This is a genomic window from Natrinema saccharevitans, assembly GCF_001953745.1.
Taxonomy (GTDB): domain Archaea; phylum Halobacteriota; class Halobacteria; order Halobacteriales; family Natrialbaceae; genus Natrinema; species Natrinema saccharevitans.
In genome coordinates this window covers 3,001,806-3,221,376 of record NZ_LWLN01000001.1, presented here as the reverse complement: position 1 = coordinate 3,221,376, position 219,571 = coordinate 3,001,806, and the positions used below count along the sequence as shown (strand labels likewise).

Below are 219,571 nucleotides of genomic sequence, written 5' to 3'. Positions count from 1 at the left end.
GGAGTTCGTCGACCGAAATCTCGCCGACGTTGCGAGCCCCCTCGACGACGCGGGGATCCCCGGTCATGACGCCCTCGACGTCGGTCACGATGACGACCTCGTCGGCGTCCATGTACTTGCCCATCATCACGGCAGTGGTGTCGCTGCCGCCGCGGCCGAGCGTCGTGATCGAGCCGTCCGGCCCCTCCGCGAGGAAGCCGGTGATAACCGGGACCGTGCCGTCGAGGTCGGCGGCTACCTCCTGGGCGCGTTTCTGGGTCTCCTCGACGTTGACCTCGCCGTACTCGTCGGTGACGACGGGCCAACGGTCGCTGCCGGGCTCCAGGAAGACGGCGTCGATGCCCCGGGCGGTGAGTGCGGCCTTGAGCATCCGAACCGACGTGCGCTCACCCATGCTGACGATCTGGGCGCGGTCTTGCTCGTCGGTCTCGAAGGTGATCTCCTCGAGCAGTTCGTCGGTGGTCGATCCCATCGCGCTGGCGACGACGGCGATCTCGTGGCCGTCCTCGACGGCGGCGGCGATCGAGTCCGCGGCGCGGTTGATCCGGTCGCCGCTGCCGAGGCTCGTGCCGCCGAACTTGGCTACGACGCGCATACTGACACCTCGCTGACGGTGTGCGTGACGGTGGTGTGACTCATACTCGGTCCGTTACCAAGGCGTGCAGATAACTGTGTCCCATCGACCGCGTTTTTGCCCCGTCGTTCGGCCCGTGACGGCCCGAAACTGACAGTGGAGATACCAGTCTGGGAAGACACTCGCGACCGGGATTTATTGTCGTGCGTAGCATTACCACATGCCGATGAACGTACGGGATGCCCTCGAGGCCGACGCCGACGCGCTCGCGTCGATCGCCGACTCTCCGACGGACGTGATGCGAAATCTCGTCCACGACCGGACGGTGCGCGTCGCGGAAGACGGGAGTCACGATCCCAACGCCGACGTCTCGGGATCGCAATACGACGGCTCCGATCCGGAGGACCTGCTCGGATTCATTAGCTTCGACGCGCGCGAGGACACCGTCCACGTCACCCAGCTCGACGGGACGGACGAGGCCTGCAAACGGCTGCTGGCCGAGCCGGTCCGGTTCGCCGAACACGAGTCGATGGCCGTCGAAGTGCTGGCCGCCCGCGACGCCGACCCGATCGAGACCGCCGCCGAGGACCTCGGCTTCGAGCGACGGGGCCGCGGCCCGCGGTTCGACGGCTCCCCGACGGTCCGGTTTCGACTCGAACCCTAGGTTCGAACCGGCTGGTAGCGACCGCGATCACCTCGACTGTCGTTCGACGCGAGTACGGCGGCGGGAGCGTTCTCGCCCGGATTCGACTTTTTTCTCCTCCTCCATATTGCCAAAGGGATCGTAGAAGTGATTGCAGATGTCTCTAACGTATGAATTCGGACGCCGTTTCGACTGACAAGCATCTAACTAAACTTCTGGACAGTTACGTCGAGCGTGTCTAGATCGACGATCGGCGCGAAGCCGGCATCGGGATCGATGTTGACGCTCTTCTGGAAGTCCGTCTGGGCCTGCCAGCAGCCGGAGTTGATCGCCAGCACGTCGTGGTACTTGCCGAAGCCGAGCTTGTGGACGTGGCCGGTGTGGAAGATGTCGGGCACCTCCTCGATGACGAGGTAGTCCTCCTCCTCGGGCGCGAGCCGCGTGTGACCCCCGAACTGCGGCGCGACGTGGCGCTTCTTGAGGAGGTGGTACATCGCCTTGTGAGGGTCGTCGTAACTGGCCTTTTCCTCCGGGAGTTCCGCGATGACCTCGTCCAAGCTGACGCCGTGGTACATCAGGACTGAGACGCCCTCGAGGGTCACCGTCGAGGGGTTGCTCACGATCCGGGGATCGTGGGCGGACATGATCTCGCGCAGTTCCTCGTCGAAGCCGGGCTGTGGCTCCGCGAGCCGAACCGCGTCGTGGTTGCCCGGGATCATGACGATCTCGATGTCCCCGGGGATCTTCTTTAAGTACTCGCTGAAGGCCTCGTACTGCTCGTAGATGTCGACGATGTCGAGTTCCTCGTCCTGGTCGGGGTAGACGCCGACGCCCTCGACCATGTCACCGGCCAGCAGCAGGTACTCGACGCGTTCCGCCTCCGCGGTGTGGAGCCAGTCCGCGAAGGCGTTCCAGGCGTCGGCCATGAACTCCTGACTACCGACGTGGACGTCGCTGATCAGCGCCGCCTGCACGTGGCGATCCGCCGTCGACGGCTCGTGGGTCCGGGGGATGTCGGGGAAGTGCAGCGAGTCGACGAAGGCGATCCCCGAGTCGTCCGCCAGGGACCCCTCCATCGCCAGCACCTCGTCACAGAGCAGTTCGTCGACCAGGTCGACGTACTCCCGGTCTTTCATCACCAGCCACGGGAAAGTTCCGGTCGCGTCCTCGAGTTCGATCAACCAGTGGCCGCTGGCGGTCGATCGGATGTCGTTGACCAGTCCGACCATCGCGACCTCGCTGCCGCCGGGCATGTCCTGAATGGCGGTCGCCGGCCGGTGGTTGACCCGTCCCTTGAGTTTACCGCCCAGCCGGTCGAGTCGATCGCGAAAGACCGAGACGAAGTCCTCGTACTCGCCGGTCCCGGTACTCTGGCCGGTCATGTCACCGACGATCTCGAGGGAGCGGCTCGCGGGATCGACGGAGCGATCGGCGGGCGACGACCCCCCCATTTCAACTGGAGCGGCCCCGGAGGTATCATCGCCCGGGGTCGGGTCAGTTCCAGTCGAAACGGAGGGGGTCGGTTCGCCGTCGAGAACGGCGGCCGGCTCGGCGCGAGCGGCATCGGCGGCGTCCGCCGAGAGCGCCGTCTCGACGTGTTCGGTCCGGACGACTAAGGCGTCCTCGGGGACCGCCTCGAGGACGCGCTCGAGGGCCGCACCGGGATCAGAGGCCCCGGCGAGCCGCGTCACGGCCTCGCGTTCGGCGTTGTAGCCGCGGCTCGTGAGTTCGCCGACGATCCGCGCGGGGGCCTCGAGTGGCACAGCCGTCACATTCGCGAGCGGAACAAAAAGGATAGCGAATCCGGGGTCCGCCGGCACCCGGCTTCGGACGAAGGGTCGACCGACCGGCCGCCGCCGGAAGGTTCATGCGCGGCTCGACGCAACTGCTCGTCAATGGACGGGCCCGACGCCGGCGAGAGCGACCGCGACCGAGCGGGGCCACCCGACGATCCGCCGACCGCCGACGGACCCGATTCCGCGGCCGACCGGGACGGGACCGACGACCGGCTCGCGTCTCGACCCCGACCGGGCGAAGGAGTCACGATCGACGACGGGATCGTCCGCTGGTTCCTCGAGGCCGACGACCGAGCGGCGGCCGTGGGCCGGGACGTCGCGACGAGCCTCGCGATCGTCGCCGTCGTCGGCCTCCTGTTGTTCGCCGTCGCCGGCACCTGGCCGCCGCTGGTCGCCGTCGAGAGCGGCAGCATGGAGCCCCACCTCGAACGGGGAGATCTCGTGATCGTCGTCGACGAGGGGAGATTCGCCGGCGACGGTGCCGTCGGCGGAACCGGTATCGTCACGCGCGAGCGCGGACTGGAGACTGGCCACGAGACGCTCGGCGACGCGGGCGACGTCGTCGTTTTCAGACCGAACGGCGACCCGCGCCAGACACCGACGATCCACCGGGTCGCGTTTCGGGTCGAGAAGGGCGAACGCTGGGTCGAGACGAAGGCCGACCCGGCGTTCGTCAACGGCGCGACCTGCACCGAGATTCCGTCGTGTCCGGCCCCCCACGACGGGTTCGTCACGAAAGGCGACGCCAACCCCGCGTACGACCAGCTACCGCGGTCGGGCGCCGACACGACCGTCGTCAAACCCGAGTGGGTCCGGAGCAAAGCGATCGTTCGGCTCCCGTGGCTCGGCGAGATCAGGCTGGCGGTCGATTCGGTCCGCTCGCTGCTGGGCGTTGGCCCGGCTGCGGTCGCGGTCGCCGCGGGACTGGTCGCGCTCGCGCTGTTCGTCACGGCCGCCGCCGGCCGCGATCCATAGGACCACGCGGGCGACCGCGATCCGTCGCGGCCCGTGGCGGTCGGGACGAACAGAAAGTTGATTGGCGGTCCCGGCAAAACGGGGCACGATGAGCGGTTCTGATTCCGGGGATCACCCCGGCGATTCCGGCGACGGCGATCGCGAGCGGTTGGCGACAAACCACGACCGTGACCCGCCGGACGGCGACGCCGCTGGCCCGCAGCGGCGGGGCGACCGCGGACGTGCCGATACCGACGACGGCGCCAGTATCGAGGACGACGGCGTCGTCCGCTGGTTCCTCGAGACCGACGACGAGAACGTCGTGTTGGTTCGGGACGTCGCGAGCAGCGTCGCGCTCGTCGCCGTCGTCGGCCTCCTGCTGTTCGCGGTCAGCGGACTCTGGCCGCCGCTGGTCGCCGTCGAGAGCCCGAGCATGGAGCCGAACATGCACAGGGGCGACCTGATCTTCATCGTCGATGACGGACGGTTCACCGGTGACGGGGCCGTCGGCGACACCGGCATCGTCACGATGCAACGCGGTGAGGAGAGCGGCTACTCGGAGTTCGGGAACCCCGGCGACGTGATCGTCTTCCGACCGAACGGCGAGACGAGAGCGACGCCGATAATCCATCGCGCCCACTTCTGGGTCGAGAAGGACGAGCGATGGGTCGAAACCCAGGCCAGCGAGGAGTTCGTCGGCGACGCGAGCTGTGAGGAAGTCGTTACCTGTCCCGCCCCCCACGCCGGATTCATTACGAAAGGCGACAACAACCCAAGCTACGATCAATTGCCGGGATCGGGCGCCAGAACGACCGTCGTCAAACCCGAGTGGGTGACCGGCAAGGCCATGTACCGGATCCCGTGGCTCGGCCACGTTCGACTGACCGTCGACAGCCTCCTGGGTGGGATGATCGCTCCCGCCTCGCCCGCGGGCGCGCCGCTACAGGGCCCAGCCGCTCCCGTGACGACCGCGTCGGCTGCCGGTCCCGGCGCGCCGGGGCCAGGTGTCGGTGGGGGCCTCGCCGGCACAGCCGGTATCGTCGGGCTCGCCGCCGGCGGTGCGGTTCTCGCCGCCGGCCGCTACCGGTCCTGACTCATCGTCGCTCGGGTTCTCGTCGCGTCGTCACACCCGCATCTCGTCGCGTCGAATTCCCGTCGGAGAGGCTCAGCGGCGAAACGAATCGACGATAACAAAGGATCGAAACTGCGAAGCTCAGTTCTCGAACCGGGCCTGTACGAACGGCTGAACGTCGTCGATATCGGAAAGCCGCGAATCGGAGAGGAGGACGGCCTCCGTCTCCTCGAGCGGGACCGAGAGGCTGATCTCTTTGGTCCGGCCGTACCGGCCCTTGGAGACGACGACGGCGTTGACGATTCCGAGCATGTCGAGTTCGCTGATGAGGTCGGTCACCCGACGCTGGGTCAGCACGTCGGCGTCGATCTCCTCGCAGAGGCGCTTGTAGATGTTGAACACCTCGCCCGTGTTGATGCTGTGGACGCCGTTTTTCTCGAGCAGGATGATCGCGAAGAGGACGAGTTTCGACTGCGTCGGCAGAGTGCGGACGACCTCGACCACGCGATCGAGTTCGATCTTGTCCTGGGCCTGTCGGACGTGTTCCTCGACGATCGTCTCCGACTGGGAACGCTCGGCGAGTTCGCCGGCGGTCCGCAGCAGATCCAGCGCGCGCCGTGCGTCCCCGTGTTCCTGCGCGGCGAAGGCCGCACACAGCGGGATCACGTCACCCGAGAGCGCGCCCCCCTTGAACGCGACCTCGGAGCGATGTTCGAGAATGTCTCGAAGCTGGTTGGCGTCGTAGGGCGGGAAGACGATCTCCTCTTCCCCCAACGAGGACTTCACGCGGGGATCGAGGAAGTCGGTGAACTTCAGGTCGTTCGAGATACCGATGATCGAAACACGGGAGTTCTCGAGTTCGGAGTTCATCCGCGAGAGATTGTAGAGCGTGTCGTCGCCGCTTTTCTCGACGAGTTTGTCGATCTCGTCCAACATGATGACGACGACCCGCTCGTCGTAGTCGACGGCGTCGAAAAAGACGCTGTAGACCCGGTCGGTCGGCCAGCCGGTCATCGGCACCTCCTCGAAGGAGTCCTTGTCGTCTCGTAGCTCCGCGATCCGGTCTTCGATCTCGTCTCGCCCGCCGAACGGCGTCGATGCGAGCGGGTGATCGGGTGTCGGATCAGCGGCACCGTCCCCGGACGCCTCGGACCCGTCGGCAGCGTTCTCGAGGGCCGCGGGTTCGGTTTCGGACGGCGAATCGCTCCGGTCGGCTGACCCCCCTGTTTCGAGTGGAGAACCGCCGGACTGCGGTCCGATATCAGTTCCAGTCGAAGTTTCGGTGTCGCCGTCGATCTCGTCCTCGGAGACGAAATCGAACGGGTCCGACGCCGTCTCATCTGCCGGCTCGTCGCTCGAGCCGTCGGCGGCGCGGTCGTACGCCTCGAGATCGTCCAGCAGGGATCGGAGGTCGTCGATTCGCTCGTCGATCCGGGTCTCGTTCTTCTCGATAAACTTGTTCGCGAGCTGTGCGAGGACCCGATACTGGGTATCGGTAACCTCGCAGTTGATGTACTCGACGTCACAGGGGACCGAATATTTCTGGGACGTACTCTCGAGTTCCTTGCTGACGAACTTCGCGCTCGCGGTTTTGCCGGTCCCGGTCTTCCCGTAGATGAGGATGTTCGAGGGGGTCTCCCCGCGGAGCGCGGCGACCAGAATCGTCGCCATCTTGTTGATCTGATCGCTCCGGTGGGGGAGTTCGTGTGGGGTATAGGACGGTCGCAGGACCTCCTTGTTCTCGAAGATCGGTTCGCCGCTCAACAGGTCGTCGAATAGGCCCTGATTCGACTCCTCGTCGCCGAGATCCGCGTTCTCGAAATCCCTCGAGAACCCGTTCGCTCCGTCGACCTCGACCTCGTCCGAACCCGCGATCTCTGAGTCGTCGTCTGACATCGGTCGTACACGAACCCCCTTATTTCGGGTGGAGTACCGAGTCTGTAACCGGGAATAGCCTCGTACGATGGCTTCCTTCAATGGATTCGCGAACCCAGTTACACGATTCGGGTCCAGTTGATGCAAACGAAACAGAGGAAAACCACGCTAATAAATGTGTCCCTTCCCCGTCCGGACCGAGAAACAGTCGCCGATCGGCGGCCGTGACTCGGTCGTACAACGACATCGCGTTCGCCGCTCGTCGGCCGAACGGGACCGAGCAGCAGCGACTCGCGCACGGGGAATCACATTATTATTACCGTTCGAAAGGGAAGTTCGAACGCGGTATAGGGCGTCGGTGGGAAGCGTCGAGAACGGGATTCCGAGTCGATCGGCAGGGGGCTGGCTTCAACTGGAAGCCGATCGAGTAAGTAGAGGAAAACGGGCGGACACACTGGACGTCGACATCGGGACGATCGAGACAATGTCGAGATAGCGACCAGAGGCTGTTGTGACCAGAGACTGCAACCGAGTCGGGAGTGGAACGAAAGTAGGATGTGGTGGGGTGGGGTGGGGTGGGGTGAGGTGGGGTGGGGTGGGAAGAGAGGGGCGAGGCGGGGAGAGGTAGAGTCGAAACGGATGGGAAAGTGGAACAGGAATCAAGTGAGTCACGGGAACATCAGACGTGCCGGACTCCCCCCCCCACCCCTTCGTTTCGGGTGGAACGGAGCGAAGAGGGGGTGGGGGGGGGGAGGGGTCATTTTAAGAGGGAAGTTTTATTTATACAGATCAGAAACAGTATCCGCAGAACTAGCAGACGACAATACTTTACTAGGGAGTTATTTAGTATTGCTAGTACCTGCTAGATTAGTAGCTTGTCCGTCCTCTAATTACTAGATCTCTATTCGAGTTACTAGAACCGGTCTCTTTGCCGAGTTCGCCCTTGAGACCCCTCCGAACGGCGACTCGAGTGGAAATCAGGGGTGAATCGCTCCGGATCACCGTCTCGATGCGCTCCCCCGTTCGTCCATCTCCACTCGAAACGAAGGGGTGGGGGGCTCCGATCGAGGCTTTCGTCTACTACTGGCATACGTATGTCACGTAATCTCACTCAATCTACGACCATGGTTATCACGCTCAATCAAGATCATGACCTAATATAACAAGGTCGCCCCCTCATTTTAGACGACGACAGCACTTCGACGCTCGTCTCTATCAGGAAAACGATGGGCGTAAGAGAACGCGCTCTCGACCCCCTACCGTCGCGTCCGTTCGGCCATCGATCGCTTCCTCTCGCTTCTACTCTAATTACTGTCAGTCAGAATGACAATTCATCTCTGTCGAATTGTCTATATGTCTGACGTAGGCTTAAGTGAGTTCAGTTTGTAGTACGCGCAACTGCACCCCGCGGTGCTGGAGGCCCCACAGATGGGACTGTTCACAGAACTCAAAGATAGTATCTCTCGGGCAACGGATCGCCTGTTTTCGGAACAGGAGCCCAAACGAATCGGTATCTACGGTCCGCCAAACGCTGGAAAGACGACGCTTGCGAACCGCATCGCGCGTGACTGGACCGGTGACGCGGTCGGCGCGGAGAGCCACGTCCCCCACGAGACACGGCGCGCACGCCGGAAAGAAAACGTCGAAATCGAACGCGACGGCAAGACGGTGACGATCGATATCGTCGACACGCCCGGCGTGACGACGAAGGTCGACTACGAGGAGTTCACCGACGAGATGGGCGAGGAAGACGCCATCCGCCGCTCCCGGGAAGCGACCGAAGGCGTCGCCGAGGCGATGCACTGGCTCCGCGAGGACGTCGACGGCGTCATCTACGTCTTAGACAGCGCCGAAGACCCGATCACGCAGGTCAACACGATGCTGATCGGCATCATCGAATCGCGGGATCTCCCCGTTCTCATCTTCGCGAACAAGATCGATCTCGACGACTCGAGCGTCAAGCGGATCGAAGACGCGTTCCCCCAACACAAGACCGTCCCCCTGTCGGCCAAAGAGGGGGACAATATGGACGAAGTCTACGACAACATCGCGGAGTACTTCGGGTGATAACCGATGCCAAAAGCAACTAACGCGGACGACTCCGACGCTCCCGACGGCGTCCAGATCGACCTGATCAGCGGCGAACGCATGGCCGGCATGGCGACGATGGAGAAAATCAGGATGATCTTGGACGGCGTCCACGACGGCAACATCGTCATCCTCGAGGAGGGACTGACGCCCGACGAGGAGAGCCGGCTCATCGAGGTGACGATGGCCGAGATCAGCCCCGACGAGTTCAACGGGATCGAGATCGAGACTTATCCCAAGTCCGATACCCGCGACTCGTCGCTGCTCGGTCGGATCATGGGTGGCGATCAGGCGGAAGCGAAACTGACGGTGATCGGCCCGGCCAACCAGATCGAGACGCTCCACAAGGACGAAACGCTCATCAGCGCGCTCGTGTCCCGCAACTAATGCCCCATCAGTGTACGAACTGCGGCCGGCAATTTGCCGACGGCTCCAAGGAGATGCTGTCGGGCTGTCCCGACTGTGGCGGGAACAAGTTCCAGTTCGCGCCGACCGCGACGGCCGCGACCGACTCGTCGGCCTCGACGGAGACCGAAACCGACGGCTCGGGCGCAGTCGATGCCGGTTCGACGCCGAACTCGAGCGCAACCGAGCCCCCGGACGGCGTCGCGACTCGAGCCGCCGAAACCGTCCGAAACCTGATGTCTTCCGATTCGGCCGACGACGCCGAATCGGACGGTACCGATCACCGCCAACCGACGGACGCGGGACCGACCGCGGATGCCGATTCGACTGCGGACGCCGGCTCCTGGCCCTCGAGCGGGACCGCCGGGACGGACGACTCGGAGCCGGCAACCGGCACCGATACTGGGCCTGAGGGGGAGTTCGACGAGTGGCCGGAGACGGCACGTCGGCCCGCGGACCGCTCCGACCCGCCGGCCGATCGGGCGGTCGACGACACCGAGCGGTCCGATCGGTCGGCAAACGGCTCGAATCGGCCGACCGAGGGCCCGACGACGACGTATGCAGACGACGAGAACACGGCGCAGGCCGACGCTCGAAGCGAGGTCGTTCCCCCGGACGAACTGCCAGCACACGAGGGTGACGAACCCCGACTCGAGGCCGAGGGCGGCGACAAGCTCCACCCCGGTACCGACTCCACGGATGAATCCCTCTCCGCAACCGACTCCACGGATGAATCCCTCTCCGCAACCGACTCCACGGGCGGGACCCAACCCGTGACTGACACCATCGACGAACCGCCGGAACACGGACGGGTCGTTCAGGAACCGAGCGGCCAGCGCCCGTCGATCGAGGAACTCCGGGCGGAACTCAACGAACAGTTCGAGAGCATCAAGATCGTCCGTCCGGGTCAGTACGAACTCAACCTGATGGAACTGTACAACCGCGAGGAGTACATCATCTCGCTTCAGGAGGACGGCCGGTACGTGATCGACGTCCCGGACTCGTGGCGCGACGCCGACGACGAGTGACGCAGGTCTCCGGCACACCCCTCCGTTTCGATTGCAATTCTCCCGCAGCCACCTTCGATTCACGTTCACACAGTCATTCCCTCTCCATTGGAAACGATGGTCACGATCCGGCTCTCCAACAGGTTGTACTGCCGGCGACTCGAAGACCGAGCGCCGAACTGCCTTCACACGACCGTCGAGTCCACTGTGGCCACTCGAGGGATGCTCCGGACGGAGAAAGATGGATTTAAACGACGCGGCTACGACCCCTCGAACATGAGTACCGCAACCAAGGTCGTTCTCGCGACGGTCGGAGTATCGGCGCTGCTGTCGATCCTGCTCGTCTTCCAGACCGCACTCGCCTGATGTTCGAGGCCCGTGCGCTCTCGGCGGCGGTCGACGCCGTCCGCGAGAGCCACGCACCCGACGTCCGGGTCCACGACTGCGAACGCGACTTCGAGACGCTGGACCCGGCACTCGCGGAGGACCTCGGGCTGCTCGTCGACTCGCTCGAGCCCGCGAGCTACCCGGCGGCGTGGCTGCCCGAGGACGCGCCGACGCTGCTCGCTCGCTACGCGAGTTCGGAGTTGACGATCGGGATGCCAGGAGACGGTAGCGTCGCCTGGACCCGCCAGACCGAGCCGCCGCTCGTGCTGGTCAAACCGCGCGTCGAGGGCTCGCCCGACGCTTTCCTCGATTTCCTGGTCGCCGAGGCACTGGTCCAACTCGATCTCGGCGTTCCGGAACACTTCCTCGACTTCTTCCAGGACTCCTATCCCGACCTCGATCGGGCGGTCGAACTGGATCCGAACGGTACCTATCAGGTCGCCGCGGCGCTGTACGACGGTTGGGTCGGACTCCAGACGCGCGAGGTGTTCGCCGAGTGGCACGACACCGATCCCGACCTCGCCGACGCCTGGCAGGACGCGGGGAGGCGCCTCGAGGACCGCGTTTCGGACCTGCCGCGGGCGGTCGCACGCGGTGACACCGACTTCGCCGACGCGACGGAACTGGCGTGTGCAGCGATCAAGCACGCGATCGAGCTGCCGGCCCCCTTCGCCGCGCTCGACACCCAGGCCTACCTCGACTACGGCCCCGAGTACGCTATCCAGTGGGCCGAGAAAACGTTCGCGTCGCTCGAGGAGTAGCCCGTCCGGCCTCGATGATCGATCGTCGCCTACCGGGTCGCCGTCAGTCGCCGCTCAGAACTCGGCCTCGATGCTGCCGTCCTCGTCGAGGTCGATCACGCCGTCGAATCGGTTCCGGAATCGTTCGACCAACTCCTCGTCGTGGGGGTCCTTGGCGAGGTGGAACAGTCCGACCGCGTCGTACTCGGCGAGTAACTCGAGGACTCGATCGACGGCCTCGAGGGCCCGTTCGTCGCCGGCGTAGTAAGCGAGTTCGGTGACGGAGTCGATACTGATGCGTCGTTTGCCGTCGTGTTCGTCGAGGAAGCCGTCGATGTGATCGACGATGCCGTCGACGTCGTCGGGGGCGGCGACGTAGTGGACGGTATCGGATGAGCGCCGGGAGTAGCCACGTTCGATGCTCAGCGTATCCAAAATCTCGGCTCGTTCCTCGTCGACGTCGTAGTACTCGAGTTTCTGTCTAACTTCGCGGGCGGTGGTTCGGGTGGAGACGACGAGGAAGTTGTCGGTATCGGTCTTGAAGAAATCCGTGTCGATACGGTCGGTCTCACCGGTACTCGGATGCAACAGGAGTACCCCGGTGCCGCCCGGTATCGTCGCCGGCGTCCCGTCTATCTCGAGCGTATACTCCATACTGGCCGCAACAACTCCGGGGACTCCCTTAAGCGTGCGGATGTCTCTCCCGTCGGAGAGCCGAAAGCGGTGGAAGGGTCTGAAAAACTGGCGAGGGGTGGGACAGTGCGACTCACCGAACGTCGAAGCGAAATCCGGATGCCCACGGATTTCGAACCGACGACCCTTCACCCGCTACTTTTTAGGCTAACCTAAAGAATCTGTCGGTGGTTCTCGGAATCGCGAGATAGATCGGTGACGCCGGTGATCGGCATCGTTCGGTACCGTCTGGGGGTTCCGTCCCGATGCGAACGCGTTTAGTCCCGCGGCGCCACGCTGTGGACATGAGCGTTCGCGAGGAGTTCGACGACTGGGCAGCCAGCGGACGGGACAGAGGCATGGAGGAGCGACACTGGCACACCGCGAAACACGCGCTCGCACGGATGCCGATCGAGCCCGGCGACACCGTCCTCGACCTCGGTTGCGGGAGCGGCTACGCCGGCCGCGCCTTACGGGATACGAAGGACGCGGGACGGGTCTACGGCCTCGACGGTTCCCCCGAGATGGCACGCAACGCCGCGGGGTACACGGACGATCCGGCCGTCGGCTACCTCGTCGGGGACTTCGACGAACTGCCGTTTGCCGACGATTCGATCGACCACGTCTGGAGCATGGAGGCGTTCTATTACGCCGCCGACCCCCACCACACCCTCGAGGAAATCGCCCGCATCCTCCGGCCCGGTGGTACCTTCTACTGTGCGGTCAACTACTACGAGGAGAACGTCCACTCCCGCGAGTGGCAGGAGTCCATCGCCATCGAGATGACCCGCTGGGACCGCGACCAGTACCGCGAGGCCTTCCGGGAGGCGGGCTTGCACGTCGTCGAACAGGACAACATCCCCGACCGGCAGATCGAGATTCCGGCCGCGGCCGAGTTCCCGACCGAGGACTGGGACACCCGCGAGGCGATGGCCGAACGCTACCGCGAGTTCGGTACTCTCCTGACCGTCGGCGTTGCACCCTGACTCCTCGAGTGCGGCCGAACGTGCCACGAAACCCTCGTGGCCGCCAGCGATCGATCCGGATTCGCGGGCCGAAACCCCCCGGTTTCCACTCGAGATCCGCACCCACCTTCGAGAGACCGTCACACGGCCGCTGACTCGAGTCGAAACGCTCCCGTCCGATCGGTGACAGTCCCGGATCGTGACGTGACGACCGCCCCGCGCCGGCGGCCGTCGTCGATCGAATCGACCCGTCGACCGCCGACCCACCGTCGGCGTCGGTCGCGAGCGGCGACTCCACCGCCGCTACTCGTGGCGTTCGCCGGCCGGGATCGCGACCTCGAGCCAGTTCTCCTCGGGCGGGAGCGGACAGTCGAAGGTGTCGCTGTAGGCACAGAACGGCGAGTACGCGAGGTTGAAGTCGACGACGATCTCGTCGCCGTCCGCGAGGTCCCGGTCGGGCTCGAGTTCCATGTAGCGGCCGCCGTCGTAGCTCTGCTGGCCCGTCGTCTTGTCCCGGAACGGGACGAACAGCGGCTGTGCGTCGGGGCTCTCTTGCTGGTAGGCCGCGAGTTCGAACGTCCCGTCCTCCAGGTCCTCGTCCTCGCGATCCAGTTCGAACTCGAGGGTCGCGACCCGCAGGTAGCGCATCTCCCGGCCCGCCGTGGTGTCCATCAGCACGACCTCGGGGTCGTCGTGGACCGTCGCGGTCGCGGTCACGCGGTAGTCCGGATCCGGCTCGAAGTAGTCCAGTCCCGCGAAATCATCGCGCTCTTCGGGCGGGATCGGCGACTGCGGATGGTCGGCGAAAAAGTCGTCTTTCTCGGCGCGTTTGGACTCGAGTTCCGTGCGCCAGCGGTCGACGTCGATGGAATCGCTCATAGCCGACGTAGTCGACCGAGCGGGGAAGGCGTTGTGCTTTGACTCGGTCTCGGTCGCTGCGGGTCACGTTCTACCGGCACTTCGAAAACAGCGTGAATCGGGTCCTCACTGCGGCCGTTTGCCGGTCCGACTCGTTACTCTTCGATCGTGAGTACCCCGTTCCGGGCCGAGACGTCGGTCGCTTCCGGCGGGAGTTCGAACTCGAACTGCTCGTCGCCCGCGACGATGATCGCGGTCGACCCGACGACGTCGACCGAGATATCCGCGGCCGACGTGCCGAAATCGACCGCGATGGCGCTACCGTCATCGTATTCGAACGTCCGAACGACGGCGTCTCGGTCGACGTTCTCGAGGGAGTGGGGAACCTTCACACGATTTCTAGGAGCCGAGCCAAGTAAAGGCTCACGCTGGCAGCAATCGGGCGGGCCGACCGTGGATCCGGGCCGAACGCGGATCGATCGTCCGCTCGGTCCCGCTCGACTCGGCGTCGCCCCGAACGACCCGACGTTTATTACTGGTCGGGCGGCCACTCCAGTCCGTCAACGCTATGGACGACCGACTATGAGTACTGGCAGAATGACCGACTGGCGGACGGTGTTCGGCCACGACGAGCCCTACGAGCCGCAGGTCGACGGTATCGAGACCGCCATCGACACCGGCCGGCAGGGCGGCTACACCGTCGTCGAAGGGGCCTGTGGGACCGGGAAGACGATGATCGCGCTCACTGCCGGGATCGATCTGGTTCGCGATCCCGACACCGACTACGAGCGCGTGTTCGTCCTCACGAGCGTCAAACAGCAACTGCGCCAGTTCGAAGCGGACCTCGAGACGATCAACGAGAACCTGCCGGCCGACTGGAACCCCGTCTCGGGACTGACCCTCGTCGGGAAGGCCGACGTCTGCCCGTACAACCGCGAGAAGACGGCGGGGTTCGACGACGGAAACGTCTACGACCGCTGTGAGACCCTGCGCGATCGCACCCGCGATCTCACCGGCGAGGGCGGCGACACGACCGCGGGGAACCTGGCGACCCGCGCCCGCAGCCAGCAGATCGGGTTGGCCGACAGCGGGAGTCGGTCGAAGAACACCTTCCTCGAGACCGCCGGTGAGCCGACGCCGTACCCGCCCGACCTGCCGGAGTACGGTGAGGGTGGCCCGGTCGGCGCCGAGACGGAGTATTGCCCGTTCTACGCGCAGTATCTGGAGGATCTACCCGACGACGAGGACGGCTCGCCCGCCGAAGCGGTTCCCTACGACTTCACCGACGCCGGGATGGTCACGCCCGGGGACCTCGTGGCCCGCTCGGTGACACACGGCACCTGCCCCCACTCCGTGATGGGGGCCGCCCTCGGCGAGGCCGAGGTCGTCGTCGGCAACTACTACCACGCCTTCGATCCCCGTACCGTCGGCTCCTTTACCGGCGCCCTGCTCGACGACTCGACGTTCGTCGTCTGCGACGAGGCCCACATGTTAGAGCCCCGGGTCCGCGACCTGGTCAGCGAGGGCGTCGCCGACCGCACGCTTCGAGACGCCGAGACCGAACTCTCGCGGGTCATCCAGCCGATCACGTTCGAACGCGAGGGCCGGCAGGCAGAGGGCGGCTCCAAGACCGCCGACGCCGACCTCGTCCGAGGGGAACTCGAGGACAGCGACGTCTCGTTCGAGGAACTCAACCGCACCCTCGAGTTCGTGCAGGACCTCCGGGCCGAACTCGATCGCCGGGTGACTGCGTATCTCGACCGCAACTGTCGGGGCTGGCAGTCGAACCTGAACGACCTCGAGGACGCGGAACTCCCCCTCCGGGACCCCGCAGCGCCCGCCGAGGACGAACTGACCGAGTGGGCCCGCGAGGCGGGCTACGGCGATGCCGACTGGGTCCGCGCCGAGGCCGTCGGTGCGGTCGTCCAGCGGGTCTTGAACGAGGCCGAAGACGAGGACCGGACCCGCGCTGCGCCCGCCGTCGGCCGGGTCCTCGGCGAGTGGTACCGCCGGGGCCACACCGATTACTTCCGGGAGATCGAACTCGAGCGCACCTGGGACGACACCGAGCCGCCCGACTCGTGGCGGCGGGCCTACAACGCCCGGCTCTCCTTGCACAACTGCGTGCCCAGCGACGCCATCGGGGACCGACTCGGGACCTTCGGCGGCGGCGTCCTGATGAGCGCGACCCTCGAGCCGATCGAGGCCTTCACCGAGGTCACGGGGCTGCAGTACCTCGCCCGCGAGGAGGACCGCCCGGTCGTCGAACGGCGGTACGGCCTGCACTTCCCCGCCGAGAACCGCGAGAGCTTCGCGGTCGCCGCGCCGAAGTACACCTACGATAACCGCGGCCGGCCGGGCGAGGAGAACCCGACTCGCCGATCCTACGCGAACGCCGTCGCGACGGTCGCTCGACTCCCCGGCAACGTCCTCGTCGGCATGCCCAGTTACGCCGAGGCCGAGTGGATCGCCGGCCGGCTCGAGGATCGGATCGACAAGCCGGTCCTGCTCGACGTCGCCAGCGACGACGAGACCACCGAGTCGCTCAAAGACGAGTTTTTCGCGGGCGAGGGGAAGGTACTGGTCACGAGCCTGCGGGGCACGCTGACGGAGGGCGTCGACTACAGCGGCGACCGACTCGCCGCCGCGGTCGTCTGTGGCGTCCCGATCGTCAACACCTCGAGCCCCCGAACGAAGGCGGTCCGACGCGCTTACGACGACGAGTTCGGCGACGGTTTTACTTACGCGCTCACGATCCCCGCGGTCCGGAAGGCTCGACAGGCCATCGGACGGGTCATCCGCAGCCCCGAAGACGTCGGCGTTCGCGTTCTGCTCGACGAACGGTACGCTCGGGACAGCTGGGACTCGGTCCGCCCGTATCTCCCCGACGACAACGAGTTCCAGCCCGTCAGTCCCGACATGCTCGACGTGGGACTCGATCGGTTCCAGTCGCGGCTCTCCTCGCAGTAACCTCCGGCGGTGACCGTCGCCGTTTCGGGGTCGCGCTCAGTCGTCCGATTCGGCCTCGAGCGACGGCAGCTGCTCGTCCCGTCCCTGCCACCACTCGAGAACTCGGTCGACGATGTCGCTGCTCGAGTGCAGGCGCTTCCCCGTCGGCTCGAGGGCGCCGGCCCGCTCGACCCGACAGTCGATTCCCCACGCCGCGAGCAGCCCGTCGATCTCGTCGGAGTCGTGGTGCTGGTCGTGGCCCAGCACGACGATGTCGGGGTCGATCTCGCGGATCGGCACCGAGAAATCCTCGGGATGACCCAGTCGGGCGTGATCGACCGCCTCGAGCGCGGCGACGGCGTCGCGACGCTGCTCGCCCGACAGCACGGGGTCGGGTTTGTGTGCGACACTCTCCGCGCGGGCGACGATGACGTGGAGTTCGTCGCCCGCGTCCGCGGCCGCCTCCAGATAGTGAACGTGGCCGGGATGCAGGAGATCGAACGTGCCCTGAGCGACGACTCGCGTCGGTCGGCCGGACGGTCCGTCGCTCATGTCGATAGCTCCGTGGTTACGGTAATGCCGCCCGTTTCGGCGTACAGCGAGTAGAGCAAGATCGCGAACCCGAGCGCCGTCGCCGAACTCTGCAGGGCGATGCCCAGCCCCATCGTGTCGCCGAGGAGGTGGACGCCGCCGCCGAGGATCGAGCCGACGACGATGACGCCGAAGCCGCCGGCGACGGCACGCAGCGCCGCCGACCCGGTCCGGCGGAAGGCCCGATAGGCGAGCGACGCGATTGCGCCGCCGGTCAGTACCGTCGCCGTGTTCGCGATCGCGATGGGGAGCGTGTACTCGTTCATGACTCGGTGGGTCCGGCGCGGGAGTCGATCGGGAGCCGCGGCAACGCGAGGGGGTCGACCGTCGGCCGTCTCCGTACCCGGCCGTCCGCGAGCCAGTCACTTGAGTACGGCTACCGTTCCCGCGAGAAAAGAACGCTTCCGATGATGTTCGTCCCGTATTCACTCGAGACGACTCGTCGCGAGTCGCCAGTGCGGCGTCGCGGACCCCGACGGCGTCGGCAAACCGGGGGCTTCAAGCCGCACCGTCAGGGAATCCGTACTATCAACCGTGACCGGAGGTCTCTTCTTCGAGGGCGGGGTCGTACCGCTGGCCGCCGAGTCCGGCGGGCTCGCGGTGACGCCCCAGATGCTCGTGGTGTTCGCGATCATCCTCCTCGCGCTGGTGCTTTTCGTGACGGAGTGGCTGCCGATCGACGTGACCGCCATCCTCGTGATGGTCCTGTTGATGGTACTCGGCACGGACGGGGTCGCGAACTTTACCGAAATCTCGACGGCGGAAGGGACCTCCGGGTTCTCGAACTCGGCGACGATCACCGTGCTGGCGATGCTCATTTTGAGTTCCGGAATTAGCCAGACCGGAGTCGTCCAGATCGTCGGCCGGAAGATGTCCGCGTTCGCCGGCGAGGACCTCGACAAACAGTTGCTCGCGACGATCGGCGTCAGCGGCCCCATCTCCGGCTTTATCAACAACACGCCGGTCGTCGCCATCCTCGTGCCCGTCGTCTCCGACATCGCGCACAAGGGCAAGACCTCGCCGTCGAAGCTGCTGATTCCGCTCTCGTACGCTTCGATGTTCGGCGGGATGCTCACGCTGATCGGTACCTCGACGAACATCCTCGCGAGCGACGTCTCCGCGCGCCTGCTCGATCACCCCTTCTCGATGTTCGAGTTCACCCAACTGGGGATCGTCGTCCTCCTCGTCGGCAGCCTCTATCTCATGACCGTCGGCCACCGGCTGCTCCCCGAGCGGGTCCCCGTCGACGAGGACTACGTCACGGAGTACGACATCGAGGAGTACCTGACCGAGGTGATCGTCGACGAGGGCTCGCCGATCGTCGGCTCGACCGTCGCCGACGCCATCGACCGCGTCGCGTTCGACGCCGACATCCTGCAGGTCGTCCGCGACGACGAAGAGTTCATCGAACCCATCGGCCAGAAGACGATCCGGGCCGGCGACACGCTCCGGCTCCGGGCCGACCGGCCGACCGTCCAGCAACTCGTCGAACGCGAGACGCTCACGATCGACGGCGGTCCGGAGACCGACGCCGAACTCGAGCCCGAGGAGATCCCCGACCGCACGCTGGTCGAGGTCGTCGTCCCCCGGGGCTCGTTCCTCGTGGGCGAGTCGCTCGAGACGTCGACGTTCCGCCAGCGCTACGACGCGACCGTGCTGGCCTTCCGCAGTCGCGGGGAGACGGTCCGCAGCGACATGGACGAACGCCGCATTCGGGTCGGCGACACGCTGTTGGTCCAGGCGGCACCCGACAGCATCGACCGGCTCTCGCAAAACGACGACTTCATCGTCGCCCACGAGCCGGACGAGCCCGATTACCGAACGGAGAAGATTCCCCACGCGACGGCGATCATGGCCGGCGTCGTCGGCTTCGTCGCCGTCCCGTGGGGGGCCGTCGGGACCGCGCTGGCCGGCGTGACCGGCGTCGCCGCCCTCGAGTCCATGTCGGCGCTCTCCTTGCCGATCATGGTCACAGCACTGGCCGGCGTCGTCGCGATGGTCGCATCGGGCGTCCTCAAGCCGACCGAGATCTACGACGCCGTCGAGTGGGACGTGATCTTCCTGCTTGCGGGCATCATCCCGCTGGGGATCGCCTTAGAGCAGACCGGCGGGGCCGACCTCTTGGGGTCGCTCGTCGCGTCGACCGGGGCCTACCTCCCTGCGCTCGGCGTCCTCTGGGTGTTCTACCTCGCGACGGGGCTCATCACGGGCGTGATCTCGAACAACGCCAGCGTCGTGTTGATGCTCCCGGTGGCCGTCGAGACCGCCTCTCAGATCGGCGCGAACCCCTTTGCTTTCGTCCTCGCAGTCACGTTCGCCGCCTCGACGGCGTTTCTCACGCCCGTCGGCTACCAGACGAACCTGTTCGTCTACGGCCCCGGCGGCTACAAGTTCGTGGACTTCGTCCGGGTCGGCGCGCCGCTGCAGTTCCTGCTCTCGATCGTCACCGTCCTCGGGATCAACTTCTTCTGGGGGCTGTAGCCCTCGAGTATCGCGCCGACCCTACTCGTCGCTCGAGGCCGATTCCTCATCGTCGCCCGCGGCCGACTCGTCCTCGTCGTCGGCCTCGTCGGCCGGCGGCTCGTCCTCGTCGTCGCGCTCGAGGGCCTCCTCGAGTTCCCGCTCGCGCTGGCGCTCCTCGGCGTCGTCGGCTTGGCTCTCGCGACTGTCCTTGGTGTCTGCCATGATCTCACACACAGCACCGACGGGGATAACGCTGTGCCATGGCGCTTCAACGCCGTCCGCTCGCCGAGCGCTCGTCACCGGGACCCGACGAGACGACGCGGGCCGACTTCCGTCCTGCCTCGACGACCGCTCCCTCGACCGGCCGTCGCCGGTCGTCGCGGACGCGAACGGTGAACTCGGTCCCGACGGCCACCTCGTGGCGCTCGAGTTCGACCCGGAGTCGACGAGTGAATTGCATGTGGGACAATAGCACGAACCGATCGAAAAGCGACCGCCCTGTGCATTCCGGTCCCGGAGACGGGGACGCCGCGTCGCACCCAGCCGGCTCAGTCGGCCGCGACGACGTGAGCGTCCGCGGGGTCGAAGCCGACGGTCAGTTCGTCATCGTCGGGGATCTCGGGTAGCTGGAGGACCATCTCGGTCCCGTTCCAGCGGCCGTGAACCCGGACCGTCTCGCCGAGAAACTCGCTGGTCTCGACGGCCACCGGCAGCCGGTTGGTCCCGGCGCTTCTGGAGAGCGCGCCCGGTCGCACGCAGACGGTGACTCGGTTCGCTTCCGGCGGGACCGGCTCCGACGACACCGCGAGGGTCTCGCCGCCGACGTCGATCCGCGTTCGCTCGCCCTCTCGAGCCCGCACCGCGCCCTCGAAGACGTTGTTGTCGCCGACGAACTCGGCGACGAACCGCGTCGCGGGCTCGCGGTAGATCGCCTGCGGCCGGCCGACCTGCTCGACCCGGCCGCCGTTTATCACCGCCACTCGATCGGAGATCGCAAGCGCCTCGGCCTGATCGTGGGTGACGTAGACGGTCGTGATCTCGAGTTCCGACTGGATCCGTTTGACCTGCCTGCGCAGCGACTCTCGAAGCCGTGCGTCCAGCGCGCTCATCGGCTCGTCGAGCAAGAGCAGGTCGGGAGCCGGCGCGAGCGCCCGCGCCAGCGCCACCCGCTGGCGCTGCCCGCCCGACAGCCCCTCGGGATCGCGCTCGCCCATCCCCTCGAGGTCGACCAGCGCGAGCAGTTCCCGGACGCGTTCGTCGACGGTCTCCCCGTCCGGCGGCTCCCGGAACCGAAGCCCGTAGCCGACGTTCTCGGCGACGCTCATGTGCGGAAAGAGGGCGTAGCTCTGGAAGACGACGCCGACGTCTCGCGCCTCCGGCGGGACGCCGTCCATCGCCCGCCCGTCGAAGCGGACGGTCCCCGCCGTCGGCGACTCGAAACCGGCGATCGTCCGCAGCGTCGTCGTCTTCCCGCAGCCCGAGGGGCCGACGAGGGTGAAAAACTCCCCGTCCCGGACCGTCAGGTCGATCCCCTCGAGCGCCGCGGTCCCGTCGTAGCGTTTGGCGACGCCGGCCAGCGTGAGTTCGGTCATCGCTCGAACCTCCCGCCGACGCGGTCGACGACGACGAAGCTGGCGGCCGTGACGAACAGCAGGACAGTCCCCATGGCGATCGCGGGGCCGGGCCGGCGACCCAGATAGCGCTCGACGGCGACCGGCATCGTGTAGGTGTCGCGGCTGCCCGCCAAAATCACCGTCGAAGAGAACTCCCCGATCGAGATGGCGAAGGCGAAGGCCGCGCCGGCGACGATCCCGCTGGCTACCAGCGGCAGTTCCACGTCCCGGAGCGCGCGGTAGCGGGAGGCGCCCAGCGCGCGGGCGGACTCGACCATCGCCGGATCGAGGTTCGCAAGCAGCGGCGAGACGTTGCGCGTGACGAAGGGGTAGGCCGCGACCGCGTGGGCGGCGACGATCGCGACCGCGCCGGTCACCTGAAACCGCCAGCTGCCGGGCAGCGGAACGCCGAAGACCAGTCCCCGCAGCAGGCCGATCCCGAAGACGACGCCGCTGACCGCCAGCGGCAACATCGCCAGCGCGTCGACGACGGCTCCCGCGCGGCCCGCCCGCGCGGTCACGACCGAGATCACGACGCCCATCGGTACGGCGACGGCGAGCGTCGCGACCCCGAACAGCAGCGAGTTTCTGATCGCGACCCACGGCAGCGTCTGGTAGCTGGCCCCCTCGAGCTGGCGCTCGAGCAGGAACGCGTAATGGCGACCCGTGAGCCCGCTCCCGTCGGTGACGCTGCCGACGATCAGGCTCGCCATCGGTCCGACGAAGACCACCAGCACGACGAGTCCGTAGCCGACGATCGCCAGTCGGCGCGGCGACAGCGCCGTCCGCAGGTCGGGAAAGAGCGGCCGCCGCGCGGTCGAACCGGCCGACCGTGCCAGCCCCGACTGGGCCGACTCGTATCGGAGATAGGCGTACGTGAGCCCGAGCGAGAGCAGCGTCTCGAGGACGGCGAGCGTCGCGGCCTCGCCGTAGGCCAGCTGGCGCACCCGGTCGTAGATCCAGACCTCGACGGTCGCCAACTGGAGCCCGCCCAGCGCGAGGACGATGGGGAAGGTCATGAACGTGAAGATGAACGTCAGCAACGCGCCGGTCAGGACCGCCGGCAGCAGCTGCGGGACGACCACGTCGCGGAACGCCCGCCGCGGGCCCGCGCCGAGGCTGCGAGCGGTCTCGACGGCCCGGCGGTCGACGGACTCCCAGGCGGCGACGGTCACGCGGGCCACCAGCGGCGCGTTGTAGAACGCGTGGGCGACGATCACGATCGCCAACGGGTTCCACTCGATGAACGGGTACGGCCCGAGCCCGATCAGTCCGAGCAGGCCGTTGAGCGTCCCGCCCCGGCCGAACATCGCGTAGAAGCCGACCGCGACCATGATCCCGGGCAGGACGAAGGGCAGGATCGTCAGCGAGCGCAGCGTCCGCCGGCCCCGGAACTCGTAGGTCGCCAGGACGTAGGCCGCGGGCAGCCCGAGCGCGACGCTTGCCACCGTCGACAGCGCCGCCTGATAGGCGGTAAAGCCGAACAGTCCCAACCGGACCCCCGGCGTCTCGAGGGCGAGCCACGGCACCGGTAGCTCGAGGCCGGGAATCGGCCGGACGAGCGTGAGAGACACCGAGACGGCCCCGAGCCAGCCGGCGACGCCCTCGAGGTGCGTCCGGACGGCGAGCGGCTCCGCGAGGACGTTCGCGAGCGCCCCGAAATAGAACGGGTCGGTCAGGACCGCGCGGAAGTAAGCGAGCGTCGGCCGTCCGGCCTCGAGAACGGCCTCGAGGAAGACGACCCCGACCGGCAGGTAGAGCATGATCGCAAGCACCGCGGCCGTCGCGAGCGCCGCCAGCGAGAGGGCGCGGCGCTCGAGCCGGGTCCGGAGGGCGTCCCGGAGCCGGCGGCGATCCGAATCGGACACGGGCCTACTGACCGACGATCTCCTTCGCCCAGTCGTCGACCCAGCCGCCGAGACTGCCCCGGAGCGCCTCGTAGCCGAACGAGACCGGCTCCGGCGGTTCGTGGGCGTACTCGTCGAACTCCGCGTCGAGGTCGACGTGGTCGTCGCCGACGGCCGGGAACTGGACGTTGCGCTGGGCGATCTCGGCCTGGGGCTCGCTCGAGAGGACGAAGTCGAAGAAGTCGTAAGCGACGTCGACGTCGGTCGCTCCCTCGAGGATCCCCATTCCCTCGGGGTTGGCGTAGCCCTGTCCGTTCGGGAACGCGACCTGATGGCGGCTCATCTCGTAATCGTACTCGTTCGCGTACACCTGATCGGTCGAGTAGGAGACGACCATCGCCCGCTCGCCCTCCATGTACGCGCCGCTGTAGGACTCCGTCCAGCCGTCGAGGACGCGAACGCCGTTGTCCTCGAGGTCGCCCCAGTAGTCGAGGTAGCCACCCCCGCCGTAGGCGTCGATCGTCCACAGCAGGAACGCCCGTCCCGGATCCGAGTTCTGGGCGTTCTGAGCCAGCAACGCGTCCTCGTAGGCCGGCTCGGTCAGGTCCGCGAGCGTCTCGGGTTCGTCGACGAGCGTCTCGTCGTAGACGAGACAGATGTAGCCCGTGTCGTAGGGCAGCACGCGACCGTGGGGGTCGCCCATCTCGAGTTCGTCGCGGATCCGATCGGCGTTGTCGAGCCGATCGACCTCGAGCTCTCGCAGGAGCCCGCCGTCGCCGAGTTCGTCGTCGATTCGAACGAGGTCGTCAACGTTGACCCCGACGTAGGCGTCGGCGTCGATCTCCGCGTTCTCCCGCGCGCTCCGCACGTACTGTGTGAGCCCCTGGTCGGGAACCTTCCACTCGATTTCGGCGTCGTGCTCCGCCTCGAAGGCCTCCTTGAGCCACGGACCGGCCGGGCTCTCGCCGTTGACCATCGAATCGTACGTCGCGATCCGTAGGGTCCCGTCGTCACCGCTCCCGCCGTTGCCGTTCCCGCCGTCGCGAGTCAGACAGCCGGCGACGCCGGCGACCGTCCCCGCACCGACCGTTCCGATGAACGTCCGTCGATCCATTACTGGGTGGTTACACTCGGTGGTCTTAAACGGCGTGATCGGCCGATCGGTCCCGTCAGTCGGACAAAGACTTTACCGCTCCGCTGCGAGTCTCGGCTGTGACGGAGACCGCCACCGGCGGAGATCGCTCGACCCGAACGCGCCGCTACGTCCTCGCGGGGGTCGTCGTCGCGCTCGGGGTCGTGACCGGCGGGATCCTGCTCGAGGTGCTGGGAACGATCCTCTTCGCGCTGACGGTCGCCTACGTCCTCATGCCGGTCCAGGGCTGGCTCGTCAGGCGCGGGTTCTCGGAGTGGACGGCCGCGCTCGCGGCGACCGTGATCGGCTTCGTGAGTGCGACCGCCGTCTTCGCGCCGATCGTCGCGACGCTGTACTTTCGCATCGAGGGCGTCCTCGAGGCGGTCGAAGCCCTGCCGCGGGAGCTGTCGATCACGGCCTTCGGGGCGACCCAGACCTTCAAGGCCGGCGAGGTCCAATCGATGGCGGTCGACTCCCTGAGCGGCGTCGCGACCACCTTCGCGCTTTCCCTCCCGGTCCTCGCGATCAAGTTCGCGCTGTTTCTCGTCCTCATCTTCGGGATCCTGCTCAAAGGCGACGAGGCGGGCCGGGCCGCCGTCGCGCCGATCCCCCACGACTACCGCGACGTCGTCTACGCGCTCGCCACTCGGGCTCGAGAGACGCTGTACGCGATCTACGTCCTGCAGGTGGCGACCTCGCTCGCGACGTTCGCCGTCGCCTACCCGCTGTTCTGGGCGCTGGGGTACGAGGGCGCGCTGACGCTCGCGATCGTCGCCGCCGTGTTGCAGTTCGTCCCGATCATCGGCCCGAGCATGCTGATCGCGCCGATCGCGATCTACCAGGCCGTCGCCGGCGACCTCGTCGCGGCGGCCCTGATCGGCGTCCTCGGTCTCGTCCTCGTCGGCTGGCTCCCCGACGTCGCCGTCCGGCCGCGGCTGGCGCGTCGCTCCGCCGGCCTCCCCGGTAGCCTCTACTTCGTCGGCTTCACCGGCGGGCTCTTTACCCTCGGCCCGATCGGCGTCGTCGTCGGCCCGCTGCTGGTCGCCGTCTTCGTCGAGGCCGTCGACCTGCTGGCCGACGAGGTCAACACCGACGCCACGTTCAGCGAGATCATCGAAGCCGACCTCGAGTCCGATTCCGAGGACACCGAGACGACCTTCGAGGAGTCGAATCCGCGGACGGTCGACGATTGAGGACGGCTCGTCGCTGTCGCTGCTGGTCGCGGTCGGCCCGGAGCGAACGACACGTCGGCCGCGTTGGAAAACAAACACGTCCGCATGAACCGTCAGCCCTCGCTTCCCGTCGCCCTCCTGATCGCGGGGATCGCGAGCGCCTGTGCGCTCGTCATCGCGTCCGGCTTCCTCGATCCCGAGTGGGCGCTCGAGACGCTCGGGCTCGAGCTGTATCTCGGTTCGATCGTCGGGATGCTGGGCTGTGGCGTCCTCTCGTTCTGGTTCGATCTCGCCGGACCCATTCGCCGAGCGCTGTAACGCTGCCTTCGGTTCCCCGCTAATCGATATCGTCACCGTGCCGATCGTCGTCTTTCTCCCCACAATTTTTAGGCTCCCCGTCATCCGTTCGGTATGGTCACCACTCGGACGCTTCTCAACGCCGTCATCGGTGCCGTCGTCGGTGTCGTCCTCTCGTTCATCCCGTTCTCGACCGTCCTCGGCGGCCTCGTCGCCGGCTTCCTCGAGGGGCCGGACGGCCGCGAGGGCGCGATCGTCGGTGCGTTGGCCGGCGCGATCGCGTTCCTGCCGATCGCGGGGCTGGGACTGCTCCTGTTCGGGCTCCTCGGAATCGGCCTCGCCGGCGGGGTTCCGGTCGAGGGGTTTGCGGTGGTCTCGGTCGTGATCGTCGTCGCCGGGTTCTTCGCGCTCGCCTACACGGTCGGGCCGTCCCTGCTCGGCGGCTACCTGGGGGCGTACCTCGCCCGCGAGTACCCCGACCAACACCACCGGACGCGGGCCACCATCGGCTACGAAACGGAGTCGGGTGGGGCTCCCCCCACCGAGGGCGCGCCGACGCGGGACCGCGAGTACGACCCCGACTCGAGGGAGTTCGACGCCGATCGCACCGCGGACGAACGCGACGCCGACCGCGAACGGGACCGCGACCGGTTCTGATCACTCGTAACGTAGCGCGTCGATCGGGTCCGTCCGCGCGGCCCGCCACGCGGGGTACAGCCCGGCGAGGACCCCGACGAGTATCCCCACGACGACCGCGAGCGCGACGTACTCGAGGGGATAGACCAGCGGCAGATCGACGTATTCGGCTCCGACGTAGCCCCCGACCAGCCCGAGCGCGGTCCCCAGGATCGCGCCGATCACCCCGAGGATCACCGCCTCGGTCAGGAACAGCCCGAGGACGTCGCGGTTCTGTGCGCCGACGGCTTTCATGATGCCGATCTCGCGGGTCCGTTCGGTGACGCTGACCAGCATGATGTTGGCGATGCCGATCGAGCCGACCAGCAGGGAGATAGCCGCGATGCCGACGATGAAGTTCCGCAGCAGGTCGAGTACGTCCTGAAGCTGCTGGAGCAGTTCCGTACTCGTCTGGAACCTGACCGCGAGGTCGTCGCCGAGGAACTCGCTGGCGTCGGACCGGTCGCTCTCGAGGTAGTCGGTCGCGCTCTCGCGGGCGGCGTCGATGTCGGCCTCGTCGTCGGAGGGGGCTTCGACGATGATCGCGAGGAAGCGGGCCTCGCCGCTCTCGCCGGCGCTTTCGTTGTCGCCGCCGCCGTCACCGCCGCCGGCTCCCAGCCCCGAGGCCTGCTCCGTGTAGTAGGGGTCGGTCGGGACGTACACCCGCGGCGAGGACTCGAAGCCCTCGAAGGGGCTCTGGCCCTCGCTGGTGTCGGTGATCCCGACGACCTCGACGGTCCGTCGCTCGCCGCCGAGGATCGTCACGGTCAGTTCGTCGCCGACGGTGACGTTCTCCTCGAACTGGTTGGCCGCCGCCGGATTGAGGACCGCCTCGGGTTCGCCCTGCCGGAACTGTCTGCCCTCGGCCAACCGCTCCTCGCGGATGTACGACGGTCCCGAGGCGATCAGTCCGTTCCCCTGCGCGACCGTCTCCTCGCCGTTCGAGATCGCTTGCGTCTGGATCGTCGCGTAGCCGTAGGCCGCCTCGACCGCCTCTAGGTCCTCGACCGCCTCGAGGTCGTCGCCCGTAAACACCGGCTGGGCACCCGCGAGCGGCCCGCCCTCGGTGTCGGGCTCGGCCGCCCAGCCGTAGACGTTGCGCTGATCGTCGGGACTGATGTCGCCGATGATGCCGGCCTGGAGGCTCGCACCCAGCGTGACGAAGGCGATCACCGCCGCGATCCCGATCACGATCCCCAGCGTCGTCAGCGCCGACCGGAGCTTGTGGCCCCGGATCGAGCGCCACGCCAGCCGCAGGCTCTCGAGCGGGTTCACTCGGAATCGGCCTCCGTCGGCCCCGACGACTCCGTTCGCGAGGTCGAGTCCGCCGCGCCGTCGCCCTCGAGGTCCTCGATCCGCTCGATCCGCCCGTCGAGCAGGTGGACGATCCGGTCGGCCCGCTCGGCGACGTGGCGCTCGTGGGTGACGACGATCATCGTCGTCCCGGCGTCGTGGAACTCGTCGAAGAGGTCCAGGATCTCGGCCTCGGTGTCGGTATCGAGGTTGCCGGAGGGCTCGTCGGCCAGCACGATCGCGGGGTCGTTGACCAGCGCCCGGGCCAGCGCGACCCGCTGGCGCTGCCCGCCCGAGAGCTCGTTTGGCAGGTGATCCCCGCGGTCGCCGAGCCCGACCCGCTCGAGCAGGTCACGCGCTCGCTCGCGCCGTTCCGTCCGGCCGATTCCCTGAAACAGCTGCGGGAGGGCGACGTTCTCGACGGCGTTGAGTCTGGGCATGAGGTTGAACGTCTGGAAGACGAACCCGACTTCGGTGCCCCGGAGGCGAGTCCGCTCGCGGTCGTCGAGCGCGTCGACTGCCCGACCGCCGACGACGACCTCACCCTCGGTCGGGGTATCCAGACAGCCAACGAGGTTCATCAGCGTCGACTTGCCCGAGCCGCTGGGTCCCATGATCGCCGTATACGATCCCTGCGGTATCTCGAGCGAGACGCCGTCTAGTGCGTGGACGGGCTCGCCGATCCGATAGGTCTTGCGGACGTCCGAGAGGGAGACGGCCGTCTCCGCCGTTGCCATGGGTATTGATCCACGGAGGGTTCAAAAAAAGTTCGGCGTAACGATGTGCCCGCGACGACGGCCGACCGCGCGGATGTCGGGTCTCGGAGTCGGCGACGATCCGGGCGCGCTACCACTCGCCGCCCGTCGGGTCGCCGCCCGTCGGGTCGCCGCCCGTCGGCTCCGCCTCCGTCTCGTCGCCCCGGAGGAGGACGTACGCGACCAGGGCGATGACGCCGAGCGGGAGGAACAGAAACAGCAGCGCTCCGACGCCGACGGCCCACGCGAGTTCGTTGCTCTCGCGTTTCGCGGCGTCTTTGTACACCCAGTAGGCGACGCCGACCGTGATCGCGACGGCGACGATGAGGCCGACCACCATCGCGGCGAGCATCGTCGTCGAGTCGACGGGGAGATCTTCACCGCCGGACTGGAGCGGGAGGAGGACGAGTTGCAACATTATACCACCCGGCTCGAGCGGCCGTTCGATCGTCTGGCGGGACCACGTCGCCGATCGGAACCGGAGTGACCGGCGGGGTGCAGAGCGGGTTCTCGCATACAAGTGATTCTTCACCAACAGATTATATATGCCTTCCGCTCTAGTTCTACTATTGATAATTCGACCCTCCCGACACGACGGGCTGGTTCGGACGTGAGGAAAGTTATTTGTCGTCCGAAAAAGTAGCAACATTGAACAGTGGCCTCTATCGATATATCCGGCGTCACGAAACGGTACGGTACCGAGACGGCACTCGACGGTCTCTCGCTGTCCGTCGAGCGCGGCGAGATTTACGGCTTTCTCGGCCCCAACGGGGCGGGCAAGTCGACAACGATCAATCTCCTGTTGGATTTCATTCGGCCGACCGCCGGCGAGGTTCGGGTGTTCGATCTCGACGCGCAGGCCAACGCCCTCGAGATCCGCCAACGGACCGGCATCCTCCCCGAGGGTGCCGAACTCTACGAGCGCCTGACCGGCCGCCAGCACGTCGAGTTCGCAATCGAGTCGAAGGGGGCCGACGACGACCCTGACGAACTCATCGAGCGGGTCGGCCTCTCGCCCGACGCGGCCGCGAAGAAGGCCGGCGGCTACTCGAAGGGGATGGCCCAGCGGCTCACCTTCGCGACGGCACTGGTCGGCGAGCCCGACCTCCTGATCCTCGACGAGCCCTCCACCGGCCTCGACCCCAACGGCGCCCGCCGGATGCGCGAGATCATCCGTGAGGAGAACGACCGCGGCGCGACCGTCTTCTTCTCGAGTCACGTCCTCGGACAGGTCGAGGCGGTCTGTGACCGCGTCGGCATCCTCCGAGACGGCCACCTGATCGCCGAGGATACCGTCGAGGGACTGCGCGACTCGATGCCCGACCAGACCCGGCTCCGCGTCACTCTCGATCGGATCCCCGACGACTCGGACGCCGCCCTCGCGGCGGTCGAGGCCATCGACGGCGTCTCCTCGGTGACCCCGGAGGGACGGACGCTCGTCGTCGCCTGCGAGGACCGCGCCAAGACCGAGGTCCTCCACGCGATCGAGGAGTACGGCGTCACCGTCGAGGACTTCGCGACCGACGAGTCCTCGCTCGAGGACCTGTTCGTCGCCTACACCGCGGGCGCCGACGGCGGACGGGAGGTGGTTCGATGAGTACGATCACCGTCGCGAAGAAGGATTTCCGGGACGCGGTCCGGTCGCGGCTGCTGATCGGCCTGACCGTCCTCTTTGCCCTCTTTACCGTCGGCGGAGCCGCCTTGGCCTCGTGGGCCTCCGGACTGTTTTCCGAGGGTGGCGGGGACTCGACGGTCGGACTGATCCTCGCGTTGCAGACGCCCGCCGGCTTTCTGGTCCCCGTGATCGCGTTGATCGTCGGTTACGGCGCGATCGCGGGCGAACGCGAGAGCGGGAGCCTGAAGTTCCTGCTCGGACTGCCCCACCGCCGTCGGGATGTCGTCCTCGGGAAGGTACTGGGTCGGACGGGCGTCGTCGCGGTATCGATCCTGATCGGGTTCGCCGTCGGTCTGGTCGGGCTCGTCGCCTTCGTCGGCGAAGTCTCGCCCGTCGACTACCTCGCCTTTACGCTGGTGACGGTCGGCTTCGGGTTCGTCTACGTCTGTCTCGGCGTCGGCATCTCCGCGATGACCCGGTCGACGACCAAGGCGGCCGTCGGCGCGATCGGGCTGGTCGTCCTGTTCTGGTTCCTCTGGGGAACGATCACACAGGGCCTGTTATACGCCCTCGAGGGCGAGTTCCTCCCCGAGACGTTCCCCGGCTGGTACCTCGCGCTCAACGCCATCCCCCCGGACGCCGCCTACGGCTCCGCGATCGGTGCCGTTCTCGGCGAGTCCGGGTTCACCACGTCCGGCTCCCTCGAGTCACAGGGACTGGTCGAGAGCGTGCCGCTGGTGGCCGAACCGTGGTTCGGCTTCGTCATCCTCGCCGTCTGGGCGCTCTTGCCGCTGGCGTTTGGTCTCTGGCGGTTCGAACGGGCGGATCTCTGAGCGGCCGACCGCGAATTACAACGTTTTTCTCCTCGCCGCTCGCGTGAGGTGGTATGAAGACGGAGGGTGGCTCCGACGCGGCGAAACGACGGGCCGGCGAACGCGCGGCCGAGGAAGTCGCAGACGGGTTCGTCGTCGGCCTCGGTACCGGTTCGACGACCGCCCACGCGATCCGCGCGCTCGGCCGGGCCGTCGACGACGGCCTCGAGATCCGGGGGGTCCCGACCTCCTTCCAGTCCCGCCAGTTGGCCCTCGAGGTCGGCATCGAACTCACGGATCTCGACGCGGTCGACGGCCTCGACCTGGCGATCGACGGGGCGGATCAGGTCGTCGACGATCCGGACGCGGCCGCCCACGGCGCGTTGATCAAGGGCGGCGGCGCGGCACACGCGCGCGAAAAATTCGTGGACGCGGCGGCCGACCGGTTCGTCGTCGTCGTCGACCCCTCGAAGCTGACCGACCGCCTCGAGCGTTCGGTCCCGGTCGCGGTGTTGCCCGACGCCCACACCGTCGTCGCGGATCGGATCCGGGACCTCGACGGGGAGCCGACGCTGCGAGACGCCGGCGAGAAGGACGGTCCGGTCGTGACCGACAGCGGCAATCTGATCCTCGACTGTGCGTTCGGGTCGATCGACGATCCCGACGAACTGGCGACGCGACTCTCGAGGATCCCGGGCGTCGTCGAACACGGACTGTTCGTCGACATGGCCGACGCGACCTACGTCGGCACCGACGACGGCGTCGCGGTTCGCCGGTACTGAGTGTGGTTTCGGGCCGGAGCCCGACCCGATCGGTCGCGTCCTTACCGCGCCGGGAGCGGTAGCCGACCCGACGACTCCGTGTCCCCGGATTCCCGTTCCTCGGCCGCCGACTCCTCGTTCCCACTCCGCGGGAGCAGCGTCACGGTCAGATAGAGGACGCCAAGCAGCCGCGCCGCGGGCTCGACCCACGGCTGCAACTCGAGGTCGTCGGTGTTGACGTAGACCAGATGTTGACTGAGGTCGATGATCGGTCGCGGGACGAGGACGAGCGTCAGTCCGGCGAGCCCGAACAGTCCGGACAGCAGCGTCGACCCCTGCCGGCCGCGGACGAGCAGCCAGACGAAAGCCAGCCCCTCGAGCCGAGCGCCGACGAGCGCGAGCGGCCGCGGTCGGGGCTCGTCGGGGTTTCGGAGGCCGACCCGTTCGCAGGCGGCGATCACCGGTTCCGGTTTCACGATCACGAGGAAACCGAAGCCGAGCAGCAGTCTGCGCAACATATCCGTCCGTATCACGGCATCGGGCAAAAAACTCGAGTCGGCGACAGCCGTCGCTATCGACCGTAGCGTCCGAAAAAATTTGGGTGGCGTCCCTTACAGGTCGCGGGGCTGGACCGTCTTCCGGTCGTTGGCTTCCGCGCGTCGGGCGGCGTCCTCGAGGAGTTCGTCGACTTCCTCGTCGAGTGCGTCGTAGAAGTCGGAGGCAACGTTTTTGTCATCGAGCGCTTCCTTCACGGCGGCTTTGACGATAAGGTCTGCCATACGGTGTATCGGTTTCGCACAACCACATATAAAAGTTTTGGTTAGCAGCGGAAATACGGGGGTTGCAGCGGTTGATTCGCCCGTTTCGACCACCGATACCACCGGAAAGTATATGGCATATGAGTGACCGGGCCGTCTCGCGGGGGTCGCGAAACGGCTGATTCGGCTCGCGCGCGGTCCTCCGGCGCTCGCACGTACGTTAAGCGATCCCACGATCGCCGGGCGGAGCCGCGCCGTCGACGAGTCCGGATCGACCGCGGGCCGACGCATTCGAGTACGTCGACCCCGGAACTGCGGTACGCGCGAACGCTTCGAGGCCGTGGCCGACGGCGATCTGTCACCGGCCGAGGCCGAAACCGAACTCGGGGGGTACGTGGTCGGCGAGGCGGGTCGGTTCGACACAGTCAGTCGACGGCGCTGCGGGATCTCCCGAAGCGATCTTCGCGGCGGGGAACTCGGCCGGACTGGTCGTCGCGCCCGGGGACCATTTCGCGGCGGCCGCCACCGACGCGGCGATCGAGCGCCGGAGTACGATGGGACGAGCGCTGGTATCCGACTATAGTAGCCACTGAAACGATTTACACACTGATCGCAACGCTGTCGTGCGATCAGGTGTGCAATGACTTTCAGTAGCTACTATAGAGCCGCCGTCGCTCGACGCGACGGTGGGGATCGCCACGGGCGGGACGGTCGACGAAGCGATCGCCACCGGCCGCGACTGAGTCCCTCTCCGTTCGGCAAAAATACTTTCTACAACCCAAAAGCCAAACAGTGTTTGGAGAAGGCTATTTAACCGTACACCCAGTACATACGGGTACCGGCTTCGGCCGGTGTGACCAATGCCCAAGTGTGACCACTGCGGCGCGCACGTCTCCGAACGGTTTGCACGCGTCTTCGCCGACGAACGTGGCGAGATCCACGCGTGTGTCAGTTGTTCGGCCAACGCCGGCATCGCTGAAGCCGCGAAAGAGCGCGCTCGCGGGACCTGACTACCGCGATCGACGTCACGACTACCACGCGCCCCCACCGGACGAGACGCTTTTTAGCCCTCTCGCCCTTCCCACGAGCGATGGCCGACCACGTCGTCTACGTCCTCGAGTGTGCCGACGGCTCCCTCTATACCGGCTATACGACCGACCTCGAGCGACGCGTCGCCGAACACGACGCGGGCGAGGGCGCGAAGTACACCCGCGGCCGGACGCCCGTCGAACTTCGCTACCACGAGCGGTTCGACTCGAAATCGGCGGCGATGTCCCGCGAGTACGAGATCAAACAACTCTCTCGCGCCGAGAAGGAACGGCTCGTCGGACTCGCGTAACCCAGGTCACGACGAGTGGCGCCGGCGGCCGTTTCTCCCCGACTCCCGACGAAAAATAGATGTCCGTCGAGAATGACAGTTCACTCGAGATGCAAATCGACGTCGTCGACGAACTCAGACAACCGGAGTACACCGGCGATAACCGGTGTGAGCCATGTGCCGTCCTGAACCTGGCTATCGCGGCGATACTCGGATCGATCGTCGCTCGCAAGTTCCGACTCGGCGGGCTACTCGCCGTCGGTGTGTCGATCGCGCTGATCTACCTGCGGGGGTATCTCGTTCCCGGCACGCCGACGCTGACCAAGCGGTATCTCCCGCCCGCGGTACTGCGCTGGTTCGGCAAGGAACCCGAACCCGCGGTCGCGAGCGGCCTCGGCGGTGTCGACGCCGGCCCGGCGATCGAGGCCGACCGCGATTCGACGGCGGGCGAGGTAGCTACGTTCGAGGAGGACGCGGCCGTCGCGACCGACGACGCGACGCCGGCCGCGGACGGCGACGGAACCGCCGCTGGCGGGGCCGACGACGATGCCATCGCCGACCTCGAGACGTTCTTCCTCGCGAACGACGTCCTCGAGCCCTGCGAGGACCGCGATGACCTCTGTCTCACCGACGAGTTCGAAGCGGTCTGGTTCGGCGAAATAGACCCGCTCGCGGCGTCGGGAGTCGATGTCGAGGCGGCCGTCGACGCCTTCGGGTTCGACGCCGACCCCGAGCGGTTCGAACTCAGCGAACACGGGGGGACCTACCGGCTGCTCTCGGAGACGGGCGCGGCCGGTCGCTGGCCCTCCCACGCCGCCTTGCTCGCCGACGTCGCCGCCAGCCGCGCGCTCGCGTCGTGGACCGACGACTGGGACGCCTACGCGCCCGAGACGAAAGGCGAAGCCCTCAACGGACTCCGGATGTTCCTCGAGACCTGCCCGTCCGGCGGCGACGTTCGGATGGGCGAGGAGGTCGTCGAGTCCTGTTGTAGCTCCCACGAAGTGATCGCGGTCACCTGCGAGGACACCGGCGAACGGCTCTTCGAACAGCGACTCGCGGACGTCGACGCCTGATCGCCGTCCGGGCGGGCGACCGTCTCCCGTCGCTTTTTTCGCGTCGGCCATCGACCACCGGTGCATGGAGTCGATCAGTTTCGGTACCGACGGCTGGCGGGCGACGCTCGAGGAGTTCACGTCACCCCGCGTCCGGATGGTGGGGCAAGCGGTCGCAACCTATCTCGCCGACGAGGGTCTCGAGGGCCCGGTCGCGGTGGGATACGACGCCCGCGAGAGTTCGCGGGGGTTCGCGGAGGAACTGGCACGGGTGCTGTGTGCCAACGGGTTCGACGTCCTGCTCTCGGACCGGGACCGACCGACGCCGCTCGTCGCCTCCGCCATCGTCGATCGTGATCTCGCCGGCGGACTGGTGATCACCGCCTCGCACAACCCGCCGGAGTACAACGGCGTGAAGTTCATCCCCGGCGACGGCGCGCCGGCCCTGCCCGCGGTCACCGACGCCATCGCCGACAGACTCGCCGAGCCGGACCCGCTCCCCGAGGCCGACCACGGCACCGTCCGGGAAGTCGACTTCGCCGAGTCCCACGCCGATGCCGCCCTCGAGCTGGTCGAATCGGTGGCCGGCGACGCCGACCTCGCCGACCGCACCGTCGCCTACGACGCCATGCACGGCAGCGGCCGCGGGACCACCGACGCCCTGCTCGAGCGGGCCGGCGCGTCTCTGGAGTGCCTGCGCTGCGAACCCGATCCCGACTTCGGCGGCGGCGCGCCCGAACCGGCCGCCGAGAACCTCGAGACGCTGATCGACCTCGTCACCGATCCCGCCACCGCGCCCGAACTGGGGATCGCCAACGACGGCGACGCCGACCGCATCGCCGTCGTCACCCCCGAGCGGGGCTATCTCGACGAGAACCTCTTTTTCGCCGCGCTCTATGACTCCCTGCTCGAGACGGACTCGGGACCGGCGGTCCGGACCGTCTCCACGACCTACCTGATCGACCGGATCGCCGAGGTCCACGGGGAGTCGGTCCACGAGGTGCCGGTCGGCTTCAAGTGGGTCGCCGAGGGGATGGCCGAGACCGACGCTCTGGTCGGCGGCGAGGAGTCGGGCGGGTTCACCGTCCGGGGGCACGTCCGCGAGAAGGACGGCGTCCTGCTGGCGCTGCTGGCGGCCGCGATGCACGCCGCGGAGCCGATCGACGACCGGGTGGATCGCCTGCTCGAGGCCCACGGGACCGTCGTGCAGGACAAGATCAGCGTCGACTGCCCCGACGACGAGAAGGCCCGGGTGGTCGCCGATCTCGAGGATGCGATCCCCGAGACCGTCGCGGAAACCGAAGTCGAGGACGTCAACACCGCCGACGGGTTCAAACTCCTGCTGGCCGACGGCTCGTGGCTGCTGGTGCGTCCCAGCGGCACCGAGCCCGTGCTGCGGGTCTACGCCGAGGCCGAAGACGAGGGGCGGGTGGGGGCGTTGCTCGAGGCCGGCAAGGAGTTGATCGAACCGCTCGTCTGAGTAACCGTCTCTGTTTTACCGTTTGCGTAGAGAGCAGTTGCGAAGAAGCAGCGTGTTCTGCTATCGTGGCAACAGTGAGTCGCCACGCTCTCCCCAGCCGATTTCCGCTCACGGGCGCCACGCGCCCGTTCGCATGGTTCGCGGGACCGGAGGTCCCGCGCTAACACTCGGTCGCTTCGCTCCCTCGTTCATCCACTGGAAGACGCTTCGCGTCTTCCAAGCAGTCGCTCGTTTCATCCGCTCACGGGTGCAAAGTACCCGTTCGCATGGTCTGCGGGACCAACGGTTCCGCACTACTCGCGACAACCTCGCGAAGTGTTATCGACCACCCTCGCTAGCGCTCGGCCGGTCGACAGCACGCGCCACCGCACGTCGATTCAGAAGTTCAACGTGCTACGTATCTCAGCCCCTTCTCGCTCAGTCGACCCGCTCTGCCGGAACGCCGACGACGGTCGCCCCTTCCGGAACGTCGCTCGTGACGACCGACCCGGCGCCGACGGCCGCGTCCGCGCCGATCGTGATGTCGCCCAAAAGCGTCGCGTTCGCGCCCAGTTGCGCGCCGTTCTCGACGGTCGGGTGACGCTTGACCGGGTCGTTCGTGTCGCCGCCGAGGGTCACCCCGTGATACATGTGGACGTCGTCGCCGATCGCGGCCGTCTCGCCGACGACGACGCCCATCCCGTGGTCGATCGTCACCCGGCGGCCGAGTTCGGCGGCCGGATGGATCTCGACGCCGGTCAGCCAGCGTACCAGATGGGAAAGCAGCCGGGCGACCAGCCGGAACCCGCCGCCGCGGTTCCAGCAGCGGTGAGCGAGCCGGTGGCCCCAGACCGCGTGCAGCCCCGAATAACACAGCAGGACCTCGAGCGATCCCTTCGCCGCGGGATCGCGCTCGCGCATCGCCCGGACGTCCTCACGCACGCGCTCGAACATCCGTTTCGGTCGCGGCGGCGGTCTCGAGGCGACGCTCGTGGCGCGGGGACGGCGAGCGACAACACCGGCCCGCGGCGCGACGGGGACGGTTCCGAGCGGGACGCGCGGTGTGGCCGGTGAGTACCATGTCCGACAGTAGCGGCGGGACGAGTGTAAAAGGGATCGTTTCGGGCGTCGCTCGAGCCCTACTTTCCGCGGGCCAACCGCGTCCCGATACGGCTTGGCAGCCCAGCCTCCTCAACGGCCGCCTGCACGGCGTCGACGTCGTACTCGACCCGGTGGGTCTCGACGGTCAGCGCGTCGAGGTCGACCACCGCGTAGCCGGCTCGCGGGTCCCCGTCGCGGGGCTGGCCGACGCTGCCCGGGTTGACGACGATCCCCTCCCCGAACCGCTCGACGCCCTGGACGTGGGTGTGGCCAAGCACCAGCACGTCCTCGTCCCCGAGCATCCGTTCGGTGAACTCCTCGGGGTAGGTGTAGCGCGTGTAGCGATCGGGGTCGTCGGGATGGCCGTGGACCAGCTTGACCCGGCCGTCGAACGCGAGTCGCTCCGCCGGGAGGTCCGCCAGCCACTCGAGTTGGTCGTCGGACAGCGCCTCTTTCGCGTGGTCGACGCCGGCCTTGGCCATCCCGTTGAACCGGAACGAGGTGTCCCCGGCGACGGCGGCGTCGTGGTTGCCCATCACCGTCGGCACGTCCCGCGCTCGCAGTTCGTCGACGCAGTCGCCGGGCCAGGGGTTGTAGCCGACCACGTCGCCCGCACAGAGAATTTCGTCGACCGCCGGCATGTCCGCGAGGACGGTCTCGAGGGCGACTCGGTTGCCGTGGACGTCAGAGATGAGTCCGACCTTCATGCGCGAGTGCTAGCGCCGCGAGGGATTTGTAGGTTAGCCGGACCGTCGCTTACACTCGCTCGAGCGTCCGGTGGAGAACCGATGTCACTCCGGTCCGTTAGCCGACTTGCGGTGGCGACGCTGGCGGCCGGCCGAGCGCTAACGAGGGCGATCAGTCGCCGTTCTCGATCGCCGTCTCGAACCCGTCGTCGGTCCGGGCGACGCCGGCCGCACAGACTGCGTGTTCGAACTCGAGGTCGTAGGCTGCGCTCGCGGCCGCGGCCGCGCCGTCGGCCTCGAAATCGAACGCCTCGGGCGCGTTCTTCTCGTAGGTCGCAACCAGCGTCGGCTCGTCGACGGTCTCGACCAGCAGGGCGTCCTTGCGAACGGTCCCGATCAGCGCCTCGCCGTCGCCGCCGATCGTCGCCGCGATCCGGGGCGTGTCGTAGTCGTCTTTCTCGTAATCCAGCGCCAGCAGGCTCTCCGCGAGCGCGTCGCGTGCGGGGTAGCCCAACTCGAGTTTCTCCGCGATCGGATCGACGTGCGAGCCGTTGCCGAAGGTGGCCGTCTCGCCGGTCGGCGTCTCGACGACCCGCAGGCAGTTGTAGGAGACGTAGGGGTTGTCCGTCTCCGGGGCGTCCGCGGTGGGGCCGACGGTCAGGGCCTCGTCTCGAGCGGTGAGCTTGCGGTTCGGGAACGATCGCGAGGAGACGCGGTACGCGCCGACCTCGGGACCGACGACGACGAATCGTCCGACGTACATACTCGAGCGTGCGCGCGACTGGGGAAAAGGAATGTCGGTTCGCGCCCGCTCTCTCGCGCCGGGTTTCGGATCGGAGTACCGACGAGGGTTTATATGGGATGCCGCGGCCAACGGCGATATGGTTTCCGAGGCGGAGTGCCTCGAGGCGCTTCGGGAGGCCGCCGAACGACTGGGCGAGTCACCGACGAAGGCACAGTACGAGGAGCTGGGACTGACGCCGGCTTCGGCAACGATCATTCGGACCTGCGGTGGCTGGAACGACGCGAAGGAGACGGCGGGGCTCGAGACGGCCCCGTCTACCGGATCGCGCGTACAGCCGAAACCGGACGATGTCGAACTGCCACCCGAGTTCGTCTGGGAGGAACTCTCGGTCGACCAACGGTGGCACTACCGAAACGTCGACTGGAATACGGAGCGATCGTTACGTCGTCGTTCACGGCTCCGTTCGTGGCTCGATGATATAAAACAAGAGCGGGGCTGTTCCCGATGTGGGGCCGACAGCGTCGCGTGCCTCGATTTCCACCACGTCGAGACAGCGACGAAAGAGATGGCGGTCGGGAAGATGGTGACCTACGGTTACGGGAAAGACCGACTCCGTGAGGAGTTCGAGAAGTGTGAGATTCTCTGTGCGAACTGTCATCGGAAACTCCATTATACGGAACCGGAGCGAGACCGCCGACGATGGGTTCACGATCGAAAACGCGCAACTGGTTGTGCCCGCTGTACTGAGGCTAACTCTGCCTGTTTAGACTTCCACCACGACAGTAATACGAAGGGAGCGTCTGTCACGAGACTCGTCGCGGACGGTCGAACGAGAGATCGAATTCGAACCGAAATCGAACAGTGTACCGTTCTCTGTGCGAACTGCCACCGGAAAGAACATTATGAACCACCGGAGTACGAGTCCCCATGAGAATCGTTTGCTCGAACTCATCCGGTCGCCCCACTCTTGGTGCAGTTCGTAACACTCTAATATGCCCCCGTCTCTACTACTTGGTACGTCGTCGGTAACGACGAACCGACGAAACATATCAAGTCCCGTAGGGTAGTGGCCAATCCTGAAGCCTTCTGGGGGCTTCGACGCTGGTTCGAATCCAGCCGGGACTACTTCTCTCCCTTTTCGACTCGAGCGATCCCCCAGCTTCGCCTGCCGATCTCCAGTTGAAACGAAGGGGTCAGTGGTGGCCTGCGAGTCACCAGAAACCATATCTCCCTCTCGTCGCTAGACGTACCTATGAATCGACGGCAATTCCTCGCTCTCGGAGGGGCGGCATCGCTCGGGGCGGTCGCCGGCTGTCTCGGCGGTGGAAGCGATGCGGAGGCGGCCAACGAATTCGACTACGAACTGAACTCGACGCCCAGCGGCGTCGATGTGCCGCTCGTCCCGGTCGAAGACGCATACGAGTGGTTCAAAAACGATGAGGCGCGGTTCGCCGACGCGCGCGGTCGCGCCCAGTACGACGAAGTTCGGATCAAAGACGCCGTTTTCTCGCCGGCGGAAGACGCGGGCAGCATCGACGACGATCCGGTCGAAGAGTGGTCGACGGACACGCGGATCGTCACCTACTGCCGATGTCCACACCACCTGTCGTCCCAGCGCGCCGCCTCGTTGATCGACGCTGGATACGAACGCACGTACGCGATCGACGAAGGACTCGGTGGCGGTGGGAACGGCGGCTGGATCGACCGCGGCTACCCCATCGAAGGCTCGGCTGTCGACGCCGAATGGATCGAGTACGAGATCGACGGAACGACCGACTCCGAGTACGCAGGTGAGACGGTCGCCCTCAATCAAATCAATGCGAACCGCAGCGAGATAGCGCCGATTCAGGACGACGGTTCGTACACGATTCCGCTGTACTTCGCGGGGTCGACGGACTCGCAGTTCCGCGTCGAGGCCCCCGACTACACCGTCGAGGGGACCCTCGAGGAACTGACGAACGGCACCGTTACGGGATAAGTTACGATTCGGGCCGTTCGTACGCGCCCATCCGCTCGAGTTCACCTCGCTCTCGCAACACTGCGGGCGTCCGGCAGATCCCCGGTGCCCCGGTCACTTGCGGCACCGTACAGTTGTTACAACTTTCACAGAGGACGCGCGGATTTTCGGTCTCGGATCCGCCCTCGAGCAGCCGCGCGCCAAGCCGCGGCTCGGCGTAGAACGGCCGTGCCATGCCGACCATGTCACAGGCCGGGTCGACGTCGCTCGCGCCGTTCCGATCCCCGCTCGAGTCGCCCAGCAACCGATCCATCTGTCGCCGCTTGCGGATGCCGCCCTCCGCAAGCACCGGGATCGACACTTGCTCGCGGACGCGCCGACAGAACGCCTCGTTCCACGCGGGTTCGAAGTCGTACTGGAACGATTGGATCCGGTTGGCCAGTGCGACCAGTCGTCGCCGCGTCGGACCGCCGAACGCGGCGTCGTACTCCTCGCGCAACGCTTCGTTGTCCCATGCTCGCGCGGGGTATTCGCCGCGGACGATGCTCATATCCCAGACGACCGACGTCTGGACGGGCACGACCGCGTCGTAGCCGATCCGCTCGAGCCGGCGGGCGATCTCGACGCCGTCCCGAAGCGAGAGCTTCCGGCGGACGATCGGGGCGGGTGGCGCGGGCGTTTCGGCCGGGACCTTCGTCAGCAGGGGGACGTCGCCGGCCCGCTCGCGGATCTCGTCGTGGACGACCGCGAGGAACTCGAGGCGCGCTTCTGGACTCCCGCCGAACTCGTCGTCGCGGCGGTTGTAAAACGGCGAGCAGAACTGCTGGACGATTCCCATGTTCGCGCCGGCGAGATGGATCCCGTCGTAGCCGGCCTCGACGGCCCGCGCCGCCGCCCGGCCGAAGTCGGCCGCGAGGTCGTACACCTCCGCGGTCGTCAGCACGTGCGGGTCGTACTCGAGAAACCCCAGCCGGTCGAGGGCGCGCAACTGCCACGGCGGCTCCGAGACGGCGAGTTGCTCGAGGCCGGGATTGTCGTCGCGGTACGCGGCGTGCCAGGTCTCCATGCTCCGGAGGCCGCCGTGTTCGAGCTGGAGGACGATTCGGCTCCCGTGGTCGTGGATCCGATCGGTCAGCCGCGAGAGGCGGGCGACGAAGTCAGGGTCGTGAACGCGGGTCATCCCCGGTGCGGCACAGCCGCCCTCGCCGCGGACGATCGTCGCGCCCTGACAGATCAGCCCGACTCCCGATTCGGCTGCGGGCTCGAGATCGTCGATCAGGGTATCGACCGCGTCGGGACCGTTGCCCGCACACTCGAGCAGCGGCGCGCGGTAGAGCCGGTTTGGGACCGTGAGGCCGCCGATGTCGACGGGGTCCTCGAGGGTGACCATGGCGGATGTATCCCGTGTCGACACAAGAGAGTAGTGTCGATTCGGAACTTCGACGTCCGGGCTACTTCTCGACCTCGAGCAGCGCGACCCGCTCGTGAACCAGTGCCGACAGCCCCGCGTCGGTCGCCGCCCGCTCGGTGTCGGGAATCCCGAAGAAGTTACACAGCGTTTCGCCGTCCCGCGGGTCGAGCGTCGCGGTCCGCTCGCGGAACGCGTTCAGGGCTTCGATCGCCTCGAGCGCGGCCCGTTCGTCCCCGTCGCCGTCGACGAGTACGACGGCCGGGGTCTCGCCCTCGTCGACGCCCATCGCGAGGGCGCGATCGATCTGGCGGCGGCCGGCGGCGTACAGCAGGATCTCGACGGCGCGGTCCCGGGCGACGTTCTCGCCGCGTTCGATGGCTCGATCGGCCAGTTCGACGGCGCGCTCGAGGTGTCGTCGATCGGCCACGTACCGCGCGTCGAAGGCCTGTATCGTCACGTCGTGGCGGTCGCCGATCTCGCCGAGGTCGCTTACGAACGCATCCAGATCGTCGATCTCGAGGCGGCATTCGAGTAGCTCCATCAGAAATCACCTAGACTCGCTTGACTGTCGTCGGTATCCGTCGCGGCCGTCTCCTCGTTCGGGGTGTCGTCCGCGGCCGCTGCGCCGTTCTCGTCGTCGCCCGCTCCCGGTGACGCCGGCTCGACGCCGTCCATCGAGGGGTCCTCGCGGCCGGCGTTCTCGAGGACGGTCTCGGCCGTCTTCTCCCCCTTGAGGACGCTCAGGACGACGCCCTTGTCCACGGTCCGGAGGTCGGCGGGCTCCTCGATCCCCGCGTCGTGGAGTCGCCGGGCGCGCTTGCGGCCGACGCCGCCGACCGAGACGAGTTCGAGCAGTTCCTCGCTCACGCCGTGTTCGACGCGGGCGCGGGCCTCCCGGACCGCGACGGTCCACTCGCTGTCGATCTCCGCGGCCAGCGACTCGGCCGCGCCCAGCAGCCACTCGGCGGTGTCGACTTTCCCGCGGAGGTCGCCGGGGCCGACCTGGTACCGGTCCGTGATCCGCTCCTCGTCTGTCTCGTCGGCCCAGTCCTCGAGCAGCTTCCCCGTTTTGAGCGCGGCCAGCCAGTCCTCGAAGCGCTCCTCTTCGAACTCGCTGGGGGCGTTCCCGAGCAGTTCGGTCTCACGTTCGTAGAACAGTTCGCCGTACTGGTCGTCCTCGCCCGAGCGCAGGTAGAGTTCGTACATATCCGGCGTCCGCGAGAGCAGCTGGTAGAGCCCCAGCGCAGTCGGGCGCTCGTCGGCGCGCTCGAGTCCGTGGACGATCTCGGCGGCGCTCATCGGATCCAGATAGAGCCGCGAGACGGTGTGGCCGAGACTGGTCGCCTCGAGTCCCTCGTCGCGGCCGCCACTGTCGAGGGCGGCCGCGGTGGTGAACGCGCCGTCGGCGGCGTCATCGCTGTCGTCATCGTCTCCCCGGCGTCGCGTTATGAAGTCGTTCGACTCGAGGTACTCCAAGACGGTGTCGGTGACCGTCTCGAGCCGGCCGGGCTCGTCGGACTGGCTGGCATAGAGGGTGGCCTCGAGGAACTCGAGCAGCCCCTCGCGCGTGCGAGCGAAGCCCGAAGCGACGGTCGCGAGGACGTGTGTCCGCAGCGCGGGCTCGGCCGCGAGTTTCGACCGGACGGGCTCGGGATCGGCCCAGATGTAGCGGTCGAACAGCTCCTGGCTCTCGTCGTGGCTCTTGGCGAGCAACACGGCCTCTCCGTAGGGGTCGAGTCCCGGGCGACCCGCTCGTCCCATCATCTGGTGGACCTCGAGGACGTCGAGCGGGGACATCCCGCCCGCACTGGGGTCGAACCGCCGCCAGTCGCGGACGATCACGCGGCGGGCGGGCGTGTTGACCCCCGCGGCGAGTGTCGGCGTCGCCGAGATCACCTTCAGGAGCCGGTCGCGGAAGGCGTCCTCGACGAGCGAGCGCTGGGTGTTCGAGAGGCCGGCGTGGTGGAAGGCGGCGCCGCGCTCGACGCAGTCGGCCAGATCCGCGCTCGTCTCGGTGTCGCTGTCGTCGCGGATCTCGTCGGCCAACTCGGCGAGTTCGGCCCGCTCGTCGCCGGTCAGCTCCGGTTTCACGACCCCGTCCAGCCGGCCCGCGGCGGCCTCGGCGTTCCGGCGGGAGTTGACGAACACCAGCGAGGAACCGCCCTCCCGGACGATGTCGCGGACGAGCGCGGCCTCCTGCTTCTCCGAGCCCTGGACCGGCACTTCTCGGGTCGAGCCGTCGTCGAAGTTCAGGGCGTTGCCGTAGTGGACCCCCATCCGCAGGTCGATCGGCCGCCAGTCGGTGTCGATCAAGGCGGCGTCGAGCCAGTCGGCGATCTCGTCGGCGTTGCCGACCGTCGCCGACAGCGCGACCTGTTGCATCCCCGGGTTGAGCTTCCGCAGCTTCGCGAGGGTCACCTCGAGGGTCGGCCCTCGGTTGCGGTCGTCGATCAGGTGGACTTCGTCGCTGACGACGCAGGTCAGCTCCGAGAGCCAGTCCGCGCCGTTGCGAACGAGCGAGTCGACCTTCTCGCTGGTGGCGACGACGATGTCTTTGGTCGCGAGCCAGTCGCTGGTGCTCTCGTAGTTGCCCGTCGTGACCCCGACCGTGACGCCGAACTCCTCGTAGGCCTCGAACTCCGCCTTTTTCTCGCTGGCGAGCGCCCGCAGGGGGACGATGTAGAGCGCTTTCCCGCCGCGTTCGATCGCCGACAGCATCGAGAGCGCGGCGACCATCGTCTTCCCGCTGGCGGTCGGGACGGCGGCCACGAGGTTCTCCCCGTCGGTCGCCCCGGCCTCGACCGCCTCGGCCTGGGGCGGGTAGAGTTCCTCGATGCCCTCGCGCCGGAAGTGGTCGACGGCACCGGCCGGGAGCCCCGACAGCTCCTCGATATTCATTACCCGCCTTTGGCCCCTTTCGCGGTTTAAACTATCGTCTTGCGGACTCCGCGGACCGGGACCGCCGTCTCATCGTCGGTTCCGGCGGTCGGTCAGTACACCCACACAAACGACTGCCGTCGCGACGTGCATCAGACCGAGAACCGCGCCGGCGACGAGACTGCCACCGGGCTGATCGGGGATGACGACGAAATCGGGAAGCAAGGAGAGAAGGAGGACGATCGCCGCGACGATCGTGAACGCACGATCCCGGTCGGCAACGGTTCGCGCGAGAACGCCGTAGGTTACGGTCGCACCGACGACCCCGATGGTCGTAAAGAACGATACCGGCTCGTAATTCAGCGCCGCCAGTTCGGGCGCGATGCCGCCGGCGTTCGCCACGAACACGATGAGCCAGTTGATGACCAACGACACGACGAGCGCGATCACTCCCGACCGTACGAGGTCGCTTCGGGTGAGCGGTCGGGCCGATTCCGACACCTCCGCTTCGGAGTCCATGATCCGGGTTCTACCCCTGTGGTGAAAATCATTTGCCACGATTTCGATTTATATTCGAATCGGTGACTGATGGTTCGGCTGAGACGGTCTGCTGTCACTGCGTCTCGAGCGACGCCGACCGGTCGTCGCTCTCGCTCTTCGAACGGCAGTCGATGCCGGTCGAACCGGGTGACCGAGATGCCCGGCGCTGCGAGAACGGATCGACGGCGATAGACCGATGCGACTGGCTCCCGAAGCGCCACGCATGGCCGACTCCGATCCCGACCGCGTCCTCGTCCCCACGCTGGGCCGCCCCCGCGAGGACGAGGCGCTCGCGTACGCCTGCGAGACGTTCCCCGACGCCGATATCACCCTCCTCGCCGTCGTCACGCCACTGGATGCACCCCTCAGCGAGGGCGGCGTCCTCGAGCGAGACGAGGCGCGAACGGCGGCTACTCGGGAGAGCGCGACCGAACTGCTCGAGTCGGTCGCCGACGCCCCGTCGGATCGGGTCCGGATCGAGACGGCCGAGGGCAGACCCGGAACCGTCGTCCCGCGCTATGCGTCCGACGAGGAGATCGACCACGTCGTTCTCTACGGCTCGATGACCGGCTCGGCGGGCTTTTTCAGGCGGTTTCTGGGCCGCGGGATCGCCGCTACGGTCGTCGAGCGCACTTCGGAGCCGGTAACGGTGCTGGAGTAACCGCTCGAGGTCGCCCTCGAGCCGCCGGAGGTACTCACGACCCGCCGATGACCGCCGCGAACAGCCGATACAGCCCGTAGCTGACGACGACGGAACTCGAGAGCGTGATCAGCCAGAAGGTGATCGTGACGGCGATCTTCCGCCGGGAGACGCCGGCAGAGCCGCCGGCCAGTCCGCCGCCGATGACTCCCGAGAGGACGATGTTGTTCAGCGAGATGGGGATACCCAGCGCGATGGCGAGCTGGGCGATGATAAAACCCGGCACCAGCGCGGCGATCGATCGTCGCACGCCCAGCTGGGCGTACTCCCGAGACGTTGCCTGTAACAGCCGCGGCGCGCCCATCCACGCGCCGGCGAGGATGCCCGTCGCGCCGATCGACAGCAGGAGGATCCCCGGGAGCCCGAGTTCGGTCCGGAAGAGGTTCTCGAGCGGGCCGGTCGCGAGCCCGACCTGCGAGCCGCCCGAGGAGAAGGCGACGATGCCGCCCAGGACGAGCAGGAACGAGCGGATCCCATCCTCCACGGAGACGCGGACGCGCTCGCGGACCAGGGCGAACGCGAGGACGCCTGCCCCGATCGTCACGAGGGCGGTGCCGAGGTCGACGCCGGTGGCGAGGCTCGGGCCGCCGCCGATCAGTCGGGAGACGAAGCCGGCCAGCGTCCCCTGGTCGGCGGTCGGATCGGGGATCACTCCGAGCCGGACGTTGGCGAGGATCGCGCCGACGACGCCGGCCAGCAGCGGCACCCCCACGGTCTCGGGGACGTCGTCGCGGCGCAGGACCGTCGCCGTCGCGTAGGCCAGCCCGCCGGACATGACCGGCACCAGCGCCCAGAAGATCCCGAGCCGGCGGTAGGTCGCTATCGCGGGATCGCCGCCGAGCGAGAGGCCGACGCCGACCATCGCGCCCGTGGTCGCAAACGCCGCGGGGATCGGGTACCGCGTGTAGATGCCGATCGCCATGAATCCCGCCGCGGTCAACAGCCCAGCGGTGGCCGCAAGCGGCGTGATCATCACGCCGTCGATCAGGTCCGCGCCGACGGTCTCGGAGATGCTGCCGCCCTGCATGAGCGCTCCCGCGGCCGCGAGCAGGCCGATGACGAACGCCGCCTGCATCGTCGAGATGGCGTTCGCACCGATCGCCGGGGCAAAGGGCGGCGAGTTGCTGTTGGCCCCCAGCACCCACGCCATGAATAGACAGGTGACGACGGCCGCGGTGACGAGAACCGCGAAGGAGAATGCAACCATTCAGTCTCTCGTACCTTCCCGTTCTACGACGGGGTGGAAAAGCATTGCTCGGCAGTCGAACGAGATGCCCGGAGCTCGCCGCGCCCGTCGTTATTCCGACGATCCCGCTGCGGTCCTCTCCTTTCGCAACTCGAGGCGGTAATGACCGCCCTCGTCAGTCCGGGAAACGCGGGCCGGCGTCCACGGCGTTCCGACCGTCGCCTCGCGAAGCCGTCCGGGCGAACACAGCAGGAACTGCAGGGTTCGGCCGACCTCGCGTCGCTGCTCGCCGTCCGCCTCGCGTTCGAACTCGAGGTGGAAACACCGGTGGGCGATCCCCTCCCGTGGATCCGACCGGTAGCCGAGGAAGTCGTCGTTCAGCCGCGTCGGACCGTAGTTGTCGACGACGGCCACGCCCGCCTCGTCGGTGACGCGGGCAAACTCCCGGAGCAGGTCGCGGATTCCCGCCAGCGACCGCCCGAGGCCGACCTGCGTCCCGACGGCATGGACCGCGCCTACCGCGCCGGTCGCCACTGGCAGGTCGAACATGTCGCCCGCGAGAACGCCCTCGGCACCGCGTTCACGGGCGGCTCGAACGGCGGTCGGACTCACGTCGACGCCGACGGCCTCGACGCCGCGCTCGTCCCACCACAGGAGGTGTTTGCCCGCGCCACAGCCCACGTCGATGACCGGTTCGCGCTCGGCGAGTCGCTCTAGGCCGTCGATCGTCGCCGGTGTCCACGACTCGGGGCTCGAGAAGTAGAACTCGGCGACGTTGCCGTCCCGTACGTCCGCACCGTCGCGGTAGACGAGTCGTCCCGGCTCGTCGCGGTGGTGTGCGAGCATCGCCCGTCCGAGCGGGTCGGCCGCGGCCGTCGATTCTGACGGCCCGGGTCGGTCCGCAGTCATGCTCGGAGCGACGACCCGCCGAGTAATAAAAACACGACGACATATGGTCTCTGGTATCTCGACCCACGGTCGGGGACCGCTACCGATTTACGCCGATCGGCCCAACCCCCTCGCATGAAGGTCGAATTCGACGAGGACGTCTGTATCGGGATGTTCCAGTGTGTCGCCGAGTGGGACGCCTTCGAGGCGGACAAATCGAAGGGGAAGGCGATCCTCGCGGACAGCGAGGAACGCGAGGAGGGCGTCTTCGTCCGCGAGGTCCCCGACGACGCGGAACTGGACGCGAAGTTCGCCGCCCGCTCCTGTCCGGTCGATGCGATCACGATCTACGACGACGACGGCGAGCAGCTGATTCCGTAGGGACGACTCGAGGCGCGTTCGTGTCGGAGACAGTGGCGTCAGCGGCGACGAAGAGAACGAGTCGGCGGGGCTATCCGACGGTCCGTTCGATCCGGGGCGAGCCACCGCTGACGGCGGGCGTGGAATCGGAAAAACGGACTGCAAGCGAGGACCGCGTTAGCTGATCTCGTCGTACTGTTCCGAGAGCTTCTCGGCGGCCTCGCCGAGCTGGTTGCGCTCGTACTCGGTGAGGTCCCACTCGACGATCTCCTCGACGCCGTCGGCCCCGAGCTTACAGGGGACGCCGAAGGCGGTGTCCTCGTGGCCGTACTCGCCCTCGAGCGTGACGCTCGCGGGCAGGACTTCGCCCGTGTCCCGGAGGATGGCCTCGACCATGTGGCCGACGCCGGTGGCCGGCCCCCACTCGGTCGCGCCCTTCTTCTCGATGACGTTCATCGCCGAGGTCTGGAGTTCCTCGAGCAACTCCTCTTTCTCGTCCTCGTCGAACGCGACGTCTTGTCCGTCGACCCGCACTTTGGAGAAGACGGGGACCTGGGCGTCGCCGTGTTCCCCGAGGATCGTCGCCTCGACGTTCTGGACGGGAACGTCGAAGCGCTCGGAGATCACGTAGCGAAAGCGGGCGGAGTCGAGCCGGCCGCCGAAGCCGATCACTTTCTCGCGGGCGCGGTCGCCCGTCTCGTAGAGGTGCCGGTTCAGCAGGTCGACCGGGTTGGACGTGGTGACGGTGACGAAGTCGTCGTTGTGTTCGGCGATCGAGGAGCCGATGTCCTCCATGATCGGCGCGTTGTCGCCGGCCAGGTCGATCCGGGTCTGGCCCGGCTGGCGCGGAATGCCGGCCGTGATGACGACGACGTCCGAGCCGGCGGTGTCCGCGTAGTCGCCCTGTCGGATCGTCGTGTTCGAGTCGTAGGCCACGCCGTGGTTCGTGTCGGCGGCCTGCCCGATCGTGTCGTCTTCCTTGTCCGGAATGTCCACGAGGACGATCTCGTCCGCGACCTCCCGAAGCGCGATGTTGTAGCCCGCAGCGGCCCCGACGGTTCCGGCCGCGCCGACCACGCTAACTTTCGTCATATCGCGTAATGCTTCCTCATCCCACACGTTAAATCCGTCGAAACCTCCCACTTCTAACGAGTTTTCGGTACGTACTTCGTCGATCGTCGTCCCGAATTCCCGTCCCGTCGATCGGGCGACCGACTCGAGACCGAACCGATCATGGTGGCCGCTCGCTCCCACTCACGTATGCGCGTCAGCGTCATCGGCGGCGGGACGATCACGGACGAACAGGCGGCCCGCGCCGAGCGGGTGGGACGCGAACTCGCCGCGCGCGGCCACACGGTCGTCTGTGGCGGTCGCGGCGGGACGATGGCAGCGGTCTGTCGCGGCGCGAAAGCCGAGGGCGGGACCACGATCGGGATCCTCCCCGGCGAGCGCCGCGACGCCGCGAACGACGATGTCGACGTTCCGATCGCGACCGGGCTGGGCCACGCCCGGAACGCGCTCGTCCCGCTGAACGGCGACGCGGTGATCGCGCTGGCCGGCGGCGTCGGCACCCTCTCCGAGCTCGGCTTCGCCGGAATCTACGACCGGCCCGTCGTCGGCCTCGAGACCCACGACGTCGCCGCGGCCGGCCTCGACCTCGAGCCCGTCGACACCCCCGCTGCGGCCGTCGACGCCGTCGAAGCGGCCCTCGAGTCCTGACAGTCAGCTCGAGCCGTCGCTGTCGCAGCTTTTTCGACGCCCCGTCACCTCTAGACGGACATGAGCGACTTCGACAAGGAAGCCGAGCGCGAGAAACTCCGCGAGAAGTACGAACAGGACAAGAAAGAGCGCGAGGCGACCCAGCGGATGAGCGACCTGTTGCTCAAGGGCGCGACGATGACCAACGCCCACTGTGGCACCTGCGGCGATCCGCTGTTCCAACAGAACGGCACCACGTTCTGTCCCAGCTGTCACGGCAACCCCGACGCCGTCGAAGGGACCGATCTCGAGGCCCAGCCGGCCGAGGGATCGGTCCCCGAAGGAAGCGCCGACGGGGGAGCCGAAGCGTCGTCGTCCGATACCGCCGCGTCGGGCGCTGACGCGGCCGAGCCTGCGACGACCGGCGACGCGGCGTCGACGGACCCGCGACGCGGCGACCGGGCCCCGGCCACCGACGACGCGGCACCCTCGAGCGCCGCCGATCGCACGCCGTCCGATCCGCCCCAATCCGAGCGCCGCCAACCGACGGAACCGACGGCCGACGACCGCTCGAGCGACCCTGAACCGCCGCGACGCGCACCCGCGGCGAGCCCGTCGTCGGTCGACGGCGACCTCGAGGCGGCCCGCGACGCGCTCGTTCGGTCGCTCGAGCGGTTCGCCGAGGAGGCGGCCGCCACCGACGACCCGCGGTACGCGCGGGACTGTCTCGCGGCGGCTCGCGAGGCCGGTGAAGCGCTATCGACGCTGCGGTAACCGGTTCGATTGACTCGTCGTCTCTTTTCCGCCCTCTCGAGGGGCCCGCCGTCGCCCCGGCTCGAAGCGATCGAGGTACCAATAGATATATATTTGACATAGATGTATGCTATCGTGAGTTTCCAACAGATGGATAGATCGACCGGCGCGTGTGTCCCGTCCGGTCAGCACTGCCCTCCCCGGGCGACCGACGTCTCGCCCGCCCCCGTCAACCGGTCCACGATCACCTACTAATCCCACCCATGGCACTCGGATTCGTCGTACTGCTTACGGTACTCGTCGTCTGCATCGGACTCGTCGCGACCTGCGCGGCGTGTCTCGATCGAACCATGCTCGGCCGGACGATGGCCGACTACGACCGCCGATTCGTCGAGATCGTCCCCTATCTCGGTGTTACGGCGCTGTTCTTCCTGGGGAAACGCGCGACACACGGCCACACCCTCCGCATCTCGAAGGCGCTCGACTGGGATCTCACCGCCGAGATCTACGCCGTCGAAGGGGAGTTCGTCGCGTGGCTCCAGACGATTACGCCACAGCAAACGCTCGAGTTCTTCTCGGCGATGTACATGTTCGGGTTCCCGTACCTGCTGGTGACCGCGCCGATCCTCTACTACCTCCTGCCGTCCCAGCGCTATCTCAAGGAACTGCTCGTCTCGTATCTGTTGAACTACTTCATCGGAACGCTCTTTTACACGCTGTTTATCGTCTACGGGCCGCGCAATCACCTGTCGTCCGTCGACGGACTGATGTACTCCTTCTACCCGCAGACACAGGAGGTGACCGCGGCCGTGTCGGCGAACACGAACGTCTTCCCGTCGCTACACACGTCGCTGACCGTCGTCGTCGTGTTGCTCGCGTGGCGCTCCCGACGGGAGTATCCGCGGTGGTTCCCGATCGCGTCGTTCGTCGGCGCGTGCGTCGTCTTCTCGACGATGTATCTGGGCATCCACTGGCTGATCGACGTCGTCGCCGGCGTCGTCCTCGGCGTCGGGGCCGTCTTCGCCGCCGAACGGATCGTCGCCCGGGCGGAGGGCGACGCGGGCCCGGTTCCCGCGTCCGACGAGCGCGAGGACGGGGCCCCGTCCGACCCGAGCGACTGACCTACCCCGCGTAGTCGTTCCCGACGACCTCCCGGATCCGCTCGGCGGTCACCTGCCCGACGCCGTCGGCGGCCTGTAACTCGTCTTCGGTCGCGATCATCACGCCCTCGACGGTCCCGAACTCCTCGAGTAGCGACCGGGCCGTGACGGGGCCGATCTCGGCGATCGAGGCGACGACGTACTCCTGCTGTTCGGACAGCGTCTTGGACTGCTTCTCGCCGTGGACCGACACCTCCCGGTCCGATACGTCCTGTTCGCGGCCGGCGATCACGGCGAGCAGTTCTGTCGTCTCGTCCTCGCCGCCGGTCCGCAACACGCTCGCGCCGAAGTCGACGGCCAGACTCGAGAGCGCGCCCCGGATGGCGTTGGGGTTGACGTTGCGCTGTTCGTACAGCCCCTCGCCCTCGACGATCACGATCGGCCGGGAGTAGTGACGCGCCATCGCCCCGACCTGCTCGAAGACCGACCGGTCACCGCCGACCAGCGAGTCGACGAAGTCCGCGACCGACTTGCGCTCGACGACGACGCGATCCGACAGGACGTAGTCGCCAACGTCGAGCGTCTCGAGGCGGACCTCGACCTCCTCGCGTCTCGAGAGGTCCCGCGCGATGTTGGCGTCCATCTCGCGCTGGTCGGCGACGACCGCGACGGCCTCGCCCTCGGCGTGGGGCTCGTGGGTCTCGACCTCGTCGTCGGCCGGGTCATCGTCGTCGCTCGAGTCGGCCGCGTCGGCGGCGAACTCCTGCAGCCCGGGCCGGTCCGCGACCCCCTCGCTTCCGCTGGAAGAATCGCCGACGGCGTCGGGATCACCGCCGTCGTCGTTCACTTTCGCCGTACGCTCCCCGTCGCCGAAGTCGGCCAGCGACTGCTGGGAGTCGTCGAGTTCCTCGGCCAGCTCGTCGGCCATCCCCTTCAGCTCGCGCAGCTCCGACTCCATCTCCTTCTCGCGTCGCCGGGAGATCCAGAAGTAGGCCTCGTCGCGGGTGTCCTCGGCCATGAGGACGACGACCCGCCCCTCCGACTGGCGGCCGGTTCGGCCCTTCCGCTGGATCGACCGGATCGCGGTCGGAACGGGCTCGTAGAAGAGGACGAGATCGACCTCGGGGACGTCTAATCCCTCCTCCGCGACCGATGTCGAGACCAGCACCTCGAACTCCCCGGCGCGGAACTCGTCGAGGACGTCCTGCTGTTCGGTCTGAGTCATCCCGTCGGAGCCCTCGCGGTCGCCCTGTCCGACGAACCGCTTGGCGTCGAAACTGTCCGAGAGAAAGTCCGTCAGCGCCTCGGCCGTGTCCCGCGATTCGGTGAAGACGATCACGCGCTCGCCGCCCTCGAGTCCGAGCGTCTCGGCCAGTAACATCCGCGTCTTGCGGTACTTCGGGTGGATCTCGTCGAAGCTCTCGGCCTTGCGCATGGCCTCGCGAACCCGCGGGTCCGAGACCAGCCGCTGGCTGGCCTTCGAGGCCCCCGACGAGCGGGCCTGATTGCGCTGGCGATCGAAGTACCGCCGGACCGCCTCGACGCTCTGGGTCTCGACTAAGGTGACCGCCTGCCGGAGCTTCATCACCTCCGCGTGGATCGACATCCCCTCGAACCCCTCCGACTGGTCGTTGTTGATCAGCTCCTGGAGTTCGGCCCGCATGCGATTGAGATCCTTCTGAGACTGGTCGGGCTGGGTCGAGGACGCCACACCGAGTTCCTTGAGCTTCTCGAGCCGTTCCGTGATGACCTCGTTCAACGCGTCCCGGATCTCCAGGACGTCGTCGGGGAGGTCGATCCGCTCCCACTCGACCTCGGTCTCGTGGGTGAACTCGTCGACGTCGGCGTCCTCCTCGGTCATCACCTCGACCTCGTCGATGCCGAGGTTCTCACAGACCTCGAGGATGGCCTCCTCGTCGCCGCCGGGCGAGGCACTCATCCCCGTCACGAGCGGATTCCGCGCGTCGGCGTGGTAGCGCTCGGCGATGTAGTTGTAGGCGTAGTCGCCGGTCGCGCGGTGGCACTCGTCGAAGGTGACGTGGGTCACGTCGGCAAGCGAGATCCGACTCCCGACGAGGTCGTTCTCGATCACCTGCGGCGTGGCCATGACGACCGTCGCTTGCTCCCACGTCGCGGCGCGGTCGTCGGGACTGACGTCGCCGGTGAAGACGACGATCTCCTCGTCGGGTATCTGTAACGCTTCGCGGTAGAAGTCGGCGTGTTGCTGGACGAGCGGTTTCGTCGGCGCGAGCATCAGGGACTTCCCCCCGACCTCCTCGAGCCGTCGTGCGGTCACCAGCAGGCTCACCGTCGTCTTCCCCAGGCCCGTGGGGAGACAGACCAGCGTGTGGTGGTTCGCGGCCGTCCCGGCGAGTTTCAGCTGGTAGAGTCGCCGCTCTAGGAAGTCGGGCTCGAGGAGCGGATGGTCGATCGACGCCGGCTCCCCGTCCTCGTCCGTCGCTGCCATTACCGGTCGTTCATCCCGGCCGCGAATAAGGGTTCCCGTACCGCGGTGAAAGTGGTCTCGACGGAAGGGGGCCGGCTCGCGCCGGACCGCTGACACTCGTCGATATAAATCCGCCGGGAACGTACGGGGCGTATGGAATCTCCCGCGATCGCCCGCCGCCTTCCGGCGGGTCGGTCCGTCCTCGCCGCCGTCGGTTTCGCCCTGCTGGTCACCCTCGTCGGCGCGGCCCCGAGCGCAGTGGCCTCTCCCGACACGCCGTGGTTTCGCGCCCTCGAGAAGCCGTGGTTCTATCCGCCGACGATCGCGTTCCCGGTCGTCTGGACGCTGCTCTTTACGCTGCTGGGCGTCGCGCTGTGGCTCGTCTGGCGTAGCGACGCCGACGGCCGGCGACTCGCGCTCGGCGCGTTCGTCGCCCAGATGGCGTTCAACGTCGTCTGGACGCCCGCTTTCTTCGCGCTCGAGGCCCCGCTGGTCGCGCTGGGTATCATCGTCGTCCTCTGGACGCTCGTGGCCGGGACGATCGTCGCCTTCCGCCGGGTCGACCGCCGCGCCGCGGCGCTGTTGGTGCCGTATCTCGCGTGGGTGACGTTCGCGACGGTCCTCAATCTCGAGATCTGGCGTTTGAACGCCTGAACGGCGTCTCGTCACGGTTCACTGCTCCGAGAGCGGGGGCAACCACCACGTCAGGGCGATCGCGACGAGGACCAGCCCGGCCAGCGCGAGATACGCCCCGTCGAAGTAGCCCCGGTCCGCGAACGCGCCGAACGCGACCGGGCTCACCGCCCCGATCGTCATGTAGACGGTCCGCAAGAATCCCAGTCCGGTCCCCTGCATGTCCGACGGGAACGCCGCGGTCATGTACGGCAGGGTGATAGTGCCGTAGCCCAGAATGCTCGAGAGAAAGACCGTGCCGACGACGATCGGCCAGAACCCCTCGAGGACGGGCAGCGCGACGAGCGAGACCACGACGACGCCCAGGACGGGCGGCAGCGACGTCCGGATCCCGTAGCGGTCGTACAGCCGGCCGGTCAGCGGCTGGACGACGATCCTGGCCGCGAAGAAGGCGCTGAAGAGCCCGGTCGCGACGCTCTCCGAGAAGCCCTTGATCTCGATCAGATAGGTGGGGTAAAACCCCGTAAAGGCCTGCCAGACGCAGTAGGTCAGGATCTGGATCGCGGTCACGGTGACGATCTCGGGCCGGCGCAGTTCCGAGCAGACGTATCGGACCGTCTCGAGCGAGACGCTGTCGACGGCGCTGTCCGCGCCGGAGGTGCGGGCCGGCACGACCAGCCGGAGGCCGACGGCGACGACGGCGAAGGCGGGCACGACGAGGCCGAAGCCGTACTGCCAGGCGAAGGCCGAGGCGATCCCGCCGGCGGCAAGCGGCAGGAGGGTGTTGCCGGCCTGCCCGGCCGCCATCGTGATGCCGATCGCCGTGCCGTCGTTGTCGGGGTAGACGTCCGACAGCGCCGTGAAGCGGGCGACGCCGTACAGCGCGGTCCCGAAGCCGAAGGCCCCGGTCGCGAGGTAGACGACCGGCGCGGAGCCGGCGACGGCGACGACGCCGAGGGTCACCGCCGAGACGAGCGTACTCGCGACGAGGACGTTCCCCTCGCCGAACCGGTCGGCGAGCAGTCCGCCGGGAAGTTGGCCCAGCGCGTAACAGAGCCAGAGGGCGGTCAGCAGGAAGCCGGCCGTCGTCAGATCGAGGCCGTAGGCCCGCCGCAGGTAGGGGAGCAAGACGGGATAGGCGAGCCGAACGCCGATCGAGAGGAACCAGCCGGCGGCGACGGCGACGAGAATCCCGCCGCGGCCGTCCGTCAGGAACGCCCGCACGTTCGACAGCCCCGCTCGCGCTCTCGATAGCGACACGTTGGCTCCCTTCACCGTCGATCGCCTTGAGGAACCCAGAACGGTGGGATTTTGCCGGTATCGGAACCGGCGCTACGGGTCCGTCGTCGAGGCCGTTACACCGGCGCGACCTCGAGGGCCACCCACGCGAGCGAGGCCGCGTAGATCGGGATCGTCAGGTTATCGTCGACGATGTAGGTCCGGACCTCGAGGGTGATGCCGTCGGCCAGCGTCGCGCCCAGTGCGGCGATCAGCGCCGCGGTGATCGGGAGGAACGGGATCGCGATGAGCGTCGAGACGAGAAACATCGTGCCGAGTACCTTCGGCGGCTTGACCCGCTGGAGGGTGTTGTCCGAGACCGCGCCGCTGATCGGGTCTCCCAACGCGAGCATCAACATCGCCGGCAGCGCGATATCCGACTCGAAGACGACCACGACCGCCGCCATGCTGATCAGGTAGAGGGCGTAGGCGGCGGGGTTGTCCTGTTCGTACTCGCGGGTGAGGACGTCGTAGAGCCGCCAGTCCAGCCCCACTCGGAGCCGCAGGAACTCGAGGAGGAGCGCGCCGGTCGCCAGCACGACCATGAGGATCCGAAAGCCGGTCCAGGTCAGCCCGACCTCGAGGGCGTCGGCCAGCAGCCAGAGGGCGACCAGTCCCGAACCGCTGGCGTGAACCAGGCGGCGCTTCAGTTCGTCGGCCATCACGTCGAGCCTCGGGAGAGGTGACCTTCAGTCCGTCGGTTAGTTCTCCGGATACCTATATATTATATAAAGTCCCGCGGGACGGGTTCGTCCCGAATCGACAGCCGGGGCCGCGACGATGACCCAGCGGCGTCCGTCAATCGCCGTTAGCGGTTCGCGCGGACGTAGCCGCCGAGCCCGCCGAAGCCGACGGTGAACAACGTGCCGAAAAACAGGAGTCCGAGCCCGAGTTCCGGCCCCGCGACGAACTCGGGATCATCGACGGAGAACACGAACGTACCGAGAACGAACAGGGGGAGATAGCCGACGGCGACGCTCGCCCCGGCGGCGGCACTGCTTTCGGCCGACAGCGAGGATCCCGCCCGTCCAGCGATCACGTATCCCGCGAGAAACAGGACCGCGGCCGGGATCGCGTTGAATACCAGCGGATTGAACTCGGGCGCACCGACGGCGGTGAGCTGGTTGAACAGGTCGAAGTAGCCGTCGGCGACCGTCTGCGAGCCGAAGCCGCCGGACCCGGTGAATTCGATCGGCGTGTTCACCCGATGTGAGTTGTAGAACGGGTACCCCATGAACTCCGGAACCGGGAACACCTCCTCGAGGTCGAGCTCCGTTTCGGCCGCGTCGTAGAGCCGGTAGATGAAATAGCCAGTCGTAATTATGAATACCAAAATAAATGATAGGACACCATAAATTAGTCCTCCAATCGGACGGATACCCTCCTTTATTGGCTGGCTAGACGACTGTGACGCCGCATTCGTCTCTTGTAAGGACACACACCAATCACGTAATGTGTAAAAAATAAAATTTGTGGTAGCGGGGCCGGGATACGGGCGGGCGCTCGCCCGCGCACAGCGGCGTCGGCCGCCGGCTCGCGGGAGAGCCGTCGTCCGCGGTCGCGTTCTCCATTGGCGGCCGCGTCGGTCCCGACTGGAACGGTCGCTTACAATTCGTCGAACGCGAGTTCGCCTTCGCGAATCGCCGCCAGCGTCTCCGCGAGGTCCGCGACCGGCAGCCGTTTCTGTTCGGTCGTGTCGCGTTCGCGGACGGTGACAGTCGTCGCTTCGTTCTCGATCGTCTCGAAGTCGACGGTCACGCAGAACGGCGTGCCGACCTCGTCCTGTCGCCGGTAGCGCCGACCGATGTTCCCCGAGTCGTCGTACGTGACCGAGAGGCCGGCCGCGCGCAGATCGTCGACGATCTCGTTCGCTCGCGCCTCGAGCGCGTCGTCGCTTTGCAGCGGGAAGACGCCGACGAAGGTGGGCGCGACCTCGGGCTCGAGTTCGAGATACGTGCGCTCCTCGCCGTCGATCTCGTCCTCGCGGTAGGCGTGGTGGAGAACGGTGTAGACCAGCCGGTCCACCCCGAAGGAGGGTTCGACGACGTGGGGCGTGATGTGTTCGCCGGCCTCGGTCTGTTCCTCGACCGCGAAGCCGGTCTTTTCGACGGGGATCTCGTGGGTCTCGCCCTCGAGGCCGATCTCGACGCTGTCGCCAGCAAAGGCCTCGCGGTCGCGGGCCGCGAGGTCCTCGAGTTCGTCGACCACGTCGCCAGCCGCGCCGCCGAACTCGGGTCCGAGGTAGCTCATATCGGGGTCGACGGTGGCGCGCTCGACCGTTTTGGGTTCGTCGTACTGCTTGAAGATCGTGAAGCGGTCGTCCGAGTGCGCGTCGTGTTTCGAGAGGTCGTAGTCGCCGCGGTAGGCGAAGCCGGCCATCTCGATCCAGTTGCCGTCGACCTCGCTCTCGGCGTCCCAGCAGTCGCTGGCGTAGTGGGCTCGCTCGCCCGAGAGGTGCTGGCGGAACCGGAACCGGTCCATGTCGACGCCGACCGCGTCGTACCACGGCTTGGCGACGCCGAGGAAGTACGCGACCCACGGGCTCGAGACGATGCCCTCATCGACGGCCTCGCCGATCGTCGTCTGGATCTCCTCGCCGTCCTCTTCGTTCTGCTCGCTCGCAGGGTACAGCGTGACCTCGACGTCCGCGACGCTCTCGAGGGCCGGCTCGTCGGTCTCGGGGTCGACGAAGTACTCGAGTTCGGCCTGCGTGAACTCCCGGGTCCGGATGATCGAGCGCCGGGGGCTGATCTCGTTGCGGTAGGCGCGGCCGATCTGGGTGACGCCGAACGGCAGTTGGTTGCGCGCGTACTCCTTGAGCCGCGGGAACTCGACGAAGATGCCCTGTGCGGTCTCGGGGCGGAGGTAGCCGGGATCGGAGTCGCCGGGGCCGATATTGGTCGCGAACATGAGGTTGAAGGTCTCGACGGCCTGGCCGGCGAGTCCCGCCCCGCAGGCGGGACAGACGAGTTCGTACTCGGCGATGACTTCCTCGACCTCCGGAATGGGGAGGCTCTCGGCGTCCTCGTACTCCGTGTTGTCCTCGACGATGTGGTCCGCGCGGTGGCTCTCGCCACACTCCGGACACTCGACGAGCATGTCGTCGAAACCGTCCAGATGGCCCGAGGCCTCGAAGACGGGTTCGGGCATGATCGTCGGCGCGTCGATCTCCATGTTGCCCTCAGCCACGGCGAAGCGGTCGCGCCAGGCGTCCTCGACGTTGCCTTTCAGCGCCGCGCCCTGCGGGCCGAACGTGTAGAAGCCGCCGACGCCGCCGTAGGCTCCCGACGACTGGAAGAAATAGCCCCGCCGCTTGGCGAGTTCGACCAGTTTCTCGCTCGTTACCGCCGTCTCCGCAGTGTCGTCGTCACTCATAGAGTGCCTCCAACAGATCGACGTCGCGGGCGATACCGACGAGGTCCTCGCCCGTGACCATCGGGATCTGTTCGATGTCGTTGCTGATCATCCGCTGTGCCGCCTCCTGGACCGACGTGTCCGCCGCGACCGTCACCACGTCGTCGCTCATGAACTCCCGGATCGAGCCCGCGGGGATCTCGATGTCCCGCGTCGGGAGATAGCGGCTCCCGACGGCCTTGATCCCCTCCCAGGACCAGTCGTCGTCCTGGTCGCCGAAGTTGTCGCCCGTCTCCTCCTCGCCCTCGACGATTCTGGCGACCTCGAGGACGTCGACTTCGGTCAGCACGCCGCTCATTCGTCCGTCGTCGTCCAGCGCGACGGTGTAGGGGACGTTCGCGTAGGAGAGTTCCCGCTCGGCGACGGGCAGGGGCGTCCCCTCGTAGGTCGTGTTCACGTCCTCGCTGGCGTAGGCATCGACGGTGCCGTCGGTCGCCTGATCGCCGGTCGCGATCGCGTGGATCACGTCGGTCACGGTGACGATCCCCTCGAACTCGCCGTCGACGACCGGCACGCGGCGCGCGCCCTCCTCGACCATCGTCCGCGCGACGTCGGCGAGCCCGGTCTCGGCGGTCGTCGTCGGGACCTCCTCCATCAGCATGACGAGCTGGTCCTCGTCTGGCTCCTCGATGAGTCGCTCTCGAGAGAGCAGACCGCGGTACTCCGGCCCGTCGTCGGTCGGTTTGACGACCGGGACCGACGAGAACGATTGCTCTTGCAGGTACTCGAGGACGTCCGAGCGGGTCCCGGGCAGGTCGGCGGTGACCACGTCTTCACGAGGCGTCATCGCGTCGGCTACGTTCATATCCCCTCGGTACGGCGAAAATGAGTATAAACCCAGTGTTTCACGGACCGCCGTTCGGCCGCCGACCGGTCGCTCGAGCGGACAGTCCGATTCGATGCGTTTATATGTGAGTGGTTGTCACTCACTCACATGGCGACGAACCCCCACGCCATGGCGTCCGACGACACGATCGTCGGTTCGATCGATTCGACGGCCGCGAGCGACGAGTACGTCATCGCGGACATCTCCGCCGACGGGGCCTGGCTGTCCATGCGGGCCGATGACGCGCTCGCGCTTCCGGCCTGGCGATAACTGGGGGTGGGAGGGATCGCGTTCCGAGTCCGGTCGCGACCGGCGGCTGCGCTGCTCACCGTTCGTCCGCGTTCCGACGCGGGACGACCCTGACCGGGCGGTCGTCGCGATGGCGACGTTTTCGATCTCTTTCAACGTGTCTCGAGCGGCCGTACCGTTTAGTGGACTCGGGTGGTCGCTACGGCCATGGAACGCCCTCGGCCGCGACGCGGTGCGGAACCCGACCCGAGCGACGGCGACGAGTTCGGCCTCGAGCGTGCGGACGCCCGGCCCTCCGTCGTCACCCTCCTCTCGCGGTTCGTTCCGGCGGCGCTCGCCCGCCGCGCGATCGCCGTCTCCGTCGCGACCGACCGCGAGGTCTACGAGCGCGACGACCCGGTCGAGATCACCGTCGACTTCGAGAACCGGCTCCCGGTCCCCGTCGAACTCCGGACGCCCCGCCAGCGCCGCTGGGGGTGGACGATCGACGGCCACCTCGAGGCCACCGACGAACGCCGCTACACGCCGGATCGACCCGCCACGTTCGACTTCCGCGGCGGCGAGCGAAAGCGCGCCGCGGTGACCTGGAACGGCCGCCTCGAGCGGACCGGCGGCGACCGACGCGAGTCGGTCGTCCCCGAGTCCGGCGAGTACGAGATCCGGGCGTTCGTCGCGACCGCTGCGGGGACGACTCGGCCGGCCGACGCGACGACGATTACGATCAACTGACTGGCCGCGGCGCGGCTACGAAGAGAGTATCGGCCGGGAACGACGGCGCGTCGCTCCCGATCGGAAAAACCGCGTGTCGTCCGTGACTCGCCGGTATCGGTTCGACCCCCCGTCGCGGAGGGCGACTCGAGCGGGACGTGCTCAGACGGTTTGCCGTAACGATTTCCCGGTGCAACTGCAGAGCGCGCGGTTGCACCGGCAATGACTTACAGTAGACCGTCTCGGTCGGCTCCCCCGGCTTAGCCGGTCAGGAACCCGCCGGGAGAGACCTGCGTCGCCGGCCGGCCGTCGTCGCTCGTCTGCACGCCCGTGAACGAGGGCGAGTGATCGATCGTTCGCTGTACCTTCGCGCCGGTTTTCGTGTGCGTTGCCAGGATGGCGATCATCTTACTCATACACGAGTAAATAGTAGCACCTCACTCATAAGCATTATTGCGATGATCGACCGTGTTGGATGATCGCTGTCAAAGACATTCGTGAACGAGTCTTACTTGCCCGTTGCTGTCGGCGCTCCGGTGGTCGCGACCGGGCTCGTCTCGAGACCTCGCGTCCCTACCGGTGCAGGTGACAGGCGGCGAACCGCTCCCCGTCGCCGGACTCGAGGTCGTAGGCCGGCCGCTCGCGGGCACAGACGCTCGCTTCGGCGAAGGACTCGAGCAACAGGTCGGTCGCGGCTTCCCAGCGGTCGGCGTCGTCGCCGTCCGCCTCGCCGTCGGTGGCGACCAGATCGATCGCCTCCGCGACGATCGATCCGGCCTCGCCACGGGGCAGCGTTCCGTCGAAGAACTCGGCTTCGATCCGCGCCGCCGGCATCGGTTCGAACGTCCGTCGTTTGACCGCTCGCATGAACGCCCGCGTCCGCGGCCACTCCTCGCCGGCCCAGTCGTACGCGTCGGGGGCGATCAGGCGCGGACACCGCGTCCGGAACCGACACCCAGAGGGCGGATCGACCGGGCTCGGGACCTCGCCCTCGAGGACGCCCCGGGAGCCGTTCTCGCGGGGATCCGGGACGGGAATCGACTCGAGCAGGGCGCGGGTGTAGGGGTGCTGTGGGTTCTCGAACAGTTCCTCTTTCCCCGCCAACTCGACGATGTGGCCCAGATACATCACCGCCACGCGGTCGGAGATGTGGCGGATGACCGAGAGGTCGTGGGCGATAAAGAGGTACGTGAGGCCGAACTCCCGCTGCAGTCGCTCCATCGTGTTCAGCACCTGCGCCTGGATCGAGACGTCCAGCGCGGAGACGGGCTCGTCACAGACCACGAAGTCGGGATCGACCGACAGCGCCCGCGCGAGGTTGATCCGCTGGCGCTGTCCTCCAGAGAAGGCGTGGGGATGGCGGTTGTAGTGACGCGGGTCGAGCCCCACCTTCGCGAGCAGTTCCTTCGCGCGGGCCTCGCGTCCTTCGTCGTCTAACATGTCGTGGGCCCGCATCGGCTCCTCGATGATCTGCCCGACCTTCATCCGCGGATCGAGCGAGGACTGGGGATCTTGGAAGATCATCTGCATGTCCGAGCGCGTCTGCCGGAGCGCCTCGCCGTCGAGGTCGGCCAGGTTCTCCCCTTTGAAGTAGATGTCCCCCTCGGTCGGCTCGAGCAGGCGAAGGACCGTCCGACCGAGCGTACTCTTACCACAGCCCGACTCGCCGACGAGACCCAGCGTCTCGCCGGGTTGAACCTCGATCGAGACGCCGTCGACCGCTCGCACCCGCTCTCGCTCGACGCTGAACGGCGGGAACTCGCTCGCGTCGAACTGCAGGCCCGCGAGCAGCCCCGACTCCTGCCCGAAGTGTTTCGAGACGCAGTCCAACTCGAGCAGCGGCCCCTCGCTGTCGTACTCGCGCTCCTCGTCCAGTCGGAGCCCGCTACTCACCATCCTCACCCCCGTCGTCGCCGACCGGATTTGGCGCGAGTTCCGACCCGATGTCCTCGACCGCCCCGTCTCCGGTCGTCCCCGTCGTACCCTCGAGCGGCGGGCTCCCCTCGTAGTCGACGTCGAAGGCGTCGTGTTTCACGCAGGCCGCCCGGTGGGGTTCGCCGTCGGCGTCCGCAATCACCGTCGGCTCGGGGTGGACGCGCTTGCACACCTCGCGCGCGTCGGGACAGCGCGGGTGGAACCGACAGCCCGAGGGCGGCTCGATCGCCTCGGGCATCACCCCATCGATCGCCTCGAGTTCGGCGACGGTGCGGTCGGGCCGGGGGATCGAGTCCAGCAGGGCGTCGGTGTAGGGGTGGTTCGTCTCGTAGAACAGCTCGTCGACCGGCGCTTGCTCGACGATCTCGCCGAGGTACATCACGTTGACCCGGTCGCAGATCTCGGCGACGACCCCCAGGTCGTGGGTGACCCAGACGAAGCTGGTCCCGTATTTCGACTGTAGCTCGTCGACCAACTCGAGGATCTGTCCCTCGACGGTCACGTCCAGCGCCGTCGTCGGCTCGTCGGCGATGATCAGGCTTGGCTCGCAGGCCAGCGCCATCGCGATCAGCACGCGCTGGCGCATCCCGCCGGAGAACTGGTGGGGGTACTCCTCGTAGCGCTCCTCGGGGTCGGGGATGCCGACCTCGCGGAGCATGTCGATCGCTTCCGCCCGCGCCTCCTCGCCCTCGAGGCCGCGGTTGAGTTCGATGAACTCCCGCAGCTGGCCGCCGACGGTGAAGACGGGGTTGAGCGACTCCATCGGGTCCTGGAAGATCACCGCGATCTCGTTGCCCCGGATGCGGGTCCGGATCTCCTCGTCGGAGAGGGCGTCGTCTCGCTTTCGCAACTCGCCGTCGGGACCCTCCTCGAGGCCGAAGATCGTCTCGCCTTTGTAGGTGATCTCGCCGGCGACGATCTCGCCGGGGGCCTCGACGAGCCCCATGATGCTCATCGAGGCGACCGACTTCCCGGCCCCGCTCTCGCCGACGAGGCCGACGATTTCGCCCTCGCGGACCTCGAAGGAGATGCCGTCGACGGCGCGTACTGTGCCTGCTTCGGTGAAGAACTGGGTCTTCAGGTTCTCGACGCGGAGTAGTGGTTCGGAACTCATTGTCAGTCGTCGATTCGGGGGTCGAGGGCGTCCTGCAGGCCATCGCCGAACAGGTTAAAGCCCATAATCGTGATCATGATCGCGATACCCGGCCAGATCGAGAGCCAGACGTTCGAGTGCATGTAGCCGTGGGCGATGTTGAGCATCTGTCCCCAGTCGGGGGTCGGCGGCTGTGCGCCGTAGCCGAGGAAGGAGAGCCCGGCGACGATGAGGATCGTCACGCCGATCTGGAGCGTCGCGTACACCAGAACCGGCGCGAAGCTGTTGGGGACGACGTGGCGACGGATGATGTTGCGGTCCTTGACGCCGGCCGCCCGCGCCGCTTCGATGTAGTCCATCTCGCGGACGCTCAGCACGCGGCTCCGGATGATGCGGGCGAAGACGGGGACGAACGCGATCCCGACGCCCAGCACCGCGTACCAGATGTTCGCGCCGCCGACGAAGACGGTGAAGACGATGATGAGTATCAGCGGCGGGATCGCGTACACCGTCTCGACGACCCGCATGAGAACGTCGTCGACCCGGCCGCCGTAGTAGCCGGCGACGGCACCGACGACCGTCCCGCCGGTGAGCCCGATGAACGTCGAGACGATCCCGACGAACACCGACACCTGCGTCCCGTAGACGATCCGCGTGAAGTAGTCCCGGCCGGTGTGGTCGGTCCCCAGCGGGTGCTCGAGCGTGCCGCCGGCTGGAAGCGGGTTCCACGGCTGTTCGGCCAGCGGGAAGTACGGCGGCATGTGCTGGGTCCCCTCTCCCGGCGGCGGGATGTGGGTCGGGTGATCGAAGATCGGTATCAGCCGCGCGAACGTGTAGTCCGACAGGACCCCGAACGTGAGCAGGGAGAGGTTGCTGTCGATCGCGGCGTAGATCGCGACGAACAGGACGACCGTGACGACGTACAGCCCCCAGCGGGCCGTCGTGTCCGCTTTGATCCGCGCGACGGTGTAGCGCCAGCCGACGCGGGCCTCGACGCCGTCCTCGTCCGCCTGGTCTCGACTGCTCTCGAACTGTGATTCACTGACTGCCATGGTTACTCTCGCTCACCGTAGGTGACTCGCGGGTCGACGTACGCGTACGAGATGTCGGTGATGATGACGCCGACGACGAACAGGACGCCGAGCATCATCGTCACGCCCATCACGAGCTGGTAGTCGTTGCGCTGGATCGCACCGACGAACAGCTGTCCCATCCCGTTGATGTTGAACACCGTCTCGACCAACACCGCCCCGCCGATCGCCGTCGACAGGTTGAGTCCGACGATCGTGATGATCGGCAACTGGGCCACCTGAAACGCGTGTTTTCGAAGGACCGTCCGCTCGGGAACGCCGTAGGCACGTGCCAGCTTGACGTACTCGCCCTGCAGCGACTCGATCATCTGGGTCCGCTCGACGCGCATGATCGTCGCCATCTGCAAGGTCCCCAGCGCGATCATCGGCAACAGCAGGTGTCTGGCCGACTGGTAGTACAGCTCGAGGTGGCCGTCGATCCCCCGATAGGCGCTCGGCGGTCGCCACGGGTAGTAGAGCCCGCTCGAGGGGAGCCAGCCGAGCTTCACGGCGAAGACGAGGATCAGGACGATCCCGATCCAGAACGAGGGGGTGCTGACGCCGACGAGCGCGGCGATGCGGGAGACGTGGTCGGTCGGTTCGTTCCGTCGGTCCGCGGCCACGACGCCGAGCGGGATCGCGGTCGCCAGCGCGAACGCGTACGCCGAAACGACCAGCAACAGCGTCGGACCGACCCGATCCAGTATCAGGCCGGCGACCGGCCGCTCGTAGTAGATGCTCTGTCCGAGATCGCCCTGCAACAGACCGACCATGTACGTCACGTAGCGTTCGTGTAACGGCCTGTCGAGCCCGTAGCGTCGTTCGATCGCCCTGACCAGTTCCTCGCTGTGTTCCTGGCCCTGTAGCATGAGGCTGACCGGATCGCCCGGTCCAAGATTCGCCAGCAGGAACGTGATGATCGAGATTCCGATCAGGACCGGGACCGCCTGCATCAGCCTGTATATCGTGTACTTGAGTAGCTTCATTGCTCCGCGAATCGGTCGCGTTGGTCGTCGGACGGTGCGACGCGATCGGGGGGCACCGACGGCCCGCCGACCGCGACGGAATCGTCGTCCGTCGGTTCACTCCATCGAGACGTTCGTGTACTCCGCGACGAGGGTCGGATTCCTCGTCACCTCCGGATGCGCCTGGAGGTCCTGGACGTAGTTTCGGGAGGCCATCGTGTTGTCCTGCGTAAACGCCGGTAAGACGGGCAGTTGCTCGACGACCTCTCGGACGACGGGCTCGTAGATGTCGTAGCGCTCCTCCTGGCCCGCCGAGTTGCGTCCCTCGACGATCGCCTCGTGGAAGCCGTCGCTGCCCTCGTAGTAGTGGCCCTGGTTGGTCCCCGCCTGGCTCTCGTGGAGCAGCGGGTAGAGGTAGTAATCGGGGTCGGGACCGCCGGTCCAGCCGAGCAGGTACATCTGGTAGTCGTCGGCGCTCCCGCTGGTGTAGGTGTCGACCAGCGTCGCGAAGTCCAGGACCTGTACGTCCGCGCCGTATCCGATCTCGTCCAGTCGGGTCGCGATCCGCTCGGCCAACTGGGCGCGGATCCCCTCCGGCGTGATGATCGTCGGGGTGAAGTCGTCGGGCGCGTGTTCGTCGAGCAACGACTGGGCCTGTTCCGGATCGTACTCCGGCAGCAGCTCCTGATACTCCGATTCGGGGAATTCCCAGATCCCGTTGACGACCGGCGGGATCGGGCTGTACATCGCCGAACTCACGTTGCCCGCGTTCGAGTCGATGAAGTCCTGCATCGAGAACGAGTGGACGATGCCCCGCCGCACCTCGGGAGTCGTCGTCGGGCCCTCGTTGCAGTTGAAGCCCATGTACATGAACGTCGGACTCTCGGCCGAGTGGAGGGTCACGCCGTCCTCGTTCTCGAGGACGTCCCAGTCGTCGTTCGGAATCCCCGCGATGACGTCGGTGTCGCCTGCTCGGATGTCGGAGACGCGACCCGCGGGGTCCTCGTGGGCGACGAACCGTATCTGTTCGAGATTCGGCTCGAGGTCGCCCCAGTAGTCGTCGTTGCGCTCTAGGTCGACGTACTCGTTTTCCTGCAGGTCGACGAACTCGAACGGGCCGGAGCCGACCGGGTCCGTGTTGAACGCCTCGCGGTCCTCGGTCCGGACGCTCTCGGGGACGACCGTCACGCCCATGGTCGCGAGTTCGAACGGGCCGTAGGGATCCTCGCCGAGGTCGACCTGCAGCTGGTAGTCGTCGATGACCTCCGTACTCTCGATCATGTCGTACTCGGAGGCGTTCTCCGTCTCCTCCTCGACGGGCGCGGTAAAGGAGTGAGCGACGTCTCCGGCGGTCACCTCGTCGCCGTTGTGGAACGTCGCTCCCTCTACCAGTTCGAAGATGTAGCGCGTGCCGTCGCGCTCGACCGTCGGCTCGCCGACCGCGAGTTTCGGCTGTAACTCGAGGCCCTCGTCGTACTCGTAGAGCCCGTCGAAGACGTGCTGAATGACCTGAAAGCTGTACGCGTCGTTCGAGACGACCGGATCGAACTGCTCCTCGCGCGATTGTTCCTGCGTGAAGTGGAACCGATCGCCGTCTCCGGAGCCGCCCCCACCGATACACCCTGCGATCACTGACGCAGCGACGGCGGCCCCGGAACCGAGGAGTCGCCGCCGCGTCGTCGTCGGTTGATTCGGCACCATCTTGATAGACGATAGCTACCACTCTATTTTGGTATCAGCCGTGTAATAGACGCAAACCGGTTGTTACTGAAACATAATGGTCTGATACTCGATTAAATAACTCTCATCTCTGCACAGCATTGCGATTCGCTGGGCAGAGATGGACATTTCTTCGCACCGCATAAATAATAGATATATTATAACTCCTCGAAATAGTTAGCGGATTTACTACAATGCCAACCGACCGGCAGCCGCCGTCTCCCGCGGCCGATCGTGGGCTGTGATGGCTCCCGTCGTCGGGCAGACGGCGACCGGTGGGCTTTTTCTCCCGGCCGTCACAGTAGACGGGTATGAACTATCGCGCCGTCGAGACCACCGACGAGTACGTCGCCCGCCTCGAGACGGGTGCCGACTGGCGGGCCGAGATCGAGTCGCTGGCGGACGCGGTCGCGGCCGAGGCCGGCTGGTTCACCGCGCTCGGCGCGGTCCAGGACGCCGAACTGTGGTTCTACGATCAGGACGCCTGCGAGTACTCCCCGATCGCGTTCGACGAACCGCTCGAGGTCGCCGCCTGTATCGGGAACGTCTCTCGACTCGAGGGCGAGCGGTTCGCCCACACCCACGCCGTCCTCTCGGACGACGAGGGCACCACGTACGCCGGCCACCTGAACGAGGCGACCGTCTGGGCCGGCGAGGTCCACCTTCGCGTCTTCGAGGAGCCCCTCGAGCGCGAGTACGACGAGACCACCGAACTGGACCTCTGGCTCTGACATGCGCGCCGAAGACGAACGGTACTTCGAGCGGCTCGAGGACCAACTCGAGTCGGCCTTCGACGTGGCCGAACGCGCCAAGGAACGGGGCGGCGATCCGAAACCCGAAGTCGAGATTCCGACCGCGCGGGACATGGCCGACCGGGTCGAGAACATCCTCGGGATCGACGGCGTCGCCGAACGCGTCCGCGAACTCGAAGGGGAGATGAGCCGCGAGGAGGCCGCGCTCGAACTCGCCGAGGACTTCGCCGCGGGACGGGTCGGCGACTACGAGACGAAAGCGGGGAAGGTCGAGGGCGCGGTTCGGACCGCGGTCGCCCTGCTGACCGAGGGGGTCGTCGCCGCCCCCATCGAGGGGATCGACAGGGTCGAGATCTTAGAGAACGACGACGGGACGGAGTTCGTCAACGTCTACTACGCCGGCCCCATCCGGTCGGCGGGCGGGACCGCACAGGCGCTGTCGGTCCTCGTCGCCGACTACACCCGCGCGCTCGTCGGCATGGAACAGTACGACGCCCGCGAGGAGGAGGTCGAACGCTACGCCGAGGAGGTCGCCCTCTACGACAAGGAGACCGGGCTCCAGTACACGCCCAAGGACAAGGAGACGAAGTTCATCGCGAAACACATCCCGATCATGCTGGACGGGGAAGCCACCGGTGACGAGGAGGTCTCCGGATTTCGGGATCTCGAGCGGGTCGACACCAACAGCGCCCGCGGCGGGATGTGTCTCGTCCTCGCCGAGGGGATCGCGCTGAAGGCCCCGAAGATCCAGCGCTACACCCGGAACCTGGACGAGATCGACTGGCCGTGGCTGCAGGACCTCATCGACGGCAACTACTACGACGACGAAGGGGAGACGGCGGACGACGGCGCCGACGCCGACGAGGGCGACGGCGAAGCGACGGCCGAGAACGACGGAGACACCGACGCGAGCGAGGACGGCGACGCCGCCGACGTGCCCGAGGGACCGCCCCGCGTCGACACCTCCGAGAAGTTCCTCCGGGACCTGATCGCCGGCCGCCCGGTCTTCTCCCATCCCTGCGCCGAGGGCGGGTTCCGGCTGCGCTACGGTCGCGCACGCAATCACGGCTTCGCGACCGCCGGCGTCCACCCCGCCGCGATGCATCTGGTCGACGACTTCCTCGCGACCGGCACCCAGATCAAGACCGAACGACCCGGCAAGGCCGCCGGCGTCGTCCCCGTCGACTCCATCGAGGGGCCGACGGTCAAACTGGCAAACGGCGACGTCCGCCGGATCGACGACCCCGAGGACGCCCTCGAGATCAGAAACGGCGTCGAGAAGATCCTCGACCTGGGCGAGTACCTCGTCAACTACGGCGAATTCGTCGAGAACAACCATCCGCTGGCCCCCGCATCCTACACTTACGAGTGGTGGGTCCAGGACCTCGAGGCCGCCGGCGCGGACGTTCAGGCCCTCGAGGACGATCCCCGCATCGACCTCGAGTTCCCCGCTCCCGAGGAGGCCCTCGAGTGGGCCACCGAGTACGACGCGCCCCTCCACCCCGAGTACACCTACCTCTGGCACGACCTCTCCGTCGACGCCTTTCGCGACCTCACAGCGGCGGTCGCCGAGGGCCGGATCGAACGCGACGGCGACGGTAGCGTCGACGGGAACGGGGACGACAGCGTCCTCGTCCTCGCGTCCGACGACGGCGTCGCCGACGCCCTCGAGACGATCGTCATCGAACACCGCCAGCGCCACGACGACGACCGCATCGAGATCGACGACTGGCGGCCGTTCGTCCGCTCGGTCGGCTGTGAGCCCCGGCAGGCCGTCGCCGACGGTGCGGCGCTCGAGCCCGACCAGCGGCCCGAGATCGAACTCGAGCGCACCTGGACCGACGGCGACCTTTCCGAGCGCGCCCGGACGTGGGGTCACGAAGCCGAGGGCGACAACGCGATCGAGGCGGTCAACGAGGTCGCCCCCTTCCGGGTCCGGGAACGGGCCCCCACGCGGATCGGCAACCGGATGGGCCGGCCGGAGAAGTCCGAGAGCCGCGATCTGAGCCCGGCGGTTCACACGCTGTTCCCGATCGGCGAGGCCGGCGGCACGCAGCGAAACGTCGCCGACGCCGCCAAACACGCCGAGACGATGTCGGATACTCCCGGCATCGTCGAACTCGAGGTCGGCCGCCAGCGCTGTGAGTCCTGTGGTACCGAAACGTTCAAGAATCGCTGTCCGGATTGCGACGACCGCACGACGCCGGACTATCGCTGTCCCGACTGCGACCAACGGCTCGAGCCCGACGAGGCCGGTCGCGTCGAGTGCGACCACTGCGAGCGCGAGGGCACCTGCGTCGAGACCCGCGAGATCGACGTCAACGACGAGTTCCGGGGCGCCCTCGAGTCGGTCGGCGAACGCGAGAACGCCTTCGAGATCCTCAAAGGCGTCAAAGGGCTGTCCTCGCAGAACAAGGTCCCCGAACCCATCGAGAAGGGAATCCTGCGGGCCAAACACGACGTCTCCGCGTTCAAGGACGGCACCGTCCGCTACGACATGACCGACCTCCCCGTGACCTCGGTCCGGGCCAGCGAACTCGACGTCGACGTCGGCCAGCTCCAGGCGCTGGGGTACGAGGAGGACATCCACGGTGAACCCTTGACCCACGAGGACCAGCTGGTCGAACTCAAGGTTCAGGACATCGTCCTCTCCGACGGCGCGGCCGAGCACATGCTCCAGACCGCCGACTTCATCGACGACCTCTTGGAGCAGTATTATGGGCTCGAGTCCTTCTACGAGTTCGAGGACCGGCAGGACCTGGTCGGCGAACTCGTCTTCGGGATGGCACCGCACACCTCGGCGGCAACTGTCGGGAGAGTGATCGGCTTCACGAGCGCAGCCGTCGGGTACGCTCATCCGTACTTTCACGCCGCCAAGCGGAGGAATTGCGACGGTGACGAAGACTGCGTGATGCTGCTACTTGACGGTTTACTTAACTTTAGCAAGACCTTCCTGCCCGACCAGCGCGGCGGGAAGATGGACGCCCCGCTGGTCATGTCCTCCCGGATCGATCCCTCCGAGATCGACGACGAGGCCCACAACATGGACGTCGTCTCGCAGTATCCCCGCGAGTTCTACCTCGCGACCCGCGAGCAGGCCGACCCCGAGGACGTCGACGTCGAGATCGCCGAGGCGAACCTCGGCACCGACCTCGAGTACACCGGCTTCGAGCACACCCACGACACCACCGACATCGCGATGGGTCCCGACCTCTCGGCGTACAAGACGCTGGGCTCGATGATGGACAAGATGGACGCCCAGCTCGAGCTGTCGCGCAAGCTCGCGGCCGTCGACGAGACCGACGTGGCCGAGCGGGTCATCGAGTACCACTTCCTGCCGGACCTGATCGGGAACCTGCGGGCGTTCTCCAGGCAGGAAACGCGGTGTCTCGACTGCGGCGAGAAGTTCCGGCGGATGCCCCTGACCGGCGACTGTCGCGAGTGCGGCGGCCGGGTCAACCTCACCGTCCACAAGGGCTCGGTCAACAAGTACATGCAGACGGCCATTCAGGTCGCCGACGAGTACGACTGCCGGCCCTACACGAAACAGCGGCTGGAGGTGCTGGAACGGTCGCTCGAGAGCATCTTCGAAAACGACAAGAACAAGCAAAGCGGGATCGAGGACTTCATGTGAAAACCTAAATTTTGCTCTGCGGGCCGCCTTCGGCGGCCCTCGGCAAAATTTAGTATAAAATCACTCCTCCTTCCGTTCGCTCCCGTCGGTCGCTCACATCAGTCGTCGGCCCGCTCGCTCACTCCGTTCGCTCGCGGTCGAAAACGGGTAACAGCCTGCCCTCCCCCGGATCGAACGGTTCGCCGCGGGTGCGGCGAACCGCTCTCTCGGCCGGACGCAAACTGGTCGTAGGATCAATCGCCGCTGGCGCGCGTCACGCCGGGCATTCCTTCCTTGGTGTACTGCGGTTCCGGCGCGTGGCGCGGGTCCGGCAGCCAGTCTTCGAGAATCTCGTTGAACCTGTCGGGTCGCTCTCGCGGCGCCCAGTGGCCGCAGTCCTCGATGACCTCGAGTTCGGCCTCGGGGATTCGCTTGGCGGCCCGCTGGGACCACTCGAGGGGGACCAGCGGGTCCTGTCGGCCGTGGACGAGCAGCGTCGGCACGGAGAGGTCGGGGAGGTCGTCGACGTAGTTCGTCGCGACCCGGCCGTTGAACGAGAGTTCGTTGTCCTGGAACTGTTTGAACGCCTGTATCGAGCCCGGTTCCTGTAACTTCCGTCTGACGTCCGCGACGAAGGGTTCGGGGAGGGCGTCGGCGTCCGCGACGAGGCTGTTCAGCACCAGCCGGACGCTTCGCGGGGACGCGCTGGCCGCGATCTTCCCGAACTCGGTCGCCCCGGGGAACCGAGAGAGGACCTTCCACTGGAGGGCGCTGGGCAGTCGGTCGCCGAGGCCGTAGCTGTCGATCAGCGCCAGTCCCTCGACGCGGTCGGGGTTCGCGAGCGTGTAGCCGAGAGCAACGCCGCCGCCCATCGAGATGCCAGCAAGCGTCACTCGATCGAACGGCAGCGTCTCGAGAAAGCCCTCGAGGACGCCGATGTAGCCGTCGACGGTGTGGGTGACGTCCCCGGAACTGTTCCCGTACTCCGGCCAGTCGATCGCGTAGACGCGGTACTCGTCGGCCAGCGCGTCGATCGCGTGTCGCCAGGAGACGGTCGCGTCGTCGATCCCCGCGCCGTGACAGAGAACGACCGGCGGGCCGTCCGTTCCCGCGCGCCGGTAGGCGATCCGACAGCTGTCGATCGTGGCGACGCCGGTCCCGCTCATGATCGAGTCACGTGTCCGTCGTGAGGGGCCGTGATCATCTCAGCGACCCGGTTGCCCGTGCCGGCCGTGGTCGGCCACTGACCACAGGCGCTGTCAGCGGCCGTTCCCGGGGAGAGAGCGGCGAGTAATCTTCGAGTGAGATGAACTGTCATGCCACGTGTTCGGCACCGGGGATGTATATTGTTTTCTATTATCACGGTATAACTTAACATTCGTGTCTCGTCGCGATACGCGACGCGTCGGTCGCGACCGTCGTTCCGACCGAGGCCGATTCACGGCGTCTCGAGACCACGAACGGCCGCTCGCACAATGCACGCCCCGTCTTTATTCCGGTCGGCGGTGTGGCTCCGGGCATGGTCGAAACCGGTGAGAAGCCCGCGGCGGAAGGCGAGCGAGAGGCGATCGAGGCGGTCGAGAAACTCAACTTCGGACAGCGGGTCTACGACGATGACGGGAACGAAATCGGGACGATTCGGGGGTTCGAACAGAGCGGCTTTTTCGTTACGACCCGCGAGGGCGCGGAGGCGATGAGCGTCGAACACGCCCGCTCGGGCCACGAGTTCGGCGAGGCCGAACTGATGTGGCGCTGCATGGAGTGTGGGGAAATGGGCGAGATCGACGACGGACTCCCCGAGCAGTGCCCGAACTGCAACACCGAGCGGGAGGACCTGATGTACTGGACCGAGGACTGACTCGAGTCGCGTCGATCGGTCGCTTCCCCGGGACCATCCAGATTTAGTATAGCACTATAGAATTTACTAGAGGTGTTGTCTCCGTCTTCGGCGCCGGCGGCAAACTCGTCCACTGTCGCCGAGCGCACTCGAGGCGCCCGTGGGACGAAACCCGTTTATATCCCACCGCGTCACCTCGAGGCATGGATATCGTCGTGTTCGGAGCCGGCAGCCTCGGCAGTCTCGTCGGCGGCCTCCTCGCAGGCGACCACGACGTGACGCTGGTCGCCCGCGAGGATCACGCCCGTGCCGTTCGCGAGTCGGGACTGTCCCTCGAGGGAGCGGTCGACGGGCCCGCCCGCGTCTTCCCGGCGGCGACGACCGACGGCACCGGGCTCGAGGCGGACCTCGCCGTGGTGACGGTCAAGGCCTTCGACACGGAGACGGCAGCTGACCGGCTCGCGACCGGAGCCATCGACGCGGTCCTGTCGCTACAGAACGGCATGGGAAACGAGTCGATCCTCGCCGACCGGCTCGAGGCCCCGGTGCTGGCGGGGACGGCGACCTACGGGGCCGTGCTGCGGGAACCGGGCGTCGTCGCGTGTACCGGCGTCGGCGAGGTGGTACTGGGCGCTCGCGAGGGCGGTCCCTCGTCGCTCGCCGACGCGGTCGGCGATGGATTCCGCTCTGCGGGCATCGAGACGCTCGTCGCCGCGGACATGCCCCGCCGCCTGTGGGAGAAACTCGCGGTCAACGCGGGGATCAACGCCATTACTGCCCTGACCGAGACGGAAAACGGGGCCGTCCTCGACGCCCCTGCGGCCGATCTCGCGCGCGCGGCGAGCCGCGAGACGGCCCGCGTCGCCCGCGCCTGCGACGTGGCGCTCTCGAGCGACGAGGCGGTGGCTGCCATGGAAGCCGTCGCCGAGGCGACGGCCGCGAACACGTCCTCGATGGCCCAAGACGTCCGCGCCGGTCGGCGCACCGAGATCGACGCGATCAACGGCTACGTGGTCGACCGGGCGGTCGATCACGGTCTCTCGGTTCCGACGAACCGGACGTTGGCGGCGCTGGTACGGACGTGGGAACGCGGTCGCGGGTTGCGATAGCGCCGGTCGCTCGGCTTCCTCACGTCCCGCGATCCGCACCGGCAACTCTCGAGGTGGAAATAGCGAAAAACTCGGTTCGAGATTACGCGGGACGGGGAGTTAGAACGGTGCTTCCGGGCCTTCGTCGGCCTCTCCGTCGTCGTCGACGGTTTCGCCGGGGAAGGAGGGGCTCATGCCGCCCATCTCCGCTTCGCCGCCGTCCATGCCGGTGGAGGCGTTGACTTTCTCGATTTCGGGAATCTCCTTGACCATCCGGCTCTTGATCGCCTGGATCGTCATCGGCGAGATACCACAGCCGCTGCAGGCGCCACCGAGGGCGATGCTGACTTCGCCGCTCTCGCGATCGATATCCTGAATCGCCGCGCTGCCGCCGTGCATCTGGATCTGCGGGAAGTTCCGGCGCAGGAAGTTCGTCACGCGGTCCTCGAGGTCGTCCCCGTCGTTCTGGGTCTCGGTGCTCATGGAATGCTCTTGGGTGTCGGCCCCCCTAAACCTTCCGTCCGCCATGTTCGGCTGCCACCGTCGCCGACGGCTTACTCGAACTCGAAGACGCGTCGGAGTTCCGTTTCGATCTCCGCGACGTGTTTCTCGAGGAGCTGTTCGAACCGCTCTTGCTCGACGAGGACGCCGTCGAGTCGGCCGTAGGGGTCGTCCGGGAGTTCGACCCGGAACTCGCCGTCGCCCTCGTAGAAGGGTTCGCTCTCGTTTAAGACCTGCTGGTCGATCGCGTGGACCAGTTCGGAGTCGTAGCTGTCGTTCATCCGGTTGAACGCGTTCTTGTACGCCTGCTGGAGTTCGGGGAAGTAGTTGGCGTACTTGTCCTCGAACTGCTCGGGATCGAACTCGGCCATACTCGACTCGAAGACGAGCGGAGACAAAAGTCGGACGATCGACCCGTTCGCTGCGGCGTTCGTCGCGTGGCCGCCGGCCGGCGAGGACTCGCGACCGACCGCTGACCTGCGGTAGGGGATGCCTACAGAGGTCCCCGCACTCGCAGGCGGAACGAACACCACCGCACTCGGCGATATCAGCGCACATGACCGTCGACCAGGATCCCATTCCCCAGGAGGCCCTGCCGCCCCGCTGGGGCCTCGCGGAACGCTGTGAGGGGCGGTTCGTCTACCGACACGCTCGCCCGCGGATCGACCTGATCGCGGACTGTGTCCCCGCGCGGTCCCATCCGACCCTCGGCCTCTGTCGGCACTGGGAACTTCAGTACCGTTACTTCCTCACCGATCGGTCCATCTCCCGGTCGATCGGGCGCGTCTCGACCCGACGGGCGGCCGTCGACGGCTTGCTCGAGTGCATGTGCCGGGTTCACGAGCGGGTCTCGACCGCAGACGACCCGCTCGCGGTCGGAACCGTTCTCGAGGACGTCTCGCTGGCCGACCTCGTTCCGGATCGATTCTCCGAGTCGCCGCCGTAGCACGGTCCCGCCCGACCGAGACGCGACGGACTAGACGCGTCGGGTCAGGTGTGCCCGGACCGTCCGCTGACAGTCGCCACAGATCCCGTAGAGCCGTGTCGCCGTCGAGAGGAGCGGATGCCGGGCCGGCCGAGCGGAATACACCGACGCGACCACCGTCCGATACCGGGTCCCACCCGGACCGTACCGGTTCGTCGATTCGGTGAACTGCGACTGCCGCCGGACGGTCAGTTCCTCGAGTCGCTCCCGATAGCCCTCGAGCCGGTCGTGTTTCGCCCGCAGGGTCTCGAAATCACACTGTAGTAGCGACTCTTCGGCCGTCGACTGCAGCCACGCCAGGATCTCGTCGACCTCGTCGATCGCCGCGGCGACGGTCTCCCGTTCGGTCTCGAGGGTCTCGCGAACGACCTCGACCTCGCGGCGTCTGGTATCGACCTCCTCGAGGACGGCGCGTTTGAGCGTCGGCGTCCAGCCCGTTTCGGCGGCGAGCGCGACGGCGACGTCCTCGTTCAGTTCGGCGGCGATCGTCTCGACGAGCGGTTCGTCGTCCGCGAGGTCGGCGGTGCTGTGGGGCGCGACCGTCTCGGCGAAGGCCTCGCGAACGGCGACACACCCCGTTCCGTCCGTCGTCGCGCTCGCACCGCCCGCTTCGCCCGCCGTCGTCATCGCCATCGGCGTCGCCGCGGTCGCCCGTCCGCCGCCCGTCGCCGAGGTCGACGCGGAGAGGGCACGGACGCGCCGGGCGAACGTCTCGAAGGCCTCGTCTCGAGCGGCCACCGCCGCCAGCTCCCGGTCCACGCAGTCGGGGGCCCCGTGGAGCGCGGTCGATCCGGTCACGGCCGCTCCCCCCGGGTACAGACGAGCCCCCCCGCCGTCCCCGCGTCGCTCGTGAGGACAAACTCCCAGTCGCCGTCGCCCAGCGCCCGCACGTCGGTGACGGCCGGCGCGTCGGTCGTCCTCGACCGCCGTAGCACGTCGATCCCGATCGGCAGCGTCGGGAACCGCCGGTCGCCACACTCGATGGCGTAGCCGCGCAGCGAGACGGTCCAGACGTCCCGATCCCCGGCCGCGGCCGACTCGCGATCGAGCCCGTACTCCCGGAGCAGCGATAGCGAGTCCAGAAACTCCAGACTCGCCGCGACCGGATCCGAGGCCGACTCGACCGGCGGGAGGTTCGCTGCCGCCGCCTCCAGCACGCGGGTCCGCTCGACCGCCTCGAGGTGGGTCTCTAGCTCCGCGGCCATCGTCTCGAGCAACACCAGACAGAGCGTGTTCGGGTCGGTCGTCGCCTCGGCCGCGGCCAGGTACGTCTCCATGATCGCCCGCTCGGCGGCGTCGTGATCCCGGGCCGACAGCGCTTCGAAGACGGAGCCGGAGACGTCGTGACAGAAGCTGATCAGGGGATCGTCGTCCGCGGGCGCGGCCTCGGTCGCCGACGTCGATGCCGACTCGTCTCCCCGTGGCTCCGCTGTCTCGGGGGCTGGCCTGCTCGCGGTCGTCGTCGAGTCCTCGCCGACCCGTTCCTGGCAGACGACCGGGTCGTAAAACGGGAGCTGTGGGTCGTAACGTCTGAGCGCGGCGCGGTACTGTTCGGTCGCCCGGACGGCGTCGGCCGCGGCGGTCCGCGTCGGGAACCGCTGCCCGGCAACTGGGACGGGTCGTTCCCCGGAGCGGGCACAGACGACGTAGTACTCGCCGTCGTCGCTGGCCAGCCGTTCGATGTGATGGCGAATCTCTCGGAGCGTGGTTCCGACCATGGTTTCCTCCAGTCTCGTCCCCGAGGAGCCGAACTCCGGGCCGTGCGACGGCGGCTCGGACGCCCATCGGCGACGGTGTCGTTGTTATTTAGGCTAACCTAAACAATGATAAGTCCATCGAAATTTAGGCCGGCCTAATCCACGGGTCGAGTCGAGGGTTCGGGGGCACCGACCCGAGCGCCGGTAACAGGTGGTTTCCAGCCGTCGCCCCTCGATTTCGTATATCTGAATATAGTTTATTAGTGGGTGTTTGGATCGCTTTCCGGTCCGTTCGGGTGTAACTCCGCCGGACGAGACGGCGTCTCGCCGGGGCACGCGACCGTTCGCGAGGATAGGCCCACGGACCGACGGACCGTGAGGAACGGCCCGACGTGAGTACGAGGCCCCGATTTGGCCGACAACGGGCGGTCCTCGAGCGCGGGCATCCGTCACGCAGTTCGCGAAGCGACGAAAGCGCCGGTACTGACCGGCCGACGTTCGAGCCGGTCGTCCACGACGCGATCGCTCGGTGCGGTCGCGCGGTGACCGCGCTGCCGTCGCACCGGTTCGGGTCCCGGGTGAGAACGGCGGGGGCGCTGGCTTCACGCAACCCACCGACTGCCCCGTGTCGGCAACGACCGCACGAAACTGACGAGCAACTGGCCCGGCTCCCGGTCGCACGCGGGTTCACGTCGGCCCTCGAGCGAAGCTCACACCTCGAGCGATCGTCGCCTGATACGCCGACGGCCGATCCCGTCGTGCACACGGTGGGTACCGAACCACTGTCGACGAACGCGGACGCGGCGCGGTCGTTCACTCGCGACTCGGTATCGACCACTACGTTTCCCACGGCTGATCGCCGCCGGCCGATCGCCGAAGATCGAGGTGGGCTTTCGGCGGTACAGTCCGCTGGTACCGCGTTTTCACGGGTTCGCTGCCGCGTCGCCGTCCGCGATCAGCACCCCGAGACGTCCCGTCCACACGCTATTAAACCAAATAACGATATATTGAATTGGGCGGCGGCTCGATCGACGCCTCGAGCGTCGCGACACACAGTGTTTATGCTCGGCAACAGGCTATTGGTAGTCGCAACGCGCAGGCCAGTCATCATCCTATGTCCTCTCAGATTCCGTTCGCGATCGACTTTCACGTGCATTCGGACGACTCCTACGACGGCCACGAACCGATCGAACTTATCCTCGAGCAGGCCGCTGATATCGGGCTCGACGGGGTGGTAATCACCGATCACGACGAAATCTCCGAGTCGCGGCGGGCGGCCGACCTCGCGCCCGACTACGGGTTGATCGGCATCCCCGGCGTCGAAGTATCGACGCGACACGGGCATCTGCTGGCGATCGGCGTCGAGGAACGGCCCGATCCCGGCCAGCCGTTCATGGGGACCGTCGAGACCGTCCGCGAGCTGGGCGGGGTCGCGATCGTTCCCCATCCCTTCCAGCGCAGTCGCCACGGCGTCCGCAAGCGCTACATCGAGGACGCCGACGCGATCGAGACCTACAACTCGATGGTCTTTACCGGGTATCGCAACCGTCGGGCCCGCACTTTCGCCAGCCGGCGTGACTACCCCCAGATCGGTGCCAGCGACGCCCACTACCTGCCCAACGTCGGCAAGGCCTACACCGAAGTACTCGTCACGCCCGAGGTCGTGACTCCGACCAAAGCCGACATCGACGGCGACGACCTCGTCGAGGCGATCCTCGAGGGCCGGACCCAGATCCGCGGCAAGCGCACGCCGATCCGGAAAAGCGCCGTCCAGTACGGCAAGGGGGCCGTTCGGAAGGCGACCTACATGTTCACCTCGCGCGCGCCGCTGCTCCCGACGGTGCCGGCCTCGATGGATCGATCGACCTGAATCTAGGACAGTTGCTCGCCGACGATCTCGTCGGCGCGTTCGACGAACGCCCCTTCCTCGCCTTTCGGAACCGTCGCACCGGCCGCCACGTCGTGGCCGCCGCCGTCGCCGCCCACGGCGCGGGAGGCCTCGCCCATCACGACCGAGAGGTCGAGTCCTTGTCGGACCAGCGAGTGGGTCCCTCTGGACGAGACCTTGACTTCCTCGTCGTTCTTGTCCGCGAAGGCGATGATCGGCTTCGAGCGGCTGATCCCCTCGTTGCCCATCGCCATCCCGGCGACGATGCCGACGATGGTCTCGCGGATCTCGTCGTCCGCGTGGAACCACTGGACGTACTCTTCCTGGGTCGCCCCCTCGCGGGTGACCAGATCGATCCCGTTCGAGAGGTTCCGCCGGTGTTCGCGCAGGAGCTGTCGCGCCCGCTCGAGCGCGCCGTCCCGGTCGCCCAGACAGACCCCGAGGCCGACGTCGGCCCGCTCGTAGCGGGCGGTCGCATTGAGGAGCGTCGAGAACTCGCTGGCGTCCCGGAGTTCGGTGCCGACCGGCTCCTCGCACAGGACGTAGGCCGTACTGACGAGTTCGTCGATCTTGTTCGCCGGGACGCCGCTCGAGACGGCCCGCCGGACGAGCGCGCTGGCGACGGTCCGTTTCTCGTCGTTCGAGAGATCGGCCCACGTGCGCCACTCGCCGTCGCGTTTCAGTTCGAGGTCCAGCCCGTCGAGAAAGCGCAGCGCCCCGTTCTCGTCGTTCGAGATCCCGGGGATGTGAACGTCCGTGGCGTACTCGAGCAGCTTCGGGAGCGGCCGAGTCTGTTTGCCGTAGAGCGCGAGGTCCTTGCCCGTCTCGAGGACGCCGGCGTCGACGCCCTCCTCGACGATGGCCGCGTTCGCGCCGTGGAGCTGGCCGCTGGTGGCCTGCATGTCGCCGACCGCACCGACGACGGCGAGGGCGGCGAGATCGCGGTTGTCCGCGCGGGCGTTGGCTCCGGAGGTGGTGACGGTCCCTCCATCCGCCGCGACCGCCGAATCGGACCCGTCGTCCGCTACGTCCGCGAGCGCCCGCGCGAGGACGTAGCTCGCGCCGGCCCCCGACAGCTCCGACGCGCCGTCGATCCCGAACAGGAGCGGGTTGAGGTGGTACTCGGTGTTCCGATCGGCGGGCTGGTGGTGATCGGCGATCACGGGCGTGAACTCGCCGGCGTCCTCGTGGTCGCCGATGCTGTCGAGTTGGCCGCTCCCGAAGTCGGTAAAGAGGACGGTGTCGTACTCGGTCGCCGCGATCGCGGCGATCGCCTCGTCGTCGAGCTGTTTCTCGAAGACCGCCTCGAAGGGGATCCCCGCCCGTTCGAGGGCCTGTGCGGCGATCGCGGCACTGGTTAGTCCGTCGGCGTCGATATGTGAGGCGAGCAACACGCTGTCGGCCGCACACAGCCGCTCGGCACACGCGACCGCACGATCCTCGAGGTCGGGAACCGGCCCTGCCATCGACACACTGTGGGTCGGCTTCGCTCATAAACCCGCGGATCGCCGGAAGCGAACGGTTGCCGACGCACCTACAGCGAGAGAACGAGATCCCTGCCGTCGCGGTCGTACTCGGTTCCGAACGGCGCGGAGCGGTCGCGCATCGTCTCCCGGAGCCACGCCGCCTCGTCTTCGTCGGCCGGCGTGACCGTCTCGTCGTCGATGACGGCGGGGACGAGGCGCAGTTCCGCCGGACTCTCGCCCTCGAGGCCGAGTTCGAAGAGGACGGTGCGGTCGTTTCGCAGGTCCTCCTTGATCACGTAGTCGTCGACGATGTCGCCGGTATCGTGGAGGACGAGGCCGTCGCCGTAGCGTTCGACCCCCTGGACGACGTGGGCGCTGTGGCCGTGGACGAGGTCGACCCCCCGATCGATCAGCCAGTGGCCGAACGCCCGCAGGTCGTCGTCGGGGTACTCGACCCAGTTCGGGCCCCAGTGGACCGACGCGACCAGCAGGTCCGGCTCGGTCGCTTTCGCGCGCTCGAGGGACTCGCCGACGAGTCGTCGGCTCTCGGCCGACTCGGGGTCGAACTCGACGTAGGCCGTTCCGGGGCGGTCCGCGGTCGCGCCGTACTCGGCGTAGTGGTCGGCGACGGAGACGACCGCGACGTCGACGTCACCGATCGAAACCGTCGCGGGCGCGCGGGCCGCCGTCGGCGTCTCGCCGGCCCCCGCGAATCCCATCCCCGCGTCCTCGAGGGCGTCGACGGTGTCCAGAAGCGCGGTCGGCCCGAAATCGAGGGCGTGGTTGTTCGCCAGCGACGCGAACCGGACGTTGCCGGCCTCGAGCGCGGGAACGGCCCACGCGGGATCGGCCCGAAAGTAGTAGGTCCGGTCGGGGAACCGCCGGCCCCGCGTCGACAGGCAACACTCGAGGTTACAGCAGACGCCGTCCAGCGACTGCAGTCGGGGCCGGAGGTCGCCCCAGACGGCGGCAGGGTCGACGCCGGCCCGCCCGTAGCGGTCGTCGACGTTGCGGCCGAGCATCGCGTCGCCGACGAACCCGATCGTCGTCTCGTGGCGCTCGTGGTCCGCGACGGCGGTCGGCTCGACCGCGGGCGCGGCACAGCCGCCAAGCGCCGCGGCACCTGCGGTCGCGAGAAACGCCCGCCGGCCGGTCATTCGCCGTCGGTCGCCGCGTCGACGGTCTCCGCGGCCAGTCGATCGAAGGTCGCTTCGCTCGCGACCAGATCGACGTCGATGCCCCGCTCGGCGGCCGTCTCGGCCGTCGGCTCGCCGATGACGCCGACGACGGCGTCCGTGAGCCCCTCGAGCGCCGCCTCGCGGACGCTCCGCTGGGCCGCGGCCTCGAGGAAGTGGTCGACGGTCAGCGACGAGGTGAAACAGGCGGCGTCGAGCTCGCCCGCCGCGGCCATCGCGGCCGACTCGCCGCTTCCCTCGGGCCGGACGAGCCGGTAGAGGATCGTCTCGTGGACGTACGCGCCCGCGTCCGCGAGCCCGTCGAGCAACACCGGGCTGCCGTGGTCGCTGCGGGCGACCTCGACGCGCGCGCCGTCGACGGCGTCCGAAAGCGCTGCGACCAGCCCGCTCGAGGTGAACTCCTCGGGGACGAGATCGACCGCGTACCCCTCCGCGCGGAGCGCGTCGGCCGTCGCCGGGCCGATGGCACAGACGGTCTCGTCGCCGGGTACCCAGCCCGCTTCGGAGACCAGTTCCGCGCCGGTCTTGCTCGTGAAGACGACGTAGTCCGAATCGGTCCGCGGGACGGCGTCGGTCGCCTCGACCGCGAGCATCGGGTCCGGAACCGGCTCCGCGCCGAGGTCCGCGAGCAGTTCGGCGGCCCGCTCGAGGCGGTCGTCGTCGGGCCGAAAGACGGCGACGGTGGGCGTCTCGCTCATCGTTACGCCCCTCCGTCGGCGCCGTCGTCGGTCGCGCCGTAGTCGTGCTGCAGGAACTCGACGACCGATTCCCGCGTCCCCGCCACGTCGCCGATCACCGTCACGGCCGGCGGCTCGATCCCCGCCTCGTCGCGGGCGTCGACGATCGTCTCGAGGGTGCCCGTCGCGACCTGCTGGCCGGGCCAGGTACCCCGTTCGACGAGCGCGACCGGCGTCTCGGGGGCCATTCCGGCCTCGAGCAGCGCCGTCGTGTAGTCCGGCAGGCGGCCGACGCCCATCAGGACGACGATGGTGCCGCCGGTGGCGGCGAGTGCCTCCCAGTCGACGGCCGACTCCTCCTTCGTAGGGTCCTCGTGGCCCGTGACGAACGAGACTGAGGAGGCGTGATCGCGGTGGGTGACCGGAATCCCCGCGACGGCGGGCGCGGCGATGGCCGAGGTGACCGCGGGGACGACCTCGAAGGGGATCCCGTGGGCCGCGAGATACGCGGCTTCCTCGCCGCCGCGGCCGAAGACGAACGAGTCGCCGCCTTTCAGTCGGACGACGCTTTTGCCCTCGCGGGCGAGTTCGACCAGCCGCTCGTTGATCTCGGACTGGGGCGTGCGTTCGCCGCCGGCGCGTTTCCCCACGTCCTCGCGGCGGTCCTCGGGGAGCCGATCGATGATCTCGGGGCCGGGTAGCTTGTCGTGGAGGACGACATCGCACTCCTCGAGTAGCCGCTTCGCTTTCACGGTCAACAGGTCGGGATCGCCGGGGCCGCTGCCGACGAGGTAGACGGTGCCGGGCTCGGCGTCGGTTCGGGTGTCGGACATTCGGTATTCCCTCGCTATTTCCCCTCGGGCTTATCTCCCTCGGAGACGCCTTCGTCGGCGTCCTCCCGGGCCCCTTCGATCAGTTCTGCGGCCCCGCGGTCGGCGAGGTCCCGGGCGAACTCCCGGGCGGCCTCGGCGTGGCTGTCGACGGGCAGGTCGCGGCTCCCGGTCACCGACTCGTCGCCGTCCCGGTCGAAGACGGTGACGGTCGCGTGGATGTGTTCCCCCTGAAGGACCGCGTAGATGCCAATCGGCGCGATACAGCCGCCGCCCAACTCCGCCAGGATCGTCCGCTCGACGGTCGTCTCGACGCGGCTCCGCGGGTGATCGATCGCACTCTTGATATCGCGTGCGGTCTCGCCGTCCGGAGCGGTCACCGCCAGCGCCCCCTGTCCCGGTGCGGGGACGAACGTGTCGGTCGCCAGCTCCTGATAGTCCACGTAGTGGGCGAGCCCGCTGCGCTCGAGGCCCGCCTGCGCCAGCACGATGGCGTCGTACTCCGTCTCGACCTCCCGACCCAGCGCCTGACGCTCGAGTTCCGAGAGGTCGTCGAACCACTCGTCGGTGGTGCGGTCGTACTCGGCCTCGAAATCGTCGTCGCCGGTATTCCCCTTCCGCTCTTTGTCGGCCTCGGACCGCTCCTGATGTTCCGCCTGCAGCGACGGGGCCAACAGCTTCTCGAGGCGCGTGTCGACGTTGCCCCGCAGCGGCTCGACCGTGAGATCGTCCCGCTCCGAGAGCAGTTGCGCGCGCCGGCGGAGACTCGAGGTGCCGACGGTCGCGCCCGCCGGCAACTCCTCGAGAGTCGAGCCGTCGGGCGTGACGAGGACGTCGCCCGGTCGTCCGCGCTCTGGAATCCCGGCGGTCACCAGTTCCGCGGGCTGTTCGGTGGGCATGTCCTTCATCGAGTGGATCGCCCCGTCGAGATCGCCCTCGAGGACCCGTTCGTCGAGTTCGCGGACGAACGCACCCGTCTTGCCGAGCCGGTGAATCAGTTCGTCTCTGATCTGGTCCCCCGTCGTTTCGACCGTGACGAGTTCCACCTCGTACCGGCGGTCTTCCAGGGCCTCCGTGACGAGCGAGGCCTGTCGCCGGGCGAGAGCGGATCCCCTCGTCGCCAGTCGCAACGTCCCGCGTGTTCTCATAGGCGTCAGTCCGAGCCTCGAGTATGAAAAGCGCACGCTTGTCCGACGCGCGGCGGATCGGCCTCGGACCGGTCGATCGAGAACCGATCTGCTCCCTTTATGTGTTTGACAACCACACGCAATATTTTTCCTACAACGTGTTCGGACCGGAGCTTATCCATTTCAAGTGGGTACATATGACCCAATGACAGACTCGCTCTACGAGCGACTCGGTGGTGACGACGCGATCACGGCCGTCGTCGACGAATTCTACGACCGCGTCATGGCGGACAAACAGGTCGCGGAGTACTTCGACGACGTCGACATGCAGAAACAGCGCGCCCATCAGGCCCAGTTCATCAGTTCGGTCACCGGCGGCCCCGTCGAGTACACCGGCGAGGAGATGGCGGCCGCTCACGCGGACATGGACATCACGCCGTCGGACTTCGGGGCGATCGCGACCCACTTAGACGACGCGCTCGCCGAGTTCGACGTCGACGAGGACGATCGCGAGGCCGTCCTCGACGAGATCGCGAACTATCGGGACGCGATCGTCACGGCCGCTGACTGAACCGCCGCTCGGACCCACCGTGTGATGGGACAGCGACAGCCGACGAGTCGAGCAGTCACGTCATCGCCGATCGGATCTTTGCCGATAGCGATCTCGTCGACCCGATCAGCGACGACGACTGAGACGGATTATTGTCGCTGTTTACCGGTGTCCCCGCAGGACGGTCGCGGGGACACCGGTACTGAGTGCCAGCAGACCGTATAATACGGATTCTTGTCACCGTTTTTCGGCACACTGATACTGACTGATAGGAGACCGTCTCAGCGATCGAGTCCGCGACGGGCTGTCTACAGCGCTTCCTTGTACGCCTCGAGGGTCCGCTCGACGTCGTCTTCGGTGTGGCCGTAGCTGACGAACTGACACTCGAACTGGTTCTGCGAGAGGAACACGCCCTCGTCTTTCATTTGGCCCCAGAAGACGCGCCGCCAGCGCTCGGTCTCGGCGTTTTTGACGTCGGCGGCGTGTTTCGGACAGTAGTCGTAGCGCGGACAGGTCGGATCCTGTCGGCAGCCGGCCGAACACTGCTCCTCGAGCGAGTTCGGACCGGGTCCTTCGCGGGTGAATATCACCTTGAACATGCTGTCGGTGCCGGTGACGGTGTAGCTCGGTGCCTGGTCGGCGAGGATGTCCGTCAGGCCGCTGCGAAGTTCGTCGCCGAGGCCGTTGACGTGGTCGTAGACGTCGTTTGCCGCGGCAAATTGCAGGGTCTCGAGGCCGGCGGCCATCGTGACGGGGTGGCCCGAGAAGGTCCCGGCCTGGAAGACGTCGCCGGAGGGCGTGAAGTTCTCGACGATTTCGGCGCGGCCGCCGATGGCACCGACGGGGAAGCCGCCGCCGATGATCTTGCCGAACGTGGTCAGGTCGGGCGTGACGCCGAACTCGCTTTGGGCACAGCCCAGACCGCCGACGCGGAAGCCGGTGATCACTTCGTCGAAGATCAGCAAGGAGCCGTGGTCGTCGGTGATCTCTCGGAGGAACTCGTGGTACCCGTCTTCGGGGTAGACGATGCCGTAGTTTCCGAGGATGGGTTCGGTGAGGACCGCCGCGATGTCGTCACCGTGTTCCTCGAAGACTTCTCGCACCGCGTCCTCGTCGTTGAACGGCACCGGGAGGGTGTGTTCGGCAAAGGACTGCGGGATCCCGGCCGAGGAGGGCCGGGGGTTCTCGGCGTCGCCCTCGACCAGCGTCGACTCCTGTGCGCCGTGGTAGCCGCCCTGCATGACGACGATCTTGTTCCGGCCGGTGTAGCCCCGCGCGAGCCGCACCGCGGACGTAGTCGCCTCGGTTCCCGAATTGACGAACCGGATCTTCTCGACGCTTGGCACGTGGCGGACGACGAACTCCGCGAGGTCGACCTCGATCTCGGTCGGGGTGCCGTACATCGGCCCCTCGCTGGCCTTCTGCTGGACGCTCGCCTGGACGGGGTCGGGAAGGTCGTGGCCCAAAAGCAGCGGGCCCAGTCCCATCACCCAGTCGATGTAGCGGTTGCCGTCGGCGTCGATGACGTGGCCGCCCTCGCCTTTCCGGACGAAAAACGGGTACGGTTCGATCGCCGCGCGAACTGCGGAGTTGACGCCGCCGGGCAGCACCGACAGCGCCCGGTCGTACAGGTCACGCGAGTTGTCGTCGCTCATATTCCTGCCTTGGCAACCCGACGGGAAAGTAGTACCGAGGTTGCCTCGAGGGCGGTCCCGAACCCCCGATTCGGACGGCTACTGTCCGTCGATTTCGGTGCGATCGCGACCCGTCGTCCGCCGCCGGGACGACGGCCCGCCTCGGACGGTCTCCTGGCAGTCAGTACCGGTGGGGCCGCCGGACGGTCGCGGTTCCACCAGTGTATCGGGACAGCACCCCGTCTCAGTAGTCGCCGGCCTTCCGCTCGGACTGGCGCTGTCGGATCGTGTTCGCCACGTCGTCGTAGTTCGGCACGCCCGAGAGCGTCAGCGCGGTCGTTCGGCTGAATCCCTGCGTGAACCCCTGCGGGATCACCGCGTGCGAGACGGCGATCGTGCCGAATCCCCGGTCGCGACTGAAGGCGGTCGCACTCGTCTGTAGCCCGCGGATGTCTTCCATCCACGTCTCGGTGATTTTCCTGGCGGTAAAGCCCGCGATTACGACGATCCGACGATCAGTGACGAGATAGCGGACTCGATTCCGTCGGTACCAGATGTAGCCCCCGATCACGAGCGCCGTGACGACCCCGAGCAACGCCGCTGCCGTACTCCCAACTGCGAGGCCGACTACCCCGACCAGGCCGGCCAGTCCGCCGACGACGGCGTGGGCGATCCAGTTCCACCACGTCGGCTGCGCGTCGACGAGGACCTCCTCGCCCTCGAGGGGCGAGAGCGCGCTGGTCGATTCGACCCGATCCGAGCGGTCCGGATCGCGACCGACCGCTTCGGTTTCGTCGTACGCTACGTCCGACCCGTCGCGTTGCTGACTCATTCACGATGCGTCTCGTCGGCAGCTAAATGAGTGTACTGGTCGGTTCGCTCGAGGCGTCACGCGAGCGTTCGAGTGACACGCGAGGAGAAAACGCAGAGTCAGTAAAAGGGAGGTGTGACCGCGATCAGACGGCGTCTCGCCCGGTCTTACCGGTCCGGATCTGGGTCGCGCCCTCGACGGGCATGACGAAGATCTTGCCGTCGCCGGGTTCGCCGGTTTCCGCGCCCTCGCGGATGGCGTCGACGACCTCCCCGGCGGGGATGTCGGCGACGACGCACTCGATCTTGACCTTCTGGTGGAGGTCGACCGTGTACTCCTCGCCGCGCCACTGCCCTTTCTTGGCGGGCTGGGAGCCCCGTCCGGAGACGTTGGTGACCGTCAGCGACGGTGCGCCGGCTTCGGCCAGCGACTGCTTGATCGCTCCGAGACGGTCGGGACGGACGATCGCGGTGACCATCTTGATCTCGCCGTCGTTGGGTTCGCCCCCGTCGGCGCGGATGATCTCGTCGCCGCCGTCGGTACGGAGTTCCGACGAGGATCGCCCCGCTCCGCTCGGCTCACCGCCGTCGGTGGCGACGTCGGGCTGGCCGAATTCGGGGTAGGTGTCGACGCCGTGTTCGGAGACGTCGAGCCCGTCGCGTTCGTGTTCCGGCGAGACGCGAGCCTGACCGGCGGCCTTGAACGCGTACCAGATGACTGCGGTCGCGGCGACCGTCCAGGCGCTGATGACGGCGACCCCGAGGACCTGTGCGACGAAGGCGTTCGCGATGCTATCGACGACGCCCGGGGCGGCGACGAAGGGGAACAGCACCGTCCCGAGGATCCCGGCGGAGCCGTGGACGGGGAACACCGCACAGACGTCGTCGATCTTCAGGTACTGCTCGACGAACTCGAAGACGACCGGGAGCTGTGCGCCGGCGAGGCCGCCGACGACGAACGCGCCCCACCACGCGGTGGTGTCGGGAATCGCGGTGATCGCGGCCAGGCCGGCCAGGAGACCGTTGGCGACGTACAGCGTGTCGACTTTGCCGGTCTTGAGCCACGCGACGAGGCCGGCCCCCATCGCACCGCAGGCCATCGCGATCGTCGTCGTCAGCGCGACGCGACCGAGTTGATCACCGAGGAACGCGCCCTCGCCGATGATCGCCGACGTACCGACGTTGAATCCGTACCAGCCGAAGGCGAGGACCAGCGTCCCGAGTACGGCGAAGGTCAGCGAGTGCCCGGGAATGACGTTTGCGCTCCCGTCGCTGTTGTATCGATCCATGCGCGGCCCCAGCACCCACGCAGCGGTGAGGCCAGCGACACCGCCCATCCCGTGGACGATCGTCCCGCCCGCGAAGTCGTGGAACAGGACGCCGCTGTACGCGAGGTGTTCGCCGGCCCACGTGAGACCGGTGACGACCGGGTAGATGACCGCCGCCAGTAGGAACGTGTAGCTGACGTACGCGCGGAGTTTCGCACGACCGGCGACGGCTCCCGAAACGATCGTCGCCGCGGTCATCGCGAAGACCGCACCGTACAGCCAGTCGAGCCAGCCCGCAGCATCGCCTTGGAAGGCGGGCGCGAAGCCGTCACCGGCGACGACGCCCTCGACGCCCACGCCGATGAGGAAAAACACCGTCACGCCGACCGACCAGGTCAGCAGGTTCTTCGTCAGCTGGTTCGCGACGTTCTTCGAGCGCACCTGCCCCGCCTCGAGCATGGCGAAACCGGCGTGCATGAAGAAGATCAGGAACGTGGCGACCAGGATCCACACGTAGTTGATCGAGTCGATCAACATCTCGATCTCGGTCTCGCTCTGCAGGAGCGTCGGTTCCATCAGACGCCCACCTCCGTTTTCCACGTATCGTTGCGTTCGTCGACCAAACGATCGTCTGCTTCCAATGCAATCACGTCCATGTTTGACCTCTTAATCACGTTTGAATTCGTTGCTCCTACATTATTTAAGGGTTAGCGTTGACAAATAGCTAAAATTGTGGGTGTAATAGGCCCATCCGCTCAAAGCTAAAGCAGATTTAATGTGTATAAGGGCGTCAGAAATCACGTCCTTTTCGACTGACGGTTATATTTTGTTCGTTTGTAAACCTCGGACACACGGTAAATCCGCTCGACATCGCGAGAATTACCGGTTATCGACGACCGAACGGGGCGTATCAGTGCGACTACGCTCGCGCGCGGCAGATATTGCCACCCCGGCCCGCGGATCGGATTCGATATTGACGTTCGTCTAATCGAGCGTCCTGCAGGAGAGAACGTGGTCGATTCGTTCGCCCGACACCGTACTGAACACGTGCCCAGCGGCGCGGCTGAGCTACAGCCGCTTCGCGACGTCCTCGGCGAAGTAGGTCAGAATCAGGTCCGCGCCGGCCCGCTTGATCGACAGCAGCGACTCCGTCGCGACCGCCTCGAGGTCGAGCCAGCCCTTCTCGGCGGCGGCGTGCAGCATGGCGTACTCGCCGGAGACGTTGTAGGCGGCGACGGGGTGGTCGAACTCCCGGCGGACGGCACTGACGATATCGAGGTAGGGCAGCGCGGGTTTGACCATCATCACGTCCGCGCCCTGCTCGGCGTCCAGTCGGACCTCCCGCATCGCTTCGCGGGCGTTGGCCGGATCCATCTGGTAGTGCCGGCGGTTCCCGAAGGCGGGCGCGCCGTCGGCGGCGTCCCGGAACGGCCCGTAGAAGGCGCTCTCGTACTTGGCCGCGTAGCTCATGATCGGGACGTTTGCGAACCCCTCGCGGTCGAGCGCCGACCGGATTGCCCCGACCATCCCGTCCATCATTCCGCTGGGGGCGACCATGTCCGCGCCCGCACGGGCGTGAGAGACGGCGATCTTCTCCAGGGCTGCGAGCGTCGCGTCGTTGTCGACGGTCATCGTCGGCTCGCAGGCCGGCCCCGCCTCGACGGCGTCCTCGCTGCGCAATTCTTCCTCGAGCGGCCCGCAGTGGCCGTGGTCGGTGTACTCGCAGAGACAGGCGTCCGTGATGACGTAGGCGTCGGTCTCGCTCGTGATCCGGCCCAATGCCTCCTGGACGACGCCGTCCTCGGCCCAGGCGCGGGTCCCCTCGGGGTCTTTCGATTCCGGGATCCCGAACAGCATGACGGCCTCGACGCCCGTCTCGAGGACTTCCTCGACGCGGGCGACCGACTCCGCGATCGGGACCCGCTCGTGGCCGGGCATCGACTCGATCGGCCGGCGCTCGTCGGTCGTCGCGTCGACGAACACCGGGGCGATCAGGTCCGAGGGCTCGAGGCTCGTCTCGCTGACGAGCCCGCGAACCCGGTCCTGTCGGAGTCGCCGGGGGCGATGGGTGAGGTCCATACCCGAGTATTCGAGGGAAGCCGCAAAAGCGACTCGTTCCCGGACTCGGTCGTCAGAAGCCCGCGTCCCGGAGTCGTCGCTTGATGCCCGCGACCGTCGGGAGCCGCCGTTGCAGGCGCGCCAGCGCGAACATCCCGCGAGCGTACCACGCGGTCGGCACCCCCGGCGGGACGTCGAGCGGCCCGGCTCGGGAGGTGGCGATCGTCCGGGACTCGAGGTAGCGCTCGATCCCCTCGGGGCCGTGGCGACGGCCGAGTCCGGAGTCGCCGAAGCCGCCCATCGGCGCGTCGACGGCCGCCCAGCCGGAGACGTAAGCGTCGTTGACGCAGACGGTGCCACAGTCGATCTCGCGGGCGACGGCGACGCCGCGCTCGCGGTCGCCGGTCCAGACGCTCGCGTTCAGGCCGTACTCGGAGTCGTTGGCCCGCCGAATGGCGGTCGCGACGTCCGGGACCGATTCGACCGACACGACCGGGCCGAACGTCTCCTCGCAGGCGGCCGTCGCCTCGGGCTCGAGGTCGGTCAGGATCGTCGGCTCGTAGCAGAACGGCCCCGCGTCGGGCCGGCGCTCGCCGCCGGTACGTACCGTCGCCCCTCGCTTGCGTGCGTCCTCGACGTGACGTTCGACGCGCGCTAACTGGTCGCCGTCGATCAGCGAGCCCACGTCGTCCGCGAAGTCGAACCCGGTTCCGAGGGTCAGTTCCCGCGTCGCCGCGACGAAGGCCTCGACGAACTCGTCGTAGACCGAGTCGGCGACGTAGATGCGCTCGGCGGCGAGACACAGCTGGCCGGCGTTCGTGAAACAGGCCTGGACCGCGCCGCGGGCGGCCGTCTCGATATCGGCGTCGTCGAGGACTATCAGGGGATTCTTCCCGCCGAGTTCGAGCGAGCAGCCGATCAGATTGCGGCCCGCCCGTTCGGCGACGAGCCGGCCCGTTTCGGTGCTGCCGGTGAAGGAGACGTAGTCGACGCGGTCGATCAGCGCCGGGCCGACGGTCGCGCCGCGGCCGGTGACGATCTCGAAACAGCCCGCCGGAAGCCCGGCTCGCTCGAGCAGGTCCGCCAGCGCCAATGCGGTGTAGGGCGTCTTCTCGTCGGGTTTGAGGACGACGCTATTGCCCGCGATGAACGCGGGGATGACGTCGGTCAGCGAGAGGGTAAGCGGGTAGTTCCACGGCGAGATCGCGCCGACGACGCCGACGGGCTCGTAGGTCACCCGGGCGGTCGTCGCCGGCGGGATCGCACCGCGTCGCCGCTCTTCGCGGACCGCCGCGTCCCCGCGGTCGGCGTAGTACGAACACGTCAGCGCCACGTCGACGACTTCCTCGACGGCGTGGCGGCGGGATTTGCCGGTCTCGAGTTGCAGGATATCGAGCAGTTCCGCCCGGTGGGTCCGCACGAGGTCGCCGAACCGCTCGATGATCTCGCGGCGCTCGTCGATCGACGTCTCGGCCCACGACGACTGGGCCGAGCGCGCCCGCTCGACGGCCCGCTCGACGTCGGCGTCGGCACAGTCCGGAACCTCACCGATCGCGGTGTCCGTCGCCGGCGCTCGCACCGCGATCGTCTCGCTGCCGTCGGCGTCGACCCGATCGGCCAGCGCCGCGAGTCGGCTCGCGGAGACGCTCGTCGCCGCGAGGATGTTCTCGTGGGATTTGGTCTCGAGTGCCATGAATACTCGTACCGTCTATACCCGTAGTCATACGCCTTTGCCTCACGGCGGGGACTCCCGATCCTCTCGGGCGTCGAAGCGGTACCCGTGTCCCGTTCTATCGTGGCAGTGCGGCCGGCTGTCCCCGCGGGGACGGGCCCGGTGTTTCGTCGCGCTCGTCCGCGTCTCGAAGGGGGTCGCCAAGGTAGTCAGTCGTGTGGCGGACGTTCCCCAGTCGCGGGTGTACGACACGATCGAGCGACTCGAGCGCAAGGGACTGGTCAGCGTCCAGCAGACCGAGCCCCGGCCTGTCGGCGGCTCCCCGAGGACTTCGACCCGCGGATCAATGCCGCCGAGAACGCGCTCGGCCAGCTCGAGGAAGCTGAGGACACCGTTCACTATCTCATCCCGGCCCCCGAGGTCCTCGAATGGGGGGTCTTCGACGTACTCCAGTCGGTGGCCGACAGCGGCGTCAGGGTCGCCGTCGAGGTCCCGGCCGCGGTCGAGCGGGAGCGGTTCGTGGAGGCGGCACCCGACGCGGAAATCGTCGTCGCCAAGGGACCTCCGAACGATCACCAACGGTCATCGGGGGTGGCCGGCACAGCTGCTGTTGGTCGATCAGGAGGCGATCGTCGCCGCCGGTACCAAGGAGAGCGACCGCCCCGCCGTCGTCAACGAGATGGCCGTCTGGACCTGCGGCCGCGATCACGGGTTCGCCGTCTGGATCCGCGAACTGCTCGACGACCGGCTCGCGGAGCGCGACGGGGACCGGTCGACGGACGGCTGAGTCCCGCGACGCTCCTCGAGTCGCCGACTCAGGCGTCGCGTCGAGTACGCAATTTTAAGTGTGCGTCTCGCATTGAATCTGCTAGCAATGGCCATAGATCCGCAGTTCAACGAAAACCGCGAACAGGTCGACGAACACGAGGGCCACGCGGTCTGGGGCCCTGTCGAGGAACCGGAGGAACTCGGCATCCACGGCACCCACGTGGCGGTCGATTTCGACATCTGTCTGGCGGACGGCGCCTGCGTCGAGGACTGTCCGGTCGACGTCTTCGAGTGGGTCGATACGCCGGGACATCCGGAAAGCGAGGAGAAAGCCGATCCGGCCAACGAGGCCCAGTGTATCGATTGCATGCTCTGTGTCGACGTCTGTCCGGTCGACGCCATCGACGTCGACGCCGGACGAACGGCCTGATTACTCGGCGCGATCGACGTCGACCTTCTCCTTGAGGCTCTCGAGCCCGTCGGCTTCGGCGAGTTCCTGGAGGCGCTCGCGGAAGTGCTCCTCGCAGAGGCCGACTTTGAGTCCGTCGGACTCGGCTGCGAAGGCGGCCTCCCGGTCGCAGTAGTGGCAGTTCATACCAGTCCGTTGGGACCACGACGCATTGAACCCTCCGCTAGCGGCCAGCATTTGGGTCAGTCGGCTGGTAGCTCGAGTCGCTCGAACGCCCGTCGCGAGAGGCCCGCGACGCCGAGTCGCCCGTCGTGGGCGTCGCTGCCGCCGGTGGCCAACAGGTCGTGGCGGTCGATCGCCCGTTCGACGGGGTCGCGATCGACGTCGCGGCCGTACGGATACCGCAACTCGACGGCGTCGAGATCGGCCGCCAGCGCGAGCGCGCTTTCGGGGTCGCGATACCGCAACGGATGGGCGAGCGAGACGAGACGACACGACTCGGCCAGCGCCGCCCGCCCGCGCTCGAACGAGGGCACGTCTCGGGGCACGTAACACGGACAATCCGAGCCGATGAGGTGATCGAACGCGTCCTGATAGTCGTACGCGGCCTCGGGATGGGCCTCGATCGCCCGCGCGATGTGGGGCCGCCCGAACCCGCCGTCGACCGTCACGTCCAGCTCGAGCCCCAGCCGGGACTCCACGCAGTCGACGATCGCCCGGCCGCGCTCGATGCGGTTCTCCTGAATCGTCTCGAGAATGGCCTCGAGGTCGCCGCTCGGCTCGAGGCCGTACCCCAGCAGGTCGAGCCGCTGGCCGCCCGGGGTCTCGACGCGAAGCTCGATCCCGTGAACGAGCGTCACGCCGTCGCGTTCGACGACCGGGCCGTCGAACGGCTGGACCCGGTCGTGGTCGGTCACCGCGACCACCTCGACGCCGCCGCGGCGCGCGGCCTCGGGCACCGCCTCGAGGCCGAGGCTCCCGTCCGACCGCGTCGTGTGAACGTGTAAGTCCGCGTAGGGCATACGGTATCCGAACCGGGCCGTTCCTAAAGGCGTTTCTCCGCGCCCGCGTTCGGTTTTCGAAAATCTCTAGGGGTCTACTAGGTGTTCTAGGACTACAGTGCGACTAGAAAACATAGATGGACAATGTTTATAATCATTGTTCACGGAGAACTGGGTGTAATGCTGCGCAATGGCACCGGCGACGTCATCGACGACCACGAGTACCCCGCCACGACCGAGGAACTGATCGAGGAGTACGGGGACCGCACCCTCGAACTCCCCAACGGGACCGAGACGGTCGGCGATGTACTCGCCCGCCTCGAGTCCGAAACCTTCGAAAACTCTGAGGACGCGCGCTTTGCCGTCTACTCCGCCGTCAGCGACAAGGCCGTCGGCCGCGTCGGGTACAGCGACCGCGATCCGACGCCGGTCGGCAGCCCGTACGCGCCCGACGCCGTTTCCTTCTGAACCGAACTTTTTTGGCGGGGTCCTCGCTCACTTTGTTCGCTCGAACCCCGCCAAAAAACTTCGATGAAAAAAGGCCGAGCGCGAGCGGAGCGAGCGCTCGGTACTACTGCTTGTTCCTGACATAGCGGAGGTGCTACTGTTAGCAACCGCGAGCGCCCGTAGGGCGCGAGCGGGCCGACGACTGATGTGGAGCGAACGAAAGCGCGGCGCGAAGCGCCGCGTATAGACGAGCGGCGTAAGCCGCGAGTCAAGTGAGCGGAACGGAAGGAGGAGCGCTTTTATACTAAATTTTGCCGAGGGCGCGGCTTCGCCGCGCCCGCAGAGCAAAATTTAGAAGGTGTCGATCACTGGAATCCCGACGGTTTCGAAGTCCGTCATCGACTCGAGCTTGTCGCTGACGTCCTCGAGGCCGATCGTCTCGGAGACGACTTTCTCGGGCTCGAGCTTGCCGGTCGAGACCATCCGGAAGATCTCGTCGTAGCGGGTCGGTGGCATCCCCAGCGAGCCGATGAACTCGATCTCTTGCATGACCATCGCGTCGGACGGCAGTGAGATCATCCCCTGCTCATCCTGGGTCGTCAGCCCGACCTGAATGTGCTGCCCGCGGGCGTCGAGACTCGAGACGGAGTTCTGGCTGGTCGTCGCGATGCCGAGCGCGTCCATCGAGACGTGAGCGCCGCCGTTCGTAATCGACTGGACTTCGCCGGGGACGTCCTCGGTGTCCTCCGCGTTGATCGTCTCGACCGCGCCGAGGGATTTCGCCTTCTCGAGTTTCTCGTCTTTGAGGTCGACCGCGACGACGTTCGCGCCCAGCGCGTCGGCGATGTGGACCGCCGAGAGGCCGACGCCGCCGCAGCCGTGGACCGAGACCCAGTCGCCCGCGTCGACGTCCGCGCGGTGGGCAAGCGCGTGGAACGAGGTCATGAACCGACAGCCGAGGCCGGCCATATCGACGGACGACACGCCGTCGGGGAGCGTCACGAGGTTGTGGTCGGCGACGGGGACGTGGACCTGTTCGGCGAACGCGCCCTGCGCTTGCTCGATGAACCCGAGCGGCATCACGTTCTCGCAGATATTGGAGTGACCGCGCTGACACCGCGGACAGGTCCCATCGCCGAGGTTGAACGGGACGGCGACGTGGTCGCCCTCCGCGACGGTCTCGACGTCATCACCGACGGCGGCGACGTGGCCGGCCGGCTCGTGGCCGAGGATCTGGCCGGGCTGGGTCTCGAGGCCGAGCCACCCCCAATCGCCCTGCCAGCCGTGCCAGTCGCTCCGGCAGACGCCGCACGCTTCGAGTTCGACGACGGCCCCGTCCGGGGCCGGCTCGGGCGCGTCGACGTCTTCGATCGACAGCGGTTCGCCGTGTTCTTCGAGGACTGCTGCACGCATGTCTGTGACTATCGTTGTCAGTGGACAAATACACCTACCCTTCTCTCAGAACCTGACAATTCACGCGTCCGAACGGTTGGCGACCCCGCTCGAGTCCTGTTCAGTCCAGAAACTCGATCGCGTCGGCCAACTCGAGGGGGACCGCGCCCTTCCGGTAGCCCTCGACGTGGCCGTTCGGACGGGTGCGGTAGACGACCGCGGGCCGGTGGCGCACGTCGGGTTGTTCGCCCCGGACCGCGGCCCACGCGTCGTCGCGGAAGCTCGAGCAGTCGACGAAAAGGGTCGCGCCGCCGCCGTGTTCGGCCAGTTGGCCGCTAGTTTTGGTCTCGGCGGTGTCGCGGACGGCGGCGACGGGGCCGGCCGCGGCGCGGTTGACCGGCGGCTGGGGTCGGGTCACTTCCACGAGGGCGTTCGTCTCGGTGCCTTCGGCCCGGAAATCCAGCGAGTGGCCGGTCGTGACCTCGATCTCCGGGACCACGTCGTAGCCGGCCTCGGTGAGGATCTTCGCGGCGATGAACTCGGCCATCGCGGCGCTCATCCGGACCCGATCGACGTGGTCGCTGGTGCCGAGTTTGCCCGACATGACGTGTCGGTACTCGTCTAGGACGCCCGTCGAGAGGAAGTCCTCGAAGAAACGGGTCGTCTCCCGGCGGCCGGCGTCGGGGAAGCCGGCCGAATGCTCGCGGAAGAACGCGCGGGTCGATTCGCGGCCGTCCTTGGACATGAATACCGGCAGGAAGAACCACGAGAGATGCGGGTAGTCGGCGAGCCAGGGCTCGGCCTCGTGCAGCGTCGCGGTCAACTCCCGCTTGGCCCACCGCGCGACGGGGGAGGGGACCTCGCGCCAGCCGAACTTGTCGGTCTTCCACAGCGCGGACGGCGTCTCGGTGTTGCCCATCCAGTAGGCGCCTCCGTCGGCGCGCGCAAACAGTGCGACGTCGCCGTTTGCCATTTCGAAGCGATGCGTTTGCCAGTCGCCGCCGATCTTGAACCACGGCGAGACCGACTGTGCGCCGATGTTCGACTGCAGCGGCTGGAGAATGTCGTTGTGTACTCGCCCGTCGCTCCACGACTGGGGCGAGTACCGAAAGCGAAGCGGCCGTGCCACGGTCGTTTTTACGAGGCGGGACCGCATATATCGTTCGTTGCGCGTCTCGCCGGCCCGACTACGTTTCACCAGCCCGCTGGGTGTGATAGACCGTTACATTCATACCCGCCACGCGCCTACTATGTGCGTACCTACCATGTCAATGGGTGCCTATGACGAGGACGAACACGAGCGTCGCGAACAGCAAGCCTCGAAGGTGGATACGGATTTCGACGACGAGCGGACCATCTATCACGGCGAAGTCGAGTACGATTCCGGCGATTCCGCCGAGGATCTGCTAGACACCTTCGAGCAGATCAAATCCGAGTAACGACGATCGGTTCGTTTCTCCTTTCTCCGCCCTCGAGCCACTCGAGACGCCCGTTGCCACTCGCAGCGACGGGCCGTCACTCGAGGCCGTCCCAGCCCGGCGTCTCGGGCGCGCCTCGATCGGTCTCGACGGCGTCGGCGACGGCCGGTGATGGCACCGTGCCGTCGGCGTTCCGAAAGCGACGCTGCCAGTCGCGGATCGCCGGTCCGACCCACGAGGGAGCCTCGCCGTCCCCTTCGGAACCCGAATCGCCGTCCGTCTCACCGAGCAGTCGCTCTCTGGCTCGCTCGTAGTGGTGATCGGAGATCGCCAACGTCCCGGGACTCGAGGCGGCGGCGATCGCGACGAGTTCGGCCCGATCCGCCCGAGTGAGGGCCCCCGCGGCGGCCCGGTCGACGATTCCCTCGAGATCGGCGGGCCGAGGGTGACAGAACAGCTTCGCGCCGATCGCCTGCGAGCCCAGCAGCAGCCCCTCGAAGTCGTCGTGGTCGGCCTCGAGCAGCCGCTCGCCCCCGAACGCCGACTCGACGCGCTCGCACTCGGTCGCCGCCTCGAGCGCGAGGTTGTGTTCGGGGTACGCGCCGCACTCGTCGGGGAAGCGCTCGCTCCCGTGGATCCGACACTGCAGCGTCGTCGGATCGAGGAAGACGCAGGCCGGGAGCCAGACCGACTCCGCGAGCCCGAAGGGAGCGACCGGCTTCGGCGGCTTCCGGAGGCCGACGAAGAAGGCCGGCCGACCCGCGACGGCGGCGAGGGAGCGGCCGTCCACGGCGACGCCGTCGTCTTCGCCGCGAGCCTCCCAGAACCGCGGCGTCAGGGCCTCGCCCATTCCCGCCTCGAGGAATCCTCGCACCTCGTCGCGGGTCAGCGGCACGAAATTGGGATCGCCGTCGAGGGGGTCTCGAGACGGCGCTCGCTCGCCGTCGCCATCGCCGAACGGGTCGTGGGTCGGTCCGTGCCGGCGGTCGGTGCCGCCGCCCTCGTCGTCTCGAGTTGCGGCCGCCGTACCCTCGAGCAGCGATCGCCAGTCCATGCAACAGCCGGCACAGCCCTCGCAGTTCACCTCCATGTGCGGCCGTATGTCACCGGCACCCATAACCGCTGTGCGGGCCGTTGCGGGGGTCCGGCTCGGCTGCTGACCGCGGGGGCGAACGACTTTCACCGTCGGGCACCGATGACCGCGTATGTCGAAAGACTCCTGTGACGGCTGTGGCCGCACCGTCACGGTCTCGGGCGGGATCGCCAACATCTGGTCGTTCGGGACCGACGCCGGCACCGTCGGGACCGCGATCACGCTCGAACTCGATGACGGGGGCTCGTACCTGCTGTGTTACCCGTGTCTCGAGGCGTTGCCGGACTATCCGACGGACGAGGACATCGATCGGTTGGAACAAGTCGACGGAGAGACCTCGCGGGTCGGATCGCGGTAGGCCGCCGGCGTCGTCGTCACTGCTCGTCCCGACTCGCCGGCGCAAAAAATACACGGTCGGCGGCCCCGAGAAACGGGGTGGTCCACCGCCTCGCTCGAGCGCGAGTACGGCCGGGCCGGTCGGACCGCCGCGGTCCTCGCGGCCGGAAGCGGAAGGGGTGGGATTCGAACGCCACGAGGCTTGACGCCGCCGCGGAACCAGGTGGCACCGCGGTGCTCTACCGCTGAGCGACCCTTCCGTACCTGAACCGAAGGGCGGATTCCGTATTTGTAATCAGTCGGTTACCGGCCCGGTCGCGAACCGCCGTCGCCGGTAGGTAGCTGCTACCGCTCGGTAGACGGCTGTTTCTGCCGCGCTCGACGGTCGCCGTCGAGCGACCTGACGGCTATCGTCGATCGGCCGTTCGTCGGCGGGCGCGACGCTCCGTAGCCTTTAGGACGCGGCCGCGCCCTGCATCGAACGGTGAATCCCGAGCGGATCTTCGAGGAGTTCCCCGCGCCGAGTTACCGCGGGACGCAGGAACAGGCCCTCCGCGACGTTCGCGACGCCTTCGCGGCCGGTAACGACGTCGTCCTCGTGCGCGCGCCGACCGGGAGCGGTAAGTCCCTCTTGGCCCGCGCCGTCGCCGGTTGTGCGCGCCGCGCGGACGAGGGCGAGCCCAGCGACGCCACCGGGGCCTACTACACGACTCCGCAGGTCTCTCAACTCGACGACGTGGCCGCCGACGACCTGCTGGCCGATCTCAACGTCATCCGCGGGAAGTCAAACTACGCCTGCATCCTGCCCGAGGAACGGGACACGCCGGTCAATCAGGCCCCCTGCGTTCGGGAGCGGGGGTACGACTGCTCGGTCAAACACCGGTGTCCGTACTTCTCCGACCGCGCGATCGCCTCGAACCGGGCGGTTGCGGCGATGACGCTCGCCTATTTCATGCAGACCGCCGGCAGCGAGGTCTTCCGCAAGCGCGACGTCGTGGTCGTCGACGAGGCCCACGGCCTCGCCGAGTGGGCCGAGATGTACGCGACGATCCAACTCGGGCCACGCACCGTCCCGTTCTGGGACGACCTGCGGGTCCCCGAAGTCGACTCCGTCGAGCGCGCCGTCCGCTACGCCGAGAACCTCGCCGGGACCTGCAAGCGCCGCAAAGACGACCTGCTCGCACAGGACTCGCTGTCCCCCGCCGAGGTGCGCGAACGCGACCGCTTGCAGGAACTCATCGGCGACCTCGAGTGGTTCGTTGCCGACTTTCGCGACCCCCAGAGCCCGACGACGTGGCTGGTCGACCAGTCCGAGTCGCGCTCCGGCCGAGGAGACGGCGACGGGGACGACCCGCAGGGCGGTCCCCTGACGATCAAGCCGATGAACCCCGAGAAGTACCTGCAACACACCGTCTGGGACCGGGGCAACAAGTTCGCGCTCCTGTCGGCGACCATTCTGAACAAGGACGCGTTCTGCCGACAGGTCGGCCTCGAGCCCGATCGGGTGGCGCTAGTCGACGTCGAGCACACCTTCCCCGTGGAAAATCGGCCGCTGTACGACGTGACACAGGGGAAGATGACCTACGACGAGCGGTCGGAAACGACGCCGAAGATCGCCCGGACGATCGTCCGGTTGATGCAACGCCACCCCGGCGAGAAGGGGCTGATCCACGCCCACTCCTACGACATTCAGGAGCGACTCGCCGACCTGCTCTCGGACTTCGGCGTCGGCGACCGGATTCGAACCCACGACCGGGACGGCCGCGACGCCGCCCTCGAGGCCTGGAAGGCGGGCGACGACCCCGACGTCTTCCTCTCGGTGAAGATGGAGGAGGCACTCGATCTCAAGGGCGATCTCTGTCGCTGGCAGGTCATCTGCAAGGCCCCCTTCCTCAACACCGGCGACTCGAGGGTCGCCCACCGCTTAGAGGAGGGCCAGTGGGCGTGGTACTACCGGACGACGCTGCGGACGGTCATCCAGGCCTGCGGCCGGGTCGTCCGCGCTCCCGACGACTACGGCGCGACGTATCTGGCCGACTCGAGCCTGCTCGATTGCTTCGAGCGGGCGCGGACGGACATGCCCGACTGGTTCGCCGCCCAAGTCGACCGGATGGAACGGCCGGAACTGCCGGCGTTCGAGCCCCGGGCCGCGCTCGAAGGAACGGACGCGGGCGGTCGTTCCGGCCGCGGGTCCCGAACCGGCTCGCGCACGGCGACGACCGGGTCCGACGCCGACGGGAGCGGCGGGTCCGGACGGTCGACCCGCTCGAGCGGATCGCGACGGTCGACCCGCTCGAGTCCGCTGGCGGACGTCTGGGACACCGACGGGTGAGTGGGGCCGTGTCACGGTCGTCGGTGCAACTGCGGACGATCGCTATCGTAGCCGCCGAAACGATTCACACACTGATCGCAGCGCTGTCGCGCGATCAGGTGTGCAATGCCGTTCAGCGGCTACTATCGTTAGAAGATGGCAGTCGCGCCCCAGGCGACCATCGAGGTCACCATTAGCAGCGCGAAGACGACGGCGATGATCTGATTCTTGTCCATACAGCGATGCAGTCTCCGCTCGAGTATCAATGCCACGACACCCGGTGACCGTCGCGGCGGGCTCCCTACTCGAACCGGGCGTCGACGACGACGTGGGCCACGCCCGCGCTGTGGCTCTTGACCCGTCGCTTCTCGAGGACCTCCAGATCGCGCCCGGCGTCCTCGGCCGCCGCTTCGAGCCGCTCGAGCGGTCGGTCCCACAGCAGCGCTTCCGGGGTCGCCTCGTGGTAGTGGACGACGCCGCCGGGGACCAGTGCCGCGAGGGCGTCCCCGAGGAAGTCGCGGGCCTCGTCGCTTCGCGTGCCGTGGTCCGCGCTCGCGTCCTCGTTGTCGCCGTCGGCGGTTCCGTAGTAGCCCATGACGACCCGGTCGGCCTCGACCTCGCTCGCGAGGTCGCGACAGTCGGTCATGTAGGCGTCGACCCGGTCGCCGACATCGTTGAGGACGGCGTTCTCGAGCAGGTAGCGGAAGGCGGTCGGGTTGATCTCGGTCGCGGTCACCCGCGCGCCGGCCCGAGCCATGGGGAGGGTGAAGTAGCCGATGCCGGCGAACATGTCGAAGACGCGCTCGTTGGCGCTCCCCAGTTCGCCCATTCGGGCGCGCTCGGCCTGGTTGCCGGGCGAGAACATCACCTTCGCGGGGTCGAGCCCGTACCGCGTGCCGTGTTCGGTGTGGACCGTCTCCGTGTCGCGCTCGCCGGCGAGCAGCCGGGTCCGGGGCTCGCGGAACCGGCCGGCCGCGCCGTCGTTCGCGATCCCCTCGTCGGCCAGCACGCTGTCGGCCTCGCCGTGGAGGTCGAGCAGCGCCTCGCCGAGTGCCCGCTCGTCGGGACAGCTCTCGGGCACCGTCACGAGGATCACCGACCCGATCACCGCCCACGAGCCCGGCACCGACTCGCGGTCGCTCTCGCTCCAGCCCCGTTCTGCCAGCAGGTCCTCGAGGTCCGGGCTCCGGGGCTCGGGCTCGAGTTGCCTGACGACCTCGCGGACCCGCGTCTCGGTCGGGGGTTCGGTGACCGGCAGCGCAATCCCGCCGTCGTCGGCTTCGGTCCCGTCGCGTTGCCCGCGCGCCTCGCGCACGCGCCGCGAGTCGTCGTAGACGCCCTCGGCGCGCAGCGACTCGATCGCCGTTTCCGCGCGGGCGGGCTCGACGACCGCGGCCAGCGGGCCGTCGGCCGTCGCCCGCTCGAGGACCTCGTCGGCCGCCGGCTCGAGTTCGGGGTCGGCCTCCGTCGCGTCCGTCTCCGCGTCCTCGTCAGTCATCGCTTTCGGGCAGGACGTGCAGGCCGGCGCGGCTCTTCAACACGGGGACGGTCTCGGCGTCGGGATCGAAGTAGTCCGGCCGAGCGACCGTCGTGGCTCGAAACGTCTCGGGGTCGAGAACCTGCACCGCGTTGTCGTCCTCGACGGTGACGACCGTCGCTTCGGTCGCGTCCTCGAGGTCGCCCAGTTTCCGCGCGTCGGGGGAGGTGCCCTCCTCGTAGCCGGCCTCGTAGCGCTCGCCGGTCGTCACGCGGACGCCCTTGAGGTTGCCGCGGGCGCTGCGGACCAGGACGGGGCCGCCGTCGTCGTCGGCGAGGTCGATCACGTCGCCGGGAGTGTAGGGCGGCAGGCGGACGGCGAAGGTGACCCGGTAGACCTCGTTGCCGTCCTCGTCTTCCGTGACCAGGGTCTCGGCGTCGTTGACGGTGCCGCCGAACTCCTCGATCATCTTGTTCGAGATCTTCTTCCCGATCTTGTTGGTCGAGACCTTGATGTTCAGGCCGTCGTCCACCTCGCCGATCTCGGTGACGAAGGCGTTGCGGTCGCCCGTGGCCTCCATGTCGGCGACGATCTCGTTCGCGATCTCCTTTGCCCGCTCGACTTCCTCGGTCGCCGGAGTCCGGTCCTCGGCGCGGATCTGGACGATGCTGGCGTAGTAGTCGCCGGCGATCCGACCACAGCGGGTACAGGTCTGGCGGGCGATCTTGACCGGCACCGTCACCTCCTCCTCGACCGGCGTCTCGCGGACGACGCCCGTGAAGTACGAGTGCATCCGGATCGTGTTCTGATCGACCTGTTCGGGATCGATCTGCCAGGCGACGTCCTCGACGTCGACGTGGACGCCCAGGGCCTCGCTGACCTCCTCGATGGCGATGTCCGTGTAATCCCGTGCGCCGACGTCGACCCATCGGTTCCCCCGGTGGACCGCGCCACACTGGGCACAGACGCGGACGTCGATCCGGTCCGGCGCGTCGACGAAGTCGAAGTCCTCGAAGTAACAGGAATCACAGAGTTCGACCTCGGCGCCGGGCCGAAGCGGGTCGTTCGCCTGCCCCTCCGGACCGCCGTCCGCGTCGCTCGCCGATCGCTCGGGAACTGGGTCCCCACACCGGGGACAGAACGCGCGCGACTCACTCATTGGCCCCGTTTGGAACCTCGCGGAGTTAAGCGACCCGTTCTCTCGACTCGAGGCCACGACGGGGCGCCCGCTGCGTTTGCCGTGCCGGATCCGCGACCGGTTCCGCCCCGTGACACTCGAGTCCGGCGACATGAAACGGCAGAAAATAAGATGCGTGTTATATTGTCGCCGACACGATCGCGTCAGACGTGACTGCGTCACAGGGTCTCCATCCGAAACGAAGGGGTTCGTTCGCGGACGGAGAAATGTACGAGTACACACAGCTCGTGTGGGTCGAATCGGCGACACTTATTCCGTCGCGGTCCGTAGGGACGGCTATGAACTGGCAGGCGGACTGGGGGCTGCGACTCCGGATGTTCGTGACGATGTTTCTGCTCTTTGCGCTGTATATCGTCTTCGCGGCCGTGATCACCACCTACGTCGGCGGCGGCTTACTGGTTTTCGGGCTGTTGTTCGGCGGCTTCTCGCTCGTTCAGTACTACTTCAGCGACACGCTGACCCTGCGGAGCATGGGTGCGAAGACGGTGTCGGCCGACGAGTACCCGCAACTGCACGCCTCGATCGAACGGCTCTCCCAGCAGGCCGACCTCCCGAAACCGAAGGTGGCGGTTGTCGACTCGAACACGCCCAACGCCTTCGCGACCGGCCGCAACCAGAAAAACGCCGCCGTCTGCGTGACGACGGGAATCATGAACACGCTCGAGCAGGACGAACTCGACGGCGTGCTGGCCCACGAACTCGCTCACGTCAAGAACCGCGACATGATGGTGATGACCATCGCCTCCTTCCTCTCGACGATCGCGTTCATGATGGTCCGCTGGGGGGCCTTCTTCGGCGGCGGCCACAGCCGCGGCGGCGGTCGCCAGGGCGGTGGTGGCGGCATCGTCGTCGCCATCCTCGTCTCGCTGGTCGTCTGGATCATCAGCTACCTGCTCATCCGGGCGCTCTCGCGCTATCGCGAGTACGCCGCCGACCGCGGCGCGGCCGCGATCACCGGCAACCCCTCGGCGCTCGCCTCCGCGCTGCTGAAGATCTCCGGCGAGATGGACAAGGTCCCGAAAGACGACCTGCGCGAGGAGGCCGAGATGAACGCCTTCTTCATCATCCCGATCAAGTCCGGCGTCGTCGGCCGGCTGTTCTCGACGCACCCGCCGACCGAGAAGCGCGTCGAGCAACTGCGCGACCTCGAGCGCGAAATGCAATCGTTCTAAGGAACCGCGCCCGTCACTCGAGGTATGGGACTGCTGGACGGACTGCGGGCCATCCTCGGGTCGCGGGCCGAGACCGACGCCGGCCGCGACGCCGACCCCGACGACCTCTTCGGGATGAGTACCGCCTACCTCACGATGCAGGCCGATCTGGGCTACGAGTCGCTCGACGTGGGGGCCCTCTGTTTCTCCGGCGTCGACTCGGCGGCTTTCCGCGACGCCGTCGACGAGGTCGAGGCGATCCTCGAGGCCGGCCGCGAGGAGACCGGCACCGCCTTCTCGGTCACCAGTGACGACCACGGCTATCACTGGGTCGTCCTCGCGGACGACGACCCCGAGGACCTGATCACGAGCATGCACTTCGCGGCGGACACGTTCATCGAACACGGCTACGGCTCGCGGCTGCTGGCGGCCGTGTTCGCCTACGAGAATCGCGACGGACCGGCGTACTGGATCTACTCCTTCCGCCGGGGCCGCTTCTACCCCTTCGTGCCCCGGTCGGGCCGGGAACGGGACTCGAGCGCGGAGTTCACTCTCGAGTCGGCCTTGGACGGCGAACTCGAGATCGAGCGCGAGAAAGAGTACTGGTACCCGCTCTGGCCCAGCGAGGGCGGAACCCACCCCTGGGAGTAGCGGCGTCTTCGAACGGGTCGAACCCGCCGTTGCCCGACGAGGGGATCACGTCGTCGGGGTTTCCCTCGCGGATCGACCGACTTCCAAATCGTGTAGGAGTCAGTGGTATGCCTGCGCCCCGTCTAGGAGGAGGTACGCGGCAGGAAGCCACATCATCATCACAACTGCGCCATACACCAGTTGCAATCTTTTCCTGCCGCTCGCTCCGTTCGATGAGCGACGGCAGCGGCTCCACCCACTGTTATGACGGTTCGCTCGGTAGCCGGGGACAGTGACCGAGTGGAACCAGTTCAAGGGCGATCCGCACAACTCCGGGTGTCGGCGAGAGATCGACGGGCCCACCCGCGTGACCGAGGGCTGGACGGCCAACCTCGTCGGACCGCCGGGATCGCCGGTCTGTGACCGCGATACCGTCTACGTCGGCACGGAACGGGGCAACTGCTACGCCCTCGAGCGGGCGACGGGCCGTCGACGGTGGGTCTTCGAGACGACGGCCGCGACCGACGCCGCGCCGCTCGTGACCCGGGACCGGCTGTTTCTGGGGACCGCCGACGGCACGGTTCGTGCGCTCGACCCCGGCACCGGCGAGCAGCAGTGGGAAGTCGGCCTCCCGGACGACCTCGCGGCCGCCCCCGCGCTCGCGTCCGGCCGGCTCTACGTCGGCCACGCGGACGGGCTGACCGCGCTCGAGCCCGAGACGGGGACCGAACTGTGGACCCACGAGACCGAATCGGCCGTCGTCGGCGCGCCGGCGGTCGCCGACGGCCGCGAGGGGCAGCATCGTCGCTCGGCCCTCGAGCAGGACGGGTCGTCGGAGTCCCTCGGCGGGACCGATCCACGCCCGCTCGAGACGGGCCGACCCGACGCTACCGACGGGGAGTGGACCGGCGAGCGGATCTTCGCCGGCACCGAGTACGGGGCCGTCGTCGCCCTCGAGGCCGAGACGGGCGAGGAGGCCTGGACCGCGCCGGTCGACGGCGCGATCGAGGCGGGCCCGACCGTCGGCGACGGCCGGGTCTACGTCGCCGACGACGAGGGGACGATGATCGCGATGGACGCCGGCACCGGCCAGTCGTGGTTCACCTACGAGATCCGCGACGCCTTCACCACGTCCGCGACCGTCCTTCCGGCCGCGGAGACGACCTTCGTCGGGGCCGCGGACGGCTACTGCCACGTCACCGACACGACCGTCGGCCGGCGGAAACTGCGGGGCTGGCTGTTCTCCCGCAAGGGGATCGAACTCGACGGCCCGATCCGGTCGTGCCCGGTCGTCGCCGGCGACGTCGTCTGCGTCGGCGACGCAAGCGGCTCGATATACGGGATCGACGCCGCCGACGACTGCGACCTCGCGTGGCACGTCGCCCTCGAGGACGGCGTGATCGGCACGCCCGCGATCGGTGACGGCCGACTGTTCGTCGGCTGCGAGGACGAGCGGCTCCACTGCCTCGAGTGGGGCGACGGACCGCGACGCTGAGCGCCGCCTGGTGGTCCCGCCTCGAACGCGCCTTCCGTTCTAAACCCATTGTCGCGTCCCCCAGCGACCCCGACGCCTCCCGCCACTTTCACTTTCACTCTCCTGTTAACGAGGGTTTATGAAGGGGCCGGCACAACGGAGGGGTATGCCCGAAGCAGATCTCGAGGAACTCCCCGGCGTCGGACCGGCGACCGCAGACAAACTCCACGATGCAGGCTTCGACTCCTTCCAGAGTCTGGCCGTCGCCTCGCCGTCGGAACTGTCGAACACGGCCGACGTCGGCGAGTCCACCGCCGCGGACATCGTCAACGCCGCCCGTGACGCCGCCGACGTCGGCGGCTTCGAGACCGGCTCGACCGTACTGGAGCGGCGGAACGAAATCGGCAAGCTGCGCTGGCACATCGACGAGGTCGACGACCTGCTCGGCGGCGGGATCGAGACCCAGTCGATCACCGAAGTCTACGGCGAGTTCGGGGCCGGCAAGTCCCAGGTCACCCACCAGATGGCCGTCAACGTCCAGCTTCCCAAAGAGGTCGGCGGCCTCCACGGCAGCGCCATCTTCGTGGACAGCGAGGACACCTTCCGGCCCGAACGGATCGACGACATGGTCCGGGGTCTGTCCGACGAGGCGATCACCGCGGCGCTCGAGGACCGCGAGATCGAGGGCTCGGCCGACGACGAGGACGCGGTCGATGCGCTCGTCGAGGACGTCCTCGAGAAGATCCACGTCGCGAAGGCGTTCAACTCCAACCACCAGATGCTGCTGGCCGAGAAGGCCAAGGAACTGGCCAGCGAACACGAGGATTCGGAGTATCCGGTTCGCCTGCTCTGTGTCGACTCGCTGACTGCCCACTTCCGCGCGGAGTACGTCGGCCGTGGCGAACTCGCCGACCGACAGCAGAAACTCAACAAGCACCTCCACGACCTCGACAAGGTCGGCAACCTCTACAACGCCGCCGTCATCGTCACGAATCAGGTCGCTTCCAACCCCGACTCGTTCTTCGGCGACCCGACCCAACCGATCGGTGGCAACATCCTCGGCCACAAGTCTACCTTCCGGATTTACCTGCGCAAGTCCAAGGGTGACAAGCGGATCGTCAAACTGGTCGACGCGCCGAACCTCGCCGACGGCGAGGCCGTCATGCGCGTTCAGGACGGCGGCCTGAAGCCGGAGTAACCGACGGGATAACGGAGATCTCGGTCCGGCCGACGAATCGATTTCTCTCCGTTCCCTCGACCCGAATCGAAGCGGCACGCGCCGTTCGAGAGCGAATCGGCTCGAGCGCGATGCTATCGGCCGTCGGTCACAGCTGTGAAACGGGTGCCAGAGCGGAGAAACCGTAACCGGCGGTCGTCCGCATACGGTCCGCTGTAAGTCAGCACCGGCGCAACCGCGACCGCCCTGCGGTTGCACCGGTAAACAGTTATAACAGCCCGTATCAGTCGTCCTCGGTCGTCGTCTTCTCGACGTCGAGTTCGCCCTCGTAGATCTCCGCCCCGTCCTGTGCGACCTTCTCGGCCAGCACGGCGCATTTGACCCGCATCGGCGAAACCTCGACCCCGAGCATGTCGATCACGTCGTCGCGGTCCATCTCCTGGAGTTCCGCCAGCGTCTTGCCGACGAGTTCCCCGGAGAGCATGCTGGCGGAGGCCTGACTGATCGCACAGCCGTCGCCCCGGAAGGCGACCCGCTCGATCGTCTCCCCGTCGTCGGCGAGGTCGACGTCCATGCGGATCTCGTCGCCACACATCGGGTTCTCGCCGACGTGCGTGTACGTGGGATCCTCGAGTTCCCCGTAGTTACGCGGGTTCTTGTAGTGGTCGAGGATCTGCTGTCGGTACATATCGGAGCCCAGTCCCATCGTTGGATACGGATAGGCCAGTGAGTTGTAAAAGGGTTCCGGGGCCGAAACGGCCGGTCGCGTCGGTCTCCGACGGGTTCGGAGGCCGTCAGCCCCTGTCACCCACCTTCGGGACTCGGTCGCGCTACCGCTCGCCCGCCACCTCGTCGTCGAACCGCGCGACGTACTCGCGGACGAACGCCGCCCGGTCGGCGGCGAGGTCCCGACCGACGTCGGTGTACATCCGCGCCGGCAGGTCGAGGATCTTCTTGTGGACGTGGTTGTACTGGGTCGCGCCGGCGTCGGTGTCGTCCTCCTCGACCGACTGGGCGGGGTCGTGGATCGGGTCGCCGATCTCGCCGCCGTAGGCGAACACGCGGGCGATGCCGACCGCGCCGAGCGCGTCGAGGTTGTCCGCGTCCGAGACGAGTTTCGCCTCGAGCGTCGCGGGCTCGACGTCGTTCGAGTAGCGGTGGGCCCGGATGCAGTGCTGGACGCGCTCGATCGTCGCCGCGTCGGCCCCGCAGTCGCCCAGGATTCGTTCGGCCTCCCGCGCACCCCACGTCGCGTGGTCGTCGATCTCGCCGCGATCTTCCTTCGTTCGGCCGACGTCGTGACAGTAGACGGCGAGGCGGACCACCCGCTCGTCGGCGAGCTCGGGGTGGCGCTCGCACAACGTTTCGGCCAGTCGGTCGACCCGCTGGACGTGGTGCCAGTCGTGGGCCGGTGACGCGTCGTCGAAATACGGGCGTGCGCGGTCGCGAACTGCCTCGAGCATCGCCCTCGAGTTCCGCCGGCGACGAAATAAACGCGCCGGCTGCGGTCGTCGTCATACGGACTGTTGTAAGTCGTTTCCGGTGCAACCGCGACCGTCCTGCGGTCGTACCGGTAAATCGGTACAGCAGACCGTCTCAGTCGCGGGTCGCCGACTGCGAGGGCTTCTGGACGATCGCGAACCAGAACTCCTCGATCGACTGGGCGAACTCGACGAAATCCTCGGGCTCGACGGGCTTTTGCAGGTAGGTGTCGGCCTCGAGGCCGTGGGACTGGACGACCTTCTCCCCCGCGTCGGAACTCGTGAGGACGATGACCGGGATCTCGTTCAGGGCCGGATCGTCTTTCAGTTCCGAGAGGATCTCGATCCCGCTCTTGCCGGGCAGTTGTGGCTCGAGCAGGACGATATCGGGCTGAGACCCGTCCGCGTACTCGCCGCGCTGGTGGAGGAATTCGAGCGCCGCCTCGCCGTCGGTCACGGTGTGGATGGTGTTGAGCAACTTCGCGTCCTTGCACTGTTCCTCGAAGAGGCGGCTGTCGCCGGGGTTGGGCTCGACCAGCAGGATGTCTATCTGCTCGTTCGCTCCCTCGTCGTCCGTGGCCATCTGCACTACGTATCGAACGAACGGGTAAAACGTCCGTGTCACTCCGGTTGAACAGTCTCCGCTGTCGCCGTCGTCGAAATCCGACTCGAGCCACGTCGTATTTATTCCCGCTTCCAACAGTAGTTATAAGTCACTCTATGGCGACAATCAGCATGGAAGCCATCTCCAACCGCGCGAGCGGAGGGGGTACGAAATGCCCCGGGTGCGGCAACACCCGAGACTGGCTTCCAATCCCCTAGCCGGGATTTGCAAGCCATGATTGGGTACATTCTACCGGGATATAAACGTCCCGCACGGCAGTGGAATCAACGCCGACGATCAGCAACGGTAGCCGTTCCTCGGACCCGGCTGACTCGGTTCGGGTGGTCGCGATGACCGACGACGACCCGTCGCTCGAGCCGACCGACGTGACGACGACCCCGGTCGACGAGCGGGCCGCCGCGGCCGCACGAGGCCTGCCCGACTGCCCCCGCTGTGGTCGCCCCGTCTGGATCGTGACCGTCTCCGGGCCCGGCGTCGGCACCGCCGCCCCCTGTGGCTGTCCCGTCGTGCCGGGCAGCCTCGAGCGGGAGTAGGGCGGCCGCTCGAGCGGTCGTCCCGTGATTCACTCGACGGTTATCACGGGACGGCACGCGCCGCCCAGAATAGCTCGCTCGCCCGCTCGACGATACCGGTAACGGGGCGATCCGCGGGCGCGATCGCTTACGCGAACAACTCTCGAGCGTCGTCGATCGCCGCGACCAGCTTGTCGACCTCTTCTTTCGTGTTGTAGATGTAGAACGAGGCTCGAGCCGACGCGGCCACCCCCAGCTTGTCGTGCAGCGGCTGGGTACAGTGGTCGCCGGCGCGGATCGCGACCGCGTGATCGTTCATGATCGAGGCCAGGTCGTGAGCGTGGACGCTCTCGAGGTTGAACCCGACGAGGCCGCCGCGTTCGGGGCCGGGTTCGGGGCCGTAGATCTCGATGCCGGGCTCGGCGTCGAGCTGTTCGTAGGCGTAGCGGGCCAGTTCCTCCTCGTGGGCCTCGATGCGCTCCATGCCGATGTCCTCGAGGTAGTCGATGGCGGCCACGAGGCCGACGGCCTCGGCGATCTGTGGCGTGCCGGCCTCGAACTTCCAGGGGAGTTCGTTCCAGGTCGAGTCCTCGAAGGTGACCTTCGTGATCATGTCGCCGCCGTAGAGGTACGGCTGCATCTCCTCGAGGATCTCCCGCTTGCCGTAGAGGGCGCCGATCCCGGTGGGGCCGGCCATTTTGTGACCCGAAAAGGCGTAGAAGTCGGCGTCGATGGCCGCGACGTCGACGGGGCGGTTGGGGACGGCCTGCGCGCCGTCGATGAAAGCCAGCGCGTCGTGGTCGTGGGCGATGTCGACCAGGTCGGTGACGGGGTTGACCGTACCTAGCGTGTTCGAGACGTGGACCGCCGAGACCATCGCGGTGTCGTCGGTGATGATCTCGCTCGCGTGATCCATGTCGAGGCGGCCCTCGTCCGTGACCCGAACGTACTTGACGTCGGCCCCGGTGCGCTTGCCGATCTGTTGCCACGTGACCAGCGAGGCGTGGTGTTCCATCTCGGTGAGGACGATCTCGTCGCCGGCGCCGAGTTCGTTCAGTCCCCACGAGTAGGCGACGAGGTTCTCGGCCTCGGTCGTGTTCTTCGTGAAGACGATCTCCTCGCGGCCGTCGGCACCGATGAAGTCGGCGACGCGGTCGTGGGCCTCCTCGTAGGCGATCGATGCCTCCTGACTGAGGTGGTGGATGCCGCGGTGGACGTTGGCGTTGTACTCCCGGTAGTAGTCGCTCATCGCGTCGACGACCGGGTCCGGCGTCTGGGTCGTCGCCGCGTTGTCGAGATAGACGAGTTGCTCGCCGTTGTCGACGGCTTCGCCGTCTGCTCGTTGCGTCTCCGACGCAACGTTGAACTCCCGCTGAAGGATGGGATACTCCTCCCGGATCGCCCCGACGTCGAGCGCCTCGAGGTTCTGTTGACTCATTGGCGACTAGCAAGGACCGCACACAAAACACTCCTTCGGTCCGGTGGTGGCCGACATCTCCGGAATCCCGTCGAGTCGGCCGCGCTTGCCGGTACGGAGCCGCGATCACCGACCGGGTCGGCTCCGGACGATCGGCGAAAACGGGAGGTGGGTGGGGAGGAAGGGGGTGGGGTGAGGCGTGGTTCGGGGGGTGACGGCAGGGGGGAGGTGGGGTCGGATCTGGTGGGTGCCCTGCCGCAACGGGTAGTTGGTGCGTCTCGGGGATACCGCTACATCCAAACGATTTTGCGACGCCGACGGGTCGGGTGTCGCTCCCGGCCGCGGGTCCACGTGCGTGGAGGCGGGGACGGCGAGCGGACGGCGGCCGCGTGGCTCACTCCGTCGGCGGCTCGCTGAAGATCGACGGCTGCGTGCCGTCCAACAGCAGTTCCGTGTACCGAGCGAACAGCCACGCGACGGCGTTGAACAGGTGGAGGACGACCAGTCCGACGAGGATTCCGACCGCCGAGACGACGAGCGCCGACGGCAGCGAGTCGACGTACACCGACACCAGTTCGCCGTCGGTAATCGACAGCGGAATCGGGGAGGTCAAGTCGACGGTCCAGTCCTCGTGCTGGTAGGTGAGTTCGGGGACGACCTCGATCGGGTCGGCGATGTGGATGCCGACCAGCTGATTTCGGTAGTGAAGCGGCGCGGCGACGAGGGCGTAGGTAAACGCAAACCCCGTGATCACCGCGATAAACGAGAGGAGTCCGAGTACGAACTTGCTGAACAGGTAGCCGATCCCCTTCCACGTCCCCCGATCGAAGACGAGCCGGCGGGCCCGCTCGCGGACGCTGCCGGCCGGCTCGCCGGTTCGGACGTCCGCGCCGAGCAACCGCGTCGCCAGCAGCCGCTCGAGGGCGGTCAGTTCGATCGACGCGAACAGGACGACGGCCACGAGCGGCCCGCCGATACACACCAGGACCAGCAGCAGCGGAATCCCGGCGATAAGGAGCGCGATCGGCTCCGTCGTGGCCATATCGGCGAGCGCGAACCCGAGCCCGATCGGGATCGCCGCGCCGGTCACGAGGACGGTGAAGTAGCCGATCCCGAGCGGGAACGACAGCAGCAGGTACGCGATGTTGGCGTAGGTCCGCTTGCGGGCGACGACGCCGACGAACCGGCGGCTCCAGGCGCGGACGCGGTCGAGTACGGTTCCGACTGTCGTGCGTGTCGAACTCATGAATGTCCGTGTCATGTCGAATCGGGTCTCCTGAACGAGCGAACGATCGCGAGCAGGCCGAACAGGTGCGAGACGGTGACGACGAGCAACACCGTCGCGTCGGTCGCGTCGGTCCCCCAGTCGACCGCGTACGACGAGACGAACGGCACGACCGTCAGGAAGGCGATGCCGACGGCCAGAAACAGCATCGGCCGGCTGTCGTTTCGCGCGTACCCCCGATAGGCCGTCCACGCCACGACCGTTCCGAGCGCGGCGCTTGTCAGCCCCGTCAGGAAGATCGTCGTCGCCTCGTCGAGTCCGAAGACGGTCGTCTCGAGCGCGACCGTCGCCAGTCCGGTTCCGGTCATCGGTCCCACCTCCCGATCGCTCGAGCGGTCCGGACGATGCCGGTCACGGCCGCCCGTAGACGGTATAGAGGATCGCGACCAGTCCCGATATCTCGCTGCTCGTCGCGAGGATGGACGTCGTCACCGCCGAGGCACCGAGCAGCGTCGGTAACAGGAACCGAAGGACCGTCGGCACCGCGGCCAGCAGCGTGATCCCGAGCGCGAGCCACAGCAGGGGCTTCCGGCGGACGTCCCGGTAGCCGTCGTAGGATCGCTTTGCGATCCAACACGCGATCACGAACGCGGTCGCCTGCCCGAGGAAGACGGCGACGGCGATCGCCGTCGTCCCGCCCTCGCTTTCGACCGTTTGCAACAGTGGTCCGAACATTGCGATCACAGATCCTCGAACAGCCGGGTGAACCGGTCGGCGGGGTCCTCGTCGCGGCGATACACGTCCATCTCCATCGAGCCCTCGGCGATCTCGATCGCCACGCGCTCGAGTCGCGTGCTGTAGGTCTTGTAGTGGTGTCCATCGGGATCGAGTTCCTGATACTCGTCGAGGAACCCCTGGTCCGCGAGCCGCTCGATCCGCCGGTAGATCGTCGGCGGCGAGGCGTCACAGCGGTCGGTGAGGCGGTCGACGGACATCGGTTCCTCGCTGGCCGCGATGAGGATCCGACGCGCGTACTCGTCGTCGAGTAAGGCGAGTACTTCCTCGTCCTCATCGTCGGTCATTCGATCGTTCGTATGACAGGACGATATAAAAGACCCCACAGTTTCCGACCGTGAAACCGTGGTTCCAGCCCTATACACGTGTCCGCCGTAGCCTTGCTCGAGATGGTTGCCATCGAAACGACCGGTCTGACCAAGGAGTACGGCGATCTCACCGCCGTCGACGACCTGAGCCTGACCGTCGACGACGGCGAGGTGTTCGGCTTCCTCGGCCCCAACGGGGCGGGGAAGTCGACGACGATCAACATGTTGCTCGACTTCGCGCGGCCGACCGCGGGGTCGGCGACCGTACTCGGCTACGACGCGCAGGCCGAGGCCGACGCGATCAGCCCCCGCGTCGGCGTCCTCCCCGAGGGATTCGACGTCTACCCCCGGCTGTCCGGCCGCCGCCACATCGAGTTCGCCGCGAAGACGAAAGGAGCCGACGACGATCCCGACGAACTCCTCGAGCGGGTCGGGCTCGACGCCGCGGACGTCGAGCGGCCGGCCGGCGACTACTCGAAGGGGATGCGCCAGCGGCTCGCGACCGGCATGGCGCTGGTCGGCGACCCCGACCTGCTGATCATGGACGAGCCCTCCACCGGGCTCGACCCTCACGGCATCCGCGAGATGCAGGACCTCGTCCGTCGCGAGGCCGAGCGCGGGACGACCGTCTTCTTCTCGAGTCACATCCTCGAACACGTCGAGGCGGTTTGTGATCGGGTCGGCGTGTTGAACGAGGGCGAACTCGTCGCCGTCGACACGATCGCAGGGCTGCGCGAGGAACTCGGCGGCGGTGCGACGATGACGCTGACCTTGGCCGATCGGAGCGCGGCCGACGCCTGCGACCTCCTCCGCGACCTGTCCGGGATCGACGACGTGACCGCGTCCGGGCGGACCCTCGAGTGTACGGTCACCGATCCGGCCGCGAAGGCCGATGTCGTGACCGCCGTCGCCGGCGCGGGCGCGACGATCGCGGACGTGCGGATCGAGGAGGTCTCCCTCGAGTCGCTGTTCACCGCCTTGACGAACGGCGACGCGGCCGAGAACGAGGAGATAACGGTGACGGCCGAGACGAACGCGACCGCAGCCGAATCGGGGGTGACCCGATGACCACACACATTCCGAGCGTCGCCCGCAAGGAGTTCGACGACGCCGGTCGATCGAAGCTCCTCTGGTCGCTGATCGGGCTGCTCGTCGGGCTGGTCGTGATCGGCTACACCGCGATCTGGTACACGACCGACGACGTGACCGCGGCCGAGGTGCTGAACTTCCTCGGGCTCCCGCTGCAGGTGATCATTCCGGTCGCCGCGCTGATCGCCGGCTACATGGCCGTCGTCGGCGAGCGTCGATCCGGCAGCATCAAGCTTCTGCTCGGCCTGCCGCCGAACCGGACCGACGTCGTGTTCGGCAAACTGCTGGGTCGCACGGCGGTCGTCGGGGTGGCGGTCGGCCTCGCCTTCCTCGCCTCGCTCGTCCTCGGGGCCGTCCTCTTCGGCTCGGTACCGTTCGCCGACTGGCTGGGCTTTGCCGCCGTCTCCCTGCTGTTCGGGACGACGTTCGTCGGACTCGCGGTCGGCGTCTCCGCGGCCGTCTCCTCGCGGGGCAAGTCCATGGCCGTCGTCGTCGGACTCTACATGGTGTTCGTCGCGCTCTGGGAACTGCTCACCGCCGGCCCCTACTACCTGCTCTACGACGAGGGGCCGCCGATCGAGGCCGAGACGTGGTACCTCCTGCTCGAGCAGTTCAACCCCATCTTCGCGTACACCAATCTGGCCAGCAGCGTCGTCGAGGGGACGATCTACCCCTTCCAGTTCCAGTACGGTCTGCAGTCGCCGGAGGCCTATCAGCTGACCCCCGCCGAGCGGTTTCCGGGCGACGCACCGTTCTATCTGCAGGACTGGTTCGGCGTCGTCGTCATGCTCGCCTGGCTGGCCGTGCCCGTCGCGATCGGCTACTACCGGTTCGGCCGCGCCGATCTCTGAGCGCTCGAGCCGACGACTCTACCGACGACGTGCCGTCAGAAATTCCCCGCTGACGCTCGATCCCTGCCGACGTCCGCTCGAGCGCCCTACTGCATCCGCAGCAACTGCGCGTGCAGCGTCGCCCCGACCTCGAGGACGTTCGCCTCGTCGATGAAGCCCTCCTCGACGGCGAGTTCGACGGCGCGGGTGCCGACGATGTTTGCCACGTCGGCCTGCGCGAGGCTCTCGACGACCGCGCGCTCCTCGACTACGTCGCCGCCGTAGAACTCCTCGGTGACGGTCAGCGAGAGATCGCCCTCCTCGAAGGTCTCGCCCAGAACGTCCTCGTCACAGACGGCCACCAGCAGCCCCTCCTGGGTCTGTCGTTCGTTGACGATCATCCGATCACTCGAGTTCCCACTCGCGGTCCTCGTCCTCGTCGTCGGTGCCGAGGTCACCGAGTCCCAGGCCCTCGAGGCCGAAGTCGCCCTGCTGGGGTCGCGACTGCCGGCCGGTTCCGAGTCCGGGCTGGCCGCCGGCTCCCGGTCCGGCACCCATGCCGCCGGGGCCGCCCTGGCCCCCGCCGAGGGTTTCCTTGCGGTCGTCCATCATCTCCTGTTCGGCCCGCTCGCGCATCTCGTTCGCCTCCTCGGCGATCTCCTCGGCCTGATCGAACTCGCCGAGTTCCTCGAGAATCTCCGCTTTCTCCTCTAAGACCTTCGCGTTGCGCAGGCCCAGCCGGATCGCGTTGTCGATGCAGTGCAGCGCCTCCTCGGAGAGGCCGCGCTCCGAGAGGAAGAACGCGCGGTTGAACCAGCCGGCGGCGAAGCGTTCGTCGATCTCGATGGCGCGTTCGGCGTGTTCGAGCGCCTCGGTGGTCTCGCCGAACTCCCAGAGCGCGTAGGCGAGGTTCGTCTCCGCGGTGGCGGCGTGTTCGCTCTCGTCGTCGATCCGCAGCGCCTCGCGGTGGGCCCCGATCGCCTCGTCGTACTCCTCGAGTTCGGCGTGGGCGACGCCCTTGTTGACCCAGGCCTCCTGCTCGAGACGGTCGTCCTCGGCGTAGCGAGCGGTCCGCTCGAAGGCCTCGGTGGCCTGCTCGTAGCGGTTGATCTGCATGTAGTTCAGTCCGACGTCGAGCAGTTCGGTGGCGTCGACGTCGTCCGAATCGATGTTGTGTTCGTCCAGCGTATCGGTGACGACGCGGGAGTCGACGGGGTCGACCTTCGAGGGATCGACGCCGAGTTCCGGCGGATCCAGATCGAACTCCTCGTAGGGATCGCCGAAGCCCTCGCCCTCGGAGAACTGATGGTCGCGATCGTCGTCTCGGTCAGTCATTGTCAGGAATTGGCGACGGCGACTGTTAAGGGCTGCGACCCGGATAGCGACGGGGCTCGAGACGTCAGATTCGCTCGCCGAGCCGCCTGGTCACACCCCGTAGCGACTGGGTCACCGCGGCCGGGTGGGGGAGCCCGAGCCGGTACCGGACCCGGTCCTGTCGCTTGAACGGTTCGAACACGCCCGGCTCCTCGAGGTCCCAGACCTGCGCCCGCGAGCAGCGGGCACCGCGTCGGTCGAGGACGGCGTTTGCCGCCCGTCGGCCGGCCTCGTTGGCCGACTCCATCGAGGCCAGATCCGAGTTCGTCCGCACGTAGTCGCTGGCCAGCGCGAGGTTTCGGACGCCGACGTCGGCCGGCGGCCGGTTCCGGAGCGAGCCGACGGTGTTGATAAGGAGCGGCGACCGGTTCTCCACCCCCTCTTCCGTTTCGACGATCGAGGGATCGAGGAACCAGTCGACGAGGTGGTCGTCCCGCAGCCGCTCGTCGGGGCCGTTCAGGTGCGCTTTCAGCTGCGCCCAGACCTCCGCGGCGATCTCCTCGCGGGTACACTCCCTCGCGGGCTTCTCGTGGACGATTCCCGGCGTGTCCCAGTCGGAGGCGATCACCGAGAGGACGCCCTCGACCCCGTCGGGGCCGCGCCCCGCGAGGGCGTCGTCGGTCCAGAACTGCCGCTGGGAGATCGAGGTCAGCGCCCACGGGGCGTCCGCGTAGACCTGGTGGCCACGCGTCAGTTCGACGTCCTCGGTGAGGTAGAACTGGATCCCGTTCATCCAGGCCGTCTCGAGGCGCTCGATCCGGCCCAGTTCCGGCGCGGCCCGGCGCAGCCGGGGCGTGACGAACTCGGGGGCGACTTCGACCGGCACCGCCAGCACGTAGTCGTCGGCCGCGACCCGCTCTCCGTCGGCCAGCGTGGCCCCCGTGATCCGCCGGCCGTCGAACTCGAGGGCCCGTACGGGCGTCCCCGGCCGAAACTCGACGCCCAGCGACTCGAGGTGACGGATCCAGGGATCGATCCAGGCCTCGTTCGTCGGCGCGTTCAGGATCCGCTCGGTCGGCGCGGTGGGATCGAGCTGACCGAACAGCAACTGCAGGTAGATCGTGCCGACGGTCCGGGCGCTGCCGACCTGCGGCCGGAGCGCGACCAGCGACTGCGTGGCGTAGGCGAGCCGGTCCCGAAACTCCGGCGAGCGGTTCTCGGCGTCGATGAACTCCCACCACGAGACGTCGTCGAGTTCCTCCTCGCGTCGCTTCCGGCAGGCCGTCAGCAGGTACAGCAGTCGCTCGAGGAGGTACCGGACGTCCTCGCGGGGCAGGTCCTCGGCGAAGGCCGGGCGCAGCGCCTCGAGCCAGCCACGCACCGAGTCGGGCGTCTTCGTCTCGGCGATCCGTTCCCGGCCGTCGGTACTGGCGATCAGCGTCGCCTCGGTCTCGACGAGGTTGTCCGCGACGACCCCGTCGCCGTCGGGGATCCGTTCCATCGTCTCGACGACGTGCCGGTAGAACGCCGGGAAGAACCGAAAGCCGTGTTCGCCCTGGAGCGCGTTCGGGTCGTCGTCGATCGGCATCGAGCGCGCTTTGCCCCCGAAGCGGTCGTTGGCCTCGAAGACGGTCACCTCGAGTCCCCGCTCGGCGAGTTCGTGGGCCGCGGTGAGGCCGCCGATCCCGCCGCCGAGGACGGCTACGTCGGTCATTACCCTCTCTGGGGCCCCAGCCGTCATAACGCGACTCCCTAACTACGAACCGCCCGGGGCGGACGCCGCCGGTTCGGGCACCCGTCACGCTTGAGTGGCCCGCCGACGAGGCTCCGCGTATGCGACTGTTCGCCAGCGTCGACCTCCCCGACGACCTCGCGGCACCGGTCGCCGACCTGCAGGCCGCGTTCGACGACGCCAGCGGCCTCGATGTCACCGATCCCGAACAGGCTCACGTCACGATGAAGTTCCTCGGCGACGTGGACGAGGATCGGCTGCCAGCCCTCGAGCGAGAACTCGAGGCGGCGGTCGAGGAGAGCGGCGTCGACCCCTTCACGGTCCGCTACGGCGGGCTCGGCGTCTTCCCGAGCCTCGAGTACATCAGCGTCGTCTGGCTGGGCGTCGCGGACGGCGGCGAGGAGCTGACCCGGCTGCACGAGGCCATCGAGGACCGGACGACGGCGATGGGGTTCGACCCCGAGGACCACGAGTTCACGCCGCACGTCACGCTCGCCCGGATGACCCACGCCGGCGGGAAGGACCTGGTCCAGGACCTCGTCCGCGAGCGCGACCCGACGATCGGCGAGGCCCGCGTCGACGAGCTCCGACTCACCGAGAGCACCCTCACCGACGAGGGACCGGTCTACTCGACCGCGGCATCGTTCCCGCTCGAGTGACTGTCGGGGACGGACCGACCTCGCCGTGCGTGACGCCCTTTCTCGGGCGGCGGTTCGAGAACCGAACCCCCGTCTTCGGGACGGTTCGCGCGGTCTCGTGCCCGTTCGAGGGCCGACCGGCCGGCCCCACCAGATGGACAAGATTTTAAGCCACCGCGGGCTACGTCCGGCCACTATGGGTAAGAAATCGAAGGGCAAGAAGAAGCGACTTGCCAAACTCGAGAACCAGAACAGCCGCGTGCCGGCCTGGGTCATGATGAAGACGGACATGGAAGTCCAGCGCAACCCCAAGCGACGCAACTGGCGGCGCAACGACACTGACGAGTAACGATGAGTGCAAGTGATTTCGAGGAACGCGTCGTCACCGTTCCCCTGCGAGACGTCAAGAAGGGCGCGAACCACGAGGCCGCCGACTACGCGATGCGACTGGTCCGCGAACACCTCGCGAAACACTTCGCGGTCGAGGAAGACGCCATCCGACTGGACCCCTCGATCAACGAGGAAGTCTGGTCGAACGGGCGCTCGAACCCGCCGCGAAAGCTTCGCGTCCGCGCGGCCCGCTTCGACGAGGAGGGTGAAGCCGTCGTCGAAGCCGAGGTCGCCGACTAAACTTGCAGCGCCTCGCCTTCGCCGGGTCGGCCTACGTCGGCGTCTTCGCCCGCGCGACCGACTCGTGCGTACTCGTTCGCCACGACGTCGACGACGACGTCGTCGCCGACCTGTCCGACGAACTCGAGGTCCCCGCCGTCCGGACGACCGTCGGCGGCTCCTCGACGGTCGGCGCCCTAGCGACGGGTAACGAGAACGGGCTGCTCGTCAGTTCCCGGGTTCTCGAGTACGAACGCGAGACCCTCGAGGACGAGATCGACCTGCCCGTCGCCGAACTGCCCGGCAATATCAACGCCGCCGGCAACGTCGTCCTCGCGAACGATTACGGGGCGTACGTCCATCCGGACCTGCCCCGCGAGGCGATTCAGATCGTCGAGGACACCCTCGAGGTCCCCGTCGAACGCGGCGACCTCGCCGGGGTCCGGACCGTCGGGACCGCCGCGGTGGCGACCAACACCGGCGTCCTCTGTCACCCGAAGGCCACCGACGCGGAACTCGACGGGCTCGAGGAGGCGTTAGACGTTCGGGCCGACGTCGGCACGGTCAACTACGGCGCGCCGCTGGTCGGCTCCGGCCTGATCGCCAACGAGGCCGGCTACGTCGTCGGCGAGGACACGACCGGCCCCGAACTCGGCCGGATCGAGGACGCGCTGGGCTATCTCGACTGACGGTCGGCCGCGACCCATTTCGGTTCTCAGTTCTTCTCGAGCGGCCGCGATCGACGCCGCCCGGGTCGGCATTCCGTCTTCTCGAGACCGCTCCGATCGATGTGTCTGTTCACTCGATAGCGAGTACTCTATAGTAGCTCTTGAAACGATTTACACACCGATCACAACGCTGTCCTGCGATCGGGTGTGCATTGACTTTCAAGAGCTACTATAGCTGTTCCGGCAGGATCTCGTCTTCATGGCCGGTAGTTTGCTCTCGGTCGGCCTGCTCGCGGCCGGGTACTGTGGTCTCTACTCGCGGCGTATCGGTCGCCGTCGGCGACCGGAGGACGACGACCTATCGCCGTTCGAATCGATGGAGGACGACCTCGCTGTCGTCGTCCCACTCGAAGTTCTCGTGGGCGCGTTCGAGCATGCGTCGGTACCCCTCGAGGTCGTCCATTCCCTCGGCTCGGGCGTCCTCGTCGGTCAGCTCCCCGAGCGTGCGCTCTCGAACCGCGGTCACCTCGAAAGTCGTGTCGTCGATCGCGAACGTGTCTCCTTCGTCGGCGTACTGCTGGCCGCGGTGGATCTGGGTGACCCTGCCCTCGAGGGCCTGTTCTCGCATTCGCTCGCTGGGCAGCAACTCGCCGGGATCGAGTTCGCTCATGGGGTCGGGTTCGATCGCCCGTCGGAAAACGCTTGACCCTTCGCTCGTGGGGAACGTCGGGGACGGGACCCTCGTTCCGACACCTCGCGTCGGCCGCCGGCCGTCGAATGGGAAGGGAAGATTCTTCCGACTGCCTGCCGGAGGGATAGGCATGAGTCAATTTACGGTCAGTGGTCGATTCAAGAGCCGCGACGGGTTCGCGGAGTTCGAGACGACCATCGACGCCGAGAACGAGAACGTCGCTCGTGAACACGCCTACACCCAGCTCGGAAGCCAGCACGGGCTCAAACGCACCGAGATCGAACTCGAGGAGGTATCCCAATAATGGGTCAGCAGCAACTCCAGCAGCTGTCCCAGGAGCTTCAGGAGATCGAAGAACAGATCGAGGGCCTGCAGGCGAACGTCGAAGCCCTGCGACAGGAACAGACCGAGGTCGACGAGGCCATCGAAGCGATCGAGACCCTCGAGACCGGCTCGACCGTCCAGATGCCGCTTGGCGGCGGCGCCTACCTGCGAACGACGATCGAGAACATCGACGAAGTCATCGTCGACCTCGGCGCCGATTACGCCGCGGAGTTCGAGGAGGACGACGCCGTCGACGCCCTCGAGAACAAGAAAGATCACCTCGACGACCAGATCGACGAACTCAACGAGGAGATCACGGAACTCGAGACCGAGAGCGACGAACTCGAGCAGCAGGCCCAGCAGCTCCAGCAGCAGGCGATGCAACAGCAGATGCAGGGGATGGGCCAGGGCCAGCCCGACGAGTAACGCGGCGGAGCACGTTTATCGCCATCCATGTTCGATAACCTGAAGGACAAGCTCGGAAGCTTCCGCGACGACGCCGAAGAAGCCGCCGAGGAGAACGTCGAGGGAGTCGACGAGGCCGACCTCGAAGCGGACGAACTCGCCGCCGACGACGCCGATACCGAACCGCCGGAGCCGGACGACCCGGAACCGGCGAGTTCGGCGGACGCGGAAGCCACCGATACTACCGCCGACGCCGAGACGGCGGCCCCGGCGGCCGCCGAGGTCGAGCCGGACGCGGCGGTCACCTCCGGGTCGGCACCGGAGGCGACGACCGAGGCCGCCGCTGCGGACGCGGCCGAATCCGCGGGCCAGGAGCCGGCAACCGATCCCGACCGCGAGGCCGACGACGCCGGTTCGGCCCCGGACGAGGAATCGGCCGTCGATGAGGAGGCCACGGCGGACGACGAAGACGACGACGGCGGCCGGACCGGGCTCGGCGCCAGAGCCCGCTCGCTCTTTTCGGGGTCGTCCGACGATTCCGAATCCGATGCCGACGAAACCGGCTCCGACGACGATCCGGCCGACGCCGCGACGCCGGACGAGGCGTCGGCCGAGACGCCAGCGGCCGACGACCCGGCCGCCGAAACGGCGGTCGACGAGGGGCCAGTCGCCGGGGACGCCGACGAGACCGCGGATGAGGCCGACGCCGACGAGGACGATGCGACCGCCGACAACGGCGGGACCGGCTTCGGTGCGAAGGCCAAGTCCCTCGTCAAGGGGAAGTTCGTCATCGAGGAGGAAGACCTCGAGGGCCCGTTACACGAACTCGAGATGGCCCTGCTCTCCAGCGACGTCGAGATGGGCGTCGCCGAGGAGATCCTCGACAACATCCGCGACGAACTGGTCGGGGAGACCCGGACCTTCACGACCTCGACCGGTGAGGTCGTCGAGGAGGCGCTGCACAACGCAATCTATGACGTGATCAGCGTCGGCCAGTTCGACTTCGACGAGCGAATCGCCGAGGCCGACAAGCCGGTTACCATCGTCTTCACCGGCGTCAACGGCGTCGGGAAGACGACCTCGATCGCCAAGTTGAGCCGCTACTTCGAGGAGCGGGGCTACTCGACGGTGATGGCAAACGGCGACACCTACCGCGCCGGTGCCAACGAGCAGATCCAGGAACACGCCGACGCGCTCGATACGAAATGCATCAGTCACGAACAGGGCGGCGACCCCGCCGCGGTGCTGTACGACGCCGTCGAGTACGCCGAGGCCAACGGCGTCGACGTCGTGCTGGGCGATACCGCCGGTCGGCTCCACACCGACGAGGGCCTGATGGACCAACTCGAGAAGATCGATCGCGTCGTCGGCCCGGATATGACGCTGTTCGTCGACGAAGCGGTCGCGGGACAGGACGCCGTCAACCGTGCCAGGGAGTTCAACGACGCCGCCGAGATCGACGGCGCGATCCTGACGAAAGCGGACGCCGACTCCAACGGCGGCGCGGCGATCTCGATCGCCCACGTCACCGGGAAGCCGATCCTGTTCCTCGGCGTCGGGCAGGGATACGACGATTTAGAGCGGTTCGATCCCGACCAGATGCTCGACCGTCTCCTTGGTGACGAGGAGTAACGTCGAGTCACGTCTTCGCCGCCGCTTGGCTCTCGAAACCGATCTCCCGCGGCGATATCGATCGCCCACGCCACCGGGAACCGATCCCGTTCCTCGTCGTCGATAGGGGCGGCGATTCAGAGCGGTTCGATCCCGGCGAAGTGCTTGATCGACCGCTCGAGGAGTGGTGCCGCGACTCGTCGCCCCTACCGGTGGGTTGTTCTTTCAGAAGATACTTATTGTTTGTTTGAGGGTTTAGCGTATGAACCGTCCTTGCTCTCGCCGCGGGCTCCTCGCGTCGGTCGTCACGACCGTCGCGGTCACGACGGGCGGTTTCGAGTATACCTCCGGCGGGCCGACCGGCCCGCCGCTGGATTCCGGAACCGTCCCGGCGGACTGGTTCGAGTGTGACGAAGTCAGCCGTCCGGATCCCGAGCCGCCGGACGGCGGCACGCTCGAGTCGCGGACGTATCCGTCGTCGCCGTCGTCGCTGGACGATGACATGGTCGAGTACGTCACGGCGTTCGAGCGGGCGTATCGACACAACGCGTTCCTCGGTCAGTACGGTGCTGCAGCACGGACCGTCGCCCTCCGCCGGACCGACGGTCGCGTGGAATCGGTCGGATCGTCGACGGACCCGGACGCGGTCATGGTCGCGATCCGGTACGACCTGACGACCGGGACCGGCGGGTCGAGCGTCGAACCGCGCGACAGGTGGGACATCCGCGTCGTCTACTACGTCGACGAGAACGCCGTCCTTCGGGCCCGGTACCACGGAGTCGCCGAGGAGTTGCGCTTCGAGCCCGATCCCCGAACGCAGGGCGAACTCGTCGCCTGTTTCGCCTGACCGGCGACCGGTCTCGCTTCCGGCCCCGGCGTCGCCGGCAGCGTCCGGTGTCGGAAACCGTTACCGCTACTGACGACGCGGGGCGTCCCGGCGTCGACTCGAACCCGCTCGTTTCGCTGCCCTCCCGACGGTTTCGGTCAGTCCCCCTCGTCGATGGCACTACGTCGGGGCAATATTTACTGGTGGGGGCGACCCACGTCATGATTCGCCGAGTTGCGGGGGTGTATACGAACGGGGTCGCATTACCCGCTAAACAATGGTCTTTGAACACAGTGCGACCGCTCGAGCGGCTGCCGACCGGCGGTGGTCCCGATGAATACGGTCGAGCAGCACAAACAGGAGAAACATCCCCTCGACGTCATCGACGACGTCTACGACTACGCCGACGAGGAACTCTCCTTCGAGGAGATCGAAGCACGCGCCGGCGGCGGCGAGTGGGAGCGCCTGAAGTGGGCCGGCATGTACGCCCAGAAGCAGGAGGGCTACTTCATGATCCGGACCAAGGTCCCCGGCGGGAAGCTCACGCCGGAACAGGCTGAGGTCATCGGCGAGGTCACCGACGACCTCGCGGTCGCCCCCGAGGAGTACGGCGGCGAGGAGCAGAACGAACTCTGGGGCGACGCCTACCTCGACATCACGACCCGACAGGACATCCAGAAACACTGGATCCGCGTCGAGGACGTGCCCGAGATGTGGGACCGCTACGACGAGGTCGGTCTGACGACGGTCCAGGGCTGTGGTGACTCGGCCCGGAACGTCCTCGGCTGCCCCGCGGCCGGTCTCGACGACCACGAGTGTTTCAACGCCCAACCGGTCATCGAGGCCGTCTCGGACTTCTTCACCGAGAACCGCGAGTACGCTAACCTCCCCCGGAAGTTCAAGATGACGATCACGGGCTGTGCCCACGACTGCGCCCAGTCCCAGATCAACGACGTCGGGCTCGTCCCCGCGAAAAAGGAGATCGGCGTCTCCGCCGAAGCCGGAGGCTCGTCCGACGGTGGCGAGTACCTCTACGGCTTCCACGCCCGCGTCGGCGGCGGCCTCTCCGACGGCCCGCGGATGAGTTCCGAACTCGACGCCTTCATCAGGCCCGAGGACGCCGTCGAGTTCTGTCGTGCCGTCGCCCAGACGTTCAAGGAACTGGGCGACCGGAACAACCGCGGCGTCTGTCGCATGCGGTATCTCGTCGAGCAGATGGGGGCCGAGAAGTTCGAGGAGGCCGTCCGCGACCGCTGTACCGTCGACCTGCCGACCGGCGGCCAGAACCTCACCGTCGGCTATCAGGGCGATCACGTCGGCGTCCACGAGCAGAAACAGGACGGCCTCAACTACGTCGGCTTCAACGTGATCGCCGGCCGCATGGGCGGCGACGAGTTCGCGGAAGCCGCCCGCGCCGCCGAGACGTACGGGACCGAGGACGCCTCCGTCCGCCTCGCGACCGACCAGAACTTCCTCATCACGCACATCCCCGACGAGAACGTCGACGACCTGCTGGCGGAGCCGTTCGCCCGGGAGTACAGCCCCGATCCGGGGCCGTTCTCCCGCGGCGCGGTCGGCTGTACGGGCAACGAGTTCTGTAACTACGCCATCATCGAGACGAAAAAGCGGACCAAGCGCTGGGCCCGCGAACTCGACGACCGCATCGACGTGCCCGACGACATCGAGTCCATCCGGATGCACATGTCCGGCTGCTCGGCCTCGTGTGCCCAGCCCCAGATCGCCGACATCGGCTTCCGCGGCGAGACGGTCAAGCTCGAGGACGAGGACGGTGACGACATCGTCGAGGGAATGGACTTCGGTCTCGGCGGTTCGCTGGGTGCCGACAACGAGTTCCTCGACTGGGTCGAGAGCGCCGTGCCCGCCGACTCCGTGATCCCAGCCCTCGAGCAGCTGTTCGAGGCCTACAGCGAGGATCGCGACGAGGGCGAGCAGTTCTACGAGTGGTGTCGCGGCGTCGACAACGGGCAGCTTCGGTCGATCATGCAGGACGCGGACGCACCGGTTGTACGAGGTGTCGCTCATGGGGACTGACCGCGAGGACGAACGCAGCGAGTCCTCGAAGAAGCGAGCGGGAGCGGAGCGACACGCGAGCCGCGAGGCCGAGCGAAGCGAGGACGAACCCCCTTTCCCCCACGTTCCCGACTCGGACGACGATGACGACGCCGTCGTCGTCCCCGACGCCGCGGGCGGCGCGTCCCGCTCCCGGGAGAACACCGACCACGCTCGAGAGGGCGCCATCGCGACCGACGGCGGTGCGAGCGCAGAGGGTGACAGCTGCTCGCCCGATTCCTGTACCTGCGGCGAGCAGACCGCTGCCGATGCCGAACCGGAAACGCAGCCCGTCGCCACGGACGGTGCCGGCGTCGCCAACGTCGACGAGATGGGCGAACTCGGCGACCTCGAGTTCACCGAGCCCGCCGAGGACGCCAGTCAGGACGTCTACGACGACGCCCCCGATACGCGCGTCGGGGTTCCCGAGGGCGTCGATCTGGACACGCCGGAGTACTCGATCCGCTCGCGGATGAACGACATCGAGACGCCGGACGAGAAGACCTGGTTCATGGAACTGGACGAGGCGGTCATCGACGAGGGCCGCTGTATCCAGTGTGGGACCTGCGTCGCCGCCTGTCCGTCGGACTCGATCGGGGTCGGCGACGACGGCCTGCCGGAACTGGTCAAGATGTGTACCGGCTGTTCGATGTGTTGGGACTTCTGTCCCCGCGGCGGCATGCGCTACGAGCGCCAGTGGAAGATCACCGGCGGCGAGGACAACGTCAAAGGCGCGGGCGACCCGATCACGGAGTTCTCGGCGAGGGTCGAGGACGACTGGACCGACGGGGCCCAGGACGGCGGCGTCGTCACCGGCGTCCTCGCGACGCTGCTCGAGGAAGGCGAGATCGACGGCGCGCTCGTCGCGACCGAGAGCGACGAGGAGGCCTGGAAGGCCGAGAGTTACCTCGCCACCACGACCGAGGAACTCATCGAAAACGCCGGCACCGTCTACAACCAGACGCTGGCGCTTGGCAACCTCGATCTCGAGCAGTGGGAACACAAACTCCCCGACAAGGACTGGGAGGACCTCTCGCTGGCCATCGTCGGCACGCCCTGTGAGATCGAGGGCATCCGCGCCCTGCAGGACTTCGAGTGGGACTACCAGGCCCAGAACGAGGGCATCCGCGCGGTCGATTACACGATCGCGCTGATGTGTACGAAGAACTTCAACTACCACAGCCTCATGGGCGAGCAACTCGAGGAGCAACGCGGCATCTCACCCGAAGAGATCGGCAAGATGGACGTCCTCGACGGGAAGATGATGGTCTACGACCACGACGGCGAGATGATCGTCGAGGAGGACATCGAGAACTTCCACGACGCCGCGCTCAAGGGCTGTGACGAGTGTGCCGACTTCACCGGGTTCTGTTCGGACATCACCGTCGGCTCCGTCGGCTCGAGCGACGAGTACTCGAGCGTCATCGTCCGCACCGAGCAGGGGATGAACGCCTGGGAGCTGACCGAGCCGAAACTCGACTACCACGACTTGGAGGACAAGTCGGCGGTCGGCAAACTACAGGGCTGGGACAAAAAGAAGGCCTTCGAGAGCTTGGAGCGGCCCTTCGACCCCGACGCGCCGCGGTTCATCGAGTACTCCGATCACGCCGAGAACTACGGCACGGCGCTGAACCCCCACGATCAGGCCCACTAGCGGGTTCCGATCCGTCTCGTTTTCCGCCGTCGTACTCGGGTTCGCGTCGCTCCCGAGTGCCGTCGCCGTGAGCTGTGTTCGGCCGCTCGAGTCAAAAGGGGGTGTGAGCCCCGGGTTCGCCGCCCCCAACGTCCCAATCGTGGCGCTCGCGGTGTCGGATCGGTCGGCGTGATCCACCTCCGGATCAGTGTCAGTCCCGGACGCGGATCGTTGTTAACTGTGGGAACGAGACGCATAGTCCTTGGCCCGACCTATGCATGGACGGCGCGCAGGCACGCGATCTCGAGTCGTTGCCCGCTTGTCGCGTTCAGATCACCACGCCCGACTGCAGGAGTGCGATCAGCCCGGTCAGTATCGGCACCGAAAGCAGCGTCGTCAGGAGGACGCAGGTCGAGACGTACTCCGAGACGAGAATCCCCTCCGTTCGCGCGCCGTCCGCGAACTCGATGACCAACACCAGCGGCGTCACCGCGGCGGGCATGGCCGTCTCGAGGACGAACACGCGCGCGACGGTCGGGTTCTCGAAGCCGATCAGCACGGCGACGCCGAGTCCGACCACCGGCGCGACGACCGTCTTGAGCGCGGTCGCGGGCCAGGCCCGGGAAATCGCCGAGGCGGTGTCGGCCCGCGCGAGCTGGATCCCGAGGATGAGCAACATCAGCGGGATCGAGGCGTCGCCGACGAGTCGCAGGGTCTCCATCGCCGCGGTGTCCGCCGGTGGGACGACGCCCAGCGCCCGCGCGCCCAGCGCGGCGGCGACGGCGTAGACCAGCGGGATGTAGAACACCCGGCGGACGCCCTCGAGGCCGGCCGAGCCGCTGCTCCGGGAGGCGACGTAGACGCCGACAGTGTACATCAGCACGGACTGGACCGAGAGGAAGAGGACGGCCGTCTGGCGGCCGACCGGGCCGAACGCGAAGTCCGAGACCGGGATCCCGAGGTTGCCGGAGTTGGTGAAGATCGCGACGAGTACCAGCCCACTCAGCGCCGGCTCCCGTTCGCCGACGGCGCGGCCGGCCAGTTCCGCGACCGCCCACATCGCGGCCGTGAAGACGCCGATTCCGACCGTCACGCGCACCAGCGTCGCCGCCTCGAGTTCGGTGGTGGCGAGGCTGTGAAAGACCAGGGCGGGCGCGAGGACGTAGACGACGGCGGTGTTCAGTGGCTCGGGATCGACCGCCTTGACGGTGGCCAGCACGTAGCCCACCGCCGCGATGGCGACGATCGGTCCGATCGCCGAGCCGAAGATGGCGAGCAGGTCGGCCATCGGTCAGCGCGCCCCCTCGCGTCGCGAGTCATCGCTCGCGGGATGTGTCGATCGGCGGACGGTCGCTCGCTGCATTCGCGGTCAGCTACTCGCCACGCCGGGTATGGAACTTGCGATGACGTCGCGGTTCGATGCCGGCCGATGGAACCGGCCGCACCGACGCTCCCGTTCGGTTCGCCCTCGCCGCCCCTCTCGAGCGGCGGCGCTCGTTCTTTAAGTGGTTCTGGTCACAAGGTGTAGATACGACGGGAGAACGGTTCCTTCTCGAGGCAGTCTCTACCGGCCAGCGACGCGTCCCGGTCGTCGCCGGAACGCCCGGCCGCGTCGTCGGCGTCGTTCGGCGGACTTATTCGCGACCGCACGGGAGCCACGACCATGCCTTCCGACGCTCGGATCCGCGTCGCGACGCCGACCGACTCGGCCGCCGCGCGCGACATCTACGCGCCCTTCTGCGAGTCGACGGCGGTCACCTTCGAAGAGACCCCACCGACCGAACGCGAGCTGGCCGACCGGATCGAGTCGACCCTCGAGCGACATCCGTGGCTCGTCTGTGAACGCGACGGCGCGGTCGTCGGCTACGCCTACGCCGGCCCGCTTCGGAAGCGCCGCGCCTACGAGTGGGTCGTCGAACTGTCGGTCTACGTCGCCGCGTCGGCCCGCGGGTCGAGCGTCGGTCGCGCGCTCTACGAGTCGCTGTTCGCCGTCCTCGAGCGCCAGGGGATCCGCGACGCCTACGCCGTGACGACGGTTCCCAATCCCGAGACGGAGCGGTTCCACGAGTCGATGGGGTTCGAGCGGCTGGTCGACTTCCCGGCGATCGGCTACACGCAAGACGAGTGGCAGGACGTAGCGTGGTGGCGGCGACCGCTGGCCGAGAAGTCCGACGCGCCCGACCGGCCGCGACCGTTTCCGGCCGTCCGCGAGGACGACGACTGGGAGGCGCTCGTCCGGACCGGCGAAGACGCCCTCGAGCCGTCGCCGTAGCGCTCGGCCGCCGCGATGGTCGGTCGCGACCGGGTCCGACCGACACTGCTTAGTGGCACTACCGACTGGTACCGCCCGTGAATCCCTCGAACTGGCGGACCTACCTCGTCACGCAGGCGTCGATCTCCGACGGCCGGTCGACGCCCGAGATCGTCCGTGCGGCCATCGACGGCGGCGTCGACGCCGTCCAGCTGCGCGAGAAGGACGCGAGCGCCCGCTCGCGGTACGAACTGGGCCTCGAGTTGCGCGAGCTGACGGCCGACGCGGGCGTCGACCTGCTCGTCAACGACCGGGTCGACATCGCCGAGGCGATCGACGCCGACGGCGTCCACGTCGGCCAGTCCGACCTGTCGGTCGGGGTCGCCCGCGACCTGTTCGGGCCGGACGCGATCGTCGGCTGTTCGACGTCGACGGTCGCCGAGGCCCGCGAGGCCGAACGCGAGGGCGCGGACTACCTCGGCGTCGGGGCGGTCTACGGCACCTCCTCGAAGGACGTCGAGGACGGGAAAGACGGGATCGGCCCGGAACGGATCGCCGAGATCGTCGACGCCGTCTCGATCCCTGTCGTTGGGATCGGCGGCATCACGGCCGACAACGCCGGTCCGGTGGTCGAGGCGGGCGCGGCCGGCGTGGCCGTCATCAGCGAGATCGCGACGGCCGCCGCCCCGGCGGCGGCGACCGAGGCGCTTGCCGAGGCCGTCGAAACCTCGAAGGGAGTCGCCGACGGAGGTCGAGGCGAATGAGCGTTACCGACATCGCCGCGGCCGACCTCGCCGACTCGGTTCGGACCGTTCGGGAGACGGAGCCGCTCGTCCAGCACGTGACCAACACGGTGACGATCAACGACGTGGCGAACCTGACGCTGCACTGGGGCGGACTGCCGGTGATGGCCGACTCCTTCGGCGACGCCGGCGAGATGACCGCGGCCGCGCGCGCCCTCGTCATCAACATCGGGCAGATCCCCGACGACCGCGTCGAGGCCATGCACGAGGCCGGTCGGAAGGCCAACGAGCGCGACGTGCCGGTCGTCCTCGACCCCGTCGGCCTCGGCTCGACCCCCTCTCGCGAGGCGGTCACCGAGAGCCTCCTCGAGGCGGTCGAGTTCGCCGCGATCAAGGGCAACTACGGCGAGATCAGCGCCCTGGCCGGGGTCGAAGCGAACGTCGAGGGCGTCGAGTCCGTCGGCGACTACGAGGCGATCGAGGAGACCGCCCAGTCGGTCGCCGACTCGACCGGCGCGGTCGTCGTCGCCTCGGGCGTCGAGGACGTCGTCGCCGACGCCGACGGCGCGGTCCGCCTGTCGGCCGGCCACGAGATGCTCGGCGACGTCGTCGGCACCGGTTGCATGCTCGGCGCGACCGTCGGCACCTTCGCCGGCGCGCTCGAGGACACCCGCGAGGCCGCCGTCCACGGCACGCTCGCGTTCGGTCTCGCCGGCGAGCGCGCGGCCGCGATGGACTACGCCGGTCCGGGCAGTTACCGAACGAACTTCCAGGACGCCGTCTCCGGCGTGACCGGCGACGACCTCGAGTCGTCCGAACTCACAGACCGGATCGAACCGGCGCTGTAAAGCGACGCGAACGCGTCGGCTCGACCGGTATTCCCGGTTTCCGGAACGTACTGAAACGATTTTAGTCCCGCCGGGCGAACCCGTTCGCATGGCTCGAGACGAACTCGAGAACGCGGCCGACTCGATCGAGGCGGCGGCAGCGGCCGCGTCGGACGACGAGGCACGGGACCGACTCGAGAATCAGGCGTCGACGTTCGAAGCGTACGCGGGGGCCGACCGCGGGCCGGACCACGGCCAGCTCGCTCGCCACGAACACATTTTAAACGACATCGCCGACGAGGAAGGCGGCGACGTCGCGTCGAAGCTCGCGGACGCGCTCGAGTCGATCAGCGCGTTCCGCGAGACGGTCGAGGGCGTGTAGCGGTTCGGGGATCGGTTTTCTTCGGCGATCGACCGAACGGCCGCTGGCCGACTTGGTATCGTGACCGGACTGCCTTTTACGGATCCGTATACCGGGACGTATCCTGCTACCGTGTCAACAGGGAGTGGCCACGCCCTCCCCAACCGATTCGCTCGGTCACTCCGTTCCCTCGCTCATCCCTCGCACGGCATTATCGGCCGCCCTCACTCGTCGTTCGGCCGGCCGACAGCGTGCGCCACCGCACGGCGGTTGGACGATCTGTAAGAACTCGCTAACAGACCGGCTTCGGGTTCGCGCCCATCCCCTCGAGCGTCTCGACGTACTCGTCGTAGGCGGCCTGGATCGCGCCGCTTGCGGCCTCCTCGGCGCGCTCCCAGTCGTCGTCGGCCTCGCAGACCTCGCCGAGGAGGTCCGTCGCGCGCTCGAGTTGGTCGTCCAGATCCTCGCCGAAGCCGCGGAACAGGCTGGCGGTCTGGGGGTCGGCGTCGCCGACGAAGTAGCCGACGACCTGGTCCTTCGAGCGCTGGCTCGCGAGGATGCGGCCGACGAGCGCGCCGACGCGTTCGACGGTGTCCTCGCGGTCGCGCAGGTACGCGTGGAGCTGTGGGGTCTCGGTCGGTTCGTACTCGCCGTCGAGTTTCCCGTCGACGGTCTCGTAGTGGTCCTGCTCTTCCTCGGCCGTCTGCTCGAAGGCCGCTCGCGCCTCGTCGTCGGCCTCGTCGTCGGCCCACTCGAGGAAGGTTTGCCAGGCCGCGTACTCGGCGTCCGCCGTCGCCTCGAGGACGGGTTCGGTGTCGATCTCGCCGCCGGTGTCGGCGTACAGCGACTTCGAGGAGCCGAGTCGCGAGAGCGCGGTCTGGTTGTCGTCGCTGACGGTTTCGACGAATTCGTCCGGATCGGTCATAGCGCGGAGTTCGGGAGGCCGGGAGTTAGGTTTGTCGTCACTGGCCAACGGCCGGGCCGCGCAAGCGAGTCGCTGACCGGGGACGGTGGTCGGTAAAACGAGAGCGGTGACCGACCGTCTCGGATAGTTGCGGGTACGCCCGCTCGCGATCGACGCCTCGAGCGGGTCGCTTACTCGCCCGTCTCGATCGGCGCGTTGACGAGGTTGCCCCACTCGGTCCAGGAACCGTCGTAGTTGACGGTGTCCTCGTAGCCCAGCAGTTCGTGCAGGGCGAACCAGGCGACCGAGGAGCGCTCGCCGATGCGGCAGTAGGCGACGGTCGTCTCGTCGCCGTCGATGTCCTCCTCGGCGTAGAGGTCCTCGAGTTCGTCGGGGGCTTTGAAAGTGCCGTCGTCGTTGGTCACGGCGGCCCACGAGATGTTCTTCGCGCCGGGGATGTGGCCGCCGCGCTGGGCGGTCTCCTGGAGTCCCGGGGGTGCGAGGACCTCGCCGGAGTACTCCTCGGGCGAGCGAACGTCGACGAGCGGAACGCCGCGCTCGATGGCCTTCTCGACGTCGTCGCGGTAGGCGCGGATGCTCTCGCGCGGGCCGGCGGCGTCGTACTCGGTCTCGGAGAAGTCGGGCTCCTCGTCGGTGGTCGGGTAGTCGTTCTCGAGCCAGTACTCGCGGCCGCCGTCGAGGAGTTTCGCGTCGTCGTGGCCGTAGTACTTGAACTGCCAGTAGGCGTAGGCGGCGAACCAGTTGGAGTTGTCGCCGTAGAGGACGACGGTGTCGTCCTCGCCGATGCCGTGACTACCGAGCAGGTCCTCGAAGTCCTCCTTCTCGAGGATGTCCCGCTGGGTCTGGTCCTGGAGCTGGGTCTCCCAGTTGAACCCGATCGCGCCGGGCGCGTGTTCTTCCTCGTAGGCTTCCGTGTCGACGTCGACCTCGACGAGTCGGAGGTCGGAGTCGTCGTCCTGGAACTGGTCGAGTCGGTCCTCGACCCAGTCAGCCGAAACGAGTACGTCTTTGGCGTAGTCGTCTGCCATACGCGTTCGTACGACGGCGACACACAAAGGGACTTCTTAACCGGTCAATTCGGACACCGGTCGACCGTGGGGGAAAATTTTGCCGCGTCTTTCCGACGCGATTCGGCTCGCGCTCCCGAAGCGCGACGCGTTCGGCGCTCAGACGCCGCTCTCGACGGATACCCGTCTTTATAGGCCACCGCCCTCCCAAAACAGGGGCAAGAGTTGCCACTGTCCCGGTATCCGCCGCTCGCGACGAAATCGGTGCGTACTCGGGGCTGGGTTTCCTACGCCGGTTCGATGGACGAATCCGTCGTCGTCTCCCCCGACTGGCTCGCATCGCGTCTCGACGACCCCGCCGTGTGCATCGTCGACGTCAGGGACGCCTGGGAGTTCGACGGGATCGGACACGTTCCGGGCGCGGTCAGTATCCCGTTCGACAGCTACCGCGACGAGAGCGACGTCGACCGCGGGACCCTGCCCGGGGCCGATGCCTTCGCGACCCTGCTCGGCGACGCCGGGATCTCGCCCGACGACACGATCGTCGCCTACGACGACACCCACGGCGTCTTCGCGGCCCGGTTCGTCCTCACCGCCATCGAGTACGGCCACGACGACGTCCGGCTGTTGGACGGCGACTACAGCGCCTGGAATCAGGAACACGAGACGACGAGCGAGACGCCGGAGACCGAACCGGTCGACTACGAGGCCGACCCGCTCGAGCCCGACGAGAGCCCGCTGGTCGGCTACGACGCCGTCGAGGCGGCCCTCGAGCGCGACGCCGTCCTCGTCGACACCCGCGAGCGCGAGGAGTTCGAGGAGACCCGCCTGCCGGGTGCCGTGCGGTTCGACTGGCGCGGCGTCATCGACGACGAGACGCGCCGGCTGAAGCCCGAGGCCGAACTCGAGGCACTGCTCGCCGACCGCGGGATCACCCCGGACCGCGAGATCGTCCTCTACTGTAACACCGCACGGCGGATCAGCCACACCTACGTCGTCCTCAAAGCACTGGGCTACGAGGACGTCGCGTTCTACGAAGGAAGCCTCTCCGAGTGGCTGGCCAACGACGGCGAGACCGAAAGCGGACCGGCGTCTGCCGAGTGATCGATCGGTCTCGCCGCCGCTGTCTCCGTTACTCGGCCCGTTCGCCGGCCGCTCGCTCGAGTCGCTCGAGACCGATCCGCCGGTCTCCGGTGACCGTGACCTCGTACCCGTGGTAGGTGAACGTCACTCGGTCGGGCGTTCCGGCCGTCCCGGAACCGTCACCGAACAGGTCGTCGAGCGCTTCCGGGTCGACGGCGGCGTACAGCGGCTCGAGTACTGCCGTCCCTCGGGCGGTGTCGGCGGTCGGAACCGCGTCGGCGTCAGAGACGGCAGCGATCGCCGTCACGACCCCCGAACTGACCGATTCGCCGTCCGCAAGCTCGTACACCGTGGTCGTTTCCCCCCGTCGCTGGTCGCTCCGTTCCATCACGTGGGGATACTCCGGGCGGACTGGTGAGTCACCGTCTTACGTATGTCGCCTATTTATACGGCTGGTCGCTGCTCCGCGGGTCCCCGACGATCGTTCCCTCGATGAGGTTCCGATACCCCCGCCTGAGCCGGGACGAGAACGCCTGTCTCGAGATTCCGAGTTCGTCGGCGAGGGTCGCCTGATCGGTCTCGCGCGCGTCGCTGTAGTACCCCCGGTTGTAGGCCAGCAACAGCGCCTCGCGCTGGTCCGGCGTGAGGCCGTACTCAGCCCCGGCGGTCATCTCCGAGAGTCGATTGAGCCGCGTGAGCGTCACCTCGATGTCGTGGTCAGTACAGTACTGCTGGAACGCCGAGAACCGATCGACCGACCCCGCGCGGAGTTCGAACACCCAGCCCGTTCTGGTCCCGGTCGCCGAGACGACCGTGACGCCGGTCTCCGCGATCGCCCGCATGATCCCCATGTACTCCGGCTTCCACTCGGCGCGGTAGAGTCCCCGATCACCCAGATCCTCCATGAGAACCGCCGACCGCAGTTCGGGGAGTCCGTCGAAGAGTCGGCGAATCGCCGCTAATTCCTCGTCGGGGTCTTGGACCCAAAAGTAGGGCATGACCGTGTCGCCGCTGGGAACGACGCGGTCGAGGTCCAGCGCCACCTCGGGCCGTTCCTCGAAGACCCGTCCGAGGGGAAAGTCGGCTGGCGCGAGGGTGAACTCCGCGATCGAAGTCATAGCGACGGTTGGCGCTCCCTGCTGTTAAGCCTCACTGCGGCTCGCCCCGCGAGCGGCGCTCATCCGTCGCCGACGTCCCGCCAGTCCGGGGCCGTGGAGTACGCCCGAGCGGACAGTTCGTCGAACGCCGCGTAGACGACCTCGTGGAGCAGCGTCGCTGCCTGCGGGCCGACGATGTGACAGCCCAGGATCTCGCCGTCCGGCCCCGCGAGGGCCTTGACGAACCCGTCGCCGGCCTCGAGGATCATCCCCAGCGGCGCGACGTCGTAGGACACCGTCGCGACCTCGTACTCCCGGCCGGCGTCCGCGAGGTCGGCCTCCGTTCGCCCCACGCTGGCGACCCGCGGTTCGGTGAAGATCGCGTGGGGCATCGCCCCGTAGTCGACCGTCCGGTCCGCGTCGTCGAGGACGTTCCACGTGACGACTCGCGCCTCGTAATCGGCCGCGTGCTTGTACGGCTGTCGGCCGATGACGTCGCCCAGCGCCCAGACGCCGTCGACGCCGGTCTCGAGTCGGCCGTCGGTCTCGACGTACCCCTCGTCGTCGGTCTCGACGGCGGTTTCCTCGAGGGCGAGCGTATCGGTGTTGGGTCGGCGACCGGTCGCGAGCAGGAGATCGTCGGCGGCGAGTTCGACCGCCGCCTCGGCGGTACCGTCGTCGCTCGGCTCCGCGGTAACGACGATTCCCTCCCCGTCTCGCCTCTCGTCCGCTGGCTCCACTTCGGCCGCCTCGTAGCCGGTGTAGACGTCGCAGTGGTCCTCGAGCGAGTCGGTCACGGCCGCGCTGACGTCGTCGTCCTCGCGGGGCACCAGCCGCTCGCTGCGACCGACGATCGAGACGGCCGTCCCCAGCGCGCCGAAGAAGTAGCCCAGTTCGGCCCCGATGTAGCCGCCGCCGACGATCACGAGTTCGTCGGGCCGGTCATCGAGAAACAGCGCGTCGTCGCTGGTGCGGAACGCGACGTCCTCGAGGCCGTCGATCGGGGGGACCATCGGTCGGCCGCCGACGGCGATGACGATCGTTTCACCGGTGATTTCTTCGATCCCGCCTCCGTCGGTGGGTTCGACCGCTACCGTCCGGTCGTCGACGAACCGGCCCTCGCCACGGTAGAGCGTGACGTTCGCCGCGTCCCGCATGCTCGCCTCCTGACCGTCGGCCTTCGCGAAGACCGTCTCGTGAATCGCGTCCGTGATCCCGTCGTAGTCGACGCCGTTCAACTGCGCGTCGACGCCGAACGCCTCGGCCCCGCGGACCGCCTCGATCACGTCGGCGCGGTGGATGAGCGCCTTCGAGGGAACGCACCCGCGGGTGATACACGCGCCGCCCAGCGGGCCGGGCTCGACGACCGCGGCCTCGAGCCCCCGCTCGGCCGCCGCGGTTGCGACTTGACTGCCCGAGCCGCCGCCGAGCACGACGATATCGTACGTTTCCATGTCCCCGTCGACCACGGACGCACGCCTAAAACGAGCGCCTGCGATGCGCGAGCGCCGTCGGTCCGCCCGGCATCGGTGCCGGCGACGGGCGCGTTACCCGTTTCGTCGGCCGACGATGGTCACGGGCGCGGTGCCGGCGTATCCGTGGTCCCCCTCGTCGCTGCGCTCCCACTCGAGCCGTCCCGTCGATTCGTCGCCGTCGAACCCCGTCTCGTCGGTCCGGAAGAGCAGGAGACGGTCATCCCGATCGTCGCCGGTCACGTCAGCGACCGCATCGTGGACCGGCCGCGCACCGCCGCCGTCGTCGACGACGTCGGGCGCGCCGAACCGGTACCGAACGGCCTCGCTCGTCGGATCGAATTCGTCGGTCTGCAGGACGGCGACGGGGATCATCCCGCAGCTGTCGGGGTTGATCGGTGCCGTCTCGCTGCCCGGCCTGATCTCGATCTCGAGCTCCGACGGGAAGTGCGCGGCCGCCTGGCCGCCGAGCGTTGCGATTCCGAGACCCGTGGTCGTCAGCGCCGCACCCGCTCGAAGGACGCGTCGGCGAGCGGTCGAGGGAGCGGTTCGTTCCGTCGACGTCTGTCGTGAATCGTTCATACGACACGCTTTCGTTCGCCTCACGGATGGATAATTACTCTGGTTCGGTAGTAGAAAATACGTTCAGGGGACCGTCTTACAGCCAGTCGTCGCCCGTCTCGTCCGACGACGCCTCCCGGTGGGACTCGACCGCCGCTGCGAGGTTCGCCAGCGCCTCCTCGGGGGTCTGGCCCTGGCTCGAGACGCCGGTCACCTCGTCATCGGCGATGTGGAGCCCGTGCTCGTTCTTTCGCATCGTCACGTCCGCGTCCTCGAGGGCCTCGTACTCCGAGGGGTCGATGTCCGCGTCGGAACTCATGGGTAAGCGTTGGTGCGGTCGGCTGAAATACGCATCGACGCCGCTCGAGCACCGCAGTGTCGCCGGTCGGTGTCGCGGAGATGGTCGCGTCGGCTGTAGAAAAAGCCTTTAACGCTATCGCCTCGTACACCCAGCAAATGGTACTCGACGATCTCGGGAGTTCTCTGCGGGGCACCCTCGACAAGCTCCGCGGGAAGTCGCGACTCAGCGAGGAAGACATCGAGGAGATCGTCAAGGAGATCCAGCGCTCGCTGCTCTCCGCCGACGTCGACGTCTCGCTCGTGATGGAGCTGTCGGACAACATCAAGGAACGCGCCTTGGAGGAGGAACCGCCCGCCGGCACCCCCGCGCGGGACTTCGTCCTCCGGATCGTCTACGAGGAACTGGTCGATCTCATCGGCGACTCGACCGAGCTGCCCCTCGAGGAACAGACGATCCTCCTGGCGGGGCTGCAGGGCTCCGGTAAAACGACGTCCGCGGCGAAGATGGCCTGGTGGTTCTCGACGAAGGGCCTGCGACCCGCCGTGATCCAGACCGACACTTTCCGGCCCGGCGCGTACGACCAGGCCGAGGAGATGGCCGAGCGCGCGGAGGTCGAGTTCTACGGCGATCCCGACAGCGAGGACCCCGTCGAGATCGCCCGCGAGGGCCTCGAGGAGACGAGCGAGGTCGACGTTCACATCGTGGACACGGCCGGTCGTCACGCCCTGGAAGACGATCTGATCGACGAGATCGAGCAGATCGAGGGCGTCGTCGAGCCCGACACCTCCCTGCTCGTGTTAGACGCCGCGATCGGACAGGGCGCGAAAGAGCAGGCCCAGCAGTTCGACGAGTCGATCGGTATCGACGGCGTCGTCATCACGAAACTGGACGGGACCGCGAAGGGTGGCGGCGCGTTGACCGCCGTCGACCAGACCGACTCCTCGATCGCCTTCCTCGGGACCGGCGAGGAGGTCCAGGACATCGAACGCTTCGAGCCCGACGGCTTCATCTCGCGGCTGCTCGGGATGGGCGACCTCTCCCAGCTGGCCGAGCGCGTCGAGCGCGCGATGGAGCAGACCGAGATGGAGGAAGACGACTGGGACCCCGAGGACATGCTCCAGGGCCAGTTCACCTTAAACGACATGCAAAAGCAGATGGAGGCGATGAACAACATGGGCCCCCTCGATCAGGTCATGGACATGATCCCCGGACTCGGCGGCGGGATCAAGGACCAGCTCCCCGACGACGCGATGGACGTCACTCAGGAGCGGATGCGCACCTTCAGCGTGATCATGGACTCGATGACCGACGCCGAAAAGGAGTATCCGAAGGCCATCGGCGCGAGCCAGATCCAGCGCATCGCCCGCGGCTCGGGCACCAGCGAGGAGGAGGTCCGGGAACTGCTCCAGCAGTACAAGATGATGGAACGCACCATCAAGCAGTTCCAGGGCATGGGCTCGGAGAAGGAGATGCAGCGCATGATGCAACAGATGCAACAGGGCGGCGGTGGCGGTGGCGGCGGGATGGGCGGCATGGGGCCGTTCGGATAACGCCGTCGACCGCCGGCTCGCTCGCCGCTCGATTCGCCGCCGCAATACGGTTCGAATCCGAACGTTACGGGTCCAGTGACACTCTCACTGCCACTACGTTAATGCTCTTCTAGACGAACCCTCGAGTAGGAATGAATCGTCGGCAGTATCTCGCTCGGACCGGCGCGGCCGGTGCGACCCTCGGAACCGTGACGGCGCTGGCCGGCTGTCTCGACGCCATCGAGGGATCGTCGGACGAGTCCGATATCGAGGCCGAAGACCGGACCGGGCAGCGCGCGCTCGATCGGGCCGCCGGGAACCTGAACAGGGCGGCACAGCAACTGGACGAAGTCGAGGGGCTCGAGGACCCCGAAACCGTCGAGTTCGACGCGGCGGAAGCGCGGGAGTACCTCTCGAACGCGCGGGAGTACCTCGAGACCGCCGCGTCCGAACTGGGCGACGATCGGTCAGCCGACCTCGAGACGCTTCGCTCGTACGCGGACGTCGTAGAGGGACTCGTCTCCGTGACGGTGACCGTCACGGACGACACGATCGAGGACGACATCGACGCGGTCACCGCGGCGATCGAAGACGACGGGGACATCGAGGGCGCGAACGAGACGGTCGACGATCGCCACCGGACGGTCGTTTCGGCCGCCGATCGACACGCGCAGGTTCGAGAGACCGTGCAGTCGATCGACGGCAAGCGGCTCGCCGCGCTCGCCGGCACCGAGATCGCCGATCTCGAGGACGGCGTGACGACCCTCGGAGACGTGGTGGCGTCGCTCGAGACGCTGGTCGGGTCCTACGATTCGATGCTCGATCTCGAGACGGGATACGGTGCGCTCGAGGACGGCCGGACCCACTTCGAGAACGAGGAGTTCGGCGCAGCACGCGAGTCCTTCGAAACCGCGGAAACGACGTTCGGTGACGCGCTCGAGCGGCTCGCGGACGGGACCGAGAACGCGCCGGACGGACTCGTCGAGTACTTCGAGACGGCGGTTTGTCGAAACGAGCATCTCACGGCGGCGTCGGGACACCTCGCCGACGCGGCAGCGGCCGCGGGAGCGGGCCGATACCGAACCGCGAGGGACGAGCGAGCGGAGGGCGAGGCGGCGCTCGACGATGTCGGCAACTGTACGAACTATAGTAGCTCTTGAAACGAGTTACACACCGATCACAACGCTGTCCTGCGATCGGGTGTGCATTGACTTTCAGGAGCTACTATAGGCGTCGACCGGACGGCCGTCCTCGGTCGGCGGCGCGACGTGATCGACGTACTCCTCGAGGCTCGGTTCCTCGACCCGGACGCGGACGCTGATCTCGCCGAGTTCGTCCGGTTTGCCCACGGAGAAGTTGACGTAGTCCTCGAAGGCCGCCTGCTTTTTCAGCGCGAAGCTGAAGGTGTCGCCCTCACGGTTGGCGAAGAACTCGCCGCGGGCGGTGTCGAGGATCTCCTGCTGGTGGAGCAGGTCCGAGAAGTGATCGAGCGAGTGGGCCTCGCCGCGCACTTCGCCGAACTCCTCCTCTAAGTTGGCGCTGGGGAAGATGTTGGCCACGGCGTCGACAACCCGGTCCGTGACTTCGGTGTCGTATATCGGTGCCGTGATCTCGACGTCGACGCGGTAGAGTTGGCTCATGGGTCGGCTTCGGCCTCGGCAGGTTTCCCGTCGTCGGTTCGGATCACCGACCGGATCCGTTCGTGAAAGGCCGCCAGCGAGTCGGTGTTCTCGACGACGACGTCGGCCCGATCCATCGCGTCGTCCATCCCGAAGCCGCGCTCGCGTTCGTCGCGGGCCGCGAGGCTCTCGCCGCCGTCGGCCTCGTCTGCGTCCCGGCCGCGCTCGTCGATCCGCTCGGCCCGGACCTCGAAGGGTGCCTCGATGCTGACCAGCGTGAACGCGTCGCCGAACGCCGCCTCGAAGACGTCGACCTCGGTCCCCGAGCGGATGCCGTCGACCAGCACCGTCTCGTGAGTCTCGAGGCGGTCCTCGATCATCGGCAGCGACCGCTCGGCGATGGCGGCCGGGCCGTTCTCCTCGCGCAGCGCCTGCGCGACGGTTCCGTGGTCTTTCGCGGGGTCGAGCCCGCGGTCGGCCGTCTCCTGGCGGACGACATCGCCCATCGTCACTACGGGAATCCCGTCCTCGCGTGCGACGGTGGCCGCCTCGCCCTTGCCGCTTCCGGGGAGTCCCACCGTTCCGATGACGTGCATCGACCCCACGTACCGGCGAGACGGGCATAAACGCTGTGTTCGTCGCTCGAGTCCGGCGAGCGCTCCCCGCAGGCGACCTCGCGTGACGGAAATCCCCACCGCTTATACCGTTTCGTCGTGGAATCGCACTCGAGGGCGCGTAGCTCAGTCCGGAAAGAGCGTCGGACTTCTAATCCGACGGTCGTGGGTTCAAATCCCATCGCGCCCGTGCAGCGAGGAACGTAGTGACGAGCGAACCGGCACGTGGGATTTGAACGAGAGAACGGCGAGCGTAGCGAGCCGTTCGCGTTGTTCAAATCCCATCGCGCCCGCCGTTTCCCCGTCAGGCGTGCGCTCGAGCGAAAACGAGTCTCCGGGTCCTACTCTGTCGGTCGTGTGCCATTTCTGATTGGTTCCGATACACTAATGTCGGCCACCAATATTATATATCGTGTCGGCAGCGTCGGCCGAATAGCATCTCAGGGGATACGGGGGACACGGATCATCGCCACACGACGATCACTCCCCACTGCCGACTGTGTACACCCTTTCGATACACGACGATAGCTCGCCAGCGACCGCCGTCGCTCGTGATGCGTGCTGTTGACCCGATCCAGGCCGAGCCCGCCGCCGCTCGAGGTCGGCCTCGAGCCGGCCGGCGGCCCGAAGTCGCAGGTGCTTTGCCTCCCGATCGATGAGCCGCCCGTCGGGCATGCGATCGGCCAGCGGGTCGTAGTCGGCGGGGGTGAACCCGAGCCCGCGCAGGTACCGGCGGACGCCCGCCCCCTCGAGGCCGTCGCGGATGGCGGCGTCGAACGCGGGGAGCCGGAGGGGCTCGTCGGCCGCGTTCGAATGGCCCTCGAGCGACCCGTCACTGGGCCACACTGGTCGGGGACGATCGGCCGCCGAGTTTCGTGCGGACCCGGGTCGGCCGGCCGTTACCCCGTCGTCTCCTGTCGAGACGTTGGCACGCCCGATCGATGCGAAGGGATTGAGCCTGCGACTGCAGGTCGTATGAGGTGGTACCGCCCCTCTCTGGCTTCGTCCGTCCCTACTGACATCGGTGTTACGTGGTGGCTCGCGGGTTGCTGCTGGGTTTATATGTCTGGTAACACAATGTGACTACATGAGCGACGAAGCGACCGTAGACGACGCGTCCGTGATCGTAGTCGGCGGCGGCCCCGCCGGACTGAGTGCAGCCCTCTTCACCGCGAAGAACGGCCTCGAGACGACGGTGTTCGACACCGACGAGACCTGGATGCACAAGGCCCACCTGTTCAACTACCTGGGAATCGGCTCGGTCGGCGGCAGCGAGTTCATGGCGACGGCCCGCCAGCAGGTCGAAGACTTCGGCGCCGACCGCCGGCAGGGCGAGGAAGTGACCGCCGTGAGCGAGGCCGGCGACGACTTCGTCGTCGAGACAGCTGCAGGCGAGTACGAGGCCGACTTCGTGGTCCTCGCGACCGGCGCGAACCGCGATATCGCCGAGGACCTCGGCGTCGACTTCGACGAGGACGGCACCGTCGACGTCGGCGTCGAGATGGAGACCAGCCTCGAGGGCGTCTACGCGACCGGCGCGATGGTTCGGGCCGAGGAGTGGCAGGCCGCCATCGCCGTCGGCGACGGCGCCGCCGCGGGACTGAACATCCTCTCGGCGGTCAAGGGTGAACACTACCACGACTTCGACGTCCCCGCCGACGCCGAGCGCCTCTTCGGCGAGGAACTCGCGGAGTGACTCTCGTGGCCAACGATTCACAGCGCCCGGTCACGTCCGAACTGCCCGATAGTCCCGTCCACACGACGGGGACCGACCACGTCACCATCTGGGGGAGCAACGAGCAGGAGACCGTCGAGTTCTACCAGGACGTCCTCGGGATGCCGCTGGTGCTTCGCCAGCCGAACCTCGACGACCCCTCCCAGACGCACCTGTTCTTCGATACGGGCGACGGGCGGATCCTGACCTTCTTCGTCAGCGACGACCGCCCCTCCGCCGACGGTCAGCGCGGCGGCGTCGGTGCCGTCCACCACCTCTGTTTCAGCGTCGATCCAGACGAGTACGAGGAGACGATGCAGGCCCTCGAAGACGCCGGCCACCAGTACAACGTCTTCGATCGGGGCATCTTCCACTCGATCTACACCACCGACAACAACGGCCTGGTGATCGAACTCTCGACGGACAAGTACGAGATCCCCGACGACCGCCGCGGCGACGTGCTGGCGAAGGCACAGCAACTCCGCGAGGACGACGGTGCCGACTACGCCAAGGACGAACACCTCCGCGGTGCGATCGAGGCGCTGGGCCTCGAGTTGATCGAACACGACCTGCCCGAGGCCAGTTCGGGCGTCGGTGGCCTGTAATGAGCGCCGACGGCGTCGACGGCCTCCATCAGGGCCAGCCGCTCGTGACCGGCGGCACCGACCTCGCCGACGCCGAGGCCGCCGTCGTCTTGACCCACGGCCGCGGGGCGACCGCGCAGGGCATGCTCCAGTTGGCCGACGAGGTCCGCCGCGAGGGCGTCGCCTTCCTCGCGCCGCAGGCGGCCGGCAAGACCTGGTATCCGAACTCGTTTCTGGTGCCGGTCGAGCGCAACGAGCCCGGCCGCAGCTCGGGCCTGCAGGCGATCCGCGACGCCATCGGCGAGGCCACCGACGCCGGCGTCCCCACCGAGCGGATCGTGCTGGTCGGCTTCTCGCAGGGTGGCTGTCTCGCCAGCGAGTACGTCGCGCGCAACCCGCGTCGCCACGGCGGACTGGCCGCCCTGAGCGGCGGCCTCATCGGCGAGGAACTGGACGACGAGTACCCCGGCGACCTCGAGGGAACCCCGGTTTTCCTCGGCTGTAGCGACGCCGACCCCCACATTCCCGAGGAGCGGGTTCACGATACGGCCGCCGTCCTCAAGTCGATGAACGCCGACGTGACCACACGCCTCTACGAGAGGATGGGCCACGGCGTCAACGAGGACGAACTCGAGGTCGTCGCCGGGATGGTCGCCGAACTGGTCGACTGAGCCGGCGGGCTCGAGCCCCGGTTCGGTCGCGTCAGCGGATGACGGTCACGGGGACCGGCGATCGGCGGACGATCTTTTCCGCGACGCTCCCGAGCAGGATGCGCGAGATTCCGTCCCGGCCGTGGCTGCCGATGACGACGTGATCGATCTCGTCGTTCTCGTCCGCGAACGAGACGATTTCGCGGGCGGGGTCGCCGACGGCGGTCTCGGACCGGAACTCCCTGTCGGGGTCGCCGATCAGTTCCGTGATCTCCCTCGGCAGTTCCTTGGAGACCTTCTCCTCGCGCTCCCGAAACATCTCCTGTGCGAGCTTGATCCCGGCCCCCGTCGACCCCTCCGCCGCTTCGACGACGCGCAGGAGGACGATCTCCTCGTCCGGATAGGTCGTAAACGCGTGTTCGACAGCGTCCTGTGCCGGCTCGGAACCGTCGTAGGCGACGAGTACTGCCATACTTGTGGTCTGTCTTTCAGGACTATAAACCCGGTCGGTCGTTCCCGCTCGAGACACGGCCGGACGCCGGGTCCGCACGGGGATTCCCGCGTGGCCGTCCGGAAGCCGGGGACTCGAGCGACCGGTCCCGGCGCTTCGAACGAACCGTTTTCGCTCGGGTCGCTCCGCGACCACTCGCGCAAAAACTTCGATGAAAAAAGCCGCTCGCTACTCCTCGAATTGGTCTTCGAACCGGAAGGTGCCGTTTCGCTGGACGACTTCACCGTCCACTTCGATGAACGAATCCTCGCTCATGTCGACGATCATGTCGACGTGGACCGCCGAATCGTTGGCCTCGTTGCCCTCGCCGACGGTGTCGTCGTAGGCCCGGCCGACGGCCATGTGGACCGTATCGCCCATCTTCTCGTCGAACAGCATGTTGTAGGTGAACTGGTCGATATCGCGGTTCATCCCGATACCCAGTTCGCCCAGCCGGCGCGCGCCGTCGTCGGTGTTCAGGACCTCGGTGAGGATCTCCTCGTTTTTCTCTGCCGAGTGGGAGACGACTTCGCCGCCCTCGAACTCGAGGTAGACGTCCGTGATCTCCCGGCCCTGGTGATAGAGCGGCATGTCGAACAGCACCTCGCCCTCGACGCTGTCGGGCTGTGGCGCGGTGAAGACCTCGCCGCCGGGCAGGTTGTGTTCGCCGTGGTCGTTCAGCGTCGGGTTGCCGTCGATCGACATCGTCACGTCCGTGGTATCGCCGCTGACGATCCGGACCTCCTCGGCGGGATCCATGATCTCGACCATGTTCGCCTGGTGGTCGCGCTGGGCGTCCCAGTCCTTGTTGACGGCGTCCCAGACGAAGTTCTCGTAGCCCTCGGTACTCATCTCGGCCAGCTGGGCGTTGGCGGGCGCGGGGAACTGCGTGAGACACCAGCGCTTGGAGAGTCGCTCCTCGAGGATGGGGCGGTGTGCCTGCTGGTGGGCCGCCTGCGTCTCGGGGGCGACGTCACTGGTCTGGGTGACGTTGTCCGTCGCGCGGATGGCGATGTAGACGTCGGTGTTCTCGAGGAGCGCGAGTTCGTGGTCGGGCGTCTCGAAGTCGCCATCGGACGATCGTAGATACGCACGCTGCTGTCGTTTTCCGGTTCGCTGGCTCGTCGTGACCGGGTTCGCACCCATCTCACCGATCACTTCGTGCAGCGCGACGACCAGGTCCTCGGCGACGGGATGGGCGTCGACGACGACGTTGTCGCCTTCCTCCAGATCGACCGAATGGTTGGCGATGATCTCGGCGTGTTCGCGAATGCGCGGGTCCATGTCTCGTCATTACCAGCGGGGGAAAAAAACGGTTCGTAATGGGGAACCCGTACCCCGCCCGTCCGTCGTTCGGGGTGATCAACCGCGAAGAGGACGTATTTTACCCTCCTCCCGGTATCGATAGCCATGCTCGACTTCCGAAGTGATACCGTTACGACCCCCGACGAGGCGATGCGCGAGGCCGCCGCCACCGCCGCGGTCGGCGACGACGTCTACGGCGAAGATCCGACGGTGAACGAACTCGAGGCCCGCGTCGCCGACCGGCTCGGCACCGAGGCGGCGCTGTACTTCCCGACCGGGACGATGGCGAACCAGGCCGCTGCCCACGTCCACACCGAGCCCGGGCAGGAGGTGATCGCCGACCGGAAGAGCCACGTCGTCAAATACGAACTCGGCGGACTGGCACAGCACTCCGGGCTCCAGCTCCGGACGCTCGACGCCGACCGCGGGGTTCCCTCGCCCTCGCGGGTCGACGCGGCGATCGTCGACGAGGACCTGCACCGCCCCGGCACCGGCCTGTGCTGTCTCGAGAACACGCACAACGCCCGCGGCGGGCTCGCGATCGAACCCGGGGCGATCGCCGCGGCGGCCACGGCCGCCCGCGAGCGCGGCGTGTCAGTCCATCTCGACGGCGCGCGGCTGTTCAACGCCGCGACGGCGCTCGACGTCCCCGTCGCCGAACTCGCGGCGCCGGTCGACTCCGTCATGGTCTCGCTCTCGAAGGGACTGGGCGCGCCCGTCGGCTCGATGCTCGCCGGCTGCGACGAGTTCGTCGAACGGGCCCGCCGGACGCGGAAACTGTTCGGCGGCGGGATGCGACAGGCCGGGATCGTCGCCGGGCCGGCCCTCGAGGCGCTCGAGAACGTCGCCGACCTCGAGCGGGATCACGAGAACGCGCGGCTGTTGGCCGAGGGGCTGGCCGGCCGTGAGGGGTTCGACGTTCGGGACCCGGAGACGAACATCGTCCTCGCGGACGTCTCGGGGACGGGCACGGACGCGTCGACCGTCGTCGAACGCCTCGGCGAGCGAGACGTGCTGGCGACGCCGTTCGGTCCGACGACGGTCCGGTTCTGTACGCACCGCGACCTCTCCCGCGGGGACACAGAGCGGGCGCTCGAGCGGATCGGCGGCGAGTTCGCCTGATCGCGGCCGCGCCGTCGCGGGTTAGCGCTCGCCGCGCATCCCGTCCCGGAACTCCAGGACGGTCCGTCGCAGGAGGAGATACGAGAAGAAGACCAGCGACAGGAGGATGACGACGACCGCGATGACGACGGGATCGTCGGAGACGAGACCGGTCAGGGTGTCCAGCATACGCGGGCGGTACACTGTCAGCGTGGTTAATCGTTTCGACCTCGGCCGGTCGCGTTCGTGCGGCCACGTCCCTAACTAAAATCCGAGTTTCAGCTTGCGCCGACTATAACGTGGGCCGGCGCGTAGCCCCGAATGCGCCTCGGTCGCCGGCCCGCCGCCCTCCACGCCCGTTCGGGCCGGCTCGAGATCGAGGCCAGCTTCCCCCGACATCCGTTCCGATCATCCCCGACCGCCCGCGGCCCGCTCCGTTCGACAGCCCGGCACCGCGGACGGTCGCTTCCCGCTACGCGGCCGGTCCCTCTGACGGCCGTTCCCGGTTCCGCCCCCGAATCCCCCTGACGCTCGCACGCCTCCCACTGGCCGGTTCGTTGCGTCCGCGCCCTTCATTGCCCGCGAGTTCTCACGCGACCGTGACGGCGCTCAGTCACCCGTGAGTCGAACCGACTCGAGGACCGTCCCGTCGGGCTCGCGGATCTCGCCCTCGAGTCCGCCGTCGGCGCGCTCCTCGAGGACGGCGAACCCGGGCCGGTTCCCCCGCGGATCGGCGTGGCTCCCCGGGTTCAGCAGGACGACGTCGTCGGTTTCGACGACCGTCGGCCGGTGGCTGTGTCCGAAGACGACGAGGTCGGCCCCTCGCGACCGGCCGAACATCGCGAGCCCCGTCTCGCCGCCGTCCCGTCGGTGGGTCACCGCGATCCGCACGCCGCCCGCCTCGACGACCCGCGCCGTCGGCAGTCGGTCCCGGACCCCCGCGCCGTCGGCGTTGCCGTGGACCGCGAACAGGCGGTTACACTCCTCGCGAAACGCCTCGAGCGCCGCGTTGCTGGTGAAATCGCCCGCGTGGACCACGACGTCCGCCTCGCGCGCGGCGGTCAGGGCCGCCCCCTCGAGTTCGTGGCCCGCGCTGCTGTGCGTGTCCGAAAAGATCGCGATCATGGGCGGCCTTCGACCGGCGGCGACAGGTGGCTTTCGGACGCGGCCGACGTGCGGGCCGGTCACGACTCGACTCGCGACCTCGAGCCCGCCGAACGCAGCTCTAGAACGCCTTACATTTTAGGAACGGCCCTTCGTAGTCTCCGTCGATGGCCAGTAGCACCTCCGTCGTCCTCGCCGCCCTGTTCGCGAACGGCGCGATCGCGGTTCTCAAGTTCGGCGGGTATCTGTTGACCGGGAGTCCGGCGATGCTGTCGGAGACGTATCACTCGATCTCGGACACGGGCAATCAGGTCTTCCTCCTCGTCGGGATCAAGTACGGCGCGCAGGAGGCGACCCGCGAACACCCGTTCGGCCACGGGAAGGCCCAGTTCTTCTACAGCCTGCTCGTCAGCGTCATGCTCTTCGGCATCGCCGGCTGGGAGAGCGCCCGTCACGGGCTCAGCGCGTTACGGGAGGGCGGCGTTCACCGCGCCGCCGACGACGTCACCCTGCTGGGCCAGACCTTCGATCCGGTCTACGTCAACTACGCCGTCTTGCTCGGGGCGATCGGCTTCGAGTCCTACGCGCTCTGGAAGGCCTATCAGGGGATCAGCCGACAGATGGACGAGTACGGCTGGACGACCCTCCGCGAGGCCTTCGAGAAGACCAGCGACGTGACGACGCTGACCGCGCTCACCGAGGACACCATCGCGCTGGCCGGCGCTGGGATCGCCCTCTTCGGCGTGTACCTCACCCGGACCACCGGGAACCCGATGTACGACGCCGGCTCAGCCCTCCTGATCGGACTCATGCTGATGGGCTTTGCCCTCGCGCTCGCCTGGCAGAACAAGCGACTCATCCTCGGTGAGAGCCTGCCCAAAGACGACGAGGACGAACTCCGGGCGATCGTCGCCGACTGGGACGGCGTCACCGAACTCGTCGACCTCCGGACCGTCTACTTCGGTGCCGAACAGCTGCTCGTCACCGCCGACGTCGCATTCGACCCCGACCTCGAGGCCGCGGCGATCACCGACCGGATCACCGAGATCGAACTCGCGCTGATGGACCACGACGACCAGATCGAGAAGGTCTACATCGAGATCGAAACGTAGCCCGCAGTTACTCGGTTCGTTCCTCGTCCGTATCGTCGTAGCCAGCCACGACCGTCGATCCCGGCGGCCGGTCGTTCAACACCGCCGTCACCGTCGTCTCCTCGAGATCGACCGTCGACTCGAGCGGTTCCCATCCGTCGTCCGTTTCGACGGCGTCCGCCACGTCGGTCGGACTCGCGCCGGCCGGCAGCTCGGCGGGGTCGTAGACGAGCGCGATTCGGACGGCCTCGATCGCCTTCAGGTCCTCGAGCGCCACGAGGTCGACGGGGTCGGCCAGCCCGTCGACCGGCGGTTCGGTCCCGCTCTTTCGGAGGCCGAACGCGTCGGGGACGACGCCGGCCACGAGGTCGACGCGGGCCCCCACCTGCTCGAGGGTGTATTCGGCGACGTTACTGGACTCGTATCCGGGAATTGCCATATCGGTGGCAGGGACTCGAACCATATGGCCCTGTAGCGCGCGTTCGCCGGCCGGGGGCCGGACGGCCATCGAGCGGTCGGCGAACCGGCGTTTAAACGACCGGACCGAATCGAGACGAATCCTTTTATCGGAGCGCGAACCTATCCACTCGTGTGTCCGAGACCGGGTATGTGCGCTTTTTCCCGTACGACCGGCCGTACGAGAACCAGCGCGAGGCGATGGACCGCATCCACAACGCCCTCCACCGGGGACAGGACGTCCTCTTCGAGGGAGCCTGCGGGACCGGCAAGACCCTCTCGTCGCTGGTCCCCGCCCTCGAGGTGGCCCGCGAGCAGGACAAGACGGTCGTCATCACGACCAACGTCCACCAGCAGATGCGCCAGTTCGTCGCCGAGGCCCGCGCGATCACCCGCGAGGAGTCGATCCGGGCGGTCGTCTTCAAGGGGAAAGGCTCGATGTGTCACATCGACGTGGGCTACGAGGAGTGCCAGACGCTCCGGGACAACACCCGCGCCGTCGTCGACGCCGAGCAGGACCGCGAGCGACTCGAGCGCCGCCAGCGCGAACTGCTCGCCGAGAGCCAGGACGGCGACGGCTCGGCGGCCGACGCCCGCTCGGCGGTGATGGACGAACTCGCGGACATCGAAGAGCGCCTCGAGGACCTCGAAGACCAGAACGTCTGTGACTACTACCGCAACAATCTGACCCAGGATACGGACGACTTCTTCGGCTGGCTCTTCGAGGACGTCCGCACGCCCGACGAGATCTACGAGTACGCCGAGCGACAGGAACTCTGCGGGTACGAACTCCTCAAGGAGGGGATCGAGGGCGTCGATCTGGTCGTCTGTAACTACCACCACCTGCTGGACTCGACCATTCGAGAACAGTTCTTCCGGTGGCTGGGTCGCGATCCCGAGGACGTGATCGCCGTCTTCGACGAGGCTCACAACGTCGAGGACGCCGCCCGCGAACACGCGACCCGGACCTGCTCCGAGCGGACGTTCGAGTCGGCGCTCGAGGAGTTGGCCGACAGCGACGACCCGCGGGCCGAGGACGCCGCGAACGTCCTCTCGGCCTTCCACCGCGCGCTCGTCGAGAGCTACGAGGAGTCGTTCGGCTTCGGCGACCGCGAGGCCGTCGGCGACGGCTGGACGGACGTCCCCATCGCCAACGACGACCGGAAGGACGACCTCACCCTCGAGTTCCTCCAGCGCTACTCGGGGCGGGGAATCGACGACGATCTGGAGGCCGCGATGAAGCTGGGCCGGGAGTTGGACGAGGAGTACGAGGAGGCCTACCGCGAGGGCGAGACGGCCACGCGGACGGAGTGTCAGACCTTACAGGCCGCGGCCTTCGTCAGCGCGTGGATGACCGAGGGCTCGAAGGAGGGGCTCTATCCGGTCGTCGCCGTCACCCGCGACGCCGGCACGGACGAAATCTACGGCCGCGTGGAGCTGTACTCCTGTCTGCCCCGGCAGGTGACCGGCCAGCTCTTCGACGAGATCCACGCGACCGTCCTGATGAGCGCGACGCTGCAGCCGTTCGAGGTCACCGAGGACGTGCTGGGTCTCGAGGACGCGGTGTCGATGGCCTACGGCCTCCAGTTCCCCGAGGAAAATCGCCGGACCTTCGCCGTCGAGACGCCGCCGCTTTTCTCCTCGGATCGCGACGACCCCGCGGTTCAGGCGGACGTGACCGAGACGATCCACGACGCCGTGCGGATGACGCCCGGTAACACGCTGGCCTTTTTCCCCAACTACGGCGAGGCGAGTCGGTACGCCGACCGACTCGTCGGTCGGACCGACCGGACGGTATACGTGGACGAGCCGGGCCAGTCCGCCGAAGACCTCCGCAAGCAGTTCGTCGCCGACGACGGGGCGGTGCTGTGTACCTCGCTGTGGGGCACCCTCGCGGAGGGGGTGAGCTTCGACGGCGACGACGCCCACACGGTGTTGGTCGTCGGCGTCCCCTACCCCCATCTCGACGACCGGGCCGAGGCGGTTCAGGAGGCCTACGACGCGGCCTTCGACGGCACCGACACGGGCTGGCGCTACGCCGTCGAGTTCCCGACGATCCGCAAGACCAGACAGGCGCTCGGTCGGGTCATCCGGTCGCCGGAGGAGATCGGAGTTCGCGCCCTCCTCGACCGGCGCTACTCGCGGCAGGCGAAGCCCGACCTGGGCAAGTACAGCGTCAACGGCATCTTTCCCCACGAGGAACGGGAGGAACTGATCGACATCGATCCGGCAAAACTCAAGTTCGCGATGCTCAACTTCTACGGCGGCCACGACGCCTACGACGGCGAGCCGCCGACGCCCTGACCCGTCAGGACGGCAGCGAGACGCTGCTGACCGGCAGCTTGTGGGTCCCGTCCCAGAACTCGAGTTCGCTCACCGTCCAGCGGACGGGCTCGATCTCCCGGTCGGCCAACCGCTGTGCAGTCTCGCGGTCGCCGCCGCGTGCGAGGGTCACGTGGGGGACGTAATCGCTGCCCTCGAGCCCCTCGACGGCGTCGAAGGTGTCGGTGAGGTCGGCGTGGATCCGCTCGAGGCCGGGGCTCTCGACGGCCAGGTAGACGACGGGCGCGGAGCCAAGCGGCGGGTCCGCGAAGTAGTCGACGCCGGTCACCGCGGCCTCGACGGCGGGCGAACCCTCGAGCGCGCGGTGGGCTCGGTGCTGGAGCTGTGCGACGTGGTCGGCCTCGCCGAGTCGCTTGAGCAGACAGGAGTGGTCCTCGCGGACGGTCTCGAACCCGATCAGGTCGGGGTGGAGCCGGTTCGCCAGTTGCCGGACGCGACCGGGGACGGGGACGTTGACGCTGTACACTTCGCCCGATATTGGGACGAGACGGCTATCAGTCTGGTGGTCTCTCTCAGAGCCGGTCGAGCAGCCAGAGGACGATCAGGGCGGCGATCGCCAGCGCGATCAGCGGCCCCAACAGACCGATGATGGTCCCGACGATCGCCTCGAGAACTTCGATGACGAGCAAAACGGCGAGCAGTCCGAGGACGATCTTCAGCAGCGTTTCGACCTCGAGTTCGCCGCGCGTGTCGAGCATACCGTTCGGTAGGTGTGACTGTCTCAAAAACGCACCGACGCGTTCGTCGGAAAACCTATCTGGAGGGCTATGGCATGTCCGATAATGGACTCGAGGGGGCTGCGAGCCCTGAGTATCGTGCTGGTGGTGGTCTGTTCGGTCGTCGTCGCCGCGGCTCCGGTCGGGACCGCGGCCGACCCGGGGAGCCGACCAGCGGCGCTGCAAGCGGAGGACGAACTGGCCCTCGAGGACGCCGATCGGATCGTCGTGGACGCTTTCATCGCGGAAAACGGCTCGGCGCTGGTCACCGTCGATTACCAGTTCCGCTACGGCGAGGACGACACCTCTGAGGCGGCGTGGGAACGGCTGCGGACGGACGTCGAGTCCGACACCGAGGTCTACGCCGACGCGGAGCGGACCAAGTGGAACGAGTCCGTCGCCGACGGGGCGAACGAGACCGAGCAGAACATGTCGCTGTCGAACCTCTCGGTCGCGACGGAAAACGAGACCGCACCGCAGGGGATCGGCCACGTCGAGGTTTCCTTCAGGTGGGAGTCGTTCGCGTCCGTCGAGATCAACCGGCTCACGGCGGGGCCCGCACTCTCCGGGTTCACGCTGGACGACGACACGCGACTGCAGTTCCGCTGGCCGGCGGGCTATTCCATCTACGAGAGTGACGGCAAGCCCCAGATCGATCCGTCGCCGAGCAATCGCACCGACGACATGGTCATCTGGCGGGGTAGCGAGGTCGACTTCTCCGCGGAGCAGCCGTGGGTCGTCCTGATCGAGGACGGCGGCTCGAACGCGACCGCGACGCCCTCGAACGAAGGGCCGCCAATGCCGTGGACGATCGTCGTTCTGGCGCTGGCCCTGCTCGCCGCCGTCGGCGTCGGCGGGTGGCTGCTCGGCCGCGAACGGATCGCCGGCAACGGGGGCGATCGTGAGGACGGCCGGCCGGCACAGCCCGACGGATCGGCCGGTCCGACACCGAACGCCGTCGACGGCCCGCCACCGGAACTGCTCAGCAACGAGGAACGCGTCCTCCGCCTGCTCGAGGAACGCGGCGGGCGGATCAAACAGCAGGCGGTGGTCTCGGAACTGGGTTGGACCGAAGCCAAGACGAGTCAGGTCGTCGGTGACCTGCGCGAGGCCGACGAGATCGAAGTCTTCCGGATCGGCCGGGAGAACGTGCTGGCCCTGTCAGCGGAGGACGAGGAGTAGCCGGCGCCACACCGACGGAGCCGTCGTTTGGCGTGGGACAGCCCGCGACCGCGGTCGTCGCCGAATCGAACTCGGAAAGGTTTTAATACTCTGATTCCCCATCTGCTCCCAATGAGCCACTCCGTCGGCACTGCGCTCACCGTTCTCGGTACCGACGGGACCGTCGCCCGGCGGCGACGACCTCGACGGGCCTTTTGAGCCCGTCTACTCTTCCACTCCACGTCTCCGCTTCGTTCCACCGATCCCAGAAATGCAGAATTTTCGGTTAGCAGAGGCTCTATCAATTATTTTCGAGGATAGAATCAACGGGCTTAAGACCGTCCGCTGGTGTCGTTCGAGTACGACATGACCCGCGTTGCACTCGCGTTCTCGGGCGGCCTGGACACGACCGTTTGTGTCCCGCTGCTCGAGGAGGAATACGGATACGACGACGTGATCGGCGTCACCGTCGACGTCGGCCAGCCGGCCGAAGAGTTCGACGAAGCCGAGGAAACTGCCGAGGCGCTTGGCCTCGACCACTACGTCGTCGACGCGCGAGCGGAATTCGCTCAACTCTGTCTCGAGAGCGTTCGCGCGAACGCGACCTATCAGGGCTACCCGCTGGGAACGGCCCTGGCCCGCCCGGTGATCGCGGAAGCGATCCTGGAGGTCGCCGAGGAACAGGACTGTACCGGCATCGCCCACGGCTGTACGGGCAAGGGCAACGACCAATTGCGCTTCGAGGCCGTCTGGCGCAGCTCCGATCTCGAAGTGATCGCTCCCGTTCGCGAACTCGGCCTCACCCGCGAGTGGGAACAGGAGTACGCCGCCGAGCGCGACCTCCCCGTCGAGGGCGGCAGCGGCGGCGACTGGTCGATCGACACCAACATCTGGAGCCGCTCGGTCGAGGGCGACGACCTCGAGGACCCCAACTACGTCCCGCCGCGTGACATCTACGAGTGGACCGACGAGCCCGGCACCGAGACCGAGGAGATCGAGATCGCCTTCGAGAACGGCTACCCCGTCGCCGTCGACGGCCAGCAGTACGAGCCGGTCGAACTCGTCGAACACCTCAACGACCTCGCCGGCAGTTACGGCGTCGGCCGCACCGACATGATGGAAGACCGCATGCTCGGGCTGAAGGTCCGCGAGAACTACGAACACCCCGGCGCGACGACGCTGCTTTCCGCCCACGAGGCCCTCGAGGGGCTCGTTCTGACCCAGGAGGAACGCCAGTTCAAGCAGCAGATCGACCAGCAGTGGTCCCAGAAGGCCTACGAGGGGCTGATCGACGCACCGCTTGTCAGCGCGCTCGAGGGCTTCATCGACGAGACCCAACAGCGTGTGACCGGGACGGTCACGATCCGCTTCGAGGGCGGCCAGGCGCGTCCGGTCGCACGCGACAGCACGTACGCGGCCTACTCGGCCGAACACGCCTCCTTCGACACCGAGACGGTCGGGAAGATCAAACAGGAGGACGCGACCGGCGTCGCGAAGTACCACGGCTTCCAGCGCCGTCTCGCGAACGAAGCCATCGCCGCGAACGCGGCCGACGAGGACGACGAGTAAGCATGACCGAGGAGAGCGCTCCCCACGGCGGCGATTCCGAGCGCGGTTCGGCACTCACGGACGGCGGCGACGACGAGGGCGGTGAGCGATCCTCCGGATCGCGATCCGACGGCGTCGTCCGCCGGGACCGTTTCGGCGGCGGCCCCGCCCGGAGCTTCCTCTCCTCGCTCGCGGCTGATCGGCGCATCTTCGAGGCCGATCTCGAGGTCGACCGCGCCCACACCGTCATGCTCGCCGAGCAGGAAATTATCGGGGCGGACGTGGCCGGCGAGATCCTGACCGCGCTGGACGCCATCGAGGTCGACGGCCACGGCTCCCTGCCCGACGGCGAGGACGTCCACGAGGCAATCGAGACGGCCGTGATCGAGCGCGTCGGCGCGGACGGCGGGAAGATGCACACCGCCCGGTCGCGCAACGACGAAGTCGCGGCCTGCATCCGGTATCGCCTGCGCGAGGGCGTCCTCGCGGCGATCGAGACGACGCTCGCGCTGCGCGAGTCGCTCGTCGACGTCGCCGACGACCACCGCGAGACGATCATGCCCGGCTACACCCACCTCCAGCCCGCCCAGCCGACCACCGTGGCCCACTGGGTGCTGGCCTACGAGGGCGCGGTTCGCCGTGACACCGAACGGCTGCTCGCGGCCTACGACCGCATCAACGAGTCGCCGCTCGGTGGCGCCGCCTTCGCGGGCACGACCTTCGATATCGACCGCGAGCGCACCGCCGACCTGCTGGGGTTCGAGGGCGTCGTCGAAAACTCGATGGACGCCTCCTCGAGCCGCGATTTCCTGGTCGAGACGACGCAGGCGCTGTCGACCCACGCGACGACGCTGTCGGGGCTGGCGGAGGACGTGATCATCTTCGCGAACCGCGGTTTCGTCGATCTGGCCGACGACTACTCGTCGACGTCGTCGATCATGCCCCAGAAGAAGAACCCGGACACGCTGGAGCTCGTCCGCGCGGTCGCGGGCGATGCGGCCGGCAGCGTTCAGGGGCTGACGACGACGTTGAAGGGGCTGCCCCGCGCGTACAACCGCGACCTCCAGCGGGCGACGACCCACGCCTGGGAGACCGTCGACGCGGTAACCGAGGCCAGCGAGGTCGCAGCGGGCGCGGTGGCGACGGCCGACTGGAACGAGGAGACCCTGGCAGCGGAAGCCGGCGAGGGCTTCTCGACGGCGACCGGCGTCGCGGACCTGCTGGCGGCCAACGGGTTGCCGTTCAGGACGGCCCACGAACTGGTTGCCATCGCCGCTGAGAATAGCGCGGAACGCAGTTCCGCGGAGAACGCGAGCGGTGACGAACCGCGAGCGAACGGCGCGGACTACGACGCCCTCGAGGCCGCGGCTCGGGAGGTCCTCGGCGAGTCGCTTTCGGCCCACGTCGAACGCGAGGCAGTCGAAGCGGCCCTCGACCCGGTCGAGAGCGTCGCGAGCCGCGACTCGCAGGGCGGGCCCGCACCCGAGGCGGTCGCACCTCAGATAGAGACCGCGCGGGAGTCGCTCTCGGCCGACACCGCCGATCTCGAGGGTCGGACCGACGCACTCGAGGCCGCCCACGAGCGGTTGCGCTCGGAGGTGAACGGCTATGTCTGAGTTTGTCACGTCGTCGGCGGGACGCCGGTCGCACTCGCCGCGTGCCGACCGACCGGTTCGACGACGATCCCCGCGAGGGGATCAATTATATACTACATGATATGTCGAAGTAGACCTGCCGTAACGTAGGCCATACGGGCCGTTAGCGTGGCGTGCGGATAGTGTAATTTTGCTGTTAAGTTCGAAGGCTTTAAGGGATCCCGGCACCCACGTTCGGGTACAATGACCGAATGCGTCGAGTGTGGGGCAGAAGTGTCCCTGCACGACGATCTGGAAGTGGGAGAGATCGTTGACTGTACGACCTGCGGTGCCGAGCTGGAAGTCGTCGATACCGAGCCGCCAGTCCTCGAACAGGCCCCCGAGCTGGAAGAGGACTGGGGTGAGTGACCTTGCAGACGGCTGGGAAACTGCCGTCCTCCGCCGCGACGGTTCGCGGGGCGCGTAGCGCCGCGGCCCTCAATCAGAGGTGGCTCGCGTGAACGTCGGCATACTCTACTCACGGATCCGCAAAGACGAGAAAATCCTGCTCAACGAGCTTCGCGAGCGCGATCACGAGGTCACGAAGATCGACGTCCGCAAGCAGACCTTCGACATCTCGGACGCGCCCGCGGCGTTCGACGACCTCGACATCGTCGTCGATCGCTGTCTCGCCACGAGCCGGAGCCTGTACGCCACGCAGTTCTTCGAGTCGTACGGCATCCCCGTGGTCAACAGTCACGAGACGGCCGACGTCTGTGCGGACAAGGTAAAGAACAGCCTCGCGCTCGAGGATGCGGGCGTTCCCACGCCCGCGACCAAAGTCGCGTTCACCAAAGAGACCGCGATGGAGGCCATCGAGTCGTTTGGCTACCCCTGCGTCCTCAAGCCGGTCGTCGGCTCGTGGGGTCGCCTGATGGCCAAGATCGACTCCGAGTCGGCCGCCGAAGCGATCCTCGAACACAAGGCGACGCTCGGCCACTACGAACACAAGGTGTTCTACGTTCAGGAGTTCGTCGAGAAGCCCGGCCGTGACATCCGCGTCCTCGCCATCGACGGCGAGCCTATCGCCGGGATGGTCCGATCCTCGGACCACTGGATCACCAACGCCGCGAAGGGTGCGGAGACCGACGTCTTCGAGATCGACGACGAGGCGCTGGATCTCGTCGAACGAGCCAGCGACGCCGTCGGCGACGGGCTGCTCGGGATCGACCTGATGGAGACTGCGGACGGATATACGGTCCACGAGGTCAACCACACGGTCGAGTTCAAGGCCCTCGACGAAGCCGTCGAGACCGACGTCGCCGGCACCGTCGTCGACTGGCTCGAGGCCAAAGCACAGGCCGCCGATCCGGAACTCGAGGTGTCCGCCCAATGACGGTGGGCAGCGATGTCGGTGCCGCGCCGGACGCCGAGACGGTCACCGCGACCGTCGTCGGCGGCAGCGGCTTTACCGGCGGCGAACTCCTGCGACTGCTCGCCGGCCATCCCAACTTCGAACTCGTCGAAGTCACGAGCCGGTCGAAGGCCGGCAAGAGCGTCGGCTCCGTCCACCCGCCGCTTCGCGGGTCGGACCTGCGCTTTACCGAACCCGACGACCTCGAGTCGGTCGACGTGCTGTTCGCCGCGACGCCCCACGGCGTCTCGATGGGACAGATCGACGACTTCTTCGAGATCGCCGACACCGTCGTCGACCTCTCGGCGGACTTCCGCCTCGAGACCGAGGCCCAGTACGACGAGTGGTACGACGGCCACGAGGCCCCCGAGTATCTCGAGACGGCGGAGTACGCCCTGCCCGAGATCAACCGCGAGAACCTCGCGGGCGCGGACCTCATCGCGGGCGGCGGCTGTAACGCCACCGCGACCATTCTGGGTCTGTATCCGCTCTTCGAACACGGGATCCTCGAGGGCGGCGAGCAGATCGTCGTCGACGTGAAGGTCGGCTCCTCCGAAGGCGGGGCCGGCGGCGGCGAGGCCTCGAGCCACCCAGAACGCTCGGGCGTCGTCCGTCCGTACGCGCCGACGGGCCACCGCCACGAGGCCGAGATCGAGCAGTTCCTCGACACCTCGGTCGCCTTCTCCTGTCACGCCGTGGATATGACCCGCGGCGCGAGCGCGACGAATCACGTCTTCCCGAGTTCGCCCGTTTCGAAGGGCGAACTCTGGCAGGCCTACCGCGGCTGTTACGAGGACGAGCCGTTCGTCCGCATGGCCGCCGGCGGCTCCGGCGTCTACCGCTACCCCGAACCGAAGGCGGTCGCCGGGACCAACCTCGCCGAGGTCGGGTTCGAACTCGACCCGTCGAACAAACGGATCGTCGTCTTCTCGGCGATCGACAACATGATGAAGGGCTCGGCCGGGCAGGCGGTCCACGCCGCCAACGTCGCGCTCGGCCTCGAGGAGACGGCCGGACTCGAGTTCACGGGACTGCACCCCGTGGGGGCACCGTAAATGACGGTCGTCGTCAAGATCGGCGGCGCACGCGCCGTCGATCCCGAAGGCGCGCTTTCCGACGTGGCTTCGCTCGTCGCGGACGGCGAGGACAGCGCGGAACAGAGTTCCGCTGGCCGTTCAGGCGGCGTTGAGCCGCCTGAAGACGTCGTCCTCGTCCACGGCGGCTCGACGGCCGTCGACGAGACGCTCGAGGACCTCGGGAAGGAGCCCACCTACGTCGAAACGCCCGGCGGCGTCGTCGGGCGCTTCACCGACGAGGAGACGATGGACGTCTTCAAGATGGTGATGCCCGGCAAGCTCAACACGGACCTCGTGGAGAGCCTGCACAACGAGGGCGTCGACGCGGTCGGGCTCTCGGGCACCGACGGCAAGCTGCTCGAGGGGAAACGCAAGTCCGCCGTCCGCGTCACAGAGGACGGCAAGAAGAAGATCAAGCGCGGCGACCACTCCGGGAAGATCGAGTCGGTCAACGCCGACCTGCTCGAGACGACGCTGGCGGGCGGCTACACGCCCGTCGTGTCCGTTCCCATGCTGGGCAAGGAGAAGTCGGGCGGCTACACCGCCGTCAACGCCGACGCCGACCGCGCGGCCGCGGCAATCGCGGGCGCGCTCGAGGCCGACCTCGTGGTGCTGACTGACGTCTCGGGGATCTACGAGGACCCAGACGACGAGTCGACGCGCATTGACTCGGCCTCGACCCCCGAGGAGTTCGCGGCCGTCAAGGACGCCGCGGAGGGGTTCATGACGAAGAAGGTCATGGCCGCCGAGGAGGCCCTCGAGGGCGGCGCTGCGAGCGTCACCGTTGCGACCGCCAACGCCGACGAACCGATCACGGCCGCGTTAGCCGGCGAGGGGACGACCCTCGAGCCGGGGGTCATCGCGGACGACGAGACGACACAGGAGGCCACAGAATGAGCGATCACGACTTCGTTTCCGGCGGCAAGCCGATCGGCATCGAACGCGGCGAGGGACCGTTCCTCTACGGAACGGACGGCACGGAGTATCTCGACGTCGGCGCGAGCTACGCCTGTACGCCGCTCGGCCACTCTCACCCCGCGGTCGTCGACGCGGTCCAGGAGCAGGTCGCCGATCTGACGTTCGTCGACTCCTCCTACCCCGTCCAGTCGCGCGAGGACGCCTACGCGGCGCTCGTGGCGTCGACGCCGGCAGGTCTGGATCAGGCGTGGTTCTGCAACTCCGGGACCGAGGCCAACGAGGCCGCGCTGAAGTTCGCCCGCTCGGCGACCGGCGAGTCGAAGATCGTCGCCGCGACCCGGAGCTTCCACGGGCGGACGATGGGCGCGCTCGCGGCCACCTGGAAGGACAAGTACAAGAAACCCTTCGAGCCGCTGGCTGGCGACGTGGAGTTCGTCCCCTACGGCGACGGCGAGGAACTCGCGGCCGCCGTGGACGACGAGACCGCGGCCGTCATCCTCGAGCCGATTCAGGGCGAGGGCGGGATCAACGTCCCGCCCGCGGGCTACCTCGAGACCGCCCGCGAGGCCACCGACGAGGCCGGCGCGGCGCTCGTCCTCGACGAGGTCCAGACCGGTATGGGCCGGACGGGTTCGATGTGGGCCTGCCAGAACGCGGGCGTCACGCCCGACGTGTTGACGACGGCGAAGGGCCTGGGCAACGGCCTGCCCGTCGGCGCGGTCGCGGTCCGGGACTGGATCGCCGACGGCGCGGCCTCGCACAACGCCACGTTCAGCGGCGGCCCGGTCGTCACCGCGGCCGTCCGCGCGACGATCTCGACGCTGGTCGAGGAGGAGTACCCCGCCCACGCAGCCGAGATCGGCGACTACCTCGTCACCGAACTCGAGGCGGCGCTCGGCGATTCGGTGCGCGAGGTCCGCGGTCAGGGCCTGCTCGTCGGCGTCGAGTTGAAACGCGGTGCGAACCGCGTCGCCCGCGACCTGGCGATGAACGAGCAGGTGCTGGCGCTGCCGGCCGGCCGAACCGTCCTCCGACTGCTCCCGCCGCTTGTCCTCGAGCGGGTCGAGGCCGATCGAGTCGTCGACGCGATCGCCGACGTCCTCGGACCGACCGACGACTCATGAGCGCGAACGCAGCCCCCTCGAGCGACGTGTCGGCCGCCGAAGCCCGCGAGTTGCTCGTCGATCTCGTCTCGATTCCCTCGCCGACTCGCGAGGAACGCGAGGCGGCCAAACGCCTCGTGGACTTCTTCGAGGCCCACGACCGCGAGGTCTGGATCGACGCGGTCGGGAACGTCCGCGCGCCGGCGGACGACTCCGTGTTGTTGACCTCACACATCGACACCGTGCCGGGGGACATCCCCGTCGAGGTCGAGGAGACCGGCGACGACGAGATCCTCTGGGGCCGCGGCAGCGTCGACGCGACGGGGCCGCTCGCCGCGATGGCGGCCGCCGCCGTCCGCACCGGCGTCTCCTTCGTCGGCGTCGTCGGCGAGGAGATCGACTCGAAGGGCTCGCGCTACCTGGTCGACGACCGCGACGAGCCGCCGGCGGCCGTCGTCAACGGCGAGCCGTCCGGTGCCGACGGGATCACGCTGGGGTATCGCGGACTGATCGCCGGGACGTACGTCGCGACCAGCGAGTCCGGCCACACCTCCCGGCCGGACCCGAACGCGATCCAACACGCCGTCCGCTGGTGGTCGGCCGTCGAGGAGTACTTCGAGGGCGACGAGTACGAACCGATCTTCGAGCAGGTGACGACCAAGCCGGTCGACATCGAGGGCGGCGTCAGCGACGACGGCCTCTCCGTCGAGGCGACGATGGACGTCCAGTTGCGCGTGCCGCCGGCGCTCGACGTCGGGACCGTCCGCGAGGCCGCGGAGGCCGAACTCGAGGTCGGGACCGTGACCTGGAAGGACAAGGTCCCGCCGGTGATGATGAGCCCGCGGACGCCGGTCGCACGCGCGTTTCGCGTCGCCATCCGCAAGGAGGGCGACGATCCGCGCCTGGTGCGAAAGACCGGCACGAGCGACATGAACATCTACGCCGGGGCCTGGGACTGTCCGATGGTCACCTACGGGCCCGGCAACTCGGACCTCGATCACGCGCCCGACGAGCGACTGTCGCTGTCGGAGTTCGACCGGTCGGTGTCGGTCCTCGAGCGCGTCGCACGGACACTCAGTGAGCAATAGTATTTTCAGACGAGCTATCATACCATGACAACAGCAACGAACGAGACGGAGCCGAGACACTTCCTCGACGTCGACGACCTCTCCGAGGCGGAACTGCTCGCAGTGCTAGACAGGGCCGACGAGTACAAACGCGCCGTCGACGACGGCGACGACCACGCCGACCTGTCCGGACAGACGCTGGGGATGCTCTTCCAGAAGGCGAGTACCCGCACCCGCGTCTCCTTCGAGACGGGCATGACCCAACTCGGCGGGCACGCGATCTTCCTCGGGGAAGACGACATCCAACTCGGCCGCGGCGAACCGCTGAAAGACACCTCGCGTGCGCTCTCGCGGTACGTCGACGCCGTGATGGCCCGCGTCTTCAAACACGAGAACGTCGAGGTGCTCGCGGAGTACTCCTCCGTGCCGATCGTCAACGGCCTCACCGACGACGCCCACCCCTGCCAGACGCTCGCGGACCTATTGACGATCCGCGAACACGAGGACGGCTTCGAGGGCGTCTCGGCGGCCTGGATCGGCGACGGCAACAACGTCGCCCAGTCGTTCGCGCTCGGTGCCGCACTGACCGACATGGACCTGACGATCGCGACGCCCGAGGGATACGAGGTCGACGACGGCGTCCTCGAGCGGGCCCGCGAGCTGGGCGGCGAGCCGACGGTCACGACCGACCCCGTCGAGGCCGCCACCGACGCCGACGTCATCTACACGGACGTCTGGATCTCGATGGGCCAGGAGGACGAACGCGACGTCCGGATGAACGACTTCGAGGGCTTCCAGGTCAACGCGGACCTGCTCGAGAACGCCCCCGACGCCTCGGTCATGCACTGTCTCCCCGCCCACCGCGGCGAGGAGATCACCGACGATGTCATCGAGGGCGGTCGTTCGGTCGTCTTCGACCAGGCCGAGAACCGGCTGCACGCACAGAAAGCGTTGTTGAGCTGGCTGCTCGAGTAGGCGATCGATCACGAACGGAGTGAGTGATCGGTTTTTGGTCCGGACTTTTGTGCGAGTGGTCAGCGTGGCTGACCGAGCGGGAGACGGTGGCCACGAAGGCGCTGTTGAGTTGGCTGCTCGAACAGCGACTCCTGTCGCTTCGATCGGGCCGCTGGCGGCGAGGAAACACGTCGTTTCTTCGGCCAATTTCGTGTTAGCGACTGCACTAGAGACTCCCTATTTCTGAACAGTCCGGAGCAGTTATACCAGAATTCATCGACGTGGGGAACGACCAATGTCGTTCAGACTGCTGCTTGCGGTGCTGCTCATGCTGTCGGGGCCCGCGGCCCTGATCGCGCTGGTCGTGTTGTAGCGAGAGGGTATCGGCGACCGACCGGAGGCGGAGTCGCTCCTCTCTCGCGACTCGCTCACTCGAGCAGCGCGTACGCGACGCCGAGGACGAGCCCGTACGCGGCGTGACCGACGAGGCTCTCGACCGCGACGTTCGGGGCGGGGGGTGCCATCGCGAAGCCGACCGTCGAGAGCCAGATCGGCATGACGACGACCGCGAGGACTGCCCAGACGACGAGGCCGTAGCCGAGTCCGAGGGTGCCACCGGTCGTGAGTCCCGGGTCGGATCGCCCCGTCGCGACCAGTAGGGCGGCGAAGGCGACGCCGAGGACGGCCCCGTGTGCGACGTGCAGAATCGTCCCCGCGAGGCCGCCCTCGAGGCCGTACAGCGCTGGGATTGCGCCCTCGAGAACGCCGGGCGTCTGCATCGCCATCATCGCGCCGAAGACGATCGCGCCAGCGATACCGCCGACGGTGCCGGCTTGCCAGGGTTCGAGTCTCGTTTCGGTTCGGTCGACCGTTCGGGTGGCGATCTCTGATGCCATGTAATATCATACGTACAGGGTACACGTAGCGGTATCTCGGTCTGGCACCGGTCGCGCACAGTCGCCCGGCGACGCGAAGGTTCATTGACTCGGGCGTCCCAGAAGAGGCCGATGTCGACCCCGCTTCGAATCTCGGCAGGCGAACTCGAGACGGACGCGATCATGGCCGCGATCGAAGACGGACGACGGGTCGTGATCACGACGACGGGACAGACCGAGTACGAGGTGACGCTGCGCTATGACGGCTCGGTGTACTACTGCGATACCCCGACGCGACTCCACCGCCACGAGAGCGAACGGGAGATGCGGGCCTGTATCCGGAAGATGGGGTACGCAGCGGACGCAGCGGACGCGTGACGTGACCGGCAACGACGGGCTGTCGACGCCGGACGCTGCCGGCGGTATTTTCAAGCTCTCGACCGTACGAAGCCGTATGACCGACGCCCCACAGCACCGTCTCGGGGAACTGATGGAGCGATCGAACCCGCCGTTCGAGGAGGTGATGAGTTGCGTATTCGGGATCGAAGACCACGAGACGCGGGCGTATCTCGTCCTGCGTGAGCAACCCGGGAGTACGATCGAGGAACTGGCCGCGTCCCTCGAGCGCGACCGGAGTACGGTCAACCGGTCGCTGTCGACGCTCCGGGACCGCGGGCTCGTGCGCCGGGACCGGCGGCTGCTCGACGGTGGCGGCGACATATACCAGTATACGGCCACGTCGCTTCCCGAGGCCAAGGAGATGCTCCACGAGGCGCTGGACGCGTGGACCGCCACGGTCCACGACGTGATCGACGAGTTCGACGATGGGACCGACTGAGCTGCCCACTGCGGAATCCACCCACTTTTTGCCCCTGCGGCCCTCCCCTCCGACAATGAGTCTCAGTCTCTCGGCCGAGCAGCCCGACCAGCCCGCCGACGCCGACGACGGCGTCTGGCTCGAGTGCATCGAGTGCGGCGAAACCTTCGCTCCGTTCGACGACGTTCGCTACACCTGTGACGACTGTGACGGCCTCCTCGAGGTTCGGTACGCCGATCTGCCGACGTTCGACGACTTCGAGGGACAGGGGGTCTGGCGCTACGCCGACGCCCTGCCGTTCGAGGCCGGCGTCTCGATCCAGGAGGGCGCGACGCCGCTGTACGAGGTCCCCCGCCTCGAGGGGGACGTCGGGATCGAGGCCCTGCGGATCAAACACGAGGGGATGAATCCCACGGGCTCGTTCAAGGACCGCGGAATGACCGTCGGCGTTCGGGTCGCGAAAGAACTCGACGTCGGCCGACTGGCCTGTGCTTCGACGGGTAATACCAGCGCCGCCCTGGCCGCCTACGGCTCCCGCGGCGGGATGCAGACGCTCGTTCTGCTACCCGCGGGCAAGGTCGCGGCCGGCAAGATCGCACAGGCAAGTCTCCACGGGGCCCGCATTCTCGAGGTCGACGGCAACTTCGACGCCTGTCTCGACATCGTCCAGGAACTCGCGGGACAGGGCGAGGCCTACCTGCTGAACTCGCTGAACCCCTTCCGACTCGAGGGCCAGAAGACGATCGGCCTCGAGATCCTCGAGGGCTTTCTCGCCGACTACGATACCGTCCCGGATCGGATCGTCCTCCCGGTCGGCAACGCCGGCAACACGTCGGCGCTGTACAAGGCCTTCCGCGAACTCGTCCAAGCGGGCGCGCTCGACGAGGACGACGTGCCGAAACTGACCGGCGTGCAGGCTGAAGGGGCCGCGCCGATGGTCGAAGCGATCGAGAACGGGGCCGACGAGATCCGCCGCTGGGAAGATGTCGAGACCCGCGCGACCGCGATCCGGATCGGGAACCCGGTCAACGCGCCGAAGGCACTGCCCGGCATCCGGGAGACCGGCGGGACCGGGGTCGCGGTCTCCGACGAGGAGATCACCGAGGCCCAGCGGGACATCGCCGCCGAAGGGATCGGCGTCGAGCCGGCCTCCGCGGCCTCCGTCGCCGGCCTGCGAAAGCTCCGCGACGAGGGGGTCGTCTCCGACGACGAGCGCGTCGCCTGTCTGACCACCGGCCACCTGCTCAAAGACCCCGACGCCGCCGCTGCAGCGGGGAGCGAACCCGAACCGGTTCCGGCCGACACCGAGGGGGTCCTCGACCATCTTCAGGAGTAACGTCGGCCGAACGCACGACCGGCGTCGGACGCGTCTGACGGCCGACTGACTGACCTTTCTCCGGTCCAGCGTCGAACCCGTAGGCGAGCCATGTCCGCCGACCAACGAGGCCTCACTCCGGTCGCCCCTGCCGACGAACGGACTCGTCTCACTAACCCTACCCCGACCGCCCGACACCACCCCCGACAGTCCGGTCCTCCGAACGGGTCCGTGGCCCGTTCCGATCCCCACGACGTGCCACTCTCCGCTCGGATCGAACGAACCCGACTCCGAGTTCGGATCGCCGCGCTCGAGCGACTCGTTGCGATGAACGAAACCCGTCGTCAGGCCGTCATCGACCAGTACGAACGGTTGCTGGCGGACCGGAATAATTCGGTCCAGGACGATTCAGCTTCGTCGTCATCGTTGCTGGCCAAGTTACCCACGCTCTAATTCGATCCTGTTTTAATTTATCTGTTCCTACATTTTAAATATCAGGGGTGGTCAATCTGTTGTAGGGAGAACAAATAACCGATGGCAGATACGGCTGCAGTCTGTCCCGAATGCGATGGCAGATTACGGCAGAGAGGTACCGAAATCGTGTGTGAAGACTGCGGACTCGTCTCCGGCGAGGATTCGATCGATCGCGGCCCGGAATGGCGCTCCTTCGAGGACGACGACACCGATCGACGACGGACCGGCGCACCGCTCACCCGCTCGAGACACGATCGCGGACTGTCCACGGAGATCGGCTACGGCTCCGGATCCGATTCGGGATACAGCTCCCGGCTGACCGGCCGGAAGCGCCGACAGATCGCTCGCCTCCGCAGGGAACACAACCGCGCCCGAATCTCCTCGAAAGTCGAACGGAATCAGGTCTACGGGTTCGCCGAAATCAGACGGATTACCGCCTCGCTCTCCTTGCCGGAGTCGGCCAGGGAGCAGGCCTGTGCCCTTTTCGAGTCCGCACAGTCCGAGGGACTCTTTCAGGGCCGCTCGCTCGAGGGGTTCGCGGCCGCCGCCATCTACGCGACCTGCCGGACCCGGTCGATCGCCCGGACGACCGACGAGATCGCCGATACGGCCCGCGCCGACGGCGACGAACTCTCCGTCGCCTACGACGCGCTGAACCGCGAACTCGGGCTCCCGACCGGGCCGATCGACCCCGCCGAGTACCTGCCGCGATACGCCTCGAAACTCGAGGTCGGAACGGCCGTCGAGCAACGCGCCCGCGACCACGTCGAAACCCTGCTCGAGGCGGGACTGATCGGCGGTCGAAACCCAAGCGGCGTCGCGGCGGCCTGTCTCTACAAAGCCGCCGGGGAACGCGAGGATTGGCCCACGCTCACTCAGGCCACTGCGGCCGAGGTCGCCGACGTCGCGCCGGTGACGATCCGGTCGACCGTCGTCGATCTCAGGGAGCTCGGATCGGCCGAACTGGTATCCGCTTCGTCGGACTGACCGGCAGCAACAGTTTTTGGGTTCCGAGTGATACCTCGTTCGAACGCCTAAAAACGCGTCTTGTCCCGTTCAGCGGCCCCTCTCGATCACGTCGTCCGGAGCGTATTCGTACTCGGTTCGTAGACCTCGCCTTTCTGTTTGAGTTTGTCGATCTCGTGTTCGGCTTTGGACTGGTCCATGCCGATCTCCTCGGCCCGCTCCATGACGATGTCGACCGGCGCGCCGTCGTCGTACTCTTCCTCGATGTCCCCGATGAGCTGCTTGAGGTTCTTGATCCGGTCGCGCTGGGACTTCGAGGTCCCGGCTTCGACGATGTCCGCGTCGAACTCGCCGGTTTCGGGGTCGACGCCGACATCCTGCAGACACGAGCGGACGATCTCGATGACCCGTTCGGCGTCCGCCTGTTCGACCGTGTCCGAGAGCCGCACGCGGGCGCTGGCCTCCGAGAGCCGCACGAGCGCCTCGAGCTTTCGGGCCGTGACCGGCACCGCGGCGTCCTCGTCGGTCCCCTTCGAGCGCAGATCGACGTAGAAATCCCGGATCGCGTTGCGGGCGGCCTCGGTCATCCGCGGGTGACAGTTCTGTTTGGCGTAGGCGACGTACTTGCGCAGGAGTTCGGCGTCGATCTCCGGATCGACCTGGTCGGTCATCTCGTCGATCTCGTCGGTGCTGACCTCGAGTTGGTTCATCTCCTCGCGCTGGGTGGTCAACTCCCCCGCGTAGTTGGTCGTGATGATGTGTTCCGCGAGGTTGCGGTCTTTCTCCTCGTCGGGCGTGTCCGTCACGGTAAAGATCAGGTCGAACCGCGAGATCAGGGCCGGCTCGAGGTCGATCTGCTCGCTGATCGGTTCGTACTGGTCGAATCGGCCGTACTTTGGGTTTGCCGCGCCGAGCAGCGAACACCGGGACTTCAGCGTGGCGTTGATGCCGGCCTTCGAGACGGAGATCTTCTGTTGCTCTAAGGCCTCGTGCATTGCCGACCGGTCTTCCGGTCGCATCTTGTCGAGTTCGTCGATGGCCGCGATCCCCTGATCGGCGAGGACGAGCGCGCCGGCCTCGAGGCTCCACTGCTGGCCGTCGCCGAAGTCGTCGCGAACGGCTGCGGCGGTGAGACCGGCCGAGGACGACCCTTTCCCGGAGGTGTAGACGGCCCGGGGCGCGATGTTCTCGATGTATGCCAGCATCTGGCTCTTCCCGGTACCCGGATCACCGATGAGAAGCATGTGCAGGTCGCCCCGGATTCGCGAGCCGTCGGGCAACTGCTTCGTGACGCCGGAGAACAGCTGGAGGATCATCGAGAGCTTCTCCTGGTCGTAGCCGTAGATCGAGGGAGCGATGGAGGCGACCATCTTCTCGTAGATGTCCTCGGAACTCGAGAGCCGGACGATCTCCTCTTTGTCCTCGCCGGTGATGTCCATGTCCTCGAACTGCTCTTCGTCGATCTCGACGGACATGCCCTCCATGTAGAAATCGAAGACGGGCGACTTCTCCTGTTGGTCGCCCTGTTGCTCGAGGCGGAGGACGCCGGTCGCGGAGACGTGGTCGCCGGGGGTGACCTCACCGGTGATGTCGTCTTCGATGTTGACGTCCAGCGCTTGCGGGGTCTCCCCGCCGCGGAGCCCCTCGGGGCTCTCCTGCACGCGGAGCTTCTGGGAGTCGACGAACTCGGACTGGTCGAAGTTCACGCGGAAGGGGCCCTGTCGTTCACAGCCCTGACACTCGTGGGGTTCCTGGAAGTCGCCGCTGGACTGGGGGACCCGCGTGAGGGTGCCACAGAGCTGGCACTCGAAGGCGGCTTCCTCGATCTTCGGGCGGACGTCGGTGGCCTTGCGGACGATGCCGTGAACTTGCACGAGGGAGTTCATGTCGCGGGCGCGGATCTCCCGAATCTCGGGCGACTCCGTCTCCGGAAGGTTCCGCACTCGGACGTGAGCCTGGCCGAGGCTCACGTCGATCGGGAGGTCGTACAGCCGCAGGGCCTCCTCGGCGTACCGTTGCAGCTGTTCGGGCTGGTTGATGAAGTCGTCGGCAAGGTCGGGGTCGAACCGGTAGAGGTCCTGCCAGTCGACGTGCAGCGACCGCTGCTCGTTGGGGTACTGCTGGGCAAGCTGCTTGATCTCGTTGTCGTAGTAGTTCCGGAAGAACTGCTCGAAAGAGTCGACGAGTTCGGAGTTTCCCGCTTGCGCCATTGCACGCTCCTAGGGCCGCCATCGGGTATAAATGGTCGTATACCGGGGCGAACCTGATTTCGTGTGATCACGTCGCCCCACGCGTCTCAGTCGCCGTGCTCGGCCTGACCGAGGCTATCGGCGGCCACGCCGAGGGTCGCGATCGACCGGAACGCCTCCTCGACGGTCAGGTCCACCTCGTGGACTTTCTCCGCGGGCATGTGCATCACGTAACCGTTCGTGGCGGGGTTGGGCGCGAGCGGCACTATCAGCGACACCATCTCGTCCTCGTCCGCGCTGGTCTCGACCACGGGGGGTGTCGCAGCCGTGAGAAAGCCGAGCATGTACGCGCCCTCGTGGGGGAACTCGACGAGTTTCACGTCCTGGACGGAGTCGTCCTCGACGAGCAGTTTGCCTGCTCGGCGGACGCTCTCGTAGACGGTGCTGACGCCGGGAATCGTCTCCATCGTCGCGTAGACCTGCTTGGAGAGGTAGGTCCCGGGGGTGTATTCGGCGACCAGTCCGATCAGCAGGAAGACGCCGACCACCGACGTGAGCGTCGCGACCTGAATCACCGACACCGGGGGCTGGTCGGACCAGACGTAGGTGATCCCCGCGATCACCGGCGAGAGAATCCCGAGGACGACCGAGACGACCAGCAGCGTCGCGACCAGCGGAATGGTGATGACGACCCCGTTGAGGAACAGTCGTTTGACGCTCGAGGCGGGAGCGCCATCTGTTCTGGCACTCGCGGTGACTCCGAAACCGTTGGGTTTGTGGGCGGACCGAGCGCGGGCCGATCCCGGTTGGAGTGCGTTCCCCGCAGTCACGCGTATAGTCGGCGAGGACCCCGGTTCCGTGGATCGACGCTCGGCCGCGGTCGCCGGTTCGAATCGACCGCTCTCGCGGACGGTCCACTGTGAGGGCTGTGGCGTCATCCTCGTCGCCGAAATCACGGGCGACGACTCGATCCGCCCGCTCGGCACCAGAAGGACTGCGTCTGCGGCGACGGGAGCTTTGTTCGACTCGAGCGGCCCGCGACGGCCACGCACTGATCCAGTCTTTCGGTCGGTTCCGTAGCAGTCGGTCGCCGTCCCCTGTCCTCGAGCGTTAGTCGGTCACAAACACCAGTGTCCGGGTCCCAGAAATCGAACAGTGTCGTAATGAGTCGTTTTGTGTGGACATTCGTTTCTCTTTCTCGCATAGATTGCATCTATTGCGCTAGTAGATACCTTTATTATTGAACGAGCGGTACAGTTGCGTGAGGTGATGACAACGAACACAGACGCGATCCATGCAGCACCGACCCGCCCACTGTGGCCATTGTGACCGCTTGTCCATACACCCCTCGTGGGATAACACTGGACGCCGCTTGTTCCCGGCGTGGAACGTCGCCACCCGCGTTCGTTTCACCCGTCCGCGCTTTCGTCCGTCCCGTCGAAGCGCCTGCTATCGGAATCGCCTGTTCTTACGGTGATCGTCGGCCGCCGTCGCTCTCGAAATCGCGAGGTGGTCCCGTCTCGAGCGTTCGATCGCTACCGGCCAGCTCGAGCGGTTCGGTATCGTGATCGCTATCGTAGCCACCGACCGTCATTGCACACCCGATCGGACGACGGCTGTGCGATCGGTGTGTAAACCTTCCAGTCGTTACTATAGTACGGCGATCTGCCCCACCTCTGGACAAGAGTGATTGGTTCCATCGTAGTGGGTACCAAATCGGGGCAGATCACGCGAATCTTGCAATGGTTCCTACAAAACCCCTCTCATTTACTGCCGGGCGGCCGATTCGTCCCCGCGCGGGTACTGGTCTCCTGTCGATACGTGTCGGCGGTTTCGATTTGCGGTCTCAGTCACACGACCCTCGCTTTTCGGCGCACTATCGTAGCCACTGACCGTCATTGCACACCCGATCGCACGACGGCTGTGCGATCGGTCTGTAAATCGTTTCAGTTGGTACTATAGCTGGTCGATCTCCAACCGGCTGTTCCCGGTCGAAGAATCAGAACTCGAGCGACACCAACCCGTAGTAGTCGGTGACGACATCGACCGCCCCGTACGCTACCGCCAGGATCACGGCCGCACAAAGCAGGAGGAACAGCACGGCGAGAGACACGATGTAGGTTAGACTCTCGGAGTCCATACGACTCGATCAGCGACTCTTCGACAAAAACGTGGTGTTGATCCGTTTCCGGGATCGCCTCCGGGTCGTCCGACGCGACTGGGACGCAGCGGACGCGGACCGGGTGCTGGATCTTTCGGCACTGTCGGCCTCGAGACTCCCAGCAAGGGCCTTTCGCCCGAGGCGCGAACCGGTCCCGCCGGCTTGCCGTCGCCATTGATTCGGATTCACAGACTCGTACGCACGCCCCCGAAATCAGCGTTCTTTCGACTCACTGAACCGCCCATTTCGGCCCAACAACGACGGGCCCTCGTGGTCCAGTCGTACAGAATCGCGTCTCGAGTGATGGCTCGACTCGAGAGATGCACACGAGGTGTCGCGGCTCGTGTGCATATTCGGAGATCGGATTCTGTCGACGTACAACTTCAGGGAGCCAGAGAGATAGGTGGTCTCACGGTATCTGGATACGTCCTATCCTGCAAGTCTTGGAAGTATAGAACAGGCAGGGTTTATGTGCGAGGTGTCACATTATGCTGAACATCAATACATGTCTGCAACCGAAGACGGAATAACGGATCTAATGGCATCCTATCTCCGTGACAACGGAGTTGAAGCCGTAACACAGGTTTCCATTTCAACCCCTGGGACGCGGTCACAGCCAGACTTTCAAGTATCAACAAACGGGAGGTTTTTGGGGGAGGCAAAGTGGGAGAGCAATAAGTGGGAAGGATTTGCAGAAGCGCGCGACTATGGGCAAATCACAGGCGTTGACGGTACTTTTCTAATCTGCTATCCAGACCAATTGAAAGACGAGGGAGGGCAGGCGCGACTCACAAACACTGCCGAATCCGTACTCAGTGGCCACAAATACAGTGTGGCGTTCCTACGGCGTGATGCCCCGACAGATACCGCGAAACTGGATTTAGAGGAAATTCCGCGTTGGCTGAACAGCCATATCCGGGACGAGCGAACCCCCGAGCCAGATCCAGATGAAGTGGTTAGCGTCTTACGTCAGACAGCCTACCGATTGAATGAAGAACTTGAAACCGCACCTGACGAGAACTTATTCCGGAACGTTCTCGGTGCATCTCCTGAAGACGAAGAAGAACGTGAAGCCGCTCGACAAACAGCAGGATTTCTGCTCGTTAACCAAATTACGTTCTACCGAGTACTATCATCATCTCAACAATTCCCGGAAATTGATCCAGATAAGCTGAGTACACCAAGTGATCTTGCTGAATACTTCGATCTCGTTCTTGAAGTAGACTATACTCCGGTATTTAGTTTCAGAATTGCAAATGATCTGCCACAAACGGCATTTAACACACTTAGAGACTCGATTAAGAGTATCTATGCTCTTCGGCCAGAAACCATCACACACGACGTTCTGGGTAAAGTATTCCATGAGCTAATTCCTCATAAAGCACGGAAGAAGGTCGCAGCGTACTACACGATGAATAAACCCGCCCAGATACTCGCGGACTTGTCAATTCATAACTCGGATGCTAAAGTAATGGATCCAGCGTGTGGGTCGGGATCTCTACTTGCAGCATCATATCTCCGGAAACGTTCTCTAACTGAAAGTGGATTCAGCGAACAGCAACATCAGGAATTCGTTGAGAATGATATCGCAGGAATCGACGTGATGCCGTTCGCGGCTCACCTATCTTGTATCCATCTTGCATTACAAGCTCCTATCTACGAGACGGACGAGGTGAATATTGGTATTGAAGACTCGACAAAATTACGTCCGGGAAGCACCATCAGTCCTCTCTCATTCGTTCTTCCTCAGAAGAATGAGCAACGTGGTCTTGCTGAGTTCTCAGATGGTCAACGCCCTAATGTAAGTGAGGAAACTATTGAGTCTGGCAGTGTCGCGATGGATGCAGTAGCAGGGAAGGAAATGACACTGACGACCGTAGACACAGTGATCATGAATCCGCCGTTCACTCGACAGGAATCTGTAGCTGGATTTGCTGATGGATACAAAGATAGGCTCCGTGACCGGTTCTCCCGGCGAGACAACAAGGGACACATTCACGGGAAGATGTCTTATTGTTCATATTTTCTATTTCTTGCTGACAAGTTCTTAGAACCAGGTGGTCGGATTGCAGCCGTCCTACCAGCGAGTGTACTTAATAAGTCAAGTGATTCAGGAATTCGACAGATGCTCCTAAACGAGTACAGTATCGAATTCCTGTTTGCTCGTGAAGATGCATCCAATTTCTCAGAAGATACTGATCTACGAGAAGTCATGATCATTGCTCGCAAAGGCGAACCTGAAGACGGCGAGTCTGTTGCTTGTGTGTCCTTTGATGGGCTTGACGTTGATTCAGATGATATTCGGACAGTAGCTGATTCGCTCCGAAACGCTGAGCCAGGTGAGGCACAAACAGTGTCTGGTCAGAACGGATCTGAAGCTACCGTCTGGCGAGTCCCGTTGGAAGAACTAGACGAACACAACCTCTTCTCTACATTCTCAGTGAAAGAGCGTGACTTAATCAAGCGGTGGTACGAAATCGTCGATAACGACGAGAAGTTGTGTCAGGTCAAGGACTTGGATCCGGGTTTGACCCGTGGCGGTAGCAGCCATCCGTGGACGAGTGGGATCCTTGCGGATCCCCAGACACATACGCGAAAGAACGACGTATGGGTAGTCAAAGATGATGACGACCCCTTAGTAGTTGCACACAAGCACATCAACGAAGAAATTGAAATTCCGCGAAGTTCAGTTGAGCCATACTTCCTCCGGAAACCGTACCGAGCGAAGGTTGATGTAACCGACATCGAAGAATACACCGTTGTGCGTCCATTCAACGGAATTGATCGATTTCTAAGTCTGGCTGAGGAGGAAAACATACCTGGAAACTGGGAAGAACACGTTACGGAGAATGCCGCTCATATGGCAATCCCAGAGACAATTAAATTGACTGCACCTGGAACGCGTCATCCAGTCTACTATTCTGAAAAGTCACGTGTTTGGCACCGCATGTGGATGCACACGAACATCACAGGAGAAGACGCACGACGAATGGCGCTGTGGTTCGACAGCACAATTGGTCTCCTTCAATTGTTCGTATCTCGTATTCCAGTTGAAGGGGCATGGACGAAGTATCGTCGCTACTCTCAGTCTGGGTTCTACGGATTCGATATCAACAGGTTGTCGCAAGCGGATCAAGACCAACTTGATGAGGCGTGGGAAGCGTGGAAGAATGTAGAATGCCCGAGCATTATCAAGCAGATGATTCTGCTTGCAGATCCTAGCAAATTAAGTATCGAAGATGAACGGCGCGTCGAACAGCACTACGAAGCACGTGACGAAATTGGCGAAGGGTTCCAAGAACGGCGCGAGTTGGATAAGGAAATATTGGATATAGTCGGATACGATGAGGAGCAACAGGACGAATTATTAGAAGAACTGTACACAGGGCTGTTGCTTGAACTAATCGAACTCACTGAGATGGGCGAATAACTCCTTCTTGAGCGATTTGAGAGGCGAATAGCATTCTCAAGCCACTATATTCAGATAGTCTAAACATGGTTTATTTTGGAAATATCTGATATTCCCAACCCCTATTTCATGTGCTTCAACTGGAGATCTGCGTACGGAGGCAGAGGCGGGGCGGTGTAATTTTTTGGCACTGTCCCCTTGGGGACACCCGCCAAGGGGGCTTTCGCGCGAAGCGCGAAACGACCCCGCCGGCGTTGCGGTGCGATCGCGGTGCCGACCCCCGCCCTCGAGCCACTGGCTACAACCAGAGTTGCAGACGAAACCGTGGTAGTCAACCTAACTTGCAGAAAAGAGGGGTCCCGAGAGTGTTGCCACTACCCGGGCCGGTTCACCGATCCGCAACCGAGCCGACGAATCCGGTTTCAGTCCCGCCGCCCGGAGTCTTCCAGGTCAGCTCGACACCGCGGAGGACGGTCGGGTCGTTCCCCGACTTCGACCACTTCTCGAGGGCCTCGGTGGCGATCGTCGCGACGTTCTCGAAGCTGTCGGCCTTCAGTCGCGAGAGGATCGTATCGATCCGCATCTGTCGCGGATCACCGTTCTCGTCGAACTCGAGGCCATACGCTTCTCGAGTCTCACTTGGAACTCGAGTCACGCTCGAGAACCTGCGCTCCGCGCAGAACCTTAGAATCCGATCTTGTAGCCACCGCTTACCGATCGTTCACGATACCGGAGGGATCGCTCGGATTTGAACCACGCGAACGGCTCGCTATCGCTCGCCGTTCTCTCGTTCAAATCCGGGCTCGTTCCAATTGCTGCCGCTCACGAAGTTGTTCGCGGCAGCAATATGGGATCGCCCGGATTTGAACCGGGGTCACGGGCACCCAAGGCCCGAAGTATACCAAGCTAACCCACGATCCCGTACCATCCGCTACCGTCCCAACGTCATAAAGCGTTTCGTTACGGTCCGAACGGTTTTGAGGGCTGCCGTGATACCGCCGCTATGACCGGCCTCGAGATTCTGGTGTTGGTGGCGGTCCTCGCACTCGTCCTCGTCGCGGCCCAGCTCGTCAGAGCGGCCCGCCCCTTCATCGTCAACGCGATCGTCGGCCTCGTCGTCTTGTACCTCGCGCAGGCGGTCTTCGGCCTCACGATCGCGATCACGCCGGTCGTCATCGCCATCGTCGCCCTCGGGGGTCTTCCCGGCTCGATCGTCGTGATCGTGCTGTCGGTCCTCGAGATCGCGTTCGTCTGACTACCGTCGCAACTGAAAGCCAGTGCCCACCCGATCGCATGATCGCGCTGCGAGCAGTGTGGCGATCGGTTCGGTGACGACGCTATCGGCCGAGGGTCCGCGCGATCTCCTCGTCGGTGGCCTCCGAGTCCGCCGCGGGCTCGAGGTCGGCGCTTGCGTCCGCGTCCCACTCGGCGAGGAGGTCGGCGACCTCCTCGTCGGTGGCTTCCGGGAGCGACTCGTCGGTATCGTCGTCGGCGACGACCTCGTCGAAGATCGCTCCGAACGTCGAGACGACCCGATCCTCGTGGCGGGTCGGATCGAAGTGAAAGTGTGCGTAGGCACCCACGTTCGCCAGCCGGTTCGTCAGGACGTGTGCGAACTGGAAGACCTCTTCTGTCGAGGTGTGTCTGAGCAGCGCGTCCAGCGAGTCGAAACAGACGGCGATGTCCTCGTCGGCCTCGGACCAGTGTTTGCAGAACCGGCTGACGGCGACGCCGATCGCTCCGAGATCGGTCGGATCGGTGACCGAGTCGGTGACGACCGACGCCCCGAAGTCGGGGGACGACTCGGCCCTCGAATCGGCCAGTACGTTGCCGATCGTGAGCAGGCCTCGCTTGCAGTCGACGTCGTCCGGGTCCGGGGGCTCCGGTGTCTCGTCTGCGAACGTCACCGTGAGCCGCGCCGTCTCCGCACTGTCGTGACACAACTGTTCGCAGGCGTCGGGCTCGTTGTGATCGGGATGAACGAGCAGGACGTTCGCGGGCGGCTCGATCGCGGCTGGCGTGAGCGGTTCCATGATAGGGGCCGGGGAGTACCCCGCGTTGGCATTCGATTGCGCGCTCTCGCTCTTTATCGTTCTGGCCGCCGAGCGGGAGTTAAAGCTCCGCGTCGCGCAACTCGAGGTCGGCGACGAGTTCGTAGGGGTGGGCGTCCTTCCGGATGCCGTCGAGCAGGGTAAACGCCTGCCCGGGCGCTAAGAAGTGTTCGGTGACGACCTGCCCGAGCGGCGTGGGCTCGAAGCCGTCGATGAAGTCGTACTCGAGCAGTTTCCCGATGGCGTGTTTCGTTGGAACTTCGCCGAGCATGCGGTCGTTCAGGGCCTTCGCGGCCTTGCCGCCGACCGTGACGTTCGCGAGGGTCTCTTCGACGGCTGCGGCCTCGTCGTAGTGGGTCATCACCGATTCCATCTCCCCTTTGAGGAGCTTGAACGCGACCTCGTCCTCGGTCATCTCCATGGAGTTGTGGTAGCTGCAGTCGGGTTCGACGAGGACGTACACCGTCCCTTCGTCGTGGTAGTCGGGTCGGCCCGCCCGCCCGAGCATCTGGTGAAACTCCTGGACGGAGAGCCACTCGATGCCCATCGCCAGCGAGTCGAAGACGACCTGCGAGGCGGGGAAGTCGACCCCGGCCGCGAGCGCGGCGGTCGTGACGACCGCCGACAGTTCCTGCTCGCCGAACTTGCGCTCGACCTCCTTGCGGCGCTTGTAGTCCAGGCCGGCGTGATAGGGCGCGGCCGAGTAGTCGAGTTTGCGGCTGATCTCGTGACAGCGCCGCCGGGAGTTGGTGAAGATAATCGTCTGGCCGCGATACCCCTTCGAGGACTCCGTGTCGAACTCGCGTTTGACGAGCTTGTTCTCCACCCTGACTTTCTCCTGTCCGTCGGCGAAGGTGACGTGGCGTTCGATCGGGACCGGCCGCTCCTCGAACTCGATGAGCGTCGCCTCGAGCGCCGCCGTGAGCTGTTCGGGGTTGCCGACCGTCGCCGAGAGGTAGATCCACTGCGCGCCGCCGTAGTCGTCGCGGCGCTTCGCGCGCTGTTCGCAGGTGTATTTGAGCCGGGAGATCAGTCCGTCCAGCCGGTGACCCCGGTCGTCCTCCTTGAGGGTGTGGACCTCGTCGATGACGACGGTCCCGATGTCGCCCATCTCCTTGCCCGTCCGCAGGGCGTGGTCGATCCCCTCGTAGGTGCCGACGATGACGTCGGCGTTCGGGTCGAACCGCTCGCCCTCGTCGGCGATCCGGCTCGCGCCCACGCGGATGGAGACGTCGACGAGGTGGCCGTACTCGTCCTGGAAGTCCTCGTACTTCTGGTTGGCCAGCGCCACGAGGGGGACGAGAAAGAGCATCGTCCCCTTGCCGTTCAACACGCGGTTGATGCCGGCCAGTTCGCCGACTAAGGTCTTCCCGGTCGCCGTCGCCGACACCACGAGCTGGTCGTCGCCGTCGAACAGGCCGTGTTCGACCGCGAGGCTCTGGACCGGTAGCAGGGTATCGAACCGGTCCTCGAGCAAGTTCTGCAGCCCGGGATGGAGGTTCAGCGAGTCGGTCCGGACGGGGTCGACCTCGTCGGTCGTCGCCGAGATGGTATCGAACTTCGTCAGGTCGGGATCGAGCCGCCCCTTGAGGAGGTTGACGATCCGTTCTAAGTCCTGGACCTCCATCATGAGTTCCTCGAGGCGCTCTTTCGCCGCGCCGGTCACTTCGCCGCCGCCGGTAAAGGACAGTTGGCGCTCGAGTTCCTGCCGGGCGCAGTCGCGACAGATCCAGTCCTCGTCGTCCTTGACCGCAGTCTCCGTCGTGATCGGCGAGTACCGCCCCGCGCCGGCGCAGTACCGGCAGGTCCGGACGGCCTTTGCCTTGTCCTCGAGCTGGTAGCCCGCGAGCATCTCGGTGAGTTCGCGCCGCTTCTCGGGCGAGGTCTGTTCGGAAATCCGGATCCGCTCGGCTCGCCGCGCGAGTTCGACGAACTCGTCGGGCTGGCGGGGTTCCTCGCTCGAGCCCTGTTTCAGTCGGAACTTCGCGGGGCGAGGTCCCGCCGACGTTTCGGAGAGGCCGAGCTTCGCTCGGAACAACCGTTTCCCGTCACGTTCGACGACGACGAGGAAGTCGTCGCCCGTCTCGTGACAGAAGATCGTTTCGACCTGCTGGACCTGCTTCGACACGGAACGGAGTAGGCCGTGACGGTATTTCAGCGGTTCGGACTCGGACGGGTGGTGCCATGCCGAGTTCGAGAGGGCGGCGGGCGGAGTTCGACCGTCTAGAAGTCGCCGTTGACGATGTCGCCGACCCGCTGTCGGTCGAACAGTTCCGTCTCGACGCCGTAGACCTGTTCGGCCGCGCGTTCCGTGACGACGAGGTTCGTGATCGGGCCCTGATAGAGGGGGCCGCCGCGGTAGACGTCGCCGTTCTGGACGGCCGTTAGCTCCCGTGCGGTGTCGTCGTCTTCCATCTGCGAGACGATCGCGTCCTGGAACTCCTCGGCGGTCTTGGCTTCCTGTCCGCGAAACAGGATGATTTCGGGATCGATCTCGAGGAGCGTTTCGTAGTCGACCGCACCGCGCGTACTGTGGAAGTCGCGTACGTCCGTGTTGGCGAACGCGTCCTCGATCCCGAGGTCGCGCCACTGCTTGAAGCTCGTGCCCTCGCCGATCAGATAGGGAGAGAACGACCCCATATCGCTCTCGACGGCCCACATGATCGCGACCTCGGGCCGCTCGTCCTCGGCCGGAACGACTTCTTCGACGTTCGACTGGAACTCGTCGTGGACCTCGACGAAGGCCTCGTAGCGCTCGGTCTCCTGGAACACCTCGGCGAGCTTCTCGAACGCCTCGTACAGGGACAGGTACGGGTAGTCTTCGTGCCACGAGTAGCCGGTCGAGAAGATACTGTTCCCGAAGAACGGCGCGATGTCGTTTTCGATGTCTTCGACGTCGCTCTCGCTGACGTCGTCGCCGAATCGGTTCGTCAGGAAGTTGGGATCGATGACGTGGACGTCCCCGTCCATTTCGTAGAACGTCTCCGGATCGACGCCGTCGTCGGAGATCCGCGTCATCCCGGATTTGTCGACGCTGACGTCGGGGATCTCGTCGTAATACTGCGTGTGGTATCGGGACGGCAGCCAGACGCCGTCCGGCGGATCCTGACCCAGTGCGACCCCCATATCGGCCCAGCTTCCGTTGTTGGCGACCCACGTTTCCGGGACGCCCGGGAACTCGACTTCGCCGACCGGCGGCATCGACACCGTGTATGCGGCCTCTCTATCGGACGATCCGAGGGAACCGAGACAGCCGGCCGTTGCACCGACGCCGGCCATCGCCCCTCCCGTTCGAAGCACGTTGCGTCTCGTCCAAGTCCGGTTCTCACTCATCGGGATTTAGGTCAGCCTAAAAAATGAAAAGTGTTCCGAAGTACACTCCCTCTGGCGATCGATCTCAGTACTCACCGGTAACGATGTCGGCGACGCGTCCGCGATCGAAGAGTTCCTCGTCGTCGAACTCGTTCGGGTATAATCCCTGCGCCGCCCGCTCGAGTTGGAAGAGGTGGATGATCGGACCCTGATAGGTCATGCCGCCGTAGATCACCCGATCGTTCCGTACCGCTCGAAGTTCGCTCGCGACATCGTGTTCGCGCATGAACGAGACGAGTCCCTGTTCGAATTCCGACTCCGTGACCGCGCCCTGCTGTCTGATCGCGATGACGTCAGGGTCGATCTCGAGAAGCGCTTCGTAGTCGATTGTGCCGCCGGTCGCCTGCGCGTCGGCGACGCCGTTCGCGGCGAACGCCCCCTCGACCCGGAGATCGTTCCAGTGTTTAGACTGCGTCCCCTCGTCGATGGTGTACGGATAGAACGCCTCCGGCTCGGCCGACTTCGGAACGAGGACCGCGACCTCGGGTCGCTCGTCGGGGAGCCGCGAGCGGACGTTCGTCAGTACGTCATCGTGGAGGTTCGCGAACGCCTCGTAGCGCTCTCGCTCCTGAAACACCTCGGCGATCTTCTCGAAGGCCTCGTAGAGACTGTAGCGGGTGTAGTCGTGCCAGTCGTAACTGGCCGAGAAAATCGTGTTACCGACGAACGGCCCGATCGTCTCCGCGATCTCGTCGACGTCGTCCCGGCTCCATTCCAGTCGGTTGACCATGAAGTTCGGATCGACGACGTGAACGTCCGACTCGAGTTCGTAAAACACCTCCTTGTCGGTCCCGCCGTCCCAGAGTTCGGTCAGTTCGTCGGCTTCGACCGTGATGCCCGGTAGTTCCTCGTAGTGGTGAGCGCCGTACCGTCTCTGTAGCCCGATTCCGACGAGTCCGTCGCTCTGACCGAGCGCAACGCCCATGTCGGCGTAGTCTCCCGTGTACGCAAGCCACGTCTCCGGGACGGCGTCGAACTCGACGGAACCGACGGGCTCCATCGACACTGCGTATTCGCTTTCGTCGTCGCTCGACACAGAATCGCCGAGACAACCGGCCGTCGTGCCCAGTCCCGCGATCGCCGCGCCGGTCTTCGCCACGGTCCGTCTCGTCCGCTGCACGTCGCTCGTCATCGTTTTAGGCTGGCCTAAAAGCACAAAGTCCTTCCGATCGATCGTTCCTACCGGTCGGAAAGCGCCCGTTTCGGCAATACCTGTAACTCGGGTTCGTACTTCACGGTCGCTTCCACACCGAAGACATCCGCGAGGAGTTGCTCGGTGACGACTTCCTCGGGCGGCCCCCAGTCGTACAGTCTTCCGTCGTGCATGGCGACCAGATAGTCCGCGAAGCGGGCCGCCTGTGCGATGTCGTGAAGGATGACCGAAACGGTGACGCCCTTCTCCTCGTTCAACTGGCGGATCGTCTCGAGGACGCGGAACTGGTGGTGTACGTCGAGAAACGTCGTCGGCTCGTCGAGCAGGAGGGCGTCGGTGTCCTGTGCGAGGACCATGGCGATCCAGGCTAACTGTTTCTGCCCGCCGCTCAGCTGGCCGAGTTCGGCGTCGCGGATCCCTTCGATTCCGGCTAGCTCGATCGCCCGTTCGACCGCTCGATGATCCGCCTCGTCGGGACCGTCGAAGAACCCGCGGTGTGGGTAGCGGCCGTGATAGACGAGGTCTTCGACGGTGATCGAACCCAGCGAATCGTTTTCCTGCGAGAGAACTCCCAGTTCGCGGGCCAGTTCCTTCTGACTGAACGAGTCGAGATCCTCGCCGTGTATCCGGACCGTTCCGGTGTCCGGCTCGAGGTGGTTCGAGAGCGCCTTGAGGAGCGTACTCTTCCCGCTACCGTTCGGTCCGACGAGTGCCGTGACCGCTTCCTCGGGGATGTCGAGGCGGGCACACTCCACGACGGTTCCGTCGCTCGACGGATAGCTGAGTTCCAGCTCGTCGCCGACCAGTGCGCTCTCGATTTCGACGCCGTCGTCGTCGGTGATTCGCGTCCGTTCTCGGTCCGTGTCAGGCTGTGTGCGTGCCATTATAGCTCACCCATCGACTGCTGTTTCCGCATCAGGTAGAGGAAGTACGGGCCGCCGATCAGGCCCGTCACGACGCCGACGGGCATCTGCGTCCCGCCCAGCGCGAGCCGGGCACCGACGTCGGCGGTAACCATCAGTGCGGGGCCGGCGAAGGCACAGCCGACCATCAGTCGCCGGTAGTCGCCGCCGACCGTGTTCCTGACGATGTGGGGGACGACGAGCCCGAAGAAACTGACGACGCCGGCGACGGCGATGGCGACGCTGGCGGCCAGAATCGCGACGCCAGAGAAGAAAAAGCGGACCCGCTCGACGCGCATTCCGAGCGATCGAGCGGTGCTCTCGCCGAGCATCAGGACGTTCAACTGGCGCGCGCCGGCGATCGCGATTCCGATCGAAATAACTGCCGGCAGGACCGCGATTCGGACCTCTTCCCATCCGGTGCCCGTCAGCGAGCCCGTGATCCAGGCGATCGCCGTCTGGACGACGCCCAGATCGTCCGCGAAGAAAAACAGTCCCTGCTGGAGCGACTGGAAGACCATGTTGACGATCACGCCCGCGAGTACGAGCCGAACGGGGCTCGTTCCCCCCTTCCAGGCGATCGCGTAGACGATCCCGAACGCGACGGTCCCTCCCAGTGCGGCGATCAGCGGGAGGAAGGGCGCGAGACCGCTGAACACGACGAGCGTCGCCAGCACCGCGAACCCGGCGCCGGAACTGACCCCCAGCACGAACGGACTCGCCAGTTCGTTTCGCGTCACGGCCTGAAAGATCGCGCCCGAGACCGCGAGCGTCGCACCGGTGATGATCGCGACGAACACCCGCGGTAGCCGGAGGTTCCAGACGACGATACTGTCGGTACTCATGTCCGGCCGCTCGGTGTCGAACAGGAACGAGGCCCAGGCGTTGAGATCGAAGATCACCGCGGGATTGAACACCGCCTTCCAGGCCTCGAGGAACGTCATCGAGTACTCTCCGAAACTCACTTGAATCAGGCCCGCAACGACCGTGACGACCGTACTCGCCAGACAAAAGAGGACGAGTGTCCCCGTTACCCAGCCGTCTCGCTGCCCGGTCGTCGCGTGCCCGCCGACCGACTCCGCTTCTGCCATCTTGATTTAGGTGTACCTAAAACACTCATAGTAGTTGCGGTCCAGCGACGCCGTGCTAGTTGTTCGCGAGGAACGATCGAGGCGGCGGGATCTGGCCGGCGCTCCCCGTTGAGCGTCCTCACTCGAGCAACTCGATCTCGTCGTCGCCGTTCGGCACCGCACAGATGAACGCGCCCGGGACGTCGCTCTCGTTGCGGTACCAGTGGACCGTTCCCGCCGGGATGAGCAGCGAGTCGCCGGCTTCGACTTCGTACTCCTCGTCCTCGAGCCCCACGGTGTACTCGCCCGCGAGGACGTACTGTTCGTGTTCGACGTCGTTGGTGTGTTTCGGCACCTCGGCACCGGGCTCGAGGACGAACCGCCGGATCGCAAACGTCGGCGCGCCGTGATCGTCGTTGAGCAGGACGGCTTTCTCGAGGCCGTCGGCCGCCTCGACGGTCTCGTACTCGAGGTCTTCGCCGCGGCGAAGCAGTGGCTCTGTCATACCGGACTGCAAGCGCCGCCGCTACTAAAGGTCGGTGTCGCTATCGCGAGCGCCGCAGCTCAGGGGTGTAAAATACTGCAGTCAAGTGCCGATACCGTTACGAATCCGCCTTACAGGCGCTCGACGTTCGTCGCGCGCGGGCCCTTGGGGGCCTGCTCGATGTCGAACTCGAGTTCCTGTCCTTCTTCCAGGTCCGGGCCGCCGATGTCTTCCATGTGGAAGAACACGTCGTCGTCCGCGTCCTCAGTCTCGATGAATCCGTAGCCGCCAGTGTCGTTGAAGAAATCAACGGTTCCTTTCGCCATTGCTTCTAAAGAGAACGGCCGTGGTGTCTTAAACCCTGTGATCCGAAATCGCCGCGGGAGCTACCGAATCCGACGCGCTCGAGGACTCAGATGCTGTCGCCGTCCTCGAGTCGTTGGACCGAGACGGCGATGAAGTACACGAGCATGAACACGAAAAAGCCACCCGAGAGCCCGACCAGTTCCACCGTTCCCACGCCGTCGGGGCTGACGAGGGCGAAGGCGGCCATCCCGACGACGAACACGGCGATGATGAACCCGCCGACGGCGTAGTAGAAGCCGAGGTCCGACTCGAGTCGTTCGCGCATGGCCGTCCCTTTCGGCTCCCAGTATAAGTATTCGAAGCCTCGGGAGCCGAAGTATCTTATACCCGTCGCGGCAACGAACCCGTATGGCGGAGTACGAGCTGGACGCGGTCGACCGGGAGATCCTCTACGCGTTACAGGAGGAGGCGCGGAACCTCTCCTCCAGCGAGATCGCCGACCGGACCGACGCCTCCTCGAGTACGGTCCGCAAGCGCATTCAGCGACTGGAGTCGGAGGGCGTCATCAAGGGCTACAGCGCCAACATCGACTACACGAAGTCCGGCTACCCGATCCGGATGCTGCTGTTCTGTACGGCATCGATCCCCGATCGGGGGGCGTACATCGACGACCTGCTCGAGATTTCCGGCGTCGTCTCGGTGCAGGAACTGATCACGGGCGAACAGAACCTCCTCGTGACCGTGGTCGTCGAGAACGACCGGGACGTCACGCCGATCGCACAGCAGATCGCGGACATGGGACTGACGATCACCGACGAAGTCCTCGTCCGTAGCCACCGATCGACGTCCTTCGACGAGTTCTCTTCCTAACGCGACCGTCGGGGACGCCGTCCCTGACGACCGCCCCGGTGGGTCCGGGCTCGCGGTCCTCGCACCGACAGCCGGGGCGACTCCGTCGTGCGGTTCACCCGAAAGCCGCCGGCTCGGCGCTCGAGCGGTCGGTTACGAACGATCGTGACGGTCCGTGTCGCCGAGTGGCGAACGATTTGTTCGAACCGAAGGCTATAATAACCGCTCTGTTCACATTTGGAGTAGAGACGACCGGTTGCGCAAGTGTTGCCGCGAACGACACGTCGCGACGGGATCCGATCCCGTGCTGGTCGACTACGATACATGACCGAGGACACAGCAACGATCGACGACGACGTCGCACAGCGCCCCGAACCGACGCCGCCGCGTTCGGCCGTGCCGCGAGCGTCGACCTGGACGGTCTGGACGCTCTTTCTAGCCAGTCTCGGCGTTCTCGCGCTGACGGCTCGAGGGGGTGCCGGCTGGGAGTTCTCGACGCTCCTGCGGATCGACGGACTGGCCGCGGTCATGTGGGTCGTGGTCACGTTCTTCAGCGGGATCGTCCACAGCTACTCGCGGCGCTACATGGCCGGTGACAGCGGCCTCGAGCGGTTCTTCGCTCGCGTGTTCGGCTTCACCCTCGCGGTCATGACGATGACCGCGGCCAACCACGTCGCGTTGTTCGTTGCCGCGTGGCTGGCGATGGGCCTGCTGCTGGCCGGTCTCATCGGCCACGTTCGCGACTGGCCACAGGCCCGGGCCGCCGGCCGGGTCGCTCGCCGCTACTTCCTCGCCAGCAGCGCCCTGCTCGCCGGCTCGGTGGCGCTGCTCGCCTGGGCGACCGACGCGACGACGCTTACCGGCATCCTCACTGGGCTCGAGGGGGTCTCGCAGACGGTCACGCTCGTCGCCGCCGCGGGGGTCGTCCTCGCGGCGATGGTTCAGTCGGCGCTCGTGCCGTTTCACGGCTGGCTGCTGTCGTCGATGACCGCGCCGACGCCGGCGTCGGCCCTGATGCACGCCGGGTTCGTCAACGCGGGCGGAGTCCTGTTGACCAGGTTCGCGCCGCTGGTCGGCGACGAACTCGTGATCATGTCGGCGATCGTCCTCGTCGGCGCGGTCAGCGCCCTGCTCGGGCAGGCGATGATCCTCGTCCAGACGGACGTCAAGCGCAAACTCGGCAGTTCGACGATCGCCCAGATGGGCTTTATGATACTCCAGTGCGGGCTCGGCTTCTTCGCCGCGGCCATCGCCCATCTCATCCTGCACGGCTTCTACAAGGCGTATCTCTTCCTCTCGTCGGGTTCGGGCGTCGAACGCGCGGCTCCCAAAGACGCCGGCCACACCGAACTCGGCTTTTCCGGGGTCGCCGTCAGCCTCGTGACGGCCGTCGGCGGCGGCGCACTCTTCGGCGTCCTCACCGGGAAGGCGACGAGCCTGACGCTGAACAGCGGGACGATCCTGACGCTGGTCGTGGTCCTGACGACGCTGACCGCCGCCCGTGACATCCTCCGGCGCTCGACCCTGCCGACGACGGTCAGGTTCGTCAGCGTCCCGCTGGTCGTTCTGACCGCCATCGGCGGCTACGCCGTCATGTTCAACGCAGTCTCCTCGATGCTGTCCGGCGTCCCGATGACTTACGTCTCGACCGAGCTGACCGGCGTCCACTACCTCGTCGTCGCCCTCTTCGTCGGGGCGTACCTCGTCGCGGAACTGGGCTGGTATCGCTCGAGCGAACGCCTCTACGTCGCCCTGCTGAACGTCTCCCAACCCGATCCGTCGACCGTCCTCACCAGCACGGAGGAATACAATGACGCGTAACACCGACGACGCCCGTCGCATCGAAGCGAGCATCGACCGCGCGGCCGAGCGCATCGGCTCGGTCTGGCCGCTGCACTCGTTCGTCACGGCCAACCCCCTCTCGGGGTTCGAGGACGAGCCGTTCCACCGCGCCGTCGCGGAGGCCGAGGAACTGTTCGGCGGCCGGGGCTACCCCCGCCCGTCGGTCTTCCGCCGCGCCTGGGAGTCTGGCCGGATCGACGCCGACACGCTTCGGGCGGAACTGGCGGCCCACGGGATCGACCGCGACCCCGAAACGCTGCTCGAGGAGATGGCCGAGACCGAAGCGGCCCGGGACGCCGCCGAGCCCGACGACGCGACCGAGGCCGTCGACCGGGTCCTCTCGAAGTGGCTCGCGGCCTTCCTCGACGAGGGCCGGGCCAAGTGGCCGATGCCCAACCGCGAGGACGGGTTCTACCGAGCGTGGCGCGCGGTGGCCCCCCACGACGGCGCCGTGCCCGGCCCCGCCGACGCCGACGACCTCCCCGAGACGGCGATCGACGCGCTCGAGTCGGTCCTCGGCGACTACCCCGAGGGACGCTGGGTCGACATCCTCGAGGCCCACCTCGCGGCGCTGCCGGGCTGGAGCGGGTTCGTCGTCCAGCGGACCGACGACGACGTCGACCCGTGGCAGGCGCAGTACCCGATCACGCTGGCCCAGTACCTCGCGGTGCGGCTGACGATCGCGGACCTGCTCGACGCGCCGATCGATCTCGACGCCGACGACGGGACCGACGGCGACGACGCCGACGCGGTCCCGCTGCCCGAGATCTGGCTGACCGCCTGGGAGAAGAGCTACCGCGAGCGACTCCTCGACGGGATCGACGACGCCGTGACCGATCCCGCAACCGCCGGAGACGGCGGCCGTCCGGCCGCCCAGCTCGTGTTCTGTATCGACACCCGTTCGGAGGTGATCCGCCGTCACATCGAGGCGCAGGGCCCCTACGAAACCCACGGCTACGCGGGCTTTTTCGGCGTGCCGATGCGCCACCGCGGCTACGAGGCCGCGGCCGACACCGACGCCTGCCCGCCGATCGTCGAGCCCGAACACCGGATCGTCGACCGGCCCGCCGACGCCGAGTCGGCCACCGCCCGCGACCGCTGGACCGGTCTCGCGACGGCCGCGCGCAAACACTTCAAGACGCTCAAGTCCAACCTCGTCGCCGCCTTTACGTTCGTCGAGGGGGCCGGCAGCGCCTACGGGTCGGCGATGGCCGCGCGGACGCTGTCGCCGTCGACGATCGCCACGCTCGAGTCCGCCATCGCGGAGCGCGTCCCGAGCCGCCACGAGGCCGCCGCGCCAGCCGTCGACTACGACGCGTACGACGATCACGACCACGCCGACCACGCCCTCCCGCAGGGGCTGAGCCACGAGGCGAAAGTCGAGTACGCTCGGAACGCCTTCGAACTCATGGGCTGGACCGAGTTCGCCCGGCTGGTCGTCTTCGCGGGCCACGCCAGCGAGACGACGAACAACCCCTTCGGCTCGAGCCTCGACTGCGGGGCCTGTGCCGGCAACCCCGGCGGCCCCAACGCCCGCGTCCTCGCGGCGATCTGTAACGACCCGGACGTCAAGGCGACGCTCCGCGAGCGCGGGATCGATATCCCCGAGGACACCGTCTTCCTCGCGGGCGAACACAACACGACGACCGACGAGATCACCCTCTTCGACGACGAGGTGCCCGAGAGCCACCGCGCCGACCTCGAATCCCTCCGCGAGGACCTCGCCGGCGCTCGCGCCGGGGCCGCCGCCGAGCGACCCGCGTCGGCCGACGACGAGGCGGCCGTCGACGAGGTCGAGCGCAAGGCCACCGACTGGGCCGAGACCCGCCCCGAGTGGGGGCTGGCCGGCAACGCGTCCTTCGTCATCGGGCCGCGCGAACTGACCGCCGACCGGGACCTCGACGGTCGCGCGTTCCTCCACTCCTACGACTGGTCCGTCGATCCGGACGGCGACGCCCTCGAGGAGATCGTGACGGGCCCGCTCGTGGTCACCCAGTGGATCAACAACCAGTACTACTTCGCGACGGTCGACAACGCCGTCTACGGCAGTGGCTCGAAGGTCACCCAGAACCCGGTGGGCAACGTCGGCGTCGTCCAGGGCAACGGCGGCGACCTGCTGACCGGCCTGCCGCTGCAGTCGCTCAAACTCGACGACGAGCGCCCGTTCCACCAGCCGCTGCGCCTGACCGCGGTGATCCACGCGCCCCGCGAGCGCGTGACCGAGATCCTCCGTGAACACGAGGAGGTTCGGGAACTGCTCGACAACGGGTGGATCGGCGATCTGACCGTCGTCGATCCCGAACGGGACAACGAGCCGTTCCACTACGCGGGCGACCTCGAGTGGACGAGCCACCGCGAGGAAGCGACGCCGGAGGCGGCGACGCCGACGGTCGCGGAGTCGACGGCCGACGACTGACGCTGCTCGCGGTCGCGGTCACTCCACCGATTCGTCGCCGTACAGTAGACTGTTCACCGCCGACTCGTCGCCCGCCGGCACTCGATCGGCGAGGACGTCGGGATCGGTTTCGTCGTCGACGCTGACGAGATACGCGCGCCCCGGGTCGTCACCGTAGACGCCCTGGAAGTCGTAGACGAAGCCGTAGACGTCGACTCGATCCGGAACGTCGTCGGCGGCACACAGCGAGCGGGCCTGGTAGCCGACGTTGTACTCGACGAGTTGGTTGATTACGGCGTCGTCGTCCGTCTCGCGGTCGATCCGACCGCTCTCGAGGGCCTCCTCGACGACGGGAACGAGCATGTCGACCCACTTGTCGACGCCGCGCGGGCCGGGCGGATCCCCGCCGGCCGCGACGCGGTAGGCGGCGGTGACCGCGCCACAGCCGGTGTGGCCCACGACGGCCACGGCGTCGGTGCCGGTGTGGTGGATCGGATAGAGGACGCCGCCGTCGACGATCCGCTCGCCGTCGTCGTCGTCCCAGACCTGATTCCCGATATTACTGGGCGTAAAGATCGTGCCCGGCCGATCGACGCCCCACATCCCCTCGTGAGAGACCCGCGAGTCGGAACAACAGACCGCGACGACGGTCGGGTGCTGGCCGGTCTGGACGTCCGCGAAGTACTCCTCGGGCAGCGACTCGACGTGGCGGCGGTTGCCGGCGAGTAACCGCTCGAGGGTGTCGCGATCGGATCCCATACTCGACCTACACGAACGGTGATGAAAAAGGTTCGAGCCCAGCGTCTCGCCGTGGGAAGACGACGTTCGCGCCGTCGCCGCGAGGTTCCGCGAGCCAAATCTTCACCTATGACCGTCTCCATGGGAAGGTATGGCAGAAACCAGACAGTGGCAACTTGCCAGCCGACCCGTCGGCGAACCGACTCACGACAACTTCGAACTCGTCACCGTCGACCGGCCCGAACCGGACAACGGCGAGGTACTGATCGAGACGCTCTATCAGTCGGTCGACCCGTACATGCGAGGTCGCATGCGCGACGCGGAATCGTACGCCGAACCGTGGGACGTCGGCGACCCGATGAAAGCCAGCGTCGTCGGCGAAGTCATCGAATCCAACTGCGGCCGGTTCGCCGAGGGCGATATCGTCACTGGCGACCTCCTCTGGGCGGAACACGTCGTCGCGGACGCGAACGAACTCCAGCGCGTCAACCCCGACCACGGACCGATCTCGACCGCGCTGGGCGTCCTCGGAATGCCCGGCGTCACGGCCTACTGGGGGCTGAACGACGTCGGTGATCCGAAACCCGGCGACACGGTGGTCGTCTCCGCCGCGGCGGGTGCTGTCGGTTCCGTCGTCGGCCAGCTGGCCCGCCTCTCGGGCGCGCGAGTGGTCGGCACCGCCGGGAGCGAGGCGAAGATCGACTGGCTCACCGACGACCTCGGCTTCGACGCCGCGATCAACTACAAGGAGACCGACGACCTCTCGACCGCGATCGACGAGACCTGTCCCGACGGCGTCGACGTCTACTTCGACAACGTCGGCGGTCCGATCACCGACGCCGTCTGGCCCCGGCTGAACGTCGACGCCCGCGTCGCGGTCTGTGGCCAGATCGCCCTCTACAACGAGACCGAGGTGCCGACCGGCCCGCGGAAACTCGCCAAACTCATCGAGTCCCGCGCGACGGTCGAAGGGCTCCTCGTCAGCGACTACCAGCCCCGGTGGGGCGAGGCCCTCCAGCGGCTCTCGACGTTCGTTCGGAACGGCGACGTGCAGTACCGCGAGAACGTCGTCGAAGGCTTCGAGAACGCACCCGACGCCTTCCTCGGGCTGTTCGAGGGCGACAACATCGGGAAGCAGTTGGTGCAGGTCGCCGAGTACGACGAGTAACCGACGCGGCCCGCGGTCGGCGATCGCCGCGCGAGCAGCCGCGTCGCAGCCGAGCGTCGGCCGTCGACCGCCGACTCCGATGATCGAAACGGTGATACGTCTCTGCTAGTGTCAGTTCCGTATGGTCGCTTCCGAGTCGGAGTCGATCTCGCTCCCCGACGGTCGGACGCTGGCGTTTGCGACCTACGGCGATCCGGACGGTACGCCGCTGCTCTTTCATCACGGTACTCCCGGATCGTCCCACCTCGGAGCGTTGCTCTCCGAGCCCGCTCTCGCCAGGGGCGTTCGCGTGATCGCGCCGAGCCGTCCCGGCTACGGTCGTTCCGATCCGGATCCGGACGGAACGTTCGAAACGTGGGCCGACGACTGTCGGGCGCTCGCCGATACGCTCGGCCTCGAGTCGTTCGCCGTCGCCGGGTTCTCCGGCGGCGGTCCCCACGCGCTGGCCGTCGCCGCGCGCCACGCCGACCGAGTCTCGGCCGTCGGCGTGGTCGGCGCTCCGGTTCCGGCACACGACGGCGGGCCGTTTGGCTCGCTCGTTCGGTTCCCGCACCTTCTGGGCATCGCGTTTCGATTCGGCGCGGCCGTCGCACGGCTCCGGGGGGATCGGTTCGTCGTCGACCAGTTGACCGATCGATCCGTCGACGACGAGACTGCTCGAGTCGTCGGTCGCGACTTCCGCGTCGGACTGTCGGCCGGACCGTCTGGCGCGGTCCGCGAGAGTCGCACGCTCGCGGCCCACTGGTCGCCGTCGCTGCCCGACGGCGGTGTGACGGTTTGGCACGGGGTCGACGACCAAAACGCGCCGATCGGTCCAGTCCGAACCGCCTACGAGGGCCGATCGGCCGTCACCCTCCGCGAGGTCGACGACGACCACCTGGGAACGCTGTGTTCGGTCCGCGACGACGTCGTCGGGCTGGCCGACTGATCGAATCGAGCGACAATCCGCAGCCACTCCCAAGTGGAGCGGATGCTCGACCTGCACGGGTGAAGTGCAGCGAAACTGTGGAACGTCGCAAACTACCACTCCCGCGAAGTGTGGGAAGACACGGGCGATATTCCCGACGAATCGGATTTGAAACGCGAGTTGAAGACAACACTCCAAATACAACGGACTCCATTCTCAGTCCAGTCAGCGCGTTCTGGAGGAACTCGCTGAAGCCTTCAACTCGTGGTACGGCAAACGCAAGAACGACTCTCACCGAGGGAACAAGTGGTGGACTGCAAACCGTAATATCCCAACGCACGGGAATCCTCGCGCTTCAGCGCGGGGAGGATGTCAACCGGGGACTCAGACGATAGCAGGGGTCGCGGGATACGACCACGCCTCGCCGTCGGCGGCCTTGACCGCGGCGATGGCGCAGAACGCCAGATCGACGACCGGCAAGAGCAGTAGCGGGACGATGCCGATGATCGCCAGGACGAAGACGGCCGAGACGAGCATGTAGAACGTGAACGCGATCTGCCAGTTCAGCGCGTTCCGCGCGTTCTCCTCGACGAACGGGTCGTCGGTCGCGACGAGGACGATCAGCGGCCCGATGGCCCACGTGAATATCGCGAGGACGTGCGTGAGCGCCGCCATCGTCGTGTCCCCGTCGGTCCGGCGGTTCGAGCCGTATTCCGTCCGCGAGTCGCTCCGCGAACCGCCTGCGTCCCAGTTGCTCTCCGCGCTCGAGACGCCCCACGAATCGTCGTCTACCGCGTCACCGCACTCGCTGCAGTAGTTCGCGTTCGGCGAGAGCGAGGCACCACAGTTCGGACAGGTGTCGGGAACCATGGTCCGACATCGAGTCGACGGACAAATAACTGTGTCCCGACCGCTCCGCTCGATCGCGGTCAGTCGGTCAGCCCGTAGCCGATCTTGAAGAGGTAGACGTCGATCGCCAGCACCGCCGCGGTGGCGGTCGTCAGGACCCCCAGCGCGAACAGCGGCGCGAAGTCGGCGTAGGGCGCGGGCAGGACGCCGACGCCGATCAGGTCCGAGTGGCCCAGCAGGCCGTACCGGACGCTGTCGACCATGTAGACCATCGGGTTCAGCAGCGAGAGGGTCACCTGCCAGCCCTGCTCGAACGTCTCGAGCGAGTAGAAGACCGCGCCGAAGAAGACCAGCGGTCGGAGGATGAACTGGTTCATGACCGTCAGGTCGTCGAAGTCCCGCGCGACGAGCCCGCCGACGATACCGAGCCCGGCAAACAGCGACGTGATGACGGCCATCGTCGCGATCAGGAACAGGCCGTGTTCGATCCCGATCGGGACGAACAGCCGGCCGACGACGGCGATGATGATCCCGACGACCAGCCCGCGGACCGCGCTGGCACCGACGTAAGCGACGACCATCTCGGCGTAGGAAAGCGGCGACGTCAGCGTCTCGTGGATGTACTCGTTCCACCGGCCGTGGAAGATCGAGAACGAGGCGTTCTCGAAGGCGTTCGAGATCGCCCCGAGGACGATCAGCCCGGGGACGATGAAGAGAATGTAGGGGTAGCCCGCGATCTCGTCGATCCGGCCGCCCAAGATGACGCCGAAGACGGCGAAGTAGAGAACGTTCGTGATCGCCGGCGGCATGAACGTGTTCTTCGGCCGGCGGACGAACCGCAACACCTCGCGCCGGAAGAGCGCCCGAAAGCCGACCGACAGCATCAGGCGACCCCCTCCTGTTTGCGTTTCCGCTCGCGTTTCGCCGACGACTCGTCGTCGCTCCCGTCCGCGCTCTCGGCCGACGACCGCGTGACGGTCCGGTCCTCGCTGCGGGTCAGATCGACGAAGATCTCCTCGAGCGAGGTCCGGGTGATCTCGAGGTCGGCGATCTCGAAGCCCCGCGCCTCGAGGTCGTTGAGCAGTCGCGGCGCGGTCGCCCCGCCGTCGTCGGCCCGGACTTCGAGCCGGTCGCCCGACACTGTCGTTTCGTGTGCGTAGGCCCCGAGGTCGGGAACGCTCGAGGGCTCGGACTCGAGGCGTACGGCGATGGTGTCGGTGCCCCGTTCTTTCAGTTCGTCCGGCGTCGCGACGGTCACCTTCCGGCCCTCGTTCATGATCGCGACCCGATCACAGAGGCGCTCGGCCTCCTCGATGTAGTGGGTCGTCAGCAGGATCGACGTCCCCTCCTCGTTGAGTTCGGTGACGAGTTCCCAGAGGTCGTGGCGGAGCTGGACGTCGACGCCGGCGGTCGGCTCGTCCAGAATGAGGAGGTCGGGATCCGTGACGAGGGCGCGGGCGAGCAGGAGCCGGCGTTTCATCCCGCCGGAGAGCCAGTCGAAGCGTTCGTTTCGCTTGTCGTAGATCCCGACGCGTTTGAGAACCTCGTCGGCGCGGTCGGCGGCCTCGTCCTCGGGAATTCCGTGGTAGCCGGCCTTGTGCATCAGCACCTCCTTGATGGGGAAGAAGCGATCGACGTTGAACTCCTGTGGCGCGAGCCCGATCGCGTCGCGGGCCTGTCGGTAGTCGTCCTCGACGTCGTGACCGAAGACCCGGGCGTCGCCGCCGGTCTTGCGGACCAGTCCGACCAGCGTGTTGATAAACGTCGTCTTCCCCGCCCCGTTGGGGCCGAGCAAGCCGAAGAACTCGCCTTCCTCGACGGTCAGCGACAGCTCCTGCAGAGCGCGGAGATCGCCATATTCCTTCACGAGATCGACGGTTTCGATGGCCGGTGGCATCGGTACAGCGTCGGCCCCGCCGACGGTTAAACTGTTTGTTAGCAGTACCTCCTGCTACGCTATAGTCGAAACTAATGCTATGTGTTCCTGAGTAGGAAATAATTTAGACCCCACTCACGCTGGGAAACAAATCAAAAATCTGGGTCTTTCTCTCTAGTATATATTGTGTGGATTCCAGAAATGAAGAGTACAAGTCCGAAAGCTATGAAAAACCACCCTTCGCGAGGGAGTTGTGGGATTCCTAAGACCCCATTGGATAATAGGACTATCCCTATTATCAGCAACAAACCTGACTTCACGTTCCGGATTTTTCTCTCTACCATACTATTCTATTATCTCTCTTTCAGTAAATATTTTATGGGGAATAAAATACTAGAATCATAGCACAACTCCATGGGAGTTATATACAATAGTATTATAGAAAATATTATAAAAATTTTAGTTAGAAATATTTAATACGGGTGCCAACATACTTCCAATTGGTATATCCGATACAATAAATAGGAGAAGAGCGTTAGAAATGGCCGGTGTTTCTATCGGCGCTTTGGCAAGCAGTAGTGGTACTGTTTTGGCAGACAGTTCTGACGACCAAGATCGTGCTATCAAAGTGAAAGACGGACGGTTTGTACTTGACCGTGAGAATGTAGGAAGACACCAGTATGAAATCCTCAAGCCTGCTATCGAAGATTTCAACAGGGCAATTGAAGATGGTCATATCAAATTAGAGATCTCTAAAGACCATACCTCAGAAATAGAACCACTAAATAAAGAGCCCCAAGTTACTGTTCAACTCCAAAGCAGTGTTGACGAAATGGTGGAGGGTGATGAGTAATGGGTTGTAATGAGGACAAGGGTGAGATCAATAATGGTTTCCTAATAAATAGGAATATGACTCTCTATCTTAGCGACGGAACAGTTAGTGATCTTGATGGATTAATCACATCAGGTGGTGGAGCCGCAGCGGTATATGGGGTGCTAGTTGAAAAGGGAATCCTCGCAGGATCGCTTGCTGGTCCTGTTGCTACAGTTATTGGCGGAATCATCCTTACGTATTGGGGTATGATCAAGGTTCAGAATGACGGCTGCGGCGTCATACTCAAATCAAGAATTCCACTAGGGAACACTGCACCCACGGTTCATTCCCAGTAGACTCCTGACAAACAATTTTTGAGAGTAAGATACAGGGGGTTGGAAGTGGTTCTGTCCGGGACCTGACTATATTGTTATTTTTCCGGCATGAGGGATATAGTCTCACAAAACTTCTGGTACCCCTATGCTATCCTAATAGGATTGATGTTATTTATGGTATAGTATCAACCTCCAATAAACACTCTATATACTACTTGAGGACACGATAACAGCCATATCGCCTTCGAGAGTGTCATACAATGGTCCTCAACAGGCACTATTCGCGGTCCCGATCTTGCACAAAAACGACGACTGACGAAATCATAGGCCTATACGCGAATTGGAGATCAGTTAGGTTGCATAAGACGTATTCTATAACACGTTGATATAGTACTCGGCAATTATGGTGAGACGATCACCTGTATTGATCTCTCCAGCGTCCGATCACCGGAGACGCTCAGTCCGCGGTTCGCGGTCGGTTCGAGGGCGTGACCGCGCCGCTTTGCTGGACGATATCGAGGGCGGTCATCAGGTCGCTTCGCGAGATCAGCCCGACGAGGTCGCCGTCTTCGGGCCGGGGTTCGCCGAACGACCCGCCCGCGTCGGGCACCTCGACGACGAGGAGGCGGCCGATCCCGTGTTCTTGCATCCGTTCGATCGCCGTCATCGCGTCCGAATCGGGGGTGATCGTCTGCAGGTCGGTCGTCATCACGTCCGCGACGGTGTAGGCCTCTCGCTCGACCTGATCGACCTCGCGGGCGTCGGACAGGGTCACGAGTCCGACGAGGCGCTCGCCGGTCGCGCTGACTTCGACGACCGGGTAGCCGGTGTGTCGCTCCCGGAACATCCGTTCGATCAGCACCGCGACCGTCGTGTCGGGCTCGACCGTGTGGAGGTCCTCGACCGGCGTCATGATGTCGCCGACGGTGACGTCCTGAAAGGCCGCCTTCATCGTCACCTGCTGGGCCTCGCTCGAGGCGGCGATGAAGACGAAGAAGGCGACGCCGATGAGGATGATGTTCAGTGCGAACAGTCCGAACAGTCCCATGAAGACCGCGAACAGCTTCCCGACGCTGGCGGCCTGCTGGGTCGCTTGGGCGTAGGGCCGGCCGCGGGCAAGCAGTGCACGCAGTACGCGGCCGCCGTCCATCGGGAACGCGGGGAGCATGTTGAAGACGGCGAGCGCGACGTTCAGAATCGCGAGATAGCCGAGGACGAACCGCGTCCCGCCCAGCAGTTCCGGCGACGCTCCCCCGAGGATCTCGGGCGTGAGAACGAAGAGGCCGTAGGAGCCGATGCCGACGAGGATGCTAACGATCGGTCCCGCGATAGCGATGTTCAGTTCCTGTCGCCAGTCTTCGGGCATCTCCGAGAACGAGGCGATGCCGCCGAACAACCAGAGCGTGATCGAATCGATCGGGAACCCGTACCGCCGTGCGGTCAGCGAATGGCCCAGTTCGTGGAGGACGACGCCGACGAACAGGCCGACGGCGGCCGTCAGCCCGAGTAGCCACGGAATCGGCCCGCCGGTGATGGCTCCGACGTCGATCCCGGCCCCGAGCACCTCGTTGAGGATCTCTGAGACGGGCTCGATCCGCGTGCCGATCAAATACGCAAACAGCGGCAACACGAGCAAGAACGTGAGATCGAGCTTGATCGGGATGTCAAACAGCGAGCCGATCCGGAAACTTCTCATACCCGTTTCTTTCGGCGGCGGACCCTTAAGCGCGCCGACGACTCGGCGTTAACAGTCGAAGCCGCGCGCCGCTCGAGCGGTTCGACCGCCCGAGCCGGACATCAAGTAATATAATTGTAATAATACTACCTATAGTAGCTCTTGAAAGTCAATGCACACCCGATCGCAGGACAGCGTTGTGATCGGTGTGTAACTCGTTTCAAGAGCTACTATAGCATCTCGATACTATACCTCCCATAGCGTTATGTGCGAGTTCGTGGTTTCGTGTTCGCACGCTGATGCAAACGACCACCCACTCACCGCGCGTCGACGAGTTACCGGCCGAACTCGAGTCCGCCCAGTCGAAACTGGTCTATCTCTCCCTCGAGGCGACCGGCGAAGCGACCGCGACCGACCTGCAAGAAGCGCTCGGCCTCCGAAAACTGGCGATTCTGAGCGTCGTCGGCTCGCTCTCGAGCCGGGGGCTGCTCGAGGAAACCGAGGCCGGCTACGTGACCGCGGCCGCCGCGACCGACCCGATCACGGCTTGACATCCTCCCCGCGCTAAAGCGCGAGGATTCCTCCGTTGGGGGTTCGGCTACCGACCCACGGAGGCAACTTGCGGGTTCGTGCGCACTGCTTTGGGACTTTCATGAGGGTATGGTTTCCCCGACCAGTCGTGGTCGTCCCACTCGAATCGCACGGGCCGTGCCATCGGCCTGACTTCGCAATCGCTGTTTTCTCGAAGGAACGTCTCTGACGCTGTGAGGTCGGCGTGCCCCTCGAACCCACACGGACACGACAGCGTATCCTCGTGGCGAACCGTCTCCTCGTGGTCGCCACACTCAGGACACGTCTGACTCGTCCATGCTTCCGACTCGACTTCGAGAGAGATGCCGTACTCCTCACAGACACACGCGAGACGGTGGATGAACTTCTTGAACGCCCAGAAGTTGTGCGTCTTCTCGTTCACCCTGACCGACCAATGTGTTTCCAGCACGTCGGTCAAATCGCCCACGTACACCGTCGCCACGCCCTCGTCGTACAACCGTTCAACGAGGTCACGCACTAGCGCGTTCTGCGCGTGGTCACGGCGCTTCGTCCGCTGTCGGTACAGCCGTCGAATCCGCTTGGAACTGTAGCGTCCCTCTCGGAGTTTCGACTGTAGGCGGGCAATTTCATTGGTCGTCTCGCGGAACCGTCCGAACAACTCACGACCGTCGTAGAGGTACTGGGAACCAGTAGTTGTGGAACACGCGACGAGATTGTTCGCGCCAACATCGAGGGCGGCTTCTTCGGAAGCCAGTGGTGAATCCAGTCGAGAATCAGGGACAGTGACTGGTTGAAAAGCCCTGAACGTGTCGCTAACCCCGTCGTACTCGAGTTCCAGACGACCCTGTTCGCCGTTCCACTTCGGGTTGCCTCGGACTTCGAGGCGGAGTCGTTCGTGGTAGCCGAGTCCGTATTCGTCTTTCAGTTCTTGCCCGACAGGAATTTCGAGACGGCTACGATCGCCCCACTCAATCGTGTACTGGTTGTTGCGGATGTAGGTACGGAGTTCGCGTCCATCTTCCTCGTTGCCCCAGTACGACGGTGGGTTGGCGTCCTCGCCTTTCTCTTTGAGGGCGAAGAACGACCGCCACGCTTCGCTGTTCTTGCGCGTGACCTGTTGGACGGTCGCGCTTCCGACGACGCCGTTGTAGCGCCCTCGATACTCGGAAGTGTCCCACACGTTGCCGTCACCGAAGTAGTTCTGACGACGTTCGTAGGTCAACTCGTTCCACAGAGAGGCGGAGGCGTCAAGTAGCCGTAGGAGGGCACTCTTTGTCGTTCTCGGTCTGTGGAACCACCTCGAAGGTGTTGACGCGCTTCATTCGCCGTCACCTTCCTGTTCAGCGATGTACTGTTCGACAGCGCCCTTCGAGGCGCTTCCAGCTGTTCCGACGTAGTACGAACGAGTCCACTTCACGCGGTCATCGTACCGCTGATTGTACTTGCGGGCGGAGATGCCCTTCACCCAGTTGACGATGAGTGACGGGGCGTTCTTCGGTGGACTCCCGATGAACAGGTGTACGTGGTCAGGCATGACCTCGGACTCGGCCAGTTCGAGGTCTTTGTCGTCACAGATTTCCGCGAAGATGGTTTCGAGACGTTCCTTCGTCTTCTCCGTCAGGTGCGAACGCCGATACTTCGGCACGAACACTATGTGGTAGTAGAGTTCGTATTTCGCGTGACGGGTACTCTTTACCATCTATGCATACTATTACGGTCAGATGATTAAAGATTGCGTTGGAACCCCGTCTATGCCATCGTCGGCGGTTGAATACTGTTGGTCGTAACTTCCCGACAGCGACGGACGCGGCGCTTCGAAGCCTTTATCCGCTCGGTGGGCTTCCGTTTTCGTAAGTAACCACCATGTCCGACAAACCTGCCTCCATGTACCGGGAGATCAGTAAGCCGGCCTACACGCGCCGCGAATACATCACCGGCATCCCGGGCTCGAAGATTGCACAGCACGATATGGGCGACACCACGGCAGACGCCGAGGACTACCCCGTCCAGATCAGCCTCGTCACGGAAGAAGAGGTCCAGATCCGCCACGGGAGCCTCGAGGCGTCGCGCCTCTCGGCGAACCGTCACATGCTGAAAAACGCCGGCGAGAACAACTACAAGATGGTCCTGCGCAAGTTCCCCCACCACGTCATCCGGGAGAACAAGCAGGCGACGGGCGCGGGGGCAGACCGCGTCTCCGACGGGATGCGCCAGGCCTTCGGGAAGATCGTCGGCACCGCCGCTCGCATCGACGCCGGCGAGCGCATCTTCACCATCTGGTGTGACGTCGACGACGCCGAGTTCGCCAAGGACGCCCTTCGGCGCTCCTACAACAAGATCTCGCCGCCGTGTCGCGTCGTCGTCGAGCGCGGCGAAGAACAGCTGATCGCCTAAGACCCACCTTTTACGCTGCGGTCTGCTGCGCTGGTGACTTCGTCACACAGCGCAGCATCCCTCGGTAAAAGCTGGACCAAAAGCACTCCTCCTTCCCCTCCACTTCGTTCCGGGTCAGTCGTCGGCCCGCTCGTTCGCGCCCGCAGCGCTCACTCGCGGTCGATATCGGGTAGCGGCCTGCCCTCCCCCGAGTCGCTGGCTTCTCGTTGGACTCGAAGCCCGCTCCCGGCCGCCGCATCTCGAGCGGAGCGGTTCCGCCTCGAGCAGTTTTTTGCCTCCCTCACCCCGAGTACCCCGTATGATCGATCTCGCGGTCGCGAACGCGCAGGAGACGTTCGGGCGGATGCGAGAGCCGCTGGCCGAACGGGGGATACGGGTCCATCACGTGCCCGCGAGCGAGCGCGTGGTCCCGCTGGGGGCCGACGCGCCGTGGGCGGCCGGCGACTACGACGTCGGCTTCGTCTACCCCGGTCGGCTCATGGAGGGTGGGGTCGCCGACGCCCTGCTCGAGATCCCGTGGCTCAACGACCACGAGGCCGTCCTGACCTCGCGGAACAAGGCCGAAGTGCTGGCCCGCCTCGAGCGGGCCGACCTCCCGGTGCCGAAGTCGGTGTACGTCTCGAACGACGTGAGCGAGACCGAACTGGCCGACGTCTTCGACCGCTTCGAGCCGCCGGTCGTCGTCAAACCGAACTCGACGACGCGGGGGGTCGGCGTCGCGAAGGCCCACGACCTCGATTCTTTCCTGGGGATCTGTGACTACCTCTCGCTGGTCCACGACTACCGCGCGACCGGCGACCGCTCCTTTCTCGTTCAGGAGTACCTCCCGAACGCGACCGACTACCGCGTCATGGTCCTCGAGGGCGAGTACGTCGGCGCGGTCGAGCGCCGACTGCCCGACGCGGCGATGCGGGAGGGCCAGTGGAAACACAACGTCCACCGCGGGGCCGAGGCCACCGGCGTCGACCTCCCCGCGGAGTGGCGCGCCCTCGCCGAATCCGTCGCCGCCGACCTCGAGATTCCGTTCCTGGGTGTCGATCTGCTCGAGACCGACGACCGACTGGTGGTCAACGAGACGAACGCTCGACCGACGATCGACGCGGAGACGAAGTACGAGCCGGACTTCTACGATCGACTCGCGGCCGCGATCCGTGCGACCGCGGAGCGATGATCACCGCGGCGACGGCTGCTCGTTCGGAACACGGCCGCAACCGGGTTCGACCGCGATATAGACGCATACGGACCGACCACCGCAAAGCGAGTATCGATCCGGAGTGAGCCGGACCCGGTCTTTCCACCCCGTGAACTCCGCGGTCGGTTTGGAGAGCGACGCCACTCGAAACTCTCAGTGCCAATACCGAAAACGAGGGAGCGACCGCGACGGCCCGACTACTCGAGGCTGATGTCCGAGGACTGTTCGGCCTGCTCGAAGACGACCTCGAGGACGCCGTTGTTGTAGGTCGCCGAGGCGGTGTGTTCGTTCACGGGAGAGGGCAGGGAGACGCGCTCGTCGTACTGGCGGTGGTCGCTTTCCGCGGAGATGGTCAGGGTCGTGCCGTCGCACTCGAGTTCGATGTTGTCCTTCTCGACGCCGGGGAGGTCGGCGACGACGCGGACCTCGTCGTCGGTCTCGTGGATGTCGACGTGGGTGTCCATGCCGAAGCCGTTGTCGACGTCGCTCGAGGAGTCGAAATCGACGTTTGCGTCCGCACCGTTCATCATCTCGTTCATCATCCGCTCGATCTCGCGAAACAGGTCGTCGAAGGGTTCGTCGCGGTCGTCTCGGCGCATGTGGCGGTTTAGGGGACCACGTGGCAAAAACTTTCTGTCGTCGCTATAGGATCGGCGGCCGCGTCCGTGGTGGTTCGGCCCGTTTGCGAGGAGTCGAGCCACGACACCGCGTGGCGCTCCAGCCGTTAGAGTCCGATGCCGAGCGTCTCGTTTGTGGTCTCGATGCTCTCGGCGGCGTCGGCGCTGCCGGTCACCGCGCGGATCGCGTCGACGTTTTCGGGCACGACGTCGCTCTCCTGGTGGATCCCCTGGAAGAGATAGAGATCGTCGCCGACGGTCGAGATCGACTCCTCCCAGATGCAGTTCTCCCAGATGTCACCGCGGGGTCGGCCCGCGTCCATCGCGTACTCCTTGAGTTTACCGCTGCCGTCGATGTCCAACCGCTCGGGGATCAGGAACAGGCGCGACTCGTCGGCCAGCAGCTCGCGGACCTCGGCGGCGTCGACCTCCTCCGCTACGGTGACGTTGAGACTGTGCATGTGCATCAGCGTCGCGGGCACCTTCATCCCGAGCGTGTCGATGTCCAGATCGTCGAAGATGGTCTCGACGTCGGGACCGTGGTGGGACGGAATGGTGACCGGGTTCGGCAGGATGTCGTTGATCGGGCCGCGGGAGGTCTGGCCGGGGTCGCCGCCGCGTCGAACCAGCGTCGCGCGGACCTTCTCGACGCCGTATTCCTCGCGCAGCGGAGCGATGACCCGCGAGAGTCCGGTCGTGTTACAGGAGACGACGCGGACGTGGTCGGCGTCGGCGGCGTCCTCGAAGTTCGAGCGCGCGTTGAAGCTCGTGTCGACGAGGTCGGCGTCCTCGCCGCCCTGATAGAGCGCCGGGGTGTCGTACTCCTCGTAGAGGGCCCTGTTCTGGGCACCGATCCCCGAGGGCGTGGCGTCGACGACCACGTCGGCCTCGGCCACGAGGTCCTCGACGGGGCCGGCGATCTCGAGGCCGGCCTCGTCGAACAGGTGTTCGCGCTCCTCGACGGCCGCGTACAGCGGGAAGCCCTTCTCGACCGCCGTCTCGGCCTCGAAGTTGGGGCGGGTCTTCGCGACGCCCAGTACCTCCATGTCGGGCTGCTGTCGGACCGCGTCCGCGACGCGTTTGCCGATCGTGCCGTAGCCGTTGATCGCGACCTGTTGCATATGCTCGGGAGTGGACCACCGAGCGGGATAATCGTTTCGAGCCGTCACAGCCGACGTTTACTCGGATCGGAGTTTCGATCCCTCTCGAGGCCGATCTCGGCGCTCGGACGGCGCGCTCGAGCCGCCGACCTACCGCGTCGGGACCGAGCGGACCGCGTGCCGGCGACGGGCCGAGGGCAAGACATATCGGCCCGCTTACCCCAGAGTAGTGTATGGCAGCACTTCGAGCGGCGGCGGAGACGGCCGTCCGCCAATGTCTGGCTCTCGACGCGGCTGAGTCGTGTGCGATCGTCACCGATGACAAGCGCGAGCGGATCGGCGAGGCACTCTACGAGGTAGCGGCGGAGATCACCGACGACGCGGTGATCGTCCGGTATCCGCCGGGCGACACGCACGGCAGCGAGCCCCCCGAACCCGTCGCGGCGGCGATGGCCGGGGCCGACGTGGTCCTCGCGCCGACGACAAAGAGCCTGAGTCACACCCGCGCCCGGACCGAGGCCAACGCGGCCGGGGCGCGGGTCGCGACCCTGCCGGGGATCACCGAGGACGTGTTCACGACGGGGCTCGAGGCCGATTACGACTCGATCGCGGCCCATTGCGAGGGAGTTCACGAGCAGGTCGCCGACGCCGACGAGATCCGGGTCACGACCGATGCCGGGACCGACATCACCTTCGGCGTCGGCCGCCGGGAGTGGCTCGCCGACACCGGTATCGTCCACGAGCCCGGCGAGATGTCGAACCTGCCCGCGGGCGAGGTCTTCATCAGCCCCGAGACCGCCGACGGCACCTTCGTCGTCGACGGGACGATGCGCCCGCACGGACTGCTCGCGGACGACCGGCGGCTCACCTTCGAGGTCGAGGACGGTCTGGTCACGCACATCTCCGACGACGAGATCCGCGAAACCGTCGAGAACGCGGCCCAGAAGGTCGACGACGCCGCCTACAATCTCGCCGAACTGGGAATCGGAACGAACGTCGCGGTCACCGAACTCGTCGGCTCGGTCCTCTTAGACGAGAAGGCGGGCGGGACCGTCCACATCGCGATCGGCGACGACGCGGGGATCGGCGGCGAGACGGACGCGCCGATCCATCTCGACGGCATCCTCCGCGAGCCGACGGTGTACGCCGACGGCGACCCCATCGATCTGCCGACGCCGACCGACGGCTGACCGCGCTTCGCTTCGCTTCGAAAGTGTTCGAACCTAGTGGATTCAAGTGATGGCACCGCGTGACCGCAGCTATGAGCGACTCTCGAGCGTACGACATTCGGGGGATCGAACTGACCGACGACCGGTACACGGTCGAGCAGGGGTTCGTCCGGAACAAGTACAGGGCCATCGATAGCGCCGGCGACACCGTTCTCAAAGGGAAACAGAAGATGCTGAAGATGAAAGAGGAGTTCCCCTTCGTCGACGGCGAGGGCAACGAGGTCTTCACCGTGAAGGCCGGCGGTATCATCGACGTCGCGGGCAACTACCTCCTCTCGGACGCACAGACCGGCGAGGACCTCGTGATTCTGGACAACGACTACTCGCTGTTGCAGGACACGTGGACGATCCGCGACGCGACGACCGAGGAGAAACTGGCCGCGATCGACTCCCGCGGCGCGCTGGTGACGCTGGCTCGGGATCTCGTTCCGTTCGGCGGGCTGATCCCCCACAAGTACGAGATCACGGACCAGTCGGGCTCACACGTCGGCTCGATCAACGGGCGGATCGGGCTGCGCGACCGTTACGACATCACCATCGACGATGCCAGTGACGTCCCAAAAGAGCCCGTCGTGGCCGCGGCGATGGTCATCGACGCGATCCAGGACAACTGATGAGCGTCGTTCGCACGGGCGCGACGGGTTCAATCGCCTTTTCAGTGCGTAGCGTCTAGAGCGGGTCATGAGCGAGACACCGGATCGGGTTCCGACGCCCTGTCCCTCCTGTTCGCCGGACCTCGAGACGGTCCACGAGGTACTGACGGAAGGCGGCGGCACCTACACCGTTCGTTGCAGCGAGTGCAGTCACGTCCACAAGGTCCAGCCAGACAGCGAGCGCGAAGTGACGCTGGACGTCGTCGTCTCCCAGAGCGGCGAGTCCTTCACCGCGAACGTCACCGCGCCCGAAGACGAGGAAATCGCGGTCGGCGACGAGTTCATCTTAGAGACCGAGGCAGTCCTCTCGACGGTTCGAGTCACGAGCGTCGAACTCGAGGGCCACAAGCGAGTCGAGGAGGCCCCCGCGGACGAGCTCGAGACCGTCTGGACTCGCGAGGTCGACAACGTGGCGGTCAACGTCACCGTCCATCCGCAGGACGGCTCGAAAGACGACAGCCGCTCCGTTACGGTCCAGGTCCCCGGCGACTACGAGTTCGAGGTCGGCGCAGTCGAGTCGTTCGGCGACGACGAGTTCGAGATCGACGCCTTCGTCGTCCGCGGCGACGCCGAGGGCTACCGCCGGGACCGCTTCGAGGTACCGGGCGACACCGGCTTCGCGAAGGACATCAAGCGCGTCTACGCCTACGACGAGCAGAGCAGCGCCTGGTCGGCCTGGTAGTCGGACGACGTCGCCGAACCGTCCGGCTCGTGTCGGCTCCCCACTGCTACTTACCGACGATTTCTGCCTCGAGAGTCGCACTCTCCCGTCAGTCGCGGCTCCGGTCGGTGCCGGTACCTGCTACCCGACCGCATACGTGGCCCGAGCCCGTACTCTCGACCATGACCGACAGCTACGAGACCGCCCGTCAGCGGATGCTCGAGACCGTCGCGGCCCGCGTCGACGACGACCGCGTCCTCGCGGCCCTCGAGGCGGTCCCGCGTCACGAGTTCGTCCCGCCGGACCGCCGAGACAGCGCCTACGCCGACCGCCCGCTGCCGATCGGCGACGGGCAGACGATCAGCGCGCCGCACATGGTCGCGATCATGGCCGACCTGCTCGCCGTCGAGTCCGGCGATGCGGTCCTCGAGATCGGCACCGGCTGTGGCTACCACGCGGCCGTCACGGCCGAGCTGGCCGGCGACGAAAACGTCTACAGCGTCGAGTACAGCGCCGAACTGGCCGACCGGGCGCGCGAGCGACTCTCCGATCTGGGTTACGACGGCGTCTCGATCCGGGTCGGCGACGGGCGCGAGGGCTGGCCGGACCACGCGCCCTACGATGCCGTCTACTTCACCTGTGCCGCCGCCGAGTTCCCGGCTCCAGTCGTCGAGCAGGTCCGGCCCGGCGGCCAACTGCTCGCGCCGATCGGGACCGGCCGCCAGACGCTCGTCGACGCGACGAAACGCACGGACGGCTCGCTCGAGCGGACTGAACGCGGCGGCGTCCGGTTCGTCGAGATGCGCGGCTAACCGTGTGACGGCATCTCCCCGCAAGCGCGCCATTCATAACCGCCGCCCCGATAGCTGGCGTATGGAACCCGCGGTACTGCGCGAGGACATGGTCGACGGTCTCGAGTCTCCGCCCAGGGACGTGCTGGGTGACGAGGACGTGGCCGTCGCGATGCGCGACGTCCCGCGCCACGCGTTCGTCGACGACGAGCGGACGGCCTACGCCGATCGCGACCACGAGGCGCTCGGGACGCGCGTCCTCGCCCCCAGCACCGTCGCCCGCCTGCTACAGGCGCTGTCCCTCGAGCCCGACCAGACGGTGTTGATCGTCGGTGCCGGCGTCGGCTACACCGCCGCCGTGGCGGCCGAGATCGTCGGCGAGACGAACGTCCACGCCGTCGACATCTCGCGGCCGCTGGTCGTCGAGGCCCGCGGCAACCTCGCCGAGGCGGGCTACGAGGGCGTCCTCGTCGACCGCCGCGACGGCGCGGACGGCCTCCCCGAGTACGCGCCCTTCGATCGCGTCCTGCTCGAGGCGGCCGCGGTCGATCCGCCGCGTGCGCTGCTCGAACAGTTGACCGACTGCGGTCGACTCGTCTTCCCTCGTGGTACCCAGAAACAGCGCCTCGAGGCCGTCTCGAGCGACGGCGTGGTCGACCGGTTCGAGCCCGTTTCGTTCGATCCGCTCCTCGTGGAAGGCGAGCAGTCCGGCGCGGTCGAGCGCAACCGGACGACCCGCGAGGACCGCGAGCGTGCCCAGCGACGCGCCGAATCCCGCCGGGGCTGGGAACACAACTGGATCGAGTGGGAAGACACAGGTGACGGGCAGTCCCGGCGACGATCGTCCCGTTGACGATCGTCTCGTTGACATCGTCGTCTATCGCTCGCGGACCGATTACACCGTCTTGACGGTCGGTCCCGCCACGATATTGTTCGGAGTCGCTGTCGCTGAGCGGGAAGTGGGGGAAAGGGGTGGGGAAAGGGGGTGGGGGTGGCGACAGTCTGTCTCGTATCGCCACTTCGGGGTACGTGCCGGTGGGGGTTAAGAATGTCTTCTAATATATTAGCACCATCGAGATATTACTACTAATCAATTAGTATCTCATTAGACAATAACTAATGGCAGCTACTATAGTCGCCACCAAAGTTGCGATACACCTCCCCCCACGACTGCATCGGATTGGAGCGTCGATCGTTTCAGTCCGATCTCTCCCGTCGAGTTCAGTTATCGGTCGTCCGCTGGTGTCCCCACGAACGGCTGACGGCCCGACGAATCGCCGGTTCGGGATCAGTTCGAGTCCACTCGACTCGGCCGATGGCACGATCTACGAGAGCCAGCGGTCGCTCTCGAGTGCGAGTTCAGGGAAAGGGGGTGGGGGGATTGGGGATGGCGACAATCGATTGCAGATCGCCGCTTGGCGATACGAACCGATGCGAGTTAACTATGATCTCTAATCCCTTGGTGTCGACAGCAAACGTGTACTAATCAGTTAGCGGTTCCGTCGAACGCCAACGAAACGAGCTTTCGTTCGGCCGCACGGAGGTGATAGTGGTAGGTCGGCGACGACACGTCCAGTGCGTCCGCCAGCTCCTCACCAGTACTCTCGCGCGGCCACTCGAAGAAGCCGCTGTAGTGGGCCGCCTGCAGCGCTTCGAACTGCTTGTCGGTGAGTCGCTCGGCCAGATGCGTATCGAGCTGTCGCGCCGATATCGTTCCCGTCCGTTCGCGTTTGGCCACCAGTTCCGTTTCGGGGTACTCTTCCCTGATCGCCTCGACCAGCGACCGGATCTCGACCTCCTGTGGTACCTCGAGGACGAGCGTCGCCGTCCCGTCCTCGGCCGTCGCCCTCCGTATCTGTACGTCGTACGTCCGCAAGACGTCGAGAAACGGCGTCGACGCGACGGTGAGTTCGAACAGCCGTTCGTCGTCGCCCTCGGAAACGACCGACAGCGTCTCGATCGACGCCCAGTCGGCCTCGAGGTCGGTCAACGACGCCGTCGCCGGCGCGCTGATGAAAAGCACGACGCCGTCCTCACCCCGATCGACCACGCCCTCGAGCGTGACCGGCCCCGCGTTTGCGGCGTGGTCGGAGAGGCGATTGAGCAACAACCGCGAGTCCCCGACCGCGAGTTCGAGTTCGAGACGGCTGTCGGTCACCATCGCGCGCGTCCGCTCGACCGACCGGATCGCGTGGCCGATCGTCTCCCCGAGCTCGCCCAGTACCTCGCGCTCGCTCTCGCGGACCGAGTCGGCCCCCGCGACGTGGACCACCAGGGCGCCGTGCCGGCGCTCGTCGGCGACCAACGGCACGCCCAGTACCGTCTGATAGCCGTAGGTCAACGCCTCCTTGCGCCGCGACTGCCACCCGTCGGCCTCGAGGACGTCCCGGACCGTCCGGACGCCGTCACCCTCGAGCGTCTCCCGGACCAGTCCGATCTCGGGTGCGCGCTCCCCGTCGTCGCGGATCCGGTCGATGTATGCGGCGTCGATGCCGGCCCAGGCAGCCGGGACGGGCGGATCGTCGTCGCTCGCGGCGATCCAGGCGAAGCGATACCGGTCCGTCTCGGCGAGTCGATCGCAGACGATCGCTTCGATTTCGTCCCGCGTCGACGCCTGTGCGACCCCGTGATTGATTTCGCGGACGATCTCGTTCGTGTGATTGAGCCGCGTCAGCTCCTCGTTTTGCTGGGTTAACGTCCGGTCGTGATCCCGAAGCAACTGCTCGCGCTCGGCCCGATCCAACGCGGCCTCCGTGTTGGCCCCCAGGATGTGCAACAGCTCCGTCATCGTCTCGTCGAATCCGTCAGTGACCTCCGTTCCCGCGATCAACACGCCGTGAGTTCCGAGCGGCACGATCGCCTCGCACCGGCTCACCGTCTCGATGCCGTCCCCGCGAGTGACGTCCTCGTAACGGGCGCTTTCCCCCTCCGAGAACACCTCCCAGACGAGCCCCTCACCTCGCTCGAAGCGCGTCTCCGGGTCCCCCGGCTCGAGGGATTGGCCCGTCGACGCCGCATGCTCGAGGACGCCCGCGGTCGGCTCGAACGCGTAGGCCGCGGCGACGGCTACCTCGAGGATCTCGTCGGCCGTCTCGACCGCCGACCGATAGATCTCGTCTTTGGTTTCGGCCCGCATCAGGTCCCGCGTCGTCTCGTGGAGCGTCGTCAGCGTCCGCTCGTACCGGCGCTCGCTCTCCCGGAGTTCCGTCTCGGTTCGGTACTGGGCGACGGCGTTCGTGACCTGGTTTGCCAACAGGGCGTACTGCTTCTTGCCTGACCCTTTCTGGAGGTACTGTGTGACCCCCGCTGCGATCGCCTCGCTGGCGATCTCCTCCGATCCGCGCCCGGTAAAGAGAATAAAGGGAAGGTCCGGATCGTCCTCACGGACCCGCTCTAACAGCTCGAGGCCGGTCATCTCCGGCATCTCGTAGTCGCTGACGATACAGTCGACGTCCCGCCGCTCGATGAACTCAAGCGCCTCCCGGCCGTCCGTCGCCGAGAGGGCGACGATCGACTCGCGTTCGCGCTCGAGCCTCTCGCCGGCGAGGTCCGCGAATCCGGGTTCGTTGTCGACGATGAGTACGGTGATCGGTTGTGACATGGTTCCGCTGAGACCGACGAACCGCAGTTCTAGCAGTACATTATCGCCGGTTTATCTATTCGAGTCTCACATGAGTACTAATATATTAGGATAGACGCCGAGGGCCTGCTAACTTCATCGAGTGATGGATAACGGAACAGGGCTGTAGCGGATATTAATCCGCACCCGGGTTCTTCATCGATTTCGTACTGCGTGATCGGACCGGTCGAGAAACCTACCTCTCGAGACCGGCTCAACCGAACCCGCGAGAAAAGGCACGGCGAACGCCGTACGGCGATCACGGGAGTCGATTCTCGAGGCGGTACCTCTCGGCGAGCTTGACGCTCGGGTGATCGATCTCCGGCTCCGTCAATCGTAAGTACGTACTTTTCTTTCCGACGTCGTCGATCGGTACCCAGTACAACGTCCCGGTTTCTTTGCAGCGAACGGCGAACGCATCCACTTCGCCGTCGTAGTTATCCATCGTCACGGTTCCGTCCGTCGTTGTTTTGCTGGCCGTTTTGAACCGCACGACGTCGTCCTCGATCCACCCAGTCTTGCACTGGATTCGGAGCAATCGGCGGCCAGCATCTAAGACGAGATCGTACTTGTCGTTGTCGCCGAACGGAACGGAGACGGTGTATCCCTCTGCGATGAGTGCTGCAATGATCCGCGCTTCCGTTTCGTCGCCGGTCTGTTTGACATTCATTTTACTCTATACGTTAATGTCTCAAACCAGTAGTGGTAAATATGAATGCAGACATATTTCAGTTGGTCGAAAGCAGCCTTCGCCCATCGCGGCGCTTCTCGCTCGAAAACTGCATCGGGAAAACGCGCGAGGCGGGATTTGAACCGCGGTCGCAGCGAAGCAACTCTCTGATTCAAATCCCGAGTACCGCTTTTCCGGTCTCTGACTCCTCACGGCAAGTGAGCTGACCGCTCGTGGAAGTTGAGAGTGGGAAAAGCGCCCGAGGCGGGATTTGAACCCGCGTCACGACCGTGACAGGGTCGTATGATGGGCCACTACACCACCCGGGCTCGCAACTCCTCGTTTCGCCGTCGGAGTATTAAGGGTTTTGTTCCCCGACTGTTCTCAATGCTGGATGACACGTTTTCTCGTCAGTACTCGTGTATCGCGACTCGCGTTCCCGAGAGATCAGCCTCTGTGTCAGATAGACAGCCGAGACTGAGTTACACTCCCGAACTCGACTCGTCGTTCCCGAACTTCGCCGGCCACGTTTTTGTAGTTCTACGCGCTGCTTTCCGATTAGTTCCGGAACAATGCCCGAGACGGGATTTTGAACCGCGATCGCAGCGAAGCGGCTCCTAATTCGAATCCGAGTACTGCTTTTCCGGCCTCAGACCACTCACGGCAAGTGAGCTGACCGCTCGTGGAAGTTGAGATCGGAAAAGCGCCCGAGGCGGGATTTGAACCCGCGTCACGACCGTGACAGGGTCGTATGATGGGCCACTACACCACCCGGGCTCGCAACTCTTCGTTTCGCGGTTACAGTATTAAGGCTTTTCAATCGAGACCCGTGTGGTACGGTCAATCGATCCACGACCGTCGCCTCGAGCGCCCCTCTCGCCCACATCGTGATACCGGATCACACGACCCACAAGGAATATAACTGAGAACCGGCTACTCCCGAGTGTGATCGTTCGCTCCGGTCAGGTTCGCCCGGCCGGGTAGCCCCGCTTGTGCCTCGAGTTAGTAACCGTTAAATGGTTCCCGCCGCTACCTGCCTGTAGTATCTCGTGACAGCCGCTTCTCTCCCGATAGCAGACACGCACACCCACACATGGTAGACGTAAGCCAACACGAACTCGTTCCGGAGCATACCGTCCTCGAGGACGACGAACTCGAGGAGGTGCTGACGGAATACAACATCGATCGTACAGATCTGCCGAAAATCAAGCGCAACGACGCCGCGCTCCCCGACGACGCGGAGGTCGGCGACGTCATCCAGATCGTGCGCGACTCGCGTACGACCGACCAATCAGTCGTATACCGACTCGTGGTGGAATAAATGGCAATGGAACTCAACCGCGACAAACGACGAGAGATCTCGCGCGAATATTTCTCGAAGGAACGGATCGCCGAACACCACTACCGCTCGTTCAACGCCTTCCTCAACCGGGGGATGCAGGAGGTCGTCGACGAGAAGGCGACGATCGACACGGACATCGGTGACAAGGAAGGCGAGGAGCCGGTCCACGTCGAGCTGGGCGACGTCCGCGTCGTCACGCCCCGCGTCCGCGAGGCCGACGGCTCCGAGGAACTGCTGTATCCGCAGGAGGCCCGACTTCGAAACATTACCTACTCCGCGCCGGTCTTCATGGAGATGTCGATCGTCAAGGGCGAGGAGGGCGACCAGCGGGTCGTCGACTCCACGGAGACGAAGATCGGTCGGATGCCGATCATGGTCGGCTCCGAGAAGTGTAATATCGCCGGCTTCTCCGACGAGGAACTGATCGAGATCGGCGAGGACCCCGCCGACCCCGGGGGCTACTTCATCGTCAACGGCTCCGAGCGGGTGTTGATGACCAGCGAGGACCTCGCGCCGAACAAGATCCTCGCGGAGTACGACACCAAGTACGGCGACGAGATCCAGGTCGCAAAGACATTCAGCCAGCGCCGTGGCTACCGCGCCCTGGTGCTGTGTGAGCGGACCCGGGACGGCCTGCTCGAGGTATCCTTCCCCTCGGTCTCTGGATCCATCAACTTTGTCACCCTCGTGCGCGCCCTCGGACTCGAATCGGACGAGGAGATCGTCCACAAGGTCTCGAACGATCCCGAGGTCGTCAAGTACATGCTCGAGAACCTGGAGGAAGCGGAGGTCCAGACCGAGGAGGAGGCCATCGAGGAACTGGGCAAACGCGTCGCCTCCGGCCAGGGCAAGAACTACCAGCTCAAGCGCGCGAACTACGTCATCGATCGGTACCTCCTGCCCCATCTCCACGAGGACGGCGTCGAGGAGGAGGACGTCCGCATCAACAAGGCTCACTACCTCTGTCGGATGGCCGAGGCCTGTTTCGAGCTGGCGCTCGGGCGTCGCGAATCCGACGACAAGGACCACTACGCGAACAAGCGGCTGAAGGTGAGCGGCGATCTGATGAAAGACCTGTTCCGGACCGCGCTGAACAAGCTCGCCCGGGACGTCAAATACCAGCTCGAGCGCGCGAACATGCGTAATCGGCAGCTCTCGGTCAACACGGTCGTCCGCTCGGACGTCCTGACCGAACGCCTCGAACACCCGATCGCGACGGGTAACTGGGTCGGCGGCCGCTCGGGTGTCTCCCAGCTGGTCGACCGAACCGACTTCATGGGCGTTCTCTCGCACCTGCGTCGGCTTCGCAGCCCGCTTTCTCGCTCGCAGC

The 219,571-nt window shown here is 66.4% G+C and carries 224 protein-coding genes, 6 tRNA genes and 4 pseudogenes (2 of these 234 only partly in view); 111 read left to right on the top strand and 123 right to left on the bottom strand.

The window, feature by feature from the left end:
* Nucleotides 1–595, bottom strand: partial view of an aspartate kinase gene (locus A6E15_RS16345; protein ID WP_076147781.1) — the 5' portion only. It extends 584 nt beyond the left edge of the window; the window shows 595 of its 1,179 coding nt (coding positions 1–595); the start codon lies at nt 593–595; the stop codon falls past the left edge of the window.
* A gap of 205 nt (nt 596–800) precedes the next feature.
* On the opposite strand from A6E15_RS16345, the gene A6E15_RS16340 reads away from it, so the two are divergent.
* Nucleotides 801–1,238 carry a hypothetical protein gene (locus tag A6E15_RS16340; RefSeq protein WP_076148406.1) on the top strand — a complete coding sequence of 146 codons (438 nt, stop codon included), beginning with the start codon at nt 801–803 and terminating at the stop codon, nt 1,236–1,238.
* 182 nt (nt 1,239–1,420) lie between these two features.
* On the opposite strand, the gene A6E15_RS16335 is transcribed toward A6E15_RS16340, so the two are convergent.
* Nucleotides 1,421–2,980, bottom strand: a complete 1,560-nt coding sequence (locus A6E15_RS16335) for a DNA-directed DNA polymerase II small subunit (RefSeq protein ID WP_076147779.1) — start codon at nt 2,978–2,980, stop codon at nt 1,421–1,423.
* A 132-nt stretch (nt 2,981–3,112) separates the two neighbouring features.
* On the opposite strand from A6E15_RS16335, the gene A6E15_RS16330 reads away from it, so the two are divergent.
* Together A6E15_RS16330 and A6E15_RS16325 are read left to right on the top strand one after the other, a co-directional pair.
* Nucleotides 3,113–3,988 carry a S26 family signal peptidase gene (locus tag A6E15_RS16330; protein WP_076147777.1) on the top strand — a complete coding sequence of 292 codons (876 nt, stop codon included), beginning with the start codon at nt 3,113–3,115 and terminating at the stop codon, nt 3,986–3,988.
* A gap of 88 nt (nt 3,989–4,076) precedes the next feature.
* Entirely contained in the window at nt 4,077–5,060 is a 984-nt protein-coding gene (locus tag A6E15_RS16325) for a S24/S26 family peptidase (RefSeq protein WP_076147775.1), read from the top strand.
* A 120-nt stretch (nt 5,061–5,180) separates the two neighbouring features.
* Here the strand turns inward: A6E15_RS16325 and A6E15_RS16320 are convergent, their stop codons facing one another.
* Nucleotides 5,181–6,935: a Cdc6/Cdc18 family protein gene (locus tag A6E15_RS16320; RefSeq protein ID WP_076147773.1), complete on the bottom strand. Its 1,755-nt coding sequence runs from the start codon at nt 6,933–6,935 to the stop codon at nt 5,181–5,183.
* 1,407 nt (nt 6,936–8,342) lie between these two features.
* Between A6E15_RS16320 and A6E15_RS16315 the strand changes: the two genes are divergently transcribed.
* The 5 genes from A6E15_RS16315 to A6E15_RS16300 all read left to right on the top strand — a co-directional run bounded on the left by A6E15_RS16315 (nt 8,343) and on the right by A6E15_RS16300 (nt 11,562).
* Nucleotides 8,343–8,981 carry an Era-like GTP-binding protein gene (locus A6E15_RS16315; protein ID WP_076147771.1) on the top strand — a complete coding sequence of 213 codons (639 nt, stop codon included), beginning with the start codon at nt 8,343–8,345 and terminating at the stop codon, nt 8,979–8,981.
* Nucleotides 8,982–8,987: 6 nt separating this feature from the next.
* A complete protein-coding gene (locus A6E15_RS16310) occupies nt 8,988–9,389 on the top strand; it encodes a DUF2073 domain-containing protein (protein ID WP_076147770.1) in 402 nt (133 codons plus the stop codon).
* The gene (locus A6E15_RS16305; protein WP_076147768.1) at nt 9,389–10,435 is read left to right on the top strand and encodes an OapC/ArvC family zinc-ribbon domain-containing protein; all 1,047 of its coding nucleotides are present in this window, start codon (nt 9,389–9,391) and stop codon (nt 10,433–10,435) included. The genes A6E15_RS16310 and A6E15_RS16305 overlap by 1 nt, the downstream gene beginning before the upstream one ends.
* 255 nt (nt 10,436–10,690) lie before the next feature.
* On the top strand, nt 10,691–10,780 hold the full coding sequence (locus A6E15_RS22060; RefSeq protein ID WP_015299283.1) for a hypothetical protein: 90 nt from the start codon (nt 10,691–10,693) through the stop codon (nt 10,778–10,780).
* A complete protein-coding gene (locus A6E15_RS16300; RefSeq protein ID WP_076147766.1) occupies nt 10,780–11,562 on the top strand; it encodes a DUF7089 family protein in 783 nt (260 codons plus the stop codon). The genes A6E15_RS22060 and A6E15_RS16300 overlap by 1 nt, the downstream gene beginning before the upstream one ends.
* A gap of 54 nt (nt 11,563–11,616) precedes the next feature.
* Here A6E15_RS16300 and A6E15_RS16295 read toward each other — a convergent pair whose 3' ends face one another.
* Nucleotides 11,617–12,195, bottom strand: coding sequence for a DUF7090 family protein (locus A6E15_RS16295; RefSeq protein WP_076147765.1), 579 nt, complete (start codon nt 12,193–12,195; stop codon nt 11,617–11,619).
* Nucleotides 12,196–12,518: 323 nt separating this feature from the next.
* Here A6E15_RS16295 and A6E15_RS16290 point away from each other — a divergent pair, with 323 nt between their 5' ends.
* Nucleotides 12,519–13,199, top strand: a complete 681-nt coding sequence (locus tag A6E15_RS16290) for a class I SAM-dependent methyltransferase (RefSeq protein ID WP_076147763.1) — start codon at nt 12,519–12,521, stop codon at nt 13,197–13,199.
* 282 nt (nt 13,200–13,481) lie between these two features.
* Here the strand turns inward: A6E15_RS16290 and A6E15_RS16285 are convergent, their stop codons facing one another.
* Nucleotides 13,482–14,057: a DUF1684 domain-containing protein gene (locus tag A6E15_RS16285; protein ID WP_076147762.1), complete on the bottom strand. Its 576-nt coding sequence runs from the start codon at nt 14,055–14,057 to the stop codon at nt 13,482–13,484.
* A 134-nt stretch (nt 14,058–14,191) separates the two neighbouring features.
* Entirely contained in the window at nt 14,192–14,428 is a 237-nt protein-coding gene (locus A6E15_RS16280; RefSeq protein WP_076147760.1) for a DUF7127 family protein, read from the bottom strand.
* Between the two features lie 205 nt (nt 14,429–14,633).
* On the opposite strand from A6E15_RS16280, the gene A6E15_RS16275 reads away from it, so the two are divergent.
* Nucleotides 14,634–17,006: an ATP-dependent DNA helicase gene (locus tag A6E15_RS16275; protein ID WP_076147758.1), complete on the top strand. Its 2,373-nt coding sequence runs from the start codon at nt 14,634–14,636 to the stop codon at nt 17,004–17,006.
* Nucleotides 17,007–17,042: 36 nt separating this feature from the next.
* Here the strand turns inward: A6E15_RS16275 and A6E15_RS16270 are convergent, their stop codons facing one another.
* Nucleotides 17,043–17,537: an adenylyltransferase/cytidyltransferase family protein gene (locus A6E15_RS16270; RefSeq protein ID WP_076147756.1), complete on the bottom strand. Its 495-nt coding sequence runs from the start codon at nt 17,535–17,537 to the stop codon at nt 17,043–17,045.
* On the bottom strand, nt 17,534–17,842 hold the full coding sequence (locus tag A6E15_RS16265) for a DUF7521 family protein (protein ID WP_049965263.1): 309 nt from the start codon (nt 17,840–17,842) through the stop codon (nt 17,534–17,536). Before A6E15_RS16265 ends, A6E15_RS16270 begins: the two co-directional genes overlap by 4 nt.
* A gap of 346 nt (nt 17,843–18,188) precedes the next feature.
* On the opposite strand from A6E15_RS16265, the gene A6E15_RS16260 reads away from it, so the two are divergent.
* The gene (locus tag A6E15_RS16260; protein ID WP_076148405.1) at nt 18,189–20,057 is read left to right on the top strand and encodes an SLC13 family permease; all 1,869 of its coding nucleotides are present in this window, start codon (nt 18,189–18,191) and stop codon (nt 20,055–20,057) included.
* 21 nt (nt 20,058–20,078) lie between these two features.
* Here A6E15_RS16260 and A6E15_RS16255 read toward each other — a convergent pair whose 3' ends face one another.
* The 5 genes from A6E15_RS16255 to A6E15_RS16235 form a co-directional block, all read right to left on the bottom strand.
* Entirely contained in the window at nt 20,079–20,261 is a 183-nt protein-coding gene (locus tag A6E15_RS16255; protein ID WP_076147755.1) for a hypothetical protein, read from the bottom strand.
* A 46-nt stretch (nt 20,262–20,307) separates the two neighbouring features.
* Nucleotides 20,308–20,499 carry a hypothetical protein gene (locus A6E15_RS16250; RefSeq protein WP_076147753.1) on the bottom strand — a complete coding sequence of 64 codons (192 nt, stop codon included), beginning with the start codon at nt 20,497–20,499 and terminating at the stop codon, nt 20,308–20,310.
* A gap of 88 nt (nt 20,500–20,587) precedes the next feature.
* Nucleotides 20,588–21,631 (bottom strand): ABC transporter ATP-binding protein, encoded by a 1,044-nt coding sequence (locus A6E15_RS16245; RefSeq protein ID WP_076147752.1) that lies wholly within the window; start codon nt 21,629–21,631, stop codon nt 20,588–20,590.
* Nucleotides 21,628–23,520, bottom strand: a complete 1,893-nt coding sequence (locus A6E15_RS16240; protein ID WP_076147750.1) for an ABC transporter permease — start codon at nt 23,518–23,520, stop codon at nt 21,628–21,630. Before A6E15_RS16240 ends, A6E15_RS16245 begins: the two co-directional genes overlap by 4 nt.
* A gap of 4 nt (nt 23,521–23,524) precedes the next feature.
* The gene (locus tag A6E15_RS16235; protein ID WP_076147749.1) at nt 23,525–24,613 is read right to left on the bottom strand and encodes a thiamine ABC transporter substrate-binding protein; all 1,089 of its coding nucleotides are present in this window, start codon (nt 24,611–24,613) and stop codon (nt 23,525–23,527) included.
* Nucleotides 24,614–24,711: 98 nt separating this feature from the next.
* On the opposite strand from A6E15_RS16235, the gene A6E15_RS16230 reads away from it, so the two are divergent.
* From A6E15_RS16230 to A6E15_RS16220, 3 genes are all read left to right on the top strand, one after another.
* Entirely contained in the window at nt 24,712–25,824 is a 1,113-nt protein-coding gene (locus A6E15_RS16230; protein ID WP_076147747.1) for an AI-2E family transporter, read from the top strand.
* An 84-nt stretch (nt 25,825–25,908) separates the two neighbouring features.
* The gene (locus tag A6E15_RS16225; protein ID WP_076147745.1) at nt 25,909–26,121 is read left to right on the top strand and encodes a hypothetical protein; all 213 of its coding nucleotides are present in this window, start codon (nt 25,909–25,911) and stop codon (nt 26,119–26,121) included.
* A gap of 93 nt (nt 26,122–26,214) precedes the next feature.
* Nucleotides 26,215–26,757: a DUF5518 domain-containing protein gene (locus A6E15_RS16220; protein ID WP_076147744.1), complete on the top strand. Its 543-nt coding sequence runs from the start codon at nt 26,215–26,217 to the stop codon at nt 26,755–26,757.
* Here the strand turns inward: A6E15_RS16220 and A6E15_RS16215 are convergent, their stop codons facing one another.
* The 3 genes from A6E15_RS16215 to A6E15_RS16205 form a co-directional block, all read right to left on the bottom strand.
* Entirely contained in the window at nt 26,758–28,050 is a 1,293-nt protein-coding gene (locus tag A6E15_RS16215) for an ABC transporter permease (RefSeq protein WP_076147742.1), read from the bottom strand. It abuts the gene before it with no gap.
* Nucleotides 28,047–28,805, bottom strand: a complete 759-nt coding sequence (locus tag A6E15_RS16210) for an ABC transporter ATP-binding protein (RefSeq protein ID WP_076147740.1) — start codon at nt 28,803–28,805, stop codon at nt 28,047–28,049. Before A6E15_RS16210 ends, A6E15_RS16215 begins: the two co-directional genes overlap by 4 nt.
* A 109-nt stretch (nt 28,806–28,914) precedes the next feature.
* Nucleotides 28,915–29,241, bottom strand: coding sequence for a hypothetical protein (locus A6E15_RS16205; RefSeq protein WP_076147738.1), 327 nt, complete (start codon nt 29,239–29,241; stop codon nt 28,915–28,917).
* 237 nt (nt 29,242–29,478) lie between these two features.
* Here A6E15_RS16205 and A6E15_RS16200 point away from each other — a divergent pair, with 237 nt between their 5' ends.
* From A6E15_RS16200 to rpiA, 3 genes are read left to right on the top strand one after another with little or no spacing between them, the layout of a single operon-like run.
* Nucleotides 29,479–30,420 (top strand): ABC transporter ATP-binding protein, encoded by a 942-nt coding sequence (locus tag A6E15_RS16200; protein ID WP_076147736.1) that lies wholly within the window; start codon nt 29,479–29,481, stop codon nt 30,418–30,420.
* Entirely contained in the window at nt 30,417–31,271 is an 855-nt protein-coding gene (locus A6E15_RS16195; RefSeq protein WP_076147735.1) for an ABC transporter permease, read from the top strand. Before A6E15_RS16200 ends, A6E15_RS16195 begins: the two co-directional genes overlap by 4 nt.
* A gap of 53 nt (nt 31,272–31,324) precedes the next feature.
* Nucleotides 31,325–32,032, top strand: coding sequence for a ribose-5-phosphate isomerase RpiA (gene rpiA / locus A6E15_RS16190; protein WP_076147733.1), 708 nt, complete (start codon nt 31,325–31,327; stop codon nt 32,030–32,032).
* Nucleotides 32,033–32,073: 41 nt separating this feature from the next.
* On the opposite strand, the gene A6E15_RS16185 is transcribed toward rpiA, so the two are convergent.
* On the bottom strand, nt 32,074–32,529 hold the full coding sequence (locus A6E15_RS16185) for a hypothetical protein (RefSeq protein WP_076147731.1): 456 nt from the start codon (nt 32,527–32,529) through the stop codon (nt 32,074–32,076).
* Nucleotides 32,530–32,622: 93 nt separating this feature from the next.
* Nucleotides 32,623–32,790, bottom strand: coding sequence for a DUF1931 family protein (locus A6E15_RS16180; protein ID WP_004267503.1), 168 nt, complete (start codon nt 32,788–32,790; stop codon nt 32,623–32,625).
* 839 nt (nt 32,791–33,629) lie between these two features.
* Here A6E15_RS16180 and A6E15_RS21105 point away from each other — a divergent pair.
* The 4 genes from A6E15_RS21105 (at nt 33,630) to A6E15_RS16165 (ending at nt 36,619) form a co-directional block, all read left to right on the top strand.
* On the top strand, nt 33,630–33,779 hold the full coding sequence (locus A6E15_RS21105) for a DUF7563 family protein (protein WP_006183067.1): 150 nt from the start codon (nt 33,630–33,632) through the stop codon (nt 33,777–33,779).
* Between the two features lie 80 nt (nt 33,780–33,859).
* Entirely contained in the window at nt 33,860–34,108 is a 249-nt protein-coding gene (locus A6E15_RS16175; RefSeq protein ID WP_076147729.1) for a GIY-YIG nuclease family protein, read from the top strand.
* A gap of 89 nt (nt 34,109–34,197) precedes the next feature.
* A complete protein-coding gene (locus tag A6E15_RS16170; RefSeq protein ID WP_175607289.1) occupies nt 34,198–35,160 on the top strand; it encodes a hypothetical protein in 963 nt (320 codons plus the stop codon).
* A 64-nt stretch (nt 35,161–35,224) separates the two neighbouring features.
* The gene (locus A6E15_RS16165; protein ID WP_076147726.1) at nt 35,225–36,619 is read left to right on the top strand and encodes a phosphohexomutase domain-containing protein; all 1,395 of its coding nucleotides are present in this window, start codon (nt 35,225–35,227) and stop codon (nt 36,617–36,619) included.
* A gap of 417 nt (nt 36,620–37,036) precedes the next feature.
* On the opposite strand, the gene cysE is transcribed toward A6E15_RS16165, so the two are convergent.
* The 3 genes from cysE to A6E15_RS16150 all read right to left on the bottom strand — a co-directional run bounded on the left by cysE (nt 37,037) and on the right by A6E15_RS16150 (nt 39,148).
* On the bottom strand, nt 37,037–37,552 hold the full coding sequence (cysE, locus tag A6E15_RS16160) for a serine O-acetyltransferase (protein ID WP_076147724.1): 516 nt from the start codon (nt 37,550–37,552) through the stop codon (nt 37,037–37,039).
* Nucleotides 37,553–37,737: 185 nt separating this feature from the next.
* A complete protein-coding gene (locus A6E15_RS16155; RefSeq protein ID WP_076147722.1) occupies nt 37,738–38,406 on the bottom strand; it encodes a metallophosphoesterase family protein in 669 nt (222 codons plus the stop codon).
* Nucleotides 38,407–38,557: 151 nt separating this feature from the next.
* A complete protein-coding gene (locus A6E15_RS16150; protein ID WP_076147720.1) occupies nt 38,558–39,148 on the bottom strand; it encodes an IMP cyclohydrolase in 591 nt (196 codons plus the stop codon).
* 118 nt (nt 39,149–39,266) lie between these two features.
* On the opposite strand from A6E15_RS16150, the gene A6E15_RS16145 reads away from it, so the two are divergent.
* From A6E15_RS16145 to A6E15_RS16135, 3 genes are all read left to right on the top strand, one after another.
* Entirely contained in the window at nt 39,267–40,061 is a 795-nt protein-coding gene (locus tag A6E15_RS16145) for a homing endonuclease associated repeat-containing protein (protein ID WP_076147718.1), read from the top strand.
* A 121-nt stretch (nt 40,062–40,182) separates the two neighbouring features.
* Nucleotides 40,183–40,255, top strand: a tRNA-Gln gene (locus A6E15_RS16140).
* 127 nt (nt 40,256–40,382) lie between these two features.
* Nucleotides 40,383–41,108 carry a rhodanese-like domain-containing protein gene (locus tag A6E15_RS16135; RefSeq protein WP_076147716.1) on the top strand — a complete coding sequence of 242 codons (726 nt, stop codon included), beginning with the start codon at nt 40,383–40,385 and terminating at the stop codon, nt 41,106–41,108.
* Between the two features lies 1 nt (nt 41,109).
* Here A6E15_RS16135 and A6E15_RS16130 read toward each other — a convergent pair whose 3' ends face one another.
* From A6E15_RS16130 to A6E15_RS16115, 4 genes are all read right to left on the bottom strand, one after another.
* Nucleotides 41,110–42,477, bottom strand: coding sequence for an oxidoreductase (locus A6E15_RS16130; protein ID WP_076147714.1), 1,368 nt, complete (start codon nt 42,475–42,477; stop codon nt 41,110–41,112).
* Nucleotides 42,478–42,538: 61 nt separating this feature from the next.
* Nucleotides 42,539–43,039: a KEOPS complex subunit Cgi121 gene (cgi121, locus tag A6E15_RS16125; protein WP_076147712.1), complete on the bottom strand. Its 501-nt coding sequence runs from the start codon at nt 43,037–43,039 to the stop codon at nt 42,539–42,541.
* Entirely contained in the window at nt 43,039–45,396 is a 2,358-nt protein-coding gene (locus A6E15_RS16120) for an ATP-dependent DNA helicase (protein WP_076147710.1), read from the bottom strand. The genes cgi121 and A6E15_RS16120 overlap by 1 nt, the downstream gene beginning before the upstream one ends.
* 69 nt (nt 45,397–45,465) lie before the next feature.
* Nucleotides 45,466–45,894 (bottom strand): DUF6069 family protein, encoded by a 429-nt coding sequence (locus A6E15_RS16115; RefSeq protein WP_076147708.1) that lies wholly within the window; start codon nt 45,892–45,894, stop codon nt 45,466–45,468.
* Between the two features lie 244 nt (nt 45,895–46,138).
* Here A6E15_RS16115 and A6E15_RS16110 point away from each other — a divergent pair, with 244 nt between their 5' ends.
* A complete protein-coding gene (locus tag A6E15_RS16110; protein ID WP_076147706.1) occupies nt 46,139–46,576 on the top strand; it encodes a universal stress protein in 438 nt (145 codons plus the stop codon).
* A gap of 34 nt (nt 46,577–46,610) precedes the next feature.
* Here A6E15_RS16110 and A6E15_RS16105 read toward each other — a convergent pair whose 3' ends face one another.
* Nucleotides 46,611–47,822, bottom strand: a complete 1,212-nt coding sequence (locus A6E15_RS16105) for an inorganic phosphate transporter (protein ID WP_076147704.1) — start codon at nt 47,820–47,822, stop codon at nt 46,611–46,613.
* Nucleotides 47,823–47,912: 90 nt separating this feature from the next.
* Nucleotides 47,913–48,710 carry a class I SAM-dependent methyltransferase gene (locus A6E15_RS16100; RefSeq protein WP_076147703.1) on the bottom strand — a complete coding sequence of 266 codons (798 nt, stop codon included), beginning with the start codon at nt 48,708–48,710 and terminating at the stop codon, nt 47,913–47,915.
* 114 nt (nt 48,711–48,824) lie between these two features.
* On the opposite strand from A6E15_RS16100, the gene A6E15_RS16095 reads away from it, so the two are divergent.
* Nucleotides 48,825–49,070 carry a ferredoxin gene (locus A6E15_RS16095; protein ID WP_076147701.1) on the top strand — a complete coding sequence of 82 codons (246 nt, stop codon included), beginning with the start codon at nt 48,825–48,827 and terminating at the stop codon, nt 49,068–49,070.
* Nucleotides 49,071–49,226: 156 nt separating this feature from the next.
* Here the strand turns inward: A6E15_RS16095 and mdh are convergent, their stop codons facing one another.
* On the bottom strand, nt 49,227–50,141 hold the full coding sequence (gene mdh, locus A6E15_RS16090; protein ID WP_076148403.1) for a malate dehydrogenase: 915 nt from the start codon (nt 50,139–50,141) through the stop codon (nt 49,227–49,229).
* Between the two features lie 168 nt (nt 50,142–50,309).
* On the opposite strand from mdh, the gene A6E15_RS16085 reads away from it, so the two are divergent.
* The 3 genes from A6E15_RS16085 to A6E15_RS16075 all read left to right on the top strand — a co-directional run bounded on the left by A6E15_RS16085 (nt 50,310) and on the right by A6E15_RS16075 (nt 52,621).
* Nucleotides 50,310–50,768, top strand: a complete 459-nt coding sequence (locus A6E15_RS16085) for a TIGR00725 family protein (RefSeq protein ID WP_076147699.1) — start codon at nt 50,310–50,312, stop codon at nt 50,766–50,768.
* Between the two features lie 60 nt (nt 50,769–50,828).
* Nucleotides 50,829–51,521, top strand: a complete 693-nt coding sequence (locus A6E15_RS16080; protein WP_076147698.1) for an Sjogren's syndrome/scleroderma autoantigen 1 family protein — start codon at nt 50,829–50,831, stop codon at nt 51,519–51,521.
* A gap of 242 nt (nt 51,522–51,763) precedes the next feature.
* Nucleotides 51,764–52,621: a phosphatase PAP2 family protein gene (locus A6E15_RS16075; protein ID WP_076147696.1), complete on the top strand. Its 858-nt coding sequence runs from the start codon at nt 51,764–51,766 to the stop codon at nt 52,619–52,621.
* Nucleotide 52,622: 1 nt separating this feature from the next.
* Here A6E15_RS16075 and A6E15_RS16070 read toward each other — a convergent pair whose 3' ends face one another.
* A complete protein-coding gene (locus tag A6E15_RS16070; RefSeq protein WP_076147694.1) occupies nt 52,623–55,067 on the bottom strand; it encodes a DEAD/DEAH box helicase in 2,445 nt (814 codons plus the stop codon).
* A gap of 132 nt (nt 55,068–55,199) precedes the next feature.
* Between A6E15_RS16070 and A6E15_RS16065 the strand changes: the two genes are divergently transcribed.
* Nucleotides 55,200–55,700 carry a TspO/MBR family protein gene (locus A6E15_RS16065; RefSeq protein WP_076147692.1) on the top strand — a complete coding sequence of 167 codons (501 nt, stop codon included), beginning with the start codon at nt 55,200–55,202 and terminating at the stop codon, nt 55,698–55,700.
* An 18-nt stretch (nt 55,701–55,718) separates the two neighbouring features.
* Here A6E15_RS16065 and A6E15_RS16060 read toward each other — a convergent pair whose 3' ends face one another.
* The 5 genes from A6E15_RS16060 to A6E15_RS16040 form a co-directional block, all read right to left on the bottom strand.
* Nucleotides 55,719–56,939 (bottom strand): MFS transporter, encoded by a 1,221-nt coding sequence (locus tag A6E15_RS16060; RefSeq protein ID WP_076147690.1) that lies wholly within the window; start codon nt 56,937–56,939, stop codon nt 55,719–55,721.
* A gap of 95 nt (nt 56,940–57,034) precedes the next feature.
* Complete coding sequence (locus A6E15_RS16055) at nt 57,035–57,619, bottom strand: diacylglycerol/polyprenol kinase family protein (protein WP_076147688.1); 585 nt, start codon at nt 57,617–57,619, stop codon at nt 57,035–57,037.
* A 146-nt stretch (nt 57,620–57,765) separates the two neighbouring features.
* Nucleotides 57,766–58,290 (bottom strand): hypothetical protein, encoded by a 525-nt coding sequence (locus A6E15_RS16050; protein ID WP_076147686.1) that lies wholly within the window; start codon nt 58,288–58,290, stop codon nt 57,766–57,768.
* Nucleotides 58,291–58,562: 272 nt separating this feature from the next.
* On the bottom strand, nt 58,563–60,332 hold the full coding sequence (gene glyS, locus A6E15_RS16045; RefSeq protein ID WP_076147685.1) for a glycine--tRNA ligase: 1,770 nt from the start codon (nt 60,330–60,332) through the stop codon (nt 58,563–58,565).
* Complete coding sequence (locus A6E15_RS16040) at nt 60,325–61,176, bottom strand: CBS domain-containing protein (protein ID WP_076147683.1); 852 nt, start codon at nt 61,174–61,176, stop codon at nt 60,325–60,327. The genes glyS and A6E15_RS16040 overlap by 8 nt, the downstream gene beginning before the upstream one ends.
* Before the next feature lie 129 nt (nt 61,177–61,305).
* Here A6E15_RS16040 and A6E15_RS21100 point away from each other — a divergent pair, with 129 nt between their 5' ends.
* The gene (locus A6E15_RS21100) at nt 61,306–61,467 is read left to right on the top strand and encodes a DUF7556 family protein (protein WP_175607279.1); all 162 of its coding nucleotides are present in this window, start codon (nt 61,306–61,308) and stop codon (nt 61,465–61,467) included.
* A gap of 186 nt (nt 61,468–61,653) precedes the next feature.
* A complete protein-coding gene (locus A6E15_RS16035) occupies nt 61,654–62,175 on the top strand; it encodes a hypothetical protein (protein ID WP_076147681.1) in 522 nt (173 codons plus the stop codon).
* A gap of 239 nt (nt 62,176–62,414) precedes the next feature.
* On the opposite strand, the gene A6E15_RS21095 is transcribed toward A6E15_RS16035, so the two are convergent.
* The 6 genes from A6E15_RS21095 to A6E15_RS16010 all read right to left on the bottom strand — a co-directional run bounded on the left by A6E15_RS21095 (nt 62,415) and on the right by A6E15_RS16010 (nt 68,918).
* The gene (locus A6E15_RS21095) at nt 62,415–62,570 is read right to left on the bottom strand and encodes a hypothetical protein (RefSeq protein WP_175607278.1); all 156 of its coding nucleotides are present in this window, start codon (nt 62,568–62,570) and stop codon (nt 62,415–62,417) included.
* Between the two features lie 157 nt (nt 62,571–62,727).
* Complete coding sequence (locus A6E15_RS16030; protein WP_076147679.1) at nt 62,728–64,050, bottom strand: ABC transporter ATP-binding protein; 1,323 nt, start codon at nt 64,048–64,050, stop codon at nt 62,728–62,730.
* Entirely contained in the window at nt 64,040–65,203 is a 1,164-nt protein-coding gene (locus tag A6E15_RS16025) for an ABC transporter ATP-binding protein (protein WP_076147677.1), read from the bottom strand. The genes A6E15_RS16030 and A6E15_RS16025 overlap by 11 nt, the downstream gene beginning before the upstream one ends.
* Nucleotides 65,204–65,205: 2 nt before the next feature.
* A complete protein-coding gene (locus A6E15_RS16020) occupies nt 65,206–66,234 on the bottom strand; it encodes an ABC transporter permease (RefSeq protein ID WP_076147675.1) in 1,029 nt (342 codons plus the stop codon).
* A 2-nt stretch (nt 66,235–66,236) separates the two neighbouring features.
* The gene (locus A6E15_RS16015; protein ID WP_076147673.1) at nt 66,237–67,238 is read right to left on the bottom strand and encodes an ABC transporter permease; all 1,002 of its coding nucleotides are present in this window, start codon (nt 67,236–67,238) and stop codon (nt 66,237–66,239) included.
* Between the two features lie 96 nt (nt 67,239–67,334).
* Nucleotides 67,335–68,918: an ABC transporter substrate-binding protein gene (locus tag A6E15_RS16010; protein WP_076147671.1), complete on the bottom strand. Its 1,584-nt coding sequence runs from the start codon at nt 68,916–68,918 to the stop codon at nt 67,335–67,337.
* A 329-nt stretch (nt 68,919–69,247) separates the two neighbouring features.
* Here A6E15_RS16010 and A6E15_RS16005 point away from each other — a divergent pair, with 329 nt between their 5' ends.
* Nucleotides 69,248–69,667, top strand: coding sequence for a PPC domain-containing DNA-binding protein (locus A6E15_RS16005; RefSeq protein WP_076147670.1), 420 nt, complete (start codon nt 69,248–69,250; stop codon nt 69,665–69,667).
* Nucleotide 69,668: 1 nt separating this feature from the next.
* Nucleotides 69,669–73,322: a DNA polymerase II large subunit gene (locus tag A6E15_RS16000; protein WP_076147668.1), complete on the top strand. Its 3,654-nt coding sequence runs from the start codon at nt 69,669–69,671 to the stop codon at nt 73,320–73,322.
* Nucleotides 73,323–73,555: 233 nt separating this feature from the next.
* On the opposite strand, the gene A6E15_RS15995 is transcribed toward A6E15_RS16000, so the two are convergent.
* Nucleotides 73,556–74,467 carry an alpha/beta fold hydrolase gene (locus A6E15_RS15995; protein WP_076147666.1) on the bottom strand — a complete coding sequence of 304 codons (912 nt, stop codon included), beginning with the start codon at nt 74,465–74,467 and terminating at the stop codon, nt 73,556–73,558.
* 353 nt (nt 74,468–74,820) lie between these two features.
* On the opposite strand from A6E15_RS15995, the gene A6E15_RS15990 reads away from it, so the two are divergent.
* Nucleotides 74,821–75,159 (top strand): DUF7130 family rubredoxin-like protein, encoded by a 339-nt coding sequence (locus A6E15_RS15990; RefSeq protein WP_076147664.1) that lies wholly within the window; start codon nt 74,821–74,823, stop codon nt 75,157–75,159.
* 182 nt (nt 75,160–75,341) lie between these two features.
* Nucleotides 75,342–76,247 (top strand): ketopantoate reductase family protein, encoded by a 906-nt coding sequence (locus A6E15_RS15985; protein WP_076147653.1) that lies wholly within the window; start codon nt 75,342–75,344, stop codon nt 76,245–76,247.
* 99 nt (nt 76,248–76,346) lie between these two features.
* On the opposite strand, the gene A6E15_RS15980 is transcribed toward A6E15_RS15985, so the two are convergent.
* On the bottom strand, nt 76,347–76,709 hold the full coding sequence (locus A6E15_RS15980; RefSeq protein WP_076147651.1) for a NifU family protein: 363 nt from the start codon (nt 76,707–76,709) through the stop codon (nt 76,347–76,349).
* A gap of 71 nt (nt 76,710–76,780) precedes the next feature.
* A complete protein-coding gene (locus tag A6E15_RS15975; protein WP_076147650.1) occupies nt 76,781–77,098 on the bottom strand; it encodes a DUF5783 family protein in 318 nt (105 codons plus the stop codon).
* Between the two features lie 185 nt (nt 77,099–77,283).
* Here A6E15_RS15975 and A6E15_RS15970 point away from each other — a divergent pair, with 185 nt between their 5' ends.
* Nucleotides 77,284–77,673 carry a hypothetical protein gene (locus A6E15_RS15970; protein ID WP_076147648.1) on the top strand — a complete coding sequence of 130 codons (390 nt, stop codon included), beginning with the start codon at nt 77,284–77,286 and terminating at the stop codon, nt 77,671–77,673.
* A 30-nt stretch (nt 77,674–77,703) separates the two neighbouring features.
* Here A6E15_RS15970 and A6E15_RS15965 read toward each other — a convergent pair whose 3' ends face one another.
* Complete coding sequence (locus tag A6E15_RS15965; RefSeq protein ID WP_076147646.1) at nt 77,704–78,510, bottom strand: DUF7260 family protein; 807 nt, start codon at nt 78,508–78,510, stop codon at nt 77,704–77,706.
* On the bottom strand, nt 78,507–79,430 hold the full coding sequence (locus A6E15_RS15960) for a DUF7551 domain-containing protein (protein ID WP_076147644.1): 924 nt from the start codon (nt 79,428–79,430) through the stop codon (nt 78,507–78,509). The genes A6E15_RS15965 and A6E15_RS15960 overlap by 4 nt, the downstream gene beginning before the upstream one ends.
* 1,093 nt (nt 79,431–80,523) lie before the next feature.
* Between A6E15_RS15960 and A6E15_RS15955 the strand changes: the two genes are divergently transcribed.
* Nucleotides 80,524–81,279, top strand: a complete 756-nt coding sequence (locus A6E15_RS15955; RefSeq protein WP_076147643.1) for a CehA/McbA family metallohydrolase — start codon at nt 80,524–80,526, stop codon at nt 81,277–81,279.
* Between the two features lie 2 nt (nt 81,280–81,281).
* Here A6E15_RS15955 and A6E15_RS15950 read toward each other — a convergent pair whose 3' ends face one another.
* The 5 genes from A6E15_RS15950 to hemC all read right to left on the bottom strand — a co-directional run bounded on the left by A6E15_RS15950 (nt 81,282) and on the right by hemC (nt 86,614).
* Nucleotides 81,282–82,763 (bottom strand): DHHA1 domain-containing protein, encoded by a 1,482-nt coding sequence (locus A6E15_RS15950; RefSeq protein ID WP_076147641.1) that lies wholly within the window; start codon nt 82,761–82,763, stop codon nt 81,282–81,284.
* Nucleotides 82,764–82,831: 68 nt separating this feature from the next.
* Complete coding sequence (locus tag A6E15_RS15945) at nt 82,832–83,920, bottom strand: CapA family protein (protein WP_076147639.1); 1,089 nt, start codon at nt 83,918–83,920, stop codon at nt 82,832–82,834.
* Nucleotides 83,917–84,657, bottom strand: coding sequence for a uroporphyrinogen-III synthase (locus A6E15_RS15940; protein ID WP_076147637.1), 741 nt, complete (start codon nt 84,655–84,657; stop codon nt 83,917–83,919). Before A6E15_RS15940 ends, A6E15_RS15945 begins: the two co-directional genes overlap by 4 nt.
* Nucleotides 84,658–84,659: 2 nt before the next feature.
* A complete protein-coding gene (gene cobA / locus A6E15_RS15935; protein ID WP_076147635.1) occupies nt 84,660–85,469 on the bottom strand; it encodes a uroporphyrinogen-III C-methyltransferase in 810 nt (269 codons plus the stop codon).
* Nucleotides 85,470–85,483: 14 nt separating this feature from the next.
* Nucleotides 85,484–86,614: a hydroxymethylbilane synthase gene (hemC, locus tag A6E15_RS15930; RefSeq protein ID WP_076147634.1), complete on the bottom strand. Its 1,131-nt coding sequence runs from the start codon at nt 86,612–86,614 to the stop codon at nt 85,484–85,486.
* Nucleotides 86,615–86,798: 184 nt separating this feature from the next.
* Between hemC and A6E15_RS15925 the strand changes: the two genes are divergently transcribed.
* Nucleotides 86,799–87,164 (top strand): group I truncated hemoglobin, encoded by a 366-nt coding sequence (locus tag A6E15_RS15925; protein WP_076147632.1) that lies wholly within the window; start codon nt 86,799–86,801, stop codon nt 87,162–87,164.
* Nucleotides 87,165–87,451: 287 nt separating this feature from the next.
* On the opposite strand, the gene hemL is transcribed toward A6E15_RS15925, so the two are convergent.
* From hemL to A6E15_RS15900, 5 genes are all read right to left on the bottom strand, one after another.
* Nucleotides 87,452–88,798, bottom strand: a complete 1,347-nt coding sequence (gene hemL / locus A6E15_RS15920; protein ID WP_076147630.1) for a glutamate-1-semialdehyde 2,1-aminomutase — start codon at nt 88,796–88,798, stop codon at nt 87,452–87,454.
* A 223-nt stretch (nt 88,799–89,021) separates the two neighbouring features.
* On the bottom strand, nt 89,022–89,609 hold the full coding sequence (locus tag A6E15_RS15915) for a PH domain-containing protein (protein ID WP_076147628.1): 588 nt from the start codon (nt 89,607–89,609) through the stop codon (nt 89,022–89,024).
* Between the two features lie 124 nt (nt 89,610–89,733).
* The gene (locus A6E15_RS15910; RefSeq protein ID WP_076147626.1) at nt 89,734–91,431 is read right to left on the bottom strand and encodes an ammonium transporter; all 1,698 of its coding nucleotides are present in this window, start codon (nt 91,429–91,431) and stop codon (nt 89,734–89,736) included.
* A 492-nt stretch (nt 91,432–91,923) separates the two neighbouring features.
* Complete coding sequence (gene hemB / locus A6E15_RS15905) at nt 91,924–92,934, bottom strand: porphobilinogen synthase (protein WP_076147624.1); 1,011 nt, start codon at nt 92,932–92,934, stop codon at nt 91,924–91,926.
* A 52-nt stretch (nt 92,935–92,986) separates the two neighbouring features.
* On the bottom strand, nt 92,987–94,606 hold the full coding sequence (locus A6E15_RS15900) for a succinic semialdehyde dehydrogenase (RefSeq protein ID WP_076147622.1): 1,620 nt from the start codon (nt 94,604–94,606) through the stop codon (nt 92,987–92,989).
* Here A6E15_RS15900 and A6E15_RS21810 point away from each other — a divergent pair.
* From A6E15_RS21810 to A6E15_RS15890, 3 genes and pseudogenes are all read left to right on the top strand, one after another.
* Nucleotides 94,575–94,832, top strand: a pseudogene (locus tag A6E15_RS21810) (hypothetical protein); the annotation flags it as partial. The gene A6E15_RS15900 and the pseudogene A6E15_RS21810 overlap by 32 nt on opposite strands.
* A 363-nt stretch (nt 94,833–95,195) precedes the next feature.
* Complete coding sequence (locus A6E15_RS21805; RefSeq protein WP_338141489.1) at nt 95,196–95,372, top strand: hypothetical protein; 177 nt, start codon at nt 95,196–95,198, stop codon at nt 95,370–95,372.
* Between the two features lie 87 nt (nt 95,373–95,459).
* Complete coding sequence (locus A6E15_RS15890; protein WP_066299161.1) at nt 95,460–95,783, top strand: 4Fe-4S dicluster domain-containing protein; 324 nt, start codon at nt 95,460–95,462, stop codon at nt 95,781–95,783.
* Here A6E15_RS15890 and A6E15_RS21090 read toward each other — a convergent pair whose 3' ends face one another.
* Together A6E15_RS21090 and A6E15_RS15885 are read right to left on the bottom strand one after the other, a co-directional pair.
* Nucleotides 95,784–95,948: a DUF6757 family protein gene (locus A6E15_RS21090; RefSeq protein WP_006183007.1), complete on the bottom strand. Its 165-nt coding sequence runs from the start codon at nt 95,946–95,948 to the stop codon at nt 95,784–95,786.
* A 56-nt stretch (nt 95,949–96,004) separates the two neighbouring features.
* A complete protein-coding gene (locus A6E15_RS15885) occupies nt 96,005–96,784 on the bottom strand; it encodes a PHP domain-containing protein (protein WP_076147620.1) in 780 nt (259 codons plus the stop codon).
* A 159-nt stretch (nt 96,785–96,943) separates the two neighbouring features.
* Between A6E15_RS15885 and A6E15_RS15880 the strand changes: the two genes are divergently transcribed.
* Nucleotides 96,944–97,231 (top strand): DUF5789 family protein, encoded by a 288-nt coding sequence (locus tag A6E15_RS15880; RefSeq protein WP_076147618.1) that lies wholly within the window; start codon nt 96,944–96,946, stop codon nt 97,229–97,231.
* 330 nt (nt 97,232–97,561) lie between these two features.
* On the opposite strand, the gene A6E15_RS15875 is transcribed toward A6E15_RS15880, so the two are convergent.
* The gene (locus tag A6E15_RS15875; protein WP_076147616.1) at nt 97,562–98,623 is read right to left on the bottom strand and encodes a zinc-dependent alcohol dehydrogenase family protein; all 1,062 of its coding nucleotides are present in this window, start codon (nt 98,621–98,623) and stop codon (nt 97,562–97,564) included.
* Between the two features lie 100 nt (nt 98,624–98,723).
* Nucleotides 98,724–99,731 carry a DUF5784 family protein gene (locus tag A6E15_RS15870; protein ID WP_076148401.1) on the bottom strand — a complete coding sequence of 336 codons (1,008 nt, stop codon included), beginning with the start codon at nt 99,729–99,731 and terminating at the stop codon, nt 98,724–98,726.
* 136 nt (nt 99,732–99,867) lie between these two features.
* On the opposite strand from A6E15_RS15870, the gene A6E15_RS20490 reads away from it, so the two are divergent.
* Nucleotides 99,868–100,041, top strand: a complete 174-nt coding sequence (locus A6E15_RS20490; protein ID WP_006183001.1) for a DUF5786 family protein — start codon at nt 99,868–99,870, stop codon at nt 100,039–100,041.
* Nucleotides 100,042–100,117: 76 nt separating this feature from the next.
* On the opposite strand, the gene A6E15_RS15865 is transcribed toward A6E15_RS20490, so the two are convergent.
* On the bottom strand, nt 100,118–101,110 hold the full coding sequence (locus A6E15_RS15865) for a YkgJ family cysteine cluster protein (protein WP_076147615.1): 993 nt from the start codon (nt 101,108–101,110) through the stop codon (nt 100,118–100,120).
* Nucleotides 101,111–101,225: 115 nt separating this feature from the next.
* Between A6E15_RS15865 and A6E15_RS15860 the strand changes: the two genes are divergently transcribed.
* Nucleotides 101,226–101,471 carry a DUF7561 family protein gene (locus A6E15_RS15860; RefSeq protein WP_076147613.1) on the top strand — a complete coding sequence of 82 codons (246 nt, stop codon included), beginning with the start codon at nt 101,226–101,228 and terminating at the stop codon, nt 101,469–101,471.
* A 149-nt stretch (nt 101,472–101,620) separates the two neighbouring features.
* Here the strand turns inward: A6E15_RS15860 and A6E15_RS15855 are convergent.
* Nucleotides 101,621–101,709, bottom strand: a tRNA-Gly gene (locus A6E15_RS15855).
* Between the two features lie 224 nt (nt 101,710–101,933).
* Here A6E15_RS15855 and A6E15_RS15850 point away from each other — a divergent pair.
* Nucleotides 101,934–103,781 (top strand): helicase C-terminal domain-containing protein, encoded by a 1,848-nt coding sequence (locus A6E15_RS15850; protein WP_076147611.1) that lies wholly within the window; start codon nt 101,934–101,936, stop codon nt 103,779–103,781.
* 128 nt (nt 103,782–103,909) lie between these two features.
* Here the strand turns inward: A6E15_RS15850 and A6E15_RS21215 are convergent, their stop codons facing one another.
* The 3 genes from A6E15_RS21215 to A6E15_RS15840 are packed head-to-tail and all read right to left on the bottom strand — an operon-like array spanning nt 103,910 to nt 106,396.
* Entirely contained in the window at nt 103,910–104,032 is a 123-nt protein-coding gene (locus A6E15_RS21215) for a surface glycoprotein (protein WP_217693447.1), read from the bottom strand.
* 29 nt (nt 104,033–104,061) lie between these two features.
* A complete protein-coding gene (locus A6E15_RS15845; RefSeq protein ID WP_076147609.1) occupies nt 104,062–105,258 on the bottom strand; it encodes a class I SAM-dependent methyltransferase in 1,197 nt (398 codons plus the stop codon).
* Nucleotides 105,251–106,396 carry a 60S ribosomal export protein NMD3 gene (locus A6E15_RS15840; protein WP_076147607.1) on the bottom strand — a complete coding sequence of 382 codons (1,146 nt, stop codon included), beginning with the start codon at nt 106,394–106,396 and terminating at the stop codon, nt 105,251–105,253. The genes A6E15_RS15845 and A6E15_RS15840 overlap by 8 nt, the downstream gene beginning before the upstream one ends.
* A gap of 317 nt (nt 106,397–106,713) precedes the next feature.
* On the opposite strand from A6E15_RS15840, the gene htpX reads away from it, so the two are divergent.
* The 4 genes from htpX to radA all read left to right on the top strand — a co-directional run bounded on the left by htpX (nt 106,714) and on the right by radA (nt 110,888).
* Nucleotides 106,714–107,607 (top strand): zinc metalloprotease HtpX, encoded by an 894-nt coding sequence (htpX, locus tag A6E15_RS15835; RefSeq protein ID WP_076148400.1) that lies wholly within the window; start codon nt 106,714–106,716, stop codon nt 107,605–107,607.
* Nucleotides 107,608–107,631: 24 nt separating this feature from the next.
* Entirely contained in the window at nt 107,632–108,237 is a 606-nt protein-coding gene (gene pspAB, locus A6E15_RS15830) for a PspA-associated protein PspAB (RefSeq protein WP_066299197.1), read from the top strand.
* A 271-nt stretch (nt 108,238–108,508) separates the two neighbouring features.
* Entirely contained in the window at nt 108,509–109,711 is a 1,203-nt protein-coding gene (locus A6E15_RS15825) for an outer membrane protein assembly factor BamB family protein (RefSeq protein ID WP_076147605.1), read from the top strand.
* Nucleotides 109,712–109,856: 145 nt separating this feature from the next.
* A complete protein-coding gene (gene radA / locus A6E15_RS15820; protein ID WP_076147604.1) occupies nt 109,857–110,888 on the top strand; it encodes a DNA repair and recombination protein RadA in 1,032 nt (343 codons plus the stop codon).
* Between the two features lie 262 nt (nt 110,889–111,150).
* Here the strand turns inward: radA and sufU are convergent, their stop codons facing one another.
* The 3 genes from sufU to A6E15_RS15805 form a co-directional block, all read right to left on the bottom strand.
* On the bottom strand, nt 111,151–111,573 hold the full coding sequence (gene sufU, locus A6E15_RS15815) for a Fe-S cluster assembly sulfur transfer protein SufU (RefSeq protein ID WP_076147603.1): 423 nt from the start codon (nt 111,571–111,573) through the stop codon (nt 111,151–111,153).
* A gap of 124 nt (nt 111,574–111,697) precedes the next feature.
* Nucleotides 111,698–112,330 carry an HD domain-containing protein gene (locus tag A6E15_RS15810; RefSeq protein WP_076147601.1) on the bottom strand — a complete coding sequence of 211 codons (633 nt, stop codon included), beginning with the start codon at nt 112,328–112,330 and terminating at the stop codon, nt 111,698–111,700.
* Nucleotides 112,331–112,463: 133 nt separating this feature from the next.
* Entirely contained in the window at nt 112,464–112,931 is a 468-nt protein-coding gene (locus A6E15_RS15805; protein ID WP_076147600.1) for a response regulator, read from the bottom strand.
* 371 nt (nt 112,932–113,302) lie between these two features.
* On the opposite strand from A6E15_RS15805, the gene A6E15_RS15800 reads away from it, so the two are divergent.
* Nucleotides 113,303–113,506, top strand: a complete 204-nt coding sequence (locus A6E15_RS15800) for a hypothetical protein (RefSeq protein WP_076148398.1) — start codon at nt 113,303–113,305, stop codon at nt 113,504–113,506.
* 127 nt (nt 113,507–113,633) lie between these two features.
* Here A6E15_RS15800 and A6E15_RS15795 read toward each other — a convergent pair whose 3' ends face one another.
* The 5 genes from A6E15_RS15795 to A6E15_RS15775 all read right to left on the bottom strand — a co-directional run bounded on the left by A6E15_RS15795 (nt 113,634) and on the right by A6E15_RS15775 (nt 117,209).
* On the bottom strand, nt 113,634–114,923 hold the full coding sequence (locus A6E15_RS15795; protein WP_076147598.1) for an aminotransferase class V-fold PLP-dependent enzyme: 1,290 nt from the start codon (nt 114,921–114,923) through the stop codon (nt 113,634–113,636).
* 373 nt (nt 114,924–115,296) lie between these two features.
* Nucleotides 115,297–116,148: a sensor domain-containing protein gene (locus A6E15_RS15790; protein WP_076147597.1), complete on the bottom strand. Its 852-nt coding sequence runs from the start codon at nt 116,146–116,148 to the stop codon at nt 115,297–115,299.
* Between the two features lie 11 nt (nt 116,149–116,159).
* Nucleotides 116,160–116,495, bottom strand: a complete 336-nt coding sequence (locus tag A6E15_RS15785) for a DUF7521 family protein (protein ID WP_076147595.1) — start codon at nt 116,493–116,495, stop codon at nt 116,160–116,162.
* Nucleotides 116,496–116,538: 43 nt separating this feature from the next.
* Nucleotides 116,539–116,862: a hypothetical protein gene (locus A6E15_RS15780; protein WP_076147593.1), complete on the bottom strand. Its 324-nt coding sequence runs from the start codon at nt 116,860–116,862 to the stop codon at nt 116,539–116,541.
* A gap of 5 nt (nt 116,863–116,867) precedes the next feature.
* Nucleotides 116,868–117,209 (bottom strand): ArsR/SmtB family transcription factor, encoded by a 342-nt coding sequence (locus A6E15_RS15775; protein WP_076147591.1) that lies wholly within the window; start codon nt 117,207–117,209, stop codon nt 116,868–116,870.
* Between the two features lie 102 nt (nt 117,210–117,311).
* Here A6E15_RS15775 and A6E15_RS15770 point away from each other — a divergent pair, with 102 nt between their 5' ends.
* A complete protein-coding gene (locus A6E15_RS15770; RefSeq protein ID WP_076147590.1) occupies nt 117,312–118,298 on the top strand; it encodes an ABC transporter ATP-binding protein in 987 nt (328 codons plus the stop codon).
* The gene (locus tag A6E15_RS15765) at nt 118,295–119,170 is read left to right on the top strand and encodes an ABC transporter permease (protein ID WP_076147588.1); all 876 of its coding nucleotides are present in this window, start codon (nt 118,295–118,297) and stop codon (nt 119,168–119,170) included. The genes A6E15_RS15770 and A6E15_RS15765 overlap by 4 nt, the downstream gene beginning before the upstream one ends.
* Nucleotides 119,171–119,256: 86 nt before the next feature.
* Here A6E15_RS15765 and A6E15_RS15760 read toward each other — a convergent pair whose 3' ends face one another.
* From A6E15_RS15760 to A6E15_RS15750, 3 genes are all read right to left on the bottom strand, one after another.
* A complete protein-coding gene (locus A6E15_RS15760) occupies nt 119,257–119,550 on the bottom strand; it encodes a DUF424 domain-containing protein (RefSeq protein WP_076147586.1) in 294 nt (97 codons plus the stop codon).
* Between the two features lie 4 nt (nt 119,551–119,554).
* Nucleotides 119,555–120,484 (bottom strand): tetratricopeptide repeat protein, encoded by a 930-nt coding sequence (locus A6E15_RS15755; RefSeq protein WP_076147585.1) that lies wholly within the window; start codon nt 120,482–120,484, stop codon nt 119,555–119,557.
* A gap of 64 nt (nt 120,485–120,548) precedes the next feature.
* Complete coding sequence (locus A6E15_RS15750; protein WP_076147583.1) at nt 120,549–122,177, bottom strand: hydroxysqualene dehydroxylase; 1,629 nt, start codon at nt 122,175–122,177, stop codon at nt 120,549–120,551.
* 119 nt (nt 122,178–122,296) lie between these two features.
* Between A6E15_RS15750 and thpR the strand changes: the two genes are divergently transcribed.
* From thpR to A6E15_RS15730, 4 genes are all read left to right on the top strand, one after another.
* A complete protein-coding gene (gene thpR / locus A6E15_RS15745; protein WP_076147581.1) occupies nt 122,297–122,854 on the top strand; it encodes an RNA 2',3'-cyclic phosphodiesterase in 558 nt (185 codons plus the stop codon).
* A 175-nt stretch (nt 122,855–123,029) separates the two neighbouring features.
* Complete coding sequence (locus tag A6E15_RS15740) at nt 123,030–123,182, top strand: 50S ribosomal protein L39e (RefSeq protein ID WP_004267621.1); 153 nt, start codon at nt 123,030–123,032, stop codon at nt 123,180–123,182.
* 2 nt (nt 123,183–123,184) lie between these two features.
* Nucleotides 123,185–123,463 (top strand): 50S ribosomal protein L31e, encoded by a 279-nt coding sequence (locus A6E15_RS15735; protein ID WP_006182969.1) that lies wholly within the window; start codon nt 123,185–123,187, stop codon nt 123,461–123,463.
* Nucleotides 123,464–123,465: 2 nt separating this feature from the next.
* The gene (locus A6E15_RS15730; protein ID WP_076147580.1) at nt 123,466–124,131 is read left to right on the top strand and encodes a translation initiation factor IF-6; all 666 of its coding nucleotides are present in this window, start codon (nt 123,466–123,468) and stop codon (nt 124,129–124,131) included.
* 337 nt (nt 124,132–124,468) lie between these two features.
* Here the strand turns inward: A6E15_RS15730 and A6E15_RS15725 are convergent, their stop codons facing one another.
* Nucleotides 124,469–124,780, bottom strand: a complete 312-nt coding sequence (locus A6E15_RS15725; protein ID WP_076147578.1) for an ASCH domain-containing protein — start codon at nt 124,778–124,780, stop codon at nt 124,469–124,471.
* 151 nt (nt 124,781–124,931) lie between these two features.
* Here A6E15_RS15725 and rpl18a point away from each other — a divergent pair, with 151 nt between their 5' ends.
* The 6 genes from rpl18a to A6E15_RS15695 all read left to right on the top strand — a co-directional run bounded on the left by rpl18a (nt 124,932) and on the right by A6E15_RS15695 (nt 131,691).
* A complete protein-coding gene (rpl18a, locus tag A6E15_RS15720) occupies nt 124,932–125,105 on the top strand; it encodes a 50S ribosomal protein L18Ae (protein ID WP_066299270.1) in 174 nt (57 codons plus the stop codon).
* Nucleotides 125,105–125,551, top strand: coding sequence for a prefoldin subunit alpha (gene pfdA, locus A6E15_RS15715; protein WP_076147577.1), 447 nt, complete (start codon nt 125,105–125,107; stop codon nt 125,549–125,551). The genes rpl18a and pfdA overlap by 1 nt, the downstream gene beginning before the upstream one ends.
* Nucleotides 125,552–125,578: 27 nt before the next feature.
* Nucleotides 125,579–127,162, top strand: a complete 1,584-nt coding sequence (gene ftsY, locus A6E15_RS15710; protein WP_076147575.1) for a signal recognition particle-docking protein FtsY — start codon at nt 125,579–125,581, stop codon at nt 127,160–127,162.
* A gap of 241 nt (nt 127,163–127,403) precedes the next feature.
* Nucleotides 127,404–127,988, top strand: a complete 585-nt coding sequence (locus A6E15_RS15705) for a hypothetical protein (RefSeq protein ID WP_076147574.1) — start codon at nt 127,404–127,406, stop codon at nt 127,986–127,988.
* A gap of 312 nt (nt 127,989–128,300) precedes the next feature.
* Nucleotides 128,301–130,019: a nitrite/sulfite reductase gene (locus tag A6E15_RS15700; protein WP_076147572.1), complete on the top strand. Its 1,719-nt coding sequence runs from the start codon at nt 128,301–128,303 to the stop codon at nt 130,017–130,019.
* The gene (locus A6E15_RS15695) at nt 130,009–131,691 is read left to right on the top strand and encodes a Coenzyme F420 hydrogenase/dehydrogenase, beta subunit C-terminal domain (protein ID WP_076147571.1); all 1,683 of its coding nucleotides are present in this window, start codon (nt 130,009–130,011) and stop codon (nt 131,689–131,691) included. The genes A6E15_RS15700 and A6E15_RS15695 overlap by 11 nt, the downstream gene beginning before the upstream one ends.
* A gap of 307 nt (nt 131,692–131,998) precedes the next feature.
* Here the strand turns inward: A6E15_RS15695 and A6E15_RS15690 are convergent, their stop codons facing one another.
* Nucleotides 131,999–132,958 carry an AEC family transporter gene (locus A6E15_RS15690; protein ID WP_076147569.1) on the bottom strand — a complete coding sequence of 320 codons (960 nt, stop codon included), beginning with the start codon at nt 132,956–132,958 and terminating at the stop codon, nt 131,999–132,001.
* A 375-nt stretch (nt 132,959–133,333) separates the two neighbouring features.
* Here A6E15_RS15690 and A6E15_RS15685 point away from each other — a divergent pair, with 375 nt between their 5' ends.
* The 4 genes from A6E15_RS15685 to A6E15_RS15670 all read left to right on the top strand — a co-directional run bounded on the left by A6E15_RS15685 (nt 133,334) and on the right by A6E15_RS15670 (nt 135,873).
* Entirely contained in the window at nt 133,334–133,942 is a 609-nt protein-coding gene (locus A6E15_RS15685) for a GNAT family N-acetyltransferase (RefSeq protein WP_076147568.1), read from the top strand.
* 77 nt (nt 133,943–134,019) lie between these two features.
* Nucleotides 134,020–134,685: a thiamine phosphate synthase gene (thiE, locus tag A6E15_RS15680; RefSeq protein ID WP_076147566.1), complete on the top strand. Its 666-nt coding sequence runs from the start codon at nt 134,020–134,022 to the stop codon at nt 134,683–134,685.
* Complete coding sequence (gene thiM / locus A6E15_RS15675) at nt 134,682–135,512, top strand: hydroxyethylthiazole kinase (RefSeq protein WP_076147564.1); 831 nt, start codon at nt 134,682–134,684, stop codon at nt 135,510–135,512. Before thiE ends, thiM begins: the two co-directional genes overlap by 4 nt.
* 88 nt (nt 135,513–135,600) lie before the next feature.
* On the top strand, nt 135,601–135,873 hold the full coding sequence (locus A6E15_RS15670; RefSeq protein ID WP_076147562.1) for a DUF7553 family protein: 273 nt from the start codon (nt 135,601–135,603) through the stop codon (nt 135,871–135,873).
* Between the two features lie 271 nt (nt 135,874–136,144).
* Here A6E15_RS15670 and A6E15_RS15665 read toward each other — a convergent pair whose 3' ends face one another.
* On the bottom strand, nt 136,145–136,777 hold the full coding sequence (locus A6E15_RS15665; protein ID WP_076147561.1) for a rubrerythrin family protein: 633 nt from the start codon (nt 136,775–136,777) through the stop codon (nt 136,145–136,147).
* Nucleotides 136,778–136,947: 170 nt separating this feature from the next.
* Complete coding sequence (locus A6E15_RS15660; protein ID WP_076147559.1) at nt 136,948–137,805, bottom strand: sulfurtransferase; 858 nt, start codon at nt 137,803–137,805, stop codon at nt 136,948–136,950.
* Between the two features lie 279 nt (nt 137,806–138,084).
* Between A6E15_RS15660 and A6E15_RS15655 the strand changes: the two genes are divergently transcribed.
* Nucleotides 138,085–138,888, top strand: a complete 804-nt coding sequence (locus A6E15_RS15655) for a sulfurtransferase (RefSeq protein ID WP_076147557.1) — start codon at nt 138,085–138,087, stop codon at nt 138,886–138,888.
* A 28-nt stretch (nt 138,889–138,916) separates the two neighbouring features.
* Here A6E15_RS15655 and A6E15_RS15650 read toward each other — a convergent pair whose 3' ends face one another.
* From A6E15_RS15650 to A6E15_RS15630, 5 genes are all read right to left on the bottom strand, one after another.
* Nucleotides 138,917–139,255, bottom strand: coding sequence for a HalOD1 output domain-containing protein (locus A6E15_RS15650; protein ID WP_076147556.1), 339 nt, complete (start codon nt 139,253–139,255; stop codon nt 138,917–138,919).
* 52 nt (nt 139,256–139,307) lie between these two features.
* Nucleotides 139,308–139,985 carry a helix-turn-helix domain-containing protein gene (locus A6E15_RS15645; protein ID WP_076147554.1) on the bottom strand — a complete coding sequence of 226 codons (678 nt, stop codon included), beginning with the start codon at nt 139,983–139,985 and terminating at the stop codon, nt 139,308–139,310.
* A gap of 59 nt (nt 139,986–140,044) precedes the next feature.
* Entirely contained in the window at nt 140,045–141,418 is a 1,374-nt protein-coding gene (locus tag A6E15_RS15640) for a dihydrolipoyl dehydrogenase (RefSeq protein ID WP_076147552.1), read from the bottom strand.
* Between the two features lie 93 nt (nt 141,419–141,511).
* The gene (locus tag A6E15_RS15635) at nt 141,512–142,018 is read right to left on the bottom strand and encodes a hypothetical protein (RefSeq protein ID WP_076147551.1); all 507 of its coding nucleotides are present in this window, start codon (nt 142,016–142,018) and stop codon (nt 141,512–141,514) included.
* A 76-nt stretch (nt 142,019–142,094) separates the two neighbouring features.
* Nucleotides 142,095–142,316, bottom strand: coding sequence for a type II toxin-antitoxin system HicB family antitoxin (locus A6E15_RS15630; RefSeq protein ID WP_076147549.1), 222 nt, complete (start codon nt 142,314–142,316; stop codon nt 142,095–142,097).
* A 137-nt stretch (nt 142,317–142,453) separates the two neighbouring features.
* On the opposite strand from A6E15_RS15630, the gene A6E15_RS15625 reads away from it, so the two are divergent.
* Together A6E15_RS15625 and A6E15_RS15620 are read left to right on the top strand one after the other, a co-directional pair.
* The gene (locus tag A6E15_RS15625; RefSeq protein ID WP_076147547.1) at nt 142,454–143,848 is read left to right on the top strand and encodes a signal recognition particle protein Srp54; all 1,395 of its coding nucleotides are present in this window, start codon (nt 142,454–142,456) and stop codon (nt 143,846–143,848) included.
* Nucleotides 143,849–143,979: 131 nt separating this feature from the next.
* Nucleotides 143,980–144,987, top strand: a complete 1,008-nt coding sequence (locus A6E15_RS15620; protein WP_076147545.1) for a hypothetical protein — start codon at nt 143,980–143,982, stop codon at nt 144,985–144,987.
* 54 nt (nt 144,988–145,041) lie between these two features.
* Here A6E15_RS15620 and A6E15_RS15615 read toward each other — a convergent pair whose 3' ends face one another.
* Together A6E15_RS15615 and A6E15_RS15610 are read right to left on the bottom strand one after the other, a co-directional pair.
* A complete protein-coding gene (locus tag A6E15_RS15615; protein WP_076147543.1) occupies nt 145,042–145,467 on the bottom strand; it encodes an RNA-binding domain-containing protein in 426 nt (141 codons plus the stop codon).
* The gene (locus A6E15_RS15610; protein ID WP_076147541.1) at nt 145,464–146,042 is read right to left on the bottom strand and encodes an AAA family ATPase; all 579 of its coding nucleotides are present in this window, start codon (nt 146,040–146,042) and stop codon (nt 145,464–145,466) included. The genes A6E15_RS15615 and A6E15_RS15610 overlap by 4 nt, the downstream gene beginning before the upstream one ends.
* Before the next feature lie 133 nt (nt 146,043–146,175).
* Here A6E15_RS15610 and A6E15_RS15605 point away from each other — a divergent pair.
* Nucleotides 146,176–146,250, top strand: a tRNA-Arg gene (locus tag A6E15_RS15605).
* Between the two features lie 290 nt (nt 146,251–146,540).
* Here A6E15_RS15605 and A6E15_RS21910 read toward each other — a convergent pair.
* Nucleotides 146,541–146,906, bottom strand: coding sequence for a hypothetical protein (locus A6E15_RS21910; RefSeq protein ID WP_394329272.1), 366 nt, complete (start codon nt 146,904–146,906; stop codon nt 146,541–146,543).
* A 241-nt stretch (nt 146,907–147,147) separates the two neighbouring features.
* Between A6E15_RS21910 and A6E15_RS15595 the strand changes: the two genes are divergently transcribed.
* The 3 genes from A6E15_RS15595 to A6E15_RS15585 are packed head-to-tail and all read left to right on the top strand — an operon-like array spanning nt 147,148 to nt 149,029.
* Nucleotides 147,148–147,756: an FAD-dependent oxidoreductase gene (locus A6E15_RS15595; protein WP_076147539.1), complete on the top strand. Its 609-nt coding sequence runs from the start codon at nt 147,148–147,150 to the stop codon at nt 147,754–147,756.
* Between the two features lie 5 nt (nt 147,757–147,761).
* Entirely contained in the window at nt 147,762–148,379 is a 618-nt protein-coding gene (locus A6E15_RS15590; protein WP_076148396.1) for a VOC family protein, read from the top strand.
* Nucleotides 148,379–149,029, top strand: a complete 651-nt coding sequence (locus tag A6E15_RS15585; protein ID WP_076147537.1) for an alpha/beta hydrolase — start codon at nt 148,379–148,381, stop codon at nt 149,027–149,029. Before A6E15_RS15590 ends, A6E15_RS15585 begins: the two co-directional genes overlap by 1 nt.
* A gap of 31 nt (nt 149,030–149,060) precedes the next feature.
* On the opposite strand, the gene A6E15_RS15580 is transcribed toward A6E15_RS15585, so the two are convergent.
* Nucleotides 149,061–149,480: a universal stress protein gene (locus A6E15_RS15580; RefSeq protein ID WP_076147535.1), complete on the bottom strand. Its 420-nt coding sequence runs from the start codon at nt 149,478–149,480 to the stop codon at nt 149,061–149,063.
* A 207-nt stretch (nt 149,481–149,687) separates the two neighbouring features.
* Nucleotides 149,688–150,782, bottom strand: a complete 1,095-nt coding sequence (locus tag A6E15_RS15575) for an aminopeptidase (protein ID WP_076147534.1) — start codon at nt 150,780–150,782, stop codon at nt 149,688–149,690.
* Nucleotides 150,783–150,908: 126 nt separating this feature from the next.
* On the opposite strand from A6E15_RS15575, the gene A6E15_RS15570 reads away from it, so the two are divergent.
* The gene (locus A6E15_RS15570) at nt 150,909–151,925 is read left to right on the top strand and encodes a threonine aldolase family protein (protein WP_076147532.1); all 1,017 of its coding nucleotides are present in this window, start codon (nt 150,909–150,911) and stop codon (nt 151,923–151,925) included.
* A 21-nt stretch (nt 151,926–151,946) separates the two neighbouring features.
* On the opposite strand, the gene A6E15_RS21085 is transcribed toward A6E15_RS15570, so the two are convergent.
* Together A6E15_RS21085 and A6E15_RS15565 are read right to left on the bottom strand one after the other, a co-directional pair.
* Nucleotides 151,947–152,093, bottom strand: coding sequence for a DUF7859 family protein (locus A6E15_RS21085; RefSeq protein ID WP_175607277.1), 147 nt, complete (start codon nt 152,091–152,093; stop codon nt 151,947–151,949).
* 420 nt (nt 152,094–152,513) lie between these two features.
* On the bottom strand, nt 152,514–153,029 hold the full coding sequence (locus A6E15_RS15565) for a metallophosphoesterase (protein WP_076147531.1): 516 nt from the start codon (nt 153,027–153,029) through the stop codon (nt 152,514–152,516).
* A 146-nt stretch (nt 153,030–153,175) separates the two neighbouring features.
* Here A6E15_RS15565 and A6E15_RS15560 point away from each other — a divergent pair, with 146 nt between their 5' ends.
* Nucleotides 153,176–154,120 carry a cation diffusion facilitator family transporter gene (locus A6E15_RS15560; RefSeq protein ID WP_076147529.1) on the top strand — a complete coding sequence of 315 codons (945 nt, stop codon included), beginning with the start codon at nt 153,176–153,178 and terminating at the stop codon, nt 154,118–154,120.
* A gap of 7 nt (nt 154,121–154,127) precedes the next feature.
* Here the strand turns inward: A6E15_RS15560 and A6E15_RS15555 are convergent, their stop codons facing one another.
* A complete protein-coding gene (locus A6E15_RS15555) occupies nt 154,128–154,538 on the bottom strand; it encodes a hypothetical protein (protein ID WP_076147528.1) in 411 nt (136 codons plus the stop codon).
* Nucleotides 154,539–154,690: 152 nt separating this feature from the next.
* Here A6E15_RS15555 and A6E15_RS15550 point away from each other — a divergent pair, with 152 nt between their 5' ends.
* Nucleotides 154,691–156,859, top strand: coding sequence for an ATP-dependent DNA helicase (locus tag A6E15_RS15550; protein ID WP_076147526.1), 2,169 nt, complete (start codon nt 154,691–154,693; stop codon nt 156,857–156,859).
* A 4-nt stretch (nt 156,860–156,863) separates the two neighbouring features.
* Here A6E15_RS15550 and A6E15_RS15545 read toward each other — a convergent pair whose 3' ends face one another.
* Both A6E15_RS15545 and A6E15_RS15540 read right to left on the bottom strand, forming a co-directional pair.
* Complete coding sequence (locus A6E15_RS15545) at nt 156,864–157,364, bottom strand: 2'-5' RNA ligase family protein (protein WP_076147524.1); 501 nt, start codon at nt 157,362–157,364, stop codon at nt 156,864–156,866.
* Between the two features lie 46 nt (nt 157,365–157,410).
* The gene (locus tag A6E15_RS15540; protein WP_076147523.1) at nt 157,411–157,596 is read right to left on the bottom strand and encodes a DUF7554 family protein; all 186 of its coding nucleotides are present in this window, start codon (nt 157,594–157,596) and stop codon (nt 157,411–157,413) included.
* 84 nt (nt 157,597–157,680) lie between these two features.
* Between A6E15_RS15540 and A6E15_RS15535 the strand changes: the two genes are divergently transcribed.
* The 10 genes from A6E15_RS15535 (at nt 157,681) to argF (ending at nt 168,450) form a co-directional block, all read left to right on the top strand.
* Nucleotides 157,681–158,796, top strand: a complete 1,116-nt coding sequence (locus A6E15_RS15535) for a helix-turn-helix transcriptional regulator (protein ID WP_076147521.1) — start codon at nt 157,681–157,683, stop codon at nt 158,794–158,796.
* Nucleotides 158,797–159,141: 345 nt separating this feature from the next.
* Nucleotides 159,142–160,344, top strand: coding sequence for an argininosuccinate synthase (locus A6E15_RS15530; protein ID WP_076148394.1), 1,203 nt, complete (start codon nt 159,142–159,144; stop codon nt 160,342–160,344).
* Nucleotides 160,345–160,346: 2 nt separating this feature from the next.
* Nucleotides 160,347–161,939, top strand: a complete 1,593-nt coding sequence (gene argH, locus A6E15_RS15525; protein WP_076147519.1) for an argininosuccinate lyase — start codon at nt 160,347–160,349, stop codon at nt 161,937–161,939.
* Nucleotides 161,940–162,161: 222 nt separating this feature from the next.
* Nucleotides 162,162–162,326, top strand: coding sequence for a lysine biosynthesis protein LysW (lysW, locus tag A6E15_RS15520; protein ID WP_006182918.1), 165 nt, complete (start codon nt 162,162–162,164; stop codon nt 162,324–162,326).
* An 88-nt stretch (nt 162,327–162,414) separates the two neighbouring features.
* A complete protein-coding gene (gene lysX / locus A6E15_RS15515) occupies nt 162,415–163,293 on the top strand; it encodes a lysine biosynthesis protein LysX (RefSeq protein ID WP_076147517.1) in 879 nt (292 codons plus the stop codon).
* A complete protein-coding gene (gene argC, locus A6E15_RS15510) occupies nt 163,290–164,366 on the top strand; it encodes an N-acetyl-gamma-glutamyl-phosphate reductase (protein WP_076147516.1) in 1,077 nt (358 codons plus the stop codon). The genes lysX and argC overlap by 4 nt, the downstream gene beginning before the upstream one ends.
* On the top strand, nt 164,367–165,284 hold the full coding sequence (locus A6E15_RS15505; RefSeq protein ID WP_076147514.1) for an acetylglutamate/acetylaminoadipate kinase: 918 nt from the start codon (nt 164,367–164,369) through the stop codon (nt 165,282–165,284).
* Nucleotides 165,281–166,429: an aspartate aminotransferase family protein gene (locus tag A6E15_RS15500; protein ID WP_076147512.1), complete on the top strand. Its 1,149-nt coding sequence runs from the start codon at nt 165,281–165,283 to the stop codon at nt 166,427–166,429. Before A6E15_RS15505 ends, A6E15_RS15500 begins: the two co-directional genes overlap by 4 nt.
* A complete protein-coding gene (locus A6E15_RS15495) occupies nt 166,426–167,496 on the top strand; it encodes a [LysW]-lysine hydrolase (RefSeq protein ID WP_076147510.1) in 1,071 nt (356 codons plus the stop codon). The genes A6E15_RS15500 and A6E15_RS15495 overlap by 4 nt, the downstream gene beginning before the upstream one ends.
* A gap of 24 nt (nt 167,497–167,520) precedes the next feature.
* Entirely contained in the window at nt 167,521–168,450 is a 930-nt protein-coding gene (argF, locus tag A6E15_RS15490) for an ornithine carbamoyltransferase (RefSeq protein ID WP_076147509.1), read from the top strand.
* Nucleotides 168,451–168,857: 407 nt separating this feature from the next.
* Here argF and A6E15_RS15485 read toward each other — a convergent pair whose 3' ends face one another.
* Complete coding sequence (locus A6E15_RS15485) at nt 168,858–169,325, bottom strand: histidine kinase (protein WP_076147507.1); 468 nt, start codon at nt 169,323–169,325, stop codon at nt 168,858–168,860.
* Between the two features lie 111 nt (nt 169,326–169,436).
* Here A6E15_RS15485 and A6E15_RS15480 point away from each other — a divergent pair, with 111 nt between their 5' ends.
* The 4 genes from A6E15_RS15480 to A6E15_RS15460 all read left to right on the top strand — a co-directional run bounded on the left by A6E15_RS15480 (nt 169,437) and on the right by A6E15_RS15460 (nt 172,897).
* A complete protein-coding gene (locus A6E15_RS15480) occupies nt 169,437–169,682 on the top strand; it encodes a hypothetical protein (protein ID WP_076147506.1) in 246 nt (81 codons plus the stop codon).
* A gap of 76 nt (nt 169,683–169,758) precedes the next feature.
* Nucleotides 169,759–170,142, top strand: coding sequence for a helix-turn-helix domain-containing protein (locus A6E15_RS15475; protein WP_076148392.1), 384 nt, complete (start codon nt 169,759–169,761; stop codon nt 170,140–170,142).
* Between the two features lie 55 nt (nt 170,143–170,197).
* Complete coding sequence (gene thrC, locus A6E15_RS15470) at nt 170,198–171,457, top strand: threonine synthase (RefSeq protein ID WP_076147504.1); 1,260 nt, start codon at nt 170,198–170,200, stop codon at nt 171,455–171,457.
* A gap of 513 nt (nt 171,458–171,970) precedes the next feature.
* Entirely contained in the window at nt 171,971–172,897 is a 927-nt protein-coding gene (locus A6E15_RS15460; protein ID WP_076147500.1) for a transcription initiation factor IIB, read from the top strand.
* Nucleotides 172,898–172,983: 86 nt separating this feature from the next.
* On the opposite strand, the gene A6E15_RS15455 is transcribed toward A6E15_RS15460, so the two are convergent.
* From A6E15_RS15455 to A6E15_RS21080, 3 genes are all read right to left on the bottom strand, one after another.
* Nucleotides 172,984–175,086 (bottom strand): minichromosome maintenance protein MCM, encoded by a 2,103-nt coding sequence (locus A6E15_RS15455; RefSeq protein WP_076147499.1) that lies wholly within the window; start codon nt 175,084–175,086, stop codon nt 172,984–172,986.
* Nucleotides 175,087–175,172: 86 nt separating this feature from the next.
* On the bottom strand, nt 175,173–175,772 hold the full coding sequence (locus A6E15_RS15450) for a DUF502 domain-containing protein (protein WP_076148390.1): 600 nt from the start codon (nt 175,770–175,772) through the stop codon (nt 175,173–175,175).
* Nucleotides 175,773–177,064: 1,292 nt separating this feature from the next.
* Nucleotides 177,065–177,205, bottom strand: coding sequence for a hypothetical protein (locus A6E15_RS21080; protein WP_175607276.1), 141 nt, complete (start codon nt 177,203–177,205; stop codon nt 177,065–177,067).
* Between the two features lie 559 nt (nt 177,206–177,764).
* Here A6E15_RS21080 and A6E15_RS15440 point away from each other — a divergent pair.
* On the top strand, nt 177,765–180,656 hold the full coding sequence (locus tag A6E15_RS15440) for an HsdM family class I SAM-dependent methyltransferase (protein WP_175607275.1): 2,892 nt from the start codon (nt 177,765–177,767) through the stop codon (nt 180,654–180,656).
* Nucleotides 180,657–181,023: 367 nt separating this feature from the next.
* On the opposite strand, the pseudogene A6E15_RS15435 reads toward A6E15_RS15440, so the two are convergent.
* Nucleotides 181,024–181,251 (bottom strand): annotated as a pseudogene (locus A6E15_RS15435) (DNA-binding protein); the annotation flags it as partial.
* Nucleotides 181,252–181,483: 232 nt separating this feature from the next.
* Nucleotides 181,484–181,556: transfer RNA gene (locus A6E15_RS15430), tRNA-Pro, on the bottom strand.
* Between the two features lie 82 nt (nt 181,557–181,638).
* Between A6E15_RS15430 and A6E15_RS15425 the strand changes: the two genes are divergently transcribed.
* A complete protein-coding gene (locus A6E15_RS15425; protein WP_076147494.1) occupies nt 181,639–181,890 on the top strand; it encodes a pro-sigmaK processing inhibitor BofA family protein in 252 nt (83 codons plus the stop codon).
* Between the two features lie 82 nt (nt 181,891–181,972).
* On the opposite strand, the gene A6E15_RS15420 is transcribed toward A6E15_RS15425, so the two are convergent.
* From A6E15_RS15420 to A6E15_RS15380, 9 genes are all read right to left on the bottom strand, one after another.
* Nucleotides 181,973–182,668, bottom strand: coding sequence for a DUF7504 family protein (locus tag A6E15_RS15420; protein WP_076147492.1), 696 nt, complete (start codon nt 182,666–182,668; stop codon nt 181,973–181,975).
* Nucleotides 182,669–182,747: 79 nt separating this feature from the next.
* On the bottom strand, nt 182,748–184,814 hold the full coding sequence (locus A6E15_RS15415; RefSeq protein ID WP_076147491.1) for a DEAD/DEAH box helicase: 2,067 nt from the start codon (nt 184,812–184,814) through the stop codon (nt 182,748–182,750).
* Between the two features lie 95 nt (nt 184,815–184,909).
* A complete protein-coding gene (locus tag A6E15_RS15410; RefSeq protein ID WP_076147489.1) occupies nt 184,910–186,019 on the bottom strand; it encodes an ABC transporter substrate-binding protein in 1,110 nt (369 codons plus the stop codon).
* Between the two features lie 64 nt (nt 186,020–186,083).
* Entirely contained in the window at nt 186,084–187,190 is a 1,107-nt protein-coding gene (locus tag A6E15_RS15405) for an ABC transporter substrate-binding protein (protein WP_076147487.1), read from the bottom strand.
* Between the two features lie 47 nt (nt 187,191–187,237).
* Nucleotides 187,238–188,095: an ABC transporter ATP-binding protein gene (locus A6E15_RS15400; protein ID WP_076147485.1), complete on the bottom strand. Its 858-nt coding sequence runs from the start codon at nt 188,093–188,095 to the stop codon at nt 187,238–187,240.
* Nucleotides 188,095–189,204 carry a FecCD family ABC transporter permease gene (locus tag A6E15_RS15395; protein ID WP_076147483.1) on the bottom strand — a complete coding sequence of 370 codons (1,110 nt, stop codon included), beginning with the start codon at nt 189,202–189,204 and terminating at the stop codon, nt 188,095–188,097. The genes A6E15_RS15400 and A6E15_RS15395 overlap by 1 nt, the downstream gene beginning before the upstream one ends.
* Nucleotides 189,205–189,322: 118 nt before the next feature.
* Nucleotides 189,323–189,688, bottom strand: coding sequence for a cupin domain-containing protein (locus tag A6E15_RS15390; RefSeq protein WP_076147482.1), 366 nt, complete (start codon nt 189,686–189,688; stop codon nt 189,323–189,325).
* Nucleotides 189,689–189,798: 110 nt separating this feature from the next.
* Nucleotides 189,799–189,993 carry a cold-shock protein gene (locus tag A6E15_RS15385; RefSeq protein ID WP_005554588.1) on the bottom strand — a complete coding sequence of 65 codons (195 nt, stop codon included), beginning with the start codon at nt 189,991–189,993 and terminating at the stop codon, nt 189,799–189,801.
* Nucleotides 189,994–190,079: 86 nt separating this feature from the next.
* On the bottom strand, nt 190,080–190,298 hold the full coding sequence (locus A6E15_RS15380; protein WP_076147481.1) for a hypothetical protein: 219 nt from the start codon (nt 190,296–190,298) through the stop codon (nt 190,080–190,082).
* A gap of 83 nt (nt 190,299–190,381) precedes the next feature.
* On the opposite strand from A6E15_RS15380, the gene A6E15_RS15375 reads away from it, so the two are divergent.
* From A6E15_RS15375 to A6E15_RS15365, 3 genes are all read left to right on the top strand, one after another.
* A complete protein-coding gene (locus A6E15_RS15375) occupies nt 190,382–190,843 on the top strand; it encodes an Lrp/AsnC family transcriptional regulator (protein WP_076147479.1) in 462 nt (153 codons plus the stop codon).
* Nucleotides 190,844–191,146: 303 nt separating this feature from the next.
* On the top strand, nt 191,147–192,643 hold the full coding sequence (locus tag A6E15_RS15370; RefSeq protein WP_076147477.1) for a proton-conducting transporter transmembrane domain-containing protein: 1,497 nt from the start codon (nt 191,147–191,149) through the stop codon (nt 192,641–192,643).
* Nucleotides 192,633–195,080 carry a DUF2309 domain-containing protein gene (locus tag A6E15_RS15365; RefSeq protein WP_076147475.1) on the top strand — a complete coding sequence of 816 codons (2,448 nt, stop codon included), beginning with the start codon at nt 192,633–192,635 and terminating at the stop codon, nt 195,078–195,080. The genes A6E15_RS15370 and A6E15_RS15365 overlap by 11 nt, the downstream gene beginning before the upstream one ends.
* 18 nt (nt 195,081–195,098) lie before the next feature.
* On the opposite strand, the gene A6E15_RS15360 is transcribed toward A6E15_RS15365, so the two are convergent.
* On the bottom strand, nt 195,099–195,818 hold the full coding sequence (locus A6E15_RS15360; protein ID WP_076147473.1) for a carbonic anhydrase: 720 nt from the start codon (nt 195,816–195,818) through the stop codon (nt 195,099–195,101).
* A 130-nt stretch (nt 195,819–195,948) separates the two neighbouring features.
* Here A6E15_RS15360 and A6E15_RS15355 point away from each other — a divergent pair, with 130 nt between their 5' ends.
* The 3 genes and pseudogenes from A6E15_RS15355 to A6E15_RS21470 form a co-directional block, all read left to right on the top strand.
* Nucleotides 195,949–196,965: an NADP-dependent oxidoreductase gene (locus A6E15_RS15355; RefSeq protein ID WP_076147471.1), complete on the top strand. Its 1,017-nt coding sequence runs from the start codon at nt 195,949–195,951 to the stop codon at nt 196,963–196,965.
* A gap of 121 nt (nt 196,966–197,086) precedes the next feature.
* Nucleotides 197,087–197,893, top strand: coding sequence for an alpha/beta hydrolase (locus A6E15_RS15350; RefSeq protein WP_076147469.1), 807 nt, complete (start codon nt 197,087–197,089; stop codon nt 197,891–197,893).
* Nucleotides 197,894–197,968: 75 nt separating this feature from the next.
* Nucleotides 197,969–198,164 (top strand): annotated as a pseudogene (locus A6E15_RS21470) (RNA-guided endonuclease InsQ/TnpB family protein); the annotation flags it as partial.
* 92 nt (nt 198,165–198,256) lie between these two features.
* On the opposite strand, the gene A6E15_RS15340 reads toward A6E15_RS21470, so the two are convergent.
* The 4 genes from A6E15_RS15340 to A6E15_RS20480 all read right to left on the bottom strand — a co-directional run bounded on the left by A6E15_RS15340 (nt 198,257) and on the right by A6E15_RS20480 (nt 200,941).
* Nucleotides 198,257–198,742, bottom strand: coding sequence for a zinc ribbon domain-containing protein (locus A6E15_RS15340; RefSeq protein ID WP_076147467.1), 486 nt, complete (start codon nt 198,740–198,742; stop codon nt 198,257–198,259).
* Nucleotides 198,743–198,801: 59 nt separating this feature from the next.
* Nucleotides 198,802–199,605, bottom strand: a complete 804-nt coding sequence (locus A6E15_RS15335; RefSeq protein WP_076147466.1) for an ABC transporter permease — start codon at nt 199,603–199,605, stop codon at nt 198,802–198,804.
* On the bottom strand, nt 199,605–200,618 hold the full coding sequence (locus A6E15_RS15330; RefSeq protein WP_076147464.1) for an ABC transporter ATP-binding protein: 1,014 nt from the start codon (nt 200,616–200,618) through the stop codon (nt 199,605–199,607). The genes A6E15_RS15335 and A6E15_RS15330 overlap by 1 nt, the downstream gene beginning before the upstream one ends.
* Nucleotides 200,619–200,749: 131 nt before the next feature.
* The gene (locus A6E15_RS20480) at nt 200,750–200,941 is read right to left on the bottom strand and encodes a hypothetical protein (RefSeq protein ID WP_139326613.1); all 192 of its coding nucleotides are present in this window, start codon (nt 200,939–200,941) and stop codon (nt 200,750–200,752) included.
* A 197-nt stretch (nt 200,942–201,138) separates the two neighbouring features.
* On the opposite strand from A6E15_RS20480, the gene A6E15_RS20475 reads away from it, so the two are divergent.
* Together A6E15_RS20475 and A6E15_RS20470 are read left to right on the top strand one after the other, a co-directional pair.
* Entirely contained in the window at nt 201,139–201,450 is a 312-nt protein-coding gene (locus A6E15_RS20475; RefSeq protein WP_139326612.1) for a hypothetical protein, read from the top strand.
* The gene (locus A6E15_RS20470) at nt 201,450–201,767 is read left to right on the top strand and encodes a hypothetical protein (protein WP_139326611.1); all 318 of its coding nucleotides are present in this window, start codon (nt 201,450–201,452) and stop codon (nt 201,765–201,767) included. Before A6E15_RS20475 ends, A6E15_RS20470 begins: the two co-directional genes overlap by 1 nt.
* Nucleotides 201,768–202,203: 436 nt before the next feature.
* Here the strand turns inward: A6E15_RS20470 and A6E15_RS15325 are convergent, their stop codons facing one another.
* Nucleotides 202,204–203,442, bottom strand: coding sequence for a CBS domain-containing protein (locus A6E15_RS15325; protein WP_076147463.1), 1,239 nt, complete (start codon nt 203,440–203,442; stop codon nt 202,204–202,206).
* 278 nt (nt 203,443–203,720) lie between these two features.
* Between A6E15_RS15325 and A6E15_RS15320 the strand changes: the two genes are divergently transcribed.
* The gene (locus tag A6E15_RS15320; RefSeq protein WP_076147461.1) at nt 203,721–203,972 is read left to right on the top strand and encodes a MarR family transcriptional regulator; all 252 of its coding nucleotides are present in this window, start codon (nt 203,721–203,723) and stop codon (nt 203,970–203,972) included.
* Between the two features lie 47 nt (nt 203,973–204,019).
* On the opposite strand, the pseudogene A6E15_RS15315 reads toward A6E15_RS15320, so the two are convergent.
* Nucleotides 204,020–205,295, bottom strand: a pseudogene (locus A6E15_RS15315) (RNA-guided endonuclease InsQ/TnpB family protein).
* Nucleotides 205,292–205,672: an IS200/IS605 family transposase gene (gene tnpA, locus A6E15_RS15310; RefSeq protein ID WP_006649773.1), complete on the bottom strand. Its 381-nt coding sequence runs from the start codon at nt 205,670–205,672 to the stop codon at nt 205,292–205,294. Before tnpA ends, A6E15_RS15315 begins: the two are co-directional and overlap by 4 nt.
* Nucleotides 205,673–205,836: 164 nt before the next feature.
* Here tnpA and A6E15_RS15305 point away from each other — a divergent pair, with 164 nt between their 5' ends.
* Entirely contained in the window at nt 205,837–206,367 is a 531-nt protein-coding gene (locus A6E15_RS15305; RefSeq protein ID WP_076147459.1) for a 50S ribosomal protein L16, read from the top strand.
* Nucleotides 206,368–206,665: 298 nt separating this feature from the next.
* A complete protein-coding gene (locus tag A6E15_RS15300) occupies nt 206,666–207,538 on the top strand; it encodes an ATP-grasp domain-containing protein (RefSeq protein ID WP_076147458.1) in 873 nt (290 codons plus the stop codon).
* 218 nt (nt 207,539–207,756) lie between these two features.
* Here A6E15_RS15300 and A6E15_RS15295 read toward each other — a convergent pair whose 3' ends face one another.
* Complete coding sequence (locus tag A6E15_RS15295) at nt 207,757–208,158, bottom strand: Hsp20/alpha crystallin family protein (protein ID WP_049965442.1); 402 nt, start codon at nt 208,156–208,158, stop codon at nt 207,757–207,759.
* Nucleotides 208,159–208,283: 125 nt separating this feature from the next.
* Complete coding sequence (locus A6E15_RS15290) at nt 208,284–209,297, bottom strand: type II glyceraldehyde-3-phosphate dehydrogenase (protein WP_076147456.1); 1,014 nt, start codon at nt 209,295–209,297, stop codon at nt 208,284–208,286.
* Nucleotides 209,298–209,509: 212 nt separating this feature from the next.
* On the opposite strand from A6E15_RS15290, the gene A6E15_RS15285 reads away from it, so the two are divergent.
* From A6E15_RS15285 to A6E15_RS15265, 5 genes are all read left to right on the top strand, one after another.
* The gene (locus A6E15_RS15285) at nt 209,510–210,466 is read left to right on the top strand and encodes an aminopeptidase (protein WP_076147455.1); all 957 of its coding nucleotides are present in this window, start codon (nt 209,510–209,512) and stop codon (nt 210,464–210,466) included.
* A gap of 71 nt (nt 210,467–210,537) precedes the next feature.
* On the top strand, nt 210,538–211,119 hold the full coding sequence (locus A6E15_RS15280) for an LURP-one-related/scramblase family protein (protein ID WP_076147453.1): 582 nt from the start codon (nt 210,538–210,540) through the stop codon (nt 211,117–211,119).
* Nucleotides 211,120–211,186: 67 nt separating this feature from the next.
* Nucleotides 211,187–211,840 (top strand): HVO_0476 family zinc finger protein, encoded by a 654-nt coding sequence (locus tag A6E15_RS15275; protein WP_076147452.1) that lies wholly within the window; start codon nt 211,187–211,189, stop codon nt 211,838–211,840.
* A 161-nt stretch (nt 211,841–212,001) separates the two neighbouring features.
* Complete coding sequence (locus tag A6E15_RS15270) at nt 212,002–212,631, top strand: protein-L-isoaspartate(D-aspartate) O-methyltransferase (RefSeq protein WP_076147450.1); 630 nt, start codon at nt 212,002–212,004, stop codon at nt 212,629–212,631.
* Between the two features lie 61 nt (nt 212,632–212,692).
* Entirely contained in the window at nt 212,693–213,463 is a 771-nt protein-coding gene (locus A6E15_RS15265) for a protein-L-isoaspartate O-methyltransferase family protein (protein ID WP_076147448.1), read from the top strand.
* 633 nt (nt 213,464–214,096) lie between these two features.
* Here the strand turns inward: A6E15_RS15265 and A6E15_RS15260 are convergent.
* The 4 genes from A6E15_RS15260 to A6E15_RS15245 form a co-directional block, all read right to left on the bottom strand.
* Complete coding sequence (locus A6E15_RS15260) at nt 214,097–216,211, bottom strand: bacterio-opsin activator domain-containing protein (RefSeq protein ID WP_076147447.1); 2,115 nt, start codon at nt 216,209–216,211, stop codon at nt 214,097–214,099.
* Between the two features lie 277 nt (nt 216,212–216,488).
* The gene (locus A6E15_RS15255; protein ID WP_076147445.1) at nt 216,489–216,899 is read right to left on the bottom strand and encodes a group I intron-associated PD-(D/E)XK endonuclease; all 411 of its coding nucleotides are present in this window, start codon (nt 216,897–216,899) and stop codon (nt 216,489–216,491) included.
* 256 nt (nt 216,900–217,155) lie between these two features.
* Nucleotides 217,156–217,228 (bottom strand) — tRNA-Asp (locus A6E15_RS15250).
* A gap of 375 nt (nt 217,229–217,603) precedes the next feature.
* Nucleotides 217,604–217,676, bottom strand: a tRNA-Asp gene (locus A6E15_RS15245).
* A 316-nt stretch (nt 217,677–217,992) separates the two neighbouring features.
* Here A6E15_RS15245 and A6E15_RS15240 point away from each other — a divergent pair.
* Both A6E15_RS15240 and A6E15_RS15235 read left to right on the top strand, forming a co-directional pair.
* On the top strand, nt 217,993–218,220 hold the full coding sequence (locus A6E15_RS15240; RefSeq protein WP_066299488.1) for a DNA-directed RNA polymerase subunit H: 228 nt from the start codon (nt 217,993–217,995) through the stop codon (nt 218,218–218,220).
* Nucleotides 218,221–219,571, top strand: partial view of a DNA-directed RNA polymerase subunit B'' gene (locus tag A6E15_RS15235; RefSeq protein WP_049965451.1) — the 5' portion only. The gene runs 230 nt beyond the window's last position; 1,351 of the gene's 1,581 nt are visible here — the first part of the coding sequence; the start codon lies at nt 218,221–218,223; its stop codon lies off the right edge, out of view. It abuts the gene before it with no gap.

Excerpts from the sequence above, each read along its gene's own strand:
- A6E15_RS16340 (WP_076148406.1), top strand. The coding sequence starts at position 801 with ATGAACGTACGGGATGCCCTCGAGGCCGACGCCGACGCGCTCGCGTCG.
- A6E15_RS16330 (WP_076147777.1), top strand. The coding sequence starts at position 3,113 with ATGGACGGGCCCGACGCCGGCGAGAGCGACCGCGACCGAGCGGGGCCA.
- A6E15_RS16325 (WP_076147775.1), top strand. The coding sequence starts at position 4,077 with ATGAGCGGTTCTGATTCCGGGGATCACCCCGGCGATTCCGGCGACGGC.
- A6E15_RS16320 (WP_076147773.1), bottom strand. The coding sequence starts at position 6,935 with ATGTCAGACGACGACTCAGAGATCGCGGGTTCGGACGAGGTCGAGGTC.
- A6E15_RS16315 (WP_076147771.1), top strand. The coding sequence starts at position 8,343 with ATGGGACTGTTCACAGAACTCAAAGATAGTATCTCTCGGGCAACGGAT.
- A6E15_RS16310 (WP_076147770.1), top strand. The coding sequence starts at position 8,988 with ATGCCAAAAGCAACTAACGCGGACGACTCCGACGCTCCCGACGGCGTC.
- A6E15_RS16305 (WP_076147768.1), top strand. The coding sequence starts at position 9,389 with ATGCCCCATCAGTGTACGAACTGCGGCCGGCAATTTGCCGACGGCTCC.
- A6E15_RS22060 (WP_015299283.1), top strand. The coding sequence starts at position 10,691 with ATGAGTACCGCAACCAAGGTCGTTCTCGCGACGGTCGGAGTATCGGCG.
- A6E15_RS16300 (WP_076147766.1), top strand. The coding sequence starts at position 10,780 with ATGTTCGAGGCCCGTGCGCTCTCGGCGGCGGTCGACGCCGTCCGCGAG.
- A6E15_RS16295 (WP_076147765.1), bottom strand. The coding sequence starts at position 12,195 with ATGGAGTATACGCTCGAGATAGACGGGACGCCGGCGACGATACCGGGC.
- A6E15_RS16290 (WP_076147763.1), top strand. The coding sequence starts at position 12,519 with ATGAGCGTTCGCGAGGAGTTCGACGACTGGGCAGCCAGCGGACGGGAC.
- A6E15_RS16285 (WP_076147762.1), bottom strand. The coding sequence starts at position 14,057 with ATGAGCGATTCCATCGACGTCGACCGCTGGCGCACGGAACTCGAGTCC.
- A6E15_RS16275 (WP_076147758.1), top strand. The coding sequence starts at position 14,634 with ATGACCGACTGGCGGACGGTGTTCGGCCACGACGAGCCCTACGAGCCG.
- A6E15_RS16270 (WP_076147756.1), bottom strand. The coding sequence starts at position 17,537 with ATGAGCGACGGACCGTCCGGCCGACCGACGCGAGTCGTCGCTCAGGGC.
- A6E15_RS16265 (WP_049965263.1), bottom strand. The coding sequence starts at position 17,842 with ATGAACGAGTACACGCTCCCCATCGCGATCGCGAACACGGCGACGGTA.
- A6E15_RS16260 (WP_076148405.1), top strand. The coding sequence starts at position 18,189 with ATGCTCGTGGTGTTCGCGATCATCCTCCTCGCGCTGGTGCTTTTCGTG.
- A6E15_RS16255 (WP_076147755.1), bottom strand. The coding sequence starts at position 20,261 with ATGGCAGACACCAAGGACAGTCGCGAGAGCCAAGCCGACGACGCCGAG.
- A6E15_RS16250 (WP_076147753.1), bottom strand. The coding sequence starts at position 20,499 with ATGCAATTCACTCGTCGACTCCGGGTCGAACTCGAGCGCCACGAGGTG.
- A6E15_RS16245 (WP_076147752.1), bottom strand. The coding sequence starts at position 21,631 with ATGACCGAACTCACGCTGGCCGGCGTCGCCAAACGCTACGACGGGACC.
- A6E15_RS16235 (WP_076147749.1), bottom strand. The coding sequence starts at position 24,613 with ATGGATCGACGGACGTTCATCGGAACGGTCGGTGCGGGGACGGTCGCC.
- A6E15_RS16225 (WP_076147745.1), top strand. The coding sequence starts at position 25,909 with ATGAACCGTCAGCCCTCGCTTCCCGTCGCCCTCCTGATCGCGGGGATC.
- A6E15_RS16220 (WP_076147744.1), top strand. The coding sequence starts at position 26,215 with ATGGTCACCACTCGGACGCTTCTCAACGCCGTCATCGGTGCCGTCGTC.
- A6E15_RS16210 (WP_076147740.1), bottom strand. The coding sequence starts at position 28,805 with ATGGCAACGGCGGAGACGGCCGTCTCCCTCTCGGACGTCCGCAAGACC.
- A6E15_RS16205 (WP_076147738.1), bottom strand. The coding sequence starts at position 29,241 with ATGTTGCAACTCGTCCTCCTCCCGCTCCAGTCCGGCGGTGAAGATCTC.
- A6E15_RS16195 (WP_076147735.1), top strand. The coding sequence starts at position 30,417 with ATGAGTACGATCACCGTCGCGAAGAAGGATTTCCGGGACGCGGTCCGG.
- rpiA (WP_076147733.1), top strand. The coding sequence starts at position 31,325 with ATGAAGACGGAGGGTGGCTCCGACGCGGCGAAACGACGGGCCGGCGAA.
- A6E15_RS16185 (WP_076147731.1), bottom strand. The coding sequence starts at position 32,529 with ATGTTGCGCAGACTGCTGCTCGGCTTCGGTTTCCTCGTGATCGTGAAA.
- A6E15_RS16180 (WP_004267503.1), bottom strand. The coding sequence starts at position 32,790 with ATGGCAGACCTTATCGTCAAAGCCGCCGTGAAGGAAGCGCTCGATGAC.
- A6E15_RS21105 (WP_006183067.1), top strand. The coding sequence starts at position 33,630 with ATGCCCAAGTGTGACCACTGCGGCGCGCACGTCTCCGAACGGTTTGCA.
- A6E15_RS16175 (WP_076147729.1), top strand. The coding sequence starts at position 33,860 with ATGGCCGACCACGTCGTCTACGTCCTCGAGTGTGCCGACGGCTCCCTC.
- A6E15_RS16170 (WP_175607289.1), top strand. The coding sequence starts at position 34,198 with ATGCAAATCGACGTCGTCGACGAACTCAGACAACCGGAGTACACCGGC.
- A6E15_RS16165 (WP_076147726.1), top strand. The coding sequence starts at position 35,225 with ATGGAGTCGATCAGTTTCGGTACCGACGGCTGGCGGGCGACGCTCGAG.
- cysE (WP_076147724.1), bottom strand. The coding sequence starts at position 37,552 with ATGTTCGAGCGCGTGCGTGAGGACGTCCGGGCGATGCGCGAGCGCGAT.
- A6E15_RS16155 (WP_076147722.1), bottom strand. The coding sequence starts at position 38,406 with ATGAAGGTCGGACTCATCTCTGACGTCCACGGCAACCGAGTCGCCCTC.
- A6E15_RS16150 (WP_076147720.1), bottom strand. The coding sequence starts at position 39,148 with ATGTACGTCGGACGATTCGTCGTCGTCGGTCCCGAGGTCGGCGCGTAC.
- A6E15_RS16145 (WP_076147718.1), top strand. The coding sequence starts at position 39,267 with ATGGTTTCCGAGGCGGAGTGCCTCGAGGCGCTTCGGGAGGCCGCCGAA.
- A6E15_RS16135 (WP_076147716.1), top strand. The coding sequence starts at position 40,383 with ATGAATCGACGGCAATTCCTCGCTCTCGGAGGGGCGGCATCGCTCGGG.
- A6E15_RS16130 (WP_076147714.1), bottom strand. The coding sequence starts at position 42,477 with ATGGTCACCCTCGAGGACCCCGTCGACATCGGCGGCCTCACGGTCCCA.
- cgi121 (WP_076147712.1), bottom strand. The coding sequence starts at position 43,039 with ATGGAGCTACTCGAATGCCGCCTCGAGATCGACGATCTGGATGCGTTC.
- A6E15_RS16120 (WP_076147710.1), bottom strand. The coding sequence starts at position 45,396 with ATGAATATCGAGGAGCTGTCGGGGCTCCCGGCCGGTGCCGTCGACCAC.
- A6E15_RS16115 (WP_076147708.1), bottom strand. The coding sequence starts at position 45,894 with ATGGACTCCGAAGCGGAGGTGTCGGAATCGGCCCGACCGCTCACCCGA.
- A6E15_RS16110 (WP_076147706.1), top strand. The coding sequence starts at position 46,139 with ATGGCCGACTCCGATCCCGACCGCGTCCTCGTCCCCACGCTGGGCCGC.
- A6E15_RS16105 (WP_076147704.1), bottom strand. The coding sequence starts at position 47,822 with ATGGTTGCATTCTCCTTCGCGGTTCTCGTCACCGCGGCCGTCGTCACC.
- A6E15_RS16100 (WP_076147703.1), bottom strand. The coding sequence starts at position 48,710 with ATGACTGCGGACCGACCCGGGCCGTCAGAATCGACGGCCGCGGCCGAC.
- A6E15_RS16095 (WP_076147701.1), top strand. The coding sequence starts at position 48,825 with ATGAAGGTCGAATTCGACGAGGACGTCTGTATCGGGATGTTCCAGTGT.
- mdh (WP_076148403.1), bottom strand. The coding sequence starts at position 50,141 with ATGACGAAAGTTAGCGTGGTCGGCGCGGCCGGAACCGTCGGGGCCGCT.
- A6E15_RS16085 (WP_076147699.1), top strand. The coding sequence starts at position 50,310 with ATGCGCGTCAGCGTCATCGGCGGCGGGACGATCACGGACGAACAGGCG.
- A6E15_RS16080 (WP_076147698.1), top strand. The coding sequence starts at position 50,829 with ATGAGCGACTTCGACAAGGAAGCCGAGCGCGAGAAACTCCGCGAGAAG.
- A6E15_RS16075 (WP_076147696.1), top strand. The coding sequence starts at position 51,764 with ATGGCACTCGGATTCGTCGTACTGCTTACGGTACTCGTCGTCTGCATC.
- A6E15_RS16070 (WP_076147694.1), bottom strand. The coding sequence starts at position 55,067 with ATGGCAGCGACGGACGAGGACGGGGAGCCGGCGTCGATCGACCATCCG.
- A6E15_RS16065 (WP_076147692.1), top strand. The coding sequence starts at position 55,200 with ATGGAATCTCCCGCGATCGCCCGCCGCCTTCCGGCGGGTCGGTCCGTC.
- A6E15_RS16055 (WP_076147688.1), bottom strand. The coding sequence starts at position 57,619 with ATGGCCGACGAACTGAAGCGCCGCCTGGTTCACGCCAGCGGTTCGGGA.
- glyS (WP_076147685.1), bottom strand. The coding sequence starts at position 60,332 with ATGAGTGACGACGACACTGCGGAGACGGCGGTAACGAGCGAGAAACTG.
- A6E15_RS16040 (WP_076147683.1), bottom strand. The coding sequence starts at position 61,176 with ATGAACGTAGCCGACGCGATGACGCCTCGTGAAGACGTGGTCACCGCC.
- A6E15_RS21100 (WP_175607279.1), top strand. The coding sequence starts at position 61,306 with ATGGCGACGAACCCCCACGCCATGGCGTCCGACGACACGATCGTCGGT.
- A6E15_RS16035 (WP_076147681.1), top strand. The coding sequence starts at position 61,654 with ATGGAACGCCCTCGGCCGCGACGCGGTGCGGAACCCGACCCGAGCGAC.
- A6E15_RS21095 (WP_175607278.1), bottom strand. The coding sequence starts at position 62,570 with ATGAGTAAGATGATCGCCATCCTGGCAACGCACACGAAAACCGGCGCG.
- A6E15_RS16030 (WP_076147679.1), bottom strand. The coding sequence starts at position 64,050 with ATGGTGAGTAGCGGGCTCCGACTGGACGAGGAGCGCGAGTACGACAGC.
- A6E15_RS16025 (WP_076147677.1), bottom strand. The coding sequence starts at position 65,203 with ATGAGTTCCGAACCACTACTCCGCGTCGAGAACCTGAAGACCCAGTTC.
- A6E15_RS16020 (WP_076147675.1), bottom strand. The coding sequence starts at position 66,234 with ATGGCAGTCAGTGAATCACAGTTCGAGAGCAGTCGAGACCAGGCGGAC.
- A6E15_RS16015 (WP_076147673.1), bottom strand. The coding sequence starts at position 67,238 with ATGAAGCTACTCAAGTACACGATATACAGGCTGATGCAGGCGGTCCCG.
- A6E15_RS16010 (WP_076147671.1), bottom strand. The coding sequence starts at position 68,918 with ATGGTGCCGAATCAACCGACGACGACGCGGCGGCGACTCCTCGGTTCC.
- A6E15_RS16005 (WP_076147670.1), top strand. The coding sequence starts at position 69,248 with ATGAACTATCGCGCCGTCGAGACCACCGACGAGTACGTCGCCCGCCTC.
- A6E15_RS16000 (WP_076147668.1), top strand. The coding sequence starts at position 69,669 with ATGCGCGCCGAAGACGAACGGTACTTCGAGCGGCTCGAGGACCAACTC.
- A6E15_RS15995 (WP_076147666.1), bottom strand. The coding sequence starts at position 74,467 with ATGAGCGGGACCGGCGTCGCCACGATCGACAGCTGTCGGATCGCCTAC.
- A6E15_RS15990 (WP_076147664.1), top strand. The coding sequence starts at position 74,821 with ATGGTCGAAACCGGTGAGAAGCCCGCGGCGGAAGGCGAGCGAGAGGCG.
- A6E15_RS15985 (WP_076147653.1), top strand. The coding sequence starts at position 75,342 with ATGGATATCGTCGTGTTCGGAGCCGGCAGCCTCGGCAGTCTCGTCGGC.
- A6E15_RS15980 (WP_076147651.1), bottom strand. The coding sequence starts at position 76,709 with ATGAGCACCGAGACCCAGAACGACGGGGACGACCTCGAGGACCGCGTG.
- A6E15_RS15975 (WP_076147650.1), bottom strand. The coding sequence starts at position 77,098 with ATGGCCGAGTTCGATCCCGAGCAGTTCGAGGACAAGTACGCCAACTAC.
- A6E15_RS15970 (WP_076147648.1), top strand. The coding sequence starts at position 77,284 with ATGACCGTCGACCAGGATCCCATTCCCCAGGAGGCCCTGCCGCCCCGC.
- A6E15_RS15960 (WP_076147644.1), bottom strand. The coding sequence starts at position 79,430 with ATGGTCGGAACCACGCTCCGAGAGATTCGCCATCACATCGAACGGCTG.
- A6E15_RS15955 (WP_076147643.1), top strand. The coding sequence starts at position 80,524 with ATGTCCTCTCAGATTCCGTTCGCGATCGACTTTCACGTGCATTCGGAC.
- A6E15_RS15950 (WP_076147641.1), bottom strand. The coding sequence starts at position 82,763 with ATGGCAGGGCCGGTTCCCGACCTCGAGGATCGTGCGGTCGCGTGTGCC.
- A6E15_RS15945 (WP_076147639.1), bottom strand. The coding sequence starts at position 83,920 with ATGACCGGCCGGCGGGCGTTTCTCGCGACCGCAGGTGCCGCGGCGCTT.
- A6E15_RS15940 (WP_076147637.1), bottom strand. The coding sequence starts at position 84,657 with ATGAGCGAGACGCCCACCGTCGCCGTCTTTCGGCCCGACGACGACCGC.
- cobA (WP_076147635.1), bottom strand. The coding sequence starts at position 85,469 with ATGTCCGACACCCGAACCGACGCCGAGCCCGGCACCGTCTACCTCGTC.
- hemC (WP_076147634.1), bottom strand. The coding sequence starts at position 86,614 with ATGAGAACACGCGGGACGTTGCGACTGGCGACGAGGGGATCCGCTCTC.
- A6E15_RS15925 (WP_076147632.1), top strand. The coding sequence starts at position 86,799 with ATGACAGACTCGCTCTACGAGCGACTCGGTGGTGACGACGCGATCACG.
- hemL (WP_076147630.1), bottom strand. The coding sequence starts at position 88,798 with ATGAGCGACGACAACTCGCGTGACCTGTACGACCGGGCGCTGTCGGTG.
- A6E15_RS15915 (WP_076147628.1), bottom strand. The coding sequence starts at position 89,609 with ATGAGTCAGCAACGCGACGGGTCGGACGTAGCGTACGACGAAACCGAA.
- A6E15_RS15910 (WP_076147626.1), bottom strand. The coding sequence starts at position 91,431 with ATGGAACCGACGCTCCTGCAGAGCGAGACCGAGATCGAGATGTTGATC.
- hemB (WP_076147624.1), bottom strand. The coding sequence starts at position 92,934 with ATGGACCTCACCCATCGCCCCCGGCGACTCCGACAGGACCGGGTTCGC.
- A6E15_RS15900 (WP_076147622.1), bottom strand. The coding sequence starts at position 94,606 with ATGGCACTCGAGACCAAATCCCACGAGAACATCCTCGCGGCGACGAGC.
- A6E15_RS15890 (WP_066299161.1), top strand. The coding sequence starts at position 95,460 with ATGGCCATAGATCCGCAGTTCAACGAAAACCGCGAACAGGTCGACGAA.
- A6E15_RS21090 (WP_006183007.1), bottom strand. The coding sequence starts at position 95,948 with ATGAACTGCCACTACTGCGACCGGGAGGCCGCCTTCGCAGCCGAGTCC.
- A6E15_RS15885 (WP_076147620.1), bottom strand. The coding sequence starts at position 96,784 with ATGCCCTACGCGGACTTACACGTTCACACGACGCGGTCGGACGGGAGC.
- A6E15_RS15880 (WP_076147618.1), top strand. The coding sequence starts at position 96,944 with ATGCTGCGCAATGGCACCGGCGACGTCATCGACGACCACGAGTACCCC.
- A6E15_RS15875 (WP_076147616.1), bottom strand. The coding sequence starts at position 98,623 with ATGCGTGCAGCAGTCCTCGAAGAACACGGCGAACCGCTGTCGATCGAA.
- A6E15_RS20490 (WP_006183001.1), top strand. The coding sequence starts at position 99,868 with ATGTCAATGGGTGCCTATGACGAGGACGAACACGAGCGTCGCGAACAG.
- A6E15_RS15865 (WP_076147615.1), bottom strand. The coding sequence starts at position 101,110 with ATGGAGGTGAACTGCGAGGGCTGTGCCGGCTGTTGCATGGACTGGCGA.
- A6E15_RS15860 (WP_076147613.1), top strand. The coding sequence starts at position 101,226 with ATGTCGAAAGACTCCTGTGACGGCTGTGGCCGCACCGTCACGGTCTCG.
- A6E15_RS15845 (WP_076147609.1), bottom strand. The coding sequence starts at position 105,258 with ATGACTGACGAGGACGCGGAGACGGACGCGACGGAGGCCGACCCCGAA.
- A6E15_RS15840 (WP_076147607.1), bottom strand. The coding sequence starts at position 106,396 with ATGAGTGAGTCGCGCGCGTTCTGTCCCCGGTGTGGGGACCCAGTTCCC.
- htpX (WP_076148400.1), top strand. The coding sequence starts at position 106,714 with ATGAACTGGCAGGCGGACTGGGGGCTGCGACTCCGGATGTTCGTGACG.
- pspAB (WP_066299197.1), top strand. The coding sequence starts at position 107,632 with ATGGGACTGCTGGACGGACTGCGGGCCATCCTCGGGTCGCGGGCCGAG.
- radA (WP_076147604.1), top strand. The coding sequence starts at position 109,857 with ATGCCCGAAGCAGATCTCGAGGAACTCCCCGGCGTCGGACCGGCGACC.
- sufU (WP_076147603.1), bottom strand. The coding sequence starts at position 111,573 with ATGGGACTGGGCTCCGATATGTACCGACAGCAGATCCTCGACCACTAC.
- A6E15_RS15810 (WP_076147601.1), bottom strand. The coding sequence starts at position 112,330 with ATGCTCGAGGCAGTTCGCGACCGCGCACGCCCGTATTTCGACGACGCG.
- A6E15_RS15805 (WP_076147600.1), bottom strand. The coding sequence starts at position 112,931 with ATGGCCACGGACGACGAGGGAGCGAACGAGCAGATAGACATCCTGCTG.
- A6E15_RS15800 (WP_076148398.1), top strand. The coding sequence starts at position 113,303 with ATGACCGACGACGACCCGTCGCTCGAGCCGACCGACGTGACGACGACC.
- A6E15_RS15795 (WP_076147598.1), bottom strand. The coding sequence starts at position 114,923 with ATGAGTCAACAGAACCTCGAGGCGCTCGACGTCGGGGCGATCCGGGAG.
- A6E15_RS15790 (WP_076147597.1), bottom strand. The coding sequence starts at position 116,148 with ATGAGTTCGACACGCACGACAGTCGGAACCGTACTCGACCGCGTCCGC.
- A6E15_RS15785 (WP_076147595.1), bottom strand. The coding sequence starts at position 116,495 with ATGACCGGAACCGGACTGGCGACGGTCGCGCTCGAGACGACCGTCTTC.
- A6E15_RS15780 (WP_076147593.1), bottom strand. The coding sequence starts at position 116,862 with ATGTTCGGACCACTGTTGCAAACGGTCGAAAGCGAGGGCGGGACGACG.
- A6E15_RS15775 (WP_076147591.1), bottom strand. The coding sequence starts at position 117,209 with ATGACCGACGATGAGGACGAGGAAGTACTCGCCTTACTCGACGACGAG.
- A6E15_RS15770 (WP_076147590.1), top strand. The coding sequence starts at position 117,312 with ATGGTTGCCATCGAAACGACCGGTCTGACCAAGGAGTACGGCGATCTC.
- A6E15_RS15765 (WP_076147588.1), top strand. The coding sequence starts at position 118,295 with ATGACCACACACATTCCGAGCGTCGCCCGCAAGGAGTTCGACGACGCC.
- A6E15_RS15760 (WP_076147586.1), bottom strand. The coding sequence starts at position 119,550 with ATGATCGTCAACGAACGACAGACCCAGGAGGGGCTGCTGGTGGCCGTC.
- A6E15_RS15755 (WP_076147585.1), bottom strand. The coding sequence starts at position 120,484 with ATGACTGACCGAGACGACGATCGCGACCATCAGTTCTCCGAGGGCGAG.
- A6E15_RS15750 (WP_076147583.1), bottom strand. The coding sequence starts at position 122,177 with ATGACCGACGTAGCCGTCCTCGGCGGCGGGATCGGCGGCCTCACCGCG.
- thpR (WP_076147581.1), top strand. The coding sequence starts at position 122,297 with ATGCGACTGTTCGCCAGCGTCGACCTCCCCGACGACCTCGCGGCACCG.
- A6E15_RS15740 (WP_004267621.1), top strand. The coding sequence starts at position 123,030 with ATGGGTAAGAAATCGAAGGGCAAGAAGAAGCGACTTGCCAAACTCGAG.
- A6E15_RS15735 (WP_006182969.1), top strand. The coding sequence starts at position 123,185 with ATGAGTGCAAGTGATTTCGAGGAACGCGTCGTCACCGTTCCCCTGCGA.
- A6E15_RS15725 (WP_076147578.1), bottom strand. The coding sequence starts at position 124,780 with ATGAGCGAACTCGATCCCGGCGAGTTGCTGCCCAGCGAGCGAATGCGA.
- rpl18a (WP_066299270.1), top strand. The coding sequence starts at position 124,932 with ATGAGTCAATTTACGGTCAGTGGTCGATTCAAGAGCCGCGACGGGTTC.
- pfdA (WP_076147577.1), top strand. The coding sequence starts at position 125,105 with ATGGGTCAGCAGCAACTCCAGCAGCTGTCCCAGGAGCTTCAGGAGATC.
- ftsY (WP_076147575.1), top strand. The coding sequence starts at position 125,579 with ATGTTCGATAACCTGAAGGACAAGCTCGGAAGCTTCCGCGACGACGCC.
- A6E15_RS15705 (WP_076147574.1), top strand. The coding sequence starts at position 127,404 with ATGAACCGTCCTTGCTCTCGCCGCGGGCTCCTCGCGTCGGTCGTCACG.
- A6E15_RS15700 (WP_076147572.1), top strand. The coding sequence starts at position 128,301 with ATGAATACGGTCGAGCAGCACAAACAGGAGAAACATCCCCTCGACGTC.
- A6E15_RS15695 (WP_076147571.1), top strand. The coding sequence starts at position 130,009 with ATGGGGACTGACCGCGAGGACGAACGCAGCGAGTCCTCGAAGAAGCGA.
- A6E15_RS15690 (WP_076147569.1), bottom strand. The coding sequence starts at position 132,958 with ATGGCCGACCTGCTCGCCATCTTCGGCTCGGCGATCGGACCGATCGTC.
- A6E15_RS15685 (WP_076147568.1), top strand. The coding sequence starts at position 133,334 with ATGCCTTCCGACGCTCGGATCCGCGTCGCGACGCCGACCGACTCGGCC.
- thiM (WP_076147564.1), top strand. The coding sequence starts at position 134,682 with ATGAGCGTTACCGACATCGCCGCGGCCGACCTCGCCGACTCGGTTCGG.
- A6E15_RS15670 (WP_076147562.1), top strand. The coding sequence starts at position 135,601 with ATGGCTCGAGACGAACTCGAGAACGCGGCCGACTCGATCGAGGCGGCG.
- A6E15_RS15665 (WP_076147561.1), bottom strand. The coding sequence starts at position 136,777 with ATGACCGATCCGGACGAATTCGTCGAAACCGTCAGCGACGACAACCAG.
- A6E15_RS15660 (WP_076147559.1), bottom strand. The coding sequence starts at position 137,805 with ATGGCAGACGACTACGCCAAAGACGTACTCGTTTCGGCTGACTGGGTC.
- A6E15_RS15655 (WP_076147557.1), top strand. The coding sequence starts at position 138,085 with ATGGACGAATCCGTCGTCGTCTCCCCCGACTGGCTCGCATCGCGTCTC.
- A6E15_RS15650 (WP_076147556.1), bottom strand. The coding sequence starts at position 139,255 with ATGGAACGGAGCGACCAGCGACGGGGGGAAACGACCACGGTGTACGAG.
- A6E15_RS15645 (WP_076147554.1), bottom strand. The coding sequence starts at position 139,985 with ATGACTTCGATCGCGGAGTTCACCCTCGCGCCAGCCGACTTTCCCCTC.
- A6E15_RS15640 (WP_076147552.1), bottom strand. The coding sequence starts at position 141,418 with ATGGAAACGTACGATATCGTCGTGCTCGGCGGCGGCTCGGGCAGTCAA.
- A6E15_RS15635 (WP_076147551.1), bottom strand. The coding sequence starts at position 142,018 with ATGAACGATTCACGACAGACGTCGACGGAACGAACCGCTCCCTCGACC.
- A6E15_RS15630 (WP_076147549.1), bottom strand. The coding sequence starts at position 142,316 with ATGAGTTCCGACGCGGACATCGACCCCTCGGAGTACGAGGCCCTCGAG.
- A6E15_RS15625 (WP_076147547.1), top strand. The coding sequence starts at position 142,454 with ATGGTACTCGACGATCTCGGGAGTTCTCTGCGGGGCACCCTCGACAAG.
- A6E15_RS15620 (WP_076147545.1), top strand. The coding sequence starts at position 143,980 with ATGAATCGTCGGCAGTATCTCGCTCGGACCGGCGCGGCCGGTGCGACC.
- A6E15_RS15615 (WP_076147543.1), bottom strand. The coding sequence starts at position 145,467 with ATGAGCCAACTCTACCGCGTCGACGTCGAGATCACGGCACCGATATAC.
- A6E15_RS15610 (WP_076147541.1), bottom strand. The coding sequence starts at position 146,042 with ATGCACGTCATCGGAACGGTGGGACTCCCCGGAAGCGGCAAGGGCGAG.
- A6E15_RS15595 (WP_076147539.1), top strand. The coding sequence starts at position 147,148 with ATGAGCGACGAAGCGACCGTAGACGACGCGTCCGTGATCGTAGTCGGC.
- A6E15_RS15585 (WP_076147537.1), top strand. The coding sequence starts at position 148,379 with ATGAGCGCCGACGGCGTCGACGGCCTCCATCAGGGCCAGCCGCTCGTG.
- A6E15_RS15580 (WP_076147535.1), bottom strand. The coding sequence starts at position 149,480 with ATGGCAGTACTCGTCGCCTACGACGGTTCCGAGCCGGCACAGGACGCT.
- A6E15_RS15575 (WP_076147534.1), bottom strand. The coding sequence starts at position 150,782 with ATGGACCCGCGCATTCGCGAACACGCCGAGATCATCGCCAACCATTCG.
- A6E15_RS15570 (WP_076147532.1), top strand. The coding sequence starts at position 150,909 with ATGCTCGACTTCCGAAGTGATACCGTTACGACCCCCGACGAGGCGATG.
- A6E15_RS21085 (WP_175607277.1), bottom strand. The coding sequence starts at position 152,093 with ATGCTGGACACCCTGACCGGTCTCGTCTCCGACGATCCCGTCGTCATC.
- A6E15_RS15565 (WP_076147531.1), bottom strand. The coding sequence starts at position 153,029 with ATGATCGCGATCTTTTCGGACACGCACAGCAGCGCGGGCCACGAACTC.
- A6E15_RS15560 (WP_076147529.1), top strand. The coding sequence starts at position 153,176 with ATGGCCAGTAGCACCTCCGTCGTCCTCGCCGCCCTGTTCGCGAACGGC.
- A6E15_RS15555 (WP_076147528.1), bottom strand. The coding sequence starts at position 154,538 with ATGGCAATTCCCGGATACGAGTCCAGTAACGTCGCCGAATACACCCTC.
- A6E15_RS15540 (WP_076147523.1), bottom strand. The coding sequence starts at position 157,596 with ATGCTCGACACGCGCGGCGAACTCGAGGTCGAAACGCTGCTGAAGATC.
- A6E15_RS15535 (WP_076147521.1), top strand. The coding sequence starts at position 157,681 with ATGGACTCGAGGGGGCTGCGAGCCCTGAGTATCGTGCTGGTGGTGGTC.
- A6E15_RS15530 (WP_076148394.1), top strand. The coding sequence starts at position 159,142 with ATGACCCGCGTTGCACTCGCGTTCTCGGGCGGCCTGGACACGACCGTT.
- argH (WP_076147519.1), top strand. The coding sequence starts at position 160,347 with ATGACCGAGGAGAGCGCTCCCCACGGCGGCGATTCCGAGCGCGGTTCG.
- lysW (WP_006182918.1), top strand. The coding sequence starts at position 162,162 with ATGACCGAATGCGTCGAGTGTGGGGCAGAAGTGTCCCTGCACGACGAT.
- argC (WP_076147516.1), top strand. The coding sequence starts at position 163,290 with ATGACGGTGGGCAGCGATGTCGGTGCCGCGCCGGACGCCGAGACGGTC.
- A6E15_RS15505 (WP_076147514.1), top strand. The coding sequence starts at position 164,367 with ATGACGGTCGTCGTCAAGATCGGCGGCGCACGCGCCGTCGATCCCGAA.
- A6E15_RS15500 (WP_076147512.1), top strand. The coding sequence starts at position 165,281 with ATGAGCGATCACGACTTCGTTTCCGGCGGCAAGCCGATCGGCATCGAA.
- A6E15_RS15495 (WP_076147510.1), top strand. The coding sequence starts at position 166,426 with ATGAGCGCGAACGCAGCCCCCTCGAGCGACGTGTCGGCCGCCGAAGCC.
- argF (WP_076147509.1), top strand. The coding sequence starts at position 167,521 with ATGACAACAGCAACGAACGAGACGGAGCCGAGACACTTCCTCGACGTC.
- A6E15_RS15485 (WP_076147507.1), bottom strand. The coding sequence starts at position 169,325 with ATGGCATCAGAGATCGCCACCCGAACGGTCGACCGAACCGAAACGAGA.
- A6E15_RS15480 (WP_076147506.1), top strand. The coding sequence starts at position 169,437 with ATGTCGACCCCGCTTCGAATCTCGGCAGGCGAACTCGAGACGGACGCG.
- A6E15_RS15475 (WP_076148392.1), top strand. The coding sequence starts at position 169,759 with ATGACCGACGCCCCACAGCACCGTCTCGGGGAACTGATGGAGCGATCG.
- thrC (WP_076147504.1), top strand. The coding sequence starts at position 170,198 with ATGAGTCTCAGTCTCTCGGCCGAGCAGCCCGACCAGCCCGCCGACGCC.
- A6E15_RS15460 (WP_076147500.1), top strand. The coding sequence starts at position 171,971 with ATGGCAGATACGGCTGCAGTCTGTCCCGAATGCGATGGCAGATTACGG.
- A6E15_RS15455 (WP_076147499.1), bottom strand. The coding sequence starts at position 175,086 with ATGGCGCAAGCGGGAAACTCCGAACTCGTCGACTCTTTCGAGCAGTTC.
- A6E15_RS21080 (WP_175607276.1), bottom strand. The coding sequence starts at position 177,205 with ATGGACTCCGAGAGTCTAACCTACATCGTGTCTCTCGCCGTGCTGTTC.
- A6E15_RS15440 (WP_175607275.1), top strand. The coding sequence starts at position 177,765 with ATGGCATCCTATCTCCGTGACAACGGAGTTGAAGCCGTAACACAGGTT.
- A6E15_RS15425 (WP_076147494.1), top strand. The coding sequence starts at position 181,639 with ATGACCGGCCTCGAGATTCTGGTGTTGGTGGCGGTCCTCGCACTCGTC.
- A6E15_RS15420 (WP_076147492.1), bottom strand. The coding sequence starts at position 182,668 with ATGGAACCGCTCACGCCAGCCGCGATCGAGCCGCCCGCGAACGTCCTG.
- A6E15_RS15410 (WP_076147489.1), bottom strand. The coding sequence starts at position 186,019 with ATGAGTGAGAACCGGACTTGGACGAGACGCAACGTGCTTCGAACGGGA.
- A6E15_RS15405 (WP_076147487.1), bottom strand. The coding sequence starts at position 187,190 with ATGACGAGCGACGTGCAGCGGACGAGACGGACCGTGGCGAAGACCGGC.
- A6E15_RS15400 (WP_076147485.1), bottom strand. The coding sequence starts at position 188,095 with ATGGCACGCACACAGCCTGACACGGACCGAGAACGGACGCGAATCACC.
- A6E15_RS15395 (WP_076147483.1), bottom strand. The coding sequence starts at position 189,204 with ATGGCAGAAGCGGAGTCGGTCGGCGGGCACGCGACGACCGGGCAGCGA.
- A6E15_RS15390 (WP_076147482.1), bottom strand. The coding sequence starts at position 189,688 with ATGACAGAGCCACTGCTTCGCCGCGGCGAAGACCTCGAGTACGAGACC.
- A6E15_RS15385 (WP_005554588.1), bottom strand. The coding sequence starts at position 189,993 with ATGGCGAAAGGAACCGTTGATTTCTTCAACGACACTGGCGGCTACGGA.
- A6E15_RS15380 (WP_076147481.1), bottom strand. The coding sequence starts at position 190,298 with ATGCGCGAACGACTCGAGTCGGACCTCGGCTTCTACTACGCCGTCGGC.
- A6E15_RS15375 (WP_076147479.1), top strand. The coding sequence starts at position 190,382 with ATGGCGGAGTACGAGCTGGACGCGGTCGACCGGGAGATCCTCTACGCG.
- A6E15_RS15370 (WP_076147477.1), top strand. The coding sequence starts at position 191,147 with ATGACCGAGGACACAGCAACGATCGACGACGACGTCGCACAGCGCCCC.
- A6E15_RS15365 (WP_076147475.1), top strand. The coding sequence starts at position 192,633 with ATGACGCGTAACACCGACGACGCCCGTCGCATCGAAGCGAGCATCGAC.
- A6E15_RS15360 (WP_076147473.1), bottom strand. The coding sequence starts at position 195,818 with ATGGGATCCGATCGCGACACCCTCGAGCGGTTACTCGCCGGCAACCGC.
- A6E15_RS15355 (WP_076147471.1), top strand. The coding sequence starts at position 195,949 with ATGGCAGAAACCAGACAGTGGCAACTTGCCAGCCGACCCGTCGGCGAA.
- A6E15_RS15350 (WP_076147469.1), top strand. The coding sequence starts at position 197,087 with ATGGTCGCTTCCGAGTCGGAGTCGATCTCGCTCCCCGACGGTCGGACG.
- A6E15_RS15340 (WP_076147467.1), bottom strand. The coding sequence starts at position 198,742 with ATGGTTCCCGACACCTGTCCGAACTGTGGTGCCTCGCTCTCGCCGAAC.
- A6E15_RS15335 (WP_076147466.1), bottom strand. The coding sequence starts at position 199,605 with ATGCTGTCGGTCGGCTTTCGGGCGCTCTTCCGGCGCGAGGTGTTGCGG.
- A6E15_RS15330 (WP_076147464.1), bottom strand. The coding sequence starts at position 200,618 with ATGCCACCGGCCATCGAAACCGTCGATCTCGTGAAGGAATATGGCGAT.
- A6E15_RS20480 (WP_139326613.1), bottom strand. The coding sequence starts at position 200,941 with ATGGTAGAGAGAAAAATCCGGAACGTGAAGTCAGGTTTGTTGCTGATA.
- A6E15_RS20475 (WP_139326612.1), top strand. The coding sequence starts at position 201,139 with ATGGCCGGTGTTTCTATCGGCGCTTTGGCAAGCAGTAGTGGTACTGTT.
- A6E15_RS20470 (WP_139326611.1), top strand. The coding sequence starts at position 201,450 with ATGGGTTGTAATGAGGACAAGGGTGAGATCAATAATGGTTTCCTAATA.
- A6E15_RS15325 (WP_076147463.1), bottom strand. The coding sequence starts at position 203,442 with ATGAGAAGTTTCCGGATCGGCTCGCTGTTTGACATCCCGATCAAGCTC.
- A6E15_RS15320 (WP_076147461.1), top strand. The coding sequence starts at position 203,721 with ATGCAAACGACCACCCACTCACCGCGCGTCGACGAGTTACCGGCCGAA.
- tnpA (WP_006649773.1), bottom strand. The coding sequence starts at position 205,672 with ATGGTAAAGAGTACCCGTCACGCGAAATACGAACTCTACTACCACATA.
- A6E15_RS15305 (WP_076147459.1), top strand. The coding sequence starts at position 205,837 with ATGTCCGACAAACCTGCCTCCATGTACCGGGAGATCAGTAAGCCGGCC.
- A6E15_RS15300 (WP_076147458.1), top strand. The coding sequence starts at position 206,666 with ATGATCGATCTCGCGGTCGCGAACGCGCAGGAGACGTTCGGGCGGATG.
- A6E15_RS15295 (WP_049965442.1), bottom strand. The coding sequence starts at position 208,158 with ATGCGCCGAGACGACCGCGACGAACCCTTCGACGACCTGTTTCGCGAG.
- A6E15_RS15290 (WP_076147456.1), bottom strand. The coding sequence starts at position 209,297 with ATGCAACAGGTCGCGATCAACGGCTACGGCACGATCGGCAAACGCGTC.
- A6E15_RS15285 (WP_076147455.1), top strand. The coding sequence starts at position 209,510 with ATGGCAGCACTTCGAGCGGCGGCGGAGACGGCCGTCCGCCAATGTCTG.
- A6E15_RS15280 (WP_076147453.1), top strand. The coding sequence starts at position 210,538 with ATGAGCGACTCTCGAGCGTACGACATTCGGGGGATCGAACTGACCGAC.
- A6E15_RS15275 (WP_076147452.1), top strand. The coding sequence starts at position 211,187 with ATGAGCGAGACACCGGATCGGGTTCCGACGCCCTGTCCCTCCTGTTCG.
- A6E15_RS15270 (WP_076147450.1), top strand. The coding sequence starts at position 212,002 with ATGACCGACAGCTACGAGACCGCCCGTCAGCGGATGCTCGAGACCGTC.
- A6E15_RS15265 (WP_076147448.1), top strand. The coding sequence starts at position 212,693 with ATGGAACCCGCGGTACTGCGCGAGGACATGGTCGACGGTCTCGAGTCT.
- A6E15_RS15260 (WP_076147447.1), bottom strand. The coding sequence starts at position 216,211 with ATGTCACAACCGATCACCGTACTCATCGTCGACAACGAACCCGGATTC.
- A6E15_RS15255 (WP_076147445.1), bottom strand. The coding sequence starts at position 216,899 with ATGAATGTCAAACAGACCGGCGACGAAACGGAAGCGCGGATCATTGCA.
- A6E15_RS15240 (WP_066299488.1), top strand. The coding sequence starts at position 217,993 with ATGGTAGACGTAAGCCAACACGAACTCGTTCCGGAGCATACCGTCCTC.